This window comes from Nonomuraea sp. NPDC050540 (genome assembly GCF_044457485.1).
In the GTDB taxonomy this organism is placed as follows: Bacteria; Actinomycetota; Actinomycetes; order Streptosporangiales; family Streptosporangiaceae; genus Nonomuraea.
Window position 1 is genome coordinate 106,665 of sequence record NZ_JBITHA010000010.1, and the last position, 228,407, is coordinate 335,071.

Consider the following 228,407-nt stretch of genomic DNA (forward strand, 5'->3'; position numbering starts at 1 on the left):
GGTTCGGGCACACCGGGGTGGCCGCCGGGTATCGCTGCTATTCGGGGATCGGCCTTGAATCGGGGGCCGGAGTGGTCCTGATGTCGAACGGAGAATCGGGAACGGACTTCGCCATCGACCTGCTCGTGGAACTCGACGCGGGATTCCACGCCTGGGCGGAACAGTAGTCAGACCTTGCCGGGTGCCACCTGCCGATTTCAGCGGGTGGCACCCGTGCTGTTATGAAGATTAACTCGTATGTTGGCATTTGTGCTGGCCGAAACCCTGCCCCCGAATCGGGGTTCTCCCCAACGTCATATTTCACGCATATAGTGATCTCTGCAGATCAACGGTAACTCGTTGTCAAGTGAGTAGGTGGGCGTTGATCCTCGAGTTTCGGGTGCTTGGGCCGCTCGAAGTATTCGCCGGAAGCAAGGTGAATATCGAGGGCCGCCGCCGTCAGACCGTGCTGGTGATGCTGTTACTCGAACCCGGCCGCGTGGTCACCACCGGCCGTCTGGTCGAGGCGCTCTACGGCGAGGAGCCCCCGAAGACCGCCGACGCCCAGGTCCAGATCTGCATCTCCCAGCTACGCGGCTGGTTCGGCAAGTACACCGACGCCGAGGTCATCGTCACCCACTCCGCCGGCTACCTCATCCGGGTCCCCGAAGACTGCCTCGACCTCACCCGCTTCCGCCGCCACGTCACCCGCGGCCGCGAAGCCGCGCGCTCCCAAGATCTCGAAGGCGCGGTCAGCGAGTTCCGCTCCGGCCTGGCCCTGTGGCGGGGCGAGGCGCTGGAGGGCATCAACAGCCGCCGCGTCCAGGCCGCCGCCACCCGCCACAACGAGGAACGCTTCGTGGCACTCCAGGAGTGCATCGACCTCGAACTGCGCCTGCAACGCCACCACGAGCTGCTCGGCGAGCTCAAGGAACTCGTCGCCGTCCACCCGCTGCGCGAAGAGCTGCACATGCAGCTCGCCCTCGCCCTCTACCGGGCCGACCGGCAGGTAGAGGCGCTCGAAGTGCTCAGGAACGTGCAGTACACGCTGGTCGAGGAGCACGGGCTGAGCCCCGGCGAGGAACTGCGCCAGCTCGAACAGTCCATCCTGTCGCAGGACCCCGCCCTGGCCGCCGCGCCCGTCGCCGAGCCCGCGAAGATCGTGCCCCACCAGCTGCCCGCCGGGCCGTCCAACTTCGTCGGCCGCGACGAGGTCATCGCCGACGTGCGCGACCATCTCGTCAACTCGCGGCAGTTGCACCGGGCCGCCGTGGTCATGGTCACCGGGCCCGGCGGGGTGGGCAAGACGGCGCTGGCCGTACATGCCGCACACAAAGCACGCGAGGCCTTCCCCGACGGACAGCTCTACGCCCACCTGCGCGACGCCGACGGCCACCCCGTCCCCGCCGAGCAGGTGCTCGAACGCCTGCTGCGCTCCCTCGGCGTCGCTCCGTCCGTGCTGCCGAGCGGCATCGTCGAGCTCGGCACCATGTACCGCAGCGTCATGGCCAACCGGCGGGTCCTCGTCGTGCTCGACGACGCCGCCAGCGCCCGCCAGATCCTGCCGCTGGTGCCCGCCGAGCCGCGCTGCGCCCTCCTCGTCACCAGCCGCCGCTCCGTCATCGGCCTGCACGGCGCCCACCACGTCGACCTCGACATCTTCGACGAGGCCACCAGCCTCGAACTGCTCTCCCAGGTGATCGGCCAAGGCCGGGTCATGACCCAGCACGCCGCCGCCAGACGCCTCGCCGAAGCCTGCGGCCACTTGCCCCTCGGCCTCGGCATCGTCGCGGCCAAACTCTCCATGCGCCAGCACTGGCAGATCGACCAGATGGTACGCAGGCTCGCCGACGAACGCCGCCGCCTCGACGAGCTGATCCTCGGCGACGCCAGCGTCCGGGCGACCATCTCCATCTCCTGCCAGGAGCTCGACCCGCCCGCCGCCCGGCTGGTGCTGCTGCTCGGGGCGCTGGACGAGGTCGACTTCGGCGGCTGGATCGCCGGACCACTCCTCGACATGGACCCCTACGCCGCCACCGACATCCTGGAAACCCTCGTCGAGGAGCGCCTCGTCGACCTGGTGGTCCGCGACGACCAGCAGGTCCGGTACCGGCTGCACGACCTCACCAGGACCTATGTACGTGAGCTGCTGGCCAGGGAGATTCCCGCGCAGGAACAGGAAGAGGCGCTGCACCGGCTGCTGCGATGCTGGCTCCACCTGGCAAGCAGAGCCCACCGGCAGGCGTACGGCGGCGACTACACCATCCTGCACTCCGGCACCGAGCCGTGGACCCTGCCCGAAGAGCTGGTGGAGAGCCTGATCGCCGACCCCATCGAATGGTTCCAGATCGAACTCACCAACCTCGTGTCCAGCGTGCACCAGGCCGCCCGGCTCGGACTTCACGAGCTGTGCTGGGACCTGGCCGTCACCTCCGTCACGCTTTTCGAGACCCGCTCCTACCGGCAGGCCTGGCGGGAGACACACGAAGTGGCCTGGGGCGCGGTACGGCGGGCCGGCGACAGACGCGGCGAAGCCGTCGTCCGGTACTCGCTCAGCGGGCTGGAACTCGTCGAACAGCGGCTCGCCGAGGCGCAACAGAACCTCGAAGCCGCCCGCGCCTGGTTCGAGGCGAGCGGAGACGTGCACGGGCGCGGGCTGGTCCTGCGGCACCTCGCCTTCATCGAACGCACCAAAGGGCAGTACACGGTGGCTCAGGAGTGGTACGAGCAGGCGCTCGAAGACCTCCGATCCGTGGGCGACCCCGTCGGGGAAGCGCACGTGCTGCGCAACATCGCCCAGATCCACCTGGAGTCGGGGCGGGCGGAGGAGGCGGAGCCGTACCTGCGGGAGTCGCTGGCCATCTGCGTGCGTACCGGGTCCAGCCGGATCGAGGCGCAGGTCCGGTTCCGGCTGGGTGAGGCGCTGCTCACGCGCGGACGGCTGGAAGCGGCCGAAGAGTCGTTCGACGCCGCCCTGCACACGGCGACCAGCATGAACGACTCCATCGGCGAGGCGTTCGCGCTCCTGGGAATCGGACGGGTGCGCCTGGCACAGGGCGACCTGACGGGTGCGCGGCCGTTGCTCGGCGATGCCCTGATGGCGGCGTGCCTGGGAGGCAGCCAGCAGTGCGAGGGACAGTCGCTGCTGGCGCTGGCGGAGCTGGCACTGGCCCGCGACGAGCCGGAGATGGCGGCGGTCCGGTTGGAACGGGCGGAAGCCATCTTCACGGACAGCGAGGCCAAGGTGTGGCGAGCCCGAGTGGACGAGCTCCGCAGCAAGTTCTGAGGGCAAGGTGCTCGGGCCCGCCCGTTGCCCAGTTGGATCCCACCCGGGACAATGGTGTTTCGCTTCGCTCCGCGCGTTTTCGTCCGGCGGAGCCCGACCCCCCGCTTGCGCCAGCCCACCTCTGCGGTTGTCCGGGTAGCCGGGTCCCCTTTGTGTGAACGGACCCCCGCAGCCGACGGAAGCTCAACGCACCCGTCAGGTGCCCTCGAAGCGATCCTCCGGCCGGTCGCGCAGGCCGGAGGATCGGGCGTTGTCGCTTCGGTGGGGAGGTCAGATCGGGAGGGCGTCGGCGTTGGGGGCCACCACGCCGAACAGATCGCCGATCGTGGTCAGGGCGGCGGTGTGCAGGGTGGCGGCGGGCACCACCGTGCTGTCCGGGGCGGAGAGGGGGCGGGTGGCGCAGGCGTCGGCGACGATCGTGGGGCGGTAGCCCAGGTTGAAGGCTCCCTGCGCGGTGAACATGACGCACATGTGGGTCATGAAGCCCGCCAGGATGAGGTCGGGGCCCGCGTTCAGGCCGGTCAGGACCTGCTGGAGGTCGGTCTCGTGGAAGGCGTTGGGGAACGTCTTGACCACCACCGGCTCACCGTCGCGCGGTGCGACGCGCGGGTTGATGGCGCCGATCTCGGCCCGGATGTCGTAGGGGGTGTCGGGGCCGCCGTCGTTGATGATGTGGATGACCTTCGTGCCGGTGGTACGGGCGCGTTCGAGCAGGCGGGCTCCTGCGGTGAGGGCCTGGTCGGCGGCGGTGAGAGCCATGACGCCGGTGCTGTAGGTGTTCTGGTAGTCGATCATGATCAGGGTCGCGTCGGTCAGGCGGGCCGGGTCGGTGGGCAGGCCGGAGACCTGGCGGAGGGTGGGCGAAGTGGTGGTGCTCATGGTGGGGTTCCTCTCGGGTTGTCTGGCAGGCTTGCGCCTCGGGATTTCTGGGTGGCTTGCGGGTACGCGCCTCGGGATTTCGCGCAGGCTTACGCCGTAGGAGGTGCGGGCTTGGGCCGTCAGACGAGGTCGGTAGGTGAGGTGGGTGGGTCAGGCCACGGTGCGGAAGCGGCGGCGGTAGGAGCCGGGGCCGGTGCCCAGGCGGCGGCGGAAGGCGCGGTGCAGGGTTTCCACTGAACCGAAGCCGCTGTCGGCCGCCACCTGGGGCAAGGGCAGGTCGGTGGTTTCCAGGAGGCGCCGTGCCGCCTCCACGCGAGCGGCCTCGATGTAGGCGCCGGGAGTGCTGCCGGTACGTTGCCGGAACACGCGGGTGAACTGGCGCTGGCTCAGCCCCATCCGGGCCGCCATTTCGACGGCGGTGAGTTCCTCGGCCAGGTGTTCGGCGATCCACAGGCGCAGGTCGTCGATGTCGCGGCGGCCGGTGGCGGCGTGGGCCATCGGGACGCTGAACTGACTCTGACCGCCCTGCCGTTTGAGGTACATGACCAGTTCGCGGGCCACCGCCAGCGCGGTCTCCTCGCCGTGGTCGTCGGCGACGAGCGCGAGGGTCAGGTCCAGGCAGGCGCTGATGCCCGCGCCCGTCCACACCTGGCCGCTCGACCGTACGAAGATCGGGTCGGGGTCGACGGTGATGTTCGGGTGGTCGGCGGCCAGTTGCGCGGCGGTGGACCAGTGGGTGGTGGCCGAGAGGCCGTCCAGCAGTCCGGCCTCCGCCAGAATGTGCGCGCCTACGCACACCGATGCCACGCGGCGGGCGATCGGAGCGGTTCGCCGGACCCATGCCACCACGTCGGGGTCCGTCAGGGCGAGCGGGCCTTCTGGGGTGACGTCCACGGCGCCGGGTACCAGCAGGGTGTCCACCCGGTCGCCGACCTCGTCGAACGACAGGTCGGCGACCAGCCTCACCCCGGCGGACGTGGTGACGTGGCCGCCTTGGGGCCCGGCCAGCAGCACCTCGTACAGGGCGCGGCCGCTGACCCGGTTGGCCAGGGCGAACACCTCGGCCGGGCCGGTGACGTCGAGCAGGTCGACGTTCGGGAAGAGCGCGATCACAACGCGGTGTGCGGTGGACATGTCCTGATTGTCACCGAATGCGCAGAGTGGCCGCAACGACAGTTATCTGTCACATCCGGCCATCATCCCGGGAGCCCTCCGCGAACCGCAGGCGTGTCCTTGCCCGGCGGGTCTTTGCGACATCTCGAAAATTACGTTGCATACGCGAATTCGTCAATCACGATTCGGCGAATCTAGATGCAAATATGCAGGTAAATAACATAGGATTGTTGCGTAGGGGCTGTCGGTTAATGCAACTAGCGTTTGCACTGCGCTAGGCTGACTCCCGATCGCTTGAGCAAGGAGCCCGATGCCCGGACAGAGGCTCACCCAGCAGGACCGCCGTCAGATCGCCGTGGGACTGCGCGATGGAATGACGTACGCCGCCATCGCCCGTGCCCTCGACCGGCCCACCTCGACCATCACCCGCGAGGTCATGCGCAACGGCGGCCCGAACGAGTACCACCCCGACCAGGCCCACCGGGCCAGCAGGCAGCCCGTCCGCCCCCAGGGCTCCGGCCGGTCGGCGTCGGCGAGGGCCGCCGACCTCGGCGCCCGCGATCCCCGGGTCGTGGAGCGGGTGTCCACGCACCTCACCGAGCTGCTGATGCAGAGCGGGCTGCCGCAGATGATGGCCAGAGTGCTCGCCGCGCTGTTCACCACCGACGGCGGCAGCCTCACTTCGGCCGAGCTCGTGCGACGACTGAGTGTCAGCCCCGCCTCGATCTCCAAGGCGGTCGCCTACCTGGAGGAAATGGAGATCATCAAGCGCGAGCGCGACCCCCGCGGCCGAGCCGAGCGCTACGTCATGGACGACGACGTGTGGTACCAGGCCATGCTGGCCAGCGTCCGGATCAACACCCTGATCGCCGAGGCCTCACGCGACAGCGCCCAGGCACTCGGCGTGGACACGCCCGCCGGAACCCGCCTGGACAAACTGGGCCAGTTCCTCTTTCGGGTCAGCGACGACCTGCGTAACTCGGCGGAGCACTGGCGCCACATCTACGCGCCCGAGCAGCAGGACCGGCAATAGCCATTGGCCGCCTCGTCACCCGCATCGCCGCCCGTACCTGCTGGCCGACATGGGGCCGGGCATCGACGCTCACCTGGTCGGCCGCCTGCTCGCGACGCAGGTCCGCAGGGTCAGGGCCGAGACGGGGACGACGAGGGGTTAGGCGGGGAAGAGGGCGTCCACGTAGGGGTTGCGGAACTTGCCGGATGGGTCCAGGTCGCGGGCCAGCCGCCCGAACTCGGGCGCCCGCTCGTACATCGCGCTGATCTGCCGGGGTTTGGTGGTGGTGAGTTTGCCCCAGTGTGGGCGGGCGCCCAGTGGTATGAGCCGCTCCTCGACCTCGGCCAGGGCGGGCATGACCGCCGCCGCGTCGCGGATCCAGGTGAAGTGCAGGGTGACGGTGTCGCGGCCGTAGGCGGGGCTGAGCCACAGGTCGTCGCCGCGGACGGTACGCACCTCCGAGACGTGCAGCACGGGCGCCACCAGCGGGCCGATCTCCCTGATCGCCTCGAAGGCCTTGCCCGCGGCCTCGCGGGGCAGGTAGTACTCCGACTGCAGTTCCTCGCCCGCGCCGGGCACGAACTCGGGGCGGAAGTGCGGCAGCCGTTCGTGCCACGGGCCCGGCACCCCGAGCTGTTCCGTGCAGGACTCGGGCGGCATGCCGGGCACCGGGTGCACCGGCCGCTCGGCGGCCCGGCCTCCCGCCCAGCCGCTCCCCGCCCGGCCTTCCGCCCTGCCGCTTCCCGCCCGGCCTTCCGCCCTGCCGCTTCCCGCTGACCCGCCTCCCGTCCTGCCGCCTTCCGTCCTGCCCCTTTCCGCCGAGTCGCCTTCCGGCCGGCCGTCGCCGGAGCGCTCCTCGTCGAGGCGGTGCTTGAGCCACACCTCGGCCTTGCCGCCGCGCCAGTCGGTGAACGCGCTGACGCTGTAGGCCGCGCCGTACACCTCGTCGAAACGCTTGGACACCTCCTCAAGCGGCACGTCGAGCCGGACCCGCTGCGCCACGTCGAAGGCGGGCTCGATCTCCAGCGTCAGCCGGGTGACGACGCCGAGCGCGACGACGGCTCCGGGGAAGACGTCGGGGTCGTGCTCGCGGCTCAGTTCGACCAGGTCGCCGTCGGGGCCGACGAGCTGGAGGGCGACGACGGCGGCGGCCAGGCAGCGGAGGCCGTCGCCGGAGCCGTGGGTGCCGGTCGCGCACGATCCGGCGACCGAGATGTGGGGGAGCGAGGCCATGTTGGCCAGCGCGAATCCGGCGCGGTGCAGGTGCCCGGCGACCTCGGCGTAACGCAGGCCGGCGGCGACGGTCGCGGTCGAGCGCTCGGCGTCGATCTCCACCGTGGGCGGCAGGCCGTCCAGGCGGACCAGGTCGTGGCCGGTGTCGGCGACCAGGCTGAAGGAGTGGCCGCTGCCCAGGGCCCGTACGCGCGGCGCTGCCGCTACCACGCGGCGCAGCTCGTCGAGGGATTGCGGCCGGTGGACGCGGGCCGCGCCGAAGGTGACGTTGCCCGCCCAGTTCATGATCGGCATGTCGGCTCCTGATCTGGCGTCGCTCGTCCCCGCGGGCGCGACGAGCCCGCGGGGGACGAGCCCACGGGGACGAGCCTGCGGGTGTGACGAGCCCGCGGGGGACGCGTTCGGCCTCGCGCACGGATGGTGCCCCGGAAGCGCTCGCTCAGCCGCTGGATGGGCGGCAGAATACGGCACTCGCGGACGTACGGCAGGGCGAACCCCGCCGTCGCAGGCACGTCGTGGAGAGCCCCGGTTGCCCCGAAGGGAGACGCCGAAAGGCGCGGCCACGGGACGGCCGTCGCGCCGGGTGTCCTGCCCGGCTGCGCCCCGTTCTAGGGTGGAGCCCGTGGAGCAGCGAGCATTCGGCAGGACAGGACAATCCGCCTCGGTCGTCGGCCTCGGCACCTGGCAACTCGGCGCCGACTGGGGGACCGTGGACGAGCGCGACGCGCTCGCCATCCTCGACGCCGCCGTCGCGGCGGGCGTGACCTTCCTCGACACCGCCGACGTGTACGGCGACGGCCGCAGCGAACGCCTCATCGGCCGGTTCCTGCGCGAGCACGACGGCCTCACGGTCGCCACCAAGATGGGCCGTCGCGGTCCGCAGGATCCGGCCGAGTTCACCCTGAAGAACTTCGTGGAGTGGACCGACCGCTCGCGCGCCAACCTCGGCGTCGACCGGCTCGACCTGGTGCAACTGCATTGTCCGCCGACCCCGGTGTTCGACACCGGCGAGGTCTACGACGCGCTCGACACGCTCGTACGGGAGGACCGGATCGCCGCCTACGGAGTGAGCGTCGAGACCTGCGACGAGGCGCTGGCCGCGATCGCCCGGCCGGGTGTCGCCTGCGTGCAGATCATCCTCAACGCCTTCCGCCGTAAGCCGCTCGAACGTGTGCTCCCGGCGGCGCACGCGGCCGGGGTCGCGATCATCGCCCGGGTGCCGCTGGCGTCAGGCCTGCTGTCGGGGCGCTTCCGCCGCGACACCGTCTTCGCCGCCGACGATCATCGCGCCTACAACCGGCACGGCGCGGCGTTCGACGTGGGGGAGACGTTCTCCGGCGTCGGCTACGAGACCGGTCTGGAGGCGGCGGCCGAGTTCGCCGCGCTCGCCCCGGCCGGGGCGAGCCCCGCGCAGACGGCCCTGCGCTGGGTGATCCAGCAGCCTGGGGTGACCACGGTGATCCCGGGCGCCAGCACGGTGGACCAGGCCAGAGCCAACGCCGCTGCCGCCGCCCTGCCCGCGCTGCCGCCCGAGACGCTGGCCGCCGTCGAAGACCTCTACGACCGCCGTATCCGCGCCCAGGTTCACAACCGCTGGTAGCCCTCACCGAGTAGGCGCAGGGCGTCGGCCGCGGCGGGGGAAAGCGCCGTACCCGAACCCAGGTCCGTGATCGGCAGCCAGGTCACCGCGTCGGTGGTGCCGTTCGTCTCGGTCACCGCCGGAGAGCCCGGGGCGACCTCGGCGGCGTAGAACAGGCCGGTCAGGTGCCAGCTCACCCCGAGCCGGGTCACCGCGTACGTCCTGGCGGCGACCAGGCGCGCGCCGGTGAGGTCGAGGCCGGTCTCCTCGCGCAGCTCGCGGGCCAGCGCCTGCTCGGGCTGCTCGCCGGGGTCGATCCCGCCGCCCGGCAGGTGCCACGCGCCGGGTGGGAAGATCGGGGAACTCTCCGACAGCCGGGTCAGCAGCAGCCGCCCGGCCGAGGTGACGATGGCGTAGGCGGAAACGCGCGTGCGTATCTCACCGTTCAAGGCGAGCCTCCGTCCCGAGGCGAGCGTCCGATCCAAGCCGAGCGTCCGGCCCAGGGCGAGCATCCGGTACGGCGAGCGCGAGGGTGGTGTCGAGCATGAGGCGCAGGGTCGATTCGCAGGCGGCGAGGTCGTAGTCGTCGGTCAGGTACCGGGTCACGATCCCGTCGAACCCGCTGAGGAAGAAGCGGGCGATCTCCTCGGCGGGCAGCGCGAGATCCTGCCCGGCGCGCGTGGCGGCGTCGGCGAGCAGGCGCGCCGCGGTGGCGTCGAGGTCGTGGGTGAACTCGGAGGCCACCTGGCGCAACACCGGGTCGCGCAGGGACAGCATGATCAGCTCCACCAGCAGCCGGTAGCGCTCGCGCTCCTCGGTGACCGTCCGCCACAGCTCGTTGACCAGCGCCGAGACCGTCTCGCCGAAGCCGGCGTCGGTGGGCATGGCCGCCTGGACCCGGGTGACCAGGGATCTGCCGAGGTCTTCCAGCACCGACCGGTAGAGCTCCTGCTTGGAGCCGAAGGTGTAGTGCACCATCGCCTGCGCGACGCCCGCTTCGGCGGCGATGGCCCTGGTGCTCCCGGCCGCGACGCCTTCGCGGGCCATGAGCCCGATCGCCGCCTCCACGATCTGCGGGCGCCGCTCGGCGGCGGGAACATGAGCCATGCCCGCACCCTATCGGCTGTGACCTGCGCGAAGTTCCGATGTCCCAACGGCCCCGACACCCCCGGACACGCAGAAGCGGGTGCTGTTCGATCGACTTAGTCGAGTGACAAAGTCTCGTGCTAGCCTGGCGGCGAAGGCGTACACCAGCAGAAGGGAACGTTCGCGTGTCCACAGCCGAGATTCCGTCGCCGCCCGCCCTGCCGATCGTCGGTCATGCCCTGAGCGTGCCGGTGGACCGGCAGGTCGCCTACCTGTGCGAGCTGGCCGGCACCTGGGGCCCGATCTTCAAGCTGGGCGCCTTCGGGGAGGAGTCCGTGATCGTCACCGGCCTCGACCTCGTCACCGAACTCTGCGACGAGACCCGCTTCCGCAAGAACGTCCACCCCGACCTGGTCAACCTGCGGCCCCTGGCGGGCGACGGGCTGTTCACCGCCTACGGCGACGAGCCCAACTGGCGCAAGGCGCACGACATCCTGCTGCCCGCCTTCTCCGTCTCCGCCATGCGCGGCTACCACGCGACCATGCTCGGCGTCGCCAGGAAGCTGGTGGACTCCTGGTCGCGGGCCGGGCAGGAGCCGGTACAGGTGAGCGCGGACATGACCCGCCTGACGCTCGACACCATCGGCCTGTGCGGGTTCGGCTACGACTTCGCCTCCTTCGAGAGCGCGGAGCCGCACCCGTTCATCGGCTCGCTCGTCGGCGCGCTGAAGTACGCCCAGGCCAAGGGCGCCTTCATCCCCGGCCTCGACGTCCTCTACCGCAAGCGCACCCGGCGCTTCCACGAGGACGTGCGCGCCATGGAAGAACTCGTCGACGAGGTGATCAGGCTGCGCAGGGAGTCGGGCGACCAGAGCACCGGCGACCTGCTCGGCCGCATGCTCCACAGCACCGACCCTGAGACCGGCGAGCCGCTCGACGACCTCAACATCCGCTATCAGGTGATCACGTTCCTGATCGCCGGGCACGAGACCACCTCGGGCGCGCTCTCCTTCGCCCTGTACTACCTGGCCAGGAACCCGGCCGTGCTGGCCAGGGTCCAGGAGGAGGTGGACACGCTGTGGGGCGACGTGGCCGAGCCCGACCCGTCGTACGCCGACGTGGGCAGGCTGAGCTACACCCGCCAGGTGCTGATGGAGAGCCTGCGGCTGTGGCCGACGGCCCCGGGGTTCGCGGTGGAGGCGCTGGCCGACACGGTGATCGGCGGCCGGTACGAGATCAAGGCCGGCGAGTCGCTGTTCGTGCTGACACCCCAGTTGCACCGCGACCCCGCCTGGGGCAGGAACGTGGAGCTGTTCGACCCCGGCCGCTTCGCCCCCGAGGCACAGGACGCCCGGCCGCCGCACGCGTTCAAGGCGTTCGGCAGCGGTGAACGGGCCTGCATCGGCAGGCAGTTCGCGCTGCACGAGGCGACGCTGGTGCTGGGACTGCTGGCGCACCGCTTCCACCTGACCGGCGAGGCGGACTACGACCTGGAGGTCAAGGAGACCCTCACACTGAAGCCCGACGGCTTCACGCTCCAGGTCGAGCCCCGCACGGCCGCCGACCGCCGTACCCGCCCCGTGGCCGAGGCGGCGGAGCCGGAGCCGCAGGTGAAGAGGGCCGCGCCGGGCTCGGCGCTCTCCATCCTGTACGGCTCCAACATGGGCACCTGCTTGGCCATCGCCCACGACCTGGCCGCCGAGGCGGAGGAACGCGGCTTCGCCGCCAAGGTCTCCTCCCTGGACGAGGCCGCGGGCACGCTGGCCGACACCCCGGTCGTCATCGTGGCCGCCTCCTACAACGGCCGCCCGACCGACGACGCGACCCGGTTCATGGACTGGCTGGCCGCGGTGGACACGGTGCCCGGCACGCCGTACGCGGTGCTGGGGGTGGGCGACCGCAACTGGGCGGCCACGTTCCAGCGCGTCCCCAAGCTGATCGACGAACGGCTGGCCGAGACGGGTGCGAGCCGCCTGGCCGAGCGGGGCGTGGTGGACGCCTCCGGCGACCTGGAAGGCGCCGTCGACGCCTGGACCGCCAACCTGTGGCAAGCCCTGGACGGCTCGGAAAAGGCCTCGCCGGACGGGCCCGCGTTCCGCCTGGAGTCCGTGATCAGGTCGCCCGCCGAGGAGCGCGCCGAGCACCACGGCGTGCGCCCCATGCGCGTGCTGCTCGCCGAGCCGCTCACCCACCCGGACGGCCGCCAGAAACGCCACCTCCGCCTGGAACTGCCGCGGGGCGTCACCTACCGCACCGGCGACCACCTCGCCGTCCTGCCGGAGAACCCGCCGCACCTGGTCGAGCGCGCCGCCGCCCGCTTCGGCCTCGACCCCGCCCAGCTCGTACGGCTGCGCCAGGCCCGCCGTACCCGCACCCAGCTTCCCCTCGACACCCCGGTGACCGTGCGCGAACTCCTGTCCGGCTTCCTGGAGCTGCAGCGCCCGGCCACCGCCCACCAGGTGCGCACGCTGGCCGCCCACACCCGCTGCCCCCACACCAGGGCCGGCCTGGAAGCCGCGGACCCGGCCCAGACGACGGTCCTGGCTCTGCTGGAGGAGTATCCGGCGTGCGAGCTGCCGTTCGAGGTCTTCCTGGAGCTCATGCCGGCCCTGCGCCCGCGCAACTACTCGATCTCCACCTCCCCGCTGGCCCGCCCCGACGCGGTGGACCTGATGGTCTCGCAGCTGAGCGGCCCGAACCGGACCGGCGCCGGATGGTTCCACGGCGTCGCCTCCAGTCACCTGTCCGAGGTCGAGCCGGGCGCCGCCGTGCAGGCGCGGGTGGTGCCGGGCCCGGCCGCCTTCCACGGCCTGGCCGACGAGCGCACCCCGGCGATCCTGGTCAGCGCGGGCACCGGCCTGGCCCCGTTCCGCGCCGTCGTCATGGAGCGCCTGCACCGCCGCGCCCGCGGCACGCTGCTGTGCTACTTCGGCTGCGACGCCCCGGACATCGACTACCTGCACCGCGCGGAGCTGGAGGAGGCCGAGGCGGCGGGCGTGGTCAGCCTGCGCCCGACGTTCAGCGAGGCTCCGGAGAACGGCCTGCGCTACGTGCAGGACCGGCTCCTGCGCGAGGCGGACGAGGTGTGGCGCGTGCTGGAGGACGGCGGCCGCGTCTACGTCTGCGGCGATGGCGGCCGCATGGCCCCGGCGGTGCGGGCGGCACTGGCCCGCGTCCACGGCGAGCGCACCGGCGCCGGCCGGGCCGCGAGCGAGGCCTGGCTGGAGGAGCTGCGCGTCGCCGAACGCTACAACGAGGACGTGTGGGAAGGGTCGGCTTCTCGGCCGTGAACGACCGAGCTCGCGGCTCCTCGTCACCCCGATATCCGGCGAGATCGTCGCGTGGTCTACAGCCGCATGCCCACGCCCAAGTACCGGCGCGAGATGTTCACCGAGACCGACGGTCAGGGCACCGCTCAGACCTCCACGATGTGGGCTGCCCCAGACATACGCTCCCGGAATTCCACTCCAGATCACGCTGAAGATTGCCTGAGGGGCGTTTTGTCCGGTCCGGTGGGTTCGCATAATGGGCGGATGACCAGTTCGGCGCGGGTGATGGTGATCGAGGACGCGGAGGCGATCCGGCTCGCCGTGCTGTCCGGGCTGGGGTCGGCGGGGTACGTGGCCCGCGGCGTGCCCGACGGCACCGGCTTCGAGCAGGAGCTCAACACCTTCCAGCCCGACCTGGTCGTGCTCGACCTCATGCTGCCGGGCCGCGACGGGTTCGCGCTGCTGGAGGTGGTGCGCGGGCGCAGCGACGCCGGGGTCATCGTGCTCACGGCCAGGGACGGCGTCTCCGACCGGCTGCGCGGGCTGCAGGCGGGCGCCGACGACTACGTGGCCAAGCCGTTCGAGCTGTCGGAGCTGACCGCGCGGGTCGGCGCGGTGCTCAGGCGGCTGCGCCGTACGCCGTCGACGCTGCAGATCGGCAGCCTGATCATCGACGTGGACAAGGGACTGGTCCTGCGTGACGGCCGGCCGGTCGAGCTGACCAGGACCGAGCTGCGGCTGCTCGGCCACCTGGCGCTCCACCGCGGCCAGGTGCTGAGCAAGACGCAGTTGCTCACCAGCGTCTGGGGCTACGACGCCTACGACCCCAACCTGGTCGAGGTGCACGTCAGCGCGCTGCGCCGCAAGCTCGAAAGCTCGGGCGAGCGGGTCCTGCACACCGTGCGCGGGCTCGGCTACGTCCTGGACGGACCCCGATGAGACGGTACGGCCGGCCCGCCGGCTCACTGCGCGGCCGGGTCGCCGGGGCGACCCTGCTGGTCGTCGCCGTCACGCTGGTCGTGCTGCTGCTGGCCGTGGACGCGTTGTTCGGCCTGCTGGCCAGGAACCAGGCCCAGGACCGGCTGGTCGACCGCGCCCAGTTCGCCGTCCAGCTCGACCGGCGCAAGGTCATGCCGGACCGGCTGGTGCGCCGGGTCAGCGGCGCCGGCATCGAGGCGGTGCTCGTGGACCTGGCCGGCCGCCGCCACACGCTCGGCGGCTTCGCGGCCGATCTCGGCGACCTGACCCTGACCAGGCGGCTGCCGGGCGGCGGGCTGCTCACGCTCTACGCTGACACCGAGTCGATCGACGGGCCGCGCACCACCCTGCGCATGCTGATGCTGGTCGCCGGCCTGGCGGCGCTGGCCGCGCTCGGCTTCGTGCTGCCCGTCGCGCTGCGGCGCGCGACCCGGCCGATGGACGACCTGGCGGGGCTGGCCAGGCAGATCGCCCAGGGGCAGCGCGGCAAGCGGCTGGCGCCGGAGCGTACCGACACCGAGCTGGGGCGCACCGCCGCCGCGTTCGACTCGATGCTCGACTCGCTGGAGGGCGCCGAGCAGCAGGCCCGCGAGTCGGAGAACCGCTCACGGCAGTTCCTCGCCGACGTCGCCCACGAGCTGCGTACGCCGCTGGCGGGCATCCAGGCGACGGCCGAGGCGGTGCTCCAGGCGCCCGCCGCGATGCCGGCCGAGGAGCGCGAGCGCATGCAACTGCTGCTGGTGCGCGAGACGCGGCGGGCCGGACGCCTGGTCGACGACCTGCTCGCGCTGGCCAGGATCGACGCCGGGCTCGGCCTGCACCGCGAGCCCGTCCAGTTGCGGGCATTGTGCGAGGCCGAGGCCGACCGGGTCATGCTGCGCGCGCCGGAGATCACCGTGGCGGTCGAGGGGGAGGAGGCCGCGGTGATCGGCGACGCCCAGCGGCTCGGCCAGATCATCGCCAACCTGCTCGACAACGCCCGCCGGCACACCCCGCCGGACGGCCTGGTCACCGTGACGGTCAAGGGCGAGGCCGGTGAGGCGATCGTGGACGTAGCCGACACCGGCCCCGGGGTGCCGCCGTCGGCGCGCGACCTGATCTTCCACCGGTTCGTCCGCCGGGACACCGCCTCGGGCGGCGCCGGGCTCGGCCTGCCGATCGCCCGCGGCCTGGCCCTGGCCCACGGCGGCACGCTGACCTGCGAGGAGTCGCCGTCGGGTGCGGTGTTCCGCCTCCGCCTGCCAGCATGGGCGGATGGCACTGCTCCATGACATCGTGTTCGACTGCCGTCACCCCGCCGCGCAGGCGAGGTTCTGGGCGGAACTGCTCGACGACTACGCCGTGGCGCCGTACGACGAGGCGGAGCTGGAGCGCCTGCGCGCCCGCGGCCTGTCCGGCCCTGAGGAGGACCCGACGGTGCTGGTCGAAGGGCCGCCGGGGGCGCCGAGGCTGTGGTTCGTCCTCGTGCCCGAGCCCAAGACGGTGAAGAACCGGGTGCACCTCGACGTGCGCGCCGCCGACGTCGAGGCCGAGGGCGTACGCCTGCGGGCGCTCGGCGCCGTCGAGTCGGCCAGGCACGAGGACTGGATCGTGCTGGCCGACCCCGAGGGCAACGAGTTCTGCCTACAGCCCGCGCGCAGTGGCTAGCTGCTTGGCCAGGTCGTCGGCGCGTACCCGGTTCTCCAGCTGGTGGGGGTCCTTGCGCAGGTCGTAGTACTCGCGGAACTTCACCCCGCCGCCGCCGTCGTAATACTCGGTGTAGATGCGGGAGCCGGTGTAGACCGAGGCCCAGACGCCTGGTCCCGGCCCGTCGGCCTGGCCGTGGAACTCCAGGAACAGGTGGCTCCGCCTGCCGCCGCGCAGCAGCGACCTGCCGTCCATCCGGGTACGCGGCCGGATCCCGGCGGCGTCCAGGATGGTCGGGGCGACGTCGATGTTGGCGGCCAGGCGGTTGTCGTCCGTGCCCTTGCCGAAGCCGCCCGCCGGCCACGACAGGTAGAACGGCACGCGGAAGGCCGGCTGGTAGGGCACGCTCTTGCCGATGTGGCCGTGGTCGGCCCAGCTGAAGCCGTTGTCGCCGATGAAGATGATCAGCGTGTCGTCGAGCTTGCCCTGCGCCACGAGCTCCGCCCTGACCGCCTTGAACAGGTCGTCCACCGACTTCAGCGTGCGCAGCTGGGCCTGGCGGACCTTCTGCCCCGCTGCCAGGTCTTGGGTGGCGTTCTGTATGTAGGGCGGTTTGTCGCTCTTGTCGGTCTCGGCCACGGCGGGGTTGCCGTCCCAGGCGGGCACGGGCAGGTTGGCGTATTTGTCCTCGGGGGTGTTCGGCCCGTGGGAGGCGTACGGCGACAGGTACAGGAACCACGGCTGGTCCTTGTTGGCCTTGATGAACTCCAGCGCGTGCCGCCTGACGAGCGTGGTCGTGTAGCCGGGGCGGCGGCCCACGGTGCCGTTGACGTTCCACTGGGCGCGGCGGTAGGCGGGGCGCATGATCGCGAAGTCGTCGAAGTTCGGCGGGGCCTGGTTCAGGTCCCAGGCGTTGAGGTACTTGCCGAACAGGCCGGTCCGGTAGCCGCCCGCGCGCAGGTGGCTCTGCACCGTGGTGTCCTGGTCGAGCCGGCCGGGGGCGGTGTTGTCGACGACGCCGTGGTTGCGGGCGTAGCGGCCCGACATGATCGACGCGCGTGAGGGCGAGCAGAGAGGCGTGGTGACGCAACCCTGGGAGAACGCGACTCCCTGCCCGCCGATCAGGTCGACGATCGACGGGATCGCCCACTCGGTCTCCCTCCTGTGATCGTCGGTGACGATCAGCAGGATGTTGGGGCGTTTCGGCTTGGCCGCGGCGGCGGGGGCGCTGGTGACCGCGGCTGCGGCAGCCGTACCTGCGATGAAGGTTCGTCTGCTGAGTTGACTCACGTCGCTGACCTCCAGAAAGCGGTGGTCCGCAATTATTGGCCGCTCTTGTGGGTTGATTTCCCAGCGAATGGGGCATTCCCAGCTTTCCTTAAGAAGGGGTGCGGCATGAACGAGATCCTGGTTCTGGGGGCGACGGGCTCGACGGGGCGTCGCCTGACGGGCCTTCTGCGGTCCTCCGGCCATCCGGTACGGCCGGCGTCAAGGCACGGTGAGGTGCGCTTCGACTGGAACGACCGCGCCACCTGGCGGCCCGCTCTGGCCGGAGCCGACCGCATGTACGTGATGGCGCCGGACGATCTGCCGGTCGACCCGGAGTTCGTGGCGGCGGCGGTCGAGGCGGGTGTGCGCCGCATCGTGCTGCTGTCCAGCGGCGGCATCGAGGTGATGGGCGACGAGCGGCTGATGGCCGCCGAGCGGGTGGTGCGCGGTTCCGGCGTGGAGTGGACGATCCTGCGCCCGTCGTGGTTCGACCAGAACTTCGACGAGGGCGCGATGCGCGAGGCGGTGCTCGCCGGTGAGGTCGCGGTCCCGCTGGGCGAGGCCCGTCAGGCCTTCGTGGACGCCGGTGACATCGCCGCCGTGGCGGCGGCGGCCCTGGTCGGGGACGGGCACGCGGGGCGCTCGTACGAGGTGACGGGGCCGCGCGCGCTGACCTTCGCCGAGGCGGTGGAGATCATCGGCCGGGCCTCGGGGCGGACCGTGCGCTACCTGGGCTCGGAGGCGGACTACCTGGCCGTCATGACCGGGTTCGGGCTGCCGGAGCCGGACGTGCGGGCGGAGATCGAGGCGTTCGCGGCGCTGCGTGCCAAGGGCGACGCCGTACCGACCGACGTGGTGCGGCGGGTGACGGGCCGGCCGCCCAAGTCCTTCGAGGATTTCGCGGCCGACGCGAGGTGGGGTTGACACCACTCCGTCTGTAGTACTACGTTGACAGCACTTCAAACGAAGTGGTCTCAAACAAAGGAACCAGATGCGAATCAAGCTCCCCAGCTCCATCACCGGCACCACCACCGAGCAGGCCGACGGCCGCGCCGCCAAGCGCGAGCACGCGGTCCGCGCCATCCAGCCCACCGGCCGCGCCAACCTGTCCCGCCGCCCCACCGCCGCCCCGCGCAGGAGCTCCTACTGAGCCGCTCCTACTGGGGCTGCTCCTCCGCCAGGCGCAGGGCCTCCTCGATCAGGGTCTCCACGATCCGCGACTCAGGAACGGTCTTGATCACCTTGCCCTTCACGAAGATCTGACCCTTGCCGTTGCCCGAGGCCACGCCCAGGTCCGCTTCGCGGGCCTCGCCCGGCCCGTTCACCACGCAGCCCATGACCGCCACACGTAGCGGGAACGGGAAGCCCTCCAGCCCGGCCGACACCTCCTCGGCCAGGCGGTAGACGTCCACCTGTGCCCGTCCGCAGGACGGGCACGAGACGATCTCCAGCTTGCGCTGCCGCAGCCCCAGAGATTCGAGGATGCCGATGCCGACCTTGACCTCCTCCACCGGAGGCGCCGACAGCGAGACCCGGATCGTGTCGCCGACGCCCTCGGCCAGCAGCACCCCGAAGGCCACCGCCGACTTGACCGTCCCCTGCATCAGCGGCCCCGCCTCGGTCACGCCGAGGTGCAGCGGGTAGTCGCAGCGCGCGGCGAGGCGGCGGTAGGCGGCGATCATCACGACCGGGTCGTGGTGCTTGACCGAGATCTTGATGTCGCGGAACCCGTGCTCCTCGAACAGGGAGCACTCCCACAACGCCGACTCCACCAGCGCCTCCGGCGTCGCCTTGCCGTGCTTCTCCAGCAGCCGGGGGTCCAGGGAGCCGGCGTTGACCCCGATCCTGATCGGGACGCCCGCGTCCGCCGCCGCCCGCGCGATCTCGCCCACCCTGTCGTCGAACTTCTTGATGTTGCCCGGGTTCACCCGCACCGCCGCGCACCCGGCGTCGATGGCGGCGAAGACGTAGCGCGGCTGGAAGTGGATGTCGGCTATCACCGGGATCTGCGACTTGCGGGCGATGTCGGCGAGCGCGTCGGCGTCGTCCTGCGTCGGCACCGCCACCCGTACGATCTGGCAGCCCGCCGCGGTCAGTTCCGCGATCTGCTGCAGCGTCGCGTTGACGTCGTGGGTGGGCGTGGTGGTCATCGACTGCACGCTCACCGGCGCGCCCCCGCCGACCGGCACGCCGCCCACCATCACCTGCCGCGAGACCCTCGGCCTCCTCGTCGGCATTCCGAGCTCGATCATCGGGCCAGCTCCTTCCGTACGGCGTGCGCGATCCCCGGACCGGTCAGTCCCGCGTCGGCCAATAACCGCTCGCGCGAGCCGTGCGGGACGAACGCGTGGGGCAGCCCGAGATGGCGCACCCGTGTCCCGCCCGCGCACGCCTGCCCGATCGCCGCGCCCGCCCCACCGGCCACCACGCCGTCCTCGACGGTGACGACCAGGTGGTGCGCGGCGGCCACCCGGACCAGGCCGGGGGCGACGGGCAGCACCCAGCGCGGGTCGACCACCCGCACCCCCACGCCCTCCTCCGCCAGTGTCGCCGCCGCCTCCACGCACGCCTCGGCCGTCGCGCCGACCGCGACGAGCAGCACGTCGTCGCCGGTGTTCCACAGCACGTCCAGGCCTTCGGAACGTTCCACGGCGGCAAGCTCGGAGTCCGCACCGGCCTTGGGGAAGCGCAGCACGGTCGGGCCCTCCACCGCCACGGCCTCGCCGAGCAGTTCGCGCAGCCGCCGGCCGTCGCGCGGCGCGGCCACCCGCAGGCCCGGGATCGCCGACAGGATCGCCAGGTCCCACATGCCGTGGTGGCTGGGGCCGTCGGGACCGGTGATGCCCGCCCGGTCCAGGACGATCGTGACCGGCAGCCGTTGCATGGCCACGTCCAGGAGCACCTGGTCGAAGGCGCGGTTGAGGAACGTGGCGTAGACGGCGACCACCGGGTGGAAGCCCTCAAGCGCCAGCCCGGCCGCCGACACCATCGCGTGCTGCTCGGCGATGCCCACGTCGAACATCCGCCCAGGGAAGCGCCTGCCGAACGCCTCAAGCCCGGTGGGTCCCGCCATCGCCGCGGTGATCGCGACCAGGTCGGCCCTGGCCTCGCCGAGCGCGCACAACTGCTCGGAGAAGACGTGGGTCCAGGTCCGGCCCCCGGCCGACAGCGGTTTTCCGGTACGCGGGTCGCTGGCCGGGACGGCGTGCATGTGCTCGCCCAGATCCAGCTCGGCGGGGCGGTAGCCGTACCCCTTGCGGGTCTTGCAGTGCACGACGCTGGGGCTCGGCAGCGTGCGCGCGGTGCGCAGCGCGCGCTCGACGGCGGCGACGTCGTGGCCGTCGACGGGGCCGAGGTAGACGAAGCCGAGGTTCTCCAGCAGCGTGCCGAGGTTGCGGGCGCAGCCGCCGTGGGTGGGGGCGTAGGAGCGGCCGTTGTCGTTGAGCACGATGACGACCGGGCGGCCCTCGCCGTCGCTCAGGTTGTTGAGCGACTCCCAGGCCAGCCCGCCGGTCAGCGCGCCGTCGCCGACCACGGCCACCACCGCGCGGTCTTCCTCGCCCTTGAGCCTGCGGGCCTTGGCGATGCCGTCGGCGTAGGCGAGCGCGGTGGAGGCGTGGGAGTTGTCGATGTGGTCGTGCGGCGACTCCTCGCGCGAGGGGTAGCCGCTGAGGCCGCCGTGGGCGCGCAGGCTGTCGAAGTCGGCCCGCCGGCCGGTGAGCAGTTTGTGGACGTATGCCTGATGTCCAGTGTCAAACAGAAGTGTGTCCTCCGGGGAATGGAAGACGCGGTGCAAAGCAATCGTGATCTCGACCATGCCGAGGTTCGAGCCGAGGTGCCCGCCCCTCGCCATGACCTTCTCGATGAGGAACTCGCGGATCTCGCGAGCCAGTGTCCCCAGGTGCGCGGCTGGGAGAAGGCGCAGGTCGCGGGGGCAGGTGATGGTTTGGAGCAGAGATTCGTCCAGGCCAGGAGGGGCCGCCATGATCGCTCCACAAGGGTCGGCTGCGGTCGTGGTCGAATACTGGCTCCGCCGGGGGACGTCCGTGAACCGGGTGTTCCGGTCAATGGAACGACCGATTTCACTCTGGGTATTCGTGACCTAGCTTCTCGTGTGTGTCCGACGATCTCGAAAGAGGAGAACGGATCATGACGGCGGAGGTTGCGGAACCCCCCGTGGAGCCGGTCGACACGACCATCCACAGGGTCAGGACAGCGGTCGACGACCTGCTGAGCGAGTTCATCGACACCCACCCCGCTCCCGTCGCCGACCCGGAACTGGCCGAGGGCCACCGGCTCCTGCGCGAGTTCGTGGTCAAGGGCGGCAAGCGGATCAGACCCCTTCTCTGCTACTGGGGGGCGCGCGGCGCCGGCGGCACGGACGAGGTGGCCCCGGTGGCCGCGGGCGCCGCGCTGGAGCTCTACCACGCGGGCCTGCTCATCCACGACGACATCATGGACGGCAGCGCCCTGCGCAGAGGCCGGCCCACCCTGCACAGGAGCTTGGCGCGCCCGCCGCGCCATCCGGGAGCCGAGCCCTTCGGCCACAGCGCAGCCGTTCTCCTCGGGGTGCTCGCCCAGGCCTGGTCCGACGAGCTCTTCGGCGATACGGGCGGCGCGCCCAGACGGCTGTTCAACCGGATGCGCGCCGAGGTGATCGCCGGCCAGTACCTCGACATCCAGTCGCACCTCGACCCGGAAGCCGAGCGCGCGCTCACCGTCATCCGCTACAAGACCGCCAAGTACACGGTCGAGCGCCCCCTGCAGATCGGCGGCGCCCTGGCCGGCGCCTCCCGCTCGCTCCTTGAGTCCTACTCACGCTTCGGGCTGCCGCTCGGCGAGGCGTTCCAACTGCGTGACGACGTCCTGGGCGTGTTCGGCGACCCGGGCGTCACCGGCAAGCCCGTCCTCGACGACCTGCGCGAGGGCAAGGCCACCGTCCTGATCGCGCACGCCTACGCCGAGGCCACCGGACCCGCGCTGCGCCTGCTGCGCGCCTGGCACGGCAACCCCGACCTCGACGAGAAGCGCGCCGCCGACCTGCGGCAGATCATCGTCGACACCCGAGCACTCGCCCGCGTCGAGACGATGATCGACGGCCGGGTCCGAACCGGACTTGAGGAGTTGCGGACATGCGCGATCGACCAGCACGCCCGGCAGGGGCTGACCCTTATGGCCGACCGGCTCACGCACCGCAGCGCGTGAAGCGGGTCCTGCTCGCCGCCCCGCGCGGCTATTGCGCCGGGGTGGAACGTGCCATCCGCACCGTCGAGGAGGCCCTGAAGAGGTACGGCCCGCCGGTCTACGTCCGTAAGCAGATCGTCCACAACACCTTCGTGGTCGCCGACCTCACCAAGCGGGGCGCGGTCTTCGTGGACGAGCTCGACGAGGTGCCCGACGGCTGCCTGGTCGTCTTCTCCGCCCACGGGGTCTCGCCCGCGGTCAAGGACACCGCTGCCGTCCGCGGCCTGCGCAGCATCGACGCCACCTGCCCGCTGGTCACCAAGGTGCACAAAGAGGCGGTCAGGTTCGCCGAGTCCGGCTACGACATCGTGCTCATCGGCCACGCGGAGCACGAGGAGGTCGAAGGCACGCTCGGCGAGGCCCCCGACCGCATGCACGTCGTCGACCCGGCCCGCACCGACGAGCTCGACCTGCCGGCCGACCGGCCGATCAGCTGGCTGTCGCAGACCACGCTCTCGGTGGACGAGACCATGGGCGCGGTCGAACGCCTGCGTGAGCGCTACCCCCGCCTCGTCGACCCGCCCAGCGACGACATCTGCTACGCCAGCCAGAACCGCCAGGAAGCGGTCACCGCCATCGCCCCCGAGTGCGACCTGGTGATCGTGGTCGGATCCTCCAACTCCTCCAACTCCCGGCGCCTGGTCGAGGTCGCGCTCGCCGCCGGCGCCCGCGCCGGCCACCTCGTGGACGGCGTGGCCGAGGCCGAGGAGAGCTGGCTCGACGGCGTGGAGACCGTCGGCGTCAGCTCCGGCGCCTCCGTCCCCGAGCACCTCGTGGCCGAACTGCTCGGCTGGCTCGCCGAGCGCGGCTTCGCCGACGTCCAGACCGTGACGCTGGCCGAAGAAAGCCTGATCTTCTCCCTCCCGCCCGAGCTCCGTGAGCTCCGCTCCCCGATAGGTGGTGTCCTGTGACCGAATCCGTCCTGAACAACGAGAGCCCCCTCAGCCTCGGTACGAAGGCCGCGCGCAACCTGGCGACCACGACCAAGACGCAGCCGCAGATGCAGGAGATCACCTCCCGGCACCTGCTCAAGGCGCTGCCGTGGGTCGAGGTCGTCGGCGGTGCGTACCGGGTCAACCGCCGGCTCACCTACACGGTCGGGGACGGAAGGGTCACCTTCACCAACACCGGAGCGGCTGTGCGGGTGATTCCCGCGGAGTTGTGCGAGCTGCCCGCGCTGCGCGGCTATGACGATATCGACGTGCTGACCGCCCTGGCCGACCGGTTCACGCAGCGCGAGTACGAGGCCGGATCGGTGATCGTCGAGGCGGGCACCCCGGCGACCGAGGTCGTGCTGGTGGCGCACGGCAAGGTCAGCCTGCTCGGCGAGGGCGCGTACGGCAAGCAGACCGTGCGCGGCGTGCTGGCCGACGGCGACTACTTCGGCGACAGGTCGCTGGCCGGCGAGGCGGGCACCTACGACCTGACCGTCCAGGCGGTCACCGCGTGCACCGTGCTCGCGCTGCCCAGGTCGGCCTTCGACGAGGTCGCCGACCAGACCGACGGCCTGCGCGAGCACGTCGAGGCGTGGGCCGCCGACCCCGACCGGTCGCTGAACGCCCATGGCGAGGCGGAGATCGTCCTGGCCTCCGGCCACACCGGCGAGCCGACGCTGCCGGGCACGTTCGTCGACTACGACCTGGCGCCGCGCGAGTACGAGCTGAGCGTCGCCCAGACGATCCTGCGGGTGCACACCCGCGTGGCCGACCTGTACAACGAGCCGATGAACCAGACGCAGCAGCAGTTGCGGCTGACGGTGGAGGCGCTGCGCGAGCGCCAGGAGAACGAGCTGGTCAACAACCGCGAGTTCGGCCTGCTGCACAACGCCGACCTCAAGCAGCGCATCCACACGCTGACCGGCCCGCCCACCCCGGACGACTTCGACGAACTGCTCGCCCTGGTCTGGAAGAACCCGGCCGTCCTGATCGCGCACCCGCGGGCGATCGCCGCGTTCGCCCGCCAGTGCACCGAGCGGGGCATCTACCCGCAGAGCGTGGAGGTCAACGGGCAGAAGGCGCCGTCGTGGCGGGGGGTGCCGATCCTGCCGTGCAACAAGATCCCGGTCAGCGACTCCGGCCTCAGCTCGATCATGGCGATGCGGGTGGGCGAGGCGGCCCAGGGTGTCATCGGCCTGACCCGCACGGGGCTGCCGGACGAGTACGAGCCCGGCCTGTCGGTGCGCTTCATGGGCATCAACGACAAGGCCGTCATCTCCTACCTGGTCACGACCTACTACTCCGCGGCGGTGCTCGTGCCGGACGCTCTCGGCATCCTGGAGAGCGTCGAGGTGGGCTGATGGCGTATGAGCTGCCTGACTTCTACCTGCCGTATCCGCCCAGACTGAACCCCCATCTGGAGACCGCCCGCGCGCACACCCGCGCGTGGGCGGCCCGGATGGGCTTCTTCGACGACCCCGACATCTGGGGCCCCGCCGACCTGGAGGCGCACGACTACGGCCTGATGTGCGCCTACGCCCACCCCGACTGCCCGGCACAGGAGCTCGACCTCGTCACCGACTGGTACGTCTGGGTGTTCTTCTTCGACGACCACTTCCTGCACGCCTTCAAGCGCACCAAGGACCTCAAGGGCGCCCAGGCCTACCTGGACCGCATCGACCTGTTCATGGCCGACGACCCGCCCGAGCCGACCAACCCGGTCGAGCTGGGCCTGAAGGACCTGTGGGCCAGGACGGTACCGGCGATGACGGACGGGTGGCGGCGCCGCTTCGTCACCGTCACCCGCGACCTCACGCAGGAGTCGATGTGGGAGCTGTTCCACATCCACTCGGGTCTCGTCTCCAACCCCATCGAGTACATCGAGGCGCGCAGGAAGGTCGGCGGCGCCCCCTGGTCGGCCTGCCTGGTCGAGCACGCGGTCGCCGCCGAACTGCCCGCCCGCCTCGCGAGCACCCGGCCGATCCGGGTGCTCACCGAGACGTTCGCCGACGCCGTGCACCTGCGCAACGACCTGTTCTCCTACCAGCGGGAGGTGGTGGCGGAAGGCGAGCTGTCCAACTCCGTGCTGGTCTGCGAGAACTTCTTCGGCTGCGACACCCAGCGCGGCGTCGAGATCACCAACGACATGATCACCTCGCGGCTGCACCAGTTCGAGCACACGACGCTCACCGAGCTGCCGGTCCTGTTCGCCGAGCACGCGGTGGCGCCGCACGAGCAGGAGCGGGTGCTGCGTTACGTCAAGGGCCTGCAGGACTGGCAGGCCGGCGGCCACGCCTGGCACCTGGCCTCCAGCCGCTACACCAAGGCCAGGCGCGAGCACGGCCCGCTCAACGTCTCGCCCGCGCACGTGAAGAGCGGCCTGCGCAACTTCTCCCACCGCCCCTACACCGAGACCACGGTACGGCTGCCGCAGATCTCCATGCCGTTCACCGTCCGCGACAACCCGCACCTGGAACAGGCGCGCGCGAACGCGGTGCGCTGGTGCCGGGAGATGGGCTTCGGCGACGGCCTGCCCGGCCTGCCGTCCACAGCGCTGTGGAGCGAACGACAGCTGACCAGCTTCGACTTCGCGCTGTGCGCCTCCGGCCTGGCCCCCGACGCCTCAGCGGAAGCCCTCGACCGGGCGACCCAGTGGCTGGCCTGGGGCACCTACGCCGACGACTACTATCCGCAGGTCTTCGGCGTCAGTCACGACCTGACCGGCGCCAAGCTGTCCAACCGGCGGCTGCGCGAGTTCATGCCCCTCGGCCGGCTCCCGCTCACCCCGGCCGTCAACGCCGTGGAGCGAGGGCTGGCCGACCTGTGGGCACGCACCGCGGCCCTGCTCGGCGAGGAGGACCGGCGGGCCTTCCGCCACGGTGTCGAGGTCATGCTCGACAGCTGGGAATGGGAGATCGCCAACCTCATCCAGAATCGGGTGCCCGATCCGGTCGACTACCTCGAGATGCGCCGCCTGACGTTCGGCGCCGACCTCACGTTCAACCTGGCCCAGCTCCATCTCCCGCGGCGCCCGCCCGGCGAGCTCTTCCGCACCCGCGAGCTCCTCGCCCTGTCCAACGCCGCGGCGGACTACGGCGCGCTGCTCAACGACCTGTTCTCCTGCCAGAAGGAGATCCAGTTCGAGGGTGACCTGCACAACGCCGTGCTGGTCATGCGCAACTTCTTCGACTGCGACCTGGACGGGGCCGTCACCATCGTCAACAAGCTCATGACCGCCAGGATCACCCAGTTCGAGCACGTCGCCGGCACCGACCTGCCCGCCATGCTCGACGCCCGCGGCGCCGACGACGAGACGCGGAACGCGGTCGCCCGCTACGTGACCGGGCTGCAGGACTGGATGGCCTCCGTCCTGCGCTGGCACGCCCAGACCACCCGCTACCCCGAGACCGAGCTACGCCGCCGCTCCGCCGTCCGCTGGACCCAGGGCCCCACCGGCCTCGGCACGGCGGTCCGCCGGATCCACTCCCTGCTACCGATGGGCGCGCCATGACAGAATCCCTGCTCAGCCTCGGGACGGCGGCGGCGCGCAAGCTCGCCACGACCACCAAGACCGTCCCGCAGATGCGGGAGATCACGCCACGCCACCTGCTGCACGTGCTGCCGTGGGTGGAGGCGGTCGGCGGCGTGTACCGGGTGAACCGGCGGCTCAACTACACCGTGGGCGACGGGCGGGTGAGCTTCACCTCGGTCGGCGCCGCCGTACAGGTGATTCCGGATGAACTACGCGAGCTGCCGTCGCTGCACGACTTCGAGGATCCGACCGAGCTGCGGGCGCTCGCCGAGCGCTTCGTCCAGCACGACCTGGTCGAGGGGCAGGAGGTGCCGGACGGGCAGATCGTGCTGGTCGCGCACGGCAAGGTCGCCAAAACCGGCATCGGCGGGTACGGCCGCGCCACCGTCGTCGGCATGCTGGCCGACGGCGACCACCTGGGCGACCTGACCGGCGAGGGCGCCCAGCCCGCCAGAGCGCTGACGGCCTGCACGGTGCTGGTGCTCTCCCGGGAGGACGCCGGCCGCCTGCGCGAGCGCTCCGACAGCCTGCGCGAACACCTCGACCGCCCCGCCAGGACCGGCCCGAGCAACAAGCACGGCGAGGCCGAGATCGCCATGTCCGCCGGCCACCGGGGCGAGCCGACGCTGCCCGGCACGTACGTCGACTACGACCGCGGGCCCCGCGAGTACGAGCTGAGCGTGGCCCAGACCGTGCTGCGGGTGCACACGCGGGTCGCCGACCTCTACAACGGGCCGATGGACCAGACGGAGCAGCAGCTCCGCCTGACCATCGAGGCGGTGCGCGAACGGGAGGAGCACGAACTCGTCAACAACCGCGACTTCGGGCTGCTGCACAACGTCGACCTCAAGCAGCGCTTCCAGACCCGCACCGGCCCGCCCACCCCGCACGACATGGACGAGCTGCTGTCACGCCGCCGCAGCTCCCACTACTTCTTCGCCCACCCCCGGACGATCGCCGCCCTCGGCAGGCAGTGCACCGCCCGCCGCATCCAGCCGGACGTCACCGAGGTCAACGGCGCCAAGGTGATGGCCTGGCGCGGGGTGCCGATCCTGCCCACCGACAAGATCCCGATCAGCGAGCAGGGGCTGAGCTCGATCATCGTCATGCGTACGGGGACGGAGAAACAGGGCGTGATCGGACTGACCCGCACCGGGCTGCCCGACGAGCACGAGCCCGGACTGTCGGTGCGCAAGCTGGGCATCGACGACAAGGCGATCATCAGCTACCTGGTGACCACCTACTACTCGGCGGCGGTGCTGGTGCCCGACGCGCTCGGCGTACTGGAGAACGTCGAGGTCTGAGTACGTCGGCGGGATGACGTCCGGGGTCGGCCGTCCGGCCGACCCTCGGGGCGCCGTGCTGGGTATTTCGGCTGATCCGCGGGGTGCTGGTGTTCCTGGAGTATCCATCGGGAACACGAAAGAAAGGCCCCCAGTGCGTATCCGTACCGCCCTCGTCCTGCTGACCCCGCTGGTGGCCGTGGCCGCCTGCGGCACCGCCGCCACCACGGCCAAGCCCAAGCCGAGCGCGCCCGCCGCGGCCTGGCGTCCGTGTCCCGGCGGCGAGGGGGTCGAGTGCGCTGACGTCACGGTCCCGCTCGACTGGAGCCGGCCGGGCGGCCCGGTCATCGAGATCGCCGTGGCCCGCAGGAAGGCGCCCGTGTCCGAGGGCACGATCGTGTACCTGCCCGGCGGCCCCGGTCAGCCGGGCGTCGAGACGCTCATCGGGAGCAAGAAGTTCGGCGGGCTCGAACGCCGCCACGACATCGTCAGCATCGACCCGCGCGGCGTCGGCGCCAGCAGCCCGCTCACCTGCCCGGCCGCGCAGGTCATGGCGCTCGGGCCGGAGCGCCTCCCCACCACCGACGCCCAGTTGCGCGAACTGCGCCAGGCCTCCGCCGCCCTCGCCGAGGCGTGCAGAAAGGCCACCGGGCCCGCGTTCGACCACCTCGACAGCGCCAGCGCCGCCCAGGACCTCGACCGGGTCAGGCAGGCCATCGGAGCCGACAAGATCACGATCTACGGTCACTCGTACGGCACGCTGCTCGCCCAGGAGTACGCCGCCAGGTTCGGGCAGCGGTTGCGCGGAGCCGTACTGGATGGAGTGATGGACCACAGCCTGGACCGGCGGACCTTCACCGTCAGCGCGGCCAGGGCGCTGGAGGAGTCCTTCGGGCAGTTCGTGACGTGGTGCGCCAAGGACAAGACGTGTGAGGTGGACGATCCGGTCGCGGCCTACCGGCGGGTGCTCGCCAAGGCGGAACGCGGCAAGCTGGGCGAGGACGAGAACGGGCGGGCGTGGACGCCGTACACGGTGACCGCGACGATCGACGCGATGCTGTTCACGCCGTCGTGGCCGGCCGTGGGCCTGTTCCTGAACACACTCGACAAGGGCAGGCCGTGGCGGACCGACGGCGACGACACCCTCCCCAAACGGATCAACCACGCCGACCCGATCGTCTGCCAGGACTACGCGATGGCCTACCGCGACGCCGCCGAGATCAAGGCCGACCTCGCCGCCGCGGCCGCCGTCGCGCCGACCGTCCGCTACTCGCCGAACGCGATGAAGGCGGTCCTGACCTGCCAGGGCTGGCCCGCGCCGGTCAAAAACCCGCAACACCCGCCCACGTCCGGGGCGACCACGCCACTGCTGCTCCTGCAGAGCCGCTACGACAACGCCACCCCGGTCACCTGGGCCTCGAACGTGGCCAGGCACCTGGGGAAGCGGGCCCGCCTGACCGTGCTGCCCGACTGGACCCACGCCATGAAGCTCTACAACAAGGGCTGCCAGGCACGTTACGCCGCCGACTACCTGTCCTCGCTCAAGCTCCCGCCCGCGAGCCCGGCATGCACCGGCACGCCACCCGGGGTGACCCTCTAGGATCGGGGCCCGTGAACCAGATCGCCGCGTTCGGAACCCAGCTCATCGAGGTGCACGACTGGCTGAGGAGTGAGCTCGCACGGTTGCGCGAGGACCTGGAGTCCGGCGGACGCCCGGCCGACCTGCGCGCCCACTGCCTGGCGTTCTGTACGGCGGTGACCCGGCACCACACCGGCGAGGACGGCGTGGCCTTCCCCGCGCTCGCCGAACGCCACCCGGAGCTGCGGCCCGTCATCGCGCAACTGGAGGAGGACCACCAGCTGGTGGCGCACCTCCTCGAACGCATCGAATCCCTGGACGGCAGCGACCCCGAGGCCGCCCTGTCCGAGCTGGACGGCCTGACCGCCATCCTGGAGTCACACTTCACCTTCGAAGAACGCAAGATCGTCGCCGCGCTTGATGCCCTTGACCTGCCTGAATGGCGGGACCATCGGCCCGACTACCTGGCGCGGGACGACTCGTGAGCACCGAGATCGAGGAACTGGCCGCCCGGTTCCGCACGTTCGTGGAGGCCCGGGACTGGGAGCAGTTCCACACCCCGAAGAACCTGGTGATGGCGCTGGCAGGGGAGGTGGGGGAACTGGTGGCCGAGTTCCAGTGGCTGGCTCCCGGCGAACCGCTGGATGAGGCGGCCATGGGGCGGGTGCGGGCTGAGCTTGGGGACGTCACCGGGTATTTGGTGCGGTTGGCGGACGTGCTCGGCGTGGACCTGATCGCCGACGCTCACGCCAAACTGGACCAGAGCGAGAAGCGATACGACGCCGACACCTACCGAGGCTCAGCCCGCAAAGCCCCGCCCCTACCCCCCTAACCCCACCCGACCTCCTGCCCTTGGGCTTTCCACCCGGGCTTCCCGGCCCGGCTCCCTCCCGGGACTTTCCTAGGCCTGCGACTCCGGCCCCCGGCCTGGCCTTCGGCCCTCGGCTCGCAGCCCGCGAAGCCTCCGCCGTGCGCCGCCGGCCCTGGCTCCGGGATTACCAGAGGTGTGTCCTGGACGTCTTCGGGGCGATAGAAGCTGGTGCCGCCTACCGTCTGGAGGTCGTTCTCTGGCAAGGCCGGTGATCTGGGTTTCGGGTGGCTGGAGCAACGCGGTTACCTGGTGGGCGACTGTTTCGGTGGGCACCGCCTGGCTGTACGCGCAAGCCGCGCCGGAGGCGCACGTGAGGGCGTCCGAGCGGAGCGAGGTCCATTGACCAGGGCGGGCTCCAACTGCCTGACCACTTGGCTGGGCAACGGGTGGGACCTAAAGAAAGAACGCCCGACCGAAGGGAGGCCCTTTGGCCCAGGAAACGCGCGAAGCGAAGCGGAGCGCCATGCCTTTCAGAGGCCCGCCGCCTCCAGCCGGGCCGTCAGGGTGGTGTTGCGGCGGTGGCCCAGGCGGTGGACGGCGAGGTCGAGGGCGTTGCGCTGGCCCACCAGGACCACCCAGGAACGTGCCCGGGTCACCAGCGTGTACAGCAGCCGCCGCCGTAGCATGATGCCGCCCGACTCGGCCACCATCGGGGCGACCACGAACGGGTACTCGCTGCCCTGTGCCCGGTGCACGCTGATCGCGTAGGCGTGGGTGAGGTCGTCGAGTTCGTCGAAGGTGTAGGTGACGAGGTCGCCGTCGTCGATCTGGACGTCGGCCTGGCGTTCCTCGGGGACGAGGCGGGTCAGGGTGCCGGTCTCGCCGTTGAAGACGCCTTTGTCGTAGTTGTTGCGGATGGGCATGACCCGGTCGCCCACGCGGAAGAGGGTGGCGCCGGACCAGTGTTCCGGCTTGTCGGCGGCGGCGGGGTTGCGGACCTCCTGGAGGCGGCGGCCCAGTTCGGCGGTGCCGGTGGTGCCTTTGCGCATGGGGGAGAGCACCTGCACCTGGGCGGGGGTGATCTGTTGTTTGCGGGGGATCGCCACCGTGGCCAGGTGGACCACCCGGTCGGCGATCGCCTCCGGGTCGTCGAGTTCCTCGAACCAGAAGCCGCCGCCGCCCGGCAGCGCGGGCAGGTCTCCGGCCCGGATGCGGTGGGCGGCCTTGATGATGGCGCTGCCCTCGGCCTGGCGGAAGACGCGGGTCAGGCGTACCCGGGGAATGCTTTCCACGGCGAGCAGGTCGGCGAGTACGCTGCCGGGACCAACGCTGGGCAGCTGGTCGCTGTCGCCCACGAGCAGCAGGTGCGTGCCGGACGGCAGCGCCGCGGCCAGTCTGGTGGCCAGGCCCAGGTCGAGCATGGAGACCTCGTCGACCACGACGAGGTCGGCCCGCACGGGAGTCTCGTCGAACAGCGCGTCGGGGTCGGGTTCGTGGGCGAGCACGCGGTGGATGGTCATCGCGGGCAGCCCGGCCAGCTCCGACAGGCGTTTGGCCGCCTTGCCGGTGGGGGCGCAGAGCGTGACGGCGCCGCCCATCGCGCGTACGGTCGCCGCCAGGGCCTTGACCGTGTGGCTCTTCCCGCAGCCCGGCCCGCCCGTGAGGATCGACAGGGTGCTGGTCAGGGCCATGGTGACGGCGGCGCGCTGGTCGTCGTCGAGGCTTTCGTCCTCCTGGTAGGAGCGCAGGGTCAGCGTGGAGCGGGCGCGGGCCAGCCGGGCGAGTTCGGTGGTGAGCCTGAGCTCGCGGCTGTGGAGCTCCTTGGGGTAGACGGCGTCGGCCTCGCGCACGACGCGGCGCTCGGCGGTCAGCGCGTCGAGGCCCTGCCTGATGAGGTCCTCGTCCTGCTCGATGAGGTCGATGGTCTGGGTGACGAGCGCGGTGGGGGACAGGAAGCAGTGGCCGCCGCCGCTGGCCGCGGCGTCGAGCCGGTCGAGCAGCGCCGCCTGGATCCGCTGGGGACTGCTCTCCGGTACGCCGGAGCGCAACGCGATCCGGTCGGCGGTGGCGAACGCGATGCCCCTGACCCGGTCGATCAACTGGTAGGGGTCCTTGGCCAGCACCTCGCCCGACTCGGCGCCGAACACCTGGTAGATCTTGGCCGCGAGCAGCGGGCTGACCCCGAAGCCCTGGAGCACGACCATCAGCTCGGCGACCGCTTTCTGCTCCCGCCAGGCCTCGACGATCTGGGCCTGGCGGACGGGGCCGATGTTGATGACCTCGCGCAGGCGGCCGGGCTCGGCGTCGATGACGGTGAGGCTCTGCTCGCCGAAGTGCCCGACGATGGCCTGCGCCAGCCTCGGCCCGATGCCTCTGATCAGGCCGGATCCGAGGTAGAGCTGGATCGCGCGGATCGTCGACGGGGTGATCCGCTCGCAGCCGGTGACCGCGAAGCGGCGGCCGTGGCGCGGATGGTCCTCCCAGGCGCCCAGAAGCCTGACCGTTTCGCCGGGCTGCACCCCGCCCAGCGCCCGCCCGGCGGCCACGAACCCGGGTCGGCCGTCGCCGCTCATGCGGGCGACGGTGTAGGCGTCGTCACGCACGAAGACCAGCTGCTCGACGGACGCTTCCACGTCTCGAACATTAGGCCATGGCACCGACAGAGAACCGCACGCCTACCATGATGCGGTGGAGACGCTGGAGGAGCGGGAGTGGCGGCGGCGGGCCGAGGCGCACGAGCGCCGGGTCGACGCCTGGGTCGGGCCGCATCTGCGCAGGCGGCAGGAGCGCGAGACGCATCCGGTCGAGGACTTCCTGTTCAGCTACTACAGCTTCCGCCCGGCGAAGCTGCGCCGCTGGCACCCGGGCGCCGGGGTCGTGCTGCTGGGGGCCGAAGGGCTCGGGGCCGAGTACGTGGACGTCGAGGGCGGGCAGCGGCTGGACACGAAGGGCCTGCTGGACAAGCGGCTGGCCATGGTCGAGTGGACGGCGCGGCTGCTGGGGGCGACCGCCGGCCGTACCGGGCAGTTCGGGTGTTTCGGGATGCACGAGTGGGCGATGGTCTATCGCACCGATGCGGTACGGCACGCCAGGCAGCCCCTCAGGATGGCGCCCAAGGAGATCGCGGCGGTGGTGGAGGCGCGCGGGGTGCGTTGCAGCCACTTCGACGCGTTCCGGTTCTTCACGGAGGCGGCCAGGCCGCTCAACGTGCTGGAGCCCACCCGCGAACGGCAGGCCGAGATGGAGCAGCCCGGCTGCCTGCACGCGAACATGGACCTCTACAAGTGGGCCTACAAGCTGTCGCCGCTGGTGCCGAGCGAGCTGATCGCCGACTGCTTCGCGCTGGCGCGGGAGATCCGCGAGGTGGACATGCGAGCCAGCCCGTACGACCTGAGCGCGCTGGGCCACCGGCCGATCCCGATCGAGACGTCGGCGGGGCGGACCGAGTACGCCGCGCTGCAGCGGGGGTTCGCGGAGCGGGCGGCGCCTCTGCGCGCGCGGCTGCTGGGCGTGTGCGAGGAGCTGATGGCGATTGACGCCCCGGTGTGAGGAGAACTAGGTTCTGGATACCGGCTGGTCGGTACAGGAGCGTGGTGTATGCACATCAGGGGCAAGGTCGCCGTGGTCACCGGAGCGGCGGGCGGGATCGGGCGGGCGATGGCCTCGCGCTTCGCCGCGGAGGGTGCCGCCGGGGTCGTCGTCGCCGACCTGGACGGTGACGGCGCCGCCGCCGTGGCCAAGGAGATCGGCGAGCGGGCGGTAGCCGTACAGGCGGATGTGTCCGTCGAGAGCGAGGTGGCGGCGCTGGCGAGCACGCCCTTCGGGCCCGTCGACCTCTTCTGCTCCAACGCCGGCGTCATCGCCGGCCACGGGCTGGACGCGAGCGACGCGGAGTGGGGCACCTTGTTCGGGGTCAACGTCATGGCTCACGTGTACGCCGCTCGCGCCGTGGTGCCCGGCATGGTCGAGCGGGGCGGCGGCTACCTGGTCAACACCTGTTCGGCGGCAGGGCTGATCAGTTGCCCCGGCGACGCCCCCTACGCGGTCACCAAGGCGGCGGCGATCTCCTTCGCCGAATGGGTCTCCATCCACTACGCGGGCAAGGGCGTCAAGGTCAGCGTCCTGTGCCCGCAGGGCGTGCGGACCGGGATGCTCCGGCGCGGCGTCGAGGAGGACCACCTCACCGCGCGGGCGGTCGGCGCCTCCGGCCCGATCCTGGAGCCGGAGGAGGTCGCGGCCGCGGTCGTCGCGGGCGTCGAGGCCGAGCGGTTCTTCATCTTCCCGCACCCCGAGGTGCCCGAATACGTGCGGCGCAAGGCCGGCGACCCCGACCGGTGGCTGGCCGGGATGTCGCGGTTCGTGGAGTCGTTGTAGCGGATATGGTGCCCGGGTGGAGGAACTGAGCCGTCTGTTCCGCTTGGCTGCCGAGCATGGGGCCGGCTACCGCCGCTCACTGCCCGACCGGCCCGTCGGCGTGCCCGTCGACCAGGACGCGCTGGTCGAGGCGTTCTCCGGGGCGTTGCCCGACGGGCCCACGCCGCCGGAGCGGGTGCTGGCCGAACTGCTCGCCGCCGCCGCGCCCGGCCTGGTCGCGAGCGCGGGGCCCCGGTACTTCGGGTTCGTGGTCGGCGGCGCCTTGCCGGCGGCGAGCGCGGCCGACATCCTCACCGCGGGCTGGGACCAGATGGCGACCAACGTCGTCTCCTCGCCCGCGGCCCTCGCGGCCGAGGCCGTCGCCGGGGGCTGGCTGAAGGAACTGCTGGGGATTCCCGCGTCGGCTTCGGTGGGGTTCGTCACGGGATGTCAGGCGGCCAACACCGTCGGCCTGGCCGCCGCGCGGCACCAGGTGCTCGCGGAGGCGGGCTGGGACGTGGAACGGCGCGGGCTGTCCGGCGCGCCGCCGATCCGGGTGCTGGCCGGAGCGGAGCGGCACGGGACGATCGACCGGTCGCTGCGGCTGCTCGGCCTCGGGACCGACGTGGTGGAACCGGTGCCGGCCGACGCGAACGGCGCCATAGACCTCGGGTCACTGCGGGAAAAGCTGCGCGCCGGGCCCCTCATCGTCTGTCTTCAGGCGGGCAACGTGAACACCGGCGCCTGCGACCGGCTCAGGGAGGCGTGCGAGCTGGTCCACCGGTACGGCGGGTGGGCGCACGTGGACGGGGCCTTCGGGCTGTGGGCGGCGGCCGGTCCTTCCATCCGGCACCTGGTGGACGGCTTGGAGCTGGCGGATTCGTGGGCCTGCGACGGGCACAAGTGGCTGAACCTTCCCTATGACTCGGGGTTCGCGTTCTGCGCCCGGCCCGAGGCGCACGGGGCGGCGATGTCCTACGCGGCCGCGTACCTGGTCGGGTCGGGGGGCGCGCCGGAGGGCGCGGACCTCACGGCGGAGTCCTCGCGGCGGGCCCGCGGGTTCGCGGTGTGGGCCGGGCTGCGGGAACTGGGGCGCGACGGGGTCGCGGCGCTGGTCGAGCGCTGCTGCGCTCTTGCTCGCCGGTTCGCCGACGGGCTGGGCGCGGCCGGGTTCGAGGTGGTCAACGACGTGGTGCTCAACCAGGTCCTGGTCGGGTTCGGCGACGACGCGCGTACGGACCGGGTGGTGGCGGCGGTCCAGGCGGACGGCACGTGCTGGGTGGGTGGCACGACCTGGCGAGGACGGCGGCTGATGCGGATCTCGGTGGCGAACGCCACCACCACCGAGGCCGACGTGGACCGCTCGATCGCCGCGATCATCCGCGCCTCGGTATAGGCGGCCGCGCGCTTGACCGCGTTGCAACCGCTTGTAATCATCGGATGTCTGGAGGTGCCATGCGATCTCGCGCACTCGCCGTCATCCTGGTCCTGTTATCCGGCCTGCTCTGGGCCCTGCCTGCCCGGGCGGAGGTCGAGCATCCGCGTCAGAAGTGGATGCGCGACTCCACCGCCGGGCTCTTCCTTCACTGGGGCATGTTCACCGCCCCCCGCCACCTCGACTGCGCGGCCTGGGAGCGCGACGTCACCGGGGGTGGCTGGACCGCCGACTACTGGGTGGACGAGGCGCGCAAGCTCGGCGCCTCGTACATCGTGCTCGCGACCTTCCACAGCAGACTCGGGTACGCCCGCCCGTGGCCGTCCAAGATCCCCGGAAGCTGTGCCACGGAGCGCGACCTGCTCGGCGAGCTGGTGGCGGCCGGCAAGGCCAAGGACGTGCGGATCATCCTCTACATGACCGACGACCCGCAGTGGCACAGCGAGCAGGGCGTGCGGACCCTCGACTCGGCCGCCTACTCCGCCTACAAGGGCCGGCAGGTGGACCTGACCACGCGCGACGGCTTCGGCATGTATTCCTACGACCTGTTCTTCGAGGTCATGGAGAACTACGCGGACCTGGCCGGCTTCTGGATCGACAACGACAACGCCTACTGGGAGCGCAACCGGCTCTACGAGCAGATCAGGGAACGGCGCCCGTCCTGGTTGCTGAGCAACAACAACGAGGACACGCCGATCATGGACACGGTCAGCAACGAGCAGAAGACCGGCATGACCCCGTCCTACGACTACCCGCAGGCCGCGTGGACGCCGATGCCGCGCCTGGTCGAGGCCGACTACAAGCTGCCGACCACCGGCCAGTGGTGGTACGACGGCGGCGACCACCCCGTCGACACCCGGCTCAGCACCGGCCGCTACATCACCAACGCGGGCTCGTCCATGAAGTCGCTCATGGCCGAGACCCCGATGGTCAACGGGAGGTTCCCGCCCCAGCAGGAGGCGTTCAACAACTTCATGGCCGGTTGGGTCCCGCCCATCCGCTCCGCCCTCTACGGCACCGAGGGCGGCGGCTACATGTACGGCGGCATGCGGCCGGGCTTCTGGAACGACGGGGCGCACGGGGTGATCACGGTGGAGCCGGGCGCGCGCACCCAGTACGTCCACGTGGTGACCCGCCCCCGCACCGACCACGTACGGCTGCGCGACAACGGCTACCGGGTCACCCGCGTCAGCGACCTGCGCACCGGCAGGAGCCTGCGCTTCCACCAGTCGGCAGGACACCTGACGATCCTGGGCGTCACCGACTGGGACCCGTACGACACCGTCTTCAAGGTCGAGACAGCGGGCCGGCGCTTCTACCACGACAAGATCCGCGCCACCGCCCCAGAACTCGTCGACGGAAATTTCTCGACCTACTGGGATAACAAGGGCCAGCTCCCTGCCTCCACCACCCTCGACCTGGGCCGCCGCCGCGCCCTCACCTCGCTGGCGGTCAACCAGCGTGAAGGGTCGCCCACCTACGCCCGCGAGAGCTTCGGCCGTCCCGAGGACTCCGCGCGCGTCAAGGACTACCGCGTCTTCCTGAGCTCCGACGGCAAGACCTGGGGCGGCCCCGTACGCTCCGGCGCCCTGCCCAGCGCCCGCGGCGTGCAGTTCATCGACCTCGGCGAGCAGAGCGCCCGCTACGTCAAGCTGGAGGTGCTCAACACCTGGGGCGGCCCGCAGGCCCCGCGCTACCACCGCCAGGTGCAGATCGACGAGATCAAGGTCGCCTACGCGCACCCGTTCTCGGCCGGCCCCGCCGCGCCCCTGGAGGCCGAGCACGCCGACCGCGCCCGCGGCGCCCGGCCCGACCTGTGCCGCACCTGCTCCGGCCACGCCCGGGTCACCGGCCTGCGGCACGGCACGCTGACCTTCGACGACGTGACGGCGCCCGAGGACGGGACCTACCGGCTGCAGCTCGACCACACCTCCGGCACGGACACCTCGGTGAGGGTCGCGGTGAACGGGGCCGCGCCCGTCGAGGTCCCGGTCAAGGCCGACGCCGAGGACGTGCCGGTCTCGACGGCGCTGGCCGTACCGCTCAAGAAGGGCGCGAACACGATCGTGCTGTCGGCGAGCGCGGCCGGGATCGACCGGATCGCGGTCGCGCCCCTGCCGCCCGCCTCCCAGGTCCCGACCACGACGCTGACCGTCGAGCCGGGCGGGCTGCAGTGGGCGGGTCCGGGTCAGCAGGCGATCAAGGTCTCGGCCACGCTGCGCCTGGACGCCGACGACCAGCTCGACCAGGTCAGGCTGGCGCCGGCGGCCCCGCAGGGCTGGACGGTCCAGGGCGACCCGGCGACCGCGGCCACGCTGCGGCTCGGCCAGACGCTGTCGGCGACCTGGACGCTCACCTCGCCGCCCGGCCAGGACGTCACCGCGGCCGACATCCCGATCACCGCGGCCTTCCAGGTGCTCGGCCGCCCCGCCCGGACCTCCAAGCAGGTCCGGGTACGGCCCCGCCCGGCCGACCGGGTGTGGATGCGCGAGGCCGAGGACTCGGCCAACCAGCTCGGCAGCTCCGGAATCACCGGCTGCGGCCCGTGCTCAGGCGGGCAGAAGGTGCGCAACCTGGGCGGAGGACCCGACGCGTACGTGCTGTTCGAGAACGTGAGCGTGCCCTCGGCCGGGACCTACACGCTGTTCGCCGACTACACGGTCAACGGTCCCCGGTCGTTCTTCGTCACCGTCAACGGCGGCACGCCGGTCGAGGTCCAGGTGGACGGCGTCGGCAACAACACGCCCTACACCACCCGGGTCCCGGTGACCCTCGGCGCCGGGCAGAACACCATCAAGATCCACAACGATACCGGTTCCGCACCCGACCTGGACCGGCTCTCGCTCGGCTGACCCACCCGGAGGAGCACCGCCATGCACGACACCGTGACCCGCCGCGCCCTGCTGGGCGTGGCGGTGGCCGCCGCGGCGGTCCCCGCACTCGCCACCCCGGCCCGAGCGGCCTTATCCGAGGAAGACCGCGGGCCCAAGGACGACTCGGCCGCGCTCCTGGAGCAGTGGGCGCAGGCGCCCGGCGCGCACCCGCTCGTCCCCGACGTCTCCCGCGCCGGCTACCGCCTCGGATCCAGGCTGCCCAGGCACGGGCGCGTGGTGACGAAGGTGACCGACCACGGCGCCAAGGCCGACGGGAGCACCGACTGCGCCCCGGCCTTCGACGCCGCGCTCAGGGCGGCCGGGGAGCGGGGCGGCGGCGTCGTGCTGGTGCCGCCGGGCACGTACCTGCTGAACTCCCCGGTCTTCATGCACTGGTCGAACGTGGTTCTGCGTGGCTCGGGCCGGGACCGGACGATCCTGCGCTTCGCCAGGAGTCTCGACGACGGCTACCGGCCCGCCCGCCAGTCGAACGGCAACAGCCGCTGGTCGTGGACGGGTGGCCAGGTGTGGTTCATCTCGCCGGAGCGCCGGGCGCTGTCGGAGGCGGAGGACTTCGCCGGCACGGAGAACTGGCTGATGGGCGAGACGCTCGCCGAGGTGTCGGCGGCCACCCGCGGCGCGCGCACGCTCGTGGTCTCCGGCACCGCCAAGCTCCGCGCGGGCGACATGGTGCTGCTGGAGACCGAGAACCGGCCCGACGCGGGGCTGCTGAAGCACCTGGCCGGCGACATCCCGGGCACCCGGGCCTATGACTGGCCGCGCCGCGCGCCGCAGCTGGTGACCGGATCCGGCGGGCAGTACGTGCAGTACGCGTCCTTCCAGTGGCCGGTCAGGGTGGCGGCCGTCCTGGGCCCGCGCTTGGTCAGACTGGCCGAGCCGATCCGTTACGACCTGCGCCCGGAATGGCCGGCCCGGCTGCGCGCCCTGGGCCCGACCGTGCACGACAGCGGCGTCGAGCACCTGACCATACGCAACGCCGTCGTCCCGATGACCGCCCACAACCGGCACCCCGGCTCCAACGGCGTCTGCTTCCAGGCGGTGCACGACTGCTGGGCCCACGACGTCCGGGTGGAGAACTGCGACCTCGGCTTCGGCTTCACCACGGCCAAGTCGAACACGCTCAGCCGCGTGGCCGTGGGCGGCCGGGCCGCGCACCACAGCTTCGCCTGCCGGATGCAGTCGCACGACAACCTGGTCGAGGACTTCGAGATCGAGGCCTTCACCGTCCCCGTGCCCGCGGGCGCCGTGCACCACGGGCTCAACCTGGAGGGGCTGTCCTCCGGCAACGTCTGGCGGCGCGGCACCATGGCCGAGGGCACCTTCGACACCCACCGCGGCCTGCCGTTCGAGAACGTCAGGACCGACATCACCCTGGTCAACAACGGCCGGGTCGGGGGCTCGGGCGCCTCGGGGCCGTTGTTCGGCGCGCGCATCGCCCACTGGAACGTCCGCATCATCGGCGGCAGCCCGTACGCCCTGACGATCGCCGACGTGGCACCGCGCAGCGTGTCGATCGGCATCCAGGGCGCGAGCGGCGGCAGCGAGCTCACCCCCGACTTCACCGGTGACCTGGAGGCCTTCCAGGGCGATCACGGGGTACGGCCGCGCGTCCAGGACCTTTACCAGGCGCAGCGGGAGATTATTGACAGGGACTGATAGGGAGAAGAAGCTTTCTTTCGTGACGACAGGTCGTGGTGTCTTAGCCGTCCTTGCCCTCCTTCTCACGTCCCTCCTCAACCCGGCACCGGCCGCGGCGGCAGCCGTGGCGTGCGCCGTGGATCCGGCCACGCCCAAGCGGCAGTTCCGCGCGATGTGGGTGGCCAGCGTCGCCAACATCGACTGGCCCAGCGCCACCGGGCTGAGTGTGGCGGCGCAGCAGGCCGAGTTCCGCTCATGGCTGGACCTGGCGGTGCAGAAGCGGATGAACGCCGTCGTGGTGCAGGTCAGGCCGACGGCGGACGCGTTCTGGCCGTCGCCGTTCGAGCCGTGGTCGAACTGGCTGACCGGGACGCAAGGGGGCAACCCCGGCTACGACCCCATGGCCTTCATGGTGGCCGAGGCGCATGCCAGGAACCTGGAGTTCCACGCCTGGTTCAACCCGTACCGGGTCGCCAACCACGCCGACCCTAACCGCCTCATCTCCACCCATCCGGCCAGGAAGAACCCCGGCTGGCGCTTCGCGTACGGCGGCAAGCTCTACTACAACCCCGGCATTCCCGCCGTGCGGTCCTTCATCCAGGACGCGATGATGGACGCGGTCACCAAGTACGACGTGGACGGCGTGCACCTGGACGACTACTTCTATCCGTATCCGGTCAGCGGGCAGGCGATCCCCGACTCGGCCACGTTCGCGCAGTACCCCAACGGCTTCACCAACATCAACGACTGGCGGCGCGACAACGTCAACCTGCTGATCAAGGAGCTGGGCCGGCGCATCCACGCGGCCAAGGCGCACGTGCGGTTCGGCGTCAGCCCGTTCGGCATCTGGCGGAACGCGGGCGCGGACCCGCTGGGCTCCAACACCTCCGGCCTGCAGTCCTATGACGCGATTTATGCGGACTCGCGGCGGTGGGTGAAGGAAGGCTGGCTCGACTACATCACCCCCCAGCTCTACTGGCACATCGGCTACAACGTCGCCGACTACAAGGTGCTGACCGCCTGGTGGGCCGGCGTCGTCAGGGGCACGGACGTGCAGCTCTACGTGGGCCAGGCCGCCTACCGCGCCGGCGTCGACCCCGCCTGGCAACGCACCGCCGAACTGTCGGACCACCTCACCTACAACCGCCAGCATCCCGAGGTACGCGGCGACGTCTTCTTCAGCGCCAAGGACGTCAAGGCCAACCGGATCAACAGCGTCTCCACGATGACCGCCGCCCACTACACCAAGCCCGCCCTCCTGCCCGAGCACGGTTCGGCGGCGGCGCCGGGCGCACCGTCGATCACCTCGGCCACCCGCGGCGGCGGCGGCGTGGCGCTCGCCTGGCAGGGCGGCGGCACCGCCTACGCCGTCTACCGGGTGAACGGCTCGCCCGCCGCCGACCCGTGCTTCTTCGCCGACGCGCGCAACCTGCTGACCACCACCCGCGCCACCACGTTCACCGACACCACCGCCGCGGCCGGCAGCACGTACACCTACTACGTGAGCGCGCTCAACCGGACCCACCAGGAGAGCGGCCAGAGCGCGGGCCGGGTGGTGACCGGGGGCGACGGCGGCACGTTCAGCGTCATCGTCGACAACGCGGGCGCCGGATTCACCGCCGGGGCGAACTGGGGCACCTCAACCTTCTCCGCGCAGCGTCACGGCGCCGACTACCGGTACGCCCCGCCGGTGGCGGCCAGCGACCCGGCGTGGTTCAGCGCGGCGATCCCGGCGGCGGGCAGCTATCGGGTCGAGGTCTGGTATCCGGCGGATCCGGGCTACAACAGCGCCACGCCGTACCTCGTCGCGGGGCAGACCATCAGGGTCGACCAGCGGACGGGCGGCGGGACGTGGCGCGGCCTCGGCACCTTCACGCTGCCCGCGGGCACCGCGAACGTCGTCGGCGTCAGCAGGTGGACCTCCACCACCGGCTACGTGATCGCGGACGCGGTGCGGATCACCAAGGTCTGACCGCTCAGTAGGCGCGCAGGTGGCCGCACATGCCCAGGCGCGGCTCCGGCACGGCGGCCGACACCCCGGCCGCGGCGAGCAGCGTGCTCTCGCCGCGGCCGAGGTGGTCGAGCCGCACGGCGGTCTGCCGCGTCTGCGCCAGGATGCGCGACTCCCACAGCTCACGCCAGCGCGCCACCTTCGGCGCCACCAGGTGTACGGCGAGGGCGTGCAGCTCGGCCAGCGCCTGCGGGCCTTCGGCCCGGACCCGCTCGCGCCAGACCTCGAAACCCCGGACCGCCAGATCCCTGCGATCCGGGTCCGGGGGCAGCGCCGCGGCCCGCGCGTAGGCCTCCCGGGAGGCCAGGATCTCCTCGGGGAAGATCATGACGGCGTCACCGGCCTCGGGCAGCCCGGCGTTCTCCATGACGACGAGGATCTCCAGCTCACCGAGCACCCGGTGGACGGTGCCCGGCGTGAACCACACCACCGTGCCCGGCTCCAGCGGGTGCTCGCCGTACCCCTGGGCGCTGAGGGTGGCGAGCGTGCCCTCGCCCTTCAGCACCACGTAGCCCTCGGTGGATGCGGTGTGGAGATGAGGGGAGCCGCCACAGTCGTAAGGGCGCAGGTGGGAAAGGCCGACCGCGCCCGGGAAACCGTTTTCCATGGCGTCCATACAAGCACGCGAGCCTTGCCGGGCGTGCCGCCGCGGCTTTCAATGATCTCCTAGGCTGATCTAGGAGGAGCCGTGCGTGGCTTACGTGTGTCAGCAAGTGTCCTCGCCTTAACCCTGTTAGCCGTTCTGTCCGCGACCCCTGCCGTGCCCGCCGCCGTGACGGCGGCGCCCCCGGCGGAACCGGAACCCGCCTCCCTCATGACCCTCTCGGTCCCCGACCGCGCGACCCTCGAACGCCTGGTCGCCCAGGGCACCGACCTCACCGAGCGGGTACGCCCGCAACCGGACGGCAGCATCCGTGCCGACGCCGTCCTCACCCCGAGCCAGCTGGCCGAACTCCGGCCGCTCGGCGTCGCCAAGGCCGACCCGGCCGCCCCCGCTCCCGCCCCGCCCCAGGCCAAGGGCGCCGCCGTCGCCGACCAGATCGTGATCGAGCGCGCCGTCTTCTGGAAGACCCGCGACGGCTACTTCCTGTCGGTCGAGGCGACCAGCAGCGCGGGCGGGCCCGCCGTGCTGACCGCCGCCTGGCGCGGCTCCCGAGGCAGCGGCGGCCAGGTGCCGATGGTCGCGTACGTGGACGCGGGCGCCTATCTCGGGCACCAGTTCGCGACGCCGTCCCCGGTCGCGAGCCGCCCGCAGTGGGTCACCGTCACCTCGGCCGGCGGCGGCACCGCGCAGGCCCGGGTCAAGGAATGGCCCGACGGCGAACGGCCCGACCGCAACGTGCCCGGATACCAGAAGGACTTCGTCACCCAGTACATGCCGCCCGACCAGCTCAACGAGCGCGTACGGGCGCTGCACCGGCGATATCCCCGCCTGACCGACATCATCGCCCTGCCCAACAGGACGAACGGCTACCGCCGCCACGCCCAGGGGCAGTTCGGGACCGTGGTGGTCACCTCGCTGGCCTACGGCTCCGAAGGCGGCAACGACCTGGCCGTGGAGCTGGTGGACCCGGGCGCGCCCGACCGCCCGCTGCGGGTGACCGTCAACGGCAAGATCATCTCGGTGAGCCTCGCCACCGGGCCCACCGGCGCGCTCGCCAGTACCGCGGCCCAGGTCGTCGCCGCGATCAACGCGGGCGCCGGAACGCTGGTCAAGGCGGCGCCGTACCGCAACGACCCGGGGACGGGCGTGGTGGCGGCCGCGGCGCTCACCCAGCTGACCGACTTCCTGAAGGCGCCGGCGAGCGTCTCGCGCAAGCCCGCGACGGTGCTGGCGCTGCGCGTCGGCGAGCGGCGGGACGGCTCACGTACCGGCGTGCTCGCCTACGCCCAGGAGCACGCCCGTGAATGGGTGACCCCACTGGTCACGATCGAGGCGGCCGAGCGGCTGCTGCGCAACTACCATCGCGACCCGGCCACCCGCAGGCTGCTGAGCCGCACGGATATCTTCATCGTGCCGACGGTCAACCCGGACGGCGCCAACTACAGCTTCTACGACTTCAACCTGCAGCGGAAGAACATGGTCAACCACTGTCCCGCGCAGCAGGCCGACCCGGCCCTGCGCAACACGTGGGGCGTGGACATCAACCGCAACTACGCCTCCGGCTCGCTGTTCGACGGCTACTTCGGCGCCTCCACGAACTGCCAGAGCGGCAATTTCGCGGGCCCCGCCGAGCACTCCGAGGCCGAGAGCCGCAACGTGATCTGGCTGGCCAAGACCTTCCGCAACATCAAGTTCGCGCTCAACGTCCACAGCTACGGCGGCTACTTCATGTGGCCGCCCGGCGCCTACAAGCTCGACGGCCGAGTCCCGCTGCCCCGGCCGAGCGCCGGCGAGGAGGCCTACTTCCTCAAGTCGGCGCGGACGATCGAGGAGGCCATCGCCTCCTCGCGCGGCACCGTGACCTGGCCGCAGCAGACGGGCCCGGTCACCGACGTGCTGTACTCGGCGGCGGGCAACTCCGCCGACGAGCTCTGGTACGACTACGGCGTCTACGGCTGGGACTTCGAGGTTGGCAGCGACATCTGGGACCCGGTCACGAAGACGTGGCAGGGAGTCGGCTTCCAGCCGCCCTTCGAGGAGGGGCATCAGGAGGCGCTGGAGTTCGCCACCGGGCTCATCAGCCTGATCGGCGTCGCGGCCGACTACCGGCGTAAGGATTGAGGCACGGGTGCCCGCTCCGTCGAGGGGCGGGCACCGCGCCCTGATCACGCGCGGGCGCTGGCCTCCGCCTCGTCGCCCAGCGAGTCCACGAGCTCGTCGGCCTCCTGGCCGCGCCACGGCAGCAGGAGGCCGACGAGCACGAACACCGCCAGCGAGCACAGCACCGGCCCGCCGACCTCCACCCACCGCGGAACCACCACGACATACTTGACCAGCGCGAACACGACCAAGCCCGTGGCCCACGAGGCGATCGCCGCGAACGGCCCGCAACGCCGGAAGGCCGGCAGCATGCCCAGCAGCATCGGGATCGCGATCGGCCCGACCAGCGCCCCGAACCACAGGATGATCAGACCGAGCACCCCGCCGAAGCTGTCGGCGGTCAGCGCGATGCCCATCGACAACGCGATGAACAGGAACGTCGCGACCCGCCCCGCCAGCAGTTCCTTGGCCGATGACAGGTGACCGGCGCGCTTCCAGACCGCGGGGACGATGTCGCGGATCACCACGGACGAGATCGCGTTGGCGTCGGAGGAGGTCATGGCCATCGTGTGCGCGAACATCCCGGCCAGCACCAGCCCGATCAGGCCGCTGGGCAGCAAGGACTGGGTGAGCAGTGCGTACGACTGGTCCGGCTGCGCCAGCCCCGGCAGCAGCACCGGCGCCGCCCACATCGGGAAGAACAGCACCAGCGGCCAGACCAGGTACAGCCCGGCCGACAGCAGCGCCGCCCGGCGCGCCGAGGCCCCGTCGGGCGCGGCGATGAAACGCTGGGCCAGGTTCCAGGTGCCGCCGTTGTAGGACAGCGTGTTGATCAGCAGGTAGACCATGACGAACGCCATCGTGTACGAGCCGTTGAACGGCTGCCCGTGCCCCTCCGGCAGCCGGTCCCACAGCGTCCAGATCGCCGGTACGCCGCCCAGCTTCGCCAGCACCGCCACGAACAACGTGATCCCGGCGACGAGCTGGATGACGAACTGCCCCAGGTCGGTCAGCGCGTCCGCCCACAGCCCGCCGATCGTCGAGTAGATCAGCGTCACGCCGCCGGTCAGCAGCACACCCCACGCGATCGGCACCCCGGCGAACACCTGCAGCAGCAGCGCCGTGGCCGCCCACTTGGCGCCCACGTCGAAGACCTTCAGCGCGGTGCCGCTCCACGCCAGCACCTGCTGCGTGGGCACGTTGTAGCGCGTGGACAGGTACTCCAGCGGCGAGATGATGCCCAGCCGCCGCCGCAGCCTCGGCCAGCGGGGCGCGAACAACGCCGACCCGATCAGCATCGCGATCGTGATGCCCAGCGCCCACCAGACGTAGAGGGTGAAACCGGCCGTGTAGGCGATGGCGGCGTTGCCGACGAACACCGCTGCGCTGTAGCCGGACATGTGGTGCGAGATGCCGGACAACCACCACGGCATCCGGCCGCCTGCGGTGAAGAAGTCCCTGGCGTCGTGGACGCGGGACTTGGCCCACCATCCGATCGCCAGCATGACGAGGAAGTATCCGCAGATGACCAACCAGTCGAGCACGCCCATGGAGGCTCCTTGGGGGGTTGAGGATCACAACCAGCGCACGCGCCCGCGGAAGCGGTGCAGGAACACGGCGTTCGCCTCGTCACCGCCGGGGGCGTTGCCGCTGCGCCAGATGTCGGGCTTCGCGCCCCGCTCCGCCAGCAGCGCGATCGCCGCGGCCATCAGGCAGTTGAGCGCGTAGGCGTTGGCGAACGTGGAGATCGCGCCGATCCGCTCGGTGATCCCGTCGATCTCCAGTACGGCGTCGCCGACCGGCACCTTCGTGTCCACGTGCACGTCCACGAGGTCGTGCAGGTTCTTGCCTGACGGGTGGCGGGCCGGGTGGTCCGGTGCGGTGGAGTCGGCGTGGATCCGCGACGACACCCCGATGACCGTGGCGCCCCGCTCACCGGCCGTCAGGGCCGCGTCGATGAGCGCCGCGTTGATCCCGTAGGCGTTGACCAGGATGAGCAGGTCGTCGGCGCCGATCCGGTTGTCCTCGACCACGAGCCTGCCGTAGCCGGGGGTGCGTTCCATGGCCATCGAGCGCAGCGCGCCGCCGGACAGCAGGGTGCCCTCGTCCAGGACGGCCGAGACGTTGACCAGGCCGCCCGCCCTGAAGAACACCTCCTGCGCCGCGAGGTTCGAATGGCCGCCTGGCCCGTACACGAAGATCAGCCGATCCCGCGCGGCGTGGTCGGCGACCAGCGTGGCGGCGGCCTGGATGTTGCCGGCCTCCTCGGCCTCGATGCGGGCCAGCAGGTCGGTGATCGTCTCGAAGTAGGCGCGCATGAGCGCGGCGGGTCCGGTCACGGGCTCGACTCCTCCGGCCGGGGCATGAAAGCGATTGCACGGAATCTAGGCCGACCTCTCGTTCGCGGTCAACCCCCCGCGACCTCTTCACCCTGACCGCGGCCCGGCGGTCATGCCCTCGCCATGCCACGCCCTCTGCCGGTCATCGCCGGAGCCCCTGCGGCGCGGCCGGTGTCCTGCCTACGGAGTGGGACCGGTGGAGTCGCGGGGGGTGAAGACGCCCGGCAGGCGGCGCGACTCCGGGGGCGCGTCGGGGGCCTCGATGTGCCTGGTCAGGACCTCCATGGCGGTCTGGCCCAGGTCGTCCATGGGAGCCGAGACCGTGGTCAGGCGGGGGGTGACCGTCTGGGCCAGCAGGACGTCGTCGCAGCCCACCACGCTGCGGTCGCCGGGCACCGACACACCACGCCCCGCCAGCTCGGCGAGCACCCCGCACGCCATCAGGTCGTCGAAGGCGAACGCGGCCGTGGCGGAGGTGCCGATCAGCGCCTCACCGGCCTGCCGCCCGCCCTTGTACGTGGCGCGGAACGGCCCGAGCTCCACCAGGTCCACGCCCCGCCCGCGCGCCCACCGGCGTACCGCCTGCGAGCGCCGCCCCGCCGCCCATGACGCGCTCGGCCCCGCGAGCAGCGCGAACGAGCGATGCCCCAGCCCGTACAGGTGCTCACCGGCGTCGAACAGCGCGGCCGTGTTGTCGCACACCACCGAGGACATCTCGCGCAACGTCCGGTTCACCAGCACGATCGGCAGGTCGCCCGCCGCCTCGCGCAGGGCGGCCGCGGGCGAGCGCGGGGAGGCGGCGATCACCCCGTCGACCTTGCCGCGGAGCTGGTTCACCAGGCGTACCTCGGTGGCCGCGCTCTCCTCGGCGTCGATGAGCATGAGCGCGCTGCCGACCCGGTCGGCGGTGCGCTGCACGGCCCGTACCAGCAGAGGGAAGAACGGGTTGGTGATGTCGGGCACGAGGAGCCCGACCATCCCGGCCCGCCCCGTGACCAGCCCGCGCGCCGCCGAGCTGGGCTGATAGTCGAGCTCGCGGGCGGCCCGCAGCACCCGCTCACGCACGACGGGGCTGACCAGCTCCGGCCGGTTGAACGCGCGGGACACGGTCGCCGCCGACACCCCGCACACGGCGGCGATGGAGTAGATCGTCGCGCGGCCCACCTCACGCTCCCTTCTTGACGGGTAACTCTAGCGAAGACAGAATCCATGCAATCGCTTTCATTTCACGACCCTAGGGGCAGCATGGGGCCGGAACACGCGGCACGCCGGCAACTCGAGGACGTCATCTTCCCGTTCTGGCTGGCCAACGGCATCGACGAGGTCAACGGCGGCTACTACACCTGCTTCGACAACCGCGGAAGGACGCGGCTGTCGACCGACAAGTACACGTGGTCACAGGGCCGCTTCGTGTGGTTGCTGGCGCGCGCGGCCCGCCTCGCCGAGCGCGGCCTGCTCACCCTGGACCCCGCCGAACTCCTCGCCCACGCCGAACGCGGCGCCCGCTTCCTGGTCGATCACGCGGTACGGCCCGGCGGCACCTGCGCCTATCTCCTGGACGAGACGGGCACCGAGAAACCGTCCGAACGCAGCATCTACGCCGACTGCTTCGTGGCGATGGGCCTGTCCGAGCTGTCCAGGCAGACCGGCTCGGCGGAGTGGCTGGACGTGGTGGACCCTATCCTCACCAGAGTCGCCGACGACATCACGAACGGCGACCCGCCGACCCCGCCCTACCCGCTGCCACCCGGCCACTCGGGCTTCGGCGCTCGCATGATCCTCCTGAACGCCCGCCTCGACCAGGTCCGCGCCCACGAGCGCACCGGGGGAGAGGCCGCGGGGCCGCGGGGGGAGCTGGCCGATGCCTTGCGGGGGGTGCTGGCGCATCGGGAGGAGACGGGGCTGTTCGCCGAGGTTCTGGTCGGCGATCCCGGACAGCGTGACACCGTCCTGGCCAGGCACCGCAATCCCGGCCACGCCCTGGAAGGCGCCTGGATGGTGCTGGAGGCCGGGGAACTGCTCGGAGATCACCGGGCGGACCGGCAGGTGCTGGACAGCATCTCCAAGCTCTGCGCCACCGGCTGGGACGTGGAGCGGGGCGGGCTGCTGCGCTACACCGACGTGACGGGCCGGCGGGGCGGCGGGCCGTACGAGGAACTGATCGTCAGGACGTGGACCACGAAGTTGTGGTGGGTGCACACGGAGGCCGCCTACAGCACCCGCCTCGCCGCCGTGAAATATGGCGACAAATCGGCGGAAAGGTGGTTCGGGGAGGTCTGGGACTACACGCTGGACACCTTTCCCGGGCGTGATGACGGGGCGGAGTGGGTGCAGATCCGTGATCGGAACGGGCGGCCGCTTGACGAGGTGGTGGCGCTGCCGGTCAAAGATCCGTACCACATCGCCAGGAATCTCATGCAGATCGTCGAACTGGGGGAGGGCTGATGCGGGTCAGCGTCCACGCCGACCGGGCGGCCACCGGCGCGGCGGCGGCGCGGGCGGGCGCCGAGGCTCTGCGCGAGATCCTGGCGGCACAGGACGAGGCGCGGGTGGCCTTCGCGGCGGCGCCGTCACAGCGCGAGATGCTCGCCGGTCTGCGCGCCGCCCCGGGCATCGACTGGTCGCGGGTGGTGGCGTTCCATCTGGACGAGTATGTGGATCTGCCGGCGGACGCGCCCCAGCGCTTCGCGGCCTTTCTGCGGGAGGAGATCTGGGGTGTCGTCGGGCCCAAGGCCGTGCACGAGATCGTGCCGGCTACGGACCCGGCCGCCGCGGCGGAGCGCTACGCCGCGCTGCTCGCGCGGGACCCGCTCGACCTGGCCTTCCTGGGCATCGGCGACAACGGGCACCTGGCCTTCAACGATCCGCCCGTCGCCGACTTCGCCGACCCGTTCGCCGTCAAGGTGGTCGAACTGGACGAGCCATGCCGCAGGCAGCAGGTGAGCGACGGCTGCTTCGCCACTCTCGACGAGGTGCCGCGCCGCGCGGTCACGCTGACCGTGCCCGCCCTGCTGGCGGCGCGCCGCCTGGTGGTCACGGTCCCGGGCGCGCGCAAGAAGGCCGCGCTCCAGGCCGCCCTGCACGGCCCGCTCACCACCGCCTGCCCGGCCTCCGCCCTGCGTACCCACCCCCGCTGTACGCTCTTCGCCGACCAGGAGGCACACGGATGAAGATCGTCGACGCGCGGGTCATCGTCACCTGCCCAGGCCGCAACTTCGTCACCCTGAAGATCACCACGGACGACGGGGCGACCGGACTCGGCGACGCCACGCTCAACGGCCGCGAGCTGGCGGTCGCCTCCTACCTGCGCGACCACGTGGCCACGCTGCTCATCGGCCGCGACCCCGCCCGCATCGAGGACACCTGGAACTACCTCTACCGCGGCGCCTACTGGCGGCGCGGCCCGGTCACGATGACCGCGATCGCCGCCGTCGACACCGCTCTCTGGGACATCAAGGGCAAGGTGGCCGGGCTCCCGGTGTACCAGCTGCTCGGCGGCCGTTCCCGCGAGGGCGTCACGGTGTACGGCCACGCCAACGGCGAGACCGTCCCGGAAGTCCTGGACGAGGTGGCCCGCTACACCGAACTCGGCTACAAGGCGGTGCGCGTGCAGTGCGGCGTCCCCGGCCTGCCCGTCACCTACGGCGTCAGCCAGGACAAGATGTTCTACGAGCCCGCCGCCGCCAGGCGGCCGGTGGAGGCGACCTGGTCGAGCGAGCGGTACCTGCGCATGGTCCCCGAGCTGTTCGCCGCCGCGCGTGACCGCTTCGGCCCCGACCTTCACCTGCTCCACGACGTCCATCACCGGCTGACCCCGATCGAGGCGGCCAGGCTGGGCGCGAGCCTGGAGGAGTACGCGCCGTTCTGGATCGAGGACCCGGTCCCGGCCGAGCTGCAGGAGGGCTTCCGGCTCATCAGGCAGCACACCACGACGCCGATCGCGGTGGGCGAGGTGTTCAACTCGATCTGGGACTGCCAGCAGCTCATCACCGAGCAGCTCATCGACTACATCCGGGCCACGGTCGTGCACGCGGGCGGCATCACCCACCTGCGCCGCATCTTCGACCTCGCCGCCCTCTACCACGTCAGAACCGGCTCGCACGGCGCCACCGACCTGTCGCCGGTGTGCATGTCGGCCGCGCTGCACGTGGACCTCGCGGTGCCGAACTTCGGCATCCAGGAGTACATGCGCCACACCGAGCTGACCGACGAGGTCTTCCCGCACGGCTACCGCTTCGCCGACGGCTACCTGCATCCGGGTGAGGAGCCGGGGCTCGGGGTGGAGATCGACGAGAAGCTCGCCGCCCGCTACCCGTACGACCCGGCCTACCTGCCGGTCAACCGGCTGCTTGACGGGAGCATGCACCATTGGTGAGGCTCAGCCGTACCTCGTATGAGGGGGCTTTCCTGCCGGGCGCGACGGGAATCGTGCATCTCGGGATCGGCGCCTTCGCCCGCGCGCACCAGGCCGTCTTCACCGAGGAGGCGATGGCGGCCACCGGCGACGACCGGTGGGGGATCTGCGGCGCCACCATGCGTGGCCCCGGTGTGGTCGAGCAACTCGGCCCGCAGAACGGCCTCTACAGCGTGCGCGCGGGCGGCGACCTGCGCGTCGTCGGCGCGGTCACCGAGGTGCTACGGCCCGGCGACGACCTGCTCACCGACCGGCTGGCCGCGCCGGGGACCCAGGTGGTCACGGTGACGATCACCGAGAAGGGATACCGCGCGGGACCCGCCGTCGACCGGCTCGTGGCCGGGCTGCGGGCCAGAGCCGCCGCGGACGCTGGGCCGATCACGGTGCTGAGCTGCGACAACCTGCCCTCCAACGGGGCCAGGCTGGCCACCCTGGTCAGGGCGGCCGCGGAGCCGCGGCTGCTCGGCTGGATCGGCGAGCAGGTCCGCTTCCCCTGCACGATGGTGGACCGGATCGTGCCCGCGAGCACGCCCGCCGACCTGGCCGAGGCGGCGGCCCGGCTGGGGCTGGAGGATCGGGGGGCGGTGGTCGCCGAGCCGTTCCTGCAGTGGGTGATCGAGGACGACTTCGCCGCCGGGCGGCCCGCCTGGGAGAAGGCGGGGGCGTTGCTGGTGGCGCGGGCGGGGCCGTACGAGGTGATGAAGCTGCGGCTGCTGAACGGCAGCCACTCAGCGCTCGCCTACCTCAGCGCGCGCGAGCACGTCGCGCAGGCGCTCGGCGAGCTTCGTGAGGCGCTCGTGCGCCTCATGGACGAGGTGACGCCGACCCTGGGGGAGCTTGACGGCGTGGACCTGGGCGCGTACAAGGCCTCGCTGCTGGAGCGGTTCGCCAACCCCGAGTTGCGCCACCGCACCGCGCAGATCGCCGCGGACGGCTCGCAGAAGCTGCCGCAGCGGCTGCTCGATCCGGCCCGCGAACTGCTCGCCGCCGGGCGCGAGCCGCGGTGGATCGCGCTGGTCGTGGCGGGGTGGATGGCACACGTGAGTACGGCCGCCGCCGTGGACGACCCGCTGGCAGGACGGCTCAGAGCCACCGGTGACGCGGCGCGGGTGGCGGGGCGGCTCCTGGCGGTCAGGGAGGTGTTCGGCGAGGACCTGCCGGAGCACGCGGGGTTCCGTGAGCTCGTGACCGAGGCGCTGGAGCGGATCATGGCCGAGGGGGCGGCGGCGACCGTGCGCGCGTACCTCGCCGAGCCGTAGGGTCTCCGCTCCCGGGAGGAGGGCGGCCCGCGGCGCTACACCGGCTGGGGTAGCGGCGCGGGGGCTGCGCGGCGGACGCGGCGGACGGCGTCCCGCAGGACGGTAGGGGCGTAGCCGATCGCGAAGGAGATCCCAGATGATCACGCACGCCGCCCTCGCCGCCGCCGCCGCGTTCTCGCTCACCACGGGGCCGGTCGCCGACTGGGTGAAGGAACACGCCGTCCCGCTGGCCACGATCGACCCGGCGGCGCCGCTGGACGACCTCGCGCCGCTGGCCAGGATGGTCGGGGACGCCAAGGTCGTGGGGCTGGGCGAGTCGACGCACGGGGCGCGTGAGGAGGCGCTGCTCAAGCACCGGCTCCTGCGGTACCTGGTGGAGAAGCGCGGGTTCCGCACGATCGCGTGGGAGGAGGACTGGACCACCGGGCAGCTCGTCGACCGCTACGTCGTCACCGGGAAGGGCGACCTGGACGCGGTGGTGAAGCAGATGACCACGACGTGGCAGGCCGAGGAGATCAGGGACGTGCTGCGCTGGCTGCGCGCCTACAACGCCGAGCACGCCGACAAGGTGCGCTTCGTCGGCGTGGAGTTCTACGCCACCCGCCCCGCCGCGTACGACGCGGTGATCCGCCACGTGGCGAAGGCCGCTCCCGCCGAGCTCGAATCGGTCAGGGCGCACCTGGCGGAGATCCGCCCGCCCTCCGACGACGTCGGCAAGTACCTGCGCGAGCTGTTCGAGAGCGGCCGGGACATGAAGCCGTACATCGTCCACGCCCGCGCCGCCTACGACGTGGTCAAGGCGCTGCCGGACTCCCGCGCGCAGGCGCTCGCCCTGCACAACGCCCGCCAGATCGTCTCGTTCTTCGAGTACCTGGACCGCGGGGCCGACACCGGATACCGCGACCAGCAGGCCTCGCGCAACCTGCGCTGGTGGCAGCGCTTCTCCGGCGACAAGGTCGCCTACTGGGCCGCCAGCGCCCACACCGCCAACGCCCCGGATCTGCGCCTGTCGCTGCCGCCCGCCCCCGAGCGCCGCTTCGCCAGCGCGGGTTCGCACCTGCGCCGCTGGTACGGCCCGCGGTACCTGTCCATCGGCTTCACCTTCGACCACGGCACCCTGAAGATCGGCGGCAAGCCGGTTCGCATCCCCCGCCCGCCCCGCACCTGGGCCGACCGCCCGTTCGGCGACGCCGGCATCTCCCAGTTCGCCGTCGACCTGCGGGTCAAGACGCCGCCTCAGCTCAACCGGCCCACGAAGATGCGAGGCATCGCCAACTACGACCCCAAACGCCCCTTCGACTACTACATGTACGGCGGTGCGATCACCCAGTGGTTCGACGTGATCGTGCACCGGCAGGCCGTGACCCCGCTGCGCATGCTGGGCTGAAGCTTATTGACACGATGCGAGCAGTGCGTGAAGCTTTTCGCGCATGACGGGTATGGCGGATGGAACCGGCGCGACGGGCGTGGCCACGGCACGGTCGCGCCGGGCGCTCGTGGCCGGATCAGTCGGAAATTTCATCGAATGGTATGAGTTCGGGGTCTACGGGTACTTCGCCACGATCATCGCGGCGAACTTCTTCGCCCCCGCCGGGGCGAGTGACCTCGAAGCCCTGGTCAAGACCTATGCCTCGTTCGCCCTGGCGTTCTTCTTCCGGCCGCTCGGCGCCGCCGTCTTCGGCCGCCTGGGGGACCGGATCGGCCGCCGCCCGCTGCTCATCCTCGTCGTCCTGCTCATGTCCGCCGCGACCGCGCTGATCGGCGTCCTGCCCACCTACGACACGATCGGCGCCGCGGCTCCCTGGCTGCTGACGCTCGTCCGGATCCTGCAAGGACTGTCCGCGGGCGGTGAGTTCGGCGGGGCCGTATCGCTGATGACCGAGTTCGCGCCCGACCGCAAGCGCGGACTGTACGGGTCGTGGCAGTCGTTCACCGTGGCGCTCGGGCTGCTCGGCGGGGCGGGGGCGGCGGCCGTCATGGCCACCCTGCTGTCCGAGGCCGATCTCAAGGCGTGGGGCTGGCGCATCCCCTTCCTGCTCGCCGTCCCGCTCGGGGCGGTGGCCCTGTGGCTGCGGCTCCGGCTGGAGGAGACGCCGTCGTTCACGAACCGCGAGACGCGAGTGAAACCCACCGCGGGCGAGACCGCGCGCGCCATCCTGCTCGGCATCGCCCGCCTCATGGGCTGGTCGGCGGCCGGATACACCTTCCTCGTCGTCATGCCGTCCTACCTGCAGACCACCCTCAACGCCACCTTCCAGCAGGCGCTCATCGCCACCGTCGTGGCCAACCTGGGGTTCGCGCTGGCCATCATCCCGGCCGGGATCCTCAGCGACCGCTACGGCCGGCGCGTCGTCATGACCACCGGCGCCGCCCTCATCGTCGTCCTGGCGCTGCCTCTCCTGAACGTCCTCCAGGACCCCGGCGGCTCCCTGGCCCTGAAGGCCGCCGCCGTCTTCGTGGCCGGAGCCGTGGTCGGCCTGATGGCGGGGCCGGGGCCGGCGATGCTGGCCGAGATGTTCCCCACCAACGTCCGCTACACCGGCCTGGGCCTGGCCTACTCACTGTCGAACGCGGTGTTCTCCGGCTCGGCGGGGCTCATCATCACCCAGCTCATCAAGAACACCGGCGACGCCGACATCCCCGCCTACTACGTGATGGCCACCTGCCTGATCAGCACCGCCGCCCTCCTGACCCTCCGCGGCGGCGCCCACAAGGAACGCCTCCGCTCCTGACTCACGGGGCGCTCGTGTAGGCGGCGGCGAAGGCCGCCTCGCCCAGGGCGGCCTTCGCCCGCTCCGTCGCGCGGGCGATGTCGTCGATCTCGTCCGGTGAGGCCGGGGTGCTGTGGGCGACGCGGCTGGCGGCCGCCGTGCCCAGCAGACGGGCGGCCTCCTCCGGCTCGGCCACCGTGGCCAGCGCCTCCATGGTGCCCGCGATCGTCCGCGGGTCGCCGATCTTCCTGGAGGCCACCAGCGACTCCTGGAACAGCTCGCGGGCCTCCGGCTCCCTGCCCTGCATGCGCCGGACATGGCCCAGCTCGTTCAGGACGGTCGGGACGAACAGCTGCGGATCGACGTCCGGGCCGCGCGGCACGCCACGCAGCAGCACGGCGATGTGCTCCTCGGCCAGCTCCAGCCGTCCCGAGTGCCGGGCCGCGATGCACAGGCCCATCCTGGCGAAGATCGTGCCCTCCTTGTAGCCCTGGCCGTCGGCCAGGCGGAGCGCCTCCAGGCAGGTCTCGATCCCGCGGTCGTAGTCGCGCCGGTAGGCGGCGATCCAGCCCAGCCACGACAGGCGGCGTACCTTGTCCGGCCACAGGCCCAGTTCCTCGGCCACCGCGGCGTCCTCGGTGAAGATCCGGACGGCCGCGTCGTAGTCGCCGCGAATCTCCTCCAGGCCGCCCAGCCACTCGTTGGCCTGCAGGACGCCCCACCGGTCGCCGAGCTCGGTGAACAGCCGCCTGCTCTCGTGACCGACCCGGTCGAGCTTGTCCAGTTCACGCAGGGTGAAGGCGTCACGGGACTGCCGGCTCAGCGCCACCGCGACGCCCCACCGGTCGCCGAGCTCGCGGCAGGTCGCCAGTGCCCGGTCCACCACGGCGGTCGCGGTCGGCATGTCGGTCACCCCGTACTGCACGAACAGCTCCGCCCGCGCCCGCGCGGCCGGGTCGGCGATCTCCAGCGCCGCCTCCCAGTCCACGCTCTCACCCAGTAGCAACGCGAACCCGGCCCGCCAGGCCCGCGCCTTCTTCACCTCGACCCCGTCCGGCAGGTCGGGGCCGGACAGGGCGAGGTCGAGTGAGCGGAGGGCCTCGTGCAGGCGGCCGCGCAGGTACCAGTGCCACGACAACGCGTTCACCAGCCGCAACGCCTCAGAGGCCGGCGCGGAGTCGAGGGCGCTGCGCAGGTTCGCGGACTCGGCGTCCAGGTCGCGCATCCAGCGCACCTGCTCGGCGCCGCGCAGATGCCCCTCCGCCCGCTCGGCGAGCGAGGTGTAGTAGGCCACGTACGCCCGCCGTACCCGATCGGTCTCGCCGGCGTCGTCCAGCCGGCGGCGGCAGTAGGCGGCGACCGACTCCAGCAGCCGGTACCGCACCCCGGACGGCCCCTCCACCACGGTCACCAGCGACCGGTCGACCAGCCGCGCGAGCAGCTCCATCACGTCGAGCCCGCCGTCGCCGCACAGGACCTCGGCCGCCTCCAGCGTGCACCCGTCCGCGTGTACGGCCAGCCGCCGCAGCACCACCCGCTCGTCGTCGGTCAGCAGGGTCCAGCTCCAGTCGATCATCCCCATGAGCGTCTGCTGCCGGTCGGAGACCCCGCGCTGCCAGCCGGACAGCACCCGGAACCGGTCGTCCAGCCGCGACACCAGCTCGTGGATGCCGAGCGAACGCACCCGGGTGGCCGCCAGCTCCAGCGCCAGCGGCAGCCCGTCGAGCCGCCGGCACAGCTGCGCGACGGCCGCCGCCGTAGACGCGTCGAGCACGAACCCGCGCGCCGACGCCGTGGCCCTGGCCATGAACAGGCGTGCCGCGTCGGAGGCCGCCACCGCGTCGAGCCCCTCCTCCTCGGGCAGCCCCAGCGGCGGCACGCTCCACAGCGTCTCGCCGGCCACGCTCAGCGGCTCCCGGCTGGTCGCCAGGATCCGCAGCCCCGGCGCGGCACGCAGCAGCGACTCGGCCAGCTTCGCCGCCTGGTCGACGACGTGCTCGCAGTTGTCCAGGACGAGCAGCATGCGCCGCGCGCGCAACGTGTCGGCCAGCCGGTCGAGCGCGTCGCCCGGCCCGGCGCTGTCGCGGATGTCCAGCGCGGCCAGCACGGCGTCGGCCAGCGAGGCGGTGTCGCGGTCGTAGGCGGCCAGCTCGACCAGCCACGCCCCGTCCGGGTACGCGCCGGTCAGCTGGGCGGCCGTGGCGATGGACAGGCGGGTCTTGCCGACGCCGCCTGAGCCGGTGAGCGTGACCAGCCGGCTCGTGCCGAGCAGCTCGCGTACCTCGGCCACGGCGCGGTCGCGGCCGATGAGGTCGTCGACGGTGGCGGGCAGGTTGGTGACCGGGCGCCGGTCCTGGCCGCTGAGACCCGGGTCCTGGCGCAGGATGCGCGCCTGCAGGTCGGCCAGCTCGGGGGACGGGTCGAGGCCCAGTTCGTCGGCCAGGCGTTCGCGCAGCTCGCCGTAGGCGGCCAGCGCGTCGCTCTGCCGTCCCGCCCGGTACAGGGCCGTCATGTGCACGGCGCGCAGCCGCTCGCGAAGGGGGTGCTCGGCCACCAGTTCGGCCACGTCGACCGGCTCGCCGGCGGCCAGCCGTACCTCCGCGAGCTCTTCGAGGGCGGCCAGCCGCTGTTCCTCCAGCTTCGTGATCGGCGCGCGCGTGAACTCCATGTCGGAGAAGTCGGCGTACGGCGAGCCGCGCCACAGCTCCAGCGCCTCGGCCAGCAGCCCTTCTCCGGCCAGCCTGGCGAAGCGCAGCGCGTCCACCGCGTCCGGCGCGACCTGCAACTGGTAGCCGGGCGCCCGCGAGACGATCAGGTTCTTGCCGCCCGGCTCGGCGTCCTCCAGCGCCTTGCGCAGCTGGGAGACCCGCACCTGCAGCGCGGCGGCCGGGTTGGCCGGCGCGTCGTCGCCCCACAGGTCGTCCACGAGCCGGTCCGTGGACACCACCCGGCCGTCGTGGGCCAGCAGGTCCGCGAGCAGGGCACGCACCTTCAGCCCCGGAATCGAGACGACCTCTCCGGCGTCCGTCCAGACGGTCAGTGGTCCCAGCACTCCAAAACGCATACGAAGCACCTTAAGGCGCTGGAAAGGAGACCAGAAGCGCGTCCGGCCACTGTGGAGCCATGAACACGACCTCGACCGCCGGCAAGCGCGACTGGATCGCACTCGGCATCCTCAGCTCGATCGCCCTGCTGCTCTCCATCGACGTCAGCGTCCTGTACCTCGCGCTGCCGCACCTCAGCTCCGAGCTGGGCGCCAGCGCCCCGCAGCAGCTGTGGATCATGGACATCTACTCCTTCATGCTGGCCGGCTTCCTGGTGACCATGGGCACGCTCGGCGACCGCGTCGGCCGCCGCAAGCTGCTGCTCATCGGCTCGGCCGCCTTCGGCGTGATCTCCGTCGCGGCGGCGTTCTCCTCCAGCGCCGAGATGCTGGTCGTGACCCGGGCCCTGCTGGGGATCGCGGGAGCCACGCTGATGCCCTCCTCGATGGCCCTGATCCGCAACATCTTCCGCGACCCCAAGCAGATGGGCGCCGCGATCGGGATCTGGTTCAGCTGCTTCATGGTGGGCATGGCCGCGGGTCCGCTCGTGGGCGGGCTGCTGCTGCAGCACTTCTGGTGGGGCTCTGCCTTCCTGCTGGGCGTGCCGTTCATGGCCGTCGTGCTGATCGCCGGTCCGCTGGTGCTGCCGGAATACCGCGACGGTACGGCCGGCCGCCTCGACCTGGCCAGCGTCGCCCTGTCGCTCGGCGCGATCCTGCCCGCCATCTACGGCCTGAAGGAGATCACCAGGAGCGGCTGGCAGCCGCCGGCCCTCGTGGCCGTCGCCGCCGGTCTGGCCATGGGCGCGCTGTTCGTCCGCCGCCAGCGCCGCCTGGCCGACCCGCTGCTGGACCTGCGCCTGTTCGGCAACCGCGCCTTCGCCGCCTCCCTGACCATCCTGATGCTCGGCGGCGTCGTCATGGCCGGGGTCACGCTGACCGTCACCACGTTCCTGCAGTCGGTCGCGGGCCTGTCCCCGCTGGCCGCCGGGCTGTGGATGATCCCGCCGAGCCTGGTCATGATCGTCGCCCTGTCCGCCGGTCCCATGCTGGCCCGGCGCGTCCAGCCCGCGTACGTGATGGCCGGTGGCCTGGCGCTCGGCGCGGCCGGCATGGCGCTGATGACCTTCGCCGACGCGACGAGCGGCGTTCCGGTCCTGGTCGTCGGGCTGGTGCTGGCCCAGGCGGGCATCGCGCTGCCGATGGGCCTCGGCAACGGCATCATGATGGCCGCCGCCCCGCCGGAGAAGGCCGGTTCCGCCGCCTCGATCTCCGAGACCAGCGGCGAGTTCGGCGTAGCGGTGGGCGTCGCGGCGCTGGGCAGCCTGGCCGCCGCCGTCTTCCGCGCCGGTCTTCCGGCCGAGGTGAAGGCGGACACCCTGGCAGGGGCCGTAGCCGAGACGCTGGGCGACCCGGCGCTGCTGGCCGCCGCCCGCGCGGCGTACACCTCGGGGCTGCACGCGGTGGCCGGGGTGGGCGCGGCGCTCTTCCTGGGCCTGGCCGTCCTGACGGTGACGGTCCTGCGCGCCCGTGCCGGGCGCGGCGAGCGGCCAGTCGCGCTCGCCGAGCAGGTGGCCGCCTGAACCCCCGATCGGAGCGCCCCGCCGGACCTGTGCCGGCGGGGCGCTCTTACGTGGAGTTAGCAGGCGCTCCAGTGGTATCGGCGGCACCATCCGCTACGAACAAGGAGATCCGCCTTGACCGACGACCCTTCGCGGCGCTCCGTCCTGGGCCTGCTGGGCGCGGCGCCGCTGATGGCGAGCACCGGCCGGGAACCGGCCGCCGCCGGCCGCTCGCTGGAGGCCTACGACGACTACATCCGGGACCTGGCGGACCAGGACCGGTTCTCGGGGACCGTGCTGGTGGCCCATCGCGGCCGCGTGGTCCTGTCCCGCGCGTACGGCATGGCGGACAGGGAACGGAAGATCCCCAACGGCCCCGACACGATCTACGCCCTCGCGTCGGCGTCCAAGCCGTTCACCGGCCTGGCGATCGTCCAGCTGGCCCAGCAGGGCAGGCTGAGGTTCCACGAGAAGCTCAGCACCTACCTGGACGGCTTCCCCCCGGACGTCGGCGCCGTCACCGTGCACCAGATGCTCACGCACACCGGCGGCATGACCGACCCGACCAACAGCGCCGGCGGCGACAAGATCCTCAACAGCATCGAGGAGGCCGAGGCCGAGGGCAGGAAGCAGGCCCGTGAGCAGAAGCTGCGCTTCGTCCCCGGCACCAGGAAGGAGTACGCCAGCATGGGCTACAACGTCCTCGGCGAGATCGTGGCCGCGGTCTCCGGCATGCCGTTCCACGAGTACATGCGCGAGCACGTCTTCCAGCCCGCGGGCATGCGGCGCTCGGCGTACTACACCAGGCCCCAATGGCTGGACGACGAGCGCATCGCGCACCCGTACATGCTGCAGGAGGACGGCTCCCGCATCGACGGCGTCCGCAACCTCGACAAGGGCGGCACGATCGGCGTGAAGGGGTCCAACTCGGCGCGCGGCTTCATCGGAGCGGGCGGCGGCAACGCCTTCGCCTCGGCCTCCGACATGCTGCGCTTCGCCTGGGCGCTGAAGAACCACAAGCTGCTCAACCGCGCCTACACGGAGATGTGGCTGAGCCCGAAGATCTCCGGGCCGTCCCCGGGAGTTCCCGATCCGCGCCGTGGGGAGAGCTTCCACGCCTACGGCCCGATCGCCCCCATCTTCAACAACCAGCGCCTCATCACGCACGGCGGCGGCATCGCCGGCGGCTCGACCAACTGGAGCGTCTACCTCGACACCGAGTGGACGGCCGTGGTGCTCTGCAACTACGACCTGCGCGATCTCCAGCAGATCATCGAACAGGAGCGCGAGGCGATCGCCGGGTAGCGTGAACGGCCTGATCGAGCGTGGAGGGGTTGGCATGGAGTACACCCGGCTGGGGTCATCGGGACTGAAGGTCTCGCGCGTGTGTCCGGGCATGATGAGCTTCGGCCACTCGCGGGCCTGGCGGCTCGGCGAGGACGCGGCGGAGCCGATCGTCCGGCGCGCGGCCGAGGTCGCCGCGCTGGAGGCGCCCTACCGGCCGCACGCCGTGAGCGGGCACGCGTGACGGCTCTCAGGGAGGATGTCGCGCCGCGGGACCGGCACCTGAGGAGGAGACGAGCCCTGGGGCGGCCGCACTAGGCGGATAAGCCTCACGGCGGTGGTGGGTTGATCGCGGCTCCTCCAGGCTTGCCGTATGTCGTTGATTTCCGTGGCTTTAGCGGCGGTCGTGGGGTTGTCGCCGATCGTCCCCACCCCTCCGCCTCCTGTCCCGAGTACGCAGCAGGCCCGGCCGCACCCGTTCGCGCCCGTGCCCTTCCCGCTGCCGTCCGGCCTGGACAGCGCGTCCAAGGCCCCGCACACCCCCGAGCCCGGCGCGCCGTCCTGGTGTCCCGCGGTGCCGGGCCGGCGGGTGGAGTGCGGCACCGAGCCGCGCCCGCTGGTCGCCGGCAAACCGGAGCTGGGCACCGTCGAGGTGGCCTACGCGCTGGTGCGCCGGGAGAACGAGACCGCCCCCGCCAAGAACACCGTCATGGTCAACCCGGGCGGGCCGGGCGGCGCGCCCGTCGTCCTGGCCGGCTGGTACTCCATGCTGCTCGGCTCTCTGAGCCCCGACCACGACCTCCTGCTGATCGACCCGCGCGGCACCGGCTACTCCGGCGCGGTGGCCTGCGGCACCGACGGCTTCCTGTGGGCCGACCGGGCCGAGCAGCGGCGCATCGTGGACAGGTGCGGCGCCACGCTCGGTCCGCGTGCCGCCGGATACACCTCCGCCGCCACGGCCGACGACTTCGACGCGGTCCGGCGGAAGCTCGGCCTCGGCAAGGTCGTCCTGTACGGCATCTCCTACGGCACCTACCTGATGCCGATCTACGCCGAACGCCACCCGGGCACCGTGCGCTCGATCGTCCTGTCGGGCGCCTACCCGGTGACCTTCGACCCCTTCGGCGCCCCGAGCGCCAGGGCGATCTCGCTCAGCCTGCGCCGGATCTGCGAGCGCAGCGGCGCCTGCGACGGCGGCGCCGCCGTACGCGATCTGCGCAAGGTGGCCGCGATGCTGCGGGCCGGGCCGATCGACCTCACGATCACGGTCGGGGGACGGCCCCAGACGGTGAAGCTGACCGAGAGCGTCCTGGCCCAGATCCTCACGTTCACCGCCAGCGGCGGCCTGGGCGGTTCCCCCGACGAGGTCTCGCTGATCGGCACGATGCCCGCGCAGCTGCACCGGGCGGCGAGGGGCGACACCGGCCCGCTGGTCAGCGCGATGACCGCGCTCTTCCAGCAGACCGCCGACCAGGGCGTGCCGGACATGGGCCTGACCATCGCGGTGGTCTGCAACGACTACACGCGCCCGTGGTCGGTGGACGCGCCGATCCGGCAGCGGTGGCGGCAGTTCGAGCGGGCGCTGAAGCGGGCCGACCCCCACGGGTTCGGCGCCTTCAGCCGCGAGGGCTACGCCTTCAGTATCCCCGACGGCGGTGAGGTGTGCATCGGGTGGCCGAAGGAGGGTACGGCCCGGCCGTACGCGCTGAGCGGCAAGCTGCCCGACGTGCCCACGCTGGTGGTCTCCGGTGACCTGGACAACAACACGGCGGCGGAGAACAGCAGGCTGAGCGCGGCCCAGTTCCCCCGGGCGCGGTTCCTGTCGGTCCCGAACACCGGGCACGTCGCCGAGATGGACGCCTCGGGGTGCGCCGTGGGCCTGGTCAGCGGGTTCATCCGGGACGAGCGGCTCGGGGACACCTCGTGCCTGGCGAAGATCCCGCCACTCAAAGTGAACAAGCCCTATTGATTGTGTAGGGAATGAGGGTAATTTGAGAGGCCCGACCCCTGGGAGGTAGTGCGATGAGCGTCACCGACGAACTGCTCGCCAACGCCGACCGGTACGCCGCCACGTTCGACAAGGGTGAGCTGCCGCTCCCGCCCGCGAAGGGCATCGCCGTCGTCGCCTGCATGGACGCGCGGCTCAACGTCTACGGCCTGCTCGGCCTGCGGGAGGGCGACGCGCACGTCATCCGCAACGCCGGTGGCGTCATCACCGCGGACGAACGGCGCAGCCTCGCCATCAGCCAGCGGTTGCTGGGCACCACTGAGATCATCCTCATCCACCACACCGACTGCGGCATGCTGACCTTCACCGACGACGCGTTCAAGGAGGCCATCAGGGCCGAGACCGGCATCAAACCGGACTGGTCCGCGGAGGCGTTCTCCGACCTGGAAGGCGACGTCGTCCAGTCGGTGTCGCGCGTGAAGGCGGACCCCTTCATCCCGCACCGCGACGAGGTGCGCGGCTTCGTCTACGAGGTGGAGACCGGCCGGCTGCGCGAGGTGAAGGCCTGACGCCGGGCGCCGGGGGCCCGCCTCCGGCGCTCAGCCCGTCGCCTGCTTCGGCGCGGCGATCAGCCCGTAGATCACCAGCACGCAGAGCGCGATGCTGATCACCGAGTAGACCGGGTAGGCGCTGAGAAAGGCGAACTGGCCGATCATGGCCAGCGCGGCGAAGATCGCGCCCAGCCACCTGGCCCAGATCTGCCCGGCCAGGATGCCGAGCGCCACCGCCACCTGGACCAGGCCGAGGATCAGCCAGATCCAGCCCCAGGTGTTGTAGTCGAAGACCAGGAGCTGCCCGCCGGAGGTCAGATAGTACTCCTGGCGGAAGAAGGCGATGATCCCCTGGATCACGTGGAAGAAGCCCAGGATGACGCCCAGCATTCCGGCGAATCCGAGCCAGCCGGAGCGGCCGGCGGGTTCCGTGTAATACGCGTTCATCATGTGGACGTGCCCCCGTGGGAGCGGGCGCGACAGGGCCTTGCCCTATACGGGCCGAGAATTTGCCGCCCGATGGCCGCCGAACGGGCATTCCTCTCTGAACGAGGGGGTGGCGATGTCCGAGGAGCCGCAGGACGCCGAGGTGCGGGCGGAGCTGGCGCGGCTGCGGGCCGAGGTTGCCGAGCTGCGGGGCCGTACCGGCGGGGGAAGGTGGCGCGCGGTCGTCTCCGCGGTGCTGATCACGCTCGGCTGCGTGTTCGTCCCGCTGGCCGGCGTCGGCTTCTGGGCCGCCAACGAGGTCTCGGACACCGAACGGTACGTCGAGAACGTGACGCCGCTGGCCGGTGATCCGACCATCCAGAACGCCGCCGCCACCCGGGTCACCGGCGCGGTCATGCGGGCACTCGACGTCCAGGCGATCGTGGATCAGGTCGCCGGCAGGCTGCCGCCGCGCGTCGGGGACAAGCTCAAGGGGCTGTCCGGGCCGATGGCCGACGGCGTCGAGGGCTTCGTGCGCGACAAGGTCGGGCAGGTCATCGCGAGCGACACCTTCCAGACCGTGTGGGTACAGGCCAACCGGGTCGCGCACAAGCAGTTCGTCGCGGTGCTGTCCGGCGAGGGCAGCCAGCTCCTCAAGGTGAACGGCGGCGCCGTCAGCCTCGACCTCGGCCCGATCATCGACCGGGTCAAGCAGAAGCTGGTCGCCTCCGGCCTCGGCCTGGCCGCCTCCATCCCCGAACTGCACCCCACGATCGAGCTGTTCGACTCGGCCGAGCTGGTCACCTGGCAGCGCTGGTACGGCTGGCTGATGACGCTCAGGTGGGCGCTGCCGGCGCTGGCGCTGATCCTGCTCGCCCTCGGCGTCTGGGTCGCGAACAGCCGCCGCCGCGCCCTGGCCGGGGTGGGGATCGGGCTGATGGCCGGCATGCTGGTGCTGGCCGCCGCCCTGGCCGCCGGGCGCGCCGCCTACCTCGGCTCGGTCGCCCGGCACGGGCTGGACCAGGCGGCCGCCGCGGACCTGTTCGACACGCTGGTCCGCTTCCTCAGAGGCGGGCTGCGTACCGTGCTGGTGCTGGGCCTGGTGATCGCCGCCGCGGCGTTCTTCACCGGCCCGTCCGCGACCGCCGTCAGGACGCGCTCCGCGCTGAAGCGGGCCATCGGCTTGGCCGGCTCCCGGCTGGACACCGGCCGCTTCGGCGCCTGGCTGGCCCGCAACGCCACCCCGGTGCGCGCCGGGCTGGTGGCGCTGGCCGCCCTGGTCTTCGTCTTCTGGGACCGGCCGACCGGCGCCGTGGTGCTAGGGATCACCGTCGCGACGCTTCTGCTCCTGGGCGTGGTGCAGTTGCTGGCGCGCGGCTCATGAACGCGGCGCGCGGTTCATGTGCGCGGCGCGCCGGACAGGTGCTCGCCGAGGCGGTCCAGGGACTCCAGCCAGGCCGCCCTGACGTGCTCCTGGCCGTCGCCCCGGTGCTGGAAGCGCAGCGCGGTGCCGGCCTCGTCGCCTGCCAGCGTCACGGTCACGACCGCGTCGCCGGAGGTGAAGACGAGCCTGGCGGGGGCGCGGGCCTCGTGGTAGACGCCGCCCAGCGTGGTCTCGAAGCCGTGCTCGCCGACCAGCGTGACCTCCCACGCGCCGCCGGGGCGCGCGTCGAGGAGGACCCGGTCGGCGGGCGTGGTGAAGATCCGGGGACCGAACCAGCGGGCGAAGCACCCGGGCGTGGTCCATGCGGTGTACACCTGGTCGGGGGAGGCGGCGAGCGTGCGTTCGATGGAGTACTGCATGGCCCCACGGTGCGCCGCCGCGCTTACGGTCCCCTTCCGGCGGGCTTAAGGGCGGAGAAACCCGGCGACGTCGGCCGCGAACCGTTTGTGGCGGAACGTCCCTAGGTGGCTGGCTCCGGGATACACCAGCAGCTTCCCGTACGGCAGGCCGTCCGCGGTATCACGGAACAGCTCGGGCGTGTAGGCCAGATCGCGCTCCCCGCCGACGACCAGGGCGGGAACCTCGATCCCCGCCAGCCGGTCGCGCAGGTCGAAGGAGTCCTCAGCCTGGGCGAAGTGCAACATGTCACGCGGCTCGGCGGGACGGATCGCCGGATCGGCCAACCACATGAGCGCGGTGAAGAACGCCCGGGTCAGCGGGTTGGCGCCGGCCAGCGGGGCCAGGTGGTGGGCGCCGCGGCGACCGGCCGCGACGGCTTCGGTGTAGCGGCGCTGCGCCAGCCGGGTGCGCGGCGGCAGCGTGTACGCGGCCCCCGCCACCACCACGCGGCGCACCGCCTCCGGATGGTCGGCGGCCAGTTGCAGGGCCAGGGAACCGCCCGAGGACATGCCCAGCACGTCCACCGGCCCCCCGAACCGCCGGTCGATGGCCTCGGCGTGCTGCCCGGCGATGTCGCCCATGGTGGTGCCCTCGGGCATGCCGGGCGCGCGGTTCACCGCGTGGACCCGGAAGCGCTCGCCCAGGGCGGTCAGGACGGGGCGTTCGCCGGCGGCGGGCTTGGCGGAGTGCTCGGGCGTGAACCACCGCAGCACGACCAGCGGTTCACCGGCACCCGACTCCGACCACGGAAGCTCCATGCCTCCCAGTCTGCGCTCCCCGCCCGCCCCACGCGCGCTCCTCCCCACCCCGCCAGCGACAAGCCCCGCCCAGCGACAAGCCCCGCGCCGCCCCAAGGCTTCTCGGCTCGCCTGGCCTTCTTGCCGCGTTCCCGGTCCGAGGGTGAGGGGGTCAGGCGAGGCGGGCCGCGGTTTCGCGGGTCAGGGCGTGCAGGAGGGGGCGGCCGGTGGCGAAGCGTTCCAGTTCGGCCGCCACCAGTTCGCCCAGCAGCCCGCGCTCGGCCCCGAGGCTGCCCGCGATGTGCGGGGTCACCACGACGTTCGGCAGCGTGAACAGCGGTGATCCCGGCACGGGCGGCTCGGGGTCGGTGACGTCCAGGACGGCGAACAGGTCGGGCCGTCCGGCCAGCACCTCCAGCAACGCGCTCTCGTCGAGGACGGCGCCCCTGGCGGTGTTGATCAGCGTCGCGCCCGGCTTCATGGAGGCCAGCAGCGACCGGCCGACCAGCCCGCGCGTCTGCGCCAGCAGCGGCGTGTGCACGCTGACCACGTCGCTCGTGGCGAACACCTCTTCCAGCCCGGCCATCCGCACACCCTCGTAGGAGGCGGACGGGTCGTAGGCCACCACTTCCAGGCGCAGCGCCCGCAGCCGGTCCGCGACCAGCCGGCCGATCGCGCCCAGCGAGACGAGGCCGACGCGTGAGCCGTACAGGCCGGGCTGGGGTGTGCGGGGGAGCGGGGCCGTGGCGGCGCGGGCGTTCAGGACGTAGCGCCACCCGCCCTTCAGCGCGTAGACGATCTGCGCGTAGGTGAAGTCGGCGACGGGCACGGCGTTGGCGGTGTAGGCGGAGACGAGGGGGATGCCGCGGTCCCAGAACTCCGGGGTGACGATCTTGCGGACCGATCCGGCGGCGTACAGGACGAGCTTGAGGCGGGGCATCGACTCCAGCAGGGCCCGGTCGAGCATCGGGGCGCCCCAGCTGGTGCAGAGCACGTCGGCCTGGGTGGGGCCGGGGTGGGCGGCGGGGCCGTACACGATGTCGGCCTGGGCGCGGATGCGGTTCAGGACGGGCGCGTAGACGTCGGGGAAGACCTGGGGGTCGAGCACGAAGGCCGCGGACAGCACACCGACCACCCTACATTTGCCTACTTTTCTGGTAGGTATTAGGGTTTTGTCGCGTAAGTCCCCAGAAGTGAAGGGTCGTCGTTCCATGCCCTCAACCAGACCTGCGGTCTTCAGCGTCGCCATGCTCGCCGTCGTAGGGCTGCTGAGCTCCTGTGGAGGCGGCACCGGATCGGCCGCGGGAGCCAAAGCCGCCGACGGCAAGCCCGTCTACGGCGGCACGCTCACCTACCTGGAACACCAGCCGCCCACGTGCCTCTATCTGCCGGCGGCCGGGTTCTATCCGAACGGCGGCGTGCTCAACCAGATCACCGACAAGCTGACCTGGCAGAACCCCGCGACCCTGAAGATCGAGCCGTGGATCGCCACCAAGTGGGAGGTGAACGACGACGCCACCGAGTACACCTTCCACCTGCGCGACGGCGTGACCTTCAGCGACGGCAGCCCGCTCGACGCCGCCGCGGTCGCGGCCAACTTCGACGTGTACGGCAAGGGCGACGAGAAGTTGAAGCTGCCCCCGGCCGAATTCGTCAACAACTACGAGCGCTCCGAGGTCGTCGACCGGAAGACGGTGAAGTTCTTCTTCGACAAGTCCTCGCCCGGCTTCCTCCAGGGCACCTCGGTGATCGGCGCGGGGCTGGTGTCGAAGAAGACGATCGGCCTGCCGTACGAGGAGCAGTGCCAGCTCAAGAACGTGATCGGGTCGGGGCCGTTCACTCTGGCCAAGCAGATCGTGGACAAGGAGATCGACCTCCAGGCCCGCAAGGACTACAACTGGGCGCCGCCGTCCTCCGAGCATCAGGGCCGCGCGTACCTCGACCTCGTCAAGATCATCGTGACTCCGGAGGACAACGTGCGCGTCGGCGCGCTGACCTCGGGGCAGGCCGACTACGTGCGCTACGTGCAGGCCTACGACGAGCAGACGGTCAAGGGGGCCGGCTTCACCGTCAAGGCCGAGCCGACCCGCGGCGTCAACAACGGTCTCTACCTGCGTCCGGGCAACAGCATCCTAAAGGACGTCAAGGTCCGCAAGGCGCTGCAGAAGGGCACGAACGCCAAGGAGATCGTCGACACGCTCTTCACCGAGAACTATCCGCAGGCCACCTCGGTGCTCAGCCACCTGGCCCAGGGCCACGTGGACCTGTCGAAGGAGCTGGCCTACGACCTCGACGGGGCCGGCAAGCTGCTCGACGAGGCCGGCTGGACGCGCGGCGCCGACGGCACGCGGGAGAAGGGCGGCGTCAAGCTCCAGCTCGGCGTCTTCGTGGCGGGGCCGCAGCCGCTGTCGAAGCAGACGCTGGAGCTGGTCGCGCAGCAGTGGTCCAAGCTCGGGATCAAGCTGGAGATCCGTCCCGCCGACGCCGGCACGATGGCCGTGGACATCAAGGATGCCGAGAAGACCGCCGTCTCCCACAGCATGGTCGGCCGCGCCGACCAGGACGTGATCAAGAGCCAGTTCCACAGCAAGAACCGCGACGTGATCCTGTCCGCGGACAAGACGCTCGACACGCTGCTGGAGGAGCAGTCCGCGCTGGCCGACGTGGCGCGCCGTAACGCCAAGGTCGGCGAGATCCAGCGGTACGTGATCGAGCAGGGCTACGCCATCCCGCTGTTCGAGGAGCCCCAGGTGTACGGCGTGGCGCCGTACGTCCAGGGGGTGGCCTTCGAGGCGGTGGCCCGGCCCAGCTTCTACTCGGTCTGGCTCAATAGATGACGAAATATCTGGCTAAGAGGGTGGGTCAGGCGCTTCTGGTGCTCTGGGCCGCCTTCACCGCCGCGTACATCCTGCTCCAGGCCATGCCCGGCGACTCCATCCTGATCAAGTTCCAGAACCCGGAGCTGGGCCTGTCTCCCGAGCAGATCGCCGAGATCCGCGCCTACTACGACGCCGGTGGTTACCTGCACACCGTCCTCGGCTTCCTGCACGGCGACTTCGGCTACTCGGTCGACACCGGCACCCCGGTGCTCGAACGGCTGGCCGAAGGGCTGCCGGAGACGGCCAAGCTGGCCACGGCCGCGTTCGTGCTGGCGGTGCTGCTGGCCGTGCTCATCGCGTTCGCCGCCGCCCACAGCTCGCGGCTGCGCGGCGTGCTGCTGGCGGTGCCGTCGCTGTTCATCTCGGTGCCGGCCTTCTGGCTGGGCATCCTGCTGATCCAGGTGTTCTCCTTCCGGCTCGGGCTGGTGCCGGTCATCGGCGGCAGCGAGATCCAGCAGCTCATCCTGCCGGTGCTGACGCTGGCGGTGCCGATCTCCGCGCCCATCGCGCAGGTCCTGGCCCGCAGCCTCGACCAGGTCTTCACGCAGCCGTTCGTCCCGGTCGTCGCGGCCAAGGGCGCCTCGCGCTCGTGGATCCTGTGGCGGCACGTGGCACGCAACGCGCTGCCGCCCACGCTGACGGTGGCCGGCCTGACGTTCGGCGAGCTGATCGCCGGTTCGGTCGTGACCGAGACCGTCTTCGGCCGCAACGGCGTCGGCCGCCTCACCGAGCAGGCGGTCAACGCCCAGGACACGCCGGTGCTGCTGGCCGTGGTGGTGCTGGCCGCGACGGTGTTCGTGCTGGTCAACTTGCTCGTGGACCTGGTGTTCCCGGTGCTCGACCCGAGGCTGGCGCGATGAGGTGGCTGTCCTGGCTCGTGGTGGCCCTGGTGGTGCTCTGGGCGGTCGTGCCCTGGTTGTTCACCGGCTACGACCCGCTGAACGGCGTACCCGCGGAGAAGCTGCAGGGGCCCAGCGCCGCCCATTGGTTCGGCACCGACGCCGTGGGCCGCGACGTGTTCGCCCGCGTGGTGCACGGCTCCGTGCACTCGCTGTCGGGCGCGTTCGTCGCGGTCGGGGTGGGGCTCGTGCTCGGCACGCTGCTCGGGCTGCTCGCGGGGTCGGCGGGCGGGCCCGCCGACGAGGTCATCATGCGCCTCATGGACGTGCTGCTCTCGGTGCCCGGCCTGCTTCTCGCGCTGACCGTGATCATCCTGCTCGGCCCCGGCACGGTGAACGTGGCGATCGCGGTGGGTGTCGGCTCGGTCGCCGCCTTCGCCCGTCTCGCCCGTGCCGAGGTGGTGCGGGTACGGCGCAGCGACTACGTGGAGGCGGCCTTCGGCAGCGGCGGCACCTTCGCCGCGGTCCTGTGGCGGCACGTGCTGCCCAACTCGCTCGGACCGGTCGTCGCGCTGGCCGCCCTGCAGTTCGGCGTGGCCATCCTGGCCATCTCGACCCTCGGCTTCCTCGGGTACGGGGCCGAGCCGCCCACGCCCGAATGGGGCCTGCTGATCTCCGAAGGCCGCAACTACCTGGCCACCTCGTGGTGGCTGACCACGCTGCCCGGCGCCGTCGTGGTCGCGGTGGTGCTGGCCGCCGGCCGTATCTCGAAGGAGATCCGATGAGCCTGCTCGACGTCAGGGACCTGCGCGTCTCCTATGGGGGGCACGAGGCGGTCACGGGCGTCTCGCTGAGCGTCGGGGAAGGCGAGTTCGTCGCGGTGGTGGGCGAGTCCGGCTCGGGCAAGACCACCACGGCGAACGCGATCATCGGCCTGCACCCCGGCGACAGCGGCGAGATCCTGCTCAACGGCACCGACATCGCCCGCTGGTCGCAGCGCCGCCTGCGGGCGATCCGCGGCGCCCAGATCGGACTGGTCCCGCAGGATCCGTCGAACTCCCTCAACCCGGTCAAGAAGGTCGGCGTCCAGATCGCCGAGACCCTGCTCATCCACAGGCATGGGGACAAAACCTCGCGGCGGCGCCGGGTCCTGGAGCTCCTGGAACGCGTCGGCCTCGACGACCCGGCGAGAAGGGCCGGGCAGTACCCGCACGAGCTGTCCGGCGGCATGCGCCAGCGTGTGCTCATCGCCGCCGCCATCGCGCTGCGGCCCAGCCTGATCATCGCCGATGAGCCGACCAGCGCCCTGGACGTGACCGTGCAGCGCCGCATCCTCGACCTCATCGACGACCTCAGGCAGGAGTACGGCACCGCCGTCCTGCTGGTCACCCACGACCTGGGCATCGCGGCGGCCCGCTCCGACCGGCTGGTCGTGATGCGCGACGGCCGGGTGGAGGAGGGCGGCGGCACCCGCGAGGTGCTGGCCGCCCCGGCCGCCGCCTACACCAGGCGGCTACTGGCCGACGCGCCCGCGCTGAGCGCCCGTCCCTTCAAGGAGCCGCCGCCGCAGGCCGGGCCCGCGATCGTGGTGCGGGACCTGGTGAAGGAGTTCGGCGGTTTCCGCGCGGTGGACGGGGTCTCCTTCGAGGTGGCCAGGGGCGGCACGCACGCGCTGGTGGGGGAGTCGGGCTCCGGCAAGACCACCACCGCCCGCATCGTCACCCGCTTCGAGAAGGCCGATTCGGGGAGCGTGGAGATCCCCGGCGTCACCGAGTTCCGGCGCGGGGTGCAGCTCGTCTACCAGAACCCCTACGGCTCGCTCGATCCCCGGCACAGCGTGGCCAGGATCGTGGAGGAGCCGCTGCGCAACTTCCGGCTCGGGGACCGGGCGGCCCGCCGTACCCGGGTCAAGGAGCTGCTCGATCGGGTCGCGCTGCCCGAGGCGCTGCTGGAGCGCAGACCACGGGAGCTGTCCGGAGGACAGCGGCAACGGGTGGCCATCGCCCGCGCGCTGGCCGTGGAACCCCGGGTGGTGGTGCTGGACGAGGCGGTCTCCGCGCTGGACGTGACCGTCCAGGCGCAGATCCTGGACCTGCTGGAGCAGCTCCAGCGCGACCTCGGCCTCACCTACCTGTTCATCTCGCACGACCTCGCGGTGGTGCGCCAGATCTCTCACACCGTTTCCGTCATGAACAAGGGACGCATCGTGGAATCAGGGACGACGCAACAGATCTTCGACAGCCCGCAGGACGACTACACCCGCGAGCTGCTCGCCGCCGTGCCGGAGCCGGTGCGATGACCCGGCTCGGCTTCTTCACCCGGCTCCTGGACGACGTCCCGCCCGCCGAGCGCTACCGGCTCGCGCTGGAGCAGATCGTGCACGCCGAGCGGCTCGGCTTCGAGACCGCCTGGGTCGCGCAGCACCACTTCGACGGCGAGGAGGGCGGGCTGCCCGCGCCGCTGGTGTTCCTCTCGCACGTGGCGGCGCGGACCGAACGGATCAGGATCGGCACCGGGATCATCACGCTGCCGCTGGAGCACCCGGTGCGGGTGGCCGAGGACGCCGCCGTGCTCGACCTGCTGTCGGGCGGGCGGCTGGAGGTCGGCGTCGCCGGCGGCGGCACGCCCTCGGCGTTCGAGGCGTTCGGCAAGGACCCGGCGCGGCGCGGTGAGATCTACGCCGAGCACCTGGACGTCCTGGTCAACGCCTGGTCCGGGGGCGATCTGGGCGGCGGGAAGCGGCTCTACCCGCCGGGGCCGAGACTGCTGGACGCGATCTGGGAGGCGACGTTCTCGGTCGGCGGAGGGGAACGGGCCGGGCGGGCGGAGCACGGGCTGATGCTCTCGCGTACGCAGCCGCGGCCGGAAGGGCGGCCCGAGCTGTCGCTGGCGGAGATCCAGAAGCCGATCGTGGACGCCTACTACGCCGCCCTGCCCCCGGGGGTGGCGCCGCGGATCATGGCCTCGCGCACCGCGTTCGTCGCCGACACCCGCGAGGAGGCGCTGCACTGGGCCGCCCAAGGGCTGGCCAGGCCGGGCCTGCCGCAGCCCGACGGCGGCGGCGTGGACGAGCTCATCGCCGCCTGGGACGCCCACGTCGGCACCCCGGAGGACGTCGTGGCCAGCCTCAAGGCCGACCCGACACTCAAGCGGGTCACCGACCTGGTCTTCCAGGTGCACTCCATCGACCCGCCCCACGAGCAGGTCCTGCGCTCCATCGAACTGCTCGCGACCGAAGTCGCCCCCGCCCTGGAAGGGAGCACCGTATGACCGCCGACGTGATCGACCGGCTGGCCGGCATCCAGCCGGGTTCGCGCCTGGACCAGCTGCGCGAACGCCGCCCCGACGCCCGCGAGCACGCCCAGCGCAGCTACGAGGCGCTGTTCTGCCCCGAGACCGAGGAGCACGTCACACTCATCGAGCGCGACGCCGTGGCCGCGTTCGTCGCCGGGCTGCACCGCGACGACGCCGTCGCCGGCTTCTACGCCGAACGGCTGGGCGAGCTCGCCCCCGACCTGCTCTCCCGGGTCAAACAGGAGATCGACACCGGCCGGACCACCGGCCCGTACGGCGCCTACGGCGAGCCGGAACTGGCCGCCGAGAGCACCGTCGGACCCGTGCACCGCTCCAAGCTCGACGGCCGGCTGGCCGCCGCCTTCGACCACGCCCACCTGCTGGTCTTCCGGCCGCGCGAGGCCCAGGCGGAGCATCTGCAGAACCTCCTCGACGCCGGCTGGAGCACGACCGGCATCGTCACGCTCTCGCAGCTCGTCGCCTTCCTCACCTACCAGGTCCGCGTGATCGCGGGCCTGCGCCTGCTGGGAGCCGCCGCGTGAATTTCACCCAGGACCGGATCGGCTGGCGGCCGTGGCTCGCGCCGCTGGCCGAGGAGGAGCTCACCGATGAGCACTGGGAGGCGCTGGTCGACAAGGCGCGGGCGGCTTCGCCGTACTTCCTGCTGCTGGCGCGCGATCCGCACGTGCTGCACGCGCGCACCAAGACCGACAACGACATCTTCTACAACGCCGACGGCGGGCTGCCGCGCGCCGAGCGCGAGCTGGCCGCGACCGCGACCTCGCGCCGCAACGGCTGCGTCTTCTGCGCGTCGGTGCACGCCCGCTTCGCCAGCCACTACGCCAAGCGCACCGCCGACGTGCAGCGGCTGCTCGACGGGGGCGTCGAGGCGCACCAGGACGCGCGCTGGCGGGCGGTCATCGACGCCTCCGCCGCGCTCGCCGAAACGCCCGGCACGCTGGACGCGGGGCACCTCGCGGCGCTGCGCGCGGCCGGGCTCGACGATCTGGCCATCAGCGACGTCATCCATTCCGCCGCATTTTTCAACTGGGCCAACCGGCTCATGCTGTCCCTTGGAGAACCCGAATGAGCACTCTCGACCATCTTGTCTACGCCGTGCCCGACCTTCTGGAGGGGGTGGCCGCGTTCGCCGAGCGGACCGGCGTGACGCCCGTGGAGGGTGGCGCCCATCCCGGCGGCACCGCCAACTTCCTCGTCGGCCTGGGCGAGGGGGCGTACCTGGAGATCATCGGGCCTGACCCGTCGGTCGCGGGCGCGCGCCCGCGCGCGTTCGGGCTGGAGTCGCTGACCGCGCCGGCGCTCGCGGCCTGGGCGGTTCGTCCGGTCGACATCGACGCCACGGTACGGCAGGCCCGCCAGGCTGGCTACGACCCCGGTGACGTGCAGCCGTTGTCGCGCCGCAAGCCCGACGGCACGCTGCTGGAATGGCGGCTGACCAGGCGCGAGGACCCGGCGGGTGTGCGGCCGGTGCCGTTCCTCATCGACTGGGGCGCCACGGCGCATCCGTCGGCGTCGGGGCTGCCGCAGCTTGAGCTGGTCTCGTTCACGATCGCGCACCCCGAGCCGGACGCCCTGGCGGCCGACCTGAAGGCTGTGGGCGCCACGGCCGAGGTCGTCGCGGGCGAGTCCGTGGCGCTGCGCGCCGTGCTGGGCACGCCCGAGGGCCCGGTGACGCTGGCATGAGCACGTTGCGCGACTACCTGAAGCAGAAGCGCGCCGCACTGCTGGCCCGCCGCGAGAAGCCGTCGGACGGGCCGGTGCCGCTGCGCGCGAGCGTCACCGCCGAGGGGCGCAGCGGCGTACGCCGCATCCGCATCCGCGAGCACCAGATCCTCAGCGACAGTGCCGCCGACTTCGCCGGATACGACCTCGGACCCGGCTCACCCGAACTGCAGGCCGGGGTGCTGGGCAGCTGCGTCACGCACATCTTCCTGATCAAGGCGGCCGAGCTGGAGGTGCCGCTTGACTCCCTGTCCGTGGACGTGAGCGCCACCTACGACCCCCGCGCCCAGGCGCCGGGCAACACCGGCATCCCGGTCTACCCGCAGGACTTCCGCTACGTCGTGAAGATCGACTCGCCCGCCTCCGACGAGGACCTGGCCAAGCTCCACGCCGAGGTCGAACGCGTCTGCCCGATCCTCAACCTCATCCGCAACCCGCAGGACATCAAGGGGGAGGTAGTGCGGGTCTAGAGCTTTTTGGGAAGAATGTCCGAGTGTTCGATCATGCACCTAGCGCAGGGCTGCGCGCTCCCCGCGCGGCCCTGGCCGGCGACGCCCCAGCCATCGACCTCAACGGCCCGTGGAGCTTCCGGCTAAGCCCGGACGCCCACGCGAGCCTGGACTTCGTCCATCCCGGCTACGACGACTCCGCGTGGGATCGGCTGCCCGTGCCCTCGCACTGGCCGCTGCACGGGTACGGCTCGCCCGCGTACACCAACGTCTCCTACCCCTTCCCGATCGACCCGCCGAACGTCCCGGACGACAACCCGACCGGCGACTACCGGCGCGTCTTCGAGGCGCCGGAAGGCTGGGACGACGCGGTGCTCCGCTTCGACGGCGTCGACTCCCACGCCAGGGTCTGGCTGAACGGGCACGAACTCGGATTCACCACCGGCAGCCGCCTGGCCGCCGAGTTCACCGCGGGGCCCTGGCTGGTGCCCGGCCGCAACGTGCTGGCCGTCCGCGTCCACCAGTGGTCGGCCGCCAGCTACCTGGAAGACCAGGACATGTGGTGGCTGCCCGGCATCTTCCGCGACGTGACGCTCACCCGCTCCACCGCCGACCTGTTCGTGCACGCCACGCACGACGGGCGGCTCTCGTTCGAGGGCGACGGGCTGCTCAGCGTCCCGGCGCTCGGCCTGACCGGCCTCGAACCCGGCGTGGAGGCGCGGCTCGACGTCACGCCGTGGAGCGCCGAGAACCCCTTCCTGTACGACGCGGTCCACGTCGGCCCCACCGAGACCGTGCGGCTGCGGATCGGGTTCAGGAGCGTGTCCATCGAGGACGGCGTGCTCCTGGCCAACGGCGTGCCGCTGAAGCTGCGCGGGGTCAACCGGCACGAGTTCCATCCCGACCACGGGCGGGCGGTGCCGTACGAGACCATGCGCGAGGACGTGCTCCTCATGAAGCGCCACAACGTCAACGCGGTCAGGACCAGCCACTACCCGCCCCACCCCGCCTTCCTCGACCTCTGCGACGAGTACGGGCTGTGGGTGATCGACGAGTGCGACCTGGAGACGCACGGCTTCGGCCAGGTCGGCTGGCGGCGCAACCCCAGCGACGACCCCGCCTGGGCCGACGCCTACGTCGAGCGCATGCGGCGCATGGTCGAACGCGACAAGAACCACCCGTCCATCATCATGTGGTCGCTCGGCAACGAGTCCGGCACCGGCCGCAACCTCGGCCTCATGGCCGAGTGGGCCCGCGAGCGCGACCCGTCCCGCCCGCTCCACTACGAGGGCGACGCGACGTGCGCGGACACCGACGTCTACAGCCTCATGTACGCCTCGGTCGCCGAGGTGGAGGCCATAGGCAAGGGCACGGAAGCCGCCCTCGAAGACCCCGCCCTCGACGCCCGGCGGCGGCGCATGCCGTTCGTGCACTGCGAGTACGCCCACGCGATGGGCAACGGCCCCGGCGGCCTGCTCGACTACCAGGACCTCTACGACACCTACCCCCGGCTGGCCGGCGGCTTCGTCTGGGAGTGGATCGACCACGGCCTGCGCCACGAGAAGCTCGGCCACGCCTACGGCGGCGACTACGGCGAGCCGGTCCACGACTCCAACTTCGTCATCGACGGCCTCGTCTTCCCCGACCGTACCCCCTCACCCGGCCTGCTGGACCTGAAGGTGGTCTTCGCACCCGTCCGCATCACCTTCCCGTCCGCGGGCGAGGTCTCCATTGAGAACCGGTACGGCTTCCGCGACCTCGCCCACCTGCGCTTCGAGGCGACCGTCGAGGACGTGACCACGATCCTGGAAGTCCCGGCGGAGGGCGGCGTGATCAAGCTGCCCGGGTCTCCGGCCACCTCGGACGAGACCTGGCTGACGGTCCGCGCCGTGCTGGCCGCCGACGAGCCGTGGGCGCCGGCGGGCCACGAGATCGCCTGGGGTCAGGTACGCCTGACCACCCCGGCCCCCTCCTCCCCGAGGTCGGGCGGAAGCCTGGCGGGGGCCGAATTCTCGCCGGGCACCGGGCGGCTGGTCCGCTTGTTCGGCATCGAGGTCGAGGGGCCGAGGCTGGAGCTGTGGCGGGCGCCGATCGACAACGAGCGCTTCGGCGGCCTCGACTGGCACTGGCGCACCATGGGTTTGCACCGCCTGACGCACCGCGTGGACGCGGCCGACCGGGACGGGGACCGCCTGACGGTCGTCACCCGAGTCGCCCCGGCCGCCTCCGACCTGGGCCTGCGCACCACGTACACGTGGACAGGCGTGGACGACGGCGTGCTGCTGGAGGTCCACGTGGTGCCGGAGGGCGAGTGGAGGCACCCGATCCCACGCCTGGGCGTCGCGATGTCACTCCCCACCGCCTACGACCAGGTCACGTGGTACGGCCGCGGCCCCGGCGAGGCCTACCCGGACACCGGCCTGGCCGCCAGAGTGGGCCGTTGGTCGGCGACCGTGGACGAGCTCCAGACCCCGTACGTGTATCCCCAGGAAAACGGCCACCGCGCCGAGGTCCGCTGGGCCACATTGACGGACGAGACAGGCGCGGGCCTGCGAATCGGGGGTCACTACGGCCTGACGGCCCGCCGCTGGACCACAGCAGATCTGGAGGCAGCCCGCCACCGGCCCGACCTGGTGCCGGGAGACCGCATCCACCTCAACCTGGACCTGGCCCACCACGGCATCGGCTCCGCATCCTGCGGTCCAGGCGTCCTTCCCCACTACGAACTCCAAGCCCGGCCATCCACCCTCACCCTCCACTTCACCCACCCCTAACCCCCTCCCGGTGAACCAGACGCCACGGCGGCCCCTGGGGTGTGGTGCCGTGGTGGCTGGTCAAGGGGGCGGTCGTCGCGGCGGGGTGGTGTGAGCTGGACGACCGTTTCCTGGATGGGGGCCGGCCGGAGTATGGCGGGTGGGGTGGGGGCGGCTGGGCCGTGACAGAAGAGCGCCCTTATGGGGCTAGTGTGGCGTGTCGTGAGTGGAGAGCTGAAGGAGCGGGTCCGGGAGCTGCGGGCGACCGGGCAGTCGCCCAAGGAGATCGCCAGGGCGCTCGGCGTCAAGCCGTCCATCGTCGCCCCCCTGGTGCGGGAGATCGCCGCCGAGACCGCCGGCGGTGCCACGCCCGAGCTGGTCGGCAGCTGGGTGAGCACGGGCTGGAGCACCGGCCTGTCGGTCGCCCCCGACCGCGGCTGGACGGACACGGCGGCGGGCGAGCCCGGCACCGGCGGCCTGGTCAGCGTGCTGGTCGCGCGCCGCCACGGCTACAACCGGGTGTCGATCTGTGGGTATCTGGCCGATGTGTACTGCCTGGGGGTCAAGGTCACCCACGGCCCCGAGATCATGGACGAGCGCGGCATGCGCCAGTTCCGCGACTTCTTCTTCAGCGACTACTCCGGCTACCAGGAAGCCCCGATCGAGCTGGCCAGGCAGATCGTCTACGGCTCCGAGGAGTACGCGAGCGGCCTGGGCTTCTCGTCGTTCGAGGATTTCGAGCAGGTCAAGGGGCATCTGGGCGACCTGGAGGGGCCCTCGGCGATCACGTTCGGCCGGGACGGGCGCCCGTTCTACGTCCCGAGCCCGCAGGACGACCAGAACAAGGTCCACCGCCAACTCCGCCGCGCGGTCGGCGACGACTTCGACTACGTCGAGATCGACGTGGAAGACGATGCTTAGGTAGCGGTTCATGATGGAGGCGCCGCTCACCTGGGGACAGCAGGACGTCTGGCGCGCGGTCGTCGCGGCCGAGCCGCAGGAGCAGTACCTGAACCTCGCCCGCCTCTTCGCCCTCCAGCACCCGGTCACGCCGGAGCAGGCGCGCCACGCCCTCGACCGGCTGATCATCCGCCACGAGGCGCTGCGCACCCGGCTCACCGGCCCGCGCGCGACCCCGCGGCAGGCGCTCGCGGAGTCCGCGGCGCCGCAGGTCGAGGTGGTGGAGGGGGAGCGGCCGCACCGGGTGTCCGAGCGGCTGTCGGCGGCGCCGTTCGACTACTGGAACGAGTGGCCGCTGCGGGCGGCGTTCCTGGTCGCCGACGGGTACGTGCGCCAGGTCGTGCTGGTGCTCTGCCCCCTCTCCGTGGACGGGCCCGCCGCCGACCTGGTGGTGCGCGACTTCCGCGTGCTGCTCGGGCGCGGGGAACCGCCGCCGCACCAGGCCGACCGGCCGCGGGACCTGGCCGCGTGGCAGGTCTCGGGCGACGGGCGCGGGCACTCCGACGAGGTGGTCGCGTGGTGGCTGGAGCAGTACGCGCGCATCGACCCGTTCGAGCTGACCGCCACGCCCAAGCGGCCCCGGTACATGGAGGCGACCATGTCCTCGCCCGCGCTGGCCGCGGCGGTGCGGACGGTGGCGGCGCGACGACGGGTCGCCTCCTCGACGGCGCTGCTGACCGGAGCCGTGAGCCTGGCGGGTCGGCTGACCGGGCAGCGCACCTGCGGCATGCGGGTCAACGTCGACAACCGCTCCGACCGCGGACGGCGGGACGTGGTGTCCACGATCGCCCAGGAAGGGCTGGTCGTCCTGGACCTCGGCACCCCCGACTTCGGCGAACTGCTGGCGCGGGGCCGGCAGGCGGTCTCGCGGGCGGATCGCCGGGCGGAGTTCAACCCTTACACGATGGAAGAGGCGCTCGCCGGACGGGTCAGGACGTTCGGCCGGTTCGACGACCGGCGGCCGGGCCGGCGCGACCAGGCTCCCGAGCTGGACGCGCGGCAGATCCGGCTGGCCATGGACAAGACCGACCTGGCCTGGACCGATGCCATGGACCGCAACATCTGCGACTTCCACCTGCGGGTCGCCGGGGAGCCTGACCGCATGGAGGTCTCGCTCTACGCCGACACCGGATTGCTGTCGCCGCTGGCCATCGAGGCGTACCTGCTGGATCTGGAGCGGCTGTTCGTGGAGGAGTCCCTGGTCTGAGTCCCCGGGAAGGAATACGATCACCGCAACTACGGTGGAGGTCGCATGTCAGAGGCGCAGGAGATCACCTTCACCGGCACGCGCGGGCCCCTCGCCGCCCGCCACTGGCCCCACCCCTCGCCGCGCTACGTCGCCCTCCTCGTCCACGGGTACGGCGAGCACTCCGGCCGCTACGAACACGTGGCCGCCCACCTGGTACGGCACGGCGCCGCCTGCTATGCCGTCGACCACATGGGACACGGCCGTTCGTCGGGCGAACGCGTCCTGATCCACGACTTCGAAGAGGTCGTCACCGACGTACACCAGCTGGAAGAACGCGCCAGGGCCGACCACCCGTGGCTGCCCGTCGTGGTCGTCGGCCACTCGATGGGCGGCATGATCGCCGCCCGCTACGCCCAGCGCTACGGCGCCGACCTGGCCGGGCTCGTGCTGTCCGGCCCGGTGATCGGCTCCTGGGACGTTATCGGCGTCCTGCTCGCCATGGACGACCTGCCCGACATCCCGATCGACCCCGCCACGCTCTCGCGTGACCCGGCGGTCGGCGCCGCGTACGCCGAGGATCCGCTCGTCTGGCACGGCCCGTTCAAACGCCCCACGTTGCAGGCCTTCGCCCGCACCCTCGGCCAGATCGCCGGTGGCGGCTCGCTCGGCGACCTGCCCACGTTGTGGATCCACGGCGAGGACGACCAGCTCGTCCCGCTCAGCGGCAGCCGGGGCGGCGTCGAGGCGATCAAGGGCGCCCACTTCAGCGAGCGCGTCTACCCGGGCGCCCGGCACGAGGTGTTCAACGAGACCAACAGGGACGAGGTCCTGCGGGAGGTCACCGCCTTCGTGGACCGGGTCCTCCCCTAGCCTCGTGGATCGATTCCGCGCCATCGTGGACGTGCACGTCCTGCTCCTGCGTGCGCCGGAGGAGGTGCTGCTGATCCGGCGCGCCGGCACCGGCTACCGCGACGGCCAATGGCACCTGCCCAGCGGGCACCTGGAGCCGGGCGAGACGGTCGTGGAGGGCGCGATCAGGGAGGCGCGCGAGGAGGTCGGCGTGGTGATCGCGGCCGCCGCGCTGCGGTTCGTCCACGTGATGCACCGCTCGCCCGACCGGGTCGGGCTGTTCTTCGCCGCCCTGGAGTGGGCCGGCGAGCCGTACAACGCCGAGCCGCACAAATGCTCCGCCATCGGCTGGCATCCGCTGGCCGGGCTGCCCGCCGACACCGTGGACTACCCGGCCGCCGCGCTGGCCGCGATCGGGCGCGCGGAGCCGTTCGCCGTGTTCGGGTGGCCGGCCGGAGGCGATGATTTCCCCGGCGGGGCCGGGTCTATCCCTGTGTGAGCGCCGTCCTGCTCGAACGAGCCGTCAGCTACACCCTCGGCAGCCTGGTCCTGGTCAGACCCGAGCTGCTGGGCAACCGGACGCCCTGCGCGCGATGGGATCTGCGCGCGCTGCTCGACCACATGAACGACTCCCTGCTCGCGCTCGCGGAGGCGGGCGACCTCGGCCACGTCGCGCTCCGGCCCACCGGCTGCGAGGGCGATCCGGCCGGGATGCTGCGCCGCAGGGCGTGCCGCCTGCTCGCCGCCTGGCCGGAGGTGTCCCGCTGCTCGCAGGTCGCCGTCGGGGACGCGTGGCTGGCGCGCGAGGTGGTGGCGGGGGTCGGCGCGATCGAGGTGGCCGTCCACGGCTGGGACGTCGCCGCCGCCTGCGGTGACGTCCGTCCCGTGCCGGAGCCGCTGGCCGCCGCACTGCTCGATCTCGCGCTGGGGTTCGTGGACGACGATGACCGGCCGCACCGCTTCCATGCTCCGGTACGGCCCGCCTCACCTGCGCGTTCTTCCGATCGGTTGTTGGCGTTCCTCGGCAGGTCGGCTTGACAGTTTTATTTTTCAAGGGCAGCCTGGAGGCATGCACGACATCGCGGTGATCGAAGATCCGGCCGCGGCCGAGGCGTCACTCGATCCGATGCGCACCCGGCTGCTGGCCGCTCTCGCCGAACCCGGATCGGCCACCACGCTGGCCGCGAAGGTCGGCCTCGCCCGGCAGAAAGTCAACTACCACCTCAAGACACTCGAGAAGCACGGCCTCGTCGAACTCGTCGAGGAGCGCAAGAAGGGCAACTTCACCGAACGCGTCATGCGGGCCTCCGCCGCGTCGTACGTGATCTCGCCCAGCGCGCTCGGCGCCGTACAACCCGATCCCGCCCGCGCGCCCGACCAGTTGTCGGCCCGCTGGCTCCTCGCGCTCGGCGCCCGGCTCGTCCGCGAACTCGGCGAGCTGATCACCGGCGCGGCCAAGGCCAAGAAGCGGCTCGCCACGTTCGCGATCGACGGCGAGGTCCGCTTCGCCTCCGCCGCCGAGCGTGCGGCGTTCGCCGAGGAACTGGCCACCTCGGTCGCCGTCCTCATCAGCAAATATCACACCGAAGAAGGACGCGATCACCGGCTGCTGATCGCCGTCCACCCCGTCGTCAAGGAGCAAGGGCATGGGTAAGGACTTCTCCATCCAGAAGGACACCGAACTGCGGGCGACCCCCGAGCAGGTCTGGGACGCCATAGCCACCGGACCCGGGCTGAGCTCGTGGCTGTTCCCCTTCGCCATCGAACCGGGAGTGGGCGGCGTCATGCGCCTCGACGTGCCCGGCGTCACCGAAGAATCCACGATCACCGGCTGGGACCCGCCCCACCGCCTGGCCGTGAAGAGCGCCGAGGGCGAGGACGGCACCTTCCAGGCCTACGAATACCTGATCGAAGGCCGCGACGGCGACACCACGGTCCTGCGCTTCACCCACTCCGGCCACGCCGGCGAAGGCTGGGGCGAGGAGTTCTTCTCCAGCCTCAACACCGGCTGGGACCAGTACTTCCACACCCTCGCCCAGTACCTCCTCCACTTCCCCGGCCGCACCGCCGTCTACGCGCTGGCCGAGGGCCCCAAGGGCCAGAAGGACCTCTGGCCCAGGTTCAGCGCCGCACTCGACCTTCCCGCCGCCCCCGAGGAAGGCGACCGGGTACGGCTGGCGCCCGACGGAGCCGAAGGCGTCGTGGACTACGTGGTCATCTCGGGGGACAAGGGCTTCATGTTCGGCGTACGGACCGCCGACGCCTTCTACCGCTTCCACGGCCTGGGCGAGGGCATGGGCGGCGGCGTGGACATGGCCGTCCACCTGTTCGGCGCCGACGACGCCAAGGAGACCGAGCGAACCTGGAAGACCTTCCTCGCCGACACCTACAGCTGAACCCGGCGTCCCGTTGAACCGGGTGGGGAGGCGAGCCCGTACTGCTCTTCGTCACAGACGGAAATGACGAACAGGAGTACGACATGTTCGCAAGAAAGCTCGCCTTCGCCACCGTCATCGCCGGTGCCGCCGCGGCCATCGGCATGGCCCCCGCCGCGAACGCCGCCGCCCTCCAGAAGGTCACGGTCAAGGTCACCAACAAGGCGTCCTTCACCGCCACGGTCTGCGTGACCGACAACCTGGGCGGCGGTTGCCGCGACATCGGCCGGGGCAGATCGCAGCTCTTCCGCGTGGAGCCCGGCCGCGGTACACCGGTCAACGTCCGCGTCCTCGCCAGAAACGGCGGCAGCGACGACATCTCGGTGGTCACGGGCAGAACCTCCCTGACCTTCGAAACCCGAGGCAACCGGACCCGCCCGACCGTCAAACTCACCTCCCGCCGCTGACCCCCGTACGGCCGTGACGTCAAAGGCCTCAACCCGCACGACCGTGAGGTCACGAAGCCTCAACCCGCACGACCGTGAGGTCACGAAGCCTCAAGCCGCACGACCATGAGGTCATAAGGCTCAAGCCCGCCCGGATCGCGGAACCTGAATACTGGCCCGATGCGCCCAGAAGACCTCCGCCTCATCTCCGAGACCATCGGCAGCCCGGTGACATCGGTGTCAACGCTGGCAGGCGGCTTCTCACACGAGACGTGCCTCCTGGAGCTCCCCGACGGTCAGGTGGTGGTACGGCTGGGCGGCCCCGACCCGGCGATCGAAGCGGCGGTGATGGCGGTGGCCCGCGACCACGTCCCCGTCCCAGAGGTCCTCCACCTGCTGCCAGAAGCCATGATCCTGGAATACGTCCCCGGCATCCCCCTGACCGAGGCCTTCACCGAACCGGGCATGAAGGAACTGGGCCAAGAGGTAGGCCAAGTGGTAGCGAGAATCGCCACCGTCACCTTCGACCGCCCAGGCTTCTTCGCCGACGCGGCCCTGTCCATCCCCCCACAACCCCCATGGTCATCCCAACTCCCGGAGATGGCCGCCACCTGCATGGCCGCAGCGGGCCACCGCCTGGACCCCGCCACCCGAGAAGCCTGGCTGTCCCTCTGCACCACCCACGCCCCGGCCCTGAGCGAGATCGACACCCAGCCCTTCCTCGTCCACGCCGACATCAACCCGAAGAACATCCTGGTCACCCGACGAGACGGCACCTGGCAGGTGGCCGCCATCCTGGACTGGGAGTTCGCCTACTCAGGCTGCCCGTACGGCGACGCCGCCAACATGACCCGCTTCGGAGCCGACTACCCCGAGGACTTCGTGGACGCCTTCCGCGAAGCCTTCGGCGGCCACCACCCGCACGATTGGGAGTATCTGGGCTGGGTCCTGGACATGTTCGCCCTGAGCGACCTGGTAACCCGCCCACCCGGCCACGAAATAGCCGACCAAGCCGCCACCCGAATCCACACCCTGACCACCCAAACCCCACCCCACCCCTAACCAGCCGCCCCCACCACACAGCCCGGAACACTCCGTTTTCGAGCCTGGGGCAACCTCAGAGCCACTCGCCGAGCCGCTCCTTCTCACGCCGAGACCGTCTCGGTCGCAACCCAGGCTCCCGCCAACAGGAACTCAGCCGGGTGGGTATGGACCCGGCTGACCGGCTCACGACCCGGGGAGCGCGAGGGGCCGGAGGCCTCTCGCCGGGGGTGCGGGGGCTTGTCCCAGCTGTCACTGCCCGAGTCCTCGGCGCGCAGCGCCCCTTCGCGAGGACCACGCAGAGGGGTGCGGGTGCTCGCCCCCGCTGTCACTGCCCGAACCTCATGGCGCGCAGCGCCCCTTCGCGAGGACCACGCCCTTAGGAGTGGAGGGTTTCGAGGACCTGGGGGCCGAACTTGGCGAGTTTGTTTTCGCCCACCCCGCTGACGGTCCCCAGCTCCGGCAGTGTCGTCGGGTTGCGGGTGGCGATCTCGCGGAGTGTCGCGTCGTGGAAGATGACGTACGCCGGAACCCCCGTCTCCTTCGCCGTGGCGGCACGCCACGCACGCAGGCGTTCGAACCGGGGAGCCGCCTCCGGCGTGAGGTCCACCACCTCGCGGGACTTCGACGAGCCGCCGCCCGAGCGCGACGGGGTGCGCGGCTTGAGGTCGCGGCGGAGGTTGACCTTCTGCTGGCCGCGCAGCACCCCCGTGCTCTCGTCGGTCAGCACCAGGGCTCCGTAGGCGGGTTCGACGGCCAGGATGCCCTGGGCGAGGAGCTGGCGGACGACTCCGTGCCACTCCGGCCCGGTCAGCTCGGTGCCGATGCCGAAGACGGTGAGCGTGTCGTGGCCGAACTGCTCGACCTTCGCCGTCTTCTTGCCCAGCAGGATGTCCACCGCCTGCCCCACGCCGAACTTCTGCCCGCGTTCCCTGGCCAGCCGCAGCACCGTGGACAGGACCTTCTGGGCGGGCACGGTGGCGTCCCAGGTTTCCGGCGGGGTCTGGCAGGTGTCGCAGTTGCCGCAGGGAGCGGTGCCTTTTTCGCCGAAGTAGTCGAGGAGCATGACGCGGCGGCAGGTCACGGTCTCGCAGAGGGCGAGCATGGCGTCCAGGTGGAGCGCCTGGCGGCGGCGGTGGGCCTCGTCGCCCTCCAGCGCCAGGCGGCGGTGCTGGACGACGTCCTGCAGACCGTAGGCCATCCACGCGGTCGCGGGCTGGCCGTCGCGGCCGGCCCTGCCGGTCTCCTGGTAGTAGCCCTCCAGGGATTTCGGGAGGTCCAGGTGGGCGACGAAGCGGACGTCGGGTTTGTCGATGCCCATGCCGAACGCGATCGTGGCCACCACGGTCAGTCCTTCCTCGCGCAGGAAGCGGGACTGGTGCAGGGCGCGGGTGCGGGTGTCGAGGCCCGCGTGGTAGGGGATGGCGGCGATGCCGTGGTCGGAGAGGTGCTCGGCGATCTTCTCCGCCGAGGAGCGCGACAGGCAGTAGACGATGCCGGCCTCGTCGGGGTGCTCGGTGCGGATGAAGTCGAGGAGCTGCCGCTTCGGCTCGCTCTTGGCGGTGATGCGGTACTGGATGTTGGGCCGGTCGAAGCTGGCCACGAAGTGCCGGGCCTGCTCCAGGCCGAGGCGGGCCGAGATCTCGGCGTGGGTCTCCGGGGTGGCGGTCGCGGTGAGGGCGATGCGGGGGATGTCGGGCCAGCGTTCGTGGAGGCCGGAGAGCATGAGGTAGTCGGGGCGGAAGTCGTGGCCCCATTGGGAGACGCAGTGGGCCTCGTCGATCGCGAACAGGGCGACCTCGCCCTTCTCCAGCAGGCGCAGCGTCGAGTCGACGCGCAGGCGCTCGGGAGCCAGGTAGAGGAGGTCGAGCTCGCCGGCCACGAAGGCGTTCTCCACCCGCTGGCGTTCGTCGAAGTCCTGGGTGGAGTTGAGGAAGCCGGCGCGGACGCCCAGCGCGGTCAGCGCGTCGACCTGGTCCTGCATCAGCGCGATCAGCGGGGAGATCACCACCCCCACGCCCTGGCGGACCAGGGCGGGGATCTGGTAGCACAGCGATTTGCCGCCGCCGGTCGGCATCAGGACGAGCGCGTCGCCGCCGGCGACCACGTGCTCGATGATCTCCTGCTGGCCGGGCCGGAAGGAGTCGTAGCCGAAGACGCGGTGCAGGACCTCCAGGGGCGTATCCATGCGGCTACCTTACGTGGCGAGGGAGGAAGGGTCAGGGCGTTCGCCCACGGCGATCAGGCCGACAGGCCCCGTGAGACAAGGCGATCGTAGGCGATCAGGCCGACAGTCCCGGTGAGACAACAGGCGGCGACCGCGATCATGGCCACGGGGAAGCCCATCATCGCCGCGATCGGGGGCGCCACCGCCTTGGCCACGGTGATCGGCAGGGCCAGGGCGCCGCTGATGGAGGCGTAGGCGGCGGTGCCGTACCTCTCGGCCAAGAGCGCGGGGCGGGCGATGGTGGCGACGCCGAAGCCCAGCCCGAACAGGACCACCGCGCCGATCGCCCCGGCCACGCCGCGGCCGGCGATCGGCAGCAGCAGCGCCGCGCCGCCCTGCAGCGCGAAGACGGCGGCGGCCACAGGCGCGACCCGGAAGCGGCTCTGCAGGCCGGTCGTGACCACGCGGCCGGTCACCGAGAGCACTCCGAGCAGGCCCGCGACGGCGGCGGCGAAGACGGGGGAGTGGCCGAGCGCGATCAGGTACGTGACCAGCAGGATGCCCATGACCGACACCGCGCCGGTCTGCGCCAGGAAGGCGAGCGCCAGCAGCCAGAACGGCCGTTCGCGCAGGGCCGCGCCGACCGCCGCGCGCGAGGGCGGCGGGCGTTCGGCCGCGCGCCTCCGCACGGTCAGCCAATGCAGGGGTACGGCCAGCAGCCCGTACGCCACGGCCAGGACGACCAGGGCGGCGCGCCAGCCGTACCGCTCGACGAGCAGGCCCGTGACCGGCAGGAAGATGCTGGACGCGAACCCCGCGACGATCGTGACGGCCAGCAGCGCCCGCGGCCGCCGCGCCGCGTCGAACCAGGCGACGATCACCGCGAAGGCCGCCTCGTACAGCACCATCGCCGACGCGACCCCGAGCACCGCGCAGACGAGATAGAGCTGAACGAGGTTCTGCACCTGTGACCAGGCGAGCAGCGCGCCCGCGCCCAGGGCGGAGCCGAGCGTCATCAGCCCGCGCCCGCCGCGCCGGTCGAGCCAGCCGCCGATCAACGGCGCCACCAGCCCGGACAGCAGGATGGACAGGGTGAGTGCCCCGGTGAGCTGCGGCACGCCCGCCCGTAGCTCCCGCGACATCGGCATGATAAAAACCGAAAAAGCGTAATAAAGCACGCCGAAGCCAGCGGTCTGCGTGATCGCCAGAGCGGCGACCATCCGCATCCCCTGCGGAGGAGACCCACGCCGATCCTCCACGATCACACCCAAGACCCTTCCCCCGGGCAATCACGCTATGTGGTGATATGCATCACCTATGGGCTATGTCGTCACAGGAGGCAGCAAGGGAATCGGGCGCGCCATCGTCGAACGCCTGCCCGGCACCGTCGTCGTCATCGACAGGGAACCCCCCGAAGGCCACGACGACCGCGTGATTCCGGTGCTCGGCGACGCCGCCGACGAGCAGGTGGCGCGCGAGGCGGCCCGCCGGGCGGCCCCGCTGACCGGCTGGGTCAACAACGCGGCCGTCTTCGGCGACGCCTCCCTCCACGACGTGCCCGTCGAGCGCGTGCGCCGCCTGATCGCCGCCAACCTCGACCTCGCCGTCGTCGGCTGCGCCGTCGCCGTCCAGACCTTTCTCCGATCCGGTACGGCGGGCGCCATCGTCAACCTCACCTCCCACCAGGCCACCAGGGCGGTGCCCGGCGCCCTCCCCTATGCCACAGCCAAAGCCGCCGTCGAGGGCCTGACCAGATCCCTGGCCGTCGAGTACGGCAGGCACGGCATCCGGGTCAACGCCGTGGCCCCGGGCTCGGTCGCCACGGGCCGCTACGAGGAGATGGCCACCCCGGAGATCGAGCGCGAGATGGCCCGCCTCCACCCGGTGGGCCGGGTGGCCAGGGCGGATGAGATCGCCGCCGTCGTGGCGTTCCTGCTGTCGGAGGAGTCGTCGTTCGTCAACGGCGCCACGGTCCCGGTGGACGGCGGCAGGACCGTACTCGGATTCGACCCCGAAGCCAGGGAATGAAAACCATTCCCACTTGGTTGAGGCGGCCATGAAGAAGAACCTGCACCCCGAGTACCGCCCGGTCGTCTTCCGCGACAAGAGTGCGGATTACGCCTTCCTCACCCGATCGACCAGGTCGAGCGCCCAGACGATCGAGTGGACGGACGGCCGCGTCTACCCGGTGGTGGACGTGGACGTCTCCTCCGCCAGCCACCCCTACTACACCGGCCGCGGCCGGGTCCTGGACACCGCGGGCAGGGTCGAGCGCTTCAGGCAGCGTTACGGAAGCGAGTAAGGGTGGCCGTTCAGCCCGCGCCCGCCTGGGCCGTACCCGCGCCGAACCGCGGCAGGTCGGCGCGGGCCGGTAGCGTCTGCCACTCGCTGGCGCCGGTCGTGGCCGCCGCGCTCAGCATGCTGCCGCGCGCCAGGCGCTCGGGCGGGGTGAGCCCGTCCAGGGCGGCCGAGATGTAACCGGCCGCGAACGCCTCCTCCGACCCGGCCACGTCCACGACCGGCACCTGCGTGCGCGGCACGTCGTAGCGCATCCGGTCGGCGCGCACGCTGAAACCCTTCGTACCCCGGCTGACCACCACCTCGCGCTCGGGCGTGAGCGCGGGCTTGACCAGGTCGAGCTCGTCCTGGTCGACGAACAGCAGGTGGGAGGCGCGGGCCAGCTCGCTCAGGACCTCCTCCGCCTCGCGTACCGACGGCCACAGCGAGGGCCGGTAGGTGACGGCGAAGGAGATCAGGGCGTCGGCGTTGCGCGCGGCGGTGACCGCGATGCGCACCGCCTCCAGGCAGTCGCGGCCGAGCGCCGCGGTGGTCCCGGTGATGTGGAGCAGGCGCGCGGCCCCGATCCTGTCGATCGGGACGTTGCCCGGTGACAGGCGGGTGCCCGCGGAACCCCCGTGGTAGTAGGACGTCAGGCCGGGGTATCCGACCCGCGACTCCTTCAGCAGCAGCCCCGTTGTGGCGCTGTCGTCGACGCGCGTGTCGGCGATGTCCACGCCCTCCCCGCGCAGTACGGAAAGGGCCCGCGCGCCGAGTTCGTCGGCGCCCACCTTGCCGAGGAAGGCCACCCGGTGCCCGAGCCGCGACAGGCCTATGGCCAGGGAGAACTCCGGGCCGCACACGTCGAGCCTGGCCTCGTTGTCGTGGCGGACCCGGCCGCTGGAGACGACACCCATGACGGCGCCCAGGGTGTAGACATCGGTCATGGAGCCTGACTGTAGCCGCACATAACGGATTTCTGCGCTTTACCCCTGGTCGGGACCGTGATCAAATATTTCTCGTAACTTTAGACAACCTTTTCCACTCCCGGTGCCTCAAAGTAGTAGAGGAGCTGGCTATCCCGAGCCGGCTCCAGAGAACGGGGAGAGGATTAGCACCCTCATGAAGAAGATCGCAGTAGGCGCCATCTCCGCCATGGTCGGCGGCGCGATGCTGCTGACCGGTGGCGCCGCTTCCGCTCAGCAGAAGACGTCATCCGTAGACATCCAGAGCATTTCGCCGAACCCGGTCGTCGTCCCCAAGGGCGGCGAGGAGGACGCGTTCATCAGGGTCAACGCTTCATCTGACGTTGACAAGGTCACGGTGAAGGTCCAGCCCGAGGGCGACAGCTTCCGCACTCTCAGCGAGAAGACCGTCACCCAGCACAGCTGGCGCTTCGCCGTGTCGTTCGACAGCAACGACCCTGAAGGCAAGTGGAGCGCCATCGCGGAGGCGTGGAAGGACGGCAAGAAGGTCGCCGAGGACAAGGCGTACTTCTCCGTCGACGTCGAAGACGCGGGCAAGGCCGACAGCCGGATCACGCGCTTCAGCGCCGACCCGTCCAAGGTCCGCAAGGGCAAGTACATCCACTACACCGGTCGCCTCCAGGCCGACGACGACGGCTGGGAGGGTGCTCGCGGCGAGAAGGTGAACATCTACTACCGCGCCAACGGCTACAGCACCTGGAAGTGGGTCGCCTCCGGCAAGACCGGGTGGGGCGGCAAGTTCTACGCCAAGTCGCGTGCCTGGAAGTCCGGCACGTTCAAGGCGGTCTTCAACGGCAGCGACGAGCTCAACGGCTCCGAGAGCCGTCGTGACTACGTGCGTGTCGTTCGCTGGCACCACTGAGCACTAGGCGCCATCTGAGAGCCCGGTCCCGCAGGGGCCGGGCTCTCGCATGTTCACGACGGCCTCAGCGAGGTAGCTAAGAGGGTATGGAGCTGCTGAAAGACTTCGACCCGTTCGACATCTTCGACGCCGAGGCGGCGCGCCTGGACGCGTTCTTCTCCGGCCTCGACGCCGCCGGGTGGGACCGGCCCTCGCGCTGCGCCGGATGGTCGGTGCGCGACGTGCTCGGTCATCTCGCCGGGGAGGAGCTGTACAACCACGCCGCCCTCGACGGCACCGTGCAGCAGCTCATGGCCCGCCTGGCAGGCGAGGGCGTCACCGGCTTCAACGACTTCAACGAGTGGTGTGTACGGCGGCGCCGCGCCGTACCCCTGTCGGAGGTCCTGGCCGAGTGGCGGGAGAAGAACGGCGAGACCCGCGCCCGCATGCGCGCCCTCGGCCGGGACGCGACGCTCGACACGCTCGCCGGCCCCTACCCCGTCGGCGACCAGGCCTTCCACTACGACTCCGAGTACGCCACCCACGCCGACGACGTCGGCGCGCCCGTCACGGAGGAGGAGGTCGAGGGCAGGACGCTCTGGCGGGTCGCGGTGGGCCGCTTCGCCCTGGGGGAGCACGACGCGAAGATCCAGGTCGAGCAGCCGGCCGACCACATCTGGGTGAACGCCGACGGCCACGAGGCCACCCTGTCCTACCCGGAGTTCGTCAACGCGACCGTGGGCCGTCCCGACGAGCGGACCGATCCGCGGATCGCCGAGGCACTGAGGTGCCTGGCCTGAGAGGGGGCCGATCATGTGGTTGCGCAACCGCGAGGGCACGGAGCCGCTGAGCGCGCGCAGCCCGGTGCGCGCCCGCCGGATCCTGTCGGTGATCGCGCTGGTCGTGGGCACGGCGCTGGCGATCTTCTGCCTGTTGCGCGCGATGAGCACCGGCGAGGAGGTCTGGCGCTGGGAGGCGGCGATCGCCGGGTTCGTGGCCGTGGTGGCCGCGGCCGACCTCCTGGTGCTGCGCCGCCGCCGCTAGGACGACCTCTACGTAAGTGAGCGCAAGCCAGTGTAAATTCTTGCGTGAATAGTCGTATGATTTGCGCATGACACGACGACTGGCAGAGGTGGCCAAGAAGGTCGGAGTGAGCGAGGCGACGGTCAGTCGCGTGCTCAACGGCAAGCCCGGGGTGTCGGACGCCACGCGGGAGGCGGTGCTGACCGCGCTCGACGTCCTCGGCTACGAGCGGCCGAGCCAGTTGCGCGGCGACCGGGCCAGGCTCGTCGGCCTGGTCCTGCCCGAGCTGCAGAACCCGATCTTCCCCGCCTTCGCCGAGGTCGTCGGCGGGGCGCTGGCGCAGCAGGGGTTCACGCCGGTGCTGTGCACCAGGACGGTCGGCGGGGTGACCGAGGCCGAGTACGTCGATCTGCTGCTGCAACAGCAGGTCAGCGGCGTGGTCTTCGCCGGTGGCCTGTATGCGCAGGCCGACGCCGCGCACGGCCACTACGAGCTGATCCTGGAGCGCAAGCTGCCCACCGTGCTGGTCAACGCCGCCGTCGAGCACCTGGGGTTTCCGCAGGTCTCCTGCGACGACACGGTGGCCGCCGAGATGTCGCTGGCCCACCTGCGCGCGCTGGGCCACGAGCGCATCGGCATGGTGCTCGGCCCCGCCGACCACATGCCCTCGCGGCGCAAGCTGGCCGTGTTCCTGTCGAGCGGGGGCGATCCCGAGCTGGTCGAGCAGACGATGTTCTCGCTGGAGGGCGGGCACGCGGCCGCCGCCAGGCTGGTCAGGCGCGAGGTGACCGGCATCGTGTGCGCCAGCGACCTGCTGGCGCTGGGGGCGGTGCGCGCGGCCAGGCGGGCCGGGCTGTCGGTGCCCGAGCACGTCTCGGTCATCGGCTACGACGACTCCGCGCTCATGAACTGCACCGATCCGCCCCTCACCACGGTTCGCCAGCCGATCGACGCGATGGGCAGGGCGGCGGTCGACCTGCTGGTCGCGCAGATCGGCAAGGCGGCCGTGCCCGCCGACGAATTGCTGTTCGAGCCCGAGCTGGTGGTGAGGTCGTCGACCGCCCGCGCCTAATCGTTATCTTGCGTATATCTGTCGAATTATTGCAGCCTTCTGTTCGCGAACCTATCGTGTGGGCCACACCACAGGGATCGCACCAGAAGGGTCAGATCCATGCAGAGCAATCGCAGAGCCCTGGCACTGCTCCTCATCGCGGGGCTTGCGGGACCAACGGCATGTGGCACGTCCACACCCGCCTCGAAGACCGAGGGCGGCAAGGTGACGATCAAGGTGGCGTGCCAGCCGGCCAAGAGCGACCCGCGCAACCGCAAGGTCTGGGACGACGACGTCGCCGCCTTCCAGAAGGCGCACCCGGACGTGACGGTCGTGAGCACGGACCAGCAGCCGTGCTTCGACCCCAAGACGTTCGGCCCCAAGCTGGCCGGCGGCCAGGTGGAGACCGTCTTCCGGGTGCCGGTGACCAACACCCAGGACGTGATCGCCAAGGGCCAGGCGCTCGACATTTCCGGCCTCACCGGTGAGATCAAGAACTTCGCCGACTTCTCGCCCGCCACCATGACCCCCTACAGCGCGGGCGGGAAGGTCTACGGCATCCCGACCAGCACCTACAGCGTCGGCCTCGTCTACAACCGCAAACTGTTCACCCAGGCGGGACTCGACCCGAACAGCCCGCCCAAGACCTGGGCCGAGGTCCGCGAGGCGGCCAAGAAGATCGCCGGGATCGGCGCCGGTTACGTCGGCTACGGCGAGTACAGCGGCGGCAACACCGGCGGCTGGCACTTCAACCAGGCCATCTACGGCCGCGGCGGCGAAATGGTGACGCCCGACGGCAAGCAGGCGGCCTTCAACAGCCCGGAGGGCAAGGCCGTCCTGCAGTTCCTCAAGGACCTGCGCTGGAGCGACAACAGCATGGGCACCAAGCTGCTGGTCGGCTGGGAGTCGCTGATGCAGGCCATGGGCAGCGGCAAGACCGGCATGATGCTCGGCGCCCCCGACGTCGTGCCCGACCTGGTCAACAAGTTCGGCGGGCAGATCGCCGACTACGGCATCGCCCCGTTCCCCGAGGCCAAGGCCTCGCTGAGTGGCGGTGAAGGCTTCATGATCAACCCGAAGGCCACGCCGGAGGAGGCGAAGGCCGGACTGCGATGGATCGACTTCTACTGGACCACGCCGGGCCAGGGCGCCTTCGACTACGAGCGGGCGAAGACGATCGGCAACCCGGTCGGCCTGCCCAACAACTCGCTGTTCGGCGACTCGCCGTCCGGCAAGAAGATCGCCGACCTGCAGAAGCAGCACGCCACGCTGCCGGTGGAGAACTTCTCGCCCTTCGTCGAGGGTTCGGCAGCGGTGCCGCCGAAGCTGGAGCCGCCGAAGGCGCAGGAGCTCTACGCCATCCTGGACGTGGCCATGTCGGCCGTGCTCAGCCGTAAGGACGCCGACCTGGACAAGCTGCTCACCGACGCGGAGAGCAAGGCCAACGCCGTCCTGGCCAAGAGCTGATGCTGATCGCGGATGCCGGGGCGCGGCGGCGGGCACGCGTGCCGTCGCGGCTCGGCCGTTCGATCCGGCGCAACCTGACCGCCTACGGGTTCCTGTGCGCGGCGCTGGCGTGCTTCGCGGTGTTCGCGTGGTACCCGATGGTGCGCACGTTCATCCTGAGCTTCCAGCAGACCAACCTGATCGACGCGCCGACCTGGGTCGGGCTGGACAACTTCCGCACCGTGGCCGACGACCCGGCCTTCGGCGAGGCGTGGCTCAACACGCTGGAGTTCACCGTCCTGGCGCTGCTGTGCGGGTACGTGGTGCCGTTCGCGATCGCGATCGTGCTCAACGAACTGCGGCACGCGCGGGCGTACCTGCGCTTCGTGGTCTATCTGCCGGTCATGCTGCCGCCGATCGTGTCGGTGCTGATGTTCCGGTGGTTCTTCGACCCGGGGCCGGGCCTGTTCAACCAGATCCTGGACGTGGTGGGCATCCCTCCGCTGGCCTGGCTCGACTCCACCAGCACCGCGCTGATCTCGCTGGTGATCGTCTCGACCTGGATGAACCTGGGCAGCGGCACGCTCATCTACCTGGCCGCGCTGCAGAACATCCCCGGCGAGCTGTACGAGGCGGCCGAGCTCGACGGCGCCGGAGTCTGGCGGCGCATCCGCCACGTCACGATCCCGCAGACCAAGCTGATCCTGCTGCTCATGCTGATGCTGCAGATCGTCGCCACGATGCAGGTGTTCATCGAGCCGTTCATGCTCACGCTCGGCGGACCGGAGAACGCCACGCTCACCGTCGCCTACCTCATGTACCAGTACGCCTTCGTCTACGGCGGCAACTACGGCGCGGGCGGCGCGCTGGGCCTCATGCTCATGCTCGTGCTGCTGGCCTTCGCCGCCGTGCAGCTGCGGCTGAACCGCCAGGACCGCCCATGACCCGGACGATCATCTCTCCGTTGCAGCTCGGCTCCCGCTGGGGCAGGCGCGTCTACTGGCTCGTGCTGGTGACCGTGCTGGTCACCTTCACCCTCGCCTTCGTCTTCCCGCTCTACTGGATGATCACCGGGGCGATGAAGACGGGCGAGGAGATCGCCCAGATGCCGCCCACGTTCTTCCCGGCCAACCCGAGCCTGGACGCCTTCATGGAGGCGTGGGAGCTGTTCGACATCGGCACACTCCTGCGCAACACCGGCGTCTACGCGCTCGGCGCCTGGGCCTTCACCATGGTCATCGACGTCACCGCCGCGTTCGCGCTGTCGAAGTTGCGGCCGATGTTCGGCGGCTTCATCCTCGGCGCGATGCTGGCCACGCTGATGATCCCGCCGATGGTGGTGCTCATCCCGCTGTACGTCACCGTCGTCGACCTGGGCCTGCTCAACACGCCGTGGGCCATCTGGTTCCCCGCGGCGGTCAACGGGTTCAACATCTTCCTGCTCAAGCGGTTCTTCGACTCGATCCCGCGCGAGCTGCTGGAGGCCGCCGAGATCGACGGGGCCGGCGCGGCGCGCGTGCTCTGGTCGGTGGTGCTGCCCGTCTCGCGGCCCATCCTCGGCGTCGTCTCCATCTTCACCGTGGTCAACGTCTTCAGGGACTTCGTCTACCCGTTCCTCGTCCTGTCCGACAGCGACAAGATGACGGTCTCCGTGGGCCTGTCCCAGACGGCCGGCCAGGTGACCCAGAACGCGATCATGGGCGGCCTGGTGATCGCCGGCATCCCGACCGTCATCGTGTTCTTCCTTTTCCAGCGGCACATCATGGCGGGCCTCACCGCCGGAAGCATCAAGGGGTAACCACATGTCGCAAGCGTGGTGGCGGGGGGCCGCGATCTACCAGGTCTACCTGCGTAGTTTCGCCGACGGCAACGGGGACGGCGTGGGCGACCTCGCCGGGTTGCGGGGGCGGCTGCCGTATCTGAAGGACCTCGGCGTGGACGCGATCTGGCTCAACCCCTGGTACCCGTCGCCGATGGCCGACGGCGGCTACGACGTGGCCGACTACCGCGGGATCGAGCCGGTCTTCGGCACGCTGGAGGAGGCGGAGAAGTTCATCGCCGACGCCCACGAGCTGGGCATCAAGGTCATCATCGACGTGGTGCCCAACCACAGCTCCACCGAGAGCGCCTGGTTCAAGGAGGCGCTGAGCGCGCCGGAGACGCGCGAGCGGTTCTGGTTCCGCGACGAGCCGAACGACTGGCAGTCGATCTTCGGCGGCCCGGCGTGGACGCAGGTGGCCGACGGGCAGTGGTACCTGCATCTGTTCGCACCGGAACAGCCGGATTTCAACTGGGACTCGCCCGAGGTGCACGCCGACTTCGAGAACGTGCTGCGCTTCTGGTTCGAGCGCGGCGTGGACGGCTTCCGTGTCGACTCGGCCGCCCTGCTGTTCAAGGACGCCGAGCGCTGGCAGGACCTCGACCCCGTCCACGACGTCTACCGGCGCTGGCGGGAGATCGCCGACGAGTACGGCGACCGCATCCTCATCGGCGAGGTGTGGCTGCCCGATCAGGAGCGCTTCGCCCGCTACCTGCGTCCGGACGAGCTGCACACGGCCTTCAACTTCGACTTCCTGTCCTGCCCGTGGGAGCCGGCGGAGCTGCGCCGCGTCATCGAGCTGACCCTCGCCACGCACACCCCCATCGGCGCGCCGCCGACGTGGGTGCTGTCCAACCACGACGTCACCCGCCCCGTCACCAGGTACGGCAGAGCCGACACCACCTTCGCCCACGGCGGCGCCCTGCACGGCACCCCTTCGGACCCGGAGCTGGGCACGCGCCGCGCACGGGCGGCGGCGCTGCTGGCCATGGCCCTGCCCGGCTGCGTCTACGTCTACCAGGGCGAGGAACTGGGCCTCCCGGAGGTCGAGGACCTGCCGGACGCCGCCCGCCAGGACCCCATGTACGCCCGCTCCGGCGGCGCCAACCGGGGCCGCGACGGCTGCCGCGTCCCGCTGCCGTGGTCGGGCGAGTCGGCCCCGTTCGGCTTCGGCGGCCACCCGACCTGGCTGCCGCAGCCGGCGGACTGGGCGTCGCTGACCGCGAAGGCCCAGACCGGCGACCCGGGCTCGATGCTGTCCCTCTACCGGGCCGCCCTGCGCCTGCGCCACGAACTGCTCGGCGACGGCACCCTGACCTGGCTGCCCATGGGCGCGCACGTCCTGGCCTTCACCCGCGACTCCGGCCTGACCTGCGTGACCAACCTCGGCCCCGACCCGGTACCCCTCCCACCCGGCGAGATCCTGCTGGCCAGCGGCCCGCTGACCGGCGACCACATCCCCCAGGACACCACCGCCTGGCTGATCTAGCATCGGGACGCGTGACCAGACTCACCCCTTCGCGCCCCGACCGGCTGGACCCGGACGCCCGCGCGGTCTACGACAAGATCACCTCTGGACCGCGCGGAGCCTCCGTGACCGACGCGGACGGCGCCCTCATCGGCCCGTTCAACGCCATGCTGCTCAGCCCGCCGGTCGGCGACGCGCTGCAGGAGCTCGGCGCCGCCATCCGCTACGGCTCCCGCCTCACCGGCCGCTGCCGCGAACTGGCCACGCTGGTCGTCGCCAACCACTGCGACAGCGCCTTCGAACGCCAGGCGCACGAAACCCTGGCTCGCGACCTCGGCTTCACCGAAGGGCAGCTGGCGTCGCTGCGCGCCGGTGAGGAGCCGCCACTCGACGACGAGGAGGAGGTGGCCGTCCACCGGATCGCCCGCGCCCTGGTCACCCGGGGCGACCTGGACGAGGAGGAGTACACGCTGCTGGCAGAGCCGGTGCTGTTCGAGCTGACCACGCTGGTCGGCTACTACCGCACGCTCGCCCTGCAGATGCGCGTCTTCCGCGTCTAAGTTCTAGGCCGACTCGCGGATGATCAGCTCGGTCGGCAGGATGACCGGATCGGCCGGACCGTGCTCGAACAGCGCCAGCAGCAGCCGCACCATCGCCGCCGCCTGGTCGAAGACCGGATGCTTCACCGTGGTCAGGGGCGGCTCGGTGTACTTGGCCGCCTCGATGTCGTCGAACCCCACCACCGCCACGTCATCGGGCACCCGCCGGCCCGCCTGCCGCAGCGACTGCAGCGCGCCGACCGCCATCAGGTCGTTGGCCACGAACACCGCGTCCAGCGCCGGATCGTCGTGCAGCAACTGCCGCATCGCCGTCGCGCCCGACTCGCGGGTGAAGTCGCCCACCGCCACGATCGAGCGTCGGTCGGAGTCGCGCAGCACGTTGCGGTAGCCGGTCAGGCGGTCCTGCCCGGCGATCATGTCCAGGGGGCCGGCGATGGTCGCGATGCGCCGCCTGCCCGTCTCCAGCAGGTAGCGCACCGCCGACTCGGCGCCGCCCACGTTGTCGTTGTCGACGAACGGGATGTCCACCGGTACGGCCGGCCTGCCGTACGAGACGACCGGCACGCGCAGTCGCGAGACGGCGGCGGGCAGGGGGTCGGCGCCGTGCATGGAGATGAGCATGACCCCGTCGACGTGCCCGCCCGCGATGTAGCGCTCCACGCGCGCGTGGCTCTTGGCCGATGAGGCCAGCATCAGCACGACCTGCTTGTCGGCCGACTCCAGCTCGACGCTGGCCGTCCTGATCACCGTGGAGAACAGCGGATCCTCGGAGAAGACCCGCGTCGGCGGCTCCGAGACGACCAGCGCGATCGAGTCGGTACGCTGGGTGACGAGGCTGCGGGCCGCGCTGTTGGGCACATACCCGAGCTCGTCGATCGCCCGCAGCACGGCATCGCGGATCCCCGGCGCCACGGTCGTCTGACCGTTGACGACCCGCGAGGCGGTCGCGCGCGAAACCCCGGCCCGCGCCGCGACCGCCTCCAACGTCGGACGTTTCATCACGCTAGGAATCTACAGTCCGTTCCTGGCTATGACGTCGCGGTACCACAGGGCGCTGTCCTTGGGGGTACGCGCCTGGGTGTCGTAGTCGACGTGGACGATGCCGAAGCGGCGGCGGTAGCCCTCGGCCCACTCGAAGTTGTCCAGCAGCGACCACACCAGGTATCCACGCAGGTCGGCGCCCTGTCGCACGGCGTCGTGGGCGGCTCGGAGGTGGCCGTCGAGGTAGGCGAGGCGGTCGGCGTCGTGGATCCGGCCCCCTTCCACGACGTCCTCGTAGGCGGCGCCGTTCTCCGTGACCATGAGGCCGACCTGGGGGTAGTCGCGCGAGAGCCGTACCAGAAGCCTGGACAGGCCGGACGGGACGACGGGCCAGCCCATCGCGGTCCTGGGGGCGTCCACGGAGGTGAAGGCCACGTCGTCCGAGCCGGGCCAGGCCGGGTCGGCGGGGGTGCCGGGGGCGGACGCCACGAGGCAGGGGTTGTAGTAGTTGACGCCGACGAGGTCCACCGGAGCGTTGATGAGGGTCAGGTCGCCGTCGAGGATGTGCGCGGTGCCGCCGTTGCGCTCGGCGGCCGCGAGCACCTCCGCGGGGTAGGCGCCGCGCAGCGCGGGGTCGAGGAACTGGCGGTTGAGCAGCGCGTCGATCCTGCGTACGGCCGCCGCGTCGGCCTCGGACGGCTCGGCCTGCGGATCGTTCACCTGGGCCGTGGTCAGGACGGGGGCGGCGTTGACCACCAGCATGATGCTGCGGGCCCCGGCGGCGCGCAGTTGCCTGGCGGCCAGGCCGTGGCCGAGCAGCAGGTGGTGGGCGGCGCGCATGGCGGCGGCGGGGTCGGTGCGGCCGGGGGCGTGCACGCCGTTGCCGTAGCCGAGGAACGCCGAGACCCAGGGCTCGTTGAGCGTGGCCCAGTGCTCGACGCGGTCGCCCAGCCTCGCGTGTACGGCTGCCGCGTACTCGGCGAAGCGGTAGGCGGTGTCCCGGGTGGCCCAGCCGCCCCGATCTTCGAGTGGTTGGGGGAGATCCCAGTGATAGAGCGTCACGTAAGGCGAAATTTCGGCCTTAAGTAGCTCATCCAGGAGTCTGTCGTAAAAGTCGAGGCCTGCCGGGTTGATCGCGCCCGAGCCGGTCGGCTGGACGCGGGGCCAGGCGATGGAGAAGCGGTAGGCGGCCAGGTTGAGCTCGCGCATCAGCTTCACGTCGTCGGCGTAGCGATGGTAGTGGTCGCACGCGACGTCGCCGGTGTCGCCGCCGACGACCTTGCCGGCCGTTCTCGAGAAGGTGTCCCAGATCGACTGGCCGCGCCCGTCCTCTGTGGCCGCCCCCTCGATCTGGTAAGAGGCCGTGGCGGCACCCCAGACGAAGTTTTCCGGGAAAATCATCCCTTAACAGCTCCTTGCATGATTCCACCGATGATCTGCTTGCCGAACACGGCGAAGACCAGGACGAGCGGCAGCGTGCCGATCGCCGTCCCCGCCAGGCCGAGCACGTAGTCGTTGACGTAGCCGCTGGCCAGCGTCGAGAGCGCGACCTGAACCGTGGGGTTGTCGGGGGTCAGCACGACCAGCGGCCAGAAGTAGTCGTTCCAGGCCGACATGAACGTCAGCATCCCGAGCACCGCCATCGCCGGCCTGGCCACGGGCAGCACCACGTGCCAGAACAGCCCCCACGTGGTGGCGCCGTCGACCCGCCCCGCCTCCAGCAGTTCGTTGGGCAGCGCGCGCTCCAGGAACTGCGTCATGAAGAACACCCCGAAGGCGTTGACCAGGGCGGGCACGATCAGCGCGTACATCGTGCCGGTCCACTCGACCTTCACCATGAGCATGTAGAGCGGGATGATCCCGAGCTGGGCCGGGACCATCATCGTGCCGACCGTGATCAGCAACATCGCGTTCCTGCCGCGGAAGCGCAGCTTGGCGAAGGCGAAGCCGGCCAGCGTCGACAGGAACATCACCGCCACCGAGATCGCCCCCGCCACCAGCACCGAGTTGGCCAGCGCCAGCGCGAACGGCACGGTGTCGAAGACGCGCGAGACGTTGGCGAGGAAGTTGCCGCCGGGCAGCAGCGGTGGCGGCACCTCGGCCAGCGCCGAGTTGTGCCGCGAGGCCACGACGACGCTGTAGTACAGCGGGAAGGCGGAGAAGAAGGCGACGGCGATCAGCGTCAGGTATCGGAGCCGCATCACAGACCGCCCTTCATCCGGCGCGTGAGCAGGTAGTTGATCCCGGCCGCCAGGACCACGAAGAGGAACATGATCCAGGACGCCGCCGAGGCGTACCCGAAGTCGAACTTGGTGAAGCCGTGCTCGTAGACGAACAGCGAGAGCGTCTGGAACTGCCGGTCGGGACCGCCCGTCACGCTGGAGCCCCCGAACAGCAGCGGCTCGGCCAGGATCTGCATCGCCCCGATGGTCGAGACGATGACCACGAAGACGATCGTGGGCCGGATCATCGGCACCGTGATCCTGCGCAGCTGCGTGAGGTTCGACGCGCCGTCGATGGTGGCCGCCTCATACAGCTCCCTGGGTACGGCCTGCATAGCCGCGAGGAAGATCAGCGCGTTGTACCCGGTCCACCGCCACATGATCATGACCGAGATGGCGATGTGCGACGTCGCGGTGCCCGCGGCCCAGTCGATGGTGCCCACCCCGAACCAGCCGAGCACCCAGTTGATCAGCCCGAAGTCCCGTCCGAACAGCTGGCTGAAGATCACCACGACCGCGACCACGCTGGTCACGTTCGGCAGCAGCAGGCTGATGCGGAAGAACGTCTGCATCCGCAGCGGCCGGTTGAGCAGGTGCGCCAGCCAGATGGCCAGCAGCAGCTGCGGCACCGTCGAGATGACCCCGATGGACAGCGTGTTGAAGGTGGCGTTCCAGAAGTAGGCGTCACCGAGCAGCGTGCCGAAGTTCCCGAGCCCGACGAACGTGTGCACGTCGGACAGCAGTGTCCACTCGTGCAGTGACACCCACGCGGTGTAGAGGAGCGGGAACAGCCCGAAGGCGCAGAACAGCAGGAAGAAGGGGGCGACGTACGCATACGGCGACACCTTCATGTCAACGACGTGCCGTCTGCGCCTCCTGGACAGCGCCCTCAGCGAGATGACGCTCATTTGATCTTCGCGACGTCCTGGAGGACCTGCGCCCACGCCTCGTCGGGCGACTGCTTACCCTGCTCGACCCGGCCGAGTCCGTTGCCGATCGCGGTGCGCACGTCGGCCTCCTTCGGGCCGAGGTGCTGGGGCTTGAGTGCCTTGGCGGCGTCGGAGTAGATCTTGCCGATCGGGGCGTCGCCGAAGAACGGCTTGGTGAACGTCTGGATCGACGGGTCGTCGTAGAGCGCCGGGATCGAGGGGAAGGTGCCCTCCTCCTTGAAGACCCGCGCCTGGTTCTCCTTGGAGGTGAGGAAGTCGATCAGTTCGGCCGCCTCCTTGGCGTGCTTGCCCTGCTTGGGCAGCATCAGGTGGGAGCCGCCGCTGTTGCCGGAGCCGCCGGGCACGGCCGCGATGTCCCATTTGCCGGAGGCGTTCGTGGCCTGCTCCTGGATGTAGCCGGTCATCCAGGCCGGGCAGATGATCGTGGCGAACGAGCCCTTGGCGAAGCCGGTGTTCCACGGCGGGGAGAAGGCGGCCAGCTTGGCCGACAGGTTGTTCTGGGAGATCTGGTTGGACAGGTCCCAGGCCTTCTTCACATCGGGGTTGGAGTCCACGATGATCTTGTCCGTGGGGTCGTACAAGCCGACGGGCGCCTGGTTGACCATCGCGCGGAAGATCTCGCCGGGGGAGTCCACGAACTTGGCCCCCGCCACGTTCGCGGCCGCGAACTTCTTGCCGGTCTCGATGTAGGACTCCCAGGTGGGCCAGAGCCCCGCGACCTCGGCGCGGTCGGTGGCCAGCCCCGCCTTCTTGAACAGGTCCTTGCGGTAGCACATGGCCAGCCCGCCGACGTCGGTGCCGAGGCCCAGCACCTGCGCGCCGTCCTTGCTGATGCCCTGCTGCCACTTCCAGTCGAGGTAGTCGGCCTGCCGCTTGTCCAGCCCGAACTGCTTGAGGTCGTGGAACTTGCCGGTCAGCGCGGTGAACGTGCTGATGTAGCCCACCTCGACCGCCTCGATGTCGGCCGCGCCCGCGTTGGTCGCCAGCCGCTTGACCAGGTTGTTGTGGTGGTCGTTGAACTGAGTGACCTGCTCGATGATCTCGACGTTCGGGTGCGTCTTCTTGTACTCCTCATAGAGCGGCTTGAAGCCGAAGTCGCCGAAGAGGCCGACGGTGAGCTTGACCTTCTCGGCGGGCTTCGCGGAGGAGGCCGTGCCCGCGGTCTCACCGCCGCCGCCTCCGCAGGCGGTGACGGCGAGAGCGAGCATCAGGGGTACGGCGAGCAGTCGCAGACGAGGGGTCATGGAAACCCTCCAAGGCTTTCCTGGGAACGATGAGAGAGCGCTCTCTCAGAGTTATCTCGCCCTTCACTGCAGCTCGTCAACGGAGGTTAGATAACGATCCGAGCGACATAAGAGAACGCTCTCTCGGTGTTTCCTGGCTGTTTGCCCAGGTCGCGCCGGTCGTTCTTCGGTTTGGGAGCGCTTTCATGCCACCCGCTCGCTGCGCCGTACCAGCCGGCGGGCGGGCAGGTCGTACGCCAGCCCGACCACCGCGCACACCACCGCCACCGCCGCGGGCGCCAGCCAGAGCGGGCCGGCCGGCCACGGGCGGCCGAGGAAGCCGATGCTCAGGAACATCAGCGGCACCGCGCTCATCAGCAGGCCGGCCACCGACGCCGTGAGCGCGATCAGCAGCGCCTCCCAGCGGATCATCGAGCGGATCTGGCCCGGCGTCGCGCCGAGCCGCCTGATCGCGGTCAGCTCCGCGCCACGGGCCGCGGTGGTGGCGACCAGCCGGTTGGCGACCGAGACCAGCACGTACCCGAGCAGAACGGCCAGCACCGCGATGTTGATCCACAACTGCGCGGAGGTCTCGCCCGCCTGCGGCGAGGTGGCGGCCGAGGCGACGCTGAGCGCGGGCCAGCGCTCGCTCAGCTTGTTCAGCGCCGACGGGTCGGCCGTGCGCACGAACACGGTCGAGTCGAGATCCGTGGTGGTGTGCCCGGCGACCAGGTCGCGCGCGAGCACGATCGGGCCGAGTCCGAGTGCCCGGCTGTAGGTGGCCACGACGCGGGCCCTGACCTTGGCGCCGTCGCCCAGCACGAGGTCGCGATGCTCGCCCACCGAGCCAGAACGCTCGTCGATCGCGATCGACGGCCCCTTGAGATCGGCCAGACCGCCCTTGGTGACGCCCAGGTCGACCAGGCCGCGGGCCTCCGGCCCGAGGACCATCGCGGAGCGCGCCATCGCCGACTCGGCGCCGTCGCCCAGGGCGAGGCCGCGTCCGATGACGGTCGTGGTCGACGCGGTGACGGCCGAGCTCACGCCGGGCACGGCCCGGACCTCGCCGAGCAGGTCGCGCGGGATGCCGCCATAGGCGGGCGCGGTGATGACGGCGTCGGCCCTGAGCGTACGGGCGGTCTCGTCGGCGGTCGCCCGCATGACGGTGGTGTGGGTCAGCGCGTTGCTGGTGCCCAGCGTGATGACCATGCCGAGCGCGGCGACCGCGCCGGCCGTCCTGAGCGCGTAGCCGTGGGTGTTGGACACCGCGAGCCAGAGCGGCGGGGACACACGGGCGGGCAGCACCCGGACCAGCAGGCCGGTGGCCTTCTGCACCAGCCTCGGACCCGCCAGCGCCAGGCCGATCACCGACAGCAGGCCGCCCATGCTGGGGCCCAGGACCGCGACCTCGCCGCGCAGGAACAACGGCATCGTCGACAGACCCATGGCGGCCAGGATGATCAGCAGGCCGCTGTTGAAGCGTACGGCCGACGGCCGGCGCGGCTCGCTCTGCGCGTCACGCACCGCGGCGACCGCGGGCATCTTGGACGCCGAGATCGAGACGGCCCAGGCCGACACCCGCACCACGCCGAGCAGGACCAGCGCTGCGGCGGCGGCAGGGATCGGGCTGTAGGTCAGCGGGAGCTCTGGGGGCAGCAGGCCCAGATGGATCAGCAGATCGCCGAAGTGGGCGGCCAGGTAGTAGCCGGCGGCGGCGCCGGGCAGCAGGGCCGCCAGGGCGGCGGTCATGCCCTGGACGGCGACCAGCTTGCGCACCTGACGCGGGGTCGCGCCGGCCGCGCGCAGCAAGGCCAGGTCGCGCCGCTGGCGGGTGATCGACAGCGAGATGCCGCCGCCCACGACGAAGCCGACGATGAGCATGCTGATGCCGCTGATCGAGCTGGGCAGGGCTATCAGCATGCCGCGGGCGGCGGCCGTACCGGGGGACTCGGCGTCGCCCTTGTCCGGCCCTGTGCGTACCTCGTAGCGTTCGCCGACCTTGCGGTGCACGGCCTCGGCCAGGTTCGCCGGGTCGGTGCCCGGTGCGGCGCGCAGCGCGATCAGGTCGACGGTGCCCGCGCGCGGGCCGCTCGTCCGGCCGGCCAGCTCGGCGGCGGTACGGTCGGCGAAATACAGATCGGGCCCGTCCATGACACCGGTGACCCGGTACTCGCCCCGCCTGCCGCCCGCGACGACCTCGATGCTCGCGCCCTGCCGTACGGCCAGCGCCTTGGGCACCACGATCTCGTCGCCGGCCCGCGGCGCCCGGCCACTGATCAGCTTCCCCCCGGCAAGGGCCGCAGAACCCCACCCATGCCCGGTCCCCGCCACGGCTTGGCCCGCCGATGCGGCGCCACCCTCCACCTCTTTCTTTGCGCCACCCTTCACGTCGCTCTTGGCGTCGCTCCTTCCGTCGTCCGGCGGTGTGGCGTCGCCCTTCAGGCCGCCCAGGGGTGTGGCCGGGAAGCTCACGTCACCCGTGGCCGAGGCGACGCCGTCGAGGCGGGCCAGTTCACCCGCCAGCGTGGCCGGCAGCACGGCCCGCTCGGGCAGCGCAACGGGCAGATCGCCCTCCTGCGCGAGGCTCTGCGGGGCGGAGACGAGTACGTCGGCGTGGACGAGCCGCTGGCCGGAGATGTTCGAGCGCAGCCCCGACTCGATGATCACGCCGGTCCCGGTGATCAGCGCCATGCCGCCGAACACCGCGAAGAAGGCCACGACCAGCCCACCGAGCCCCGACATCGCGAGCGCGGTCCTGATCACAGCGCACCCCCCACAGCGTGTACGGCGAGCCCGCCCCGGGCAAGCTGGGTGAGCCGCGCGGCCAAGTCCTCCGCCGACGGCTCGGCCAGGACGTCGACCACCTTCCCGTCCGCCATGACGAGCGCGTCGTGCGCGCGAGCCGCGGCGGCCGGATCGTGGGTGACCATGACGACGGTCTGCCCGAGGTCGTCCACCAGGCCGCGCAGCAGGTCCAGCACCTGGGCGGCGCTACGCAGGTCGAGCGCGCCCGTGGGCTCGTCGGCGAAGACCACGTCCGGCCGCCCGGCCAGCGCGCGAACGATCGCCGCCCGCTGCTGCTGCCCGCCGGACAACTCCGCAGGCCGGTGGCGCAACCGATCCTGCAACCCCACCCGCTCCACCAGCTCGCCGATCCAGGCACGATCGGGCCGCTTGCCCGCCAGCCGCAGCGACAACGTCAGGTTCTCCTCGACGGTGATCGCGGGCAGCAGGTTGTAGGACTGGAAGACGAAGCCGATGTGCTCGCGGCGCAGGACGGTGCGCTTGGTCTCGTTCAGCGAGCCGACGTCGACGCCGCCGATCGTGACCGAGCCGGAGGTGGGCTGGTCGAGGGCGGCGGCGCACTGGATCAGCGTGCTCTTGCCCGACCCCGACGGGCCCATCACGGCCACGAACCGGCCCTGCGGAAAGCCGAGCGACACGTTGTCGAGTGCCACGAGCTCGCCGTACTTCTTCGTGACCGAGGTAAGGGTGACGACGTGGCTCATGCCCGGCGCCCCGAGACGTGGCTGACGATGAGACCGGCGATGCACGCGACGGCGACGAGCCCGGCGACGATGCCGATCGCCGCGGTTCCATGGAGGATGTTGTTGGCGATCACGTTCACCACCGCGCTCACCGTCAGGACGAGCCAGAGGACGGCACGGGTGGCGGTTCTGCCCACGGGGCTCCGCTTGCCGGGGGCGCTCTTCGGGCTGATGCGGTAGGGATCGTTCATGAGAAGAACCCTAGAAAGCACCCTGAGCTGCAGGAATCCCGCGAGCTACCCACGTCACGGTAGTGCAGGCGGTAAGAAGATCCGTCCAGTTCGCCAACAGTCCGGTCGCACCCCGCCCAGGCCCCGACAGGGCCCCGGTCGCACCCCGCTCAGGCCCTTGCGGGCCCTGGTCGCCACCCGGCAGGCCCCCGATCGCGACCTGGCAGGCCCCGGTCACGACCCGGCGGGCACGGCCGCGACGCGGTCGGCTCCGGTCACGACCCGGCAGGTCCCCGATCGCGACCCCGGTCGGCTCGACCCGGTCGGCCAGTGGTCGCGACTTGGCCGCTTGTCCCGCAGCGCTGCGTCGATCCGTCCGAGCACGCGGCGCGGCTCACCCCGAGTGGAGGCGCCACGCGCACGACCGCGCGCGGACCTCGGCCGATGCGCTACGCGCATGACCGCACCCAGACCGCGGCGGGCCGGTTGACCGTCGGGGCGCGCGACGGAACGATGGCTCTGACCAGCCCCGACGGAGGGCCGACCATGATCGAGGTGGAACTGCCGTGCGAGTCGTGATCGCCGAGGACGACGCCCTGCTGCGTGAGGGCTTGGTCCTGCTGCTGACCGGCGAAGGCATCGAGGTGGCGGCCGCCGCGGGGGAGCCGGAGGGCTTCCTGGCCGCCGTCGAGGAACACCGCCCCGACGTGGCCGTCGTGGACGTCCGCATGCCGCCCACCCACACCGACGAGGGCATCAAGGCGGCGGTGAAGGCCAAGCGCCTGCATCCGGAACTGGGCGTTCTGGTGCTGTCCGCGTATGTGGAGCAGGCGTTCGCCACCGACCTGCTGGCCGTCGGCACCCGCGGCATCGGGTACCTGCTCAAGGAGCGGGTCGGCAAGGTCGAAGAGTTCCTGGACGCGCTGAACAGGGTCGGCGACGGCGGCACCGCGATCGACCCCGACGTGGTCGCCCAGCTCTTCGCCCGCCGCCGCGACCCCCTCGACCAGCTCACCGCCCGCGAACGCGAAGTCCTCTCCCACATGGCCCAAGGCCTGGGCAACATGGCGATCGCCGAGAAGCTGGTGATCTCGGAAGGCGCGGTGCACAAGCACATCCGCAACATCTTCGCCAAACTCGACCTGGCCCAGACCGACCGCGTGGACCGGCGCGTGGCGGCAGTGCTCGCCTACCTGGACAACACACCCCCCGACCCAAACCCAACCAGATAACAACCCACCCCACCCCCTTCCGGACACCCCCTCACCCCCCAAACCCCCGCCGCGCCCGCTCGGCGGCCCACCCGCATGCCCGAACGCGCACCCGCATGCCTACGAGCACGCCCGCCTGCCCCTCTCCCGGCACCCCGGAACACCAGAAGGCTCCCGCGCCCGCGGGCCGCTGCTGCCCTCGCGATCCACCCACTCATTGCGCCCAGACGGCGTTCCAGCCCATGCGAGGGAGCCGGCGTAGGCGCGAGACTCCCCGCCGAGCCGAGCCGAGCCGAGCCGAGCCGAGCCGAGCCGAGCCGAGGGCGGGGTCTGGGGCAAGGCAGGGGCAGGGCTCAAAGGGCGAGGCAGTGGGGCGCCGACTGGCTGGGTGAGGGGGTGGGGTTAGTCACTGATCTCCCTAGCGGGAGGCCCGTTCCGGGCTGAAAATCGGGGTGGTTGCCCGCCGACGTCGTGCCACTATGGTCCGCTTTGAGGCCGTGGGTTAGTCGGACGCCGGGAGCCGCGCTGTGGGCCCTTCACTGTGCTTCGAGCACGCGGACTAGATTCGCTTCTTCCCTAGCGGCTCCTCGGGCAGCGTGCAGGGAACTGGCGTGTGAGACGAGTGGCGGGAGGGTCTGTGATGCTGGAGGAATCCAGGGACCACGAGGAGATCATCGAGCGGGTCGCGGCGCTGGATGTCGGTAAGGCCACGCTGATGTGCTGCGTGCGCGTACCGGATGAGGACAAGCCGGGACGGCGGCTTCAGGAGGTGCAGTCCTACCCCACGATGACCCGCTCGGTGCTGGGGATGGCCGATCATCTGCACGCGCTGGGGGTCACCCGGGTGGTCATGGAGGCCACCAGCGACTACTGGAAGCCGATCTTCTATCTGCTGGAAGCGGCCGGGTTCGAGGTGTGGCTGGTCAACGCCCGCGATGTCAAACACCTGCCCGGCCGCCCGAAGACCGACCGGCTGGATGCGGTGTGGCTGGCCAAGGTCGCCGAGCGGCAGATGCTGCGGCCCAGTTTCGTCCCCCCGCCCGAGATTCGTCAGCTGCGGGACCTGGCCCGCTATCGGGTCGATCTGATCGGCGCGCGTACTGCCGAGATGCAGCGCGCCGAGAAATTACTGGAGGACGCCCAGATCAAGCTGTCGGTGGTCGCCTCGGACATCTTCGGTGTCTCCGGCCGGGCGATGATGGCCTCGTTGATCGCCGGGGAACGTAACCCTCGTGTGCTGGCGCAACTGGCTCGCTCCAGCCTCCGCAAGAAGATCAGCCAACTGGAAGAGGCGTTCACCGGGCATTTCACCGAACACCACAGCTTCCTGTTGCGCACCATGCTGGCCCGCGTCGACCAGGTCAACCACGACATCGCGCAGGTCGACACTGCGATCGAGGAGCTGATCTCCCCTTTCGCGGGCACGGCGATCGACCGGCTGGATGAGATTCCCGGCATCGGTGCCATCGCCGCCCGAGCGATCATCGCCGAGATCGGCCTGGACATGAGCCGCTTTCCCACCGCCGCTCACCTGGCTTCCTGGGCCCGCTTCGCACCCGGCGTGCGGGAATCGGCGGGCAAGCGCAAAGGCCGCGGCGCCACCGGCCACGGCAACCGCTACTTGGCCCGTGTCCTGGGTGAAGCGGCTGTGGTCGCCGGCAAAAGCCACACCTTCCTCGGCGAACGCTTCCGGCGCATCGCCCGCCGCCGCGGCACCAAACGCGCGATCGTCGCGGTCGGCCGCTCGATCTTGACTATCATCTGGCACCTGCTGTCCGACCCCGACGCGCGTTTCATCGACCTGGGCGCCGACTTCTACGACCGACGACTCGGTCCCGAACGCAAGAAACGCAACCACATCCGCCAGCTCGAAGCCCTCGGCTACCGCGTCACCCTCGAACCTGCCTGACCAGCCACGCTGATCACGAACCCCGACGCGCCACCACACGCCAGGGTCCGCTGCCGCCTGCCCGCTAACTCTCCGATTTTCGGACTAGGGGGTGGTGGGTTGGGGGTTGGGTTCTGGGGTGGGTTCGTGGTCCAGGGGGTGGGCCAGTTCGTCGGCGGGCATGCGGGCCAGCAGGATGGCGATGATGGCGATCGGGAGCGGCAGGATGCCGGCGATGATGAACGTCGGGGTCAGGCCGATGGCCACGCTCACCGGGCCGGCCAGGGCCATGGAGACGGGCATGAAGACCAGGGAGACGAAGAAGTCGAGGCTGGATACACGGCCCAGGAGTTCCGGGGGTACGCGGCGCTGGAGCAACGTACCCCAGATGACCATCGGCGCGCTGAACAGGGCGCCCAGGATGAACGCGGCCAGCACGATCAGCCAGATGTTGGAGGCCACGCCGATGAGGATGAAGGGGAGGCAGGCGAGGCCCCACATGAGGTTCATGGCGGTCAGGTAGCGCTTGGGGAGTTTGCGGCTGGCCATCACCAATGAGGCCAGGGCGCCGCTGATGCCGAAGGCGGCCATGACGATGGCGTGTTCCTTCGGGCCGCCGCCCGCGCCGTCCTTCACCGCGAACGGGATGAGCACCTCCATCGGGCCCATCGTCACCAGGATCATCAGCGAGGCGAAGAGCAGGGTGGCCAGGAGCCACGGGGTCTTCAGCATGTAGACGAAGCCGTCGCGCAGGTCCTTGGCCATGGATCTGACGGGGTGGCCGGTGTCTCCCTCACTCTGGTCTCTGCGCAGCGGGACCGGGCGCATGAAGACCAGGAAGATCGTGGCCACGATCTGCGTACCGGCGCCTACCGCGAGGGCGGTGGCCGGGGACTGGGCGGCCACCAGGAAGCTCGCGATCGCCGGGCCCGCCGCCTGCATGACGACCGGGCGCAGGACGCCCTCCACGCCGTTGGCGGCCAGCAGATGGTCGGCGGGGACGATGGAGGGGAGCATCGCCGAGTAGGCCGGGTAGTAGAAGCCGCTGCCTATGCCGCGTACGAAGGCGACCACGGCCAGGTGCCAGATCTCGATCACGCCGGTCAGCGCCAGGGTGGCGATCACCATGGCGGAGGCGGCGAGGACGAGTTCGGTCGTCAGGAGTACGCGGCGCTGCGGGACCCGGTCGGCGATCACACCGCCGAGCAGCACCGTGGCCACCATGCCGACCGCGGCGCCGGTGGAGACGATGGAGAGCTCGCCCGCCTTACCGTCGAGGGCGATCACCTGCCAGACCATGGCCATCAGCCACAGGCCCTCGCCCAGCATGGACGCGGTGAGTGAGCCCGTCAGCAGGCGGTACTGGCCGTGCTGGAACGGGCGGAGCGGTCCGCGCAGCCAGCGCGCACCCTGTCCGGCGACGGGCTCGGTCATGGTGAGAGTCTCCTCGGGGAATGTGATGGGCACCACTATTGACCTCGGGACCGACAAAAACTCATCGGCCTCACGCTCCCGACACCCATCGAGACCGGGCAAGGGGGCGCGCCACCGAACAGCAGAGGGAGGCGCGCCAGGGCTGAGGGCCGCCGTAGGGCGGGAGGGCCTGGGAGAGCCGGTGGCAGGTGGGCCGGCAAGAGGAGCGGCGAGGCGGTGAGGGGAGGGAAGAGCAGTCAGGAGGAGAGACGGGGGAGGGGAGACCGGGGGCGGTGAGGGTGGGTCAGGGGGTTAGGGCTCGGCCTACTATTCGGGCGTACATGCGGCCCGGACTGGGGTCGGGGGCGAGGAAGCCGGGGAGCATCGGCAGGCCCTGGGCCAGGGGGTCGAGGCGGCGGTACAGGGTGGCGGCGTCGGCGGGGCGGGATTCGGGCGTCTTCTCCAGCAGGGCGGCCAGGATCGCGGCCAGTTCGGGAGGCAGGCCGGGGATCTCCGGTGGCGACTCCTTCACCTGCTGTTCGAAGACCACGTAGTCGGTGGGGCCGGTGAACAGCTGGCGGCCGGTCAGCATCTCGTGCAGGACGCAGCCCAAGGAGTACAGGTCGCTGCGCGGGTCGGCGAGGCCGCGTTGGATCTGCTCGGGCGCCATGTACGCGGGTGTGCCGAGGATCTGGCCGATGCGGGTGAACTGGCCGAGGTCGGTTTCGCGGAGCATGGCGAGCCCGAAGTCGAGGACCTTGACGCTGCCGTCCGGGCAGAGCATGAGGTTGGTGGGCTTGAGGTCGCGGTGGCAGATCGCCAGCGCGTGGGCGGCTGACAGGACGGCGGCGGCCTGGGCGGCGATGGCGCAGGCCCACGGCACCGGCAGCGGCCCGTGCTCGCTGACGACGTCGGCCACGGTGACGCCCTCGATGAACTGCATGACCTGGAACAGCCGTTGTTCGTGGGTGCCGAAGTCGTACAGGACGGGGGCGCCGGGGTGTTCCAGGCGGGCGAGGATGCGGGCCTCGCGGATGAAGCGCCGCTCCAGTTCCTCGTCGTCGGCGCTGAATCCGCGCATGTGCAGGAGCTTCACGGCGACCCTGCGGTCGAGGTGGCGGTCGTGCCCGGAGTAGACCGCGCCCATGCCGCCCTGCCCGAGCGGGAGGTCGTCGAGCTCATAGCGGTCGCCGATGACCATTCGCCCCTCCCCGCAGCCTTTCGGGAAAAAGCTACACCGTCAGGACTACGGGTGCAGATGCCCGTCGATCAAGCCGTCGAGGCCGAGACGGATCAAGGACTGGCCCAGCGCGCTGGCCTCGCGCAGCGCGTCTTCGAGATCGGCCAGCTGGCGGAAGGCGGCGCCGTACTCCCGCTGCTCCTCCATGGACACCCGGGGCAGGCGCGTGCGGCGGGCGTCGAAGCGGCTGGAGCCGGTCGTGGCGCGGCCGCCCGCGCCGCGCAGGAAACCGGCGAGGAAGTCGGCGTCCAGGCGGCGCGGGTCGACGCGGTAGAGCGTGAGGTGCGGGCCGAGCACGCCGTCGGGCTCGCCGATGACGCGGACGCTGGAGTAGGAGGCCACGACGTCGCCGGGTAGTACCGGGACCAGACCGGTGGACGGCGTGGTGCGGCCGGACGGTGGCGAGCCCTGCGCCACGTCGTCGGCGGTCAGCACGGGCAGCTCGCCGCCGTCGGCGGTCATGCGCGGCGGTGCCTGCAGCACCGCGACCAGCCCTTCCTTGATGAGGTCGCCGACGGTGGTGACGGGCCGTTCCAGCGGCTGGTCGAGAACCTTCAGATCCGGCGGTACGGCGGAGGCCGCCAGAAACCTGTCACGGGCCTCGGTGAAGGCCCTGCCCAGATCCTCCAGGCGGCGATGCCGGGCCGGGGTCATGTCGACCTCGTCGGCGAGCAGGTCGATGATGCGTACCGTCTGCTCGGAACGGTCCTCCAGGTGCGCGCGCCAGGCGGGCTCGACGGCGGACAGGTCGTCGGTGGCGTCCACGATCAGCACGTCGGAGGGCGGGCGCTCGCCCTGCGTGGGACGGCGCAGCAGCCACAGGTCGGAGCCCGGCAGCGCGATCACCGCGCGCAGGGCGCCGGCGCGCAGGAGGTTGGCCCGGATGCGGCGGCCGGGCTTGCGGCTGGCGGCGGCGGGCGGCATGAGGATCGCGACCGTGCCGCCGGGCCGGACGTGGGTGAGGCAGTGCTGTACCCAGGCCAGTTCGGACTCGCCGCGCGGCGGCAGGCCGTGCTCCCAGCGGGGGTCGCCGGTGAGCTCCTCGTAGCCCCAGGCGCGTTCGTTGAAGGGCGGGTCGCAGACGACGGCGTCGGCCTTGGCGCCGGGGAAGCCGTCGCGGCGCATGGAGTCGCCGGCGACGATCTCGGCCTCGTGGCCGCCGAGCCGCAACCGGGCGGCGGCGATGCGGGCGGAGGAGGCGCTGAGGTCCTGGCCGAGGTAGCGCGGCCCGGGGACGGCGCCGGCTGCGGCCAGGAGGAGGGTGCCGACGCCGCAGGCCGGGTCGAGAACGGTCCCGCCCTCCGGCACGGCCAGCCGTACCATCAGCGCGGCCACTTCCTCACGGGTGACGGACAGCTGGCGGGAGTGGGCTTCCAGGTAGCGCTCGCAGAGGAAGTCGTAGGCCGCCGCGGCGCCCTCCTCGCCGGCCAGCTCGGTGATCATCGCGGCCAGCTCCGGGTCCGGCACGCTCTCGCCGCCGGTCAGCAGCGCGCCGGCCTCGGCGACGAGCTCGCCGAGCCGCAAATCTCCGGCGGCTTTCAGGCGTTGCCACACCCGGTCGGCCAGTGATACCTGGTAGGACTTCCCATAGCGCAGCAGCCAGGCCTCGACCTGGCGCAGCAGGAACAACGGCTGGTTGGCGGTTCCGCCGACCGGCTGGGGGAAGTCGTCGTGGCGGCGTCGCCAGTTGCTGACCGCGGCACGCCCGACACCGGCGAGCCGGGCGATGTCCCCGGCGTTGACGGTGGGGTCGTGGCTCATGACGCCCACAGTAGTTCACAAGAGTCTTCAGCGCATCTGCTTGTGAAGTCTTTCAACCAATGATTTACTGCAGGGTATGAAGCACAACATCCGCTATGCCGCGGGATCAGACGTGGGCCGCCGCAGAGAGCAGAACGAGGACGCGGGCTTCGCGAGCGCCCGCCTGCTCGTCGTGGCGGACGGCATGGGCGGGCACGCGGCGGGAGAGCTGGCGAGCTCGGCCGCGATCGCCGTCATGCGCGAGCTGGATGCGTCGCTTCCCGAGACGGGCGCCGATTTGGAGGCCGCGCTGGAGGGCGCCGTGCACGAGGCGGCGCGCCGGCTGGTCGAGCTGGCCGACATCGACCCCGCGCGCCGGGGGATGGGCACCACGGTCACCGCCACGCTGTGGGACGGCTACCGCTTCGCGCTGGCTCATCTGGGTGACTCCCGTGGGTACCTGCTTCGCGACGGTGCTCTTTACCAGATCACCAAGGATCACACACTTGTGCAGTCCATGGTGGACGAAGGGCGGATTACCGAGGACCAGGCGGCGGTGCATCCGCGCCGGTCGATGGTGCTGCGCGTGCTGGGCAGCGAGGGCAGGGCGGAGCCGGACATGTCGCTGCGCGAGGCCGATCCTGGAGATCGCTACCTCCTCTGCTCCGACGGGCTGACCGGGGTCCTGGGGCCCGAGATCCTGCACGAGATCCTGACCACTGTGGCCGACCCGGCCCTCGCCGTCCAGAGGTTGATCGATCTTGCCAACCAGGGCGGCTCGCCGGACAACGTCACCGTCATCGTGGCGGACGTCGTGTCACCGGGGGAGGGTGACGCGAAGGTCTTCCGCGTCGGGGCCGGTTCCTAAGCCGCGTAGTAGCTAGTCACCCGCGCCACAAAAGCCACATTTTGCCACCCCAGTGACTATCTTCCGGATGTACGGCACGCGATCACGAAGGCGCTACTACAGTCCATCGTGATCTGCCGGTTATCTGGGAGGAGTCGTCCTGGACCCGATCGCTGAAGATCTTCTGGAAAAGGTCCGCCCGGAGCTCGGATACCGGGAAAAGGGCGGGCAGCACACCAAGTTCGGCGAGTGGTACGCGGATCGCCTCCAGGATCCCCAGTACAAGAACGCGCCGTGGTGCGACATGTTCATCGCGTGGGCCGCGGAGAAGGCGGGCGTCGGCGAGTACGTCGGCCAGTTCGCCTGGACACCCTCGCACGCCGCCTGGTTCATCAAGCAGGGCGCCTGGTCGCGCACGCCCGAGCCCGGCGCCCTGGTCTTCTACGACTGGAGCGGCGGCAAGAGCTACAAGGGCGTCGACCACGTGGGCATCGTGGAGAAGGTCGACGGCACCAAGATCCGCACCATCGAGGCGAATGTCGACAAAGTCTGGTTAAAGCGGAAATTTCGTGACCAGGAGAAAGTCGTCGGCTACGGCCTGCCCCGCGTGGTCAAGGAGAAGACGCTGGCCGGCACGCTCCAGCCCACCGAACAGCCCACCGCCTACGCCCCCGAGCTCAAGACCTACACCGAGATGCCCGCGAAGGATTCCCCGCTTGACCTCCTCGGCACCCCGCAGGCCCTGCTCGCCTTCATCGTGCTGACCACCGTCGTGGTGAGCTTCCGCCTGGCCGGCCGTAGTCGTGGCACGCACCGCAGGGTCCTTCGCGAGCTCGTCCCATGGAACGCGCCAACCCCGGAGCTCCCACCGGAACCAGTGGAACCTCCGGTGCGCGAACGGGCGCCCAACCGCTTCCACGAAGGGCCGCCGCCGATCCATCGCACCCACGTCAGAACGCGGGGCCGCAGGCCGTACGAACGCCTCTGAGAGGGGCGGTCACCTGCGACGCTGGGCATTTAGTAGGACGTCCTAGTAGTTTGTAGGTGAGGCCCCTCACGAAGGAGTGATCTGGCGTGCACGTTCCGGCCCACCCTGTTCGATTCGTGACCGCGGCGGCGTTGTTCGACGGCCACGACGCCGCGATCAACATCATGCGCCGCATCCTGCAGACCCAGGGCGCGGAAGTGATCCACCTCGGCCACAACCGCTCGGTGGACGAGGTCGTCACCGCCGCCATCCAGGAGGACGTCCAGGGCGTCGCCATCAGCTCCTACCAGGGCGGTCACGTCGAGTTCTTCTCCTATCTCGTCGAGCTGCTGCGCGAGCGCGGCGCCGGGCACGTCAAGGTGTACGGCGGAGGCGGCGGCGTCATCGTCCAGGACGAGATCGACCTGCTCCACTCCCGCGGCGTCACCCGCATCTTCTCGCCCGAGGACGGCCAGCGGCTCGGCTTGCCCGGCATGATCAACAAGCTGATCGAGGAGTGCGACGTCGAGCTCGGCGGCGCCCCCTCGACCGAGGCGGTGCTCTCCGGCGACCAGGCCGCCCTCGCCAGGGCGATCACGCTGATCGAGTCGGGGCGCGCCGAGGAGGAGCTCCTCGCGGGCATCCGCGGCGCCCAGCGCCACGCCCCGGTGCTCGGCATCACCGGCACCGGCGGCTCCGGCAAGTCCTCGCTGACCGACGAGCTGGTCCGCCGCCTGCGCGTGGACAACGACGACAAGCTGCGCATCGCCGTCATCGCGATCGACCCGACCCGCAGGCGCGGCGGCGGCGCCCTGCTCGGCGACCGCATCAGGATGAACAGCCTGGGCGCCCAGACCTTCTTCCGCTCCCTGGCCACGCGCGGCGCGGTCGCCGAGGTCCCCGAGCACCTGGACGACGTGATCGCCGCCTGCCGGGCGGCCGGCTACGACCTGGTGATCGTGGAGACGCCCGGCATCGGCCAGGGCGACGCCGGCATCGTCCCCCACGTCGACGTGCCCATCTACGTGATGACGCCCGAGTTCGGCGCGGCCTCCCAGCTGGAGAAGATCGACATGCTCGACTTCGCCGAGGCCGTGGCCATCAACAAGTACGAGCGCCGCGGCGCCGAGGACGCCCTGCGCGACGTGCGCCGCCAGATCGTGCGCAACCGCGAGGCCTTCGGCGTCAAGCCGGAGGACATGCCCGTCTTCGGCACCATCGCCGCCCGCTACAACGACGCCGGCGTCACCGCCCTCTACCAGCACGTCAAGGAACTGCTGGCCGAGAAGGGCCTGCAGGCGGGACCGGGGCTGCTGGCCAGGGTCCAGGGCCGCACCTCGCAGGTGTCGGCGGCGATCGTCCCGCCCGCGCGGGTGCGCTACCTGGCCGAGATCGCCGAGGGCGTGCGCGCCTACCACGCCGAGACCCTGGCCCAGATGGACGTGGCCCGCCGCCGTCAGCAGCTCGCCGCCGTCCGCGACATGCTGGGAGAGGACGCCTCCCGCCTGGACGAGCTGCTCGGCCGCGCCGAGTCCGACCTGTCGGCCGAGTCCCGCGCCCTGCTCGCCGACTGGCCCGCCACCAAGGAGGCCTACCGGGCCGACGAGCTCGTGGTGAAGGTCCGCGACAAGGAACTGCACACGCCGCTCTGGCGCGAGACGCTGTCGGGCAACCGGATCCCCCGCGTGGCCCTGCCGCGCTTCGAGGACCACGCCGAGCTGCTGCGCTTCCTCAGGAGCGAGAACCTGCCCGGCCGCTTCCCGTTCACCGCGGGCGTCTTCCCGTTCAAGCGCGACGACGAGGACCCCACCCGGATGTTCGCGGGAGAGGGCGACCCGTTCCGCACCAACCGGCGCTTCAAGCTGCTGTCGGAGGGCCAGCCGGCCACCCGCCTGTCGACGGCGTTCGACTCGGTGACCCTGTACGGCCACGACCCCGACCTGCGCCCGGACATCTACGGCAAGGTCGGCACCAGCGGTGTGTCCATCGCGACCCTGGACGACATGAAGGTGCTCTACGACGGCTTCGACCTGGCCGCCCCGAACACCTCCGTCTCCATGACCATCAACGGCCCCGCCCCGACGATCCTGGCCTTCTTCCTCAACGCCGCCATGGACCAGGCCCTGGAGCGCGACCCCGACGCGGACCCGGACGCGGTGAGAGCCGCCACCCTGGCCAAGGTGCGGGGGACCGTACAGGCGGACATCCTCAAGGAGGACCAGGGCCAGAACACCTGCATCTTCTCCACGGAGTTCTCGCTGCGGATGATGGCCGACATCCAGGAGTGGTTCATCCAGAACCAGGTGCGGAACTTCTACTCCGTCTCCATCTCCGGCTACCACATCGCCGAGGCCGGGGCGAACCCGATCAGCCAGCTCGCCTTCACCTTGGCCAACGGCTTCACCTACGTCGAGGCGTACCTGGCGCGCGGGATGAACGTGGACGACTTCGCGCCGAACCTGTCGTTCTTCTTCTCCAACGGGATGGATCCCGAGTACTCGGTGCTCGGGCGCGTGGCCCGCCGCATCTGGGCGGTGGCGATGAGGGAGAGGTACGGCGCGGGCGAGCGTTCCCAGAAGCTCAAGTACCACGTCCAGACCTCGGGCCGGTCCCTGCACGCCCAGGAGATGAACTTCAACGACATCCGCACCACGCTGCAGGCCCTGATCGCCATCTACGACAACTGCAACAGCCTGCACACCAACGCCTACGACGAGGCGGTGACGACGCCGTCGGCCGAGTCGGTGCGCCGCGCGATGGCCGTCCAGCTGATCATCAACCGCGAGTGGGGCCTGGCGCGCAACGAGAACCCGGTGCAGGGCGCGTTCATCATCGACGAACTCACCGACCTGGTCGAGGAGGCGGTGCTGCGGGAGTTCGAGCGGCTGTCGGACCGCGGCGGCGTCCTGGGCGCGATGGAGACCGGCTACCAGCGCGGCAAGATCCAGGACGAGTCGATGCTCTACGAGACCCGCAAGCACGACGGCTCGCTGCCGCTCATCGGCGTCAACACCTTCCGCAACGGCGACGACGGCGGGGAGCCGCACAAGAAGCTGGAGCTCGCCCGCGGCACGGAGGAGGAGAAGCGCTCGCAGCTCGACCGGCTGCACGCCTTCCACGAGCGCAACCGCGCCGAGGCCCCCGCGGCCCTGGCGAGGCTGCGCGAGGCGGCGATGTCGGACGGCAACGCCTTCGCGGCGCTGATGGAGGCGGCCCGGGTGTGCTCGCTGGGCCAGATCACCGACGCGCTGTTCGAGGCGGGCGGGCAGTACCGGCGCAACGTTTAGGTCGTCCCTAACCAGGTCATGGTTCGGGGCATGACGACCCTTGCCGAGCAGTTCGTACAGGTCTTGATTCAGGCCGGCGTGGAACGGGTCTACGGGGTCGTGGGCGACAGTCTCAACCCCATCGTGGACGCGATCAGGCGCTCCGGCTCCATCGAATGGGCACACGTGCGCAATGAGGAGGCCGGGGCGTTCGCCGCCGCCGCCGAGGCCCAGGTGACCGGGCGGCTGGCGGTGTGCGCCGGCAGCTGCGGCCCCGGCAACACCCACCTGATCCAGGGCCTGTACGACGCCCAGCGCAGCGGCGCGCCCGTGCTCGCGCTGGCCTCGCACATCCCGAGCACGCACATCGGCACCGGCTACTTCCAGGAGACCCATCCGGAGCGGCTGTTCACCGAGTGCAGCGTCTACTGCGAGGCGATCAACTGGCCGGCCCAGATGCCGACGGTGCTGCGCAGCGCGATCCAGCACGCGATCGGGCTCGGCGGCGTCGGCGTCGTCGTGCTGCCCGGCGACGTGGCCCATCAGAAGGCGGCAGCCCCGGTCGGGCGGCACGACATGCTGGTGCGGCGCGGCGTCGTGCATCCGCCGGCCGACCAGGTCGCCCAGCTCGCCGGCGCGCTCAACGCGGCCGAGAAGGTCACGCTGTTCTGCGGCGCGGGCGTGCGCGGCGCCCACGACGAGGTCATGTCGCTGGCCGCGCGACTGAACGCGCCCGTCGGCCACGCCCTGCGCGGCAAGGAGTGGATCCAGTACGACAACCCGTTCGACGTCGGCATGAGCGGCCTGCTCGGGTACGGCGCCTGCTACGAGGCGATGAGCGAGGCCGACCTGGTGGTGCTCGTCGGCACCGACTTCCCCTACACCGACTTCCTGCCGGGCACGAAGACCGTGCAGATCGACGCCGACCCGGCGGTGTTCGGCCGGCGGACGCCGCTGGACCTGGCCGTGCACGGCGACGTGGCCACGACGCTGCGGGCCGTACTGCCGAAGGTGGAGCAGAAGAGCGACCGGCGCTTCCTCGGCAAGATGCTGCGCGAGCACTGCAAGAAGCTGGAGCACGTGGTCGAGGCCTACACGCGCGACATCAAGGACAGGGCGCCCATCCACCCCGAGTACGCGGCGAGCATCCTGGACGAGGTGGCCGCCGACGACGCGGTCTTCACCGTGGACACCGGCATGTGCAACGTCTGGGCGGCCCGCTACCTCACCCCGAACGGCCGGCGGCGGGTGATCGGCTCCTTCAAGCACGGCTCGATGGCCAACGCGCTGCCGCACGCCATCGGCGCCGCCTTCGCCGACCGCGGCCGCCAGGTCGTCTCCATGTCCGGCGACGGCGGGCTGGCCATGCTGCTCGGCGAGCTGATCACGGTCAAGCTGCACGACCTGCCGGTCAAGACGGTGGTGTTCAACAACTCCTCGCTCGGCATGGTGAAGCTGGAGATGCTCGTGGACGGCCTGCCCGACTTCGGCACCGACCACGAGCAGGTGTCCTACGCGGCGGTGGCGGCGGCCGTCGGCATCCCGTCGGTCACGGTGACCAGGCCGGGGGAGATCCGCGAGGCGCTGGCGAAGGCGTTCGCCGCCGACGGCCCCTACCTCGTGGACCTGATCACCGACCCGGACGCGCTGTCGATCCCGCCGAAGGTCTCGGCCGAGCAGATGAAGGGGTTCGCGCTGGCCGCCGGGAAGATCGTCCTGTCCGGCGGGGTCGGCAGGATGGTGGACATGGCCAGGTCGAACCTGCGCAATGTGAAGGGCATATGATCGCCTGCTGGGGAGCACAGCTAACTGGAGGTTTTCATGTCCGAGATCACGTTCAAGGGCAACCCGGTCACGGTCGGCGGCACGTTCCCGCGGCCCGGTGACAGCGCGCCCGGCTTCACGCTGGTGGCCAAGGACCTGTCCGACGTCTCGCTGGCCGACTACGGCGACAAGTACAAGGTCCTCAACATCTTCCCGAGCATCGACACCGGGGTCTGCGCGGCGTCGGTGCGGCGGTTCAACGAGGTGGCCGCCGACCACCCCGACGCCGTCGTCCTGTGCGTCTCGGCCGACCTGCCGTTCGCGCAGGGCCGCTTCTGCGGCGCCGAGGGCCTCGACAAGGTGGTGACGCTCTCGCTGATGCGCGGCAGGGAGTTCCTGAGCGACTACGGCGTGGCGCAGGAGAGCGGCCCGCTGGCCGGACTCGCGGCCCGCGCGGTCGTCGTGCTCGACGGCGAGAACAAGGTCGTCCACTCCGAGCTGGTCCCGGAGATCGTGCAGGAGCCCGACTACGAGGGCGCGCTCAAGGCACTCAAGTAGAAGTCAGGTCTTCCGGCCGATTCCGCAGAGGATGAGCGACTTCTCCGGCTGCCCGGGGAAGTCGATCATGTCGGTGTCGTCGGGACGCCATTCCGGCAGCCAGACGACGCCCGGCTCCTCCAGCGCGAAGCCGTCGAACATGGCCGCGATCTCGTCCCTGCTGCGCAGCGTCAGCGGGCTGGCGGAGTTCTGGTAGACCTCGGTGCCCTTGGTCACCGCCGCCGCGCGGGCGTCGCTGGTGCCGTGGGACAGGACCAGGAAGCTGCCGGGCGCCATCGCGTCCCTGAGCGTGGCGATGATCCGGCCCGGGTCTTCGGAGCGGGCGACGAAGTGCAGGACCGCCACGAGCAGGATGCCGACCGGGCGGTCGAAGTCGATGCCGAGCTCGCCGTCCTTGAGTATCTCCTCGGGATGGCGCAGGTCGCCCTGGACCACGGAGGTGTCGCTGTCGAGTGCCAGCAGCGCCCTGGCGTGAACGAGCACGACCGGGTCGTTGTCCACGTACGCCACCCGTGCGCCGGGCGGCGCGACCTCGTGCACGTTGCCCTGCGTGGGCAGGCCGGTGCCGATGTCCAGGAACTGCGTGATCCCCTGCCCCGACAGGTGTCTCACCGCACGTCCCAGGAAGGCGCGGTTGGCGCGGGCGGCGGCCCTCAGCTCGGGCGCCACCCGTAAGATCTTCTCCGCCGCCGCCCGATCGGCCGGGAAGTTGTCCTTGCCGCCCAGGTAGTAGTCGTACAGCCGGGCGGCGTTGGGCTTGTTCGGATCGAAGCCCCTCGAACTCCTCTGGTCCAACCGGTGATCCCCCGATCACAAATAGTCGGCCTTTGCTGCGATCCTACGTATTCGACCCGTGACGTGGCGCGAGATCGGCCATAACGTCCGGGAGGGGATCACCGTGCTATGGGACGGCGTGCGGGATACTTGGCCGTGTGCTGAGCGACGACACCGGAGCCCCCTCGGCGGTGCCCGACCAGGTGCGGCGGATCGTCTCGCTGGTCCCCTCGCTGACCGAGTCGGTCGCGGCCACGGTGCCCGATGCGCTGGTCGGCGCGACCGACTGGTGCTCGCATCCGGCGGACCTCGACGTGACCCGCGTACGCGGCACCAAGAACCCCGACCTCGACGCCATCGTGCGGCTGCGGCCCGACGTGGTCCTCGCCAACTTCGAGGAGAACCGCGAGCAGGACATCCTGGCGCTGCGAGAGGCCGGGATCCCGGTCTGGGGCACGGTGATCAGGACGGTGGAGGAGGCGTTCACCTCGCTGGCCAGGATGTTCGAGCTGGCCTGCCGTACTCCGGCGCCGCCCTGGCTGGGCGCGGCACGGGCCGCCTGGGACCTGCCGGAGCCCGCCGTACGCGCGAGCGCCGTCGTGCCGATCTGGCGGCGGCCGTGGATGGTCGTGGGCAGCGGCACCTTCACCGGTGACGTGCTGCGGCGCCTCGGCGTCGACAACCTCTACGAGGGGCACGCCGAGCGCTATCCCAAGATCCCCCTGCCCGACCTGCTCGCCGCCGCCCCCGACCTGGTCGTGCTGCCCGACGAGCCCTACGCCTTCTCCGCCGGCGACGGGCCCGAGGCCTTTCCCGGGCTGCCCTGCGCGCTGGTGAGCGGGCGCCTGCTCACGTGGTACGGGCCGTCGCTGGCCGTCGCCCCCGCCCTGCTGGGCGAGGCGCTGGGCCGTACCGCGACCTAGGCGCGATCGGCCAGCCGGGGCCCCTCCAGCGCGGCGTCCACGGCGTCAGGGGACAGGACGTGCTCCGTCACGATCACCGCCGTGCCCACGATGCCCGCACGCGCGCCGAGCACACTCGTCACGATATCGAGATTGCGGGTCGTGTACGGCAGGCTCCGCCGGTAGACGCTCTCCCTGATGCCCGTCAGGTAGTGCTCCCGGGTCTCGGCCATGTCACCGGCCAGCACCAGCACCCCCGGGTTGAGCAGGCTCACCGCCGTGGCCAGCACGATCCCCAGCGTACGGCCGGCCTCCTGGGTACGCGCGATGGCCGTGGGGTCGCCGGCCTGCACCAGCCGGACGACGTCGCGGCTCGAGGCCTGCCCGAGGTCCACGGCGAGCGCGTGGCCGCTGGCCAGCGAGGCGACGCAGCCGCGTGAGCCGCAGGTGCAGACCCGGTCGTCGCTGTCGCGCAGCCGTACGTGGCCGAGGTTGCCCGCGGCCGCCTCCACGCCCCGGTAGATCTGGCCGTCGATGACGATGCCCGCCCCGATCCCGGTGGAGACCTTGATGAGCAGCAGCGAGGGCGTCTCGCGCCAGTGCGTCCACCATTCGCCGAGCGCCATCGCCTTGGCGTCGTTCTCCACCAGGATCGGCACGTCGAAGCCGGCGCCGATGGCCTGGGCGATCGGGTACTCGTCCCAGCCGGGCATCAGGAACGACCTGACGGCCCGGCCGGAGGCGTGGTCGACGGAGCCGGGCAGGTCGACGCCGATGCCGCAGACCCGGTCGCGGGCGTGCCCGGTCCGGTCGAGCAGACGCTGGAAGGCCTGGCGGACCCAGGTCAGGACGGGTTCGGGGCCGAGCTCGATGCGGATCTCGGTGTGCTCCTCGGCCAGCGGGCGGGCGGCGAGGTCGGTCAGCGCCACGCGGGCGTGGCCGGCGCCGAGGTCGGCCACGAGGGCGAACCGGTTGGTGGAGTCGATGTCGAGCACCGACGGCGGCCGTCCGCCGCCGGAGATGGCGACGCCGGACTCGTGGATGTATCCGGCCTCGATGAGCCGGTCGACCCGGTCGGTGATCGTCGAGCGGGACAGGCCGGTGAACTCGATGAGTTCCTTGCGCGTTCGGCAGGAGCCGTTCCTGATGAGCTGGAGCACCTGCCCTGCCGTGAGCATGGCCTATCCCTTCTCCGCCCCGGCGGTGAGCCCTTCGGTCAGCAGCCGCTCGCTGGCGAAGAAGACGATCACGATGGGCAGCGTCAGAACCACCGATCCTGCCATGAGAACCGTGGTCGGGATCTCGATACTGCCCGCCAGCTGGGAGAGCCCGAGGGAGACCGTCCATCTCTCCCGCCGCTCGACCAGGAAGAGCAGGGCGAACAAGAACTCGTTCCAGGCGATCATGAAGGCGTACAGTCCGGTCGCCATGAGCGCCGGCTTGGACAGCGGCAGCACCACCCGCCAGATGGTCTCCACCCGGGAGCAGCCGTCGATGGCCGCCGCCTCCTCGACGCTCCGCGGGACGGTCTCGAAGTAGTTGCGCAGCATGTACACGGTGACCGGGACGGTCTGGGCGATGTAGACGAGGATCAGACCGGCCAGTGAGCCGCGCAGGCCCATCATCGTGAACAGGACGAACAGCGGGATGGCCAGCACGATGGCGGGGAAGAGGTAGACGGCCAGGAACAGGAAGTGCACCTGCCGGCGGCCGAAGAAGCGCAGCCGGGCGACGGCGTAGGCGCCCGGGACGGAGATCAGCAGGGTGACCGCCACCGAGGAGACGGCGATGATCGCGCTGTTGCCCATGAAGGTCAGGAAGCCCTGCCGGGTCAGGACGTCGGCGTAGGTGCTCAGGGTGAAGGCGTCCGGCCAGAGCGATCCTGGTTCGAGTATCAGTTCCTGGATGTCGCGTACCGACAGCATCACCATGTAGAGGAACGGGAACGCGGTGATCACGAACAGGAAGGCGATCACCAGCGGCCTCAGCGCGCGAAGCAGCGCGCGCTCGAACCTATCCCTGCTCACGCGCACCTCCGGAGAAGAAGCGCAGGTAGATCACCAGGAAGACGACGAGCACCACGGCCAGCACGATGGCCTGCGCGGCCGAGGCGCCGATGTCGTCGCGCGCGGTCAGGAAGTTGTAGACGCGCACCGAGACCACCTCGGTGCCCGCGCCGCCGCCGGTCAGCAGGTAGACGTCGTCGAACTTGGTGAAGGTGAAGACGAAGCGCAGCACCGACAGCAGGGCGATGATCCGCCAGAGCTGCGGCATGATCACATAGCGGAAGCGCTGCGTGGGCGTGGCCCCGTCGACCACGGCCGCCTCGTCCAGCTCCTTGGGCAGCGCCTGCAGCCGGGCCAGGATGAACAGGAAGGCGAAGGGGAAGTACCGCCAGGCCTCGAAGGCGATCACCGTCAGCAGCGCCACCGGGACCTCGATGCCCAGGAAGGTGCCGCGGGCCTGCGACAGGAAGGCGATCGGCTCGTTCAGCCAGGTGTTGACGATGCCGTACTGCGGGTTCAGCATCACCTCCCACAGGAAGGCCACGGCCACCACGGGCGCCACGTACGGAACCAGGATCGAGGCCCTGACCAGTGTCCGCCCGGGGAACCTGTCCCGGAGCGCGAGCGCGGCCGCCAGCCCGACGGCGATCGACAGCGCCGTGCCGGCGACCGTGTAGACGAGCGTGTTGACCAGCGCCGACCAGAAGCCCGGCTCGGAGATCACATAAGTGAAGTTCTCCAGCGTGTAGTGGCCGAAGATCCCGACCCGCCTGATGTTGATCAGCCGGACGTCCTGGAAGGCCAGCATGACCGCCCACAGCAGCGGCGCCACGACCACGACCAGCGTGACCACCAGCGTGGGCGAGATCAGCGCGAGCCCGGCCCTGCCCTCCTGCTGCCGGAGCGTCCCCCTCACTGACGGATCCCGCGTTTGATGCCCTCCACGTCCGCCTTGGCCTGCGCCGCCGCGGCCTCGGGCGTCAGTGAGCCCTCGACGATCCCGCTCAGCGCCTTGGGCACCGGCAGCTCGCCCATCGTGACGCCGACCAGCTTGCCCTGCCCCTGCGGGATGCCCCAGCGGCCGAAGGTGTCGGGGCTCTTGCGCAGCGCCTCCAGCGTCGCGGCCGGGTACAGCTCGGCCAGCGGCTTCTTGGTGTCCACCCCGGCGGGCAGCTTGGCCCACGCGCCGGCGAACTCCGGCCGGGTGGGGAACTTGCCCTCGGGCGCCATGCCCATCCAGCGCTCGTAGCCCTCGTTCATCAGGTACGCGACGAACCTGGCCGCCGAGTCCTTGGCGGCGTCGCGGGTGACGGCCCAGGAGACGATCTCGCCGTACTGCGCGGGCGCGGCGCCGTCCGGGCCCTTCAGCGCGGTCACCACGCCGGTGTTCGCGGCCAGCCACTCCTTGTCGGTACGGCACGCCGCACAGGAAGGCAGCGCATCGTTCCGCAGCCCGGCCATCTCGTCGAGGATGAACGACGACCAGATCATCATGGCCGCCTTGCCGGAGAAGTACGCGGCCCGGGTCGAGTCGACGTCCTGCTTGCCCTTGACCGAGTACTGCTTGGCCAGCGTGGAGTAGAACGTGAAGGCCCGCACGCAGTTGGGTGAGGCCAGGGCCACGTTGCCCGAGCCGTCCACCAGCTCGCAGCCGTTGGCCAGAGCCACGTGCTCGAAGCTCTGGGCGGTGAAGGAGTCCTTGGGCGCGACCGCCAGCGTGATGCCGGCCACGTCGGGGCCGTGCAGCTTGGCGGCGGCGGCCTGCAGCCGCTCGTAGGTGTCCGGCGGCTCCAGCCCCGCCTTCTCGAACAGGTCCTTGCGGTAGAGGATGAGCTGGGCCCATCCGTCGCTGGGCACGGCCAGCAGCTTGCCGTCGGCGGTGTTGAGGTCGAGCGCCCGCTTGGAGAAGGTGGCGCGGCCGAGCTGGTCGACGACCTTGGCCGGCGTCTCGGTGTCGAGAAGGTCGTTGGCCTCCATCTCGCGTACCGCCGCCAGGGGGAGTGCGCCGATCACGTCGGGCAGGTCGCCGGCGGCGGCGGCCGCGGTCAGCGTCTGGCTGAACTGGTCCTCGGCCACCGGCACCAGCTTGACCTTGATCTTGGTCTTCCGCGTGAACTCGTCGGCGATCGTGGTTTGGACGTCCATCCGGTCCGGGAGGTTCTCCTCGGTCCAGACGGTGATCTCCGCGGCGGCGGCGGGCCGGCTGTCCCCGCCGCCGTCCCCGCAGGCGGTCATGGCCGCGACCAGCGCGGCGGCGCTGAGAACGGCGGTTGCCTTTCCTGGCATGGCACGCTCCTCGGTCTGCACCCGGCGCTCCGAGCAGCCCGACGCCAGGTCTCCGGCAAGGCCCCCGCGAAAAGGGGTTGGGCCGCCTTTACCCCGTGATGAGCGGCCGCAACGTGTGATAGGCGATACCGAGACCGGTCCGGACCCTCGCCGGGTCGCCACTCCACACCGGATCCTCGTGCTCTACCGACACCACCCCGTCGTACCCGCCTTCCTGAAGTGCGTCAATGACCCGGGTCCAGTCGACCTGCCCGCGGCCGGGAACCCGGAAGCGGTACCAGCCCTTCTCGCCGCCGATCGGGCCGTGGAACCCGGTGTGGTCGATCCGGCCGCCGAGTATCTCGGTGTCCTTGGCCTGGACGTGCGCGATCTCCGAGACGTACGGCCGCGCCGCCGCCACCGGGTCGATGCCCAGCGCCACCAGGTGTGAGGGGTCGTAGTTGAGCTTGAGCCCGAGCCCGAACATCCACTCCCACAGCTCGGGCGAGTAGGCCAGGTTGCCCGGGTACCCGTCGGGGTGCCAGCTCTTCATGACGCAGTTCTCGATGACGAGATCGACCCCGTGCCCCTTGGCGTGCTCGACCAGCGGGCCGAAAACGTCCTCGGCCTTCTTGAGGTTGTCGTGCACCGTCATTCCGGCGTCGCGGCCGACGAAGGTGCCCACGGTCGGGCAGCCGAGCGCGGCCGCGGCCTCGACGCAGTGCCGCACGTGCGCGTTCACCTGCGGCCCTTCGGTTGGGTGCAGGTTGTTCTCGTAGTAGGCGATCGAGGAAAGGGCGAGTCCGGTGTCCGCGAAGATTCGCCTGACCCGCTCGTATTCGATCTCATCGAAACGCTCTACTCTGATGTGATTTCGGTCATCCGTTGCCGGCCATCCGGCTACTTCCAGGGCTTCGAATCCCTGGTCGACGGCCCAGCGTGCGATGTCGGAAAGGTTGCTTTCCGGAAGACACGCTGTTAGGAACCCCAATTTCATCGGCTACCTCCAACAAAAGTCGTAGACTTACGAGTGCTGATTACACAACTATCGCGTGCAAACAAGCACTAAACCTGTGACTTTTGTTTGATCAAAAAGCGTAAGTGTGGGGAATGCACGTCATCACCATTCAAGGGCCAGGTGCTGTCCGCGTCAGTCTGGAGCCAACCGGTGAGCTGGAGCCGGGCTGCGTGCGGGTCCGCACGATCTACTCAGGTGTCTCGGCGGGGACGGAACTCACCGCCTACCGCGGCACCAACCCGTATCTCACGAAAAAGTGGGATACCGAACAGCGGCTGTTCGTCGAGGGCCGGACACACGCCTACCCGCTGACCGGCTGGGGCTACCAGGAGGTCGGCGAGGTCGTCGAGGCCGCTCCCGACGTACGCGAGCCGGTGGTGGGCGGCGTCGTCTGGGGCATCTGGGGCCACCGCGAGGAGGCCGTCGTGCCCGCCGAGCGGCTCGCCGGGCACCTCATGCCGCCCGGCACGGACCCGCTGACCGGCGTCTTCGCCCGCGTCGGCGCCATCGCGCTCAACGCCGTCCACGCCGCGGACCTGCACCTGGGCGACCAGGTCGCGATCTTCGGCCAGGGTGTCATCGGCCTGCTCGCCACCCGCCTCGCCGTGCTCAGCGGCGCCCGCGTGGTCGCCGCCGACGCCATCCCCGAACGGCTCGAACTCGCCCGGCGCTTCGGCGCCGCCGAGACCTACGACGTGCGCGAGGGCTCGGTCGCCGAGTTCATCCGCAAGCGCGTCGTGGGCGCCGACGCCGCCATCGAGCTCAGCGGCAGCCATACCGGCCTGCACGAGGCCATCAGGACCGTCCGCAGGGGCGGCAGGGTCGTCGCGGCCGGGTTCTACCAGGGAGACGGGCTCGGGCTGCGGCTCGGCGAGGAGTTCCACCACAACCAGGTGCAGCTCGTCTCCTCGCAGATCGGCGGCGTGGCCGCGTGGCTGGCGCACCGATGGGACGTGGAACGGCTCCAGCGCACGTTCATGGAGCTCGTCCACCGCGGCGAAGTCCCTGCTGGAGACCTGGTCAGCCATGTCATGGACGCCGCCCAGGCGGCCGAGGCCTTCGAGCTGATCGACCGCCGCCCGTCGGAGGTGCTCCAACTCGTCTTCAAGTTCAAGGAGCCAGCGTGAAGCTTGCCGTACAGGAGCAGCTGCTGCCGGGACGCACCCTGCAGGAGAAGTTCGCCTTCGCGGTCGATGCCGGATTCGACGCGATCGAGCTGCGGGGGAAGGGCGACTTCCACTTCGCCGGGCGGCTGACCGAGCTGAAGCGGGCGCTCGCCGACGGCGTGGTCATGCCGACCGTCTGCGTGGACATGCCGCACTTCATCGGCGACTTCGACGCCGCCAAGCGCACCGACGCCATCCAGCAGTTGCGCTCCCAGCTCACGGTCATCGCCGAGCTGGGCGGGATCGGGGTCATGACGCCCGCCTCGTGGGGGCAGTTCTCGCGGCGGCTGCCGCCGTTCGAGCCGCCGCGCAGCCCCGGGGAGGACCGCGAGGTGCTGGCCGAGGCGCTCGGGGTGCTCGGCGAGCACGCGCAGCGCAACGGCGTGCTGATCATGCTGGAGCCGCTCAACCGCTACGAGAACCACATGGTCAACACCCTGGCCGAGGCGGTGTCCTACTGCTCCATGGACGCGATCAAGGTCGTCGGCGACACGTACCACATGAACATCGAGGAGGACGATCCCTGCCGCTCGCTGGTGGAGGCCGCGCCCTACCTCGCGCACATGCAGATCAGCGAGTCCAACAGGAACCAGCCCGGCACCGGGCACCTCGACTGGGGTTCCCAGCTGGCCGCGCTGGACGCCACCGGGTACGAGGGCTACCTGGCGCTGGAGTGCCGGCTTCGCGGTGAGCCGGAGATCGTGCTGCCGCAGACGGCGGCGTTCGTCAGGAAGTTCCTGTGATCCGCGAGGCGGTACGCGTCCTGGTCGCCAACTGGGACGGCAGTTACACCGTGCCCTCGCGGCGGCTCTACCCGCACCAGTGGAGCTGGGACTCGGCCTTCGTCGCGATCGGCAACGCCCGCTGGTCGCCGCGGCGGGCCAGGTCCGAGCTGCTGTCGCTGTTCGGCGCGCAGTGGCGCGACGGGCGGGTGCCGCACATCGTCTTCAACCCGGAGGTGCCCGACGGCTCCTACTTCCCGGGCCCCGACGTCTGGGAGGTCCGCGCGCCCTCCGGCTCGGCCACCTCGGGCATCGTGCAGCCGCCGGTTCACGCGCTGGCCGCCTGGCGGGTCCACCTGGCCGATCCCGATCCCGCCTTCCTGCGCCGCATCTACCCGCGGCTCGTGGCCCAGCAGCGGTTTCTGCGTACCGCGCGCCGCTCGGCGGACGGCCTGATCTCGATCGTGCACCCGTGGGAGTCCGGCATGGACAACAGCCCCGCCTGGGACGTGCCGCTGGCCGCCGTCCAGGCCGGGCCCATGGGCGCGCGGCGCAGGGACCTCGCCCACGTCAGCGCCGACGAGCGGCCCACCGACCGCGACTACGAGCGCTACACCGCGCTGGCCCGCGCCTACCGCGACACCGGCTATCGCAGAGCGGGCGCGTTCGCGGTCGAGGATCCGCTGTTCAACGCCGCGTACGGCGTCGCCGAGACGTCACTGGCCCGCATCGCCAAGGCGATCGGCCTCGACCCCGACCCGCACCACCGCGAGGCCGCCGAGATCACCGCGGCCATGGTCGCCCACCTCTACGACGACGGCCTGTTCCACGCCCGCGACGCGAGCACCGGCTGCCCGATCCGCTCCCAGAGCGCCGCCGGGCTCGTCCCGCTCATGCTGCCCGACCTGCCGCGCGAGATCGCCCACGCGCTCATCGGCACCGCGCTCGACCGCTTCGAGATCAAGAACGGGCTGCTGCCCAGCTACGCCCCCGGCGCCCCCGAGTTCGACCCGGCCCGCTACTGGCGCGGGCCGAGCTGGCTCAACCTGACCTGGCTGGTCTGGCAGGGGCTGCGGCACCGCCGGCCCGACCTGGCCGAGGCGCTGGCCGACGGCATGGTCGGCGCGGTGGCCCGGTCGGGCTTTCGCGAGTACTTCGACCCGTTCACCCGCGCCGGGCACGGCTGCCGCGACTTCAGCTGGTCAGCCGCGCTCATCCTGGACGTCGCGGCAGAGCACGGCCTGGAGGGCCTCCCTGCGGCGGGCGGCGAGATCGCGAAGGAGCTCGGGCGCCTTGCCGAAGCGGACGACGTCGGTGATCACGTGCTCACGTAGCCACGGGCCGATGCGGTGCAGGAGCTCGACGGTCTCGCGCGAGAGGCGGTCGCGGTCCCAGGCGTGGGCCATGCCGCGCGGCACCCGGCCGATCTGCGCGCAGCGCAGGCTCAGGCCGTTGTGGTGGAACTCCTCGCCGAGCCGTACCAGGCCGGCGCCGCCGGTGTAGAAGGCCAGGTCGATCGCGCTGCCCTGGGGGCGCAGCAGCTTGAGCGCCAGGGCCAGCGCCCGTTCCTGGCCGCGGCACTGGAAGACCACGTCGGCGCCGTGGTCGTTCGGGCCGTGCCGCCAGCGGCGCTTCAGCTGGAACGCGTCCTCGGCCAGCAGCGTCCCCACGCCGAGCGCGGCGGCCACGCACAGCCGCGCGGGGGTCTCGTCGACCACCACGACCTCGGTCCCGCCTCCCGCGCCCGCCGCGAACGCCGCCACCAGCAGCCCGACCACGCCCGCGCCGACGACCACCACCCGCCGCCCCCGCACCCCGTCGAGCAGGTCGCGCACGCCGGGCCCGAGCAGGTCGTGCGCCGCGTGCAGCAGGCCGTTGGCGCAGATCGGCCCCATGTGCGCGGCGTAGATCCCGAGGAGCGGGTCGAGGTCCCGCGGCAGTTCGACGAAGCGGTCGCGCAGCGGGTCGGCGGCGTAGGCGGTGCGGTGCCCGTAGGCCATCGCGACGATCCGCCCAGCGGCGACCGCGTCGGTACGGCTGTCCACCACCATCCCCACCTGCATGTAGCCGATGCCGCGCACCGGGTAGGCCATCACCGGCCCGCCCGTGCCGAACAACCCGAGCGCCGGGTCCCACGAGGTGTTCAGGTAGGGGTTGGTGCCCTTGACGTAGGTCAGCTCGGTGCCGGCCGAGACGCCGCTGTAGACGGTCTCCACCAGGAAGCCGCCCGGCGCCGCCATGGGCATCGGCTCCGAGATCAGGCTGACCCGCTCCGGCCCGTCGATGCTGAGCACCTCAGCCATCCAGCACCACCGGCTCCCGCGTGGCCGCCGACCGCGCGACCGCCTGCGCCAGACGATGCGTCTTCAGCGCCTCGTGGTACGGCACGCGTACGTCGGCCGGCTTCCCCCGCACCGCGTTGACGAACTCCCGGTCCACGCGGATCTTGGCCGCTCCGCCGTCCTCGATCACCGTGCGCCCGTCGACGACCAGGCGTTCCTCGCCCAGGTCGAGCGTGACGCCCTCGGCGTGCACCTCCAGCCCGGCACGCCGTTTGCCCGAGCACAGGCTGGTGGCGGCCAGCGTGCCCGCCGCGCCGTCCGCGAAGCGCAGCACCGCCGCGGTGGCCCGGTCGATCTCGCCGTCCGCCGCCCCCTCCGACGGTACGGCGTGCACCATCGCGACCTCGCCCACCAGAACCCTGGCCAGGTCCAGCACATGGACGGCCTGCTCGACGATCTGGCCGCCGGAGGTCTCGGTACGGAGCCACCAGTCCACGGGCGGCACCTTGTCGAGCCAGTGGCCGAGGGCCAGCCGTACGGGGCGGCCGGCGAGCAGTTCGCGGGCTTTCCGCAGGATGTCGAGGTAGCGCCAGTGGTGACCGACGGCGGAGGGAAGGTCGCGGCGTGTTATCTCGGCGGCGATCTTTTCCGCTGTTTCTAGATCAATTGCTAACGGCTTTTCTACAAAAAGCGGAAGATCGCACGACAAAGCATCTGTCTCCGGGTTACCGTGCGCGAAAGGCGGCACGCACACGTAGACGGCATCCAGTCCGCCGGCGTCCAGCAGGTCGGTGTGACTCCCGTAGGCCAGGGAGCCATGCCGAGAGGCCAGTGCCTCGGCCTTGTGGGGAACCGCGTCGGCGATTCCGGCAATCGTCACGTCGGGGAATGCCGAGAGCACGTCTGCGTGACGGGCGGCGACATTTCCAGCACCTATGATGCCGATTCGAGTTATTGGCGACACAGGATGGCATATCCCACATCCGCTGATGAACAAACGAAAATGTTCGAACTCCTATCGGCAGGGCATGTGTCGCCATCCGTGACCTGAGACGACCGGGGTGAGCGCATGGAGACGAATCCGCGGGTCCGGGACTGGTACCGGCGGCGCACCAGCAGAGCCGCCGACTGGTCGCCGGACACACTGGTGGCCGCCAAGGGGGCGACCACGGTGAGCGTGGTTCTCCCGGCCCGCGACGAAGAACACACGGTCGGGCGGATCGTCTCGGTGATCCGCCGCGACCTCGCCGACCTGGTGGACGAGATCGTCGTCGTGGACTCCCGCTCCACCGACGCCACCGCCGCCGTGGCCGCCGCCGCGGGCGCCACCGTCGTGCGCCAGGACGACGTGCTGGCCCACCTGCCGCCGCTGTCGGGCAAAGGCGAGGCACTGTGGAAGGGACTGGCCGCCAGCTCCGGCGACCTCGTCGTCTTCGTCGACGCCGACCTGCGCGACTTCCCTTCCTCCTTCGTCACCGGCCTGCTCGGGCCGCTGCTGCTGGACACGGGGGTGCACTTCGTCAAGGGCGCCTACGAACGGCCGCTGAACGGCCGGCGCGGCGAGGGCGGCCGGGTCACGGAACTCGTCGCCCGGCCCCTGCTCAACCTGTGGTGGCCGGAGCTGTCCGGGTTCGTCCAGCCGCTCGGCGGTGAGTACGCGGCCCGGCGCACGGCCCTGGAACGCGTGCCGTTCGCGACCGAGTACGGCGTGGAACTCGGCCTGCTGGTCGACCTGCTCGAACTCGTCGGCCTGGACGCCATGGCCCAGGTGGACCTGGGCCGCCGCACCCACGCGCACCAGTCCACGGCGGCGCTCGGCCGCATGGCCGCCCAGATCATGCTCACCGCGTGGACCAGGCTCGAACGCCAGGGCCGGGTGGTGTCGGTGGCGGCGCCCGCGCACAGCCTGCTCCAGTTCGACGCCGAACGGCGGGCGGCCCGCGCCGACGTGGCCGTGGCCGAGCGCCCGCCGCTGGCCTCGCTGGCCGTCGAGGAGGACGTCGCGTGAACATCCTGATGAACGCCGGCCCGTGGCTGGAGGTGCCGCCGCCCGGCTACGGCGGGATCGAGAACGTGGTGGCCACGCTGGTGCCCGCGCTGCGCGAGCGAGGCGTACGCGTGGTGCTGGCTTCGGTGGGGGCCAGCACCGTCGAGGCCGACGAACTGGTCGCCGCCTTCCCCGAAGGGCAGTTCGCCCACCTGCAGAAGCCGTACAACCAGGTGATGGGTCTCGCCCACGCCCACCAGGCGCGGGTGGTGCGGGAGTTACGCGCCCGCGACGACATCGACCTCGTCCACGATCATCTGGAGGTCGTCGGCCCCGCGATGCTGTCGGCGCTCGGCGGGCCGCCGGTGCTCCACACCCTCCACTGGGACCTGCGCAAGCACCCCGACTTCTACGGCGCCTGGCCCCGGGACATCGCCGTCAACGGCGTCTCCCACGACCAGCTCACCCGCGCTCCCGCCGCCCTGCGCGCCGCCGCCGTGGGCGCGGCCCACCTAGCCACCCCGCTGGCCGAGCGCGACCTGCGCTTCCCGCGCGGCGCGCACCTCGCGGTCATGGGCCGGATCTGCGCGCTCAAGGGCCAGCACGTCGCCGTCCGCGTCTGCCAGAAGCTCGGCCTGCCGCTGGTGCTGGCCGGCCCGGTCAGCGGCCTCGGCGGCCCCGCCGAGCTGGAACGTGTCCTGGAGGACCCGGAACATCCGCTCCACGGGCACCCGGACGTCCGCTACCACCGCGACCACATCGCCCCCCATCTGGACGGCGAGCTGATCCGCTGGGCCGGCGGCGTCGCCGGGGACCGGCGCGACGAGCTCTACGGCACCGCCAGAGCCGCCCTGTTCCCCTTGCAGTGGGACGAGCCGGGCGGCACCGCCGTGGTCGAGGCCCTGGCCCTGGGCGTCCCGGTGATCGGCCTGCGCCGTGGCTGCCTGCCCGAACTGGTCGAGCACGGCCGCACGGGGTTCCTGGCGGACAGCGAGGAAGAACTCGCCGAATGGCTGCGGCGCGTCGGCGACCTCGACCCCGAGGAGTGCCGCCGCGAGGCTCGCGCCCGCTTCACCCCGTCCGTCATGGCCGAGCGCTACCTGGAGCTCTACGCCCGGGTCAGTTGAAGCCCCGGGGCAGCACCGCCACCGGGCAGACCGAGGCGCGCAGCACCTTCATCGCCAGCTCACCCAGGAAGACCCGGTGCGCCTGCGCGTCCTCACTGCTCGCGCAGACCAGCAGGTCGCCCGGCGGCCATTCGACCGCGCCGATCGCGGCCGCCACGTCGTAGCCTTCGGCGATCTCCGCCTCGGCCTCGATGCCGGTGCCCTCCCACGCCAGCCGTACAGCGAGGGCGAGGTCGTCGCGCAGCCGGCCGGCGTCTTCCGTGCGCAGGTCCAGCGTGATCAGCCGCAGCGGCACCCCGAGCCGCAGCGCCGCCTGGGCCACCCGCTCCACGGCCTCGTCGCACTGCGGCCGGTGCACGTACGCCAGCGTCAGCCGCGTCGGCGCCGCAGGCGGGCGGTAGCCGGCCGGGGCCAGCATCACCGCCTCGCTCGACAGGTGCAGCAGGTGGTCGGAGGTGCTGCCGATCGCGATGCGGCCGTGCTGCCCGCCGTCCGCGGAGCCGACCACGATCAGGTCCGCCTTGATCCGGCTGGCCAGCACCGCCAGGCCGCGGCCGGCGCCGCGGCTCTCGAACGCGATGTACTCCGCGGGCCGCTCGCCCAGCTCGCCCGCCGCGTGGGCCAGGTTCGCCTGCGCCTCGACCGCCTGGCCGGGGCTGCCCGGCGGGTAGATGGTCGCCACCGTGAGCTCGCCGCCGGTGACCTGCGTGATCGCGGTCCCCAGCGCGAGCGCGTCCCGTCCTCCAGCGTCGCCGGTGTACCCGACGATCACGTGCGCACCGATCACGCATCCCTCTCTACCCGCTCTGAGCAGGGAATACGCGGGTTCTGTCAGACGTTATGAACTCTTGGAGGCGCACGCGAAGTGAAGATCACACCAGACACGGAATTCAACGGCTCCCGCGGTCAGGTCACCCTCAGGGAAGCCGTGAAGCAGCTCAAGGCCCACGAACTCGACTGCACCATCTCCCGCGAAACCCTCGAAGGCAAGGTCAAGGTCTTCGCCGAGTGCGTACAGCGCGGTTTCACCCCGCTGCGCAGCGAGATCATGGCCGCCTACTACGTCGCCGAGAACGACGCGGCCAAGGACGCCTTCGAGACCGGGCTGATCACGGAGGGCGAGCTCAGACAGCGACAGCTCGATCTGGCCCGCATCCTCACCGGCAGCGCCTGATCCCCTTATCGGCCATACGGCCGATGACGACTGGCCGAACTGCCGACGAAACCACTCGGTAAGATCATTAAGGTCATGTCCATCGTTTCTTCATCGATTGGACATGTGTTGTACCGCGACATCGTCGATTTCGCCCTCGGCACGCCCGGCTGGGTGCACACCTTCGCGGAGGTGGGCACCGACGCCGGGCTTTTCGTGTTCGCCGCCCTGTTCGTCCTGTGCTGGTGGCGCGCCCGCCGCGCCCCCGCCCGTGAACTGGCCCTCGCCCTGGTCGGACCCGCCGCGGTGATCGTCGCCTACGTCGTGAGCGAGATCGTGAAGCTGATCGTCCGCGAGGAACGGCCGTGCCGCGGCGTCACCACGGTGGCCGCCTGCCCGCCGGCCGGCGACTGGTCGTTCCCGAGCAACCACTCCGTGATCGCCGCCGGGGCCGCGGGCGCGCTCATCCTGGCGTGGCGGGCCCTCGCCTGGGTCGTGCTCCCGCTGGCGGCGATCATGGCGTTCTCCCGCGTGTTCGTCGGCGCCCACTACCCGCACGACGTGGCCGCCGGGTTCGCGCTCGGGCTCGTGATCGCGCCGCTGGTCGCGCTGCTGTGCGTCGGCGCGGTCACACCCCTCGTCCGCCTGATACGCGACCGGCTGGCCCTCGCCGCCTAACCGGCGAACCGGTCGGTGGCCTCCACCAGGCGGTCCACGATGCCGGGCTCGGTCGAGGCGTGACCGGCGTCGTTCACCACGTGGAAGTCCGCCTCCGGCCACGCCTTGTGCAGGTCCCAGGCGGTCGCCATGGGCGTACAGGCGTCGTAGCGGCCCTGCACGATCACGGCGGGAATGTGCCGGATCTTCCCAACGTCCCGGATGAGCTGCTCAGGCTCGAACCACCCGTCGTGCGTGAAGTAGTGGTTCTCGATGCGCGCGAACGCCAGCGCCATCCGCTCCTCACCGAACTCCGCCACCAGCTCCGGATCGGGCAGCAACGTCACCGTCGAGCCCTCCCACTGCGCCCACGCCTTGGCGGCCGGTACCCGCACCGCCGGATCGGAGCTCTCCAGCCTTGCGCGGTAGGCGGCCATCAGGTCGCCGCGCTCGCCGGGCGGGATCGGCGCCACGAACCCCTCCCACAGGTCGGGGAACAGGTGGGAGGCGCCCTCCTGGTAGAACCAGTGCAGCTCCCGGGGACGCAGTGTGAAGACGCCGCGCAGGACCAGCTCCGTCGTGCGCTCGGGGTGCGTCTGCGCGTAGGCCAGCGCCAGCGCGCTGCCCCACGACCCGCCGAACACCTGCCAGTGCTCGATGCCGAGGTGCTCGCGCAGCTTCTCCATGTCCGCCACCAGATTCCAGGTGGTGTTGTGCTCCAGCGAGACCGCCGCGTCGCTCGCGTGGGGCTTGCTGCGCCCGCAGTTGCGCTGGTCGAACAGGACGATGCGGTACAGCTCCGGGTTCCACTGACGGCGGTGCTTGCCGGTGCACCCGCCGCCCGGCCCGCCGTGGAGCATGACCGCGGGCTTTCCGTCCGGGTTGCCACACACCTCCCAGTAGATCTGGTCGCCGTCTCCGACCTCGAGAAGGCCGGAATCGTAGGGCTCGATGGCCGGGTAGAGCTGTCTCATAGTTCGGCATAATTCCATGCGTGGCCCTGGACGCGGCGGCTCTCGCGGTAGGCAAGGCGGTCGGTGACCGCGCGGCGCGTACCTGGCTGACGGCCAGGTCCACGGCGGAGAGCCGCGAGCTCCCGCTGCTCGACCTCATGCGCTCGCGCTTCCCCGACCAGCTCGTACGCCGCAAGGCGGAACGCCAGATCGCCGACATCGCCGACTCCGTCACCGCCCGCGTCCTGAAGCTGGCCGCCCACGAGTACCCCGGCCTGGAGGACAACGCCCGCGAGAGCGTCCTGGCCGAGATCGTGGACACGCTGACGCGCGCGGACCTGTCCGACGCCGCCCTCCTGGCCGCCGACACCGATCCGGTACGGCTGGCCCGCTCCCTACCCCGCCCCAAGGACCTGGACGAGCCCGCCTCCCGCCTCTTCGAGACCGTCCTCGACGAGGTCCTGGACTGCCTGGTCCGGATCATCAGGCACCTGCCCGAGTTCCGGCCCCGGGCGGCGACGGAGACGCTGACCCGCCTGTCCGGCCTGGGGGAGCAGGTGGCGCTCATCCTCGACCGGCTGCCCGCGCGTACCCTCGAAGCCCCCGACGGCACCGACCGCGACGCCGCCTTCGCCCGCCGCTACCTGGAACACGTCAGCGGCACCCTCGACACGCTCGACCTCATCGGCGTCCGCGTCGAACGCTTCACCCCGCGCACCTCGCTCAGCGTCGCCTACATCAGCCTGTCCGTCTCCGCCGCGCTCCCGCCCTCCCGCGAGATCCCCTTCGACGCCTGGCGCGGCCGCGGCGGCGAGCCGGCCACGATGCGGGTGGAGAGCGCGCTCGGCCGCAGCCGCCGCGTGCTGCTGCGCGGCGAGGCGGGCGGCGGCAAGAGCACGCTGCTGCGCTGGCTGGCCATCACCGCCGCGCGCAGCACTTACGAGTCCGACCTGTCCGACTGCAACGGCTCCACGCCGTTCCTGGTCAAGCTGCGCAGCTACGCCGACCGCGAGCTGCCCCGCCCGGAACACTTCCTGGACGGCACCGCCGCACCTCTGGCCGGCCTGATGCCGACCGGCTGGGTCCATCGCCGTCTGTCGTCCGGCCGGGCGTTGTTGCTGGTGGACGGCGTGGACGAGCTGACAGGATCCCAGCGCAAGGCGATCCGCCCGTGGTTGCGCGGCCTGCTCGCCGAGTTCCCCGGCATCCGCGTCGTGGTCACCTCCCGCCCGGCGGCGGCCGAGTCGAGCTGGCTGGAGGACGACGGCTTCACCTCCGCCTTCCTGGAACGCATGACCCCGGGCGACACCACGGCGCTCATCCGGCACTGGCACGCCGCCATCCGCACCGGCCGCGACCTGCCCTGCGCGCCGGAAAAACTCCCCGCCTACGAGGAACGCCTGCTCACCCGCCTGGAGAACGCCGCCCACCTGCGCTCACTGGCCGCCACCCCCCTGCTCGCGTCCATGCTGTGCGCACTCAACCTGGACCGCGAGGCCCAGCTCCCGCCCGACCGCATGGGCCTGTACGGCGCCGCCCTGGAGATGCTCCTGGAACGGCGTGACGCCGAACGCTCCATCCCCAGCTACGGCGCCATGCACCTCGACCGGGCCCAGAAGACGCAGATCCTGCAGGAGCTGGCCTGGCAGCTGTCGGTCAGCAACCGGGTCGAACTGGCCAAGCCCGCCGCCGTGTCCCGCGTGGGCAGAGTGGTGGCGGGCATGCCCCGGTTGCGCGCCTCCGGCGAGGCGGTGCTGGCGTACCTGCTCGACCGGTGCGGCGTGATCAGGGAGGCGACGGAGGGCCGGATCGACTTCGTACACCGGACGCTGCAGGAGTACCTCACGGCACGGGCGGCGGCGGAGGACGGCGACATCGAACCGCTCGTCACCTGGGCGCACCGGGACCAGTGGCGGGACGTCGTGGTCCTGGCCGCCGGCCACGCCAACGGCCCGGTCCGGACGGAACTGCTGCGAGGTCTGCTGCGCCGCGTCGAAACCGAGCCCCGCCAGGCACGGCGGCTGAAGCTCCTGGTGACGGCCTGCCTGGAGACGATGCCCGCGATTCCCGGAGAGCTCCGGGAACAGATCGAGGCGTGTGTCCGGGACTTGGTGCCGCCCAGGAGCGTCAAGGCGGCCCGTTCCCTGGCGACAGCGGGGGAGGCTCTGCTGCACTGGCTGCCTGCGGACCTGTCCGGGTTGAGCGAGGCGGCGGCGCGGGCCACGGTGCGGACGGCCTGGATGGTGAACGGCCCTAGGGCGTTGGACGCGTTGGCCGGGTTCGCGGAGGACACGCGCGAGGGGGTGCAGGCCGAACTGGTGACGGGATGGCGATACTTCGATCCCGACGTCTATGCCGACCGGGTTCTGTCCAGGATGCCGTTCCTGCCCGATCTTTTGTGGGTTAACACGGTAGGACAGTTCAACGCGCTCGCCCGGGTGCCACCCTTACGTGGGATCTTCACCCTCAGCGACAGACGGAATCTCAGCCCGCTTCTTCCACACCGGGACTCGCTGACGAGTCTCACCGCTCTCGGTTTCAGGCGGGTCGTCGATTTTTCGCTGCTGCGTTCCTTCACAGCCCTCGACTATCTGGGCCTCGGCCACCGCTGCTTCGAGGATCTCGCCTTCCTCGCCGACCTGCCTCGTCTGCGTGACGTGACGCTCTTCGGGCTGACCGGCATCACGGACTACTCGCCTATGCTCGCTTTGCGTAACTTGATCAGCTTGACGCTCACGGATGCTGACGGGCTCACGCGGTGGGAGCAACTTCCCCCGCTCGACCGGCTGGAGCGCCTGTGGCTTGGCGCAACCGGACTGGTGGAGAGCGCCCACGACCTGGTCGAGCGTGCACCCAGGCTGAGGTACTTGCGCCTGGACAGTGCGCCGGTGCCCGCGGATCTCGAGGCGCTCGGCCGGTTGCCGCTGGATCGCCTTGATCTTGAGTGGATCGTGGAGCTGGAAGATCTGGGAGGCTTGGTCGGCTGCCGTGCTCTCACCTCTTTGAGCCTCAGCGAGTGTAAGCGCGTGCGCGACCTCAGCCCGCTCACGGAGCTCACCCTGTTGAAAAGTCTGGATATCAGGGGCGTGCAACCCGGGATCGACCTTGCGCCGCTTACACGGCTCTCCCTGACAAGGGTGAGGATCGAGCCCGACCAGCATGTGATCAATGCGGATTGGCTCGGAGATCGGCTGGTTCGCGAAGCATGATGGAGACATGAATCTGGTTGGGCTGGATGACATCAGGGCCGCTGCCGAGCGGATCGCCCCCGTGGTGGTCAGGACTCCGCTGGTGTCCATGGGCGAGGCGTGGGTCAAGCCGGAGAGCCTTCAGCGGGTCGGCTCGTTCAAGATCCGGGGCGCCTACAACGCGGCCGTCTCCCTGGCGGGCGCGCAGGGGGTGGTGGCCCACTCCTCCGGCAACCACGGGCAGGCGCTGGCGTACGCGGCGAAGCTGCTGGGTGTGCCGTGTGTCGTGGTGGTGCCGGAGGGGACGCCTCGGGTCAAGGCGGAGGCGATCGTCGGTCACGGGGCCGAGCTGGTGGTGGTGCCGCCGGAGCAGCGGGTGTCGGCGGCGGAGAAGGTGGCGGCCGAGCGGGGGATGACGATGGTGCCGCCGTACGACCATCCGGCGGTCATCGCGGGGCAGGGGACGATCGGGCTGGAGATCGTGGCTGACCTGCCGGATGTCGAGGTGGTGCTGGTTCCGGTGAGCGGGGGCGGGCTGGCTTCCGGGATCGCTTCGGCGGTCAAGGCGCTCAGGCCGGACGCCAAGGTCGTCGGGGTGGAGCCGGAGCTGGCGGCCGACGCGCGGGAGAGCCTGCGCGCGGGGCGGGTGGTGTCGTGGGAGCCTTCCAGAACGTTCAGGACGATCGCGGACGGGCTGCGGGCGGACCTGTCCGAGCTGACCCTCGCGCATCTGCGGGAACGGCTGGACGACATCGTGACCGTCTCCGAGGACGAGATCCGCGCCGCCATGGGCCATCTGGCCAGGACGGCCCGGCTGGTGGCCGAGCCCAGCGGGGCCACCGCGACGGCGGCCTATCTGGCGGGGCGGGCGCCGGCCGGGCGGACGGTGATCGTGCTGTCGGGGGGCAACGTGGATCCCGAGCTCTTCCGTTCGGTGATCTAGGACGACCAGGCGAGGCGGCTCAGGAATCCGCGCTCGTCGCGGGCGTACTCGCCGAAGGCCCGCTGGATCTCCGCGAGGTCGGGCGCCTGCGTGCGGTGGAGGGTGCCGCCCTCCTTGTACTCCAGCTCGTAACCCCCCGCCTCGGGGGAGACCTGCATGAAGTGGTGGCCGAAGTTGACGAGGGCGACGAAGGGGTTCTGGGCGGAGAGCGTGGCCAGGGCGTCGTGGACGAGGCCCAGGTCCGGGTCGGTGACGATCATGCCGTCGCCGGTGTGGAGCTGCATGCCCGCATAGGCGCCGCGTGGTCCCGCGTTGTGGACGAGGTCGCGCTGCGGGTCGTAGCAGACCAGGCCGTGCGCGCCGGCGACGGCGAAGACCCGGCCGGACATCTCGTCCATGGACTCCAGGTCCATGGTCACCAGCACGTGCCCGCCGGTGTAGGCCGTGAGTTTCCCGGGCAGCTCGTCGGCGTACGGCGGCAGCGCGCCGCCCGGCGCGTCCTTCTTGGCCGCCAAATACCCCTTACGGGCGTGATCTCGGGTGATCGGCTCTGGTTCCCGCCAGACCATCAGCTCAACACTCACTCGCCCCATCTAACCGGACGATCGCCTCAGTCGGGGCATTCGCCAGCATAGGGCGCAAGATCCGCTTGCTGGCCGTGGCTTTTCCGCGTGGCGTCACGGCTGCTCGGACCGGGGGACCAGCTCGACCGTGCAGTACGCGCACCGCCGGGCCTCGACCGGGACCTCGCTCAGGCAGTCGGGACACTGCTTGGCCGTCGCCGCCTGGTCCCGCTCGAAGAGGCTGACCAGCCGGGACATCGGCATGACGACCAGCCAGTACACGACGGCCGCGATGATCAGGAAGGCGAGGAGGTGGTTGAGGAAGTCGCCGTACTTGAACACGCTGCCGTTGACGGTGAAGGAGTAACTGGCGAAGTCCGGCTCGCGGCCGCCGGTGATCGCGCCGATCAACGGTGTGATCAGATCGGCGACCAGGGCCTGGACGAGCCCGCTGAAGGTGGCGCCCACGATGACCGCGACCGCCAGCTCGACGATGTTGCCGCGCAGCAGGAATTTCTTGAATCCGCCCATGGGACCGGCACATTGCCGACAGAACGCCCCCGAAACCTGGGACCGGGGGCGTGGTGGCGGAGGTTTGCGGGTAGGTCGGTGCTCCCGCCCTTGTCGCCGGCGGCGGGGGCACGGAACATGGGATGGATCGCGAGGGAGCCGTCGATGATCGAGCTTTGGCCGGGAGACCCTTACCCGCTGGGTGCGACCTATGACGGGGCGGGCACCAACTTCGCGCTCTTCAGCGAGGTGGCCGAGCGGGTCGAGCTGTGCCTGTTCGACGAGGACGGCAAGGAGAGCGCGGTCCGGCTGAGCGAGTGCGACGGGTTCGTCTGGCACGGGTACCTGCCCGGCATCGGACCCGGCCACCGGTACGGCTACCGCGTCCACGGCCCCCACGACCCGGCCAGGGGCCTGCGCTGCAACCCGGCCAAGCTCCTCCTGGACCCGTACGCCAAGGCGATCGAGGGCGAGGTGACCTGGGACGAGGCGGTATACGGGTACATGTTCGGCCGCCCGGAGACGATGAACGAGGCGGACTCCGCCCCGTTCATGCCCAGGTCGGTGGTGGTCAACCCGTTCTTCGGATGGGGTCACGACCGGCCACCGGCGACGCCGTACCACGACACGGTCATCTACGAGGCGCACGTACGGGGACTGACGATCACCAACCCGAAGATCCCCGAGCGGATCCGCGGGACCTACGCCGCCCTGGGCCACCCGGAGATCCTCGACCACCTGACGAAGCTCGGGGTGACCGCCCTGGAGCTGATGCCGGTGCACCAGTTCGTCACCGACGACTTCCTGAGCCAGCGCGGGCTGAGCAACTACTGGGGCTACAACTCGATCGGGTTCTTCGCCCCGCACAACCGCTACTCCAGCCAGGGCCAGCGCGGCGGGCAGGTGCTGGAGTTCAAGGCGATGGTCAGGGCGCTGCACGAGGCGGACATCGAGGTCATCCTCGACGTGGTCTACAACCACACGGCCGAGGGCAACCACCTGGGCCCCACGCTGAGCTTCAAGGGCATCGACAACACCCACTACTACCGGCTGGCCGACGGCGACCCGCGCCACTACCTGGACACGACCGGCACCGGCAACAGCCTGTTCATGCGCAGCCCGCACGTCCTGCAGATGATCATGGACTCGCTGCGCTACTGGGTGATCGAGATGCACGTGGACGGCTTCCGCTTCGACCTGGCCTCGACGCTGGCCAGGGAACTGCACGAGGTGGACCGGCTGAGCGCCTTCTTCGACCTGGTGCAGCAGGACCCGGTGTTGTCGCAGGTCAAGCTGATCGCCGAGCCCTGGGACCTCGGGCCCGGCGGGTACCAGGTGGGCAACTTCCCCTCCCGCTGGACCGAGTGGAACGGCCGCTACCGCGACACCATCCGCGACCTGTGGCGCGGGCAGCCGGCGACGCTGCCCGAGTTCGGCTCGCGCTTCACCGGCTCCAGCGACCTCTACCAGGACGACAGCCGCCGCCCCGCCGCCTCGATCAACTTCGTCACCTGCCATGACGGGTTCACGTTGCAGGACCTGGTCTCGTACAACGACAAGCACAACGAGGCCAACCAGGAGGGCAACCGCGACGGCACCGACGACAACCGCTCCTGGAACTGCGGCGCGGAGGGCCAGGCGGGGCCCCAGATCGAGGCGCTGCGCGAGCAGCAGAAGCGCAACTTCCTGACCACGCTCTTCCTGTCACAGGGCGTGCCGATGATCTCCCACGGCGACGAGCTGGGCCGCACGCAGCAGGGCAACAACAACGGCTACTGCCAGGACAACGAGCTGACCTGGGTCGACTGGTCGGACGTGCGGGAGAACTGGCTGCTGCTGGAGTTCACCCAGCGGCTGGCCGCACTGCGCAGACGGCACCCGGTCTTCCGCCGCCGGCGCTTCTTCTACGGCCGGCCCGTGCGCGGCCTGGCCGACATCGCCTGGCTGACCCCGGCGGGCGAGGAGATGACCAACGGCGACTGGGAGGCCGGCTTCGCCAAGTCGCTGGCGGTCTTCCTGAACGGCGAGGCCATCACCGAGCCCGACCGCCGAGGCCGCACGATCAGGGACGACTCGTTCCTGCTGCTGTTCAACGCGCACCACGAAACCATCCGATTCACCGTCCCCAAGGATTACGGCGACATGTGGCAGACCGAGATCGATACCGCGATGCCGATCAGCGTGGGTGTGGCGACGTGCCGCGCCGGGGAGGGCGTGGCCGTGACCGGCCGCAGTGTGCGGGTGCTGCGCCGTGTCTAAGCCGACCTCGACCTACCGCGTACAGCTCACGCCGGACTTCGGCTTCGCGCAGGTGGCCGAGATCGCCCCGTACCTGCGGGAGCTGGGCGTCAGCCATGTGTACCTGTCGCCGATCCTCCAGGCGACGCCGGGCTCGCTGCACGGCTACGACGTCATCGACCACTCCAGCATCAGGGCGGAGTTCGGCGGCGCGGCGGGCCTGCGCGAGCTGGCCGAGCAACTGGCCGCGCACGATCTGGCCATCGTCATGGACATCGTGCCCAACCACATGAACACCGAGAACGCGCAGTTCCGGTCAGTTCTCAAGGACGGTACGGCCTCGCCGTACGCGAACTGGTTCGACATCGAGTGGGCCGGCGGGAAGGTCGCGCTGCCGGTGCTGGGCGACGGCGCCGAGCCCAAGGTCGACGGCGACGTGCTGCGCTACTACGAGCATGAGTATCCCCATCCGGGGCACTACCGGCTGGTTCCTTACACCGAGGGGCCCGGCTACCGGCGCTTCTTCGACGTGTCGTCGCTGATCGGGCTGCGGGTGGAGGACCCCGCGGTGCTGTTCGCCACCCATGAGGTGATCTTCTGGCTGCTCGACGAGGGGCTGGTCGAAGGGCTGCGGGTGGACCATCCGGACGGCCTGGCCGACCCGCGCGGCTACCTGGAGTCGCTGCGCCGGCGTTCCGGCGGCGTGTGGACGGTCGTGGAGAAGATCCTCATCGGCGAGGAGCGGCTGCCGGACGACTGGGCCTGCGACGGCACGACCGGATACGAGGTCCTGAACCGGATCACCCGCCTGTTCGTCGATCCGGCCGGGGCCGATCCGCTCATCAGCCAGTTCGTCCGGCGTACCGGGCAGAGCGCCGACTACCGGGCGGTGGTCGCGCGCTCCAAGCGCGAGGTCATCGAGCTGTTCTTCACCGCCGAGGTCGGGCGGCTGGCGCGGGCCGCCGGCGCCGATCCGGCCGAGGTCGCGGAGTTGCTGGCCGCCATGCCGGTCTACCGCGCCTACGTGACGCCGGGCGAGCCGCCGCCGCCCGCGTCGGTCGAGCTCATCGAGGAGATCGCCACTCCGAAGACGCGGGAACTCGCCCAGAAGATCCTGTACGGCCCCGCCGAGGCGGTCACCAGGTTCCAGCAGAGCACCGGGCCGGTCATGGCCAAGGGCGTGGAGGACACGGCGCTGTACCGGTGGTATCCGCTCGCCGCGCTCAACGAGGTGGGCGGGGAGCCGGACGTCTTCGGGATCGAGGTCAAGGAGTTCCACGAGTTCTGCGCCGGGATGCGGCCGCACACGATGACGACGCTGTCGACGCACGACACCAAGCGCTCGGAGGACGTGCGGGCCCGGCTGACGGTGCTGTCGGAGATGCCCGAGGAGTGGGCTCGGGTGGTGGCGGACTGGTCGTCGGCGCTGAGCTTCGACCCGCACCTCGACTACCTGGCGTGGCAGAACCTGCTCGGCGCCTGGCCGATCACGCCGGAACGCTTCGCCGCCCATCTGCTGAAGGCCGCGCGGGAGGCCAAGACCAGGACGTCCTGGGTCAGGCTGGATGCGGCATATGAGAAGGGGCTGCGCGAGTTCGCCGTCCAGGCGACGCGGCTGCCGGTGGGGGAGTTCGCGGCGGAGATCGAGCCGTACGCGATGGCGAACTCGCTAGGGGCCAAGCTCGTGCAGCTCATGATGCCCGGCGTCCCCGACGTCTACCAGGGCAATGAGATGACCGACTTCTCCCTCGTCGACCCGGACAACCGGCGGCCCGTCGACTTCGGCCGCCGCCCCGCCAACGCCTGGGACGCCACCAAGCTCCTGCTCACCAGCCAGGCGTTGCGCCTGCGCCGCCGGCTGCCGCCCGCCGCGCCGTACCTGCCGCTGTTCGCGACGGGCGAGGCGGAGGAGCACGCGATCGCCTTCGCGCGCGGCTGCATCGGAGCGCAGGAGCTCGGAGGGAGAGAGCGAGGCACGAGCCAACGAGCTCAGAAGCGGGCGCGACCATCAAACGCAGCGGTCGCGGTCGCGGTCGCCACCCGCCTTCCCGTACGGCTGGCGCGCCGCGGCGGCTGGGCCGCCACCACGCTCATGCTGCCACCGGGATCCTGGCACGACCTGCTGACGGGCAGCCGCTACACCGGCCGCATTCCCCTGGCCCACCTGTTGTGCCGCAACCCCGTCGCCTTGCTGGAGCGAACCTGATGCGATTTGACGTGTGGGCGCCTCGTGCCACGACCGTCGAGATCGAGCTGCCCGAGGGGCGGCGGCCGTTGCGGGCGGGCAAGGACGGCTGGTGGGGCGCCGAGGTGGCGGAGGCGGGGCACGGCACGCCGTACTCCTTCGTGCTGGACGGCGACGGCCCCTACCCCGATCCGCGCTCGCGGCGGCAGCCCGAGGGGATCTTCGGCCCCAGCATGGTCTACGACCACGCCCACTACACCTGGAGCGACCACGACTGGACCGGCCGCGACCTGCGCGGATCGGTGATCTACGAGCTGCACATCGGCGCGTTCACCCCCGAGGGCACCTTCGCCTCGGCGATCGAGCGGCTGGACCACCTGGTCGAGCTGGGCGTCGACCTCGTGGAGGTCATGCCGATCGTCCCGGTGCCCGGCGGGCGCAACTGGGGCTACGACGGCGTCGACCTCTACGCGGTCAACGAGACCTATGGCGGGCCCGACGGGTTCAAGTCGTTCGTGGACGCCTGCCACGGCAAGGGTCTGGGCGTCGTGCTCGACGTGGTCTACAACCACCTCGGCCCGTCGGGCAACTTCCTGCACCCGTTCGGCCCGTACCTGACCGGCACCCAGGGCAGCTACTGGGGCGAGGCGGTCAACCTGGACGGCCCGCAGTCGGACGAGGTACGCCGCTACTTCATCGAGAACGCTCTGCAGTGGCTGCGCGACTACCACGTGGACGGGCTGCGGCTCGACGCGGTCCACGCGCTGCACGACCGCCGCGCCACGCATCTGCTGGCGGAGCTGTCGGCGGAGGTGGACGCGCTGTCGTGCGCGCTCGGCCGCCCGCTGTCGCTGATCGCCGAGTCCGACCTCAACGACCCGCGCATGGTCACGCCGCTGGAGGCCGGCGGCCTCGGCATGACGGCGCAGTGGAACGACGACGTCCACCACGCCCTGCACTGCGCGGTCAGCGGCGAGAACCACGGCTACTACGGCGACTTCGCCGGCCTGCGGTCGCTGGCCAAGGCACTGACCTCGGGATTCGTGCACGACGGAGGCTACTCCACCTTCCGCGGCCGCTCCCACGGCGCCTCGGCGCGCGGGGTGCCGGGCCACCGCTTCGTCTGCTGCCTGCAGAATCACGACCAGATCGGCAACCGCCCCGCCGGCGACCGGCTGCCGATGACGGCGCTGAAGCTGGGGGCCGGGTTGCTGCTGGCCTCGCCGTACACGCCGATGCTGTTCATGGGGGAGGAGTGGGGGGCGCGCTCGCCGTTCCTGTTCTTCTCCGACCACGTGGAGCCCTCGCTGCGCGAGGGCGAGTCGGCGCGCAGGGCGCGGGAGTTCGAGGGTTTCGGGTACGACTGGGACGCGCCGGACCCGTCGTCGGAGGAGGCGTTCCAGCGGTCCAAGCTCGACTGGAGCGAGCTGAAGGACGAAGAGCACTGGACGCTGCTGAGCTGGTACCGGGATCTCATCGCCCTGCGGAAGGCGTTTCCCGAGCTCGCCGATCCCCGTCTGGACCGGGTCCGCGTGGAGGTGGGACCTCTTGACCGCTGGCTGATCCTGTGGCGGGGATCACTTTGCGTAATCGTAAATTTTTGTCCGGATTCTGTGACACTGCCTCTCCGTGGAGGCACCGTTATCTTGGCTGCGGATGACCGTGTTTCCGCAGGTCCGAAGGGTTTACTGATCCCTGGACAGTCGGTGGTGATCTACCGTTCAGTAATCTGACCGTAACTTTGCCCCGTTGCGGACTGTTACGTTTCGCCAGATATTCTGCGCTTCGGCCGTGACTGATGCGTCAAGTGGTTTCTCACAACGCGGAACGGCCTTTTCGTTGCGGGGGCGAACACTCCACCCCAGGACCTTCTGGCCCCCGTTCAGCGCGAACGGAGGGTAATGGGCAAGTACCTGCTGCGCAGGTTGGCGATCAACGTGATCTTGGTCGCTATCGCGGCCAGTCTGGCTTACCTCCTCGCCGCGTCGAGTCTGAACCCCCAGGTCAACTTCAAGGGACGTAACCCTCCCGTCCCCGAGGCGACCATCGACAAGACGCTCGACCAGTACAACCTCAACCCCAAGAAGCCGCTGCTCGAGCGGTACGGCACGTGGGCGTCCGGGGTGGTCAAGGGCGACTTCGGCCAGACGTGGGAAGGCGACTCGGTCAACGAGGAGATGGGCCGCAGGATGGGCGTCAGCTTGCGCCTCCTGCTGATCGGAACGATCCTCGGCTCCGGGCTCGGCGTGCTCATCGGCGCCTTCGCCGCGGTACGCCAGTACAAACTCAGCGACCGGGTGATCGGCGTCTCGTCATTCGTGATCATGGCGGTGCCGGTCTTCGTCATGGCCACGATGCTGATCCTCGCCGCGACCGGGCTCAACAACGCCGCGGGATCGAAGCTGATCGAGTTCGTGGGTGAATACTCGCCCGGCCTGACCGGCTGGGACCAGTTCGCCAACCGGCTCGTCCACCTGATCCTGCCGACGATCTCCCTGTGCCTCGGCCAGATCGCCTTCTACAGCCGGATCCAGCGGAACATGATGCTCGACGTGCTCGGCCAGGACTTCGTCCGCACGGCCATGGCCAAGGGGCTGCGGCGCCGTACCGCGTTGTTCAGGCACGCGCTGCGCACCGCGCTGATCCCCGCCGCGACCTACTTCGCCTTCGCCTTCGGCACGCTGCTCACCGGCGCCACGTTCACCGAGAAGATCTTCGGCTGGCACGGCATGGGCGCCTGGCTGGTCGACTCGATCAACCAGCACGACGTGAACTCCGTCGCGGCGGTCAGCACCTTCGCGGCCGCCTGCGTCCTCGTGGCCGGTTTCCTGTCCGACCTGGCGGTCGCCGCCCTCGACCCCCGAGTCCGGGTGAGCTGACAGATGCGTAGCAAGGTCGTTCTCCGACGCCTGGTCAAGAACAAGCAGACGCGCTACGGCCTCATCGGCGTGCTCCTCCTGCTGATCCTGGCCTACGTGGGCCCGTTCGTGGCCCCCTACGAATGGTCCGACAAGGACTTCATGGCCTTCATGCAGCCCCCGGGGCCCGACCACTGGTGGGGCACCACGCAGACCGGCGGCGACGTCTTCGCCAACACCCTGCGCGGCCTGCAGAAGTCGCTCGTCATCGGCTTCCTCGTGGCGCTGATCTCCACCGGCCTCGCCGCCCTCGTCGGCGCCGCCGCCGGCTACTTCGGCGGCTGGGTCGACCGCATCCTCATGTGGGGCGTCGACCTGCTGCTGGTCCTGCCCAGCTTCCTGATCATCGCCATCCTCTCGCCGCGGCTCAAGGGCGGCACCTGGCTGCTGTTCGTCCTGCTGCTCGCGCTGTTCGGATGGATGATCACATCCCGGGTGGTCCGCAGCATGACGCTGTCGCTGCGCGAGCGTGAATATGTGCTGGCCGCCCGGTACATGGGCATCCCCGGCTGGCGGATCATCCTGCGGCACGTGCTGCCGAACCTGTCGTCGCTCCTGATCATCGACGCCACGCTGAACGTCAGCGGCGCCATCATCGGCGAGACCTCGCTGTCCTTCTTCGGCTTCGGCGTCCAGGCGCCCGACGTCTCCCTCGGCACCCTGATCGCCGACGGCTCCGGCACCAGCACGGTCATCTCGTATCCGTGGCTCTTCCTCTTCCCCGCGGGCCTCCTGGTGGCGCTGGTGCTCAGCGTCAACCTGATCGGCGACGGCCTGCGCGACGCGCTCGACCCCGGGAGCACCTCATGAGCATCCTCGAGGTGAAGGACCTCACCGTCACGTTCCCCGGCGGCATCGAGGCCGTCCGCGGCGTGAACTACTCGGTCTCACGCGGAGAAGTGCTCGGCATCGTCGGCGAGTCCGGCTCGGGCAAGTCCGTGACCTCCCTGGCCGTCATGGGCCTGCTGCCGCGCAACGCCGTGGTCAGCGGCTCGGTGAAGCTGCACGGCCGCGAACTGCTCGGCATGTCGGAAGACGAGCAGATCAAGGTACGCGGCAAGACGATCAGCATGATCTTCCAGGATCCGCTGTCGGCCTTCACCCCCGTCTACACGATCGGCGACCAGATCGCGGAAGCCGTCCGCATCCACCAGAAGGTGGGCAAGGACAAGGCCGCGCGCAAGGCCGTCGAACTGCTCGACCTGGTCGGCATCCCGCACCCCGGCGTGCGGGCCAAGTCGTTCCCGCACGAGTTCTCCGGCGGCATGCGCCAGCGCGCGATGATCGCCATGGCCATCGCCAACGACCCCGACCTGCTCATCTGCGACGAGCCCACCACCGCCCTCGATGTCACGATCCAGGCCCAGGTGCTGGAGGTGCTCAAGACCGCGCAGCGGGAGACCGGCGCCGGCATCGTGATGATCACCCACGACCTGGGCGTCATCGCGGGCATGGCCGACCGGGTGCTCGTCATGTACGCGGGCAAGCCGGTCGAGCAGGGGCCGGTGGACGAGATCTACTACCGGCCGCGCATGCCGTACACGATGGGGCTTCTCGCTTCGATCCCGCGGATCGACGGCGAGGAGGGGCCGCTGGTCCCCATCGAGGGCAACCCGCCCTCCCCGGCGGCGCTGCCGCCCGGCTGCCCGTTCGCGCCGCGCTGCCCGATGAAGATCGACGCCTGCGACGACGAGGAGCCGCCGCTCACCGAGATCGGCGGCGGGCGGCACGTGGCCTGCATCCGCTCGCGCGAGATCGAGCACAAGGGTCTGACCGGCGCCGACGTCTTCCCCGTCCCGGTGATCCCGCCGAGCGACGTGGTGAGGGTGCCGCGCGAGCGGCGTGCCACGGTGCTGGAGCTCAACGACCTCATCCGGCACTACCCGCTGATGAAGGGCGCGGTCTTCAAACGCCGCGTCGGCACCGTGCACGCCGTGGACGGCATCAGCTTCGACGTCGCCGAGGGCGAGACGCTGGCACTGGTCGGCGAGTCGGGCTGCGGCAAGACGACCACGCTCCAGCAGATCATGCAGCTTGAGCCGCCGCAGAGCGGCCGCATCGTCGTGCTCGGCAAGGACAGCGGCAAGCTCGGCAAGGAGGACCGCAAGGCGCTCCGCGGCGACCTGCAGATCGTCTTCCAGGACCCGATGGCCGCGCTCGACCCGCGCATGCCGGTCGGCGACATCGTCGCCGAGCCGCTGCGCGCCCACGGCCGCAAGAACGTCGACCAGCGCGTGGCGGAACTGCTCACGCTGGTCGGCCTCGACCCGAGCTACGCAGAGCGCTACCCGCAGCACTTCTCCGGCGGTCAGCGCCAGCGCATCGGCATCGCCCGCGCGCTCGCCCTGGAGCCCAAGCTGCTCGTCCTCGACGAGCCGGTCTCCGCCCTCGACGTCTCCATCCAGGCCGGTGTCATCAACCTGCTGGAGGAGCTGAAGAACACGCTCGGGCTGTCCTACCTGTTCGTGGCGCACGACCTGGCCGTGGTACGGCACCTCGCCGACCGCGTCGCCGTCATGTACCTCGGCCGGATCGCCGAGATCGGCACCGTCGAGAACGTCTACGACCGCCCGGCCCACCCCTACACGCAGGCGCTGCTGTCAGCGATCCCGCTGCCCGACCCCGAGATGGAGCGCACACGCAAGCGCATCCTGCTCGAAGGCGACCTGCCCAGCCCGGCCGACCCGCCATCGGGTTGCCGGTTCCGCACCCGCTGTCCCAAGTTCGCCCGCCTCAGCGAGGCCGAGCGGCGGCGGTGTGTGGAGGAAGAGCCCTCAGTTGCTCGGCTCGCGAACGCCGTCGACCACGGTGCCGCCTGCCACTACGCGGAGGAGATCGAGGTCATCACGGCCTCGGACGATCAGGAGGAAAAGTGAAGGTTCGTTACCGGGCAGCGGCCGGACTCGCCGTCCTCGCCATGGCCGTCGCGGCCTGTGGCGGAGGTGGCGGCAGCGACGCCAAGAAGCCCAGTGCCGAGCAGTCGCAGCAGGCCCAGCAGCAGGCCGCCGCGCTGCCGGAGGTGTCCATCAACGAGACGCCGTACGAGCAGGTCCCGGACGGCGGCACGGTGAAGCTGGCGCTGCAGTCCTGGCAGACGCAGTGGAACTACAGCCAGACCCAGGGCACCAAGGGTGACGTCCGTGACGCCATGTCGCCGATGATGCCGTTCATCAGCGTCGCCGATGAAAAGGGGCAGGTCACCAACAACCCGGACTACATATCCGAGTGGAAGTCCGAGGTCGTCGACGGCAAGCAGACCGTCACCTACAAGATCAACGACAAGGCCACCTGGTCCGACGGCGAGCCGATGAGCTACAAGGACTTCCAGGCTCAGTGGAAGGCCCTGAACGGCAAGAACAAGGACTACCTGATCTCCTCGCCCGACGGTTACGACCGCATCGAGTCGGTGGAGAAGGGCGCCACCGACAAGGACGTCGTCGTCAAGTTCTCGAAGGTCTGGCCGGCCTGGCAGGGCCTGTTCAGCCCGCTCTACCCGGCGTCGGTCAACGGGACCCCCGAGGGCTTCAACAAGGCCTACCTGAACAAGATCCCGGTCACCGCCGGGCCGTTCAAGCTCGGCAAGATCGACCAGACCGCGAAGACCGTCACCGCGGTCCGCGACGACAAGTGGTGGGGCCGCAAGGCCAAGCTCGACTCGGTCGTCTTCCGCGCCATCGACCTGTCCGGCCACGTTCCGGCCTTCGCCAACGGTGAGATCGACGCCGTGGTCATCGGTGCCGACGGCGCCAAGTACCAGCAGGCCAAGGACGTCGCCGGCGCCGACATGCGCAAGGCCGCCGGTCCGATCTGGCGTCACTTCACCTTCAACGGCGCCTCCGAGGCGCTGAAGGACAAGAACGTCCGCCACGCCATCTTCATGGGCATCAACCGCACGCCCATCCTCCAGTCGGACCTCCAGGGCCTCGACTGGCCGATGCAGCCCCAGGACAACCACGTCTACGTGAACACCCAGAAGGGCTACCAGGACAACTCGGGCGGGCTGAACACCTACAACCCCGACAAGGCCAAGCAGCTGCTCGACGCGGCCGGTTGGAAGCTTGAGGGCGACGTCCGCAAGAAGGACGGCAAGGAGCTGAACATCCGCTTCATGTACTCGGCCGACCTGGCCGTGGCGAAGCAGGAGGGTGAGCTCACCCAGGCCATGCTCAAGGAGATCGGGGTCAAGGTGACCCTGGACGCGGCCGTTCCCGACAAGTTCTTCGACCGGATCAACGAGGGCGACTTCGACGTCACGCCGTTCGTGTGGGAGGGCACGCCGTTCCCGCTGGGCAACCTGTTCCAGCTGTACGGCAACCCGCCGGACTCGAAGCTGTTCAACAACAACTTCACCCGCGTGGGTTCCGCCGAGCTGGACGCCGCCATGGACGCGGCCGCCTCCGAGATCGACCCGGCCAAGGCCGTTGAGCTCGGTAACAAGGCGGACCAGATGATCTGGGACCAGGCCGGTGTGCTGCCGCTGTTCCAGCGGCCGAACATCGTGGCCGCCAAGACCGGGCTGGCCAACTACGGCGCGTTCGGGTTCTCGGACCGTGACTGGACCTCTGTCGGGCTGAAGAAGTAATTCCTGACGGGTTGCTCTGGGCCCTGGCCGGGTTCCTCCGGCCGGGGCCCTTTGCTTTTCCACAGCCCTGCTGCCACGGCGGGGGCCTTTCCCCAGAACCCCGTTCGCGTCCCCTTCCCGCACCCGCGCCTCGGCACTCTGAGGGCCTCACCGTTCATCCGGAGGCCCCCTGTGCAGATCACCTTCCCCGTGCCCGCGTCCCTGACGGCCCTGTTCGTGGTGGCCATCGAACGTCTGCGCTTCGACATCGAGGGCATGCTGCCGTGGCGCATGGGCAGACCCCACAGAAGAGCCGCGATGGCGGCGCTGGGCACGCCGCGGCTGACGTTGACCCACAGCACCGCCCAGTGGCGGCCCGGCGGAGTCGACCTCACCGAGGACGAGCGCCGTCTGCTGCGCCGTACCCGCCAGCACGTGCTGATCTCCAGCACCGCGCCACCACAGGCACTACCGGCGAGCCTCCAGGTCGCCAGGGCCGCCGCACGAGCCATCGCCGAGGAGTGCGCGGGCATGGTCGTGGACCCGCTGGCCGGCTACGCCCTGCCGTCCTGCGCCCGCTGCGCCGGCGAACCGTCCTCTTTCCGTCTGACCGACGACTGGCTGGGCTGGAGCGTGGACGTTCACGACACGGCGACCTGCCCACCCTGGAACCCCGCCGACACCCGCGCCTGCGACTGCCTGCGCGTGACATCACGGGGCCTGCGCCGCTTCGCCCTCCCCGAGATCACCCTCGACGGCGCCGCCTGCGCCCACAACCTGTGCGCCGTCAACCTGCTGCGCGCCGTGGCCCAGCGCCTCCTGACCGACCACCTGGCCTTCCTGTCGGCCAACCCCGAGGCCCGCGAACGCACCATCGACGACCACCTGCGCATCCACGACCACGCCCTGTTCTCCGACCGCCAGTCGTTCGGCGTCCGCCTGACCCCATGCGAGAGCCCCGGCTCGATCCGCCGCCTGAAGGTCGGCCCCGCTCCCGGCTCCGGCCAGATCACCTGCCTGAAGGTGGGCCCGCCGTCCGGCTTCACCGGCACCCTGAACGACTGGCTCTGCTCCACCCAGGGCGCGACCCCGGTCACCTACCTGACCGCGGCCTGACCCATCCGGTACGGCCCCGGCCACGACCTCCACCCGGGTCTGGGGCGGCCGGGTCGTGCGGTCGTGGGCCGGGCCGAGGGTATGGGCGGGGTGGCGTGCGATAGTCTCTGCGCCAATGTGGTTGCCGGTGCTCGTGGCCGGCACGGGAGGAGAACGATGAGCGAGCGGGCTCCCGCGGGCATTGACGTCCACACGCCGAACGTCGCCCGGATCTATGACTACATGCTCGGTGGCAAGGACAATTTCGCCGCAGACCGTGAGGCCGCCGAGCAGATACTCAAATCGTTCCCCGAATCACGGGAAGGCGTCCGGCTCAACCGCGAGTTCCTCGGCAACGCCGTCCGGTATCTCGCCGATGAGGCGGGGATCCGGCAGTTCATCGACATCGGGGCGGGCCTGCCCACGCAGCGGAACGTTCACGAGGTGGCCCACTCGGTCGACAAGACGGCCCGCACGGTCTACGTCGACAACGACCCGATCGTCTGCGTCCACGGCCGTGCCCTGCTCGCCAACACGCCCACCGTGGCCATGGTCGAGGCCGACCTGCGCGAACCCGAGGCGCTCCGGGCCAAGGTGGCCGCCACCACGCTGATCGACTTCGACGAGCCGGTGGCGTTGCTGATGGTGGCCGTCCTGCACTTCCTCGAAGACCCGTACGATGACGTCGCCCAGCTCCGCGACATGCTCCCGCCCGGCAGCCACATGGTGATCACCCATATGTCCATGCAGGAGAAGCGCAGCACGGACACGGACTCGGTCCGCGAGGTGTACTCCCGCGCCAGCTCAGGCGTCTACCCCCGCACGGTGCCGGACATCCGCCGCTTCTTCGGCCCCTACGAGGTACTGACCCCCGACCACTTCATCTCCCCGCACATCCTGAGCCGCTTCGCCCCTCTCGGCTGGGCCGCCGTGGCCGAACACCCTTCCTGACCTCCCACTCGGGGGACATACGGCACTCGGCCTGTGGCTCGCGAATGCGTGGGCTCAGCGTTGCCTGGTCCCTTGCGGCCCATCCGGCGGCGCGGCTTCCCCGGTGGCGGTCCGGGAGTCGCACTAGAGGCTGAGGATTTTGGTGAGGGCTTCGTGGAGGGTGGTTTCGGGGGACGGCGGCAGGGAGGGGGCGCGCCAGGCGACGTAGCCGTCCGGGCGGACCAGGACGGCGCCGGTGTCGTCGACGCCGTAGCGCTCCTGCCACTGTCCGTCCATGTCCTTGAGCTCGCCGCCGATGGGCAGCGGGGTGAGGTGGAGTGACAGGCGGTCACTCATCTTGCGCGCCGCCGTCTCCCACGCTCTTCCGCTCGGCCCGACCAGCAGGACGAAGCCCGTTCCGAACAGGTCGATCGTGGAGATCGGGTAACCGTCCCAGTCGAGGAGCATGTGGGGGGCGCGGCTGCCGGGGCGGGCGGTGGCGGTGCGGGGGTCCTCCAGGATGGAGCGGTCGTCGCCGGGTTCCGTCAGGATCGCCGTCGAGTGGTAGCGGTAACCGATCATGACCGAGAAGGGGTCCGCGATCGGCGGGGGAGAGCCCTGCGTCTGCTCGGACGGCATCCGGAAGGCCAGGTTGGCCAGCTGGCCGTCGGCCGTCAGGGCGCCGATGGGGCGGCGTTCGGCGTCGTAGGTGTCCAGGAAGTCCGGTCCGGCCTGGCCGGTGTGAACGAGCCACAGGCGCCAGGCGAGGTCGATGCCGTCCTGGAGCGCGGTGCTGCCGCCCTGGCCGCCGGTGGGCGGCATGGTGTGGGCGGCGTCCCCGGCGAAGAAGACGCGGCCCGCTCGGTAGGTATCGGCAAGGATGTGGGCGAAGGCGAAGCTGGTGGTGTCCTTGATGGTGACGTCCAGATCGGGGATGCCTACCGCCTGCCGTACCAGCTGGCGGCACCGCTCCTCGGTGAAGCCGGGGTCGGTCTCCGGGTCGTAGTAGACGCCGAACACGTGGCTGCCGACGCCGGTGCCGGTGATGATGGCGCCGGTGAGGTCAGGTGACTGCAGGTACCAGAGGGTGACCTCGCGGTCGCGCACGATGCCGGTGAGGTCGGCGTCGAACATGATCGAGTACATCTCGTTCAGCTCGCCCTTGCCGCTGGTCGGCACGCCCAGGGCGGTGCGCAACGGGCTGCGGTAGCCGTCGGCGGCCACGACGTAGTCGGCGCGGATGGTGCTCACCGCGTCGCCGGACATGATCACGGCGGTGACGCCGTCAGCGTCCTGCTCCAGGGAGATGAGTTCGGTGGAGAATCGCAGGTCGGCGCCGAACTCCTCGGCCTTGGCCCGCAGCACCCGCTCCACCTCCGACTGCGGCGCCCCCACCTGCGGCACCGGCGTGATGTCGATCAGGGAGTCGAGGTCGCCCTCGGAGGTGTCCACGATGATCTTCGGGTTGGGGTCGGTGAGGCTGCCGGCGATCGCGATGCGCATCTCGTCGCCGATGCCCTCCCAGATGCTGGTAAGTCTCGACTCGATCCCCGGCACCGACCGCACCAGCTCCATCACCCTCGGCCCCACGCCGAACGCTTTGGGCTGGATCGACGTGCTCGCATGCCGTTCGACCAGGATGACCGGCACCTCGTGCCACGCCAGCATCATCGCCGCACTGAGCCCCGCATACCCGGCACCGACCACCAGAACGGGCACCCGCTCTTCCATCTCCACCCTTTCCACCTCCGAGATGCTCGGCTTCGCGTAATATCGCGTTAGCGCGTCCGAGGGACACGATATGTCGCGTGTTGCGGCGGGTCAAGACATATCGCGTTTGTGGGTGGTTTGTTAAGATCGCCATCCTTTACGGCACAGCCGCCCCCACCGCACGGGGCCGGGCCCCGTCCAGGGAGACGCTGACGAGGCACGCGAGGGGCGGGCCGCCGTCACGAGATCCGCCTACCGGCCAGGTGGTTCAGAAGCCGGGCACCGAATCGGGCCCACCTGGCCCAGACTCCGGAAACCCACCCCGAGACATCCCGTTCTGCGGAACCCCGCCCAGAGGCGAACCGTTCTGCGGCACGCCAGCCTGAGGCGCCCCAGCCTGCGGAGTTCCAGTCTGCTGCGTGCCTGCCTGGGGCGCCCCAGCTTGTGGTGCGCCTGCTTGTGGTGCGCCTGCCTGCGGCGCACCGGTCTGTGGCAGGCCCGCCTGGGGGTCGCCGTTCTGCGGAACCCCGTTCTGCGGGACGGCCTGCTGCGGGCCGCCCGTTTGGGGGGATCCGGTCTGAGGCGTGCCTGGTTGGGTGGTGCCGGGCTGCGGGACTCCGGTGGTGTCCGGTGATGGCACGTTGGTGAAGGTGTCGCCGGAGGGCGGGGCCGACGTGGGGAAGAGGTCGATGGGCGCCGTGGAGAGCGTGTCCGCCGGGGTGGTCGTGTTGACGCTGGTGGTGGCCGTGAACACCTGAACGAGCGCCAGCACCGCGCTTGCCGTGAACGCCAGCGCGAAGGCTCCGATGACGATCGGAACCGCCAGGGGAGTCCGCATTCGCGATTTCTAGCACGCTCAGCGCAGCGAGAAAACCCCGAATACCTCGGAAAGCCGGATATATATGACCAGATCCACCACCCCCGTCAACCCCAACCAGCCAAGACCCCCAACCTGGCCAGGAACCACCAGCAAGCCAAGAACCCCAACCCGGGCCAACGGGCTCCAGCCAGCCGAGAACCCCAACCCGAGCCAAAACGGGCTCCAGACGGCCAAGGACCACCGGCCGGCCAAGGACCTCAACCGGCCAGCGGGATCACACCGGTCGACGGTGTCGGGGAGGTTCAGTCCAGGTGGCGTTCGAGGGAGTCCAGTTTGCTGGTCATTCCGTCGGTGACGCCTTCGCGGATGTCGGCCTTCAGCACGATGCTCACCCGGGGCGCGACTTCCTTCACCGCGTCGACGGCCTGCTTGATGACCGCCATCACCTCGTCCCACTCGCCCTCGATCGTGGTGAACATCGCGTCTGTCCGGTTGGGGAGTCCGCTCTCCCGTACCACCTTGACCGCACGGGCCACCGGCTCAGCGACGCCTTCGCCCACTCCCAGCGGCGTGATGGAGAATGCGACGATCACGAACCAACCTCCCACGAACTCGGCCATGCCCGAAGGCTCCCGATCCTACAAACGCCAGACCTTCTCGACGGCACCCGGGTGGTACCCGGCCGCATGATGCCCGGGGGAAGAGCCCTGCGTAGGAGGGAGGGAAGCGGGTGAAGCGGGGATGGGAATCCCGGGGGAGGAAGAGCCCGGCGCGGGAGGGACGGGGGTCGGGTGCGGGTGAGCCGGAGGTGCCGGGGTGGGCGGCCGAGGGTCGGGTGGGGAAGAGCTCTGGAAGGGGGTGGTGGGGAGCCGCTGGTCGTTGGTGAGTGGCGGCTCCCCGGGGTGTGCTCAGTGCTCGTGGTCGTGCTCTTCCTCGTCCTCACTCAGCCCGTCCGACGGCTCCACGCCCAGCACGGCTTCCCGCGGCTCAACCTCGTCGATGTGGTTGACCAGCGACAGCACGTGGTCCGGCTCGATCAGCCATTGCAGCGCCGTGGCCCCGGTCTCGTCGGCGTTGACCAGCTCGGCCTGCTCCTTGCGCTCCTCGTCGGTGAGGTCGGCGTCCTCATGGCGGATCTCGCCCAGCGCCGCGGCCTGCAGCGCGTCAACGTCGAGCACCTCCACGGTCAGCTCGACCGTGAGACGCAGGAACTTACCTTCATCACTCATGGAGCTGACTCTACGGGTTACAGCCGGATCAGGCGCCGCTCCACGGCGCACCGGACGGCCGCGGTTCTGCTGTCGACGCCCAGCTTGTCGTAGACGTGGGCGAGATGCGTCTTGACGGTGGCCTCGCTGATGAACATGGCCTTGCTGATCTCACGGTTGGAACGGCCGGCCGCCAGAAGTTCGAGGATCTCGATCTCCCGCTGGCTGAGCGCGAGCTGGGGGCTGCGGAAGCGCTGGGCCAGCCGGGACGCCACGGGCGGCGACAGGGCGGTCTCGCCGCTCGCGGCGGTGCGCAGGGCCGCGAACAGCTCTTCGGGGGGCGACTCCTTCAGCAGGTAGCCGACGGCACCGGCTTCGAGGGCACGCAGGATGTCGGCGTCGGAGTCGTACGTGGTGAGCACGACCACCTTGGGCGCCCCCGGCAGGGCGGCGATCTGCCGGGTGGCCTCCAGGCCGTCGATGCCCTCGCCCATCTGGAGGTCCATGAGGACGAGGTCGGGGGCCAGGTAGGCGCTCTGCCGTACCGCTTCCTCTCCGTCGGCGGCTTCACCGGCGACGGTGAAGTCCTCCTGTGCGGCGAGCATCGCGGCCAGGCCCGCCCGCACCACGGGGTGGTCGTCGACCAGCAGGATCCTCATGCGTACACCTTCACGGCCACCACGGTGCCCTCGCCGGGCACGCTGTCCACGGTCGCCGTGCCGCCGAGTGACTCGGCGCGCTGGCGGATGGCCTTCAGGCCGTAGCCCCGGCCCCGGCCGGAGGTGGGGCTGGCGGGGTCGAAGCCGACGCCGTCGTCCATGACGTCGAGGGTGACGGTGTCGGGCAGATAGGTGAGCGTGACCACGACGGTGCCGGCGCGGGCGTGCTGGGCGGCGTTGGCGAGGGCGCCCTGGGCGATGCGCAGGAGTTCGCCCTCCACGCCCGGGTCGAGCTTGCGTGGTGTGCCTTCCACGCGTACCTGGACGGTGTCGGCGACCTTGCGGAGGGCTTCGGGGAGGGAACGTTCGTCGAGGGCGGGCGGGGCCAGGTCGTGGACGAAGCGCCTGGCTTCTGCGAGGTTCTCGCGGGCGGCCACCGCGGCCTGGCGCACGTGGGCGTGGGCCTTGCCGTTGTCGGCGTCCCATTCCTGGTCGGCGGCGTTGAGCAGCATGTGCATGCTGGACAGGCCCTGTGCGAGCGTGTCGTGGATCTCGCGCGAGAGCCGTACCCGCTCCTGGAGGACGCCGGCGGCGCGCTCGGACTCCGCGAGCGCGTCCCGCGCCCGCATGAGGTCGTCGATGAGCTCCTGGCGGCGGACGTTCTCGTGGTGGAGGCGGCGGTAGTTGAACATGCTCATCGTGGCGATCGCGATCGGCGCGACGAGCGGGGCGGGGTCCCAGTTGGTGCGCGCGTGGAACTCGCCGACGACCGCGGCGACCGCCGCGAGATATCCCACCAGGGGTACGGCCAGCCGCATCGGCAGCACGATGAGCACAAGGAAGAACAGCGGGATCGCCGACCAGCTGAAGCATGGCGTGGTCAGCGTGAGCGGCGTCCAGGCGACGATCATGGCGCCCACCCAGGCGACCTGCTGCCGTCCCGGCTTGGCCCACGCGACTCCGCCGGCATAAAGGGAGCAGAAAGCGGCCACCGCGACGAGCCTGATCACGTCGAGCTGCGACACGCCGCCGCCGTAGGAGAGCATCCGTACGGTACAAGCCGCCATCGTGAGATAAAAGCCCAGGTGGACGACTCGCGGGAAACCGTCCTCGAAGGTCATCGGCTGCCGCAGGGAAAGCACGCTCATCCCTTCTTGGTACCAGGAGCGTGCGGTGCCCGGATCATCCTTTTGGATGATCGGAGACCAACCATGCGCCCGTCCCGCCACCCGGCCTGGACCGGAAGGCTTGACCACGACCGGAAAGGAGACTTCACATGATCGAAAAAATTCGGCCGTTCTCCCTGCTGATCGGACGTGTGGTGCTCGGGGCCGTGTTCCTCGTGCACGGCCTGCAGAAGTTCACCGTCATGGGGATCCCGGGCGTGACCGGCTTCTTCGAGTCGCTCGGCGTCCCGCTTCCCGGCGTGGCCGCGCCGCTGGTCGCGATCCTGGAGGTGGGGGGTGGCGTCGCCCTCATCGTGGGCGCGGCCCTGCCCGTCGTCGGCACGCTGCTCGCCGTCGACATGCTCGGCGCCATCGTCCTGGTTCACTTCCAGAACGGCTTCGCCGTCGACAAGGGCGGCTACGAGTTCGTCCTCACGCTGGCCGCGGCCAGCCTGGTGATCGCGTTCAGCGAGGGCGGCGCACTGGCCGTCGACAACGTCTGGCGGCGCAAGCGCGCCCTCGCCGTGGTGCGTTAGGGGAGCTTCCACTCCACGGGCGCCGCGCCCTGCTGGACCAGCAGCTCGTTGGCGCGGCTGAACGGCCGCGAGCCGAAGAAGCCGCTGCGCGCCGAGAGCGGAGACGGGTGCGCGGACTCGATCCGCGGCACGTCACCCAGCATCGGGGCGAGGTTGCGGGCGTCGCGGCCCCACAGAATGGCCACCATCGGCTTACTACGCGCGACCAGAGCGCGAATGGCCTGCTCGGTGACCTCCTCCCAGCCCTTGCCGCGGTGGGAGGCGGGCTTGCCCGGCATCACGGTCAGGACCCTGTTGAGCAGGAGCACACCCTGCTCGGCCCACGGCGTCAGATCGCCGTTGGCGGGCCTGGGCAGGCCGAGGTCGCTCTCCATCTCCTTGTAGATGTTGAGCAGGCTGCCCGGCAGCGGGCGTACGTCGGCCGCGACCGAGAACGACAGCCCGATGGGGTGGCCCGGGGTGGGATAGGGATCCTGGCCCACGATCAGCACCTTGACCTCGTCGAAGGGCTGGCTGAAGGCGCGCAGCACGTGCGCGCCCGCGGGGAGGTATTGCCGGCCTTCGGCGATCTCCTTGCGGAGGAACTCACCCATGGTGGAGATTCGCTCGGAAACGGGCTCAAGCGCCGCGGCCCAACCGGCCTCGACGACTTCGTTCAGGGGACGACCTGCCATGGCCGTTGAGCCTATCCAGCTCTGGTACGGCTTGCGCCGCAAACGCGGGCACAAGCGGTACCAAAACGATCACACACCTGGGATCCGGGTGGCCCGGATCCCAGGGGAGAGCCCTACTTGACCGAACCCGCCATCATGCCCTGCACGAAGTAGCGCTGGAAGGCGAAGAAGAGGATCAGTGGGATGATCAGCGACAGGAAGGCGCCTGACGACAGGATGTCGATGTTGTTGCCGAACTGTCGCATCTGGGACTGCAGGGCCTTGGTCATCGGCTGGGAGTCGGGGTTGGCGAAGACCAGGGCGATGAGCATGTCGTTCCAGACCCAGAGGAACTGGAAGATGCCCAGCGAGGCGATCGCCGGCTTGCCCAGGGGGAAGACGATGCTGACGAAGATCTTCCATTCCGGCGCCCCGTCCATCCGCGCCGCCTCAAGCAACGACGCCGGGATGCCGACGAAGAAGTTGCGCAGCAGGAAGATCGCGAACGGCAGGCCGAAGGCCACGTGGAACAGCACCACGCTGGGGATCGAGCCGAACATCCCGGTGCTGCCGTAGAACGAGGCGATCGGGATGAGCGCGACCTGGATGGGGACGATGAGCAGGCCGACGACGACGAGGAACAGCAGGTCGCGGCCGGGGAACTCCATCCACGCGAACGCGTAGGCGGCCATGGCCGCGATGCCGATGACCAGGACCGTGGTCGGCACCGTGATGGCGATGGTGTTCCAGAACGACGCGGTGAACCCGGTGGCCAGCAGGTTGGAGTAGTTGGCCAGGGTGAGTTCCGCGGGCTTGGTGAAGATCGTCCACCAGCCCTCGGCGTTGTTGACCGCGACCGAGCGCATCGACACGACCAGCAGGCCGAGCGTCGGGACCAGCCAGAACAGGCCGATCAGGATCATCACGACCTGGACGGCGCCGCCGCCCACCTTGTCCACGCCCCGGCCGAGCAGCCCGCGCTTGGGGGCGCCCGCCTGGGCACTCCGCTCAACGGTGGCGGTCGCCGTGGCCATCAGCGCTCCTCCCTTCTGAACCTGCGGACATTCATGATCATGAAGGGCAGGACCAGGATCAGAAGGAAGACCGCCAGCGCGCTGCCCAGGCCCTGGTTGTTGCCGCCGCCGAACGACACGCGCCACATCTCCAGCGCGATCACGTTCGACTGTGGCTGCACCGAGGCCGGCGCGATGATGAAGACCAGGTCGAACACCTTCAAGGTATTGATGATCATCGTCACGAAGACGACCAGCAGCACCGGGGACAGGAGCGGGATGGTGATCCTGCGGAACACCTGCCACTCCGTGGCTCCGTCGATGCGTGCGGCCTCCAGGGCGTCGCGCGGGATGGCCGCGAGTCCGGCCGAGATGAGGACCATCGCGAATCCGGCCCAGACCCAGACGAACGCGCCGATGATCGCGGGGGTGATGAGGGCTTCGCCGAGCCAGTTCAGGCCGCGGTAGGGGGCGGTGAAGTTGGTCTGCGGGAGCCGTACCTCATAGGAGCCGGCGGCCAGCCCGTCGAAACGGAAGGATCCGTTGTCGGCGGTGGTGGTCGTCGCGGCGACCTGGCCGTCCTTGACCGCCTCGACGGTCAGGCCGGGCAGGCCCTTCTCCTGGGGATCGACGGCGCCGCTCGTGCCCTGGCCGCCCGGGGTGAAGTCGAACCAGACCGTCCCGGACAGCGCGCCCGGCGGCGGGCTGGCGAGCGCGGGGGCGGCGTTGGTGGGCATCGTGTTGGCCTTGATGCCGACCAGCGGGATGAGCACCGGCTGGCCCGCCTGCGCGGGCTGCTTGGTGGCGACCCCGCCGTCCTTGGCCGCGACCGGAGAGGCGTCGCCCTCGCGGGGGCGGGCGTCCGGGTAGCCCCGGCTGGAGGAGAACGTGTCGTTCACGGTGGTGAGCACCGCGTTGGCCAGGCCCTTGTCGGGGTCCTGCTCGTAGACCAGGCGGAAGATGACGCCGGCGGCCATCAGCGAGACCGCCATCGGCATGAAGACGATCAGCTTGAACGCCGTGGACCACTTGATGCGCTCGGTCAGCACCGCGAAGAGCAGGCCGAGCACGGTGACCAGGATCGGCGCGACGATCACCCAGATCAGGTTGTTCCTGATGGTGACCAGCGTGCCGCGGTCGGTGAAGATCGTGGTGAAGTTCTCCACGCCCACGAACACGCTGCCCGAGGCGTCGAAGAGGCTGCGGAAGATCGAGTAGACGATCGGGTAGACCACCCAGATTCCCAGCAGGATCGCGGCCGGCAGCAAGAAGACGACGGCGATCGTGGGGGAAGGGCCGAGGCGGAATTTCTTGGGGGTGTCAGCCCGTGAGGAGGCGGCCCCGTCCTGCGACGGGGCCTGCGGGCCGTCCAACCGTTCGGTCACGGCCTAACCTCTCTACTTCCAGGCCTTCTTGGCTTCTTCTTCGAGCTTCGCCTGAGCGCCCTTGACGTCGGCGGGGTTGCGCAGGAAGTCCTGCAGGACCTTCCACTCGCCCTTGCCGTCGGTGGCGCCGAAGGCGCTGGGGGCGAGGTCGGACATGTCGTAGCGGACGGCGTCACCGGCCGAGACGATGGTCTGGCCGAGCTGCTTGGTCAGCTCGTCCGGGTAGTTGTCGGGGGAGACGTTCTTGTTGGGCGACAGGTAGCCGGGCAGCTTCGCCCAGATCTCGCCGCCTTCCTTGGAGGCCAGGAACTCCAGCAGCGCCATGGCGCCGGGGGTGTCCTTGAGCGCGACCGCGATGTCGCCGCCGAGCACGACCGGGCTGGTCTCGCCGACCTTGGGGAAGGGGAAGGTCTTGGCGCCCTCGCCGACCTTCTCGCCGGACTGGGCGACCGGAGTGGCCACGAAGTCCGCCTCGATGATCATGGCGGCCTTCTTCTGGTCGTAGACCTTGGTGACGCAGTCGGGGAACTGCGTCTGCAGGGCGCCGGAGTTGCCGTCGAGGACGAACTCCTTCTTGGTCATGATCTGCGCCATCTTCTCCAGCGCCGTGGTGACGGAGGGGTCGGTCCACGGGATCTCGTGCTTGGAGAGCTTGTCGTAGTTCTCCGGGCCGGCGCTGCTGAGGTAGACGTTCTCGAACAGGTCGGTCAGGGTCCAGCCGGAGGCGCCGCAGAAGGAGAAGGGAGCGGTGCCGGAGTCGGCGATGGTCTGCGCGGCCTTGAGCAGCTCGTCCCAGTTGGTGGGCGGCTGGACGCCGGCCTCCTCGAAGGTGGCCGTGCGGTACCACACCAGCGACTTGTGCGCGGCCTTCACCATCACGCCGTACACCTGGCCGCCCGCGGAGCCGAGCTCCTTCCAGTACGGGGTGTAGTTCGTGTCGATCTGGCTGATGACCTCGGGCGTGAGGGGCTTGAGCGCCTTGTCGTCGGAGTACTGCTGGACCAGGCCCGGCTGGGGCAGGATCGCGATGTCGGGCGGGCTGCCGCCCTTGATGCGCGGGCCGAGGTACGCGCCGGTGTCCTCACCGGTGGAGGCGTAGGTCACCTCGGCGCCGGTCTTGTCGGAGAAGGCCTTCAGCACCTGGCGGAAGGACTTCTCCTCGTCGCTGGTCCACTTGGCGGCGACTTCGATCTTCTGGCCCTGGAGGGGCTTCGCGCCGCCGGAGGTGGCGGCGCCGGTGCCGGCGGGCTGCGTGGGGGTGGTCGTCGGCGCGTTGCCACAGGCCGAGACCGCGACCGCGAGCCCTGCCAGGACGATGGCTGTCTTTCTCATGTCTTGCCTCACTGAGTCGACAATGACTCCGTCAGATCCGCCTTCAACGAGTCCACGACCGCGTCGCTCGGCTCGGGGAACGGCGGGCTGAGCGCCTTGGCGACCGAACTGGCGATCACCAGGCTCAGCTGGTTGTAGTTGGCGCTGACCGGCCGCGGCTTGGCGGCCAGGATGCTCTCTTTGAGCACCGGGAGATAAGGGAACTGCTCGATCAGCTCGGGGTCGTCGTAGAGCTCGGTCCACACCGGCGGGAAGGAGCCTTCCGACAGGACCCGGCGCTGGGTCTCCATGCTGGTGAAGTAGTGGATGAAGTCGCGGGCGGTCTTCGGATGCCTGGAGTAGGCGCTGACGGCCAGGTTCTGGCCGCCCAGGGCACTGGTGCCCGGCCCGTTCTGGCCCGGCAGCCTGGTGACCGCGAACCGGTCGCCGAGCTGGGCCTTGGCGGAGCCGTAGGCGTGCGGCCAGTTGCGGGCGAAGGCCAGGTCGCCGTTCTGGAAGGCGAGCCGCGACTCCTCTTCCTTGTACGACAGCGCGTCGTCCGGGATCCAGCCCTCGCGAAGTCCCTGGGCGAGGAAGCCGAGAGCGGCCTTGGCCTTGGCGCTGTCGAGCGTCACCTCCTGGCCGTCGGTGCTGAGGATCTGCCCGCCCACGGCCTCGGAGAAGTTCACGGTCAGCCCCTCGTACGCAAGGAACTGCCCGGCATAGCCACCAATATTGTGTTTTTTCGTTACATCAAGCGCCCGCCGCCGGAGGTCCGCCCAGGTCTTGGGCGGCTTTTTCACCAGGTCAGAGCGGTAAAACAACAAACCCGCATTGCTCGTGTACGGCACTGCCCAGAGCTTGCCGTTGTACACCGCTGTGTCCACGACCGGCGGCAGGAACTTGTCGAGCGGGAAGGCCCCGCGCTCCAAGGGGATGATCCAGCCGTTGTCCGCGAACTCCGCGGTCCACACGACGTCCAGGACGAGCACGTCATACCTGTCGCTGCGTGCCTGAAGGTTGGAGACCATTTGGGCACGCTGTTCGTCCGCCGCTTCTGGCAGCTCGATCAGCGTCACCTTCTCGGCCGGGTGGGCCTGGTTCCAGCGATCCAGCAGTGGCTGCAAGTACGTCGTGCCCTCGCGCCCGACGGCGAAGGTGATCGGGCCGATCCCGCCCGTCTCCGGCTCGCCGCCGCCGTCGTCGCCGGACGCGGCGCATCCTGCCGTCAGCAGAGCGGCAAGCAGCACCGGCATCAAACGACGCACGTTGTTACCTCCACGTTTCTAGGATTACATACGTGTTAGGTAGATGCATTCATGTTATGCACACCTGTAATCTGATGGTCAACGGTTATCTCCGTAACGCATGCGTAACGTACGGGAGGTGGGGCAGTGCGGCTGCACCTGTTGGCGCTCCTGGCCAAGGAGCCTGCCCATGGGTATGAGCTCAAACAGGCCCTGGAGCTGACCTTCGGCAGCGCCTACCCCTCTCCCAACATCGGCCAGATCTATGTGACACTCGGCCGGCTGGAGAAGGACGGGCTGGTCAGGGCGGTTGACGTCGAGCAGTCCAATCGGCCCAACAAGAAGGTCTACTATCTGACCGCGGAGGGCCGGGAGGCCCTGACGCAATGGGTGGACGAGCCGACCGAGGGCCCGCGCGTGCGCGACGAGTTCTTCATGAAGCTCGTGCTCGCGCCGCTCACCGGGATCTCCGACCAGATGGCGCTGATCAGCCGCCAGCGCCGGCACTATCTCGCGCTGATGCGCGACCTCAACGACCTCCTGGAGCGTACGGACCCGGCCAACCGGGTCGCTACGCTGCTGATCGAGGGAGCCATGCTGCACCTGCAGGCCGACCTCGACTGGCTGCAGCGCTGCCAGGAGGACCTGATATGACCCTTGTGAAAACCGTCAACCTGGTCAAGATCTACTCGAACGGCGGGGTGCCCGTGCCCGCCGTACGCGGTGTGGACCTGCAGGTGGACGAGGGCGAGTTCGTCGTCATCATGGGCCCGTCCGGGTCGGGGAAGTCGACGCTCGTGCACATGCTGGGCGGGCTCGACACCCGCACCAGCGGCGAGATCTGGCTCGGCGGCAAGCGCGTGGACACGCTGTCGGAGTCGGCGTGGGCGGTGCTGCGGCGCCGCCAGATCGGCTTCGTCTTCCAGTTCTTCAACCTGGTCGCCAGCATGACCGTCGCCGACAACGTCGAACTGCCCGCCCTGCTGGCAGGGGCCACGCCCGGCGAGGCCCGCGAGCGCAGGGAGGAGCTGCTCGGCGCGCTCAACCTCGCCGAGCGCGCCGACGCCGCGCCCGGCCAGCTGTCCGGCGGCGAGCAGCAGCGGGTCGCGCTGGCCAGGGCCCTGGCCAACCAGCCCACGGTGCTGCTGGCCGACGAGCCCACGGGCAACCTCGACAGCCGCAACACGCGCGACGTGCTGCGCCTGCTCGGGCAGGTGCACAAGGACGGCCAGACGATCGTCATGGTCACCCACGACGCCCGCGTCGCCAGCCTCGCCGACCGCGTGGTGTCCCTGCTCGACGGCGAGATCGTCGACGACGGCCGGATCGCCAGGCGCCGCACGGGCAACGCCGGAGAGGTCATCGAGCTCAGGTGAGCGTTCTGGCCGTCGCGCCGGAGGCGCGACCATGAGACACGCCGGCAACCGATGGGTCAGGGCGGACCTGCGGGCCAGGCGCGGGCAGGCCGTCCTGACCGTCCTGGCCGTCGCCGGGATCGTCGCCGCGCTGATCACCGCCGCCACGCTGCTGGAGGAGGGCACCAACCCCTGGCGCAGCCTGTTCTCCCAGACCGACGGCGCCCACGTGTGGATCCACACCCAGGAGGTCCCCCAGGCGGTCAGGCTGCGCGAGATCGACGGGGTCACGCAGGTGGCCGGGCCGTACCGCTCGGCGCCCGTGAGCGTCGTGCAGGACGGCAAGAAGGAGCCCGCGGCGCTGCGCGCGCTGCCCGCCGCGGCGCCCGAGGTGGCGCACCCGGTCGTGGCCGAGGGCCGCTGGCTCGACCAGGGCCAGCTCGACGGCGTCGTGGTCGAGCGCTCGTTCGCGCGTGAGCTGGGGCTGCGGCTCGGCGCGCCGGTCACCGTGACCGCGCTCAGCGGCGCCCGCCACACGCTCTACGTCCGCGGCATCGCCGACACCGCCGAGCAGGGCTTCTACCCCGAGTGGACGCCCGGCCTGGCCTGGGTGCTGCCCGACCTGCTCGACCGCATCGAGCCCGCGCTGGGCCGCAGCGAGTACGTGACCGGCCTGCGCCTGACCGACCCCGAGGCCACCCAGGTCGTCTCCCAGCGGGTCGTGGTCATGCTGGAGGACAAGCTCCAGCGGGTCTACACCTGGCGGCAGGTCAGGGCCGCCATGGAGCTCGACAACCGGCTCCTGGGCACGCTGCTGGCGTTGTTCGGCGTCGTGGGGCTGGTCGCCGCCGCGCTGGCGCTGGCCAACGCCGCCGGTGGCCGGGTGCTCGGCCAGCTGCGTGACCTGGCGACGCTGAAGTCCATGGGGTTCACCCGGGCGCAGGTGTCCGGCCTCCTCATGGTCGAACACGGGGCGCTCGGCCTGGTCGGCGTCGCGCTCGGCACCGTCGCCGGCGTGGCGGTGATCGCCGTCGTGCTCGGCCCCTCGGCGATCGCCCCGGCGCCTGTGCTGCTCATCGTCGCGGGCACCGCCCTGGTCGTGCTGGCCGCCGTCGGCCTGCCCGCCTGGCGCGGCGGGCGCACCCCGCCGATCCCCGCCGCCCCCTCCGCGCCGCCACGGGGCCACCTGTCACGTCTGGCGCGCCTGGCCCTTCTGGTACGGCTCCCGCCCGCCCTCGTCCTGGGCACCCGCGACGCGTTCACCCGCCGCGTGCCCGCGTTCATGACCGTGTTCGGCCTGGCCGTACCCATGATGATGATCACCATCGGCCTGGGTGTGTGGTCCACCCTCGACAACTTCCAGCGCAACCCCGCCCAGGTCGGCCAGCACGCCGCCCTCCACGTCCGTCCCGGCAAGCTGGAGTCGGCCTCGGCGGAGCGCCTGGCCAAGGCCGACCGCGGCGTGGCCACCGTCTACCAGGGCGCCGACGTCAACGCCCTGGCCCCGGGCCAGGCCAGGTCGGTGCGGGTGCGGGCGATCGGCAACTCGGCGCAGCCGTACCCCTTCCCGGTGGTGGAGGGCCGCATGTACGCCCAGCCCGGCGAGGCCGTCGCCGGGCAGGGGCTGCTCGACCTGCTGCGGGCCAAGATCGGCGACCGGGTGCGGCTGACGGTCGGCGACTCGCCGCTCATCGTGCGCATCGTCGGCAGGACCGTGGAGCCCGACCTGGACGGCGAGGTGCTCTCGGTCGGCCTGGACAGCCTCGCGGCCAAGGACACGGTGCCGCCGGAGTTCTACGCGCTGGTGCTGAAGGACGGCGCGGACGCGGGGGAGGTGCGCACGCGGCTGCTCGCCGTCTCCGGCGAGGGGCTCGACGTGCAGCGCGTGGTGAACCCGGCCGAGCGGCTGACGGTCATCCGGGTGCTGATCGTGGCGCTCATCTTCGTGCTGTCGCTGATCGGCCTGGCGAACCTGCTGACCGCCAGCGCGCTCGGACTGCGCGACCACGCGCTCGACCTGGCGGTGCTGAAGGCGATGGGCCTGACCCCGCGTCAGCTCATGGCCACGCTGGTGACCGGGACCGGGCTGCTGGTGATCCTGGGCGTGCTCGCGGGCACCGCCGTGGGCGCGTCGGTGGTGACGGGCCTGATCGACCTGCAGGGTCACACCAGCGGCGTGGGCGCCGGCATCGGCCGCCCGCCCTCGGCCACCACACTCGTGCTCGCGGTGCTGGTGGCGGTGGGCGCGGCGCTGGCGGTGGCACTGATCCCCGCCAGACGGGCGGCACGGGCCCAAGTACCCGTCACCGCCCGCTGAGCGATCACATGTGTTTCAGGGCGAACCAGTAGAAGCCGTGGCCCGGCAGTGTCAGCAGGTACGGCAGGTCGCCGATCTGCGGGAACGGCACGCCGCCGCGCGCCTCCACCGGGGTCATGCCCTTGAAGCGGCGCAGGTCGAGCTCGACCGGCTGCGGGAACTTCGACAGGTTGTTCACGCACAGCATGAGGTCGTCGCCCTCTTCCCGGACGAACGTCAGCACGCTGGAGTTCGACGACCACATCTCGGTGTACGCGCCGGTGCCGAAGACCGGGTGGTTGCGCCGGATCTGCAGCATGCGGCGCGTGAAGTGCAGCAGTGAGCCCTCGTGCTTCTGCTGCGCCTCGACGTTGACCGCCTGGTAGCCGTAGATCGGGTCCATCACCGCGGGCAGGTAGAGCCGCCCGGGGTCGGCGTTGGAGAAGCCGGCGTTACGGTCGGGGCTCCACTGCATCGGGGTGCGGACCGAGTCGCGGTCCTCCAGCCAGATGTTGTCGCCCATGCCGATCTCGTCGCCGTAGTACATGACGGGCGAGCCGGGCAGCGACAGCAGCAGGGCGTGGAAGAGCTCGATCATGTCGCGGTCGTTGTCGAGCAGCGGCGCCAGGCGCCGCCGGATGCCGAGGTAGGCGCGCATGCGCGGGTCCTTGGCGTACTCGTTGTGCATGTAGTCGCGCTCTTCCTCGGTCACCGTCTCGAGCGTGAGCTCGTCGTGGTTGCGGAGGAAGATGCCCCACTGGGCGCTGTCGGGCAGCTTGGGGGTCCGCGACATGATCTCGGAGATCGGCTCGCGGGCCTCCTTCTTGACCGCCATGTAGATGCGCGGCATCAGCGGGAAGTGGAAGGCCATGTGGCATTCGTCACCCCCGGTGGTGGGGTCGCCGAAGTACTCCACCACGTCCTCCGGCCAGCCGTTGGCCTCGGCCAGCAGGACGCGGTCGGGGTAGAGGCGGTCCACCTCGGCGCGCACCTTCTTGAGGTAGGCGTGCGTCTCCGGCAGGCCGGAGCACCCCGTGCCCTCGCGCTCGAACAGGTACGGCACCGCGTCCAGGCGGAAGCCGTCGATGCCCAGGTCCAGCCAGAAGCGCAGGACCTCCAGCATCGCCTCCTGGACGGCCGGGTTGTCGTAGTTCAGGTCCGGCTGGTGGTGGAAGAAGCGGTGCCAGTAGTACTGCTTGCGCACCGGGTCGTAGGTCCAGTTGGACTCCTCGGCGCCGATGAAGATGATCGGCGCGTCGGGGTACCCGGTGGGTTCGTCGGACCAGACGTAGAAGTCGCCGAAGGGCCCCTCGGGATCGTGCCGGGAGGCCTGGAACCACGGATGCCGGTCACTGGTGTGGTTCATCACCAGGTCGGTGATGATGCGTAGCCCACGGGCGTGCGCCGACTCGATGAGCTGGACGAAGTCCCCGAGGTCCCCGAAGTCCGGAAGGATCTTCATGTAGTCGGAGATGTCATATCCGCCATCGCGCAGCGGCGACTCGTACAAGGGCAGCAGCCAAAGGCAGTCGACACCGAGCCACTGCACGTAGTCGAGCTTCTCGACCAGACCGCGCAGGTCTCCGGTGCCGTCGCCGTTGGAGTCCTTGAAACCTCGGACGAGGACTTCATAGAAAACAGCCCGCTTGTACCAGTGCGGGTCCTCCGAGACGAACGTCTCGGGCACCTGCTCAGGTGTTGGGGATGCGTTGATCATGTGTCGCTCACAGAAGGAGATGTGGGCAGGACGAAGTCACCGGATACCCCGGCGTTTTGTGGTGACCGCGCCGCCTGGAGTCGTCATCCCTGCGAACCCCATGCCCTTAGCGAGCCCGGATTTGTGACCCGGTGCCCGCTTGTTCGCGGCGCTTACGGGCCGAACACTACCAGCCCGTCGGCCTTCCGGAACCCGCTTGTGCTGTGCCGCATGTAATACCCACGAGATCGCGGTGTAATCGCGACGTTACTTAGCGTTCGCTAGAACGGCGCTTCCAGTTCACCCAGGTCATGCCCGTAATCGCGCAGCCAGGCGCCGAACAGCACCAGACCGCGCACCCAGAACCGGTCGTTCCAGCCGTTGAACCGCGTCAGCGCGTCGGGCCCGCCGCCGATCACCTCGTGCAGGTCCTCCGACAGCAGGCCGGGCACCCGCTCGGCCACCGTGGCCAGCATCCGGTGCGAGTACGCGCGGGCCGGCGCCCCGGTCGAGCGCAGCGGCACCCGCTGAAGCGGCTGCTTGACGACGTTCGTGGACGGCAGCGCGGCCACGCGCGGGCTGGCCGCGTGGAGCAGCTCGCGGTAGAAGCGCCCCTTGTCCTTGCGGGCCACGCCCACCGACAGCGCCGCGTCGAAGAACTCCGGATGGATGAACGGCGCCGCGAACGAGGCCTCAGGCCCCACCAGGTTCACCGCCGAACGGGCGATGCCCCGCACCGTACGCGTGTGCAGCACCGACAGCGGCAGCTCCGCCCGATGCCCGTGGAGCATCGAGGTGGACTCGGCGAACTGCTCGCCCACGGTCTGCGCCATCCAGGCCGCCGCCGGCTCCGACAGGAACGGCCGCGACGGCGCGCCCAACGACAGCGAGCTCAGCACCGCCGCCGAGCGCTCGGCCTGCGAGGTGGCCTCCAGCGCCGCCCCGCTGACCATGAAGTTCTTCAGCAGCGGCCCGCCGGCCAGGCCGTCCACCAGGATGCGGCCGGCGCCGTGCACCTCCTTGGCGAACGGCGCGTACCAGGCGTGGTGCGGCGTCAGATACTCGAGCCTGCGCGCCACCTCCAGCGCGTCGGCCGGATAGGCGCCGGGATCCTGGGTGACCACGCGGTGCGGGATGCCCAGCTCGCGGGTGATCGCGCGGGCGAAGGAGATGTCGGTGTCGGTGCCATCGTCCGGGCTGGTCGTCCAGGACTCCACGTCGAAGCCGCGCGCCACGGCCACACTGGCCAGCAGCCGCGAGTCGTAGCCGCCGCTGACCGGGACCAGCAGCCGCCGGCCCTCGTAGTCCTTGTAGACCTCGTGCAGGATCTCCAGGATCTCGTCCGCGCCGGCCCAGGCCTCGTACGGCTCGCGCCGCAGCCAGCGCGGCAGCCGCCGCTCGGTGGCCAGCCGCTCGCCCGTGAACACCAGCGCGCTGGAGCCGGGCAGCCGCCTGATCTGCCGGTACGGCGTCGCCTCCCCGAGCGGGAAGGTCACCTGCAGGATCGAGGCCCACGCGTCCCAGTCGATCTCGACCGGGACCAGCGAGAGCAGGGGGGCGATCAGGGAGGAGAAGTAGACGGCGTCGCCGAGCCGTACGTAATAGACGTCGACCAGCCCGAGCGCGCCCGCGTGCAGCGTGACCCGCTCGCCCGCGCCGATGAGACCGGGCGTCTCGTAGGTCTCGGCGACCGACATCCACGTGTCCCCGGCCGGCGGCTTGCGCTCGCCCCAGGAGAAGGCGAACTCGCCCTCGGAGCGGTGGTAGGGCGGCAGGGGGGCGGTGCTGAACAGCGCCGCGTGGGCGGTCTGGAGCGCGGGGCGGCAGCGCGGGCCGGCGGCGGCCAGCTTCGCCGCGACGGCGGGGTCGATCCGGCCGAGGGCTCCGCAGACGTAGGGCCGCACATTGAACTGCACCGGATCCATCCCTTCCTGCCGCTTACCGGTTGAAGGGTATCCTTTGGCCTCGTGAGCGAGCGCAGCGAGCGAGCCAACTTTGTCGTTGGCCTGCCGGAGGAAGGCCGATGACGGAGCTGGAAAGCACGCGAAAAGCGCTGAGGGATGCGGTCGCCCAGGCCGAGCACGCGGCCGAGCTGGCGCGGCTGCTGGACACGGCCCAGGCGAAGCTCGCCGCCGCCGAGCAGAGCGCGCAGGAGGCCAAGGCGCTGGCCGCGCAGGTGTCGGAGCTGGAGGACCGGCTCGACGACGAGCGTTCCGACGCGGAGAGGCTGCGCAAGGAGCTGGCGGAGCAGCGCTATCAGGCCGAGGTGGCGCAGTGGAAGCTGTCCTCCATCAAGGTCGCCCGCTGGAACCGGCTGGGTGACGCGCTGAAGTCCGGCAAGTCCAACCCGGTGCGGCTCGCCAAGGGCATCAAGGGCGCCGCCAAGGCCGCCCCGCGCCCGGTCGCGCCCAAACGCAAGCCGGTCGCCGCCGCCGACCAGAAGGCCGAGCGGCCCGGCGCCGCCTTCCAGGCCACCGCCGCGACCAGGACGATAGAGGGCGCCTCGTTCCGGCTGAAGCCGTTCAGGATCCCGACCGGCCCCAACACGCGCCCCCACCTGACGGCCGCCGTCATCGCCGGCCCGCACGCCGAGGCGCTGCTGCGCTACGAGTGGCGGCAGACGACCGGCTTCACCCCGCGCGACTTCGCCCGGGTGCTGCCGCTGGAGGTGCCCCACCTGCTCGTGGTCGAGTCGGTCACCGAGGGCCCCTGGGCCGAGGAGATCGCCGGCGAGCCGGGCGAGGGCCTGCGGGCGCTGCTGGCCTGGTGCGCCGAGCGGGGCATCCGCACGGTCTTCTGGCACACCCAGGGCGACCCCGCCGGCTTCGCCGCGGCCGCCGCCCTGTTCGAGCACCGCTTCAGCGTCGACACGGCGAGCGGCTGGCCGCGGCTGCAGTTCGGCGTGCAGCCGAGGGTGCACAACCCGCTGCCGCTGTCGGGCGGCCGGGTCGACCGGGTGCTCACGCTGGAGCAGTTGCTGCCGCCGCACCTGTCGTATCCGGACGTGCTGACGTCCTACCGCTGGCCGGCCGCCGTGGACGTGCCGCCCGGAACGCCGACATGGCGGCTGTCGGAGATCGCCGCCTGCGGCACCTCGATCGGCCCGGAGCCCGACTCCCGCCGCGCGCACGCCGCGCTGCGCCGCGCCTACGCGGGCGGCACGATGACCGAGCGGGTCGACGAGCTGCTGGAGCGCATCGGCCTGCCCAGCGCCCGCGCGACGCTGAACGTCTCGGTGATCCTGCCGGTCACCGACGCGGCGCTGCTGGAGCACGCGCTCGCCCAGGTCGCCAGGCAGAGCGGGGTCACGCAGCTGATCCTGTTCGGCCCGCCCGGCGCGGAGGAGCGCGCCCGCGACGTGATCAAGGATGCCGAGGTCGTCTTCCGCGACCTCGACCCGGCGGTGTCCACGGGCGGCATGCTCAACCACGGGCTCGACCTGTGTGAGGCCGACCTGGTCGCGGTCATGGACCCGCGCGACGTCTACGGCATGCACTACCTGTCCGACCTCAGCCGCGCCTTCCTGTTCGGCACCGCCGACATCGTGGGCAAGGCCGCCTTCTACGCCCACCTGCGCAACGCCCAGGCCACGCTGCTGAAGCAGCCGGACGCCGAGTACACCTACACGCCGGAGATCGCCGGGGCGACCCTGCTGGGCCGTCGCAACGCGCTGCGCGAGCTGGGCTTCCCCGACCTGACCGAAGGGTGGGACGAGGTGCTCATGCGGCAGTGCCGTACGGACGGGGTGAAGGTCTTCTCCGCCGACCGCTTCGGCTACGTGCGCGTGCGCGACGAGGACCGCTGGCTGCTGGGGGCCGCCCAGCTCATCGAGTACGGCTCCGCCGAGCCCCACGCGCTCATCTGATGACACCCGGGCAGCTCGCGGAGCTTCTCGGCGAGCCGCCCGCGCCCGAGGGCGACTGGACGCGGGAGGCGGTCTACCTGTCGGCCGCCGCGCTGCGCCGCCGGGTGGACCCGGGTGAGCTGGCCGCGTCCGTGCCCGGGGCGGTGGCGCTGCCGAACGGGCTGCTGCGCATCGTCCTGCCCGAGCCCGCCGACGTGCTGGCCGAGGTCTTCGCGGTGGCGGACCAGGGGTGGCCGGAGACGCCGCTGACGTGGGATAACCCCGGATTTGTCGTGAAATATGCGCGCGCCAGAGCAGTGGCCGTGGCGCGCGAGGCCGCCGCCCTCGGAGTGCCCGGCGCCCCTGGAATGCCTGGCGCCCCTGGTGTGCCCGGCGCTCCTGCAGTGCCCGGTGCCCCTGCAGCGCCCGGCCTCCTTGGAGCGTCCGGTGCCCCTGCAGTGTCCGGCGTCCCTGGAGCACCCGGTGCTCCTGGTGCGTCTGGCGGGCTTGGTGCGTCTGGTGGGTTTGGTGCGTCTGGTGGGTTTGAGCCCGCGCGGTTGTCGGGGGCGCGGGATCGTGCGGTGCTGCGCGTGCTGGCCGAGCTGCCCGGCCGCCGGGTCAGCGCGGAGCCGGGGTGGGCGGCCTTTCTGGTACGGCTCGCGCTGGCCTACCACGACGCGTATGAGCACGCGGCACCGCTGCCCGTCGGGGACGAACCGGCCTCCCCGGTGCACACCGCTCGGGTGCGGCTGGCGCTGGCCGTACAGGAAGTCCTTCCTGGACCCGACAGAATCTGAAATTTCACTCCATAAGGCGTGAAAACGCGTAAAAACTCTACAATTTCCTGCACATCGTGTCTCGACAGGTGGGCACGGTGTCCGGCGCGATCCCGCGTTCCGATAGCCTCTTTTGGGTGAGTCGATTCGCCCATCCCGCAGGGGACCGGCACGCCGAGATGCTGCCCCACGAGCGCCCGCCGCTGGCGCCCGCCGACCTCAACCGGATCAATCCCGCGATCTGGCCGCGAACGTCGAGCAGGACCGAGGGCGCGCTCACGGTCGGCGGCATCGACGTGCGTGACCTCGCCGCCGAGCACGGCACTCCGCTCTACGTCGTCGACGAGGCCGACGTGCGCTCGCGCATGCGCGACTACGCCACCGCCTTCGCCGGTTCCGACGTGCACTACGCCGGGAAGGCGTTCCTGTGCAGGGAGATCGTCCGGTGGTTGCGGGACGAGGGGCTCGGCCTCGACGTGGCCAGCGGCGGTGAGCTGGCCGTCGCGCTCAGCGTCGGCTTCCCGCCCGAGCGCATCACGCTCCACGGCAACAACAAGTCCGTCGCCGAGCTGACCCGGGCCCTGGAGGTCGGCGTCGGGCACATCGTGGTCGACTCCTACGAGGAGATCGCCAGGGTCGGCTACCTCGCCGACGAGCTCGGCAAGCGGCCCAAGGTCATGATCCGGGTGACCACCGGCGTCGAGGCGCACACCCACGAGTTCATCGCGACCGCCCACGACGACCAGAAGTTCGGCCTGTCGCTCAACACCGGCGCCGCCGCCGAGGCGGTCCGCCGCATTCTGGCGCTGCCCCAGCTCGAACTCGTGGGCCTGCACTCCCACATCGGCTCGCAGATCGTCGACACCGCCGGCTTCGAGGTGGCCGCCCGCCGCCTGGCCGACCTGCTCGTGCGGATCAAGGATGAGCACGGCGTCGTGCTGCCCGAGCTCGACCTCGGCGGCGGCTACGGCATCGCCTACGTCGAAGGCGACGAGGCCCCCGACATCAAGGAACTGGCCGACGGCCTGCGCGAGATCGTCGCCAAGGTCTGCACCGGCGCAGGGCTGCCCGTGCCCAACCTCACCGTCGAGCCGGGCCGCACCATCGTCGGCCCCGGCGGCATCACGCTCTACGAGGTCGGCACCGTCAAGGACGTCGAGGGCATCCGCACCTACGTCAGCGTCGACGGCGGCATGAGCGACAACGTGCGCACCGCGCTCTACGGCGCCGAGTACACCGCGGTGCTGGCCAACCGCGAGAGCACCGCGGCGCCCATGCTCAGCCGCCTGGTCGGCAAGCACTGCGAGAGCGGCGACATCGTCATCAGGGACTTCTACCTCCCGGCCGACCTCGCGCCGGGCGACCTCATCGCGGTGGCCGCCACCGGCGCCTACTGCCGTTCGCTGGCCAGCAACTACAACTATCTGCCCAGGCCCGCCGTGGTCGCCGTCGCCGACGGCGCCTCCCGGGTGATCGTGCGGGGCGAGACCGAGGACGATCTGCTGAGGGGGCAACTGTGAAGGTCGCGCTGCTGGGATGCGGCGTCGTCGGCTCGCAGGTCATCAGGCTCATGCGTGAGCAGGCCGACGACCTGGCCGCCCGGATCGGGGCGCCGCTGGAGCTGGCCGGCGTCGCCGTACGCAGGCTGGGGCGTAAACGCGAGGTGGACGTCGACCCCGCGCTGCTCACCACCGACGCCGAGGCCCTCGTCACCCGTGCGGACGTCGACATCGTCGTCGAGGTCATCGGCGGCATCGAGCCCGCCCGCTCGTTGATCGTCGCCGCCCTGTCCAAGGGCAAGTCGGTCGTGACCGCGAACAAGGCGCTGCTGGCCGAGGACGGTTCCACGCTCCACGAGGCGGCCCGCGCCGGCGGCGGGGACCTCTACTTCGAGGCCAGCGTGGCCGGGGCCATCCCGCTGCTGCGCCCGCTGCGCGAGTCGCTGGCCGGCGACCACGTCAACCGCGTGCTCGGCATCGTCAACGGCACCACCAACTACATCCTCGACAAGATGGACTCCACGGGCGCGTCGTTCAACGACGCGCTGGAGGAGGCGCAGGCGCTCGGCTACGCGGAGGCCGACCCCACCGCCGACGTCGAGGGCTTCGACGCCGCCGCCAAGGCCGCGATCCTCGCCGGTCTCGCCTTCCACAGCCGGGTGACCGCCGAGCAGGTGCACCGCGAGGGCATCACCGAGATCACCGCCACCGACGTCGCCTCGGCCAAGGCCATGGGGTACGTCATTAAGCTCCTGGCCATCTGCGCACGTTCCGACGACGGCCGGAGCGTCGGCGTACGGGTCCACCCGGCGATGATCCCGCGCACCCACCCGCTGGCGGGCGTGCGCGAGGCGTACAACGCGGTGTTCGTCGAGGCGGAGTCGGCCGGTCAGCTCATGTTCTACGGCGCCGGCGCCGGCGGCGCGCCCACCGCCTCCGCGGTCCTGGGCGACCTGGTGGCCGTGGCCAGAAACCGGCTGGCTGGGGCGCGCGGCCCGGAGGAGTCCACGTACGCCTCGCTGACCGTGCATCCCATGGGCGAGACCGTGACCCGGTGCCACGTGGCGCTCGACGTCGCCGACAAGCCGGGCGTGCTGGCCAGGGTGGCGGAGGAGTTCGCCCGCCACGACGTCTCCATCCAGACGGTGCGGCAGGAGGGCCACGGCGACGACGCCCAGCTGGTGATCGTCAGCCACCGCGCCACCGACGCCGCGCTCACCGCCACGATGGAGGGGCTGCGCAAGCTCGACATCGTCCGCGCGGTGGCCAGCGTGATGCGGGTGGAGGGCGACGAGTAGCCGCCCCCACCCGGGATCAGGTACGGCGGGCGATCGCGGTGATCAGCGGCTGCACCGCCTTGGCCGCCAGCGGGCCGAAGGCCGCCAGGATGAGCACGTACGCGGCGGCCAGCGGCCCGAGGTCCGGATGGACCCCGGCGGCCACCGCGAGCCCCGCGATGACGATGTTGAACTCGCCCCTCGGGATCAGCGCGATGCCCGCCCGCGCCTGACCGGCCTTGGCGATGCCCGCGCGGCGGGCGGCGTAGGCGCCGGTCAGGAGCTTGGTGACCATGCTGACCAGGGCGAGCGCCGCGGCCAGCCCGGCCACGGGGAGGATCGCCGCCGGGTCGGTCTGCAGGCCGAAGAAGACGAAGAACACGGCGGCGAACAGGTCGCGCAGCGGCTCCAGCAACGCCCGCGCGCCTTCGGCCAGCTCCCCCGACAGCGCGATGCCCACCAGGAACGCGCCGACGGCCGCCGACACCTGGAGCTGCTGGGCGATCCCGGCGACCAGGAGTGCCAGACCGACGACCTTCAGAAGGAGGACCTCGGAGTTGGGGCTGGCCACGAAGCGTTCGATGAGCTTGCCGTACCGGAGGGCGAAGACGAGCACCACGCTCACGGTCGCCAGCGCGATCGCCACCGTCACCGCCCCGCTCAGCAGGCTCGCGCCGGCCAGCAGCGCGGTGAGGATGGGCAGGTAGAGCGCCATCGTCAGATCCTCGAAGACCAGGAGCGACAGGACGACGGGCGTCTCCCGGTTGCCGATCCAGCCCAGGTCGGACAGGACCTTCGCGGTGATGCCGGAGGAGGTGGCGTAGGTGACGCCCGCCATCGCGACGGCCGCGACGGGGCCCCAGCCGAGCAGCAGAGCGGCGATCGCTCCCGGCGCGGCGTTGAGCACCAGGTCCACGAGGCCGCCGCGCAGGTTGCCGCGCAGGCTGGTGACCAGCTCGTCGGCGTTGTACTCCAGGCCCAGCGTGAGCAGCAGCATGATGACGCCGAGTTCGGCGCCGACCTGGATGAACTCCTCGCTGGTGGCCAGCGGCAGGATGCCGCCGGTGCCGAAGGCCAGGCCCGCGATCAGGTAGAGGGGAATGGGGGAGATGCCGCCGCGCAGGGCCAGCGCGCCGAGCACGCCGAGACCGAGGATGACGGCACCGAGTTCGAGAAGAAGGATCCCTGCGTGCACCCGCGGGCCTACCCCGCGGCCAGGATGTCGGCGGCGGCCGAGGTGCCCTCGGGAGTGCCCACGACCACGACCACGTCACCGGCGGCGAACACGAAGTCCGGGCCGGGACTGGCCACCACCCGGCCGTCGCGCGCGACGGCCACGATGGAGGATCCCGTGCGGGTGCGCATCTGGGTGTCGCCCATGGGACGGCCCGCGTACGGCCCGCCGTCGCTGATCGGCAACTGCACGCTGACCAGGCCCTCGACCTGCCGGTGGAGCTCGTTGAGCCGCTGCACGATGCGCGGGGCGCCGAGCAGTTCGCACAGGGCGTCGGCCTCTTCGTCGTTGAGCTTGACCGCCTCGCACGCCTGGTCCGGATCGTTCTTGTCGTAGATCACCAGGTCCCGGCGCCCGCTGCGGTGCGAGACGATGCCGATCCGCCTTCCGGACTGGGTGGTGAACTCGTGCCGCAGTCCGATCCCCGGCAGGGCCGTCTGCTCGACGTCCATTGCGTGCCCTTTCATTGCTTTTGTTGAACTTCATACTATTGGCCGGGGATGACCTTGTGGTTCAGCGGGACTTGGCCTCGTAGCGGCGCAGGGCGAGGCGGGTGGCCAGGGCCAGGACCGCCGACATGAGGATCAGGACGGCCATCGAGCGGAGCCAGCCCGCCGGGTCGTGGTCCCAGAGGGCGTCCTTGGGCTTGGCGATGTCGATCTTCTGCAGGTTGGTGGTGGCCGCCGCGGCCGCGTAGCCCCAGCGCGTGGGGATGAGCCAGGTGAGCTGCTCCAGGCCGGTACGGCCGACGACCTCGATCAGCTTGCCGATGAAGACGAACTGGGCCATCACGAGCACCACCATGATCAGCATGGCCTGCTCGTTGGTGCTGACCAGGGCGCTGACCAGCAGGGCCAGCAGGCTGCAGGTGAAGGCCACCGCGGATACCACGACGATGATCTCCACGCTGCCGGAGCCGAAGATCAGCGGATCGGCGGGAGGCTTGCGGCCGATCATGGCCAGCGTGACGAACAAGGTCGCCTGCACCACGTTGATCGCGCCCAGCACGGCGGCCTTCGACAGCAGGTACGCCACCGGTGACAGGCCGACCGAGCGTTCGCGGCGGTAGATGGGGCCTTCCTTGACGATCTCCCGGATCGCGCCGATCAGGCCCATCAGCGCGGCCCCGAACACCAGGATGATCAGGAGGGTTCCGGCCTCCTCGCTGCGCCCGATCTTGCCGCCGGGTGGCGCCAGGCCCGCGGAACCCTCCACGACCCGGGTCATCAGCGCCAGGATGATCGGCAGGCCGATCATCGACAGCGCGGCCAGCTTGTCGGAGCGGATCACCGAGAACATCCGCCGTGACAGGATCGCGAACTGCCGTCCAGTGCTCTGCTTGGGCGGCGCCGGGGGAGGGGTGACGGTGTGGCCGTCGAGGCCCTGGCCGGAGGCGGCGCCGCAGTAGCGGGTGTGGTAGGCGGAGTGGCGGAAGCGGTCGGCCCACAGGTCGGCCTCGTCGCTGACCTTCTTGAAGACCTCCGAGTACTCCGTCGCCCCGAAAAATCCCAGCAATTCACCCGGTGGGCCGAAATATCCGACCTTGCCGCCTCGGCAGAGCACGAGCACGCGGTCGCAGACGTTCAGGTGCAGCACGCTGTGCGTGACCACCACCACGGTCCTGCCGTCGTCGGCCAGCTCCCGCAACGTGTTCATGACCTCTTTGTCCAGGCTCGGATCCAGCCCGGAGGTCGGCTCGTCCAGGAACAGCAGCGACGGCTTCGTCAGCAGCTCCAGCGCCACGCTGGTGCGCTTGCGCTGGCCGCCGGACAGCCGGTCGATGCGCAGCTTGCGGCGCTCGGCCAGGTCGAGCTGGTCGATCACCTCGTCGATACGGGCCCGGCGCTCGGCCCGCGTCACGTCCTGGGGGAAGCGCAGCGCCGCCGCGTACCCCAGCGCCCGCTCGACCGTGAGCTCCTTGTGCAGGATGTCGTCCTGCGGGACCAGGCCGATGCGGTGGCGCAGGTCGTCGTAGTGGGCGTACAGGTCGCGGCCCTCGTACAGCATCCGGCCGTGCGTGGCGGGCCTGGCGCCGGTGAGCGCGCCGAGCAGCGTCGACTTGCCCGCGCCCGACGGGCCCACCACCGCGAGCAGACTGCAGGCGTCCAGCTGCAGACTCACCCGGTCCAGCAGTACGGCGGAGCCCGCCGTGACCGTCAGCTCCTCGGCCCGCAGGGACACGGCGCCGGTGTCGGCGTGAACCGCCACGTGGTCGCGGTGCACGACCAGCTGGTAGTGGCCCACCGAGACCAGATCGCCCGGCTGGACGTAGGCGTCGGTGACGCGGTGGCCGTTGACGTGGGTGCCGTTGCGGCTGCGCAGGTCCCTGACGTACGGGCCGTTGGGGGAGCGGTGGATCTCGGCGTGGTGGCGGGAGATCAGGAGGTCGTCGGGCAGCGCCAGGTCGTTGTCGGCGGCCCGGCCTATCCGCAGGACGTCGGTCAGGGGGAGGATCCGCTCGGGGATCTCGCTCGGACGCGCCTGTACGGCCGGCCGCCCGAGCTGCGTCACCCCTTCCGACACCCCACCGCAACCCTGCCCACCCCCGGAATGCCCCGCACCGGAATACCCTCCGCTCGGGTGGCCTCCGCTCGGGTGCCCTCCGCTCGGGTGCCCTCCGCTCGGGTGCCCTCCGCTCGGGTGGCCTCCGCTCGGGTGGCCTCCGCTCGGGTGCCCTCCGCTCGGGTGGCCTCCGCTCGGGTGGCCTCCGCTCGGGTGGCCTCCGCTCGGGTGGCCTCCGCTCGGGTGGCCTCCGCTCGGGTGGCCTCCGCTCGGGTGCCCTCCGCTCGGGTGGCCTGGGCTTGAATGACCCGCGCCAGGGTGTCCGGGGGTTGAACGGCTTTGGTGTCCGGGGGCTGGAGGGGCTGGGTGTCCGGTGGGCCGGTGTCCGGTGTGGCGCGGGTCCGGGGGGCGGTGCGACTGCGGGGCCGTCGGGTGGGCCGGTTCGGGTTCGAGGTCGAGGCGGGGGCCGTGTTCCGCGCCGCCGAGCCGTACCGTGCAGGGGACGGCCACGTGGACCGTCGAGATGCGGTTCTGCCCGATGAACGTGCCGTTGCGGCTGCCGAGGTCGCGCAGGATCCAGCGGCCGGACTCGTGGACGACCTCGGCGTGGTGGCGGGAGACGCGGGCGTCGGCGATGGCGATGTCGCCCTCGCGTCCCACGAGCAGCCGCTGACCCGGCACCAGCCGGATGAAGCCCGCCGGACCCCGCACGAGTAACGCCGTCATCTCTCCGCACCCCGCAAACCCCGGCCGTCCCGTAATTATGGCCGCATATCAGGCTGGGGACGGGCCAGGGTGAACGGCGTTGCAGGGACGTGACCTCGCGTGTAGTGGTAGGCCACGGTGGCCACACCCAGCGACAGTCCCCACGGCAGGAAGAACAGGCCCACACCCCCGAGCGACCAGTCCATGTCGCCGGCCAGCAGGCCGCGCCACGAGGCCACCCCGGTCACGGTGAGGGCCACGGACACCAGCGACGCGGGCACGACCGCCATCGCCTCGGGCACCGCCCGCCCGCCGAGCACCGGCACCCAGCGCGGGAAGACCCGCCCCCACCGCTGCGCCAGCCCGAGCGTGAGCAGCGCCCCGCCCAGGCAGAGCAGCGGAAGCGAGTACTCCCCCAGCTCGCTCACGCCCTTGGCCGCGGCGTCGGCCGCGAGGTCGTCGACGAAGCTCTGGTCGACCCACATCGGGATGCCCGCCGCCCAGGCCGCCCGCTGCGTGCCGTACGGCAGCGGCGACAGCACCGCGACGGCCGTCGCCCAGAGCCCGATCCGCCGCCACGGCCACGACGCGGCGCCGCCCCGCGCGGAGCCCAGCGCGACGCCGATCCACAGCGCCCCGCCCGCGACGCACACGAGCTGGTTGAGCACGGGCCAGTCGACCAGGCCGAAGTAACCGCGCAGGGAGTAGGCCATGTTCTGCAGCAGCCGGACGTCGGGGAACACGAACAGGAGGCTCGCCCCTGCCACCCAGCCGTACGCCGCGACCACCGGCGCGGGAATCCTGGGCCACCAGAGGGCCGCCGCCGCGAGCAGGACGCCGGCCGTACAGGCGAGGGCGACGACCGGTGCCATCGCGTCCGCCGTCACACCCGCGAAGAGGCTCATCCCGACGTCGGCGTTGGGGCCGCCGAAGGGGAAGCCGCCGCCGCCCGACCACCAGAAGTAGCCGAGCGCTCCGTAGATCGCGCTCCAGATCAGCGCGCCGTAGAGAACCAGTCGTCGTTTCATGGTTCCCCAGCCTGGGCCGGGATCGGCGCCAGGACATCTGCCGATCGGCAGATTCGCCTGCGCGCACTCCTGGCTAAGGTGGCGGTCATGAAACAGGTGCTGGCCTGCGCGGTCGTGCTCTGCTGCGCCGTCTGGCTGGTCTCGCTCAGGTCGCCGTTCCCCGAGCCGTTGATCTCGGTCCCCGCTCTGCTCGCGGTGGCCGCGGCGAGCGCCGCCGTCGCGTGGTCGCCCAGGACGCGGCCGCTGCTCGCGCCGCTCACCGCGCTCGTGGGCGCCATCGGCGCGGCGTGCACGCTGGTGTGGCTGAGCGACCCGGTCGGCGCTGCCGGTCCCGCCACCTACTTCCACACCCTGGCCGTGCTCACGCTCATCACGATGACCGTCCGCTGGTCGCCCCTGCCGCGCGGGGTGCCCGCCGTCGCCGTGGCGGCGGTGGCCGAGGCGCTGCTGGCGCTGCAGGTCGTGCCGGTGAAGTCGGTGATGGAGTCGGTCGCGTTCGGGCTGTTCTGGTCCTTCGGTACGGCCGGCGCCGTCGGCCTGGGCGTGTACCTGCGCGTGCTGGACACCCGCCGCGAACGGGCGGTGCGCGAGGCCAGGCGCTCCCAGCGGATGCAGCTCGCCCGCGACCTGCACGACTTCGTGGCCCACGACGTCAGCGCCATGGTCTTGCAGGCGCAGGCGGCGCAGATCCTGCTGGAGAGCTCGCCGCGCGAGGCGGCCGCGACGCTGCGGGCGATCGAGGAGGACGGGACGCGGGCGCTGGCCTCCATGGACCGTACCGTCCGGATGCTGCGTGAGCTGGAGGGCGAGGCGGTCTCCGCCGAGCCGCTGCCCGGCCTGGACGACCTGCCCGGCCTGGTACGCCGCTTCGCCGAGGCCGGATACCCGGAGACGGAGCTGGAGCTCGCGCCCCCGAGGTCGGTCTCGCGCGAGGTGGCCACCACGGTCTACCGCATCGTCGCCGAGTCCCTCACCAACGTCCGCAAGCACGCGCCCGCGGGGTCGAGCGTGGCGATCCGGGTGGTGGACGAAGCGGGCGCGACCGTGCTTACGGTCGCCGACCACGCCGGCGCGCCCGCCCAGCCGCGCCTGCCCGGTTCCGCGCGGCCCGGAGTGGGGCTGGCCGGGCTGGCCGAGCGGGTCGAGGCACTGGGCGGGACGTTCGGCGCCGGCCGGGATGGAGACGGCGGGTGGCTGGTGAAGGTCGCCTTCCCGGGAGGACGGCCATGACGATCCGGGTGCTGGTCGCCGACGACCAGCCCGCGGTGCGGCGGAGCTTCCGCACCATCATCGACGCCCAGCCCGACCTGGAGGTGGTGGGCGAGGCGCCGGACGGCGTCGCCGCGCTGGAGATGGCCGCGGAACTGGCCCCCGACGTGGTGGTGGCCGACATCCGCATGCCGCGCATGGACGGCCTTGAGCTGACGCGGCGGCTGGCGGACACGGTCCGCGTGATCGTCGTGACCACCTACGACCTCGACGAGTACGTGCACACGGCGCTGCGCTCCGGCGCCTGCGGCTTCCTGCTCAAGCACGCGGGGGTGGGGCTGCTGGCCGAGGGGATCCGGGCGGCCGCGGCGGGCGACGCGCTGATCAGCCCGTCGGTGACCGTACGGCTGTTGCGCCACCTGACGCCCGCGCAGGGCCGTACCGGGGTGGCGGGTGAGACGCTGAGCGACCGCGAACTGGAGATCGTCCGGCTGGTGGCTCAGGGCCGGTCGAACCCGGAGATCGGGGCCGAGCTGTTCATCTCGGCCGGCACGGCCAAGACGCACGTGGCCAACGTCCAGCGCAAGCTCGGCGTGCGCAACCGGGTCGGGATCGCCGCGTGGGCCTGGGAGAACGGCCACGCCTGAGCGGCTACTGGTCGGGAAAGGTCAGGTCGCGCACCCTGCGCACGGCGCGCTTCAGCACGGTGCGCTCCTTGGCCCTGGCCAGGCGGACGGCCTCCTGGCGCCACGCCTCGGCCTTCTCGCGCCACCGGGCGGCGTCGCGCTCCGCCTTGCCCGCCTCCCTGCGCAGCTGCGACGTCTCCGCCTGCAGCGCGGCGGCCCTGCGGCGCAGCCGGATGATCTCCTTCTCGTGCTGGAGCGCCTGCTTCTCCAGCTCGGTCAGGGGGCGGCGGCGCGGCGGGTAGACCGTGGGGCGGCGTACGAACCCCCACGACTCCCCGTCCACCCACTCCACGCCGAACACCTCGTGGATCACGTCGTCGGGGTGTTCGCCCGGCCCGGCGAGCAGGGCGGCTCTGGCCAGGGCCGCGGTGCGTTCGAGCCGGGCGACGACGACGCCGTCACTCTCCTCGGCCAGCGCGACGCAGAGCGCGCCCAGGTCGTGCTCGTCGAGGTGCTCGGTCAGGCGCCGGAGGGTGTCGTGGCCGGGCATCCAGCCGGGCGGGACCGTCAGGCGGTAGGGGGCGGCGGGCGCCGGGTCCTCCGCGGGCGTGAGCCGTACCCGGGAATCATGCTCGAACGTGGCGTGGATCAGGCGCAGGTCCAGGTCGGGGTCGCGCAGCGGGTGGCGGCGGCCGCCGCCCAGGTCCGGCCACGGCCCCGTGACGGTGACGCGCACGTCGGGCAGGGAGGTGGCGAGCAGGCCGTCCACGGTCGCGCGGACGTCCTCGTAGGGGTGCTCGCCCGCCACCACGCAGTCGATGTAGGGGACGAGCCACTGGCGGCCCTGGTTCACGCGCAGATAGCGGCGGTGCGGCACACGGTCGGCCACGAACGGGTCGTTGTAGCGCTTGAGCGCCGCCCACTCCCGCATGGCGGTGGGCAGCCCGAGATGCCAGGCCCGCGCGTCGGGGTCGGGTACGAACACGGCGCCCGCCTGCGCCAGCCGGTAGCCCAGTTCGGTGTCCTCGGCGAGCACCAGAGAGGTGTCGAGCCCGCCGATCCGGCGCAGGAGCGCGGCCGGGTAGGAGGCGGTGGCGCCGACGTGGACGCGGGCGGTGAGCGCGCTGGGCGCGGTGCGCAGGCCGTCGTGCTCCTCGATGATCTTCTCGGCCCAGTCGTGGCGAAGCGGCGACAGGTGGAACAGCTTGTCCTCGTTGCCCGCGTCGAGCGCCTCGCGCACCTCGGCGGGGGCGGGCAGGACGACGTCGTCGGTGAAGTCGATCCAGCCGAGCACGACCAGGTAGGGCGCGAGATGGTGCCAGCGCAGCTGTGCCTCGACGTGCCCGCGGTGCGGCACCATGTCGGCGTCCAGGACGAGCACGATCTCACCGGCGGCGGCGTCGATCCCGGTCTGCAGGGCCCAGGCGCGTCCCCAGCCGCCGGGTGCGCTGGGCACGAGCCGGGTGGCGGCGGGGCGCAGGTCCGGCAGCCGCAGCGGCGGCGCGCTGCCGTCGTCCACGACGATCACGTCGAGCAGGTCCGCGGGGTAGCTCTGGACGGCCAGCGCGGCGAGCGTGAGGTCGAGCGTCCCCTGCCGGTCGTGGGCGGGGATGACGACGGTGACGGTCAGCTCGGGCGTCCAGGCGCCCAGCGCGGGCGGGGTCAGGACCCCGTAGTCGTTGCGCCGGATACGCGCGACGCCCCTGCTCATACCCGGCCCGCTCATACCCGGGCGCTCCCTTCCAGTTCCATCAGCGCGCACGGCCGGAAGCCGCGCCACTGGTGGCGATTGCGTTGCAGGAAGGTGCCGATCGGCTCCTGCCAGGTGTGGTTGGCGGCCAGACCGCGGTGGAGGATGTAGCCGAGGCCGTGGGTGCGGTAGATCTGCCCGCCGGCCGCCTGCAGCGCCTCCTGGAACTGCGTGTCCACGGAACGGCGCAGCGGACGGAACCCGCCGACGGCCTGGAAGGCGGAGCGCTCGACCAGGATCGTGCCGCCCGCCACGAAGCTGGTGATCTGCTCGGTGATCTGCTTGCGGTGCACGGTGACGTCGATCGAGGACAGGTAGACGAACTCGGGCACGGTGCCGACCACCTGTGCCCCCGAGTACGAGTGAGCCAGCAGCAGGTCCGACAGGAAGTCCGGGCCGTACCAGTCGTCGTCGTCCATCTTCAGCAGGAACGAGCCCGACGCCCTGGACGCCGCCTCGTTCAGCACCTCGCCGAAGATCTGGTCGGCGGCGGCCTCGTACACGGTGACCTGCCCGTCGAAGGCGGCGATCGCGGCGGCCACGTCCGGGTGGCCGGCGGGCACGCCGTGCAGGGCCAGGATCACCTCAAGCTGCGCGTCCCGCTGCCTGGCGATCTGGTCGAGCGCGAACCCGACCATGTCCGCCCGGCGCGTGGCCAGCAGCACCGAGGTCAGCGGCGGCACCGGCGCGGGCGCGCCGAGCTGTTCCCAGCGGGCGGCCACGCCGTGGGTGCGCAGCGCCGTACGGCGCAGCCGGATGCTGTGCTCCTCCCGCCGGAGCTGGTCGGCGAGGTCGGGACCCGACTCGATCAGCCGAACCAGTGGCTCGCCCAGCGCCCCCGCCCAGCGCGGCACGGACGGTGACACCAGCGGCACCCCGGCCGCGGCCAGCCCGGCCAGCACCCGCACCGCGGTCAGCGGCCCGCTGTGGGCGTGCTGCCAGTCGACCTCGACGCCCCTGATCTGCCGGAGCCTGGCCACGTCGGCGTCGGTGACGCCGCCGGACTCGGCGAAGGCGATGATCAGCTTGCCGTCGAGGACGATGGACCAGCGGCCCTCGCGCTCGGTCAGCGCCGCCATGCCGCGCGAGGGAGTGGTCACGAAGCCCTGCGGGTTCACCATCCGCTCGTCGACCGGCGGGATCATCGACGGCTCCGCCAGCACCTCGGGATCGGCCAGCGGCAGCTCGGCGCCGCCCGGCCGGCCGAGGTGCTCCCAGCTGGCCGCGCGCAGCGTGGGCCGCTCGACCGGCGTCTCGTCGCCCTCCCAGGGGGCCTCCCAGGGCGAGTCGGCCGAGCCGGGGTTCACGTCGGGGTCGTCGAGCGTGCGCAGGACCAGGTCGCTGCCGGGCGCGCCGACCCGTCCGGGGACCGGGCCGCCGACTTCGGCCGGGGTGGCGTTCGGGTCGCCCGGCCGCCAGGCCGCCGCGCCGACCCCGGCGATCGCCGCGGCGGGGGCCGCGATCACGTCGAGGCGGTGCCCGGCGAAGGCCCGCGCGGTCGCGGCCACGGTACGGCCGGCCGGCGTGGGCGCGGAGAACTTCGCGTCCACCACCCAGACACGATCCTTGGGCTGGTACACCCGCAGGTCGATGAGCGAGCGCCACCGGTTGGCCGGGGTGGGCGTCGGGACCGGCGCCGGATGCGAGGGCGGCGCGTCCAGCACGGCCACGACCACGCGCTGCGTGTCGGGAAGGAGCTTGTGCAGGGTGGCGACTCTGCGCAGGTCCGCGGGGGTGCGGGCGAGCACCAGCACCTCGGGCGCGCGTTCCTTGCCGCTGGGTGGCTCCAGGATGTCGCGGTCGAGGTCGACGCCCTTGACGTCCTCGTCGATGCCGACGGCGAAGACCCACGCCTGCGGCATGTCCGCGATGAGAGAAGAGATCATGGCAACCTCCATGAGGCGACCCGCTGGCGTGGTCATCCGGTCTTCCTCAGGTGCTTGAGCAGGGCGGCGAGCGGGCCGGTCGGGGGTTCCGGCTGCTCGGGCGGCGGCTGCGAGAGGTCGTCCACCTCGGCCCGCAGCCGGGCCACCTCCGCCTGCAGTTCCTTGATCTCGGCGGCGCGTTTGGTCGCCAGCGCCCGCCACTTGGCCGGGTCACCGGCGGGCGGCTCGATGTCGTCACCGGCGGCGAAGCCGAACTCGGTCCCGCTCACCCACAGCGCTCCGAACATCTCGTCGACCAGGTCGTCGGCCGGGCCCTCGTGGCGGGCGGCGCGGGCGAAGGCGGCGGTGCGCTCCAGCCGGGCGGCGACCACGCCCGCCCCGGACTCGGTCAGGGCCGCGCTGACCAGGCCCAGTGTTTCCTGTTCTGCCTGCCGTACGAGCTGGGCGATCGTGTCGGCGCCCGGCGCCCATCCGGCGGGGACGCGCAGCAGGAACGGGGCGGGCGCCGCGGAAGCGGGCGCGTCGGCCGCGAACGCGACGCGCGGCTCGGAGGCGTAGAGGTTGCGCAGGAGGCGCAGGTCGAGGTGCGGGTCGTCGAGGGCGGCGTGCCGGTCGCCGGTCAGTACGTCCCAGGGGCCGGTGATGGTGACGGCGGTGTCGGCGAGCGTGCCGGCGAGCGCCGCGTCCACGGTGGCGCGGGTGCGCTCGTAGCCGTCGGCCTCGGTGACGACGCGCACGTACGGCACCCGCCACCGCCGGCGGGGATGGCCGCGCAGCCAGCGCAGGTCGGGGATGAGGTCGCCCAGGAACGACCAGTTGTGCCGGTGCACCTCCTTCGCCCGCAGCATCACGGTGGAAGGGCCGACGTGCCAGCCCTTCGCCTCGGGGTCGGGGATGAAGACGGCGCCGGCCTGCGCCAGCCGGTAGCCGAGCTCGGTGTCCTCGGCCATGTTGAGCGTCACGTCCACGCCACCTGCCGCGCGCAGCAGCGCGGCGGAGACGGAGCTGGAGGCGCCGGTGTGCAGCAGGTAGGCGCTGGTGCCCGCGTCGCGGAGCATGCGCGTGGATTCGAGCGTCTTGGTGGTGTACTCGGTGCGGGTGCCCTCTTCGCCGAGCTCGTTCACGAACCGGGTGTCGCCGATCACGACGGCGTGGTCGAGCAGGTGGTGCCAGCGCATGTGCGCTTCCAGGTGCTCCTCGTCCAGGATCATGTCGGCGTCGAGCCAGTGGACCACGTCACCGGTCGCGGCGTCGGCGCCCGCCTGGCGGGCGGCGCCGCGGCCCCAGCCCCCGCTCACCCGCACGACCCGTACGCCCGGCGCCGACAGGGGCGGCGTGCTGCCGTCGTCGGCGACGACCACCTCGGTCAGCTCGGCCGGGTAGCTCTGCTTGGCCAGCGCGGTCAGCGTGCGGTCGAGCCCGTCCTGGTCGTTGTAGGCGGGGATGACGACGGAGACGCGCTTGGCCGGCCGCCAGCTCCCGATGGCCGGCGGCTCCAGGGCCCCGTAGTCGTTGTGCCTGATCCGCCTCATGCCGAGCCCAGCGCCCGCACCTCTTCGCGTAGCTGCTCCACCTCACGGGCGTGGGTCATGGCGTTGACGCGGTCCTCGCCGAGGGAGACGAGGATGGCGCTGAGGTCCTCGGTACGGCGGGCCGCGCCGTCCTCCATCGCCGCCGACAGCTCCTCCAGCCGCTTCTCGATGCGCTTGAGCGTGGCGGCGGTGGCGGCGTGCGAACTCTCGTTCTTCTTCACGCGCTGGTCGATGCGCTGGGCCTTGCCGTCGAGGCGGCGCACGGTCAGCACCAGGAAGGCGAGGGCGGCCAGCGAGACCAGAAGCGCCGCGGCGACGGCGGCGGCGGCGAGCGTGAAGACGCCCGTGACCAGGAGCGCGACAAGGGCGAGAACTCCCAGAATCGCGGCCGTCGCCGCTGTCCGGCGAGTCGAGAGCATCCGCATATCTATCCTTGTCACGACTTGAGAGGCACTAGGGGATATTGACACCCTAATAAACAGGTACGAGTTAACGTGCCATAAGTTCCTGAACGGAATCTGGGAGCCGCCGCCGTGTGACCTGCGGCAGGTGCCGTAACGAATGGGGGACCTCCCTCCTACCGGGCGGTAAAAGCGGCGTAAGGTAGGCGCCGTCTCCGAACCCCGCCGTCGAGGAGCGCCACGTTCATGACCGTCACCCCCTGCGGCTTCCGGCGTACGCCGGAGAAGGGACTGGCCCGCCTGCGCTGGGCCGGACGCGGCTGGACGGCCGAGGGAGAAGGGCTGCCCGCGGCCCCGCCCGGCCGCCTCGACCTGCCCGTCCTGCGGCCGTTGCGCGGGCTGGAGGTCGACTGGCCCGGCGGGCCCGTGCCGCTCGGGGAGATCGTGCGGCTGGCCGCCGCCGGCGTACCGCTGACCGCCGCCGAGGCGCCCGCCTGGGTGCCCGCGCCCCTGGCCGACCTGCTCGCCGACCGCGAGTGGCTGGCCGGCGAGCCCGCCGGCGGCCTGCGCTGCGTGGCCGACCTGCGCCGCGAGGAGCACAGCGTACGGCTGCGCCGCGTGGCCGCCCGGCTGGCCGCGACGCCGGGGGAGTTCCCGGAGAGTTTCGCCGGTGAGGTCGCCTTCGCGGCGCGGCCCAAGGTCAGCGTGGTCATGTCCACCAAGCGGCCGCACCTGGTGGCCGAGGCGCTCGCGCAGATGGCGCGGCAGCGGCACGTCGAGGTCGAGGCGGTGATCGGGCTGCACGGCGTGCCGTACGAGGCGGTGCGCGCCGCCGTCGAGTCCGCTCCGCTGCCGGTGTCGTGCGTGGTGTCGCGGGCCGCGTTCGGCGAGGTGCTGAACCTGGCGGCGGCCCGCGCGAGCGGCGACTACCTCGTCAAGTGGGACGACGACGATTGGTACGGTCCCGAGCACCTGTCGGACCTGCTGCTGGCCATGCGGGCCACGGGCGCCGACATCGTGGGCGCCACCGGCGAGTTCTTCTATCTCGAACCGCTCAACACCACGATCCGGCGCACCACCTTCGCCAGCGGGGCGGCGTACCCGAGCGAGGTGTGGGCGGATCACGTCGCGGGGGGCACGATTCTCCTCGCTGCGGCGAAATTTCGGTCTTTAGGGGGATTTCCTGCCTTGCCTCGGGCGGTGGACAAGGCCTTCCTCAAGGCCGCCCAGGCTCAGGGCGCGCGCATCTACCGGACCCACGGGCTCGGGTACGTGCTGCGCCGCACTCTCAGCGACGAGCACACCTGGCAACTGCCTCTGTCGCATTTCCTCAAGGTGGCTGCCAACCAGTGGCGCGGCTTCCGGCCGAGCAGGCTCATGGAAGCGGCATGAGGGTCCGGGGCAACGACTACCGGGTGCTCGCGCCGCCCGAGCGATGGACGCCCTCACTCAAGGTCAGCGTGGTCATCCCCGCGTACGGCGGGCAGCACGAACTCGACCTCGTCCTGCGCGCGCTGGCCAGGCAGACCTACCCGGCCGGGCTTACCGAGGTCATCGTCGTCGACAACGGCAGCGACCCGCCGCTGCGCCTGCCGCGGGAACGCCCGGAGAACACCACGCTCGCGAGCTGCCCGCGGCCGGGCCGCGCCGCCGCCCGCAACACCGGGTTGGCCCTGGCCACCGGCGACGTCATCCACTGGCTCGACTCCGACGTGCTGCTCACCCCCGGCGCGGTCGAGGCGCACATGCGCTGGCACCACCGCGCCCCCTATCTGGCGGTCACCGGCTACATCAGGTTCACCGAGGCCAAGGTTCCCGCCGAACTGCCCGACGACCTCGAGAAGGCCTTCGAACCCGCCCGCCCGCACGCCTGGATCGTCGACCTCGTCGAGCGCACCCGCGGCCTCACCGACAACCCGCAGCGCCCCTTCAGCCTGCACGTCGGCGGCGCCACCTCGGTCAGCGCCCGCCTCGTCGCCGCCGCCGGGCCCATGGACGAGGACCTGGTACTCGGCCAGGACACCGAGATGGGCTACCGGCTGGCACAGGCCGGGGCCGTGTTCGTGCCCGAACCCCTGGCCCGCGCGTATCACCTCGGCCCCACCATGCGCATGCGCGACAAAGCGCCCGTCGACCGGGTCAGCCACGCCTTCGTCGCCGACCGCATCCCCACCTACCGCTGGCTGCGCGCCCACCCCGGCCGCGCGTGGAAGGTCCCCTACGTCGCCGTCGTCGTGGACGGCACCGCCGGGTACGAGACCGTCCGCACCACCGTGGACGCGGTGCTCGCCGGGACCGTCCCCGACGTCCGCGTGGTGCTCGTCGGCCCCTGGGACACCCTCGACCGCGACCGCCGCGCCCCCCTGCGCGACCCCGCCCTCGACCTGGTGCTGGTCCACGGTCACTACCAGCACGAGCCGAGGGTACGGCTGGCCGTCACGGACGCCCCCGACCCCGCGGTGCCCTGGATCCTGCGGCTGCCCGCCGGATGGGCGCCCGCCGAGGACGGCCTGGCCCGCATGCTGGACCTGGCCGCCGGCGAGGGCCTGGGACTGGTCAACGTCCTGCTCAGCGAGTCGCCATCCGGCCTGGTCGGCGCCCGCCTGGAGCGGGCCTCCGCCTTCGCCAGGGCCGCCATCGTGGCCGGTCCTGGCGAGGACCTCGACGACGCTGTGGATGACGTGTCCGGGGTGACCTGGGTGGAAGGCGAGAGCTACGGCTTCACCGAGTCGCCCGCCGAACCCCTGGGCCGCCGCGGCGCCCTGCGCGCCCGCGTGGAGGCCCAGTCGGAGGCCGCCCGGCTGGGCAAGGAGGTCGAACGCCTGCGCGCCCAGAGCGTCAAGTGGCGGGAGGAGGCGGGCACGTGGCGTAAGAGCGCGGTGGAACTCCGGCGCGAGGTGGGCGGGTTGCGCCGCCAGCTCGCCGCCGCCAACCGCACCCAGCGCAGCCTCCGCACCCTGCTCGCCGCGGCCCTGAAGCGCGCCTGGACCAAAAAACCGGACGACCCCCCACTCTGACCACCCCAACGGCCACGGTCCCGCCCTCGCACACCCCGCCGCACCCGCGCCTACCGGGGGGTGACAGGGCGGTTTGGTGGCCTTGTGCGGAAAGCTCGGTGTGTCGGTCAGTTGGGGCGGAGGGCGGACTTGAGGCGGTTCAGGAGGGTCTTCTCCTCCGTGGGAACCGCCGGGACCGCGGGGATCTGGACCGGCTCGGGTGCCTTCGCACCGGTGGGTGGGGCTTCTGGCAGGGGCGGCGGGGGCCAGTAGCGGGCCGGGGCGGCGTGCCGTACACCATGGGTCTGGTCGATCACGGCGTCCAGGTCGTCCGAGACGCCCGCCAGCAACACGGCCCGCGCGAGCGCCGACGTGCGCTCAAGCCGTGCGCTTCGCCCGGCGCCCACGTCGACCACGAGCACCCCGTCGAGGTCCTTCTGAACCGTCTCCACCATCCGCTCCAGCGTCGCCCGGTGCAGCGGCACGTCCACCGGCCCCCGGTAGCGGAACGGGATGGGCGCGGGCGTCGGCGCGGCCTCGTCGATGAGGCGGATGCGGTCGTCGTAGGCGAACAGGTCGCGCATCATGCGCAGTTCGAAGCTCGGGTCGCCCAGAACCGATCGGCGCTCGTCGCGCAGCGTCGACCACGGCGCCACCAGCGTCACGACGACGTCCTGCAGCTTGCCGTCGAGGGCGGCCGCCACGGCCTGCCGTACGACGGCCGCGGGGGTGTCGCCCACCTCGAACACGATCTCCACGTACGGCACCAGCCACCGCCGGCCCCGATCCTTGCGCAGGTCGCGGCGGAGCGGGATCCGGTGCGAGAAAGCCGGTTCGACGGCCTGCACGACCCGGTCCTTGTCCACCCGCTGCGCCGGAAGCCCGAGATGCACTGCTTTGGCTGCCTCGTCCGGGATGAACACCACGCCGTGCATCGCCAGCCGGTAGGCGAACTCGGTGTCGCCGCCTCGGTGCACGTTCGGGTCGAGACCGCCGACGGCGTGGAAGATCTCCCTGGGAAGGGCGAGCGTCGGCCCTGTGCACACGTGGTAGGGATTGCGGCTCTTGCGCAGCCCGTCGGTCTTGGCGATCGTCGCCTCGGTGGAACTGGCCACGGCGGCGTCCAGGTCGAACAGCTCTTCCAGGTGTCCCGCCCGGTAGATCTGCTCGGCCTTGAGCGGCGGCGGCTCGACGAAGCGCTTCATGCCGATCGTGACCAGATAGTCGGTCACGTGGTGCCAGCGGGCGAGCGCCTCGATGTGCTCGCGGCAGGGCACCATGTCGGCGTCGAGCCGCTGGATGATCTCGCCGTCGGCGGCCAGCGCGCCGGTGTTGACCGCGTTGGAGATGCCCCATCCATCCGTGACCCGCACGATCCGGGTGTTGAACGGCCGGATCTCCGGCAGCTCGATCGCCGGACGGCTGCCGTCGTCGACGACCAGGACCTCCATGAGGTGGTCCGGATAGGTCTGCGCGGCCAGCGCCGCCAGCGCGAACTCCAGGTACGGCCCGCCATGGGCCGGAATCACGACGCTCACCGACAGCGACGGCGACCAAGCGCCCAGCTCCGGCGGTGTGAGCGGTGAAAAGTCGTTCTGCCGCACAGCAGGACGCGCGTTCATAGTCGATGACCCCCTGGCCGGAAACCTTAGCCGGGGTTGCTGAATATTTCCTGAAAAGGCGTGGTGTCCACGCTGTGGACTCGGATCCTCGTCCCGAGCCGGAAGCCCGTACACTCGGTGCCCAACACCGCAGGTAGGGAGTCATCATGGCTAGGTCGTGGCGTGGCCTCATCGAGGAGTACCGAGAGCGTCTTCCGGTCACCACGACGACGCCCGTCGTCACGCTGCTCGAGGGCGGCACGCCGCTGGTGCCCGCGCACCGGGTCTCCGCGCTGACCGGCTGCGACGTCTACCTCAAGGTCGAGGGCGCCAACCCGACGGGCAGCTTCAAGGACCGCGGCATGACGATGGCCATCAGCAAGGCCGTCGAAGAGGGCGCCAAGGCCGTCATCTGCGCCTCCACCGGCAACACCTCCGCCTCCGCCGCCGCCTACGCGGTGCGCGCCGGGCTCACCTGCGCGGTGCTCGTGCCGCGCGGCAAGATCGCGATGGGCAAGCTGGCCCAGGCGCTCGTCCACGGGGCGACGCTGCTGCAGGTCGAGGGCTCCTTCGACGACTGCCTGGAGATGACGCGCAAGCTGTCGTCCGAGTACCCCATCGCGCTGGTCAACTCCGTCAACCCCTTCCGGCTCCAGGGCCAGAAGACCGCCGCCTTCGAGATCGTCGACACGCTGGGCGACGCGCCCGACATCCACTGCATCCCGGTGGGCAACGCGGGCAACATCTCGGCGTACTGGATGGGTTACCAGGAGTACGCGCAGGACGGCGTCTCCACGCGGCGTCCGCGCATGTTCGGCTTCCAGGCCAGCGGCGCGGCCCCGATCGTCAACGGCGCGCCGGTGGCCCGCCCGCACACGATCGCCACGGCCATCCGCATCGGCAACCCGGCCTCCTGGCAGCTCGCCGAGGCGGCCAGGGACGACTCCGGCGGCGTCATCCAGTCGGTGACCGACCGCCAGATCGCGGCCGCGTACAAGCTGCTGGCGCAGGAAGAGGGCGTCTTCGTCGAGCTGGCCTCGGCGGCGAGCGTGGCAGGACTCCTGCAGGCCCACGCCGCCGGCCTGGTCGAGCCCGGCCGGCGCATCGTCTGCACGGTCACCGGCAACGGACTGAAGGACCCCGACTGGGCCATCTCCGGCGCTCCGGCCCCGGTGACGATCCCCATCGACGTCCACGCCGCGGCGGGCGCGCTCAACCTCGCCTGACCACGCGATCTGAGGGAAACAACACATTGATCACTGTTCGCGTGCCCGCGACCTCCGCGAACCTCGGTCCCGGCTTCGACACGCTCGGCCTCGCGCTCGGCCTGTACGACGAGGTCGAGGCCGAACTCACGGGAGACCGCGTCCAGGTCACCGTCGAAGGCCAGGGGGAGGGCGAGCTCGACCTGGGCGAGGGCCATCTGGTCGTCAAGGCCATGCGCAAGGCGTTCGACCGGATGGGTATGGAGCAGCCCGCCGGCATCCGGCTGCGCTGCCGTAACCGCATCCCGCACGCGCGCGGGCTGGGATCGTCGTCGGCGGCCATCTGCGCGGGCATTCTCGCCGCGCGCGCTCTCGGCTCTCAGCGAACATCGCCGGACGGCGCGCGCACGCTGTCGGACGATGAGGTGTTCGCCCTGGCCACGGAGATGGAAGGCCACCCGGACAACGTCGCCCCATGTTTGACCGGAAATCTCACGATTTCGTGGACCGACCATGGGGGATCACCGCATATGGTGAAAGTCACCCCCGATGCGAGAATCCGTCCGGTCGTGCTCGTCCCATCGGCACGGGTGTCCACGGAGACCGCTCGAGGGCTGCTTCCGAAGGACGTGCCCCACAAGGACGCTTCCTTCAACGCCGGCCGGGCCGCGCTGCTGATCGCCGCGCTCACCCTGCGTCCGGAGAGTGACCTGCTGCTCGCCGCCACCGAAGATCGTCTCCACCAGAAATACCGCGCGCCTGCGATGCGCGACAGCGCGGATCTGGTAGAACGTCTGCGTGCGGTGGGCGTGCCCGCGGTCGTTTCGGGAGCGGGCCCCACGGTTCTTGCGTTTTCCACACCGGATACGCAGGATTTGATCGCGCCAGAAGTGGGTAATGACTGGCACATCCAGCTAATGGACGTCGACCCGGATGGTGCGAACGTTCAGTTCCCCGAGACACGCTGATGCCTCTTTAGACCTTCAGGGAATAGCCGTGTGCGCTGGTGATGTTAGGCTGATAGCCGCACCAGATGCCCCCTTGGTGGGTGCGTGCTTGTCAGCCACACATCGCTGCTTCATGCTGCACGTCGCGAGGCGTGGGCAGCGCGGCTGTCTCCCCGGAACCCGGCGTCTCCCATGGACCTACACCCGGTTGGTTCACCACGAGACGACGACTATGGGGATCTGCGCGTTCGAATCACCTCGACATCTGGCTGGCGACAGCAATCTGGGGGGTGTCCTCCATGCGCCACCGTCCTGTGGCGGCCTGGACGAACCCCTCCCCAATCGTGGCGGCCGACCTGCGCGGCGGCCGAAGATCGCAGCGTGCATCCCGACCCGGTCTGTCCCGCCGGATCGACAGCACCTCCGGGACGCCCGGTACAGCAAAGCCGGCGCCCGACCCCTGGGAAGGACCTTTTAGTTGAGCGACACCACCGAACTCCTCTCCGACGCATCGGGCGCGTCTGCGCAGCCCGCGTCCGGCGACACCCCCACTCGTGCCGCGGCCAAGCCGCGTGCGCGTCGCTCCGGCACCGGCCTGTCCGCCAAGGTGCTGCCCGAGCTGCAGAAGATCGCTGCCGAGCTCGGCATCAGCGGGACCGGACGCATGCGGAAGAGCCAGCTGATCGCGGCCATCCAGGAGAAGCAGGGTGGCGGTTCCGGTGACAGCGCCCCGGCGGCTCCGCCCGTCGCGGAGGCTCCGGCGGCCGTGGCCGAGGCGCCCGCCGCCGAGCGGCCCACCCGCGCGAGGAGGGAACGTTCCCGGGCCAAGAGCACCGAGGAGACCAGCGCACCCGTAGCAGAACCGGTGGTCACGGCCCCTGAGCCGGTGGCCGCCGCCGCCCCGGCCGAGCCGGTCGTCGCCGCGGCTCCCGCCGTGGTGGAGCAGCAGCAGCCGGCCGCCGAGGCCGTTCAGAGCGACCCCCAGGGCGACTCCCGTGGCGACCGCGGTGACCGCGGCGACCGGGAGAGCCGCCGTGAGCGCCGCACCCGCGGCGAGCGCCGTGAGCGCGGCGACCGCGGTGACCGTGTGGGCGACCGCGGTGAGCGCGGCGACCGTGGGGACCGCGGCGGTGACCGTGGCGAGCGCGGGAGCGACCGTGGCGAGCGTGCGGGGAACGACCGTGGCGAAGGCGGCCGTGCCGACCAGCGCGCGGTGGACGCGGGCAGCCGCGGTGACCAGCGCGGCAACGACCAGCGCGGCAGTGACCCCCGTGGCGGCGACACCCGTGGCGGTGACCAGCGCGGCGGCGACCCCCGCGGCGGCGACCCGCGCGGCGGGGCCGACGACGACGAGCGCGGGCGCGGGCGGCGTGGCCGTTTCCGTGAGCGCAACCGTGGCCGTGGCCGCGACCGCTTCGACAGCAACGAGCCGGTCATCGGCGACGACGACGTGCTCATCCCGATCGCCGGCATCCTCGACATCCTCGACAACTACGCCTTCGTGCGGACGAGCGGCTACCTGCCCGGCTCCAACGACGTCTACGTGTCGCTGGCCCAGATCCGCCGCAACGGCCTGCGCAAGGGCGACGTCGTCACCGGCGCCGTCCGGCAGCCGCGCGACGGCGAGCGCCGCGAGAAGTTCAACGCCCTGGTCCGCCTCGACACCGTCAACGGCATGGACCCGGAGCAGGCGCGCAGCCGTCCGGACTTCAACAAGCTGACGCCGCTCTACCCGCAGGACCGCCTGCGCCTGGAGACCGAGCCGAACATCATGACGACCAGGATCATCGACCTGGTCTCCCCGATCGGCAAGGGCCAGCGCGGCCTGATCGTCTCGCCGCCGAAGGCCGGTAAGACGATGGTGCTGCAGGCGATCGCCAACTCGATCACGCGCAACAACCCCGAGTGCCACCTGATGGTCGTGCTCGTGGACGAGCGTCCCGAAGAAGTCACCGACATGCAGCGCTCGGTCAAGGGTGAGGTCATTCACTCCACCTTCGACCGTCCCGCCGAGGACCACACCACCGTCGCCGAGCTCGCCATCGAGCGCGCCAAGCGTCTGGTGGAGCTGGGCCACGACGTGGTCGTGCTGCTGGACTCGATCACCCGTCTGGGCCGCGCCTACAACCTGGCCGCCCCCGCGTCGGGCCGGATCCTGTCCGGTGGTGTCGACTCCACCGCTCTGTACCCGCCCAAGCGCTTCTTCGGCGCCGCCCGCAACATCGAGAACGGCGGCTCGCTGACGATCCTCGCCACGGCCCTGGTCGAGACCGGGTCCAAGATGGACGAGGTCATCTTCGAGGAGTTCAAGGGCACCGGCAACATGGAGCTCAAGCTCAGCCGCTCCCTGGCCGACAAGCGCATCTTCCCCGCGGTGGACGTCGACGCGTCCAGCACCCGTAAGGAAGAGATCCTCATGGCCAAGGACGAGCTGCAGATCGTCTGGAAGCTGCGCCGGGTGCTCCACGCGCTCGACATGCAGCAGGCGCTCGAACTGCTTCTGGAGAAGATGAAGGAGACGAAGTCCAACGCGGAGTTCCTCCTCCAGGTCCAGAAGACCACCGTGAGCAACGACCGCGACTAGACGGCGGTGCTTGAGGGCGGCGGGGATTCTTCCCGCCGCCCTTTTGCGTCCCGTCCGTCGTTGCGTGCCCTTGGAGTTACGGCAAAGCCGCCAGGACCACCGCCCGCCGCCGTCGGCGCACCACCGCAACCGTGCGCCCGCCGCCGCACCTCCACCCCACCGCCACAAGGCACGTATCCCAGCGGCACGGTCAAGCCGGCCCTCCGTACTTCCAGAACCCCCCGAAGCCCCCGGCTCTCCCGGACCCTTCGGCTCTTCGGAATCCTCCGGCCGTCCGGCTCGCCGGACCTCCGTGGGGTCCGAGGGCACCGGATCTCCAGGGTCCAATGCTGGGGTTTGGCTGGATGCGGGGGTTAACCCCACCTTGATGCGGGCGCCACCGGCATTCACGGATGTCGTTGCCCCGGGCACGCTGGAACCGTGGATGTGCCGTTGCGTGAGCGGGTGCCGCTGGGGCCCAGCGGGCCGGTCGGAGTCGTGGTCGATCCGCGTACCTGGCGGGCGGTGCCGTACCTGCTGGTGAGTTTGTTCTTTGGGCTGACCTGGTTTCTGGTCGTGGCGTTCGGGAGCACGATCTCGCTGGTCATGATGGCGGTCTGGGTCGGGTTCCCGTTGCTGCTGGTGACCGTGCTCGTCTGGCGTGGCGCGGCGATGCTGGAACGGCGGCTGCTGTGGCTGGCGTTCGGGGTGCGGATCCGGGATCCCTATCGGCGGCGGCCCGAGCGGGGCGTCATGAACCATCTCAAGTGGCTCTTCCGGGATCCGGCCACCTGGCGGGATCTGGGGTATCTGATTCTGCTCGCGCCGCTGAGCCTGCTGGAGTTCATCGTCGTGATCGTGCTCGGAAGCATGTCGGTCGCGCTGATTCTCGCGCCGTTCCGGGAAGAGCTGATGATCGGCGAGGCCTTCGTGGTGAACACGCCTCTGGAGCGGGCGATCGCTGTTCTGGTGGGGTTCGTGATGGTGGCGGTGCTGGCGTACGCGGTGCGTGGGCTGAGTCTGCTGCACGGGACGCTCGCGGCGGCGCTGCTGGGCGGCGGCGAGGAGGAGCGGCTGCGGGCCAGCCGGGCCAGGGGCATCGACGCGGCCGAGGCCGAGCGGCGCAGGATCGAGCGCGACCTGCACGACGGGGCGCAACTGCTGCTGCTGTCGGTCGCCATGGACCTGGGACGGGCGCGCACCAAGCTGGACGACGATCCGGAGCAGGCCAAGGAGCTCATCGCGCAGGCTCACACGGGCACCAGGGCCGCGATCGCCGAGCTGCGCGACCTGGCGCGCGGCATCCATCCGGCGATCCTCACCGACCGGGGCCTGGACGCCGCCCTGTCGGCTCTGGCCGCGCGGGCGCCGATCGGGGTCGACGCGACCGTGGACGTCGGCGAGCGGCCCCCTGCGGCCGTGGAGAGCATCGCCTACTACATCGTGGCCGAGTCGCTGGCCAACATGTCCAAGCACGCGGCGGCCACGGAGGCGTCGGTACGGGTCGTACGCGCGGGTCAGATGGTCACCGTCGAGGTCTGGGACAACGGCATCGGCGGCGCGACCCTGCGCCACGGCGGCGGCCTGGCAGGGCTGGCCGACCGGGCGGCGACCATCGACGGCGTGCTCGTGCTGAACAGTCCGGTGGGCGGGCCCACGCTGGTTCGCGCGGAACTGCCGTGTGAGTGGTAGTCATGGGCGCATGCGAGTGGTGATCGCCGAGGACTCGGTGCTGCTGCGTGAGGGCCTGGCCCGCCTGCTTGCCGACGGCGGCATCGAGACGGCGGCGGCGGTGGGCGACGGCCCTTCGCTGATCAGCGCGGTCGAACACCACCGGCCCGACCTGGCGATCGTGGACGTGCGCATGCCGCCGAGCAACACCGACGAGGGCCTGCGCGCCGCCCTCGACGTGCGGGCGCGGCGGCCGGACTTCCCGATCCTCGTGCTGTCGCAGTACGTGGAGGAGCGCTACGCGGCCGAGCTCATCGGCCCCGGCGTGGGCTACCTGCTGAAGGAGCGGATCTCCGACGTGGCCGAGTTCCTGGCGGTGGTGCGGCAGGTGGCGGAGGGCGGCACGGTCATCGACCCCGAGGTGGTGCTGCAGCTCCTGGGCAGGCAGCGCAGGGGCACGGCCATGGACACGCTGTCTCCGCGCGAGCGCGAGGTCCTGGCGCTCATGGCCGAGGGACGCTCCAACACCGCCATCGCTGCCAGGCTCTCGGTCAAGGAAGGGGCCGTGGAGAAGCACATCTCCGGCATCTTCGCCAAGCTCTCGCTCGGCCAGGCGCCCGACGACCACCGCCGGGTGCTGGCGGTGCTGGCCTACCTCGGGCGCTGAAACGGCCCGCGCCGGAGAGGGCGCGGGCCGTTTCAGCCGACGCGGGCTACTTGATGTTCACGAACTTCTGCGGTGACCAGGCGCTCCTGGTCTTGCTGGTGCCCGAGACCTTCACCTTGACGTAGCCGTCCTTCTTGATCTTGACCTTGGTGCTGTACTTGCCGGCCGAGTCCGTCTTCACGAACGCGATGCGCTTGTACGTCTTGGCGCCCTTGGCCTTGTAGTAGACGGCCAGCACCTTGCCCTTGTAGGCCTTGCCGGCGCGGGTGGCCTTGCCGTACGCCTTGACCTTCGTGCCCTTCTTCTGCAGGGAGAGGGTCACCTTGGACTTGGCCTTCTTGGAGACGCCGCCCTCGGGCTCGTTGACGGTGAAGGCGACCTCGCCCTTGAACGTCTCGCTGCCCCGGGTCGCGGTCACCTCCAGGGTCCACGTGCCGGGCTCGGTGTCGTCGCTGAAGAACGTGCTGCCGGTGTAGATGCCGTAGCCGTCCTGGCTCAGGGTGCCGAGGTCGTAGTACTCGCTGGTGTCGTCGCTGACCAGGCGGGCGCTGACCGAGCCGGCGTCCTTGACCCTGGCGCGTACGTCGACCTGGACCTCGCGGCCCTTCTTGAGGTTGACGGGGTCGGGCGTCACCGAGGCGCTGATGCTCGCCTTCTTGCCCGTCACGTTGACGGTGAAGGAGTCGGAGCTGATCGATCCGCCGCGGCTGACCTTGAACGTCAGCGACCAGTCGCCGGCCGGGTCGTCGCTGGAGATGCTGAACGATCCCGTGCCGGCCGCCGAGGTGGGCAGTCTGCCGTCGCTCCCCTTGGACGGCTGGCTGTAGGAGACGTTCACCGAACGGGCGCCCTTGCCGGGCGGCGAGATCTCGGCGGTCACGCCGGCCGGGACCGTGGTGTTCGGGTCGGTGCCCAGCGGGTCCTTGACCGTGAAGTTGATGCCGGCCTGGACGGTTCCTTCGCTCGGCACGTAGGTGTTGCCGGCGGAGACGCCCGTGATGTCCCCTGCCGCGGTGCGGGCGGTCAGGGAGGTGGAGGCTCCGGCAGCCGTGGCTGTGACTCCGGCGCCTCCGAGGAGAACGGCGGCCCCCGTGGCGGTCGCGAGCAGCAACCGCACCTTTCTCATCATCGCTTTTGATGTCCTTTATGGGAGGAAAACTAATGATTGATGCGCGGGAGCCTAGTGTGACAGGGGTGAGCCGGGCATCAAGATCCGGGGAATGCCTGGTGGCCTGGGATGGTTGCAACGTCTGGCACACTGGTAGCTGAACCGAAGCGGTACCGGTTCCCGCCGCGCGCACCACATCCAGTGTGCGACCGCGCGCAGAGCAGCTGAGGCGACCCGGCGACCGCACCCCGAAAGGACTCACATGAAGAGCGACATCCACCCGGAGTACCACGTCACGCAGGTGACCTGCACGTGCGGTAACTCCTTCACGACCCGCAGCACCGCGAAGAACGGCGTCATCCACGCCGACGTGTGCTCGGCCTGCCACCCGTTCTACACGGGCAAGCAGAAGATCCTGGACACCGGTGGCCGGGTGGCGCGCTTCGAGCAGCGCTTCGGCAAGAAGGCCCAGAGCAAGTAGCTCCCCTGACGCCGGCCCGACGCACTCACAGGTGCGCCGGGTCGGCGTTCTTGGTGATACGGCCGGCACGGACGACATAAGGGACCACGGTGAACCTGGACGAGTTGCTCAAGGAGTACGCGGAGCTGGAGACGCAGCTCGCCGATCCCGCCGTGCACGCTGACCAGTCCAAGGCCCGCACGCTCGGCAAGCGTTACCGCCACCTGACCCCGATCGTCGGCACCTACCGCGAGCTGGAGAGCGTGCGCGACGACCTCAGCGCCGCCAAGGAGCTCGCGAGCGAGGACGAGGCGTTCGCCACCGAGGCCGAGGAGCTCGCGGCCCGCATCCCGCAGTTGGAGGAGAAGCTCCGCCACCTGCTCATCCCGCGCGATCCCAATGATGACAAGGACATCATCATGGAGATCAAGGCCGGTGAGGGCGGGGAGGAGTCGGCGCTGTTCGCCGGCGACCTGCTGCGGATGTACCTGCGCTACGCCGAGCGCCTGGGCTGGAAGACCGAGGTCATCGAGGCCCAGCACTCCGACCTCGGCGGCTACAAGGACGTCACCGTCGGCATCCGGGCCAAGGGCGACGAGGGCGTGTGGTCCAGGCTCAAGTACGAGGGCGGCGTCCACCGCGTCCAGCGGGTGCCCGCCACTGAGTCGCAGGGCCGGATCCACACCAGCGCCGCGGGCGTGCTCATCTATCCGGAGGCGGAGGAGGTCGACGTCCAGATCGACCCCAACGACCTGCGCATCGACGTCTACCGCTCCAGCGGACCCGGCGGCCAGAGCGTCAACACCACCGACTCCGCGGTGCGCATCACCCACGTGCCCACGGGCGTGGTCGTCTCCTGCCAGAACGAGAAGAGCCAGCTGCAGAACAAGGAGTCGGCGCTGCGCATCCTGCGCGCCCGCCTGCTGGCCATCGCCCAGGAGGAGGCCGACGCCGCCGCGCAGGCCGAGCGCAAGTCGCAGGTCCGCACCGTCGACCGTTCCGAGCGCATCCGCACCTACAACTACCCGGAGAACCGCATCTCCGACCACCGCGTCGGCTTCAAGGCGTATAACCTCGACCAGGTCCTCGACGGCGAGCTCAACGCCGTCACCCAGGCTCTGATCGACGCCGAAACGGCGGAGAAGCTCGCACAACACTCATGACATTTCTGCTGGACGAGATCGCACACGCAACGGCCCGGCTGGCCGAGGCCGGTGTGCCGTCGCCGCGCACCGACGCGGAGGAGATCGCGGCGTTCGTCCACGGCGTGCGCAGAAGCGAGCTGCACACGGTCAAGGACGGCGACTTCGACGCCCTGTTCTGGGAGGGCATCGCCAGGCGCGAGGCGCGCGAGCCCCTTCAGCACATCACCGGCCACGCCTACTTCCGCTACCTGGAGCTTGAGGTCGGCCCCGGCGTCTTCGTCCCGCGGCCGGAGACCGAGGTCATGGCGGGATGGGCCATCGAGACCCTGCGGGCCATGGACGTCACCCAGCCGCTCGTCGTCGACCTCGGCACCGGCTCCGGCGCGATCGCCCTGTCCATCGCCCAGGAGGTCTCGCTGGCCGAGGTCCATGCGGTCGAGGTCGACCCCGGCGCGTACACGTGGGCCAAGCGCAACATCGCCGAGCACGGTCAGGGCCGCGTCCACCTGCACCCCGACGACCTCGCGGAGGCGCTGCCCGAGCTCAACGGCACCGTCGACATGGTGATCTCCAACCCGCCCTACATCCCGCCCGGCGCGATCCCGCGTGACCCCGAGGTGCGCGACTACGATCCCTCGCGGGCGCTGTACGGCACCGGCGACGACGGGCTCGACGAGGTCAGGGCGGTGGAGCGTACGGCGTTCCGGCTGTTGCGGCCGGGCGGCTGGGTCGCGGTCGAGCACGCCGACCAGCAGGGCCGGTCGGTCTACCTGACCTTCCCCGAGGACAATGGCTGGCGGGACGTACGCCTGCGCCAGGATCTCACCCGGCGAGACAGGTTCGTCACCGCCAGGCTGGCCCAGGACTAGGATGCGGGCGAGCACCGCCCATTCAGAACGCAGAGAGGCCGACAGCGCCGTGGGACGACGATTTGACTGCTCGGACGCCGACCAGAAGGCCGAAGGCCTGACCGAGGCCGCCAACGCGGTGCGCAGGGGCGAGCTCGTGGTGCTGCCGACCGACACCGTCTACGGCATCGGCGCCGACGCCTTCACCCAGAGCGCCGTCACCGCGCTGCTGGAGGCCAAGGGCCGCGGCCGCGAGATGCCGCCGCCCGTGCTGGTCGGCACCGTACGCGCGGCCAACGCCCTGGTCGAGGACCTCGGCCCCTACGGCCAGGACCTCATCGACGCCTTCTGGCCCGGCCCGCTGACGATCGTGTGCAAGGCCAACCGGTCGCTGTCGTGGGACCTCGGCGACACGAAGGGCACGGTGGCGCTGCGCATGCCGCTCCACCCGATCGCCCTCGACCTGCTGAAGGAGACCGGCCCGATGGCCGTCTCCAGCGCCAACCGCTCCGGCTCGCCCGCCGCCACCACCGCGGAGGAGGCGGAGGACCAGCTCGGCGAGTCCGTGGCCGTCTACCTGGACGCCGGACCGACCAATGACAACACGCCCTCGACCATCCTCGACCTGACCACCGCGGTGCCGCGACTGCTGCGGGGCGGGGCGATCCCGGTGGAGAAGTTGCGGGGGATTGTCGGGTACGTCGCCACCGAGGGCTGATCCCAGCGATACCCGCTGTTTATCACGCGAGTCACAGGGGACACGGGCGGCCTACCGTGGTGCCCGGAGGTGGCTCGCCCATGGGCAAGTTCGACGGCATGGACCCGAAGCTGGTGCGTGACCTGCTGGCCGAGGTGAAGCAGGCGGCGGGGGAACTGCGCGCGATCGAGGGCCGGGTCGCCCAGGTGATGAGCGGGGCGGGGCTGGCCACCCGGGCCATGCATCGGCCGGGGCAGGTCGCCGAGGCCATCGACACGATGTCCAAGGACGTCAACACCCGGCTGGCGACGCTGGAGAAGCGTGAGGACGCGCCTCGGAGGGCGGACGCGGGCAAGGACCCGGTGCGTGTCCTGGGCGGGAACGACGAGCCCAAGGACGGCGCCAAGACCCCCACCGGTCCCGAGGACGAGCCGAAGGAAGAGCGCGGGGAGGACCGCTCGCGCTACGACAACCCCAGGGCGGACGATCCGAAGCCGGACGCCAAGACCGACGACAAGCCGGATCCGAAGGGTGACGACAAGCCCGACGTCAAGACGGACGACAAGCCCGATGTGAAGACGGACGACAAGCCGGACGTCAAGACCGAGGACAAGCCGGATCCGAAGGGTGACGACAAGCCGGATCCCAAGAGCGATGACGTCGCGGCCTCCGACGAGAACAAGAACGACAAGAAGGACGACCCGGTCAAGGGTGACGAGCCCAAGGACGACGAGCGTGACAGCAGGCGCGACCGGGGCGCCGAACCTCCTCTCGACCCGACCAAGCCGCAGGTCGTCGAGGTGGACGGCGTGAAGGTCCTCCAGGTTCCCCTCGATCCGCCCACAGCCGAGGAGCTGGAGGAGCTGATCAGGAACATCGACGACATCCAGCCCCAGGACACGCCCACGCTCGCCGGCGACACCACTCCGGGCCAGATCCAGCCCGGCGGGAAGACGGTCGACGCCGGTGGCCTCGGCACCTGGGCGAACGACGGCAGCGACGTGGTCTCCGCGGACGCCAGGCCGATCGACCCCGCCGCCCTGAAGGCGCTGATCGAGAACGTCAGGGACGTCCAGCCGATGGACATGCCCGGCGTGGAGGTGCCCAAGGGGGAGTGGGGCAACGGCCAGTGGGCGCCGCAGGACATCAAACCCGACGGCCCACCGGGCTCCCTCGACCCCGGCAACCCCACCACGACCCCGAACCCCGACGGCAACCCGGCCACACCACGAGAGACCTCCGACAGCCCGGCCACTCCCGCTCAGCCGGTCGGCAACCCGCCCGGGACCTCCGACGCCTACGGCAACCCGGCCACGCCGGCCCAGCCCGTGGGCGGTCAGCCTCAGGACACGCCCGGCAACCCGGCCCACCCCGTGGGCAATCAGCCCGTCGGCGACTCGCCCTCGGGCACCTCCGGTGGGCAGGGCGACTGCGCGAAGACCGGCGGGAACGACACCGCACCTGGCGACAAGGCCGATCCCGGTACCCCGGTGACCTCCGGTGACCGTGATCAGACGGTGCCGACGGGGGACCGTACCGGAGTGGGGAACGGCGACCGTACCGGGACCGAGTACAGCACCCCGGCGAACGGCAGCCCCGCGGCGGGCAGTGCGGGGCCGCAGCAGTGGGCCGGGGACGGCGGCGATGTGGTGTCCGCGGACGCCGAGCCGCTCGACCCCGCGGCGCTCAAGACGCTCATGGACAACGTGCGCGACGTCCAGCCGATGGAGATGCCGAGTGTGGAGGTGCCCAAGGGGGAGTGGGGCACGGGGGAGTGGGTGCCTGAGGACATTCGGCCTGACGGCCCGCCGGGTGCGGTGGAGCCGGGCGAGAGGAGTCGCTGATGTACGTGGACCCGCCCGCCCCCCAGCCCCGCCAGCCCGGCGAGACCCCGCCCGCCACCGCCTCCGGCGCCCTGGACGGCCAGCCGAGGGCCTGGGAGTTCAATCCCGAGTACCAGCGCCTGGTGACCGCCTGGCAGGCCGTCATGCCGCTGCTGGAGTCGCTGACGACCTCTCTGGACAAGGCCTACCAGCTCGCCAGGAGCCCGCAGACGTGGGATGCCCCGGTGGGGGCGCGCTACGTCGAGGATCTCGCGGAGTGGCGTACCCGGCTGGGCCTCTACCGGCAGGCGGTGCTGACCGCGATCAGCGACGAGGCGGCGGACACGCCGCGCTGGGTGCCGAGCTCGGCCGGGGCGCCGCATGCCTTCTCCTGACGGGGCTCCGGCGCGTGGTGCGAGGGGGGCCCGCGTCGGGTGAGGGAAACGGGCGTACATTGAGAAAATGCCCTACTACGGGCCAGACTTCGGCCTGCTGCAGCAGCAGGATCCCGAGATCGCCCAGGTGTTGCTCGACGAGCTCGACCGGGTGCGCGGCGGGATCCAGCTGATCGCGAGCGAGAACTTCACCTCGCCCGCCGTGCTCGCCGCCCTGGGTTCGACCCTCACGAACAAGTACGCGGAGGGTTATCCGGGACGCCGCTACTACGGCGGCTGCGAAGTCGTGGACCGGGCGGAGCGGCTGGCGATCTCCCGGGCCAAGGAGTTGTTCGGGGCCGAGCACGCCAACGTCCAGCCGCACTCGGGCGCCTCGGCGAACCTGGCCGCCTATGCCGCGCTGCTGCAGCCGGGCGACACGATGCTGGCCATGGCGCTGCCGCACGGCGGCCACCTCACGCATGGTTCGAAGGTGAACTTCTCCGGAAAATGGTTCGACGTGATCGCGTACGGCGTGCGGCGCGACACCGAACTCATCGACTACGACGAAGTCAGGGCGCTGGCCCTGCGCCACCGGCCGAAAGTGATCGTCTGCGGCGCCACCGCCTACCCGCGCCTGGTCAACTTCTCGATCTTCCGCGACATCGCCGACGAGGTCGGGGCCTGGCTGCTGGCCGACGTGGCGCACACGATCGGGCTGATGGCGGGGGGTGCGATCCCGAGCGCGGTGCCGTACGCGGACGTGGTCACCTTCACCACGCACAAGGCGCTGCGCGGCCCGCGCGGCGGCGGCATCCTCTGCACGCGCGAGGTCGCGGCGCGTGTGGACCGGGCGGTCTTCCCGTTCGTGCAGGGCGGGCCGCTGATGCACGCCGTCGCGGCGAAGGCGGTGGCGTTCGGTGAGGCGCTGCGGCCGGAGTTCGCCGACTACGCCAGACGGGTGGTCGACAACGCGAGGGCGCTGTGCGACACGCTCGCGGAGGAGGGCATGCGCCCGGTGTCCGGCGGCACCGACAGCCACCTGGCGCTGATCGACCTGCGCGGGCTGGGCGTCACCGGGGCGGAGGCGGAACGCCGGTGCGCGGCGGCCGCGATCACCCTGAACCGCAACGTGATCCCGTATGATCCCGAACCACCTGCCGTCACGTCAGGAGTCAGGGTCGGCACGCCCTGCGTCACCACGCAGGGCATGGGACCCGAGGAGCTGAAAGAAGTGGCAACACTCGTGGCGCAGGCGGTGAGATATCCGGACACTGTCGCTGAAGTGCGGAGACGGGTTTCGGAGCTGCTGGTCATACACCAGCCTTATCTCAGCGAATTATAAGCTGTTCTGTGTCGTTTTCCGGTCACAGCAGGCCGGAGGATCCGGGAAACTGGTGCCCGTGCGCGAATACCTCTTCATGGCGTTGGTCGCGGCGGCGGTGACGTTTCTTCTCGTGCCGCTGGTCCGTCGCTTTGCCATTCGCATCGGAGCGATGCCCGAGGTTCGCGAGCGCGACGTGCACACCACGCCGACCCCGCGCCTGGGCGGTCTCGCCATGTACTTCGGCCTGGTCGCGGGCCTGCTGGTGGCGGGCAACCTCAATCGCACCGGCCAGGTCCTGGCGGAGGACCAGACCACACTGGCGCTGATCGTGGCGGGCGGTGTGATCACGCTGACCGGCTTCCTGGACGACTGGTGGGGCATGGACCCCTTCATCAAGCTGGGCGGCCAGATCGCGGCGGCGGGCGTCATGGTCTTCTTCGACATGCGGCTGACCTCGATCCCGCTGCCCGACAGTTGGGGCGGCGCCTATGTGCTCGACTACAACCTGAGCACGGTCGTGACGATCCTGATCGTGGTCGTCGCCATCAACGCGGTGAACTTCGTCGACGGCCTCGACGGTCTGGCGGCCGGCATCGTCGGCATCGCCGCCGCGGCCACCTGGATGTATTCGATCTTCCTCGAACAGGCCATCGAGCAGACCCGCATCAGCACCACCGCGGCCATCACGGCGATCCTCATCGGCATGTGCCTGGGATTCCTGCCGCACAACTTCCACCCGGCCAAGATCTTCATGGGCGACACCGGCGCGATGCTGCTGGGCCTGGTGCTGGCCGGCTCGCTCATCACGGTGACCCCGCTCGACCCGTTCTCCTTCGAGGGCATCAACAAGTTCGGCACGCTGGTGCCGCTGCTGCTGCCGGTGGCCGTGCTGGTCCTGCCGCTGACGGACCTGATAACCGCCGTGGTCAGACGCACGTCCCACGGCATGTCCCCGTTCGCGCCCGACCGGGGTCACCTGCACCACCGGCTGCTCGACATCGGCCACTCGCAGCGCCGCACGGTCCTGATCATGTACGCGTGGACGGTCCTGTTCGCCTTCGGCCTGGTGACGATGTCGGTCTTCGGGGTGCCGATCCTGCTCTTCCCGATTGTGATTCTGCTCGCACTCGGCGTGCTGGTCATGATGGCGCTGCCCCGATTCCGCGGCCGCGGCGGCGCGCACGCCGCCTCGCGTGGCGACTCCGGCGATGACGACGACGGCCCGCCGACCGGCCCGATGCCCGTCATCCAGCCGTTCGACGAGGTCACCCAGCAGGTACGCCGCCCGTCTCCCAACCAGGAGCGCAACACTGTTCAGGCGTTCCCCGGCGGTTCATGATCGCGAACTAGAAACGGCAGGTAAAAGCGGTCTTCCATGAGCTTGTGATATCTTTCACGAGCAAGGCCCCCCGGACGCACCGGCTCTGGGGGTAGCAAACGCTCGCTTGATAACTCGCTACGGGAGCACCGATGCAGGCCAACGACGTGCGCGTACTCAAAAGCGCCGCGCTGCCCACGCTGGTCGTGGGCGCCGTTGCCGCCATCGTGGCCTTCTTCCTCGCGGGGGGTAAAGGAGCCATCGGAGCCCTGGTCGGGCTCGCGCTGGTCGGTGTCTTCTTCAGCATCAGCGTGGTGGTCGTCTCGTACGCCGCCAGAATCTCCCCGCAGATGATGGCCGCCGCCGCCATGGTCAGCTACCTCGTCAAAGTCGTCGTCATCATGGTCATGCTCTCCACGTTCGGTGACACCACCGCGTGGAACCCGCGGGCCTTCGCCTGGAGCGTCGTGATCTGCACGATCGTGTGGACCGCGGCCGAAGTCAGGGCCTTCATGAAGACGAAGATGCTTTACGTGGACCCCGACGCCAAAGTCCCGGGCCAGGGCGACTCATGAGCAAGGTAAAGGGGCGGGTCCGATATGACTAGTCCTCTGCTTGCCTGCTATCGTCGGGCGCGCGATGAGCGAAGAGAAGAAGCGCCGGCCCGAAGACGACGGCCAGGACTTCGCCAACGCCGCGTGGTCGATTCCCAGCTACCTTCTCTCCGGGATGGCGATCTACGGCGGTGCGGGCTGGTTGCTGGACCGCTGGTTCGGCACGTCCGCGCTCTTCCCCATAGGCATTGTCGTGGGGGTCGCTCTCGCCGTCTACCTGGTCTACCGGAAGTACGGTCGCTGACCCCACCTGGCGATCGCTTCGCTGAGGAAACCCTTGTGATCCACTACGACGTTGAAGGGGACGCCGCGTGAATGCGCTGACGGTCCTGGCCGCCGACACTCCTGGCGAGTTCGGGGCGCCGACGCCCGAGTCACTGTTCGACCTTGCCCCGATCATTCCCGGGGTCGCCTGGTTCACCAAGCCGGTTCTCCTCGCGATCCTCAGCTCGGTCATCGTGATCGGCTTCTGCTGGGCGGCCTTCGCGAAGCCGAAGATCGTGCCCAGGGGCATCCAGAACGTCGCCGAGTACGGCTACATGTTCGTGCGCGACCAGGTCGCCCGGCCCTTCCTGGGCAAGGACGCCGACCGCTGGATGGGCCTGCTGCTGAGCATGTTCTTCCTGGTGCTGGTCTGGAACCTGATGGGCGTCGTGCCCTTCATCCAGTTCCCCGTCGCCTCGCACATCGCCTTCCCCGCGGTGCTCGCGATCACCATCTACGTCATCAAGGTGTATCTCGGCGTCAAGCACCAGGGTGCCGTCGGCTACTTCAAGAACATGATGTTCCCCCCCGGCCTGCCGAAGGCGATCTACGTCCTGCTGGCCCCGATCGAGTTTCTCTCGAACATGATCATCGCGCCTTTCACGCACGCGGTGCGACTGTTCGCCAACATGTTCGCCGGTCACATGCTGCTGGCCTTCTTCAGCATGGTGGGCTTCTGGTTCCTGTTCGAGAAGCTGACCCCGCTGGGTGCCCCGATCGGCGTGCTCGGTGTGGTGATGACCATCGTCTTCACCGGCTTCGAGATGTTCATCCAGTTCCTGCAGGCATTCCTCTTCGCGATGCTGGCCTCGATGTACATCGGCGGCGCGCTGCACGCGGAGCACTGAGAACCACATACCGGAACAGTCCGTGACCGGTGAGACTCCGCTTCACCGGCCGTCCAGTAAAGGAAAACAGCAATGAGCGTTCTCGCTGAGGTCTCCGGCAACGTCACCGCCATCGGTTACGGTCTCGCCGCCATCGGCCCCGGCATCGGCGTCGGCATCATCTTCGGTCAGGGTGTGCAGGCCATCGCCCGCCAGCCGGAGGCGTACGGCCTGATCCGCCAGAACATGCTCCTCGGCTTCGTCCTCACCGAGGCCCTGGCCCTGATCGGTCTGGTCGCGCCGTTCATCTTCCAGGGCATCAAGTAATCAGAAGACTCTCTGACGAAAGGCTGCATCCATGACTAAGGCAGCTACGCTCCTCGCTGCGGAGGAGGGTTACAACCCGCTCCTTCCGCACACGTACGAGCTCGTCGTCGGTATCTTCGCGTTCGCCGTCGTCGCTTTCTTCCTCATCAAGGTCCTCACCCCGCGCATCCAGAAGACTCTGGCCGAGCGGACCGATGCCATCGAAGGTGGCATCAAGAGGGCGGAGGAAGCTCAGGCCGAGGCGCAGGCGCTGCAGCAGCAGTACCGCGACCAGCTGGCCGAGGCCCGGCATGAGGCGGCTCGTCTGCGCGAGGAAGCTCGTGAGCAGGCCGCGCAGATCAAGGCCGAGCTCCGCGAGGAGGCGCAGGCCGAGGCCCGTCGTCTCGTCGAGGCGGCGCACGCCCAGATCGAGGCCGACCGCCAGGCGGCGTTCGCCTCGCTCCGCAACGAGATCGGCCGCCTGTCGACCGATCTGGCCGGACGCATCGTCGGCGAGTCCCTTGAGGACGAGGTCCGGCAGCGCCGTACCGTCGACCGGTTCCTCGACGAGCTCGAGAACTCCGCGGCGGTGCGCTGATGCCGGAGCGAACCCGACGCACTGAGCGGAGCGAGACATGAGGGGTCTGAGCAGGACCTCGCTGGCCGAGGTCGAGGAGCGCTTCAACGCCGCGGCCGGCAGCGCCGACCTCGGCGCGCTCTCCGACGAGCTGTTCGCGGTCACCGACCTGCTCGACCGCGAGCACGGCCTGCGCCGCGCCCTTTCCGACCCGGCCAGGCCCGCGGGGCAGAAGGCGGAGACCCTTCGCAGCCTGCTCCAGGGCAAGGTCAGCGACGCGACCCTCAGCACCGTCGAGGCCGCGGTCGCGGCCAGGTGGTCGCGGGCCGGGGACCTGACCGACGTGCTGGAGCGGCTCGGCGTGGTCGCCGCCGCCGCCGAGGCCGAGGGGCAGGGCAAGCTGGACGACGTGGAGGACGAGCTCTTCCGCTTCGGCCGCATCGTCGCCGCCAACCCCGAACTGCGCCGCGCTCTCACCGACGCGTCCGCGCCCGCCGAAGGCAAGCAGCAGTTGCTGCGGGACCTGCTCGGCGGCAAGGTCGCACCGTCCACGCTGCGTCTGGTCGCACAGCTGGCCGCGCACCCGCGAGGACGTAATCTGGAGGGTGGCCTCGAGGAGTACGGGCAGCTGGTCGCTCAGCAGCGGCAGCGCCTGGTCGCGGTGGTGCGCAGCGCCGTCGCGCTCAGTGAGGAGCAGAAGCAGCGCCTGACGGCGTGGCTGCGCGGCTCCTACGGCCGCGACGTGCACCTGAACGTCGAGGTGGATCCGCGTGTGCTCGGTGGATTCTCGGTCCGCATCGGCGACGAGATCATCGACACCACCATTGTGGGACGAATCGAAGAAGTCCGCCGCCGGCTGGCCGGCTAAGGCGAATAGGGAGACAGAGTAGAGATGGCGGAGCTTACGATCCGGCCGGACGAGATCCGGGACGCGCTTGAGCGCTTCGTCCAGGCGTACGAACCGGAAGGCGCCGCGCGCGAGGAGATCGGGACCGTCGTCGACTGTGGCGACGGCATCGCCCACGTCTCCGGCCTTCCCTCGGCGATGGCGAACGAACTGCTCGAGTTCGAGGACGGCACGCGCGGTCTGGCACTGAACCTCGACACCCGCGAGATCGGTGTCGTTATCCTGGGCGACTTCAGCAAGATCGAAGAAGGCCAGACGGTCCGCCGGACGGGCGAGGTCCTGTCCGTGCCCGTCGGCGACAACTTCCTCGGTCGCGTGGTCGACCCCCTGGGCAACCCGCTCGACGGCAAGGGCCACATCGAGTCCGAGGGCCTGCGCGCCCTTGAGCTCCAGGCGCCCAGTGTCGTCCAGCGCCAGCCGGTGAAGGAGTCCCTCGCCACCGGCATCAAGGCGATCGACGCCATGACCGCGATCGGCCGTGGCCAGCGTCAGCTGATCATCGGCGACCGTGGCACGGGCAAGACCGCGATCGCCGTGGACACCATCCTCAACCAGCGCGACAACTGGCTCTCGGGCGACCCGAAGAAGCAGGTGCGCTGCGTCTACGTCGCGGTCGGCCAGAAGGGCTCGACGATCGCGCAGGTCAGGGCTCGCCTGGAGGAGGCGGGCGCGCTGGAGTACACGACCATCGTGGCCGCTCCCGCGTCCGACGCCGCCGGCTACAAGTACCTCGCCCCCTACACCGGTTCGGCCATCGGCCAGCACTGGATGTACCAGGGCAAGCACGTCCTGATCGTCTTCGACGACCTGACCAAGCAGGCCGACGCCTACCGCGCGGTCTCCCTCCTGCTGCGCCGCCCGCCGGGCCGTGAGGCCTTCCCCGGCGACGTCTTCTACCTCCACTCCCGCCTGCTGGAGCGCTGCGCCAAGCTCTCCGACGACATGGGCGGCGGCTCGATGACCGGTCTGCCGATCATCGAGACCAAGGGCAACGACGTCTCGGCGTTCATCCCGACCAACGTCATCTCCATCACCGACGGCCAGGTCTTCCTTGAGACCGACCTGTTCAACGCCGGTGTCCGCCCTGCCATCAACGTCGGTATCTCCGTCTCCCGAGTCGGTGGTTCCGCGCAGGCCAAGGCGATGCGCAAGGTCGCCGGTACGCTCCGTCTGGCCCTGTCGCAGTACCGCGACCTGGAGGCCTTCGCCGCGTTCGCCTCCGACCTCGACGCCGCCTCCAAGGCTCAGCTCGAGCGTGGTCTGCGCCTGGTCGAGCTGCTCAAGCAGCCCCAGTACAGCCCGTTCTCGCTGGAGCGCGAGGTCGTGTCGGTGTGGGCCGGCACCACCGGTGAGCTCGACGAGGTCCCGGTCGAGGACATCCGCCGCTTCGAGTCGGAGTTCCTCGACTACATCCAGAGCGCGCACAAGGGCATCTTCGACAGCATCCGGGAGACCCGCGAGCTGTCGGACGACACCGTCACCGCGCTCAAGGACAGCGTGACGGAGTTCAAGAAGGGCTTCACCACCTCCTCGGGTGAGCTTCTGATCAAGGACGAGCCGGTCGCGCCGCTGGACGCGGACGAGGTCGGCCAGGAGAAGATCAAAAAGGTCGTCCGGTCGGCGGAGAAGAAGTAGGCCATGGGTGCCCAGCTAAGGCTGCTGCGGCGGCGGATCAAGTCGGTCACCTCGACCGCCAAGATCACGCGCGCCCAGGAGCTCATCGCCTCCTCACGGATCGTGCGGGCGCAGCAGCGGATGCACGCGGCGCTGCCGTACGAGCGTGAGATCACTCGCGCCGTCACCGGCGTCGTCAGCAACGCGGCGAGCGTCGACCATCCCCTGACGGTGGCGAAGGAGAACCCCGCCAAGGCGGGCGTCCTCATCGTCACCAGCGACAGCGGGTTCTGCGGTGGCTTCAACGCCAACGTCCTGCGCGAGGCCGAGGCCCTGCGCGGGCTGCTGGCGGGCCGCGGGCTTGAGGTCATCCCGTTCGTGACCGGCCGCAAGGGTGTCACCTGGCACTCCTTCCGCGGGCGTTCGATGGGCGGCCAGTGGGTCGGCTTCTCCAGGAAGCCCTCCTACGGCGACGCCAAGACCATCGCGGGCGAGCTGATCGACTCGTTCAAGGACGACAACGGGATCGACGAGATCCACATCGTCTCGACCGAGTTCGTCTCGATGCTCACCCAGAACGTGGTGGTCAAGCGCATCCTGCCGCTTGAGATCGAAGAGACCGAGGCCACGGCGACGGACACCATCCCGCCGTACTTCGAGTTCGAGCCCACCGCGGGCGACGTGCTGGAATCGTTGCTGCCGCGCTACGTCGAGTCCCGTATCTTCACCGCGCTGCTGCAGTCGGCGGCCTCCGAGGAGGCCGCGCGTCGGCGCGCGATGAAGTCCGCGACGGACAACGCCAACGAGCTGATGCGGGTTCTGACCCAGCAGATGAACCAGGCTCGCCAGGCCGAGATCACCCAGGAAATCAGCGAGATCGTCGGTGGCGCCAACGCGCTGGCCGACGCCGCAGCGGGGAAAGAGTGAAATGACTGCAGAGGCTGTTGAGACCACGACCGGCACGGGCCGTGTGGCTCGTGTCAACGGTCCCGTCGTCGACGTGGAGTTCCCCGTCGAGGCGATGCCCGACATCTACAACGCGCTGAACGTCGAGGTCACGCTCGGCGGCGAGACGAAGAAGCTGACCCTGGAGGTCGCCCAGCACCTGGGTGACAACCTGGTCCGCGCGATCTCCATGCAGCCCACCGACGGCCTGGTGCGCGGCTCCGCCGTCACCGACTCCGGCGAGCCGATCTCGGTGCCCGTCGGCGACGTCGTCAAGGGTCACGTGTGGAACGCGCTCGGCGAGTCCCTCGACGTGCCGACCTCCTCCCTGAAGGTCACCGAGAAGTGGGGCATCCACCGCCCCAGCCCGGCGTTCGACCAGCTGGAGTCCCGTACCGAGATGCTGGTCACCGGCATCAAGGTCATCGACCTGCTGACCCCGTACGTGCAGGGCGGCAAGATCGGTCTGTTCGGTGGCGCCGGTGTCGGCAAGACCGTTCTGATCCAGGAGATGATCCGCCGAGTCGCGCGTAACTTCGGTGGTACGTCCTGCTTCGCGGGCGTCGGCGAGCGTACCCGTGAGGGCAACGACCTCTGGCTGGAGATGGAGGAGGCGGACGTCCTCAAGGACACCGCGCTCGTCTTCGGCCAGATGGACGAGCCCCCGGGCACCCGTCTGCGCGTGGCCCTGTCGGCGCTGACGATGGCGGAGTACTTCCGCGACGTGCAGAAGCAGGACGTGCTTCTGTTCATCGACAACATCTTCCGCTTCACGCAGGCCGGTTCCGAGGTCTCCACGCTGCTCGGCCGCATGCCGTCCGCCGTGGGTTACCAGCCCACGCTGGCCGACGAGATGGGTGTGCTCCAGGAGCGCATCACCTCGACGCGTGGTCACTCGATCACCTCCATGCAGGCGATCTACGTGCCCGCGGACGACATCACCGACCCGGCTCCGCACAACGCGTTCGCGCACCTCGACGCGCAGACCGTTCTGTCGCGGCCGATCTCGGAGAAGGGCATCTACCCCGCGGTGGACCCGCTCGACTCCAGCTCCCGCATCCTCGACCCGCAGATCGTCGGCGCCGAGCACTACGCGGTGGCCCAGGAGACGAAGCGCATCCTGCAGAAGTACAAGGAACTGCAGGACATCATCGCGATCCTCGGTATCGACGAACTGTCCGAAGAGGACAAGGTCACGGTCAACCGGGCCCGCCGCATCGAGCGCTTCCTGTCGCACCCGATGTACGCCGCCGAGGCGTTCACCGGTCAGCCCGGTGAGAACGTGCCGCTGGACGAGACCATCGCCTCCTTCAAGGGGCTGTGCGCCGGTGAGTACGACCACCTGCCCGAGCAGGCGTTCTTCATGGTCGGCGGCATCGAGCAGGCCGTGGCGAAGGCCAAGGAACTCGAGCGCTGATCGCCCGACGATGCCGGTGTCAGCAAGCGCTGATACCGGCATCTTGAGACCGGAAGGGAACCTAACGTGGCCAAGCTACGCGTAGGGGTTGTCTCGCCAGAGCGTGAGATCTGGTCGGGCGAGGCCGACATGGTGATTGCCAAGACCGTGGACGGCGAGATCGGTATTATGCCGCAACACGCACCCGTTCTCGGCGTCCTCGTCGAGGGCGGCGTGCTGCGCGTGAAGCGGGAGGGCGAGGGCGATCTGGTCGCCGCGGTCCACGGGGGTTTCATCTCCGTGGCCGACGACGAGGTCTCCGTTCTCGCCGAGGTGGCCGAGCTCGGTTCCGAGGTCGACGTCGCGGCTGCGCGCGACGCTCTTGAGCGGGCTCAGGCCTCGATCGAGAGCAACCAGGAGGATGCCGACGCGGCAGTCGAGGCCAAGCGTGCGCGGGCTCGACTGAAGGCGGCCGGCGAGGACGTCTGATCATTTGGGGGCGGCGATGGCGGCAGCGCTGACGGTATTGATCGGTGTGCTGCTGTTCGCCGCCCTGATCGTGTTGCGCGGGCTGGTGCTCGCGCGCACACGCGGGAGTGTGCCCTGTCGGCTGCGACAGGGGTCCGGCTCCTGGCGCAGCGGGGTAGCCCGCTACGCCGACGGGGAGCTCCACTGGATCCCGCTCATCGGAGTGCGACTGAGGCCGCGCCACGCGATCGCGAGGCGCGGCCTCGTCGTTTCCGACCGCCGCCCGCTCGACGACGACCTGTACGCCATCGACTGCGGCCCGGTGTCGCTGGCGATGAGCGCGGACGCCCTGACGGGCTTCCTGGCGTGGCTGGAGTCGGCTCCGCCCAGCGCCTACCTCGACGTCGCCTAGCGGGTGCCGCCCGGCTTCCAGAGGATCTCGGAGCCGTCGTGGGCGACCCTGCACAGGATGAACAACAGGTCCGACAGCCGGTTCAGGTAGGTGGCGGTCAGCGGGTTGATGTCGTCGTGCGTCTCCAAAGCGGCCCAGGCGGTGCGCTCGGCCCGGCGGACCGTGACGCGGGCCACGTGGAGCTGGGCGGTGGCCGGGTCACCGCCGGGCAGGATGAAGCTGCGCAGCGGTTCGAGCTGGGCGTTGAAGGCGTCGCACCGCGCCTCCAGCCACTCGACGTAGGACGCCTCGACCCGCAGCGGCGGGAACTCCGGTTCGGCCACCACCGGCGTCGCCAGATCGGCGCCCAGGTCGAAGAGCTCGTTCTGGACGCGGCCCAGCACCTGCGCGATCTCCGGCGCGAGCGTGCCGAACGACAGGGCCAGGCCGATCGCCGCGTTGGCCTCCTCCGCGTCGGCGTAGGCGGCCAGGCGGGAGTCGGTCTTGGGGGCGCGGCTCATGTCGGCGAGCGCGGTCGTCCCGTCGTCCCCGGTGCGGGTGTAGATCTTGGAGAGGACGACGGGCTTGTCCTTGTCTGCTCGGGTCATGGCCCCAGGATCTCACTCTTCACATGTACTGCGGAGCCACAGCGTGAGCGCCCAGTCCTGGTCGTTGGCGAGCGGGTCGGGCCGGTGCGCGGGCAGTCCCTCCACACAGCTCGGCATCACGAACGCGCAGGTGGCCGAGGCGTCGGCGGTGTAGGTGACGAGGTTGGCGCGGAAGATGGCCTCAGCGCTCTCCCTCTCGCCCACCTGGGACAGGGCCACCGCGGTCAGGACGCTCCAGTAGTGCGGGAAGACGTCGCCGTAGAGCCGGTCGCGGCCGAACCAGAAGCCGTCCCAGTGCCGGATGCCGATGTCGCGCAGCCGTACGTGGGGCTGGGGGCCGCCGAAGGCGCGCAGCCAGCGCAGCGCCCGCTCCAGCGCCTCGGGGTGGCCGCCGTCGGCGGCCAGCAGGGACACCAGCGGCGCCACCATCGACTGCTCGTAGTTGACCTCGTGGCTGGGCAGGGCGTGGCCGAGCCGGGCGAAGTGGGCGGCGTGCTTGGCCAGTGAGTCGCGCAGTCCGGCGGCCCGTGCGGGCTGGTCGTTCTCGTCGAGCTGACCGGCCACCTGGAGGATCACCTCGGGGAAGCCGAGCAGCAGGTGGTCGATGGCGCCCAGGGTGTAGGCGCGTTCGACGACACGGGCGGCCAGGTCGAGGTCGGCGGCCTCGCCGTACAGCTTGAACTGGTCGGCGAAGAAGTGGGCCAGCCAGGGGAAGTTGTACAGGCGCGGCTCGCGCTCGGGGAAGTGGCTGCCGCGGCGGACGGTGCCGTCCTCCTCCACCAGCCAGGCGCGGGCGAAGGCCGACCAGCCGTGCAGCGCCTCGTCGATCGCCGTCGCGTCGCCCCAGCCGCGCAGCCTGGCCTGCTGGAGCAGTGTGGGCATGGCCAGCCGCTCGGCGCCGTCGGTCCAGTCGCCCCAGCCGTTGGTGGGCTGGGTGAGGCCGGTGGCGTTGTCGTAGGGGACGAAGGCGTGCCGTTCCGGCCCG

198 protein-coding genes and 2 pseudogenes (2 of these 200 cut by a window edge) are annotated in these 228,407 nt (G+C 70.7%); 131 read left to right on the forward strand and 69 right to left on the reverse strand.

What is annotated here, in order from left to right:
• Both ACIBI5_RS31495 and ACIBI5_RS31500 read left to right on the forward strand, forming a co-directional pair.
• A protein-coding gene (locus ACIBI5_RS31495; RefSeq protein WP_397252364.1) for an amino acid adenylation domain-containing protein crosses the window boundary here: on the forward strand, positions 1-167 show its 3' portion. The gene continues 8,374 nt to the left of window position 1, outside the view; the window shows 167 of its 8,541 coding nt (coding positions 8,375-8,541); its start codon lies beyond the left edge, outside the window; it ends in the stop codon at positions 165-167.
• A gap of 284 nt (positions 168-451) precedes the next feature.
• Positions 452-3,265, forward strand: coding sequence for a BTAD domain-containing putative transcriptional regulator (locus tag ACIBI5_RS31500; protein ID WP_397252558.1), 2,814 nt, complete (start codon positions 452-454; stop codon positions 3,263-3,265).
• A gap of 270 nt (positions 3,266-3,535) precedes the next feature.
• Here ACIBI5_RS31500 and ACIBI5_RS31505 read toward each other — a convergent pair whose 3' ends face one another.
• A complete protein-coding gene (locus tag ACIBI5_RS31505; protein WP_397252365.1) occupies positions 3,536-4,144 on the reverse strand; it encodes a cysteine hydrolase family protein in 609 nt (202 codons plus the stop codon).
• Positions 4,145-4,294: 150 nt separating this feature from the next.
• Entirely contained in the window at positions 4,295-5,278 is a 984-nt protein-coding gene (locus ACIBI5_RS31510) for a GlxA family transcriptional regulator (protein WP_397252366.1), read from the reverse strand.
• Positions 5,279-5,567: 289 nt separating this feature from the next.
• Between ACIBI5_RS31510 and ACIBI5_RS31515 the strand changes: the two genes are divergently transcribed.
• Positions 5,568-6,290: a helix-turn-helix domain-containing protein gene (locus ACIBI5_RS31515; RefSeq protein WP_397252367.1), complete on the forward strand. Its 723-nt coding sequence runs from the start codon at positions 5,568-5,570 to the stop codon at positions 6,288-6,290.
• 138 nt (positions 6,291-6,428) lie between these two features.
• Here ACIBI5_RS31515 and ACIBI5_RS31520 read toward each other — a convergent pair whose 3' ends face one another.
• Positions 6,429-7,796 carry a D-arabinono-1,4-lactone oxidase gene (locus ACIBI5_RS31520; RefSeq protein WP_397252368.1) on the reverse strand — a complete coding sequence of 456 codons (1,368 nt, stop codon included), beginning with the start codon at positions 7,794-7,796 and terminating at the stop codon, positions 6,429-6,431.
• 328 nt (positions 7,797-8,124) lie between these two features.
• On the opposite strand from ACIBI5_RS31520, the gene ACIBI5_RS31525 reads away from it, so the two are divergent.
• Positions 8,125-9,102, forward strand: a complete 978-nt coding sequence (locus tag ACIBI5_RS31525) for an aldo/keto reductase (RefSeq protein ID WP_397252369.1) — start codon at positions 8,125-8,127, stop codon at positions 9,100-9,102.
• On the opposite strand, the gene ACIBI5_RS31530 is transcribed toward ACIBI5_RS31525, so the two are convergent.
• Together ACIBI5_RS31530 and ACIBI5_RS31535 are read right to left on the reverse strand one after the other, a co-directional pair.
• Positions 9,087-9,530 carry an NUDIX hydrolase gene (locus tag ACIBI5_RS31530; RefSeq protein WP_397252370.1) on the reverse strand — a complete coding sequence of 148 codons (444 nt, stop codon included), beginning with the start codon at positions 9,528-9,530 and terminating at the stop codon, positions 9,087-9,089. The genes ACIBI5_RS31525 and ACIBI5_RS31530 overlap by 16 nt on opposite strands.
• Positions 9,520-10,188 carry a TetR/AcrR family transcriptional regulator gene (locus ACIBI5_RS31535; protein ID WP_397252371.1) on the reverse strand — a complete coding sequence of 223 codons (669 nt, stop codon included), beginning with the start codon at positions 10,186-10,188 and terminating at the stop codon, positions 9,520-9,522. Before ACIBI5_RS31535 ends, ACIBI5_RS31530 begins: the two co-directional genes overlap by 11 nt.
• 164 nt (positions 10,189-10,352) lie before the next feature.
• Here ACIBI5_RS31535 and ACIBI5_RS31540 point away from each other — a divergent pair, with 164 nt between their 5' ends.
• The 4 genes from ACIBI5_RS31540 (at position 10,353) to ACIBI5_RS31555 (ending at position 16,061) form a co-directional block, all read left to right on the forward strand.
• Complete coding sequence (locus ACIBI5_RS31540) at positions 10,353-13,457, forward strand: bifunctional cytochrome P450/NADPH--P450 reductase (protein WP_397252372.1); 3,105 nt, start codon at positions 10,353-10,355, stop codon at positions 13,455-13,457.
• A gap of 243 nt (positions 13,458-13,700) precedes the next feature.
• Positions 13,701-14,375 (forward strand): response regulator transcription factor, encoded by a 675-nt coding sequence (locus ACIBI5_RS31545; protein ID WP_397252373.1) that lies wholly within the window; start codon positions 13,701-13,703, stop codon positions 14,373-14,375.
• Positions 14,372-15,685 carry an ATP-binding protein gene (locus ACIBI5_RS31550; protein WP_397252374.1) on the forward strand — a complete coding sequence of 438 codons (1,314 nt, stop codon included), beginning with the start codon at positions 14,372-14,374 and terminating at the stop codon, positions 15,683-15,685. The genes ACIBI5_RS31545 and ACIBI5_RS31550 overlap by 4 nt, the downstream gene beginning before the upstream one ends.
• Positions 15,669-16,061, forward strand: coding sequence for a VOC family protein (locus ACIBI5_RS31555; RefSeq protein ID WP_397252375.1), 393 nt, complete (start codon positions 15,669-15,671; stop codon positions 16,059-16,061). Before ACIBI5_RS31550 ends, ACIBI5_RS31555 begins: the two co-directional genes overlap by 17 nt.
• Here the strand turns inward: ACIBI5_RS31555 and ACIBI5_RS31560 are convergent.
• Positions 16,038-17,330, reverse strand: a complete 1,293-nt coding sequence (locus ACIBI5_RS31560; RefSeq protein WP_397252376.1) for a sulfatase — start codon at positions 17,328-17,330, stop codon at positions 16,038-16,040. The two genes, ACIBI5_RS31555 and ACIBI5_RS31560, sit on opposite strands and share 24 nt — an antisense overlap.
• 105 nt (positions 17,331-17,435) lie before the next feature.
• On the opposite strand from ACIBI5_RS31560, the gene ACIBI5_RS31565 reads away from it, so the two are divergent.
• Together ACIBI5_RS31565 and ACIBI5_RS31570 are read left to right on the forward strand one after the other, a co-directional pair.
• Positions 17,436-18,233, forward strand: coding sequence for an NAD(P)H-binding protein (locus tag ACIBI5_RS31565; protein WP_397252377.1), 798 nt, complete (start codon positions 17,436-17,438; stop codon positions 18,231-18,233).
• Positions 18,234-18,300: 67 nt separating this feature from the next.
• The gene (locus tag ACIBI5_RS31570; RefSeq protein ID WP_397252378.1) at positions 18,301-18,459 is read left to right on the forward strand and encodes a hypothetical protein; all 159 of its coding nucleotides are present in this window, start codon (positions 18,301-18,303) and stop codon (positions 18,457-18,459) included.
• Between the two features lie 7 nt (positions 18,460-18,466).
• Here the strand turns inward: ACIBI5_RS31570 and ispG are convergent, their stop codons facing one another.
• Both ispG and ACIBI5_RS31580 read right to left on the reverse strand, forming a co-directional pair.
• On the reverse strand, positions 18,467-19,561 hold the full coding sequence (gene ispG / locus ACIBI5_RS31575) for a flavodoxin-dependent (E)-4-hydroxy-3-methylbut-2-enyl-diphosphate synthase (protein ID WP_397252379.1): 1,095 nt from the start codon (positions 19,559-19,561) through the stop codon (positions 18,467-18,469).
• Positions 19,558-21,294 carry a 1-deoxy-D-xylulose-5-phosphate synthase gene (locus ACIBI5_RS31580; protein WP_397252380.1) on the reverse strand — a complete coding sequence of 579 codons (1,737 nt, stop codon included), beginning with the start codon at positions 21,292-21,294 and terminating at the stop codon, positions 19,558-19,560. The genes ispG and ACIBI5_RS31580 overlap by 4 nt, the downstream gene beginning before the upstream one ends.
• 164 nt (positions 21,295-21,458) lie before the next feature.
• On the opposite strand from ACIBI5_RS31580, the gene ACIBI5_RS31585 reads away from it, so the two are divergent.
• The 8 genes from ACIBI5_RS31585 to ACIBI5_RS31620 all read left to right on the forward strand — a co-directional run bounded on the left by ACIBI5_RS31585 (position 21,459) and on the right by ACIBI5_RS31620 (position 30,714).
• Positions 21,459-22,514, forward strand: a complete 1,056-nt coding sequence (locus tag ACIBI5_RS31585) for a polyprenyl synthetase family protein (RefSeq protein ID WP_397252381.1) — start codon at positions 21,459-21,461, stop codon at positions 22,512-22,514.
• Positions 22,511-23,464 carry a 4-hydroxy-3-methylbut-2-enyl diphosphate reductase gene (locus ACIBI5_RS31590; protein ID WP_397252382.1) on the forward strand — a complete coding sequence of 318 codons (954 nt, stop codon included), beginning with the start codon at positions 22,511-22,513 and terminating at the stop codon, positions 23,462-23,464. The genes ACIBI5_RS31585 and ACIBI5_RS31590 overlap by 4 nt, the downstream gene beginning before the upstream one ends.
• Positions 23,461-24,849 carry a family 2B encapsulin nanocompartment shell protein gene (locus tag ACIBI5_RS31595; protein WP_397252383.1) on the forward strand — a complete coding sequence of 463 codons (1,389 nt, stop codon included), beginning with the start codon at positions 23,461-23,463 and terminating at the stop codon, positions 24,847-24,849. Before ACIBI5_RS31590 ends, ACIBI5_RS31595 begins: the two co-directional genes overlap by 4 nt.
• Positions 24,849-26,999, forward strand: a complete 2,151-nt coding sequence (locus tag ACIBI5_RS31600) for a germacradienol/geosmin synthase (RefSeq protein ID WP_397252384.1) — start codon at positions 24,849-24,851, stop codon at positions 26,997-26,999. The genes ACIBI5_RS31595 and ACIBI5_RS31600 overlap by 1 nt, the downstream gene beginning before the upstream one ends.
• A complete protein-coding gene (locus ACIBI5_RS31605) occupies positions 26,996-28,324 on the forward strand; it encodes a family 2B encapsulin nanocompartment shell protein (protein WP_397252385.1) in 1,329 nt (442 codons plus the stop codon). The genes ACIBI5_RS31600 and ACIBI5_RS31605 overlap by 4 nt, the downstream gene beginning before the upstream one ends.
• 133 nt (positions 28,325-28,457) lie before the next feature.
• Positions 28,458-29,903, forward strand: a complete 1,446-nt coding sequence (locus ACIBI5_RS31610; RefSeq protein ID WP_397252386.1) for an alpha/beta fold hydrolase — start codon at positions 28,458-28,460, stop codon at positions 29,901-29,903.
• A gap of 11 nt (positions 29,904-29,914) precedes the next feature.
• The gene (locus tag ACIBI5_RS31615; protein ID WP_397252387.1) at positions 29,915-30,367 is read left to right on the forward strand and encodes a hemerythrin domain-containing protein; all 453 of its coding nucleotides are present in this window, start codon (positions 29,915-29,917) and stop codon (positions 30,365-30,367) included.
• Positions 30,364-30,714: a nucleotide pyrophosphohydrolase gene (locus ACIBI5_RS31620; protein ID WP_397252388.1), complete on the forward strand. Its 351-nt coding sequence runs from the start codon at positions 30,364-30,366 to the stop codon at positions 30,712-30,714. The genes ACIBI5_RS31615 and ACIBI5_RS31620 overlap by 4 nt, the downstream gene beginning before the upstream one ends.
• A 509-nt stretch (positions 30,715-31,223) precedes the next feature.
• Here the strand turns inward: ACIBI5_RS31620 and ACIBI5_RS31625 are convergent.
• Positions 31,224-33,326 (reverse strand): ATP-dependent RecD-like DNA helicase, encoded by a 2,103-nt coding sequence (locus tag ACIBI5_RS31625; RefSeq protein ID WP_397252389.1) that lies wholly within the window; start codon positions 33,324-33,326, stop codon positions 31,224-31,226.
• A 55-nt stretch (positions 33,327-33,381) separates the two neighbouring features.
• Here ACIBI5_RS31625 and ACIBI5_RS31630 point away from each other — a divergent pair, with 55 nt between their 5' ends.
• The 6 genes from ACIBI5_RS31630 to ACIBI5_RS31655 are packed head-to-tail and all read left to right on the forward strand — an operon-like array spanning position 33,382 to position 42,985.
• Entirely contained in the window at positions 33,382-34,242 is an 861-nt protein-coding gene (locus ACIBI5_RS31630) for a 3-methyladenine DNA glycosylase (protein WP_397252390.1), read from the forward strand.
• 48 nt (positions 34,243-34,290) lie between these two features.
• Positions 34,291-35,067 (forward strand): SDR family oxidoreductase, encoded by a 777-nt coding sequence (locus ACIBI5_RS31635; RefSeq protein ID WP_397252391.1) that lies wholly within the window; start codon positions 34,291-34,293, stop codon positions 35,065-35,067.
• A 16-nt stretch (positions 35,068-35,083) separates the two neighbouring features.
• Positions 35,084-36,442, forward strand: a complete 1,359-nt coding sequence (locus tag ACIBI5_RS31640) for a pyridoxal phosphate-dependent decarboxylase family protein (protein ID WP_397252392.1) — start codon at positions 35,084-35,086, stop codon at positions 36,440-36,442.
• A 59-nt stretch (positions 36,443-36,501) separates the two neighbouring features.
• Positions 36,502-39,333 carry an alpha-L-fucosidase gene (locus ACIBI5_RS31645; protein WP_397252393.1) on the forward strand — a complete coding sequence of 944 codons (2,832 nt, stop codon included), beginning with the start codon at positions 36,502-36,504 and terminating at the stop codon, positions 39,331-39,333.
• 21 nt (positions 39,334-39,354) lie between these two features.
• A complete protein-coding gene (locus ACIBI5_RS31650; protein WP_397252394.1) occupies positions 39,355-41,031 on the forward strand; it encodes a glycosyl hydrolase family 28-related protein in 1,677 nt (558 codons plus the stop codon).
• A 22-nt stretch (positions 41,032-41,053) separates the two neighbouring features.
• Entirely contained in the window at positions 41,054-42,985 is a 1,932-nt protein-coding gene (locus tag ACIBI5_RS31655; protein WP_397252395.1) for a family 10 glycosylhydrolase, read from the forward strand.
• A 4-nt stretch (positions 42,986-42,989) separates the two neighbouring features.
• Here the strand turns inward: ACIBI5_RS31655 and ACIBI5_RS31660 are convergent, their stop codons facing one another.
• Positions 42,990-43,631: a cupin domain-containing protein gene (locus ACIBI5_RS31660; protein WP_397252396.1), complete on the reverse strand. Its 642-nt coding sequence runs from the start codon at positions 43,629-43,631 to the stop codon at positions 42,990-42,992.
• A gap of 207 nt (positions 43,632-43,838) precedes the next feature.
• Between ACIBI5_RS31660 and ACIBI5_RS31665 the strand changes: the two genes are divergently transcribed.
• On the forward strand, positions 43,839-45,749 hold the full coding sequence (locus ACIBI5_RS31665; protein WP_397252397.1) for a M14 family metallopeptidase: 1,911 nt from the start codon (positions 43,839-43,841) through the stop codon (positions 45,747-45,749).
• A 44-nt stretch (positions 45,750-45,793) separates the two neighbouring features.
• Here ACIBI5_RS31665 and ACIBI5_RS31670 read toward each other — a convergent pair whose 3' ends face one another.
• The 3 genes from ACIBI5_RS31670 to ACIBI5_RS31680 all read right to left on the reverse strand — a co-directional run bounded on the left by ACIBI5_RS31670 (position 45,794) and on the right by ACIBI5_RS31680 (position 49,231).
• Complete coding sequence (locus tag ACIBI5_RS31670) at positions 45,794-47,278, reverse strand: sodium:solute symporter family protein (protein WP_397252398.1); 1,485 nt, start codon at positions 47,276-47,278, stop codon at positions 45,794-45,796.
• A 24-nt stretch (positions 47,279-47,302) separates the two neighbouring features.
• Complete coding sequence (locus tag ACIBI5_RS31675) at positions 47,303-48,067, reverse strand: sugar isomerase domain-containing protein (RefSeq protein WP_397252399.1); 765 nt, start codon at positions 48,065-48,067, stop codon at positions 47,303-47,305.
• A 180-nt stretch (positions 48,068-48,247) separates the two neighbouring features.
• Positions 48,248-49,231, reverse strand: a complete 984-nt coding sequence (locus ACIBI5_RS31680) for a LacI family DNA-binding transcriptional regulator (protein ID WP_397252400.1) — start codon at positions 49,229-49,231, stop codon at positions 48,248-48,250.
• Positions 49,232-49,312: 81 nt separating this feature from the next.
• Here ACIBI5_RS31680 and ACIBI5_RS31685 point away from each other — a divergent pair, with 81 nt between their 5' ends.
• The 6 genes from ACIBI5_RS31685 to ACIBI5_RS31710 all read left to right on the forward strand — a co-directional run bounded on the left by ACIBI5_RS31685 (position 49,313) and on the right by ACIBI5_RS31710 (position 56,472).
• On the forward strand, positions 49,313-50,512 hold the full coding sequence (locus ACIBI5_RS31685; RefSeq protein ID WP_397252401.1) for an AGE family epimerase/isomerase: 1,200 nt from the start codon (positions 49,313-49,315) through the stop codon (positions 50,510-50,512).
• Positions 50,512-51,237, forward strand: a complete 726-nt coding sequence (locus ACIBI5_RS31690; protein WP_397252402.1) for a 6-phosphogluconolactonase — start codon at positions 50,512-50,514, stop codon at positions 51,235-51,237. Before ACIBI5_RS31685 ends, ACIBI5_RS31690 begins: the two co-directional genes overlap by 1 nt.
• Positions 51,234-52,442: a D-mannonate dehydratase ManD gene (manD, locus tag ACIBI5_RS31695; protein ID WP_397252403.1), complete on the forward strand. Its 1,209-nt coding sequence runs from the start codon at positions 51,234-51,236 to the stop codon at positions 52,440-52,442. The genes ACIBI5_RS31690 and manD overlap by 4 nt, the downstream gene beginning before the upstream one ends.
• Complete coding sequence (locus ACIBI5_RS31700; RefSeq protein ID WP_397252404.1) at positions 52,439-53,740, forward strand: mannitol dehydrogenase family protein; 1,302 nt, start codon at positions 52,439-52,441, stop codon at positions 53,738-53,740. Before manD ends, ACIBI5_RS31700 begins: the two co-directional genes overlap by 4 nt.
• Positions 53,741-53,876: 136 nt before the next feature.
• Complete coding sequence (locus tag ACIBI5_RS31705) at positions 53,877-55,127, forward strand: erythromycin esterase family protein (protein ID WP_397252405.1); 1,251 nt, start codon at positions 53,877-53,879, stop codon at positions 55,125-55,127.
• 52 nt (positions 55,128-55,179) lie between these two features.
• Positions 55,180-56,472 (forward strand): MFS transporter, encoded by a 1,293-nt coding sequence (locus tag ACIBI5_RS31710; RefSeq protein WP_397252406.1) that lies wholly within the window; start codon positions 55,180-55,182, stop codon positions 56,470-56,472.
• Between the two features lies 1 nt (position 56,473).
• On the opposite strand, the gene ACIBI5_RS31715 is transcribed toward ACIBI5_RS31710, so the two are convergent.
• Positions 56,474-59,515, reverse strand: a complete 3,042-nt coding sequence (locus tag ACIBI5_RS31715) for a BTAD domain-containing putative transcriptional regulator (protein WP_397252407.1) — start codon at positions 59,513-59,515, stop codon at positions 56,474-56,476.
• A 59-nt stretch (positions 59,516-59,574) separates the two neighbouring features.
• On the opposite strand from ACIBI5_RS31715, the gene ACIBI5_RS31720 reads away from it, so the two are divergent.
• The 5 genes from ACIBI5_RS31720 (at position 59,575) to ACIBI5_RS31740 (ending at position 64,857) form a co-directional block, all read left to right on the forward strand.
• Positions 59,575-61,077 carry an MFS transporter gene (locus ACIBI5_RS31720; RefSeq protein WP_397252408.1) on the forward strand — a complete coding sequence of 501 codons (1,503 nt, stop codon included), beginning with the start codon at positions 59,575-59,577 and terminating at the stop codon, positions 61,075-61,077.
• Between the two features lie 114 nt (positions 61,078-61,191).
• Positions 61,192-62,361 (forward strand): serine hydrolase domain-containing protein, encoded by a 1,170-nt coding sequence (locus ACIBI5_RS31725; RefSeq protein WP_397252409.1) that lies wholly within the window; start codon positions 61,192-61,194, stop codon positions 62,359-62,361.
• 34 nt (positions 62,362-62,395) lie between these two features.
• Positions 62,396-62,584: a hypothetical protein gene (locus ACIBI5_RS31730; RefSeq protein ID WP_397252410.1), complete on the forward strand. Its 189-nt coding sequence runs from the start codon at positions 62,396-62,398 to the stop codon at positions 62,582-62,584.
• Positions 62,585-62,713: 129 nt separating this feature from the next.
• On the forward strand, positions 62,714-64,309 hold the full coding sequence (locus ACIBI5_RS31735; RefSeq protein ID WP_397252411.1) for an alpha/beta fold hydrolase: 1,596 nt from the start codon (positions 62,714-62,716) through the stop codon (positions 64,307-64,309).
• Between the two features lie 53 nt (positions 64,310-64,362).
• Positions 64,363-64,857, forward strand: coding sequence for a beta-class carbonic anhydrase (locus ACIBI5_RS31740; RefSeq protein ID WP_397252412.1), 495 nt, complete (start codon positions 64,363-64,365; stop codon positions 64,855-64,857).
• A gap of 30 nt (positions 64,858-64,887) precedes the next feature.
• Here ACIBI5_RS31740 and ACIBI5_RS31745 read toward each other — a convergent pair whose 3' ends face one another.
• Positions 64,888-65,289, reverse strand: a complete 402-nt coding sequence (locus ACIBI5_RS31745) for a hypothetical protein (protein ID WP_397252413.1) — start codon at positions 65,287-65,289, stop codon at positions 64,888-64,890.
• A 112-nt stretch (positions 65,290-65,401) separates the two neighbouring features.
• On the opposite strand from ACIBI5_RS31745, the gene ACIBI5_RS31750 reads away from it, so the two are divergent.
• Entirely contained in the window at positions 65,402-66,649 is a 1,248-nt protein-coding gene (locus ACIBI5_RS31750; protein WP_397252414.1) for a hypothetical protein, read from the forward strand.
• A 14-nt stretch (positions 66,650-66,663) separates the two neighbouring features.
• Here ACIBI5_RS31750 and ACIBI5_RS31755 read toward each other — a convergent pair whose 3' ends face one another.
• The 3 genes from ACIBI5_RS31755 to ACIBI5_RS31765 all read right to left on the reverse strand — a co-directional run bounded on the left by ACIBI5_RS31755 (position 66,664) and on the right by ACIBI5_RS31765 (position 68,971).
• Positions 66,664-67,068, reverse strand: coding sequence for an SRPBCC domain-containing protein (locus ACIBI5_RS31755; RefSeq protein WP_397252415.1), 405 nt, complete (start codon positions 67,066-67,068; stop codon positions 66,664-66,666).
• A 45-nt stretch (positions 67,069-67,113) separates the two neighbouring features.
• Positions 67,114-67,866 carry an alpha/beta fold hydrolase gene (locus tag ACIBI5_RS31760; RefSeq protein WP_397252416.1) on the reverse strand — a complete coding sequence of 251 codons (753 nt, stop codon included), beginning with the start codon at positions 67,864-67,866 and terminating at the stop codon, positions 67,114-67,116.
• A gap of 151 nt (positions 67,867-68,017) precedes the next feature.
• A complete protein-coding gene (locus ACIBI5_RS31765) occupies positions 68,018-68,971 on the reverse strand; it encodes a hydroxyacid dehydrogenase (RefSeq protein WP_397252417.1) in 954 nt (317 codons plus the stop codon).
• An 85-nt stretch (positions 68,972-69,056) separates the two neighbouring features.
• Between ACIBI5_RS31765 and ACIBI5_RS31770 the strand changes: the two genes are divergently transcribed.
• From ACIBI5_RS31770 to ACIBI5_RS31860, 19 genes are all read left to right on the forward strand, one after another.
• Positions 69,057-70,682: a TIGR04028 family ABC transporter substrate-binding protein gene (locus tag ACIBI5_RS31770; protein ID WP_397252418.1), complete on the forward strand. Its 1,626-nt coding sequence runs from the start codon at positions 69,057-69,059 to the stop codon at positions 70,680-70,682.
• The gene (locus tag ACIBI5_RS31775; protein ID WP_397252419.1) at positions 70,679-71,584 is read left to right on the forward strand and encodes an ABC transporter permease; all 906 of its coding nucleotides are present in this window, start codon (positions 70,679-70,681) and stop codon (positions 71,582-71,584) included. Before ACIBI5_RS31770 ends, ACIBI5_RS31775 begins: the two co-directional genes overlap by 4 nt.
• Positions 71,581-72,348, forward strand: a complete 768-nt coding sequence (locus tag ACIBI5_RS31780) for an ABC transporter permease (protein ID WP_397252420.1) — start codon at positions 71,581-71,583, stop codon at positions 72,346-72,348. Before ACIBI5_RS31775 ends, ACIBI5_RS31780 begins: the two co-directional genes overlap by 4 nt.
• On the forward strand, positions 72,345-73,862 hold the full coding sequence (locus tag ACIBI5_RS31785) for a dipeptide ABC transporter ATP-binding protein (RefSeq protein WP_397252422.1): 1,518 nt from the start codon (positions 72,345-72,347) through the stop codon (positions 73,860-73,862). Before ACIBI5_RS31780 ends, ACIBI5_RS31785 begins: the two co-directional genes overlap by 4 nt.
• A complete protein-coding gene (locus ACIBI5_RS31790; protein ID WP_397252423.1) occupies positions 73,859-74,833 on the forward strand; it encodes a putative FMN-dependent luciferase-like monooxygenase in 975 nt (324 codons plus the stop codon). The genes ACIBI5_RS31785 and ACIBI5_RS31790 overlap by 4 nt, the downstream gene beginning before the upstream one ends.
• Positions 74,830-75,399, forward strand: a complete 570-nt coding sequence (locus ACIBI5_RS31795; RefSeq protein ID WP_397252424.1) for a CMD domain protein — start codon at positions 74,830-74,832, stop codon at positions 75,397-75,399. Before ACIBI5_RS31790 ends, ACIBI5_RS31795 begins: the two co-directional genes overlap by 4 nt.
• The gene (locus ACIBI5_RS31800; RefSeq protein ID WP_397252425.1) at positions 75,396-75,947 is read left to right on the forward strand and encodes an alkylhydroperoxidase domain protein; all 552 of its coding nucleotides are present in this window, start codon (positions 75,396-75,398) and stop codon (positions 75,945-75,947) included. The genes ACIBI5_RS31795 and ACIBI5_RS31800 overlap by 4 nt, the downstream gene beginning before the upstream one ends.
• Positions 75,944-76,561: a VOC family protein gene (locus tag ACIBI5_RS31805; RefSeq protein ID WP_397252426.1), complete on the forward strand. Its 618-nt coding sequence runs from the start codon at positions 75,944-75,946 to the stop codon at positions 76,559-76,561. Before ACIBI5_RS31800 ends, ACIBI5_RS31805 begins: the two co-directional genes overlap by 4 nt.
• Positions 76,558-77,070 (forward strand): OsmC family protein, encoded by a 513-nt coding sequence (locus ACIBI5_RS31810; protein WP_397252427.1) that lies wholly within the window; start codon positions 76,558-76,560, stop codon positions 77,068-77,070. The genes ACIBI5_RS31805 and ACIBI5_RS31810 overlap by 4 nt, the downstream gene beginning before the upstream one ends.
• A 23-nt stretch (positions 77,071-77,093) precedes the next feature.
• The gene (locus tag ACIBI5_RS31815; protein ID WP_397252428.1) at positions 77,094-79,823 is read left to right on the forward strand and encodes a glycoside hydrolase family 2 TIM barrel-domain containing protein; all 2,730 of its coding nucleotides are present in this window, start codon (positions 77,094-77,096) and stop codon (positions 79,821-79,823) included.
• A gap of 201 nt (positions 79,824-80,024) precedes the next feature.
• Positions 80,025-80,723 (forward strand): helix-turn-helix domain-containing protein, encoded by a 699-nt coding sequence (locus tag ACIBI5_RS31820; protein WP_397252429.1) that lies wholly within the window; start codon positions 80,025-80,027, stop codon positions 80,721-80,723.
• Positions 80,724-80,733: 10 nt separating this feature from the next.
• Positions 80,734-81,969 (forward strand): condensation domain-containing protein, encoded by a 1,236-nt coding sequence (locus ACIBI5_RS31825; protein ID WP_397252430.1) that lies wholly within the window; start codon positions 80,734-80,736, stop codon positions 81,967-81,969.
• Between the two features lie 45 nt (positions 81,970-82,014).
• Positions 82,015-82,821: a lysophospholipase gene (locus ACIBI5_RS31830; protein ID WP_397252431.1), complete on the forward strand. Its 807-nt coding sequence runs from the start codon at positions 82,015-82,017 to the stop codon at positions 82,819-82,821.
• Between the two features lie 4 nt (positions 82,822-82,825).
• The gene (locus tag ACIBI5_RS31835; protein WP_397252432.1) at positions 82,826-83,299 is read left to right on the forward strand and encodes an NUDIX domain-containing protein; all 474 of its coding nucleotides are present in this window, start codon (positions 82,826-82,828) and stop codon (positions 83,297-83,299) included.
• Positions 83,296-83,838, forward strand: coding sequence for a maleylpyruvate isomerase family mycothiol-dependent enzyme (locus ACIBI5_RS31840; protein ID WP_397252433.1), 543 nt, complete (start codon positions 83,296-83,298; stop codon positions 83,836-83,838). The genes ACIBI5_RS31835 and ACIBI5_RS31840 overlap by 4 nt, the downstream gene beginning before the upstream one ends.
• Positions 83,839-83,869: 31 nt before the next feature.
• Positions 83,870-84,454, forward strand: a complete 585-nt coding sequence (locus ACIBI5_RS31845) for an ArsR/SmtB family transcription factor (protein ID WP_397252434.1) — start codon at positions 83,870-83,872, stop codon at positions 84,452-84,454.
• Positions 84,447-85,196: an SRPBCC domain-containing protein gene (locus ACIBI5_RS31850; RefSeq protein ID WP_397252435.1), complete on the forward strand. Its 750-nt coding sequence runs from the start codon at positions 84,447-84,449 to the stop codon at positions 85,194-85,196. Before ACIBI5_RS31845 ends, ACIBI5_RS31850 begins: the two co-directional genes overlap by 8 nt.
• An 83-nt stretch (positions 85,197-85,279) precedes the next feature.
• On the forward strand, positions 85,280-85,642 hold the full coding sequence (locus ACIBI5_RS31855) for a hypothetical protein (RefSeq protein ID WP_397252436.1): 363 nt from the start codon (positions 85,280-85,282) through the stop codon (positions 85,640-85,642).
• A gap of 159 nt (positions 85,643-85,801) precedes the next feature.
• Complete coding sequence (locus ACIBI5_RS31860; protein ID WP_397252437.1) at positions 85,802-86,683, forward strand: phosphotransferase family protein; 882 nt, start codon at positions 85,802-85,804, stop codon at positions 86,681-86,683.
• 358 nt (positions 86,684-87,041) lie between these two features.
• On the opposite strand, the gene recQ is transcribed toward ACIBI5_RS31860, so the two are convergent.
• On the reverse strand, positions 87,042-88,850 hold the full coding sequence (gene recQ, locus ACIBI5_RS31865) for a DNA helicase RecQ (protein WP_397252438.1): 1,809 nt from the start codon (positions 88,848-88,850) through the stop codon (positions 87,042-87,044).
• Between the two features lie 53 nt (positions 88,851-88,903).
• Positions 88,904-90,055 (reverse strand): MFS transporter, encoded by a 1,152-nt coding sequence (locus tag ACIBI5_RS31870; RefSeq protein ID WP_397252559.1) that lies wholly within the window; start codon positions 90,053-90,055, stop codon positions 88,904-88,906.
• 91 nt (positions 90,056-90,146) lie between these two features.
• On the opposite strand from ACIBI5_RS31870, the gene ACIBI5_RS31875 reads away from it, so the two are divergent.
• Positions 90,147-90,857, forward strand: a complete 711-nt coding sequence (locus ACIBI5_RS31875) for an SDR family NAD(P)-dependent oxidoreductase (protein ID WP_397252439.1) — start codon at positions 90,147-90,149, stop codon at positions 90,855-90,857.
• Positions 90,858-90,885: 28 nt separating this feature from the next.
• Positions 90,886-91,131 carry a type B 50S ribosomal protein L31 gene (locus ACIBI5_RS31880; RefSeq protein ID WP_397252440.1) on the forward strand — a complete coding sequence of 82 codons (246 nt, stop codon included), beginning with the start codon at positions 90,886-90,888 and terminating at the stop codon, positions 91,129-91,131.
• A 10-nt stretch (positions 91,132-91,141) separates the two neighbouring features.
• On the opposite strand, the gene ACIBI5_RS31885 is transcribed toward ACIBI5_RS31880, so the two are convergent.
• The gene (locus ACIBI5_RS31885; protein ID WP_397252441.1) at positions 91,142-92,053 is read right to left on the reverse strand and encodes a sugar kinase; all 912 of its coding nucleotides are present in this window, start codon (positions 92,051-92,053) and stop codon (positions 91,142-91,144) included.
• Between the two features lie 175 nt (positions 92,054-92,228).
• Here ACIBI5_RS31885 and ACIBI5_RS31890 point away from each other — a divergent pair, with 175 nt between their 5' ends.
• The 9 genes from ACIBI5_RS31890 to ACIBI5_RS31930 all read left to right on the forward strand — a co-directional run bounded on the left by ACIBI5_RS31890 (position 92,229) and on the right by ACIBI5_RS31930 (position 100,300).
• Positions 92,229-92,954, forward strand: coding sequence for a hypothetical protein (locus tag ACIBI5_RS31890; protein WP_397252442.1), 726 nt, complete (start codon positions 92,229-92,231; stop codon positions 92,952-92,954).
• Between the two features lie 86 nt (positions 92,955-93,040).
• Entirely contained in the window at positions 93,041-93,733 is a 693-nt protein-coding gene (locus ACIBI5_RS31895; RefSeq protein ID WP_397252443.1) for a maleylpyruvate isomerase family mycothiol-dependent enzyme, read from the forward strand.
• Between the two features lie 13 nt (positions 93,734-93,746).
• The gene (locus ACIBI5_RS31900; protein WP_397252444.1) at positions 93,747-93,977 is read left to right on the forward strand and encodes a DUF6343 family protein; all 231 of its coding nucleotides are present in this window, start codon (positions 93,747-93,749) and stop codon (positions 93,975-93,977) included.
• A 67-nt stretch (positions 93,978-94,044) separates the two neighbouring features.
• Positions 94,045-95,028, forward strand: a complete 984-nt coding sequence (locus tag ACIBI5_RS31905) for a LacI family DNA-binding transcriptional regulator (protein WP_379608998.1) — start codon at positions 94,045-94,047, stop codon at positions 95,026-95,028.
• Positions 95,029-95,127: 99 nt separating this feature from the next.
• Positions 95,128-96,474 (forward strand): extracellular solute-binding protein, encoded by a 1,347-nt coding sequence (locus ACIBI5_RS31910; RefSeq protein ID WP_397252446.1) that lies wholly within the window; start codon positions 95,128-95,130, stop codon positions 96,472-96,474.
• Positions 96,474-97,397 (forward strand): carbohydrate ABC transporter permease, encoded by a 924-nt coding sequence (locus tag ACIBI5_RS31915; RefSeq protein WP_397252447.1) that lies wholly within the window; start codon positions 96,474-96,476, stop codon positions 97,395-97,397. The genes ACIBI5_RS31910 and ACIBI5_RS31915 overlap by 1 nt, the downstream gene beginning before the upstream one ends.
• A complete protein-coding gene (locus ACIBI5_RS31920; RefSeq protein WP_397252448.1) occupies positions 97,394-98,251 on the forward strand; it encodes a carbohydrate ABC transporter permease in 858 nt (285 codons plus the stop codon). The genes ACIBI5_RS31915 and ACIBI5_RS31920 overlap by 4 nt, the downstream gene beginning before the upstream one ends.
• 4 nt (positions 98,252-98,255) lie before the next feature.
• The gene (locus ACIBI5_RS31925) at positions 98,256-99,761 is read left to right on the forward strand and encodes a glycoside hydrolase family 13 protein (protein ID WP_397252449.1); all 1,506 of its coding nucleotides are present in this window, start codon (positions 98,256-98,258) and stop codon (positions 99,759-99,761) included.
• A gap of 11 nt (positions 99,762-99,772) precedes the next feature.
• Positions 99,773-100,300 carry a carboxymuconolactone decarboxylase family protein gene (locus ACIBI5_RS31930; RefSeq protein ID WP_397252450.1) on the forward strand — a complete coding sequence of 176 codons (528 nt, stop codon included), beginning with the start codon at positions 99,773-99,775 and terminating at the stop codon, positions 100,298-100,300.
• 3 nt (positions 100,301-100,303) lie between these two features.
• On the opposite strand, the gene ACIBI5_RS31935 is transcribed toward ACIBI5_RS31930, so the two are convergent.
• From ACIBI5_RS31935 to ACIBI5_RS31970, 8 genes are all read right to left on the reverse strand, one after another.
• Positions 100,304-101,299, reverse strand: coding sequence for a LacI family DNA-binding transcriptional regulator (locus ACIBI5_RS31935; RefSeq protein WP_397252560.1), 996 nt, complete (start codon positions 101,297-101,299; stop codon positions 100,304-100,306).
• 12 nt (positions 101,300-101,311) lie between these two features.
• On the reverse strand, positions 101,312-102,682 hold the full coding sequence (locus ACIBI5_RS31940; RefSeq protein WP_397252451.1) for a GH1 family beta-glucosidase: 1,371 nt from the start codon (positions 102,680-102,682) through the stop codon (positions 101,312-101,314).
• Positions 102,679-103,482 (reverse strand): carbohydrate ABC transporter permease, encoded by an 804-nt coding sequence (locus ACIBI5_RS31945; RefSeq protein WP_397252561.1) that lies wholly within the window; start codon positions 103,480-103,482, stop codon positions 102,679-102,681. Before ACIBI5_RS31945 ends, ACIBI5_RS31940 begins: the two co-directional genes overlap by 4 nt.
• Complete coding sequence (locus ACIBI5_RS31950; RefSeq protein WP_397252452.1) at positions 103,482-104,411, reverse strand: carbohydrate ABC transporter permease; 930 nt, start codon at positions 104,409-104,411, stop codon at positions 103,482-103,484. Before ACIBI5_RS31950 ends, ACIBI5_RS31945 begins: the two co-directional genes overlap by 1 nt.
• Positions 104,408-105,697 carry an extracellular solute-binding protein gene (locus ACIBI5_RS31955; protein ID WP_397252454.1) on the reverse strand — a complete coding sequence of 430 codons (1,290 nt, stop codon included), beginning with the start codon at positions 105,695-105,697 and terminating at the stop codon, positions 104,408-104,410. The genes ACIBI5_RS31950 and ACIBI5_RS31955 overlap by 4 nt, the downstream gene beginning before the upstream one ends.
• Before the next feature lie 183 nt (positions 105,698-105,880).
• Complete coding sequence (locus ACIBI5_RS31960; RefSeq protein ID WP_397252455.1) at positions 105,881-108,439, reverse strand: FtsX-like permease family protein; 2,559 nt, start codon at positions 108,437-108,439, stop codon at positions 105,881-105,883.
• A complete protein-coding gene (locus ACIBI5_RS31965; protein ID WP_397252456.1) occupies positions 108,436-109,185 on the reverse strand; it encodes an ABC transporter ATP-binding protein in 750 nt (249 codons plus the stop codon). The genes ACIBI5_RS31960 and ACIBI5_RS31965 overlap by 4 nt, the downstream gene beginning before the upstream one ends.
• Positions 109,182-109,415: a hypothetical protein gene (locus ACIBI5_RS31970; protein WP_397252457.1), complete on the reverse strand. Its 234-nt coding sequence runs from the start codon at positions 109,413-109,415 to the stop codon at positions 109,182-109,184. The genes ACIBI5_RS31965 and ACIBI5_RS31970 overlap by 4 nt, the downstream gene beginning before the upstream one ends.
• A gap of 423 nt (positions 109,416-109,838) precedes the next feature.
• Here ACIBI5_RS31970 and ACIBI5_RS31975 point away from each other — a divergent pair, with 423 nt between their 5' ends.
• The 3 genes from ACIBI5_RS31975 (at position 109,839) to ACIBI5_RS31985 (ending at position 112,514) form a co-directional block, all read left to right on the forward strand.
• Entirely contained in the window at positions 109,839-109,973 is a 135-nt protein-coding gene (locus ACIBI5_RS31975; protein WP_397252458.1) for a hypothetical protein, read from the forward strand.
• Positions 109,961-110,626 carry a LuxR C-terminal-related transcriptional regulator gene (locus ACIBI5_RS31980; RefSeq protein ID WP_397252459.1) on the forward strand — a complete coding sequence of 222 codons (666 nt, stop codon included), beginning with the start codon at positions 109,961-109,963 and terminating at the stop codon, positions 110,624-110,626. The genes ACIBI5_RS31975 and ACIBI5_RS31980 overlap by 13 nt, the downstream gene beginning before the upstream one ends.
• Positions 110,627-111,245: 619 nt before the next feature.
• Complete coding sequence (locus ACIBI5_RS31985) at positions 111,246-112,514, forward strand: IS110 family transposase (protein ID WP_397252562.1); 1,269 nt, start codon at positions 111,246-111,248, stop codon at positions 112,512-112,514.
• 84 nt (positions 112,515-112,598) lie between these two features.
• Here ACIBI5_RS31985 and ACIBI5_RS31990 read toward each other — a convergent pair whose 3' ends face one another.
• The 3 genes from ACIBI5_RS31990 to ACIBI5_RS32000 form a co-directional block, all read right to left on the reverse strand.
• Positions 112,599-113,927, reverse strand: a complete 1,329-nt coding sequence (locus tag ACIBI5_RS31990) for an MFS transporter (protein WP_397252460.1) — start codon at positions 113,925-113,927, stop codon at positions 112,599-112,601.
• Positions 113,928-114,210: 283 nt separating this feature from the next.
• Positions 114,211-115,107, reverse strand: coding sequence for a serine/threonine-protein kinase (locus ACIBI5_RS31995; RefSeq protein WP_397252461.1), 897 nt, complete (start codon positions 115,105-115,107; stop codon positions 114,211-114,213).
• Between the two features lie 45 nt (positions 115,108-115,152).
• Positions 115,153-116,907, reverse strand: a complete 1,755-nt coding sequence (locus ACIBI5_RS32000; protein WP_397252462.1) for a class I SAM-dependent DNA methyltransferase — start codon at positions 116,905-116,907, stop codon at positions 115,153-115,155.
• Between the two features lie 76 nt (positions 116,908-116,983).
• On the opposite strand from ACIBI5_RS32000, the gene ACIBI5_RS32005 reads away from it, so the two are divergent.
• The 5 genes from ACIBI5_RS32005 (at position 116,984) to tpx (ending at position 124,288) form a co-directional block, all read left to right on the forward strand.
• Positions 116,984-117,754, forward strand: coding sequence for a PP2C family protein-serine/threonine phosphatase (locus ACIBI5_RS32005; RefSeq protein ID WP_397094837.1), 771 nt, complete (start codon positions 116,984-116,986; stop codon positions 117,752-117,754).
• Between the two features lie 163 nt (positions 117,755-117,917).
• Entirely contained in the window at positions 117,918-118,721 is an 804-nt protein-coding gene (locus tag ACIBI5_RS32010; RefSeq protein ID WP_397252563.1) for a CHAP domain-containing protein, read from the forward strand.
• Between the two features lie 86 nt (positions 118,722-118,807).
• Entirely contained in the window at positions 118,808-121,987 is a 3,180-nt protein-coding gene (gene icmF / locus ACIBI5_RS32015) for a fused isobutyryl-CoA mutase/GTPase IcmF (RefSeq protein ID WP_397252463.1), read from the forward strand.
• 30 nt (positions 121,988-122,017) lie between these two features.
• Entirely contained in the window at positions 122,018-123,751 is a 1,734-nt protein-coding gene (locus ACIBI5_RS32020) for a pyruvate dehydrogenase (protein WP_397252464.1), read from the forward strand.
• Between the two features lie 36 nt (positions 123,752-123,787).
• The gene (tpx, locus tag ACIBI5_RS32025) at positions 123,788-124,288 is read left to right on the forward strand and encodes a thiol peroxidase (protein WP_397252465.1); all 501 of its coding nucleotides are present in this window, start codon (positions 123,788-123,790) and stop codon (positions 124,286-124,288) included.
• A 3-nt stretch (positions 124,289-124,291) separates the two neighbouring features.
• Here tpx and ACIBI5_RS32030 read toward each other — a convergent pair whose 3' ends face one another.
• On the reverse strand, positions 124,292-125,083 hold the full coding sequence (locus tag ACIBI5_RS32030; protein ID WP_397252466.1) for an SAM-dependent methyltransferase: 792 nt from the start codon (positions 125,081-125,083) through the stop codon (positions 124,292-124,294).
• Positions 125,084-125,223: 140 nt separating this feature from the next.
• On the opposite strand from ACIBI5_RS32030, the gene ACIBI5_RS32035 reads away from it, so the two are divergent.
• Positions 125,224-125,985 carry a helical backbone metal receptor gene (locus ACIBI5_RS32035; RefSeq protein WP_397252564.1) on the forward strand — a complete coding sequence of 254 codons (762 nt, stop codon included), beginning with the start codon at positions 125,224-125,226 and terminating at the stop codon, positions 125,983-125,985.
• On the opposite strand, the gene ACIBI5_RS32040 is transcribed toward ACIBI5_RS32035, so the two are convergent.
• From ACIBI5_RS32040 to ACIBI5_RS32060, 5 genes are all read right to left on the reverse strand, one after another.
• Positions 125,982-127,142 (reverse strand): ROK family transcriptional regulator, encoded by a 1,161-nt coding sequence (locus tag ACIBI5_RS32040; RefSeq protein ID WP_397252467.1) that lies wholly within the window; start codon positions 127,140-127,142, stop codon positions 125,982-125,984. The genes ACIBI5_RS32035 and ACIBI5_RS32040 overlap by 4 nt on opposite strands.
• A 3-nt stretch (positions 127,143-127,145) precedes the next feature.
• Entirely contained in the window at positions 127,146-127,991 is an 846-nt protein-coding gene (locus ACIBI5_RS32045) for a carbohydrate ABC transporter permease (protein ID WP_397252468.1), read from the reverse strand.
• Positions 127,978-128,886: a carbohydrate ABC transporter permease gene (locus ACIBI5_RS32050; RefSeq protein ID WP_397252469.1), complete on the reverse strand. Its 909-nt coding sequence runs from the start codon at positions 128,884-128,886 to the stop codon at positions 127,978-127,980. The genes ACIBI5_RS32045 and ACIBI5_RS32050 overlap by 14 nt, the downstream gene beginning before the upstream one ends.
• Positions 128,883-130,256 carry an ABC transporter substrate-binding protein gene (locus ACIBI5_RS32055; protein WP_397252470.1) on the reverse strand — a complete coding sequence of 458 codons (1,374 nt, stop codon included), beginning with the start codon at positions 130,254-130,256 and terminating at the stop codon, positions 128,883-128,885. Before ACIBI5_RS32055 ends, ACIBI5_RS32050 begins: the two co-directional genes overlap by 4 nt.
• A gap of 88 nt (positions 130,257-130,344) precedes the next feature.
• The gene (locus tag ACIBI5_RS32060) at positions 130,345-131,232 is read right to left on the reverse strand and encodes a sugar phosphate isomerase/epimerase family protein (RefSeq protein ID WP_397252471.1); all 888 of its coding nucleotides are present in this window, start codon (positions 131,230-131,232) and stop codon (positions 130,345-130,347) included.
• Between the two features lie 191 nt (positions 131,233-131,423).
• On the opposite strand from ACIBI5_RS32060, the gene ACIBI5_RS32065 reads away from it, so the two are divergent.
• The 3 genes and pseudogenes from ACIBI5_RS32065 to ACIBI5_RS32075 all read left to right on the forward strand — a co-directional run.
• Positions 131,424-132,380, forward strand: a complete 957-nt coding sequence (locus ACIBI5_RS32065; protein WP_397252472.1) for a zinc-binding alcohol dehydrogenase — start codon at positions 131,424-131,426, stop codon at positions 132,378-132,380.
• On the forward strand, positions 132,377-133,162 hold the full coding sequence (locus ACIBI5_RS32070) for a sugar phosphate isomerase/epimerase family protein (protein WP_397094851.1): 786 nt from the start codon (positions 132,377-132,379) through the stop codon (positions 133,160-133,162). Before ACIBI5_RS32065 ends, ACIBI5_RS32070 begins: the two co-directional genes overlap by 4 nt.
• A gap of 50 nt (positions 133,163-133,212) precedes the next feature.
• Positions 133,213-134,334: pseudogene (locus ACIBI5_RS32075) on the forward strand (MGH1-like glycoside hydrolase domain-containing protein); the annotation flags it as partial.
• 9 nt (positions 134,335-134,343) lie between these two features.
• Here the strand turns inward: ACIBI5_RS32075 and ACIBI5_RS32080 are convergent.
• The gene (locus tag ACIBI5_RS32080) at positions 134,344-135,444 is read right to left on the reverse strand and encodes a zinc-binding dehydrogenase (protein ID WP_397252473.1); all 1,101 of its coding nucleotides are present in this window, start codon (positions 135,442-135,444) and stop codon (positions 134,344-134,346) included.
• Positions 135,437-136,387: a Gfo/Idh/MocA family protein gene (locus ACIBI5_RS32085; protein WP_397252474.1), complete on the reverse strand. Its 951-nt coding sequence runs from the start codon at positions 136,385-136,387 to the stop codon at positions 135,437-135,439. The genes ACIBI5_RS32080 and ACIBI5_RS32085 overlap by 8 nt, the downstream gene beginning before the upstream one ends.
• A gap of 105 nt (positions 136,388-136,492) precedes the next feature.
• Between ACIBI5_RS32085 and ACIBI5_RS32090 the strand changes: the two genes are divergently transcribed.
• Together ACIBI5_RS32090 and ACIBI5_RS32095 are read left to right on the forward strand one after the other, a co-directional pair.
• Positions 136,493-137,431, forward strand: a complete 939-nt coding sequence (locus ACIBI5_RS32090; RefSeq protein WP_397252475.1) for a glucosyl-3-phosphoglycerate synthase — start codon at positions 136,493-136,495, stop codon at positions 137,429-137,431.
• Positions 137,428-138,537, forward strand: a complete 1,110-nt coding sequence (locus ACIBI5_RS32095; protein WP_397252476.1) for a glycosyltransferase — start codon at positions 137,428-137,430, stop codon at positions 138,535-138,537. The genes ACIBI5_RS32090 and ACIBI5_RS32095 overlap by 4 nt, the downstream gene beginning before the upstream one ends.
• On the opposite strand, the gene ACIBI5_RS32100 is transcribed toward ACIBI5_RS32095, so the two are convergent.
• Entirely contained in the window at positions 138,530-139,324 is a 795-nt protein-coding gene (locus ACIBI5_RS32100; RefSeq protein ID WP_397252477.1) for a universal stress protein, read from the reverse strand. The genes ACIBI5_RS32095 and ACIBI5_RS32100 overlap by 8 nt on opposite strands.
• Positions 139,325-139,465: 141 nt before the next feature.
• Here ACIBI5_RS32100 and ACIBI5_RS32105 point away from each other — a divergent pair, with 141 nt between their 5' ends.
• Together ACIBI5_RS32105 and ACIBI5_RS32110 are read left to right on the forward strand one after the other, a co-directional pair.
• The gene (locus tag ACIBI5_RS32105) at positions 139,466-139,711 is read left to right on the forward strand and encodes a hypothetical protein (RefSeq protein ID WP_397252478.1); all 246 of its coding nucleotides are present in this window, start codon (positions 139,466-139,468) and stop codon (positions 139,709-139,711) included.
• A gap of 105 nt (positions 139,712-139,816) precedes the next feature.
• Positions 139,817-140,368 carry a phosphatase PAP2 family protein gene (locus ACIBI5_RS32110; RefSeq protein WP_397252479.1) on the forward strand — a complete coding sequence of 184 codons (552 nt, stop codon included), beginning with the start codon at positions 139,817-139,819 and terminating at the stop codon, positions 140,366-140,368.
• On the opposite strand, the gene pip is transcribed toward ACIBI5_RS32110, so the two are convergent.
• Positions 140,365-141,321 carry a prolyl aminopeptidase gene (gene pip / locus ACIBI5_RS32115; protein ID WP_397252480.1) on the reverse strand — a complete coding sequence of 319 codons (957 nt, stop codon included), beginning with the start codon at positions 141,319-141,321 and terminating at the stop codon, positions 140,365-140,367. The genes ACIBI5_RS32110 and pip overlap by 4 nt on opposite strands.
• A gap of 20 nt (positions 141,322-141,341) precedes the next feature.
• Here pip and ACIBI5_RS32120 point away from each other — a divergent pair, with 20 nt between their 5' ends.
• Together ACIBI5_RS32120 and ACIBI5_RS32125 are read left to right on the forward strand one after the other, a co-directional pair.
• Positions 141,342-144,509, forward strand: coding sequence for an NACHT domain-containing protein (locus ACIBI5_RS32120; protein WP_397252482.1), 3,168 nt, complete (start codon positions 141,342-141,344; stop codon positions 144,507-144,509).
• 7 nt (positions 144,510-144,516) lie between these two features.
• Entirely contained in the window at positions 144,517-145,431 is a 915-nt protein-coding gene (locus tag ACIBI5_RS32125; RefSeq protein ID WP_397252483.1) for a threonine/serine dehydratase, read from the forward strand.
• Here ACIBI5_RS32125 and ACIBI5_RS32130 read toward each other — a convergent pair.
• On the reverse strand, positions 145,428-146,015 hold the full coding sequence (locus ACIBI5_RS32130) for a hypothetical protein (RefSeq protein ID WP_397252484.1): 588 nt from the start codon (positions 146,013-146,015) through the stop codon (positions 145,428-145,430). The genes ACIBI5_RS32125 and ACIBI5_RS32130 overlap by 4 nt on opposite strands.
• A 93-nt stretch (positions 146,016-146,108) precedes the next feature.
• Positions 146,109-146,525, reverse strand: a complete 417-nt coding sequence (mscL, locus tag ACIBI5_RS32135) for a large conductance mechanosensitive channel protein MscL (protein WP_397252485.1) — start codon at positions 146,523-146,525, stop codon at positions 146,109-146,111.
• Between the two features lie 144 nt (positions 146,526-146,669).
• Here mscL and glgX point away from each other — a divergent pair, with 144 nt between their 5' ends.
• From glgX to ACIBI5_RS32180, 9 genes are all read left to right on the forward strand, one after another.
• On the forward strand, positions 146,670-148,763 hold the full coding sequence (gene glgX, locus ACIBI5_RS32140) for a glycogen debranching protein GlgX (RefSeq protein ID WP_397252486.1): 2,094 nt from the start codon (positions 146,670-146,672) through the stop codon (positions 148,761-148,763).
• Positions 148,756-150,948 (forward strand): malto-oligosyltrehalose synthase, encoded by a 2,193-nt coding sequence (gene treY / locus ACIBI5_RS32145; RefSeq protein WP_397252487.1) that lies wholly within the window; start codon positions 148,756-148,758, stop codon positions 150,946-150,948. Before glgX ends, treY begins: the two co-directional genes overlap by 8 nt.
• Entirely contained in the window at positions 150,948-152,660 is a 1,713-nt protein-coding gene (treZ, locus tag ACIBI5_RS32150; protein WP_397252488.1) for a malto-oligosyltrehalose trehalohydrolase, read from the forward strand. Before treY ends, treZ begins: the two co-directional genes overlap by 1 nt.
• A 168-nt stretch (positions 152,661-152,828) precedes the next feature.
• Positions 152,829-153,806: an ABC transporter permease gene (locus ACIBI5_RS32155; RefSeq protein ID WP_397252489.1), complete on the forward strand. Its 978-nt coding sequence runs from the start codon at positions 152,829-152,831 to the stop codon at positions 153,804-153,806.
• A gap of 3 nt (positions 153,807-153,809) precedes the next feature.
• Positions 153,810-154,655: an ABC transporter permease gene (locus tag ACIBI5_RS32160; RefSeq protein WP_397252490.1), complete on the forward strand. Its 846-nt coding sequence runs from the start codon at positions 153,810-153,812 to the stop codon at positions 154,653-154,655.
• Positions 154,652-156,721 (forward strand): dipeptide ABC transporter ATP-binding protein, encoded by a 2,070-nt coding sequence (locus tag ACIBI5_RS32165; RefSeq protein WP_397252491.1) that lies wholly within the window; start codon positions 154,652-154,654, stop codon positions 156,719-156,721. Before ACIBI5_RS32160 ends, ACIBI5_RS32165 begins: the two co-directional genes overlap by 4 nt.
• A complete protein-coding gene (locus tag ACIBI5_RS32170; protein ID WP_397252492.1) occupies positions 156,718-158,427 on the forward strand; it encodes an ABC transporter family substrate-binding protein in 1,710 nt (569 codons plus the stop codon). Before ACIBI5_RS32165 ends, ACIBI5_RS32170 begins: the two co-directional genes overlap by 4 nt.
• 171 nt (positions 158,428-158,598) lie before the next feature.
• Positions 158,599-159,522 (forward strand): hypothetical protein, encoded by a 924-nt coding sequence (locus tag ACIBI5_RS32175; protein WP_397252493.1) that lies wholly within the window; start codon positions 158,599-158,601, stop codon positions 159,520-159,522.
• Positions 159,523-159,678: 156 nt separating this feature from the next.
• Positions 159,679-160,452 carry an SAM-dependent methyltransferase gene (locus ACIBI5_RS32180; protein ID WP_397252494.1) on the forward strand — a complete coding sequence of 258 codons (774 nt, stop codon included), beginning with the start codon at positions 159,679-159,681 and terminating at the stop codon, positions 160,450-160,452.
• Between the two features lie 123 nt (positions 160,453-160,575).
• Here ACIBI5_RS32180 and ACIBI5_RS32185 read toward each other — a convergent pair whose 3' ends face one another.
• On the reverse strand, positions 160,576-162,162 hold the full coding sequence (locus ACIBI5_RS32185) for an FAD-dependent monooxygenase (protein WP_397252565.1): 1,587 nt from the start codon (positions 162,160-162,162) through the stop codon (positions 160,576-160,578).
• Positions 162,163-162,725: 563 nt separating this feature from the next.
• Here ACIBI5_RS32185 and ACIBI5_RS32190 point away from each other — a divergent pair.
• Positions 162,726-162,899: a hypothetical protein gene (locus ACIBI5_RS32190; RefSeq protein WP_397252495.1), complete on the forward strand. Its 174-nt coding sequence runs from the start codon at positions 162,726-162,728 to the stop codon at positions 162,897-162,899.
• A gap of 364 nt (positions 162,900-163,263) precedes the next feature.
• On the opposite strand, the gene ACIBI5_RS32195 is transcribed toward ACIBI5_RS32190, so the two are convergent.
• The 4 genes from ACIBI5_RS32195 to ACIBI5_RS32210 all read right to left on the reverse strand — a co-directional run bounded on the left by ACIBI5_RS32195 (position 163,264) and on the right by ACIBI5_RS32210 (position 165,976).
• Entirely contained in the window at positions 163,264-163,554 is a 291-nt protein-coding gene (locus tag ACIBI5_RS32195; RefSeq protein ID WP_379609351.1) for an MTH1187 family thiamine-binding protein, read from the reverse strand.
• A gap of 315 nt (positions 163,555-163,869) precedes the next feature.
• Positions 163,870-164,190, reverse strand: coding sequence for a hypothetical protein (locus ACIBI5_RS32200; protein WP_184966041.1), 321 nt, complete (start codon positions 164,188-164,190; stop codon positions 163,870-163,872).
• A 17-nt stretch (positions 164,191-164,207) separates the two neighbouring features.
• Positions 164,208-164,828 carry a response regulator gene (locus ACIBI5_RS32205; RefSeq protein ID WP_397252496.1) on the reverse strand — a complete coding sequence of 207 codons (621 nt, stop codon included), beginning with the start codon at positions 164,826-164,828 and terminating at the stop codon, positions 164,208-164,210.
• Positions 164,825-165,976 carry a sensor histidine kinase gene (locus ACIBI5_RS32210; protein ID WP_397252497.1) on the reverse strand — a complete coding sequence of 384 codons (1,152 nt, stop codon included), beginning with the start codon at positions 165,974-165,976 and terminating at the stop codon, positions 164,825-164,827. The genes ACIBI5_RS32205 and ACIBI5_RS32210 overlap by 4 nt, the downstream gene beginning before the upstream one ends.
• 128 nt (positions 165,977-166,104) lie before the next feature.
• On the opposite strand from ACIBI5_RS32210, the gene ACIBI5_RS32215 reads away from it, so the two are divergent.
• Positions 166,105-166,530, forward strand: coding sequence for a DoxX family protein (locus ACIBI5_RS32215; protein ID WP_397252498.1), 426 nt, complete (start codon positions 166,105-166,107; stop codon positions 166,528-166,530).
• Here ACIBI5_RS32215 and ACIBI5_RS32220 read toward each other — a convergent pair.
• From ACIBI5_RS32220 to ACIBI5_RS32240, 5 genes are all read right to left on the reverse strand, one after another.
• Positions 166,527-167,204: a uracil-DNA glycosylase gene (locus ACIBI5_RS32220; protein ID WP_184966034.1), complete on the reverse strand. Its 678-nt coding sequence runs from the start codon at positions 167,202-167,204 to the stop codon at positions 166,527-166,529. The genes ACIBI5_RS32215 and ACIBI5_RS32220 overlap by 4 nt on opposite strands.
• A gap of 113 nt (positions 167,205-167,317) precedes the next feature.
• Entirely contained in the window at positions 167,318-168,217 is a 900-nt protein-coding gene (locus tag ACIBI5_RS32225; RefSeq protein ID WP_397252499.1) for a carbohydrate ABC transporter permease, read from the reverse strand.
• Complete coding sequence (locus ACIBI5_RS32230; protein ID WP_397252500.1) at positions 168,217-169,581, reverse strand: ABC transporter permease subunit; 1,365 nt, start codon at positions 169,579-169,581, stop codon at positions 168,217-168,219. Before ACIBI5_RS32230 ends, ACIBI5_RS32225 begins: the two co-directional genes overlap by 1 nt.
• A gap of 12 nt (positions 169,582-169,593) precedes the next feature.
• The gene (locus ACIBI5_RS32235; protein WP_397252501.1) at positions 169,594-170,913 is read right to left on the reverse strand and encodes an ABC transporter substrate-binding protein; all 1,320 of its coding nucleotides are present in this window, start codon (positions 170,911-170,913) and stop codon (positions 169,594-169,596) included.
• 8 nt (positions 170,914-170,921) lie between these two features.
• Positions 170,922-172,160: an ABC transporter substrate-binding protein gene (locus ACIBI5_RS32240; RefSeq protein WP_397252502.1), complete on the reverse strand. Its 1,239-nt coding sequence runs from the start codon at positions 172,158-172,160 to the stop codon at positions 170,922-170,924.
• A 126-nt stretch (positions 172,161-172,286) separates the two neighbouring features.
• Here ACIBI5_RS32240 and ACIBI5_RS32245 point away from each other — a divergent pair, with 126 nt between their 5' ends.
• From ACIBI5_RS32245 to ACIBI5_RS32255, 3 genes are read left to right on the forward strand one after another with little or no spacing between them, the layout of a single operon-like run.
• On the forward strand, positions 172,287-172,793 hold the full coding sequence (locus ACIBI5_RS32245) for a PadR family transcriptional regulator (protein ID WP_184966027.1): 507 nt from the start codon (positions 172,287-172,289) through the stop codon (positions 172,791-172,793).
• The gene (locus tag ACIBI5_RS32250; RefSeq protein WP_397252503.1) at positions 172,790-173,515 is read left to right on the forward strand and encodes an ABC transporter ATP-binding protein; all 726 of its coding nucleotides are present in this window, start codon (positions 172,790-172,792) and stop codon (positions 173,513-173,515) included. The genes ACIBI5_RS32245 and ACIBI5_RS32250 overlap by 4 nt, the downstream gene beginning before the upstream one ends.
• A gap of 31 nt (positions 173,516-173,546) precedes the next feature.
• Positions 173,547-175,811: an ABC transporter permease gene (locus tag ACIBI5_RS32255; RefSeq protein WP_397252504.1), complete on the forward strand. Its 2,265-nt coding sequence runs from the start codon at positions 173,547-173,549 to the stop codon at positions 175,809-175,811.
• A 4-nt stretch (positions 175,812-175,815) separates the two neighbouring features.
• Here the strand turns inward: ACIBI5_RS32255 and treS are convergent, their stop codons facing one another.
• Positions 175,816-177,507 (reverse strand): maltose alpha-D-glucosyltransferase, encoded by a 1,692-nt coding sequence (treS, locus tag ACIBI5_RS32260; RefSeq protein WP_397252505.1) that lies wholly within the window; start codon positions 177,505-177,507, stop codon positions 175,816-175,818.
• 260 nt (positions 177,508-177,767) lie between these two features.
• Positions 177,768-179,411, reverse strand: a complete 1,644-nt coding sequence (locus ACIBI5_RS32265) for an asparagine synthetase B family protein (RefSeq protein WP_397252506.1) — start codon at positions 179,409-179,411, stop codon at positions 177,768-177,770.
• Positions 179,412-179,509: 98 nt separating this feature from the next.
• Here ACIBI5_RS32265 and ACIBI5_RS32270 point away from each other — a divergent pair, with 98 nt between their 5' ends.
• From ACIBI5_RS32270 to ACIBI5_RS32285, 4 genes are all read left to right on the forward strand, one after another.
• Complete coding sequence (locus tag ACIBI5_RS32270; RefSeq protein ID WP_397252507.1) at positions 179,510-181,351, forward strand: hypothetical protein; 1,842 nt, start codon at positions 179,510-179,512, stop codon at positions 181,349-181,351.
• Positions 181,351-182,127, forward strand: coding sequence for an anticodon-binding protein (locus ACIBI5_RS32275; RefSeq protein WP_397252508.1), 777 nt, complete (start codon positions 181,351-181,353; stop codon positions 182,125-182,127). Before ACIBI5_RS32270 ends, ACIBI5_RS32275 begins: the two co-directional genes overlap by 1 nt.
• 116 nt (positions 182,128-182,243) lie before the next feature.
• On the forward strand, positions 182,244-183,626 hold the full coding sequence (gene lysA / locus ACIBI5_RS32280) for a diaminopimelate decarboxylase (protein WP_397252509.1): 1,383 nt from the start codon (positions 182,244-182,246) through the stop codon (positions 183,624-183,626).
• Positions 183,623-184,903, forward strand: coding sequence for a homoserine dehydrogenase (locus tag ACIBI5_RS32285; protein WP_397252510.1), 1,281 nt, complete (start codon positions 183,623-183,625; stop codon positions 184,901-184,903). Before lysA ends, ACIBI5_RS32285 begins: the two co-directional genes overlap by 4 nt.
• Before the next feature lie 16 nt (positions 184,904-184,919).
• Here the strand turns inward: ACIBI5_RS32285 and ACIBI5_RS32290 are convergent, their stop codons facing one another.
• From ACIBI5_RS32290 to ACIBI5_RS32310, 5 genes and pseudogenes are all read right to left on the reverse strand, one after another.
• Positions 184,920-186,077, reverse strand: a complete 1,158-nt coding sequence (locus ACIBI5_RS32290) for a cation:proton antiporter (RefSeq protein WP_379609071.1) — start codon at positions 186,075-186,077, stop codon at positions 184,920-184,922.
• A gap of 8 nt (positions 186,078-186,085) precedes the next feature.
• Positions 186,086-186,568 carry a cation:proton antiporter regulatory subunit gene (locus tag ACIBI5_RS32295; protein ID WP_397252511.1) on the reverse strand — a complete coding sequence of 161 codons (483 nt, stop codon included), beginning with the start codon at positions 186,566-186,568 and terminating at the stop codon, positions 186,086-186,088.
• A gap of 61 nt (positions 186,569-186,629) precedes the next feature.
• Positions 186,630-188,639: an ATP-binding cassette domain-containing protein gene (locus tag ACIBI5_RS32300; protein WP_397252566.1), complete on the reverse strand. Its 2,010-nt coding sequence runs from the start codon at positions 188,637-188,639 to the stop codon at positions 186,630-186,632.
• A 519-nt stretch (positions 188,640-189,158) separates the two neighbouring features.
• Positions 189,159-189,344, reverse strand: a pseudogene (locus tag ACIBI5_RS32305) (FHA domain-containing protein); the annotation flags it as partial.
• A 35-nt stretch (positions 189,345-189,379) separates the two neighbouring features.
• A complete protein-coding gene (locus tag ACIBI5_RS32310; RefSeq protein ID WP_397252512.1) occupies positions 189,380-190,351 on the reverse strand; it encodes a hypothetical protein in 972 nt (323 codons plus the stop codon).
• 87 nt (positions 190,352-190,438) lie between these two features.
• Between ACIBI5_RS32310 and ACIBI5_RS32315 the strand changes: the two genes are divergently transcribed.
• Positions 190,439-191,581 carry a sensor histidine kinase gene (locus tag ACIBI5_RS32315; protein ID WP_397252513.1) on the forward strand — a complete coding sequence of 381 codons (1,143 nt, stop codon included), beginning with the start codon at positions 190,439-190,441 and terminating at the stop codon, positions 191,579-191,581.
• Positions 191,578-192,207: a response regulator gene (locus ACIBI5_RS32320; protein ID WP_397252514.1), complete on the forward strand. Its 630-nt coding sequence runs from the start codon at positions 191,578-191,580 to the stop codon at positions 192,205-192,207. The genes ACIBI5_RS32315 and ACIBI5_RS32320 overlap by 4 nt, the downstream gene beginning before the upstream one ends.
• Before the next feature lie 4 nt (positions 192,208-192,211).
• Here the strand turns inward: ACIBI5_RS32320 and ACIBI5_RS32325 are convergent, their stop codons facing one another.
• The 4 genes from ACIBI5_RS32325 to ACIBI5_RS32340 are packed head-to-tail and all read right to left on the reverse strand — an operon-like array spanning position 192,212 to position 197,773.
• Positions 192,212-193,912 (reverse strand): glycosyltransferase, encoded by a 1,701-nt coding sequence (locus tag ACIBI5_RS32325; protein ID WP_397252515.1) that lies wholly within the window; start codon positions 193,910-193,912, stop codon positions 192,212-192,214.
• Positions 193,909-195,822 carry a glycosyltransferase gene (locus ACIBI5_RS32330; RefSeq protein ID WP_397252516.1) on the reverse strand — a complete coding sequence of 638 codons (1,914 nt, stop codon included), beginning with the start codon at positions 195,820-195,822 and terminating at the stop codon, positions 193,909-193,911. Before ACIBI5_RS32330 ends, ACIBI5_RS32325 begins: the two co-directional genes overlap by 4 nt.
• Positions 195,823-195,854: 32 nt before the next feature.
• Positions 195,855-197,354 (reverse strand): glycosyltransferase, encoded by a 1,500-nt coding sequence (locus ACIBI5_RS32335; RefSeq protein WP_397252517.1) that lies wholly within the window; start codon positions 197,352-197,354, stop codon positions 195,855-195,857.
• Complete coding sequence (locus ACIBI5_RS32340) at positions 197,351-197,773, reverse strand: hypothetical protein (RefSeq protein ID WP_397252518.1); 423 nt, start codon at positions 197,771-197,773, stop codon at positions 197,351-197,353. Before ACIBI5_RS32340 ends, ACIBI5_RS32335 begins: the two co-directional genes overlap by 4 nt.
• A 228-nt stretch (positions 197,774-198,001) precedes the next feature.
• Between ACIBI5_RS32340 and ACIBI5_RS32345 the strand changes: the two genes are divergently transcribed.
• Entirely contained in the window at positions 198,002-199,147 is a 1,146-nt protein-coding gene (locus ACIBI5_RS32345) for a glycosyltransferase family 2 protein (protein WP_397252519.1), read from the forward strand.
• Complete coding sequence (locus tag ACIBI5_RS32350) at positions 199,144-200,772, forward strand: glycosyltransferase (RefSeq protein ID WP_397252520.1); 1,629 nt, start codon at positions 199,144-199,146, stop codon at positions 200,770-200,772. Before ACIBI5_RS32345 ends, ACIBI5_RS32350 begins: the two co-directional genes overlap by 4 nt.
• Positions 200,773-200,879: 107 nt before the next feature.
• On the opposite strand, the gene ACIBI5_RS32355 is transcribed toward ACIBI5_RS32350, so the two are convergent.
• Positions 200,880-202,280, reverse strand: coding sequence for a glycosyltransferase (locus ACIBI5_RS32355; RefSeq protein ID WP_397252521.1), 1,401 nt, complete (start codon positions 202,278-202,280; stop codon positions 200,880-200,882).
• Between the two features lie 239 nt (positions 202,281-202,519).
• On the opposite strand from ACIBI5_RS32355, the gene thrC reads away from it, so the two are divergent.
• The 5 genes from thrC to ACIBI5_RS32380 all read left to right on the forward strand — a co-directional run bounded on the left by thrC (position 202,520) and on the right by ACIBI5_RS32380 (position 209,405).
• Positions 202,520-203,578 (forward strand): threonine synthase, encoded by a 1,059-nt coding sequence (thrC, locus tag ACIBI5_RS32360; RefSeq protein WP_397252522.1) that lies wholly within the window; start codon positions 202,520-202,522, stop codon positions 203,576-203,578.
• Between the two features lie 26 nt (positions 203,579-203,604).
• Positions 203,605-204,525, forward strand: a complete 921-nt coding sequence (thrB, locus tag ACIBI5_RS32365) for a homoserine kinase (RefSeq protein ID WP_397252523.1) — start codon at positions 203,605-203,607, stop codon at positions 204,523-204,525.
• A 457-nt stretch (positions 204,526-204,982) separates the two neighbouring features.
• Positions 204,983-207,088, forward strand: coding sequence for a transcription termination factor Rho (rho, locus tag ACIBI5_RS32370; RefSeq protein ID WP_397252524.1), 2,106 nt, complete (start codon positions 204,983-204,985; stop codon positions 207,086-207,088).
• Positions 207,089-207,508: 420 nt separating this feature from the next.
• The gene (locus tag ACIBI5_RS32375) at positions 207,509-208,759 is read left to right on the forward strand and encodes a sensor histidine kinase (protein WP_397252525.1); all 1,251 of its coding nucleotides are present in this window, start codon (positions 207,509-207,511) and stop codon (positions 208,757-208,759) included.
• A 10-nt stretch (positions 208,760-208,769) separates the two neighbouring features.
• The gene (locus ACIBI5_RS32380) at positions 208,770-209,405 is read left to right on the forward strand and encodes a response regulator (RefSeq protein WP_397252526.1); all 636 of its coding nucleotides are present in this window, start codon (positions 208,770-208,772) and stop codon (positions 209,403-209,405) included.
• A 46-nt stretch (positions 209,406-209,451) separates the two neighbouring features.
• On the opposite strand, the gene ACIBI5_RS32385 is transcribed toward ACIBI5_RS32380, so the two are convergent.
• A complete protein-coding gene (locus ACIBI5_RS32385; protein ID WP_397252527.1) occupies positions 209,452-210,534 on the reverse strand; it encodes a hypothetical protein in 1,083 nt (360 codons plus the stop codon).
• Positions 210,535-210,775: 241 nt separating this feature from the next.
• On the opposite strand from ACIBI5_RS32385, the gene rpmE reads away from it, so the two are divergent.
• From rpmE to ACIBI5_RS32480, 19 genes are all read left to right on the forward strand, one after another.
• A complete protein-coding gene (gene rpmE, locus ACIBI5_RS32390; protein ID WP_184965973.1) occupies positions 210,776-210,994 on the forward strand; it encodes a 50S ribosomal protein L31 in 219 nt (72 codons plus the stop codon).
• Positions 210,995-211,083: 89 nt separating this feature from the next.
• Complete coding sequence (gene prfA / locus ACIBI5_RS32395) at positions 211,084-212,136, forward strand: peptide chain release factor 1 (protein ID WP_397252528.1); 1,053 nt, start codon at positions 211,084-211,086, stop codon at positions 212,134-212,136.
• Positions 212,133-212,987, forward strand: a complete 855-nt coding sequence (gene prmC / locus ACIBI5_RS32400) for a peptide chain release factor N(5)-glutamine methyltransferase (RefSeq protein ID WP_379609094.1) — start codon at positions 212,133-212,135, stop codon at positions 212,985-212,987. The genes prfA and prmC overlap by 4 nt, the downstream gene beginning before the upstream one ends.
• Before the next feature lie 49 nt (positions 212,988-213,036).
• The gene (locus ACIBI5_RS32405; protein ID WP_397252529.1) at positions 213,037-213,684 is read left to right on the forward strand and encodes an L-threonylcarbamoyladenylate synthase; all 648 of its coding nucleotides are present in this window, start codon (positions 213,037-213,039) and stop codon (positions 213,682-213,684) included.
• An 80-nt stretch (positions 213,685-213,764) separates the two neighbouring features.
• Positions 213,765-215,507 carry a hypothetical protein gene (locus ACIBI5_RS32410; protein ID WP_397252530.1) on the forward strand — a complete coding sequence of 581 codons (1,743 nt, stop codon included), beginning with the start codon at positions 213,765-213,767 and terminating at the stop codon, positions 215,505-215,507.
• Entirely contained in the window at positions 215,507-215,881 is a 375-nt protein-coding gene (locus ACIBI5_RS32415; RefSeq protein WP_397252531.1) for a hypothetical protein, read from the forward strand. Before ACIBI5_RS32410 ends, ACIBI5_RS32415 begins: the two co-directional genes overlap by 1 nt.
• Before the next feature lie 67 nt (positions 215,882-215,948).
• A complete protein-coding gene (glyA, locus tag ACIBI5_RS32420; RefSeq protein WP_397252532.1) occupies positions 215,949-217,205 on the forward strand; it encodes a serine hydroxymethyltransferase in 1,257 nt (418 codons plus the stop codon).
• 151 nt (positions 217,206-217,356) lie between these two features.
• A complete protein-coding gene (locus ACIBI5_RS32425; protein WP_397252533.1) occupies positions 217,357-218,526 on the forward strand; it encodes an MraY family glycosyltransferase in 1,170 nt (389 codons plus the stop codon).
• A gap of 131 nt (positions 218,527-218,657) precedes the next feature.
• Positions 218,658-219,080: a hypothetical protein gene (locus ACIBI5_RS32430; RefSeq protein WP_397252534.1), complete on the forward strand. Its 423-nt coding sequence runs from the start codon at positions 218,658-218,660 to the stop codon at positions 219,078-219,080.
• A 64-nt stretch (positions 219,081-219,144) separates the two neighbouring features.
• On the forward strand, positions 219,145-219,363 hold the full coding sequence (locus ACIBI5_RS32435) for an AtpZ/AtpI family protein (protein ID WP_379609100.1): 219 nt from the start codon (positions 219,145-219,147) through the stop codon (positions 219,361-219,363).
• Positions 219,364-219,430: 67 nt separating this feature from the next.
• Positions 219,431-220,231 carry a F0F1 ATP synthase subunit A gene (atpB, locus tag ACIBI5_RS32440; protein ID WP_397252535.1) on the forward strand — a complete coding sequence of 267 codons (801 nt, stop codon included), beginning with the start codon at positions 219,431-219,433 and terminating at the stop codon, positions 220,229-220,231.
• A gap of 72 nt (positions 220,232-220,303) precedes the next feature.
• The gene (atpE, locus tag ACIBI5_RS32445; protein WP_036327412.1) at positions 220,304-220,537 is read left to right on the forward strand and encodes an ATP synthase F0 subunit C; all 234 of its coding nucleotides are present in this window, start codon (positions 220,304-220,306) and stop codon (positions 220,535-220,537) included.
• A gap of 31 nt (positions 220,538-220,568) precedes the next feature.
• Entirely contained in the window at positions 220,569-221,114 is a 546-nt protein-coding gene (locus ACIBI5_RS32450) for a F0F1 ATP synthase subunit B (RefSeq protein ID WP_397252536.1), read from the forward strand.
• Between the two features lie 37 nt (positions 221,115-221,151).
• Positions 221,152-221,961: a F0F1 ATP synthase subunit delta gene (locus ACIBI5_RS32455; RefSeq protein ID WP_397252537.1), complete on the forward strand. Its 810-nt coding sequence runs from the start codon at positions 221,152-221,154 to the stop codon at positions 221,959-221,961.
• A 24-nt stretch (positions 221,962-221,985) separates the two neighbouring features.
• Positions 221,986-223,635 (forward strand): F0F1 ATP synthase subunit alpha, encoded by a 1,650-nt coding sequence (atpA, locus tag ACIBI5_RS32460; RefSeq protein WP_397252538.1) that lies wholly within the window; start codon positions 221,986-221,988, stop codon positions 223,633-223,635.
• A gap of 3 nt (positions 223,636-223,638) precedes the next feature.
• Complete coding sequence (locus ACIBI5_RS32465) at positions 223,639-224,541, forward strand: F0F1 ATP synthase subunit gamma (RefSeq protein ID WP_397252539.1); 903 nt, start codon at positions 223,639-223,641, stop codon at positions 224,539-224,541.
• A gap of 1 nt (position 224,542) precedes the next feature.
• Complete coding sequence (gene atpD, locus ACIBI5_RS32470; RefSeq protein ID WP_379609106.1) at positions 224,543-225,976, forward strand: F0F1 ATP synthase subunit beta; 1,434 nt, start codon at positions 224,543-224,545, stop codon at positions 225,974-225,976.
• 66 nt (positions 225,977-226,042) lie between these two features.
• Positions 226,043-226,444 carry a F0F1 ATP synthase subunit epsilon gene (locus ACIBI5_RS32475; RefSeq protein ID WP_184965942.1) on the forward strand — a complete coding sequence of 134 codons (402 nt, stop codon included), beginning with the start codon at positions 226,043-226,045 and terminating at the stop codon, positions 226,442-226,444.
• 16 nt (positions 226,445-226,460) lie between these two features.
• Positions 226,461-226,835: a DUF2550 domain-containing protein gene (locus ACIBI5_RS32480; RefSeq protein ID WP_184965940.1), complete on the forward strand. Its 375-nt coding sequence runs from the start codon at positions 226,461-226,463 to the stop codon at positions 226,833-226,835.
• On the opposite strand, the gene ACIBI5_RS32485 is transcribed toward ACIBI5_RS32480, so the two are convergent.
• On the reverse strand, positions 226,832-227,422 hold the full coding sequence (locus tag ACIBI5_RS32485; RefSeq protein ID WP_397252540.1) for a cob(I)yrinic acid a,c-diamide adenosyltransferase: 591 nt from the start codon (positions 227,420-227,422) through the stop codon (positions 226,832-226,834). The genes ACIBI5_RS32480 and ACIBI5_RS32485 overlap by 4 nt on opposite strands.
• A 12-nt stretch (positions 227,423-227,434) precedes the next feature.
• Positions 227,435-228,407, reverse strand: partial view of a hypothetical protein gene (locus ACIBI5_RS32490; RefSeq protein ID WP_397252541.1) — the 3' portion only. Its footprint extends 875 nt past the window's final position; the window shows 973 of its 1,848 coding nt (coding positions 876-1,848); the start codon falls outside the window, past its right edge — the gene reads right to left on this strand; its stop codon occupies positions 227,435-227,437.

Bases quoted from the DNA above. Each gene is read 5' to 3' on its own strand.
- ACIBI5_RS31505 (WP_397252365.1), bottom strand. From the start codon at position 4,144: ATGAGCACCACCACTTCGCCCACCCTCCGCCAGGTCTCCGGCCTGCCC.
- ACIBI5_RS31510 (WP_397252366.1), bottom strand. From the start codon at position 5,278: ATGTCCACCGCACACCGCGTTGTGATCGCGCTCTTCCCGAACGTCGAC.
- ACIBI5_RS31515 (WP_397252367.1), top strand. From the start codon at position 5,568: ATGCCCGGACAGAGGCTCACCCAGCAGGACCGCCGTCAGATCGCCGTG.
- ACIBI5_RS31520 (WP_397252368.1), bottom strand. From the start codon at position 7,796: ATGCCGATCATGAACTGGGCGGGCAACGTCACCTTCGGCGCGGCCCGC.
- ACIBI5_RS31535 (WP_397252371.1), bottom strand. From the start codon at position 10,188: ATGGCTCATGTTCCCGCCGCCGAGCGGCGCCCGCAGATCGTGGAGGCG.
- ACIBI5_RS31545 (WP_397252373.1), top strand. From the start codon at position 13,701: ATGACCAGTTCGGCGCGGGTGATGGTGATCGAGGACGCGGAGGCGATC.
- ACIBI5_RS31550 (WP_397252374.1), top strand. From the start codon at position 14,372: ATGAGACGGTACGGCCGGCCCGCCGGCTCACTGCGCGGCCGGGTCGCC.
- ACIBI5_RS31555 (WP_397252375.1), top strand. From the start codon at position 15,669: ATGGCACTGCTCCATGACATCGTGTTCGACTGCCGTCACCCCGCCGCG.
- ACIBI5_RS31565 (WP_397252377.1), top strand. From the start codon at position 17,436: ATGAACGAGATCCTGGTTCTGGGGGCGACGGGCTCGACGGGGCGTCGC.
- ACIBI5_RS31570 (WP_397252378.1), top strand. From the start codon at position 18,301: ATGCGAATCAAGCTCCCCAGCTCCATCACCGGCACCACCACCGAGCAG.
- ispG (WP_397252379.1), bottom strand. From the start codon at position 19,561: ATGATCGAGCTCGGAATGCCGACGAGGAGGCCGAGGGTCTCGCGGCAG.
- ACIBI5_RS31580 (WP_397252380.1), bottom strand. From the start codon at position 21,294: ATGGCGGCCCCTCCTGGCCTGGACGAATCTCTGCTCCAAACCATCACC.
- ACIBI5_RS31585 (WP_397252381.1), top strand. From the start codon at position 21,459: ATGACGGCGGAGGTTGCGGAACCCCCCGTGGAGCCGGTCGACACGACC.
- ACIBI5_RS31600 (WP_397252384.1), top strand. From the start codon at position 24,849: ATGGCGTATGAGCTGCCTGACTTCTACCTGCCGTATCCGCCCAGACTG.
- ACIBI5_RS31605 (WP_397252385.1), top strand. From the start codon at position 26,996: ATGACAGAATCCCTGCTCAGCCTCGGGACGGCGGCGGCGCGCAAGCTC.
- ACIBI5_RS31635 (WP_397252391.1), top strand. From the start codon at position 34,291: ATGCACATCAGGGGCAAGGTCGCCGTGGTCACCGGAGCGGCGGGCGGG.
- ACIBI5_RS31645 (WP_397252393.1), top strand. From the start codon at position 36,502: ATGCGATCTCGCGCACTCGCCGTCATCCTGGTCCTGTTATCCGGCCTG.
- ACIBI5_RS31650 (WP_397252394.1), top strand. From the start codon at position 39,355: ATGCACGACACCGTGACCCGCCGCGCCCTGCTGGGCGTGGCGGTGGCC.
- ACIBI5_RS31660 (WP_397252396.1), bottom strand. From the start codon at position 43,631: ATGGAAAACGGTTTCCCGGGCGCGGTCGGCCTTTCCCACCTGCGCCCT.
- ACIBI5_RS31665 (WP_397252397.1), top strand. From the start codon at position 43,839: ATGACCCTCTCGGTCCCCGACCGCGCGACCCTCGAACGCCTGGTCGCC.
- ACIBI5_RS31670 (WP_397252398.1), bottom strand. From the start codon at position 47,278: ATGGGCGTGCTCGACTGGTTGGTCATCTGCGGATACTTCCTCGTCATG.
- ACIBI5_RS31685 (WP_397252401.1), top strand. From the start codon at position 49,313: ATGGGGCCGGAACACGCGGCACGCCGGCAACTCGAGGACGTCATCTTC.
- ACIBI5_RS31690 (WP_397252402.1), top strand. From the start codon at position 50,512: ATGCGGGTCAGCGTCCACGCCGACCGGGCGGCCACCGGCGCGGCGGCG.
- manD (WP_397252403.1), top strand. From the start codon at position 51,234: ATGAAGATCGTCGACGCGCGGGTCATCGTCACCTGCCCAGGCCGCAAC.
- ACIBI5_RS31705 (WP_397252405.1), top strand. From the start codon at position 53,877: ATGATCACGCACGCCGCCCTCGCCGCCGCCGCCGCGTTCTCGCTCACC.
- ACIBI5_RS31710 (WP_397252406.1), top strand. From the start codon at position 55,180: ATGGCGGATGGAACCGGCGCGACGGGCGTGGCCACGGCACGGTCGCGC.
- ACIBI5_RS31715 (WP_397252407.1), bottom strand. From the start codon at position 59,515: ATGCGTTTTGGAGTGCTGGGACCACTGACCGTCTGGACGGACGCCGGA.
- ACIBI5_RS31720 (WP_397252408.1), top strand. From the start codon at position 59,575: ATGAACACGACCTCGACCGCCGGCAAGCGCGACTGGATCGCACTCGGC.
- ACIBI5_RS31730 (WP_397252410.1), top strand. From the start codon at position 62,396: ATGGAGTACACCCGGCTGGGGTCATCGGGACTGAAGGTCTCGCGCGTG.
- ACIBI5_RS31735 (WP_397252411.1), top strand. From the start codon at position 62,714: ATGTCGTTGATTTCCGTGGCTTTAGCGGCGGTCGTGGGGTTGTCGCCG.
- ACIBI5_RS31740 (WP_397252412.1), top strand. From the start codon at position 64,363: ATGAGCGTCACCGACGAACTGCTCGCCAACGCCGACCGGTACGCCGCC.
- ACIBI5_RS31745 (WP_397252413.1), bottom strand. From the start codon at position 65,289: ATGATGAACGCGTATTACACGGAACCCGCCGGCCGCTCCGGCTGGCTC.
- ACIBI5_RS31750 (WP_397252414.1), top strand. From the start codon at position 65,402: ATGTCCGAGGAGCCGCAGGACGCCGAGGTGCGGGCGGAGCTGGCGCGG.
- ACIBI5_RS31755 (WP_397252415.1), bottom strand. From the start codon at position 67,068: ATGCAGTACTCCATCGAACGCACGCTCGCCGCCTCCCCCGACCAGGTG.
- ACIBI5_RS31760 (WP_397252416.1), bottom strand. From the start codon at position 67,866: ATGGAGCTTCCGTGGTCGGAGTCGGGTGCCGGTGAACCGCTGGTCGTG.
- ACIBI5_RS31770 (WP_397252418.1), top strand. From the start codon at position 69,057: ATGCCCTCAACCAGACCTGCGGTCTTCAGCGTCGCCATGCTCGCCGTC.
- ACIBI5_RS31775 (WP_397252419.1), top strand. From the start codon at position 70,679: ATGACGAAATATCTGGCTAAGAGGGTGGGTCAGGCGCTTCTGGTGCTC.
- ACIBI5_RS31780 (WP_397252420.1), top strand. From the start codon at position 71,581: ATGAGGTGGCTGTCCTGGCTCGTGGTGGCCCTGGTGGTGCTCTGGGCG.
- ACIBI5_RS31785 (WP_397252422.1), top strand. From the start codon at position 72,345: ATGAGCCTGCTCGACGTCAGGGACCTGCGCGTCTCCTATGGGGGGCAC.
- ACIBI5_RS31790 (WP_397252423.1), top strand. From the start codon at position 73,859: ATGACCCGGCTCGGCTTCTTCACCCGGCTCCTGGACGACGTCCCGCCC.
- ACIBI5_RS31795 (WP_397252424.1), top strand. From the start codon at position 74,830: ATGACCGCCGACGTGATCGACCGGCTGGCCGGCATCCAGCCGGGTTCG.
- ACIBI5_RS31805 (WP_397252426.1), top strand. From the start codon at position 75,944: ATGAGCACTCTCGACCATCTTGTCTACGCCGTGCCCGACCTTCTGGAG.
- ACIBI5_RS31810 (WP_397252427.1), top strand. From the start codon at position 76,558: ATGAGCACGTTGCGCGACTACCTGAAGCAGAAGCGCGCCGCACTGCTG.
- ACIBI5_RS31825 (WP_397252430.1), top strand. From the start codon at position 80,734: ATGATGGAGGCGCCGCTCACCTGGGGACAGCAGGACGTCTGGCGCGCG.
- ACIBI5_RS31830 (WP_397252431.1), top strand. From the start codon at position 82,015: ATGTCAGAGGCGCAGGAGATCACCTTCACCGGCACGCGCGGGCCCCTC.
- ACIBI5_RS31845 (WP_397252434.1), top strand. From the start codon at position 83,870: ATGCACGACATCGCGGTGATCGAAGATCCGGCCGCGGCCGAGGCGTCA.
- ACIBI5_RS31850 (WP_397252435.1), top strand. From the start codon at position 84,447: ATGGGTAAGGACTTCTCCATCCAGAAGGACACCGAACTGCGGGCGACC.
- ACIBI5_RS31855 (WP_397252436.1), top strand. From the start codon at position 85,280: ATGTTCGCAAGAAAGCTCGCCTTCGCCACCGTCATCGCCGGTGCCGCC.
- ACIBI5_RS31860 (WP_397252437.1), top strand. From the start codon at position 85,802: ATGCGCCCAGAAGACCTCCGCCTCATCTCCGAGACCATCGGCAGCCCG.
- recQ (WP_397252438.1), bottom strand. From the start codon at position 88,850: ATGGATACGCCCCTGGAGGTCCTGCACCGCGTCTTCGGCTACGACTCC.
- ACIBI5_RS31870 (WP_397252559.1), bottom strand. From the start codon at position 90,055: ATGCGGATGGTCGCCGCTCTGGCGATCACGCAGACCGCTGGCTTCGGC.
- ACIBI5_RS31875 (WP_397252439.1), top strand. From the start codon at position 90,147: ATGGGCTATGTCGTCACAGGAGGCAGCAAGGGAATCGGGCGCGCCATC.
- ACIBI5_RS31880 (WP_397252440.1), top strand. From the start codon at position 90,886: ATGAAGAAGAACCTGCACCCCGAGTACCGCCCGGTCGTCTTCCGCGAC.
- ACIBI5_RS31885 (WP_397252441.1), bottom strand. From the start codon at position 92,053: ATGACCGATGTCTACACCCTGGGCGCCGTCATGGGTGTCGTCTCCAGC.
- ACIBI5_RS31890 (WP_397252442.1), top strand. From the start codon at position 92,229: ATGAAGAAGATCGCAGTAGGCGCCATCTCCGCCATGGTCGGCGGCGCG.
- ACIBI5_RS31895 (WP_397252443.1), top strand. From the start codon at position 93,041: ATGGAGCTGCTGAAAGACTTCGACCCGTTCGACATCTTCGACGCCGAG.
- ACIBI5_RS31900 (WP_397252444.1), top strand. From the start codon at position 93,747: ATGTGGTTGCGCAACCGCGAGGGCACGGAGCCGCTGAGCGCGCGCAGC.
- ACIBI5_RS31905 (WP_379608998.1), top strand. From the start codon at position 94,045: ATGACACGACGACTGGCAGAGGTGGCCAAGAAGGTCGGAGTGAGCGAG.
- ACIBI5_RS31910 (WP_397252446.1), top strand. From the start codon at position 95,128: ATGCAGAGCAATCGCAGAGCCCTGGCACTGCTCCTCATCGCGGGGCTT.
- ACIBI5_RS31915 (WP_397252447.1), top strand. From the start codon at position 96,474: ATGCTGATCGCGGATGCCGGGGCGCGGCGGCGGGCACGCGTGCCGTCG.
- ACIBI5_RS31920 (WP_397252448.1), top strand. From the start codon at position 97,394: ATGACCCGGACGATCATCTCTCCGTTGCAGCTCGGCTCCCGCTGGGGC.
- ACIBI5_RS31925 (WP_397252449.1), top strand. From the start codon at position 98,256: ATGTCGCAAGCGTGGTGGCGGGGGGCCGCGATCTACCAGGTCTACCTG.
- ACIBI5_RS31935 (WP_397252560.1), bottom strand. From the start codon at position 101,299: ATGAAACGTCCGACGTTGGAGGCGGTCGCGGCGCGGGCCGGGGTTTCG.
- ACIBI5_RS31940 (WP_397252451.1), bottom strand. From the start codon at position 102,682: ATGATTTTCCCGGAAAACTTCGTCTGGGGTGCCGCCACGGCCTCTTAC.
- ACIBI5_RS31945 (WP_397252561.1), bottom strand. From the start codon at position 103,482: ATGCGGCTCCGATACCTGACGCTGATCGCCGTCGCCTTCTTCTCCGCC.
- ACIBI5_RS31950 (WP_397252452.1), bottom strand. From the start codon at position 104,411: ATGAGCGTCATCTCGCTGAGGGCGCTGTCCAGGAGGCGCAGACGGCAC.
- ACIBI5_RS31955 (WP_397252454.1), bottom strand. From the start codon at position 105,697: ATGACCCCTCGTCTGCGACTGCTCGCCGTACCCCTGATGCTCGCTCTC.
- ACIBI5_RS31965 (WP_397252456.1), bottom strand. From the start codon at position 109,185: ATGAGCCACGTCGTCACCCTTACCTCGGTCACGAAGAAGTACGGCGAG.
- ACIBI5_RS31970 (WP_397252457.1), bottom strand. From the start codon at position 109,415: ATGAACGATCCCTACCGCATCAGCCCGAAGAGCGCCCCCGGCAAGCGG.
- ACIBI5_RS31975 (WP_397252458.1), top strand. From the start codon at position 109,839: ATGCGCTACGCGCATGACCGCACCCAGACCGCGGCGGGCCGGTTGACC.
- ACIBI5_RS31985 (WP_397252562.1), top strand. From the start codon at position 111,246: ATGCTGGAGGAATCCAGGGACCACGAGGAGATCATCGAGCGGGTCGCG.
- ACIBI5_RS31990 (WP_397252460.1), bottom strand. From the start codon at position 113,927: ATGACCGAGCCCGTCGCCGGACAGGGTGCGCGCTGGCTGCGCGGACCG.
- ACIBI5_RS31995 (WP_397252461.1), bottom strand. From the start codon at position 115,107: ATGGTCATCGGCGACCGCTATGAGCTCGACGACCTCCCGCTCGGGCAG.
- ACIBI5_RS32000 (WP_397252462.1), bottom strand. From the start codon at position 116,907: ATGAGCCACGACCCCACCGTCAACGCCGGGGACATCGCCCGGCTCGCC.
- ACIBI5_RS32005 (WP_397094837.1), top strand. From the start codon at position 116,984: ATGAAGCACAACATCCGCTATGCCGCGGGATCAGACGTGGGCCGCCGC.
- ACIBI5_RS32020 (WP_397252464.1), top strand. From the start codon at position 122,018: ATGACGACCCTTGCCGAGCAGTTCGTACAGGTCTTGATTCAGGCCGGC.
- tpx (WP_397252465.1), top strand. From the start codon at position 123,788: ATGTCCGAGATCACGTTCAAGGGCAACCCGGTCACGGTCGGCGGCACG.
- ACIBI5_RS32040 (WP_397252467.1), bottom strand. From the start codon at position 127,142: ATGCTCACGGCAGGGCAGGTGCTCCAGCTCATCAGGAACGGCTCCTGC.
- ACIBI5_RS32055 (WP_397252470.1), bottom strand. From the start codon at position 130,256: ATGCCAGGAAAGGCAACCGCCGTTCTCAGCGCCGCCGCGCTGGTCGCG.
- ACIBI5_RS32060 (WP_397252471.1), bottom strand. From the start codon at position 131,232: ATGAAATTGGGGTTCCTAACAGCGTGTCTTCCGGAAAGCAACCTTTCC.
- ACIBI5_RS32080 (WP_397252473.1), bottom strand. From the start codon at position 135,444: ATGGCTGAGGTGCTCAGCATCGACGGGCCGGAGCGGGTCAGCCTGATC.
- ACIBI5_RS32090 (WP_397252475.1), top strand. From the start codon at position 136,493: ATGGAGACGAATCCGCGGGTCCGGGACTGGTACCGGCGGCGCACCAGC.
- pip (WP_397252480.1), bottom strand. From the start codon at position 141,321: ATGAGACAGCTCTACCCGGCCATCGAGCCCTACGATTCCGGCCTTCTC.
- ACIBI5_RS32125 (WP_397252483.1), top strand. From the start codon at position 144,517: ATGAATCTGGTTGGGCTGGATGACATCAGGGCCGCTGCCGAGCGGATC.
- mscL (WP_397252485.1), bottom strand. From the start codon at position 146,525: ATGGGCGGATTCAAGAAATTCCTGCTGCGCGGCAACATCGTCGAGCTG.
- glgX (WP_397252486.1), top strand. From the start codon at position 146,670: ATGATCGAGCTTTGGCCGGGAGACCCTTACCCGCTGGGTGCGACCTAT.
- treZ (WP_397252488.1), top strand. From the start codon at position 150,948: ATGCGATTTGACGTGTGGGCGCCTCGTGCCACGACCGTCGAGATCGAG.
- ACIBI5_RS32155 (WP_397252489.1), top strand. From the start codon at position 152,829: ATGGGCAAGTACCTGCTGCGCAGGTTGGCGATCAACGTGATCTTGGTC.
- ACIBI5_RS32160 (WP_397252490.1), top strand. From the start codon at position 153,810: ATGCGTAGCAAGGTCGTTCTCCGACGCCTGGTCAAGAACAAGCAGACG.
- ACIBI5_RS32165 (WP_397252491.1), top strand. From the start codon at position 154,652: ATGAGCATCCTCGAGGTGAAGGACCTCACCGTCACGTTCCCCGGCGGC.
- ACIBI5_RS32180 (WP_397252494.1), top strand. From the start codon at position 159,679: ATGAGCGAGCGGGCTCCCGCGGGCATTGACGTCCACACGCCGAACGTC.
- ACIBI5_RS32185 (WP_397252565.1), bottom strand. From the start codon at position 162,162: ATGGAAGAGCGGGTGCCCGTTCTGGTGGTCGGTGCCGGGTATGCGGGG.
- ACIBI5_RS32200 (WP_184966041.1), bottom strand. From the start codon at position 164,190: ATGAGTGATGAAGGTAAGTTCCTGCGTCTCACGGTCGAGCTGACCGTG.
- ACIBI5_RS32205 (WP_397252496.1), bottom strand. From the start codon at position 164,828: ATGAGGATCCTGCTGGTCGACGACCACCCCGTGGTGCGGGCGGGCCTG.
- ACIBI5_RS32210 (WP_397252497.1), bottom strand. From the start codon at position 165,976: ATGAGCGTGCTTTCCCTGCGGCAGCCGATGACCTTCGAGGACGGTTTC.
- ACIBI5_RS32215 (WP_397252498.1), top strand. From the start codon at position 166,105: ATGATCGAAAAAATTCGGCCGTTCTCCCTGCTGATCGGACGTGTGGTG.
- ACIBI5_RS32220 (WP_184966034.1), bottom strand. From the start codon at position 167,204: ATGGCAGGTCGTCCCCTGAACGAAGTCGTCGAGGCCGGTTGGGCCGCG.
- ACIBI5_RS32225 (WP_397252499.1), bottom strand. From the start codon at position 168,217: ATGGCCACGGCGACCGCCACCGTTGAGCGGAGTGCCCAGGCGGGCGCC.
- ACIBI5_RS32235 (WP_397252501.1), bottom strand. From the start codon at position 170,913: ATGAGAAAGACAGCCATCGTCCTGGCAGGGCTCGCGGTCGCGGTCTCG.
- ACIBI5_RS32250 (WP_397252503.1), top strand. From the start codon at position 172,790: ATGACCCTTGTGAAAACCGTCAACCTGGTCAAGATCTACTCGAACGGC.
- ACIBI5_RS32255 (WP_397252504.1), top strand. From the start codon at position 173,547: ATGAGACACGCCGGCAACCGATGGGTCAGGGCGGACCTGCGGGCCAGG.
- treS (WP_397252505.1), bottom strand. From the start codon at position 177,507: ATGATCAACGCATCCCCAACACCTGAGCAGGTGCCCGAGACGTTCGTC.
- ACIBI5_RS32265 (WP_397252506.1), bottom strand. From the start codon at position 179,411: ATGGATCCGGTGCAGTTCAATGTGCGGCCCTACGTCTGCGGAGCCCTC.
- ACIBI5_RS32270 (WP_397252507.1), top strand. From the start codon at position 179,510: ATGACGGAGCTGGAAAGCACGCGAAAAGCGCTGAGGGATGCGGTCGCC.
- ACIBI5_RS32275 (WP_397252508.1), top strand. From the start codon at position 181,351: ATGACACCCGGGCAGCTCGCGGAGCTTCTCGGCGAGCCGCCCGCGCCC.
- ACIBI5_RS32295 (WP_397252511.1), bottom strand. From the start codon at position 186,568: ATGGACGTCGAGCAGACGGCCCTGCCGGGGATCGGACTGCGGCACGAG.
- ACIBI5_RS32310 (WP_397252512.1), bottom strand. From the start codon at position 190,351: ATGAAACGACGACTGGTTCTCTACGGCGCGCTGATCTGGAGCGCGATC.
- ACIBI5_RS32315 (WP_397252513.1), top strand. From the start codon at position 190,439: ATGAAACAGGTGCTGGCCTGCGCGGTCGTGCTCTGCTGCGCCGTCTGG.
- ACIBI5_RS32320 (WP_397252514.1), top strand. From the start codon at position 191,578: ATGACGATCCGGGTGCTGGTCGCCGACGACCAGCCCGCGGTGCGGCGG.
- ACIBI5_RS32325 (WP_397252515.1), bottom strand. From the start codon at position 193,912: ATGAGCGGGCCGGGTATGAGCAGGGGCGTCGCGCGTATCCGGCGCAAC.
- ACIBI5_RS32330 (WP_397252516.1), bottom strand. From the start codon at position 195,822: ATGATCTCTTCTCTCATCGCGGACATGCCGCAGGCGTGGGTCTTCGCC.
- ACIBI5_RS32335 (WP_397252517.1), bottom strand. From the start codon at position 197,354: ATGAGGCGGATCAGGCACAACGACTACGGGGCCCTGGAGCCGCCGGCC.
- ACIBI5_RS32340 (WP_397252518.1), bottom strand. From the start codon at position 197,773: ATGCTCTCGACTCGCCGGACAGCGGCGACGGCCGCGATTCTGGGAGTT.
- ACIBI5_RS32345 (WP_397252519.1), top strand. From the start codon at position 198,002: ATGACCGTCACCCCCTGCGGCTTCCGGCGTACGCCGGAGAAGGGACTG.
- ACIBI5_RS32350 (WP_397252520.1), top strand. From the start codon at position 199,144: ATGAGGGTCCGGGGCAACGACTACCGGGTGCTCGCGCCGCCCGAGCGA.
- thrC (WP_397252522.1), top strand. From the start codon at position 202,520: ATGGCTAGGTCGTGGCGTGGCCTCATCGAGGAGTACCGAGAGCGTCTT.
- ACIBI5_RS32380 (WP_397252526.1), top strand. From the start codon at position 208,770: ATGCGAGTGGTGATCGCCGAGGACTCGGTGCTGCTGCGTGAGGGCCTG.
- ACIBI5_RS32385 (WP_397252527.1), bottom strand. From the start codon at position 210,534: ATGATGAGAAAGGTGCGGTTGCTGCTCGCGACCGCCACGGGGGCCGCC.
- rpmE (WP_184965973.1), top strand. From the start codon at position 210,776: ATGAAGAGCGACATCCACCCGGAGTACCACGTCACGCAGGTGACCTGC.
- prmC (WP_379609094.1), top strand. From the start codon at position 212,133: ATGACATTTCTGCTGGACGAGATCGCACACGCAACGGCCCGGCTGGCC.
- ACIBI5_RS32410 (WP_397252530.1), top strand. From the start codon at position 213,765: ATGGGCAAGTTCGACGGCATGGACCCGAAGCTGGTGCGTGACCTGCTG.
- ACIBI5_RS32415 (WP_397252531.1), top strand. From the start codon at position 215,507: ATGTACGTGGACCCGCCCGCCCCCCAGCCCCGCCAGCCCGGCGAGACC.
- glyA (WP_397252532.1), top strand. From the start codon at position 215,949: ATGCCCTACTACGGGCCAGACTTCGGCCTGCTGCAGCAGCAGGATCCC.
- ACIBI5_RS32425 (WP_397252533.1), top strand. From the start codon at position 217,357: ATGCCCGAGGTTCGCGAGCGCGACGTGCACACCACGCCGACCCCGCGC.
- ACIBI5_RS32430 (WP_397252534.1), top strand. From the start codon at position 218,658: ATGCAGGCCAACGACGTGCGCGTACTCAAAAGCGCCGCGCTGCCCACG.
- ACIBI5_RS32435 (WP_379609100.1), top strand. From the start codon at position 219,145: ATGAGCGAAGAGAAGAAGCGCCGGCCCGAAGACGACGGCCAGGACTTC.
- atpE (WP_036327412.1), top strand. From the start codon at position 220,304: ATGAGCGTTCTCGCTGAGGTCTCCGGCAACGTCACCGCCATCGGTTAC.
- ACIBI5_RS32450 (WP_397252536.1), top strand. From the start codon at position 220,569: ATGACTAAGGCAGCTACGCTCCTCGCTGCGGAGGAGGGTTACAACCCG.
- ACIBI5_RS32455 (WP_397252537.1), top strand. From the start codon at position 221,152: ATGAGGGGTCTGAGCAGGACCTCGCTGGCCGAGGTCGAGGAGCGCTTC.
- atpA (WP_397252538.1), top strand. From the start codon at position 221,986: ATGGCGGAGCTTACGATCCGGCCGGACGAGATCCGGGACGCGCTTGAG.
- ACIBI5_RS32465 (WP_397252539.1), top strand. From the start codon at position 223,639: ATGGGTGCCCAGCTAAGGCTGCTGCGGCGGCGGATCAAGTCGGTCACC.
- atpD (WP_379609106.1), top strand. From the start codon at position 224,543: ATGACTGCAGAGGCTGTTGAGACCACGACCGGCACGGGCCGTGTGGCT.
- ACIBI5_RS32480 (WP_184965940.1), top strand. From the start codon at position 226,461: ATGGCGGCAGCGCTGACGGTATTGATCGGTGTGCTGCTGTTCGCCGCC.
- ACIBI5_RS32485 (WP_397252540.1), bottom strand. From the start codon at position 227,422: ATGACCCGAGCAGACAAGGACAAGCCCGTCGTCCTCTCCAAGATCTAC.